The 175,234-nt window shown below is 42.9% G+C and carries 157 protein-coding genes, 13 tRNA genes, 1 other RNA gene and 1 pseudogene (1 of these 172 running past the window's edge); 148 read left to right on the top strand and 24 right to left on the bottom strand.

Features of this window, described 5'->3' with window-relative positions; translation table 11 throughout:
- The first annotated feature begins 53 nt into the window (after positions 1-53).
- From ACVC7Q_RS06205 to ACVC7Q_RS06125, 17 genes are all read left to right on the top strand, one after another.
- Positions 54-126, top strand: a tRNA-Val gene (locus ACVC7Q_RS06205).
- A gap of 5 nt (positions 127-131) precedes the next feature.
- Positions 132-202, top strand: a tRNA-Gly gene (locus ACVC7Q_RS06200).
- Positions 203-240: 38 nt separating this feature from the next.
- A tRNA-Ile gene (locus ACVC7Q_RS06195) sits at positions 241-314 on the top strand.
- 10 nt (positions 315-324) lie between these two features.
- Positions 325-396 (top strand) — tRNA-Glu (locus tag ACVC7Q_RS06190).
- Between the two features lie 7 nt (positions 397-403).
- Positions 404-493, top strand: a tRNA-Ser gene (locus tag ACVC7Q_RS06185).
- Between the two features lie 13 nt (positions 494-506).
- A tRNA-Met gene (locus ACVC7Q_RS06180) sits at positions 507-580 on the top strand.
- A 3-nt stretch (positions 581-583) separates the two neighbouring features.
- Positions 584-656 (top strand) — tRNA-Phe (locus ACVC7Q_RS06175).
- Between the two features lie 15 nt (positions 657-671).
- A tRNA-Tyr gene (locus ACVC7Q_RS06170) sits at positions 672-752 on the top strand.
- A gap of 6 nt (positions 753-758) precedes the next feature.
- Positions 759-829 (top strand) — tRNA-Trp (locus tag ACVC7Q_RS06165).
- A 12-nt stretch (positions 830-841) separates the two neighbouring features.
- Positions 842-914, top strand: a tRNA-His gene (locus ACVC7Q_RS06160).
- Positions 915-933: 19 nt separating this feature from the next.
- Positions 934-1,005, top strand: a tRNA-Gln gene (locus ACVC7Q_RS06155).
- Between the two features lie 10 nt (positions 1,006-1,015).
- Positions 1,016-1,099, top strand: a tRNA-Leu gene (locus ACVC7Q_RS06150).
- A gap of 104 nt (positions 1,100-1,203) precedes the next feature.
- Positions 1,204-1,641 (top strand): zinc-dependent MarR family transcriptional regulator, encoded by a 438-nt coding sequence (locus ACVC7Q_RS06145; protein ID WP_447265212.1) that lies wholly within the window; start codon positions 1,204-1,206, stop codon positions 1,639-1,641.
- Between the two features lies 1 nt (position 1,642).
- The gene (locus tag ACVC7Q_RS06140; protein ID WP_155172837.1) at positions 1,643-2,347 is read left to right on the top strand and encodes a metal ABC transporter ATP-binding protein; all 705 of its coding nucleotides are present in this window, start codon (positions 1,643-1,645) and stop codon (positions 2,345-2,347) included.
- Positions 2,340-3,143 (top strand): metal ABC transporter permease, encoded by an 804-nt coding sequence (locus tag ACVC7Q_RS06135; RefSeq protein ID WP_447265211.1) that lies wholly within the window; start codon positions 2,340-2,342, stop codon positions 3,141-3,143. The genes ACVC7Q_RS06140 and ACVC7Q_RS06135 overlap by 8 nt, the downstream gene beginning before the upstream one ends.
- A gap of 2 nt (positions 3,144-3,145) precedes the next feature.
- Complete coding sequence (locus tag ACVC7Q_RS06130) at positions 3,146-4,651, top strand: zinc ABC transporter substrate-binding protein AdcA (protein WP_447265210.1); 1,506 nt, start codon at positions 3,146-3,148, stop codon at positions 4,649-4,651.
- 137 nt (positions 4,652-4,788) lie between these two features.
- Entirely contained in the window at positions 4,789-5,346 is a 558-nt protein-coding gene (locus ACVC7Q_RS06125) for a DUF6287 domain-containing protein (protein ID WP_447265209.1), read from the top strand.
- A gap of 190 nt (positions 5,347-5,536) precedes the next feature.
- On the opposite strand, the gene ACVC7Q_RS06120 is transcribed toward ACVC7Q_RS06125, so the two are convergent.
- Complete coding sequence (locus tag ACVC7Q_RS06120; RefSeq protein WP_447265208.1) at positions 5,537-7,612, bottom strand: GH92 family glycosyl hydrolase; 2,076 nt, start codon at positions 7,610-7,612, stop codon at positions 5,537-5,539.
- A 215-nt stretch (positions 7,613-7,827) separates the two neighbouring features.
- Here ACVC7Q_RS06120 and ACVC7Q_RS06115 point away from each other — a divergent pair, with 215 nt between their 5' ends.
- From ACVC7Q_RS06115 to ACVC7Q_RS06070, 10 genes and pseudogenes are all read left to right on the top strand, one after another.
- Positions 7,828-9,108 carry a glycoside hydrolase family 125 protein gene (locus ACVC7Q_RS06115; RefSeq protein WP_447265207.1) on the top strand — a complete coding sequence of 427 codons (1,281 nt, stop codon included), beginning with the start codon at positions 7,828-7,830 and terminating at the stop codon, positions 9,106-9,108.
- 77 nt (positions 9,109-9,185) lie between these two features.
- The gene (locus ACVC7Q_RS06110) at positions 9,186-11,831 is read left to right on the top strand and encodes an alpha-mannosidase (protein WP_447265206.1); all 2,646 of its coding nucleotides are present in this window, start codon (positions 9,186-9,188) and stop codon (positions 11,829-11,831) included.
- A gap of 84 nt (positions 11,832-11,915) precedes the next feature.
- A complete protein-coding gene (locus ACVC7Q_RS06105; RefSeq protein WP_447265205.1) occupies positions 11,916-12,785 on the top strand; it encodes an ROK family protein in 870 nt (289 codons plus the stop codon).
- Complete coding sequence (locus ACVC7Q_RS06100; protein ID WP_447265204.1) at positions 12,779-14,659, top strand: beta-N-acetylhexosaminidase; 1,881 nt, start codon at positions 12,779-12,781, stop codon at positions 14,657-14,659. The genes ACVC7Q_RS06105 and ACVC7Q_RS06100 overlap by 7 nt, the downstream gene beginning before the upstream one ends.
- A 225-nt stretch (positions 14,660-14,884) precedes the next feature.
- Positions 14,885-15,814 (top strand): ABC transporter permease, encoded by a 930-nt coding sequence (locus ACVC7Q_RS06095; RefSeq protein WP_049492090.1) that lies wholly within the window; start codon positions 14,885-14,887, stop codon positions 15,812-15,814.
- A gap of 13 nt (positions 15,815-15,827) precedes the next feature.
- Positions 15,828-16,760, top strand: a complete 933-nt coding sequence (locus ACVC7Q_RS06090; RefSeq protein WP_195529651.1) for a carbohydrate ABC transporter permease — start codon at positions 15,828-15,830, stop codon at positions 16,758-16,760.
- 78 nt (positions 16,761-16,838) lie between these two features.
- Entirely contained in the window at positions 16,839-18,320 is a 1,482-nt protein-coding gene (locus tag ACVC7Q_RS06085; RefSeq protein ID WP_447265203.1) for an ABC transporter substrate-binding protein, read from the top strand.
- Between the two features lie 171 nt (positions 18,321-18,491).
- Positions 18,492-19,103 (top strand): YesL family protein, encoded by a 612-nt coding sequence (locus tag ACVC7Q_RS06080; RefSeq protein ID WP_447265202.1) that lies wholly within the window; start codon positions 18,492-18,494, stop codon positions 19,101-19,103.
- A gap of 2 nt (positions 19,104-19,105) precedes the next feature.
- Complete coding sequence (locus ACVC7Q_RS06075; RefSeq protein WP_447265201.1) at positions 19,106-20,752, top strand: sensor histidine kinase; 1,647 nt, start codon at positions 19,106-19,108, stop codon at positions 20,750-20,752.
- 10 nt (positions 20,753-20,762) lie between these two features.
- Positions 20,763-21,954 (top strand): annotated as a pseudogene (locus ACVC7Q_RS06070) (response regulator transcription factor).
- 40 nt (positions 21,955-21,994) lie between these two features.
- Here ACVC7Q_RS06070 and ACVC7Q_RS06065 read toward each other — a convergent pair.
- Together ACVC7Q_RS06065 and ACVC7Q_RS06060 are read right to left on the bottom strand one after the other, a co-directional pair.
- Positions 21,995-22,849: a putative RNA methyltransferase gene (locus ACVC7Q_RS06065; protein WP_447265200.1), complete on the bottom strand. Its 855-nt coding sequence runs from the start codon at positions 22,847-22,849 to the stop codon at positions 21,995-21,997.
- A gap of 106 nt (positions 22,850-22,955) precedes the next feature.
- Complete coding sequence (locus ACVC7Q_RS06060; RefSeq protein ID WP_447265199.1) at positions 22,956-23,264, bottom strand: YciI family protein; 309 nt, start codon at positions 23,262-23,264, stop codon at positions 22,956-22,958.
- 87 nt (positions 23,265-23,351) lie between these two features.
- On the opposite strand from ACVC7Q_RS06060, the gene ACVC7Q_RS06055 reads away from it, so the two are divergent.
- From ACVC7Q_RS06055 to ACVC7Q_RS06035, 5 genes are all read left to right on the top strand, one after another.
- Positions 23,352-23,669 carry a winged helix-turn-helix transcriptional regulator gene (locus ACVC7Q_RS06055; RefSeq protein ID WP_156246351.1) on the top strand — a complete coding sequence of 106 codons (318 nt, stop codon included), beginning with the start codon at positions 23,352-23,354 and terminating at the stop codon, positions 23,667-23,669.
- A 125-nt stretch (positions 23,670-23,794) separates the two neighbouring features.
- The gene (locus ACVC7Q_RS06050) at positions 23,795-24,661 is read left to right on the top strand and encodes an ATP-binding cassette domain-containing protein (RefSeq protein WP_447265198.1); all 867 of its coding nucleotides are present in this window, start codon (positions 23,795-23,797) and stop codon (positions 24,659-24,661) included.
- Positions 24,661-25,503, top strand: coding sequence for an ABC transporter permease (locus tag ACVC7Q_RS06045; protein WP_447265197.1), 843 nt, complete (start codon positions 24,661-24,663; stop codon positions 25,501-25,503). Before ACVC7Q_RS06050 ends, ACVC7Q_RS06045 begins: the two co-directional genes overlap by 1 nt.
- Positions 25,504-25,521: 18 nt before the next feature.
- Positions 25,522-25,977, top strand: coding sequence for a LytTR family DNA-binding domain-containing protein (locus tag ACVC7Q_RS06040; RefSeq protein ID WP_447265224.1), 456 nt, complete (start codon positions 25,522-25,524; stop codon positions 25,975-25,977).
- 9 nt (positions 25,978-25,986) lie between these two features.
- Positions 25,987-26,400, top strand: a complete 414-nt coding sequence (locus ACVC7Q_RS06035) for a DUF3021 domain-containing protein (protein ID WP_049513833.1) — start codon at positions 25,987-25,989, stop codon at positions 26,398-26,400.
- Positions 26,401-26,462: 62 nt separating this feature from the next.
- Here the strand turns inward: ACVC7Q_RS06035 and tyrS are convergent, their stop codons facing one another.
- Positions 26,463-27,719 (bottom strand): tyrosine--tRNA ligase, encoded by a 1,257-nt coding sequence (gene tyrS / locus ACVC7Q_RS06030; RefSeq protein WP_447265196.1) that lies wholly within the window; start codon positions 27,717-27,719, stop codon positions 26,463-26,465.
- A 182-nt stretch (positions 27,720-27,901) separates the two neighbouring features.
- Between tyrS and pbp1b the strand changes: the two genes are divergently transcribed.
- The 23 genes from pbp1b (at position 27,902) to folK (ending at position 54,207) form a co-directional block, all read left to right on the top strand.
- Positions 27,902-30,358 carry a penicillin-binding protein PBP1B gene (pbp1b, locus tag ACVC7Q_RS06025; RefSeq protein WP_447265195.1) on the top strand — a complete coding sequence of 819 codons (2,457 nt, stop codon included), beginning with the start codon at positions 27,902-27,904 and terminating at the stop codon, positions 30,356-30,358.
- A 351-nt stretch (positions 30,359-30,709) separates the two neighbouring features.
- Positions 30,710-34,279 (top strand): DNA-directed RNA polymerase subunit beta, encoded by a 3,570-nt coding sequence (gene rpoB / locus ACVC7Q_RS06020; protein WP_014712771.1) that lies wholly within the window; start codon positions 30,710-30,712, stop codon positions 34,277-34,279.
- Between the two features lie 159 nt (positions 34,280-34,438).
- Positions 34,439-38,092 carry a DNA-directed RNA polymerase subunit beta' gene (gene rpoC / locus ACVC7Q_RS06015; protein ID WP_447265194.1) on the top strand — a complete coding sequence of 1,218 codons (3,654 nt, stop codon included), beginning with the start codon at positions 34,439-34,441 and terminating at the stop codon, positions 38,090-38,092.
- A gap of 321 nt (positions 38,093-38,413) precedes the next feature.
- Entirely contained in the window at positions 38,414-39,568 is a 1,155-nt protein-coding gene (wecB, locus tag ACVC7Q_RS06010) for a non-hydrolyzing UDP-N-acetylglucosamine 2-epimerase (protein ID WP_447265193.1), read from the top strand.
- Positions 39,569-40,357 carry a hypothetical protein gene (locus ACVC7Q_RS06005; RefSeq protein ID WP_447265192.1) on the top strand — a complete coding sequence of 263 codons (789 nt, stop codon included), beginning with the start codon at positions 39,569-39,571 and terminating at the stop codon, positions 40,355-40,357.
- A gap of 9 nt (positions 40,358-40,366) precedes the next feature.
- Entirely contained in the window at positions 40,367-40,507 is a 141-nt protein-coding gene (locus tag ACVC7Q_RS06000; protein WP_003004308.1) for a hypothetical protein, read from the top strand.
- Complete coding sequence (locus ACVC7Q_RS05995) at positions 40,500-41,810, top strand: glycosyltransferase family 2 protein (RefSeq protein ID WP_447265191.1); 1,311 nt, start codon at positions 40,500-40,502, stop codon at positions 41,808-41,810. Before ACVC7Q_RS06000 ends, ACVC7Q_RS05995 begins: the two co-directional genes overlap by 8 nt.
- A gap of 8 nt (positions 41,811-41,818) precedes the next feature.
- Positions 41,819-42,922, top strand: coding sequence for a glycosyl hydrolase family 8 (locus ACVC7Q_RS05990; RefSeq protein WP_447265190.1), 1,104 nt, complete (start codon positions 41,819-41,821; stop codon positions 42,920-42,922).
- A 219-nt stretch (positions 42,923-43,141) separates the two neighbouring features.
- Entirely contained in the window at positions 43,142-43,531 is a 390-nt protein-coding gene (locus ACVC7Q_RS05985; protein WP_447265223.1) for a DUF1033 family protein, read from the top strand.
- An 87-nt stretch (positions 43,532-43,618) separates the two neighbouring features.
- The gene (comGA, locus tag ACVC7Q_RS05980; protein WP_447265189.1) at positions 43,619-44,560 is read left to right on the top strand and encodes a competence type IV pilus ATPase ComGA; all 942 of its coding nucleotides are present in this window, start codon (positions 43,619-43,621) and stop codon (positions 44,558-44,560) included.
- Positions 44,493-45,524, top strand: a complete 1,032-nt coding sequence (gene comGB, locus ACVC7Q_RS05975) for a competence type IV pilus assembly protein ComGB (RefSeq protein ID WP_447265222.1) — start codon at positions 44,493-44,495, stop codon at positions 45,522-45,524. Before comGA ends, comGB begins: the two co-directional genes overlap by 68 nt.
- Complete coding sequence (gene comGC / locus ACVC7Q_RS05970; protein ID WP_101770912.1) at positions 45,521-45,838, top strand: competence type IV pilus major pilin ComGC; 318 nt, start codon at positions 45,521-45,523, stop codon at positions 45,836-45,838. Before comGB ends, comGC begins: the two co-directional genes overlap by 4 nt.
- Positions 45,828-46,232: a competence type IV pilus minor pilin ComGD gene (gene comGD / locus ACVC7Q_RS05965; protein WP_447265221.1), complete on the top strand. Its 405-nt coding sequence runs from the start codon at positions 45,828-45,830 to the stop codon at positions 46,230-46,232. Before comGC ends, comGD begins: the two co-directional genes overlap by 11 nt.
- Positions 46,198-46,485: a competence type IV pilus minor pilin ComGE gene (gene comGE, locus ACVC7Q_RS05960; RefSeq protein ID WP_447265188.1), complete on the top strand. Its 288-nt coding sequence runs from the start codon at positions 46,198-46,200 to the stop codon at positions 46,483-46,485. Before comGD ends, comGE begins: the two co-directional genes overlap by 35 nt.
- Entirely contained in the window at positions 46,475-46,927 is a 453-nt protein-coding gene (gene comGF, locus ACVC7Q_RS05955) for a competence type IV pilus minor pilin ComGF (RefSeq protein WP_447265187.1), read from the top strand. The genes comGE and comGF overlap by 11 nt, the downstream gene beginning before the upstream one ends.
- Positions 46,884-47,351, top strand: coding sequence for a competence type IV pilus minor pilin ComGG (comGG, locus tag ACVC7Q_RS05950; RefSeq protein ID WP_447265186.1), 468 nt, complete (start codon positions 46,884-46,886; stop codon positions 47,349-47,351). Before comGF ends, comGG begins: the two co-directional genes overlap by 44 nt.
- Positions 47,352-47,381: 30 nt before the next feature.
- A complete protein-coding gene (locus ACVC7Q_RS05945; protein WP_447265185.1) occupies positions 47,382-48,347 on the top strand; it encodes a class I SAM-dependent methyltransferase in 966 nt (321 codons plus the stop codon).
- Between the two features lie 39 nt (positions 48,348-48,386).
- Positions 48,387-49,580, top strand: a complete 1,194-nt coding sequence (locus tag ACVC7Q_RS05940) for an acetate kinase (RefSeq protein WP_447265184.1) — start codon at positions 48,387-48,389, stop codon at positions 49,578-49,580.
- Between the two features lie 72 nt (positions 49,581-49,652).
- A complete protein-coding gene (locus tag ACVC7Q_RS05935; RefSeq protein WP_447265183.1) occupies positions 49,653-50,384 on the top strand; it encodes a CPBP family intramembrane glutamic endopeptidase in 732 nt (243 codons plus the stop codon).
- Positions 50,385-50,547: 163 nt separating this feature from the next.
- A complete protein-coding gene (folP, locus tag ACVC7Q_RS05930) occupies positions 50,548-51,498 on the top strand; it encodes a dihydropteroate synthase (protein WP_447265182.1) in 951 nt (316 codons plus the stop codon).
- Positions 51,499-52,809, top strand: coding sequence for a bifunctional folylpolyglutamate synthase/dihydrofolate synthase (locus tag ACVC7Q_RS05925; protein ID WP_447265181.1), 1,311 nt, complete (start codon positions 51,499-51,501; stop codon positions 52,807-52,809). It abuts the gene before it with no gap.
- An 8-nt stretch (positions 52,810-52,817) separates the two neighbouring features.
- Positions 52,818-53,372, top strand: a complete 555-nt coding sequence (gene folE, locus ACVC7Q_RS05920; protein ID WP_031572633.1) for a GTP cyclohydrolase I FolE — start codon at positions 52,818-52,820, stop codon at positions 53,370-53,372.
- 25 nt (positions 53,373-53,397) lie between these two features.
- Positions 53,398-54,207 carry a 2-amino-4-hydroxy-6-hydroxymethyldihydropteridine diphosphokinase gene (gene folK / locus ACVC7Q_RS05915; RefSeq protein WP_447265180.1) on the top strand — a complete coding sequence of 270 codons (810 nt, stop codon included), beginning with the start codon at positions 53,398-53,400 and terminating at the stop codon, positions 54,205-54,207.
- Between the two features lie 335 nt (positions 54,208-54,542).
- Here folK and ACVC7Q_RS05910 read toward each other — a convergent pair whose 3' ends face one another.
- Together ACVC7Q_RS05910 and pepA are read right to left on the bottom strand one after the other, a co-directional pair.
- A complete protein-coding gene (locus ACVC7Q_RS05910) occupies positions 54,543-56,027 on the bottom strand; it encodes a DUF1846 domain-containing protein (RefSeq protein ID WP_447265179.1) in 1,485 nt (494 codons plus the stop codon).
- 235 nt (positions 56,028-56,262) lie between these two features.
- On the bottom strand, positions 56,263-57,327 hold the full coding sequence (gene pepA / locus ACVC7Q_RS05905; protein WP_447265178.1) for a glutamyl aminopeptidase: 1,065 nt from the start codon (positions 57,325-57,327) through the stop codon (positions 56,263-56,265).
- Between the two features lie 143 nt (positions 57,328-57,470).
- Here pepA and ACVC7Q_RS05900 point away from each other — a divergent pair, with 143 nt between their 5' ends.
- From ACVC7Q_RS05900 to ACVC7Q_RS05810, 19 genes are all read left to right on the top strand, one after another.
- Positions 57,471-57,761 carry a DUF4651 domain-containing protein gene (locus tag ACVC7Q_RS05900; protein ID WP_447265177.1) on the top strand — a complete coding sequence of 97 codons (291 nt, stop codon included), beginning with the start codon at positions 57,471-57,473 and terminating at the stop codon, positions 57,759-57,761.
- Complete coding sequence (locus ACVC7Q_RS05895; RefSeq protein ID WP_013904499.1) at positions 57,758-58,075, top strand: thioredoxin family protein; 318 nt, start codon at positions 57,758-57,760, stop codon at positions 58,073-58,075. The genes ACVC7Q_RS05900 and ACVC7Q_RS05895 overlap by 4 nt, the downstream gene beginning before the upstream one ends.
- Before the next feature lie 9 nt (positions 58,076-58,084).
- Complete coding sequence (gene ytpR / locus ACVC7Q_RS05890; protein WP_447265176.1) at positions 58,085-58,711, top strand: YtpR family tRNA-binding protein; 627 nt, start codon at positions 58,085-58,087, stop codon at positions 58,709-58,711.
- Positions 58,712-58,812: 101 nt separating this feature from the next.
- Positions 58,813-59,208 (top strand): single-stranded DNA-binding protein, encoded by a 396-nt coding sequence (locus ACVC7Q_RS05885; RefSeq protein WP_003004675.1) that lies wholly within the window; start codon positions 58,813-58,815, stop codon positions 59,206-59,208.
- A 185-nt stretch (positions 59,209-59,393) separates the two neighbouring features.
- Entirely contained in the window at positions 59,394-60,377 is a 984-nt protein-coding gene (locus tag ACVC7Q_RS05880; RefSeq protein WP_447265175.1) for a substrate-binding domain-containing protein, read from the top strand.
- On the top strand, positions 60,377-61,693 hold the full coding sequence (locus tag ACVC7Q_RS05875) for a sensor histidine kinase (protein ID WP_447265174.1): 1,317 nt from the start codon (positions 60,377-60,379) through the stop codon (positions 61,691-61,693). Before ACVC7Q_RS05880 ends, ACVC7Q_RS05875 begins: the two co-directional genes overlap by 1 nt.
- A 5-nt stretch (positions 61,694-61,698) precedes the next feature.
- A complete protein-coding gene (locus ACVC7Q_RS05870; RefSeq protein ID WP_447265220.1) occupies positions 61,699-62,382 on the top strand; it encodes a response regulator transcription factor in 684 nt (227 codons plus the stop codon).
- The gene (locus tag ACVC7Q_RS05865; protein ID WP_447265173.1) at positions 62,379-63,677 is read left to right on the top strand and encodes an ABC transporter substrate-binding protein; all 1,299 of its coding nucleotides are present in this window, start codon (positions 62,379-62,381) and stop codon (positions 63,675-63,677) included. The genes ACVC7Q_RS05870 and ACVC7Q_RS05865 overlap by 4 nt, the downstream gene beginning before the upstream one ends.
- 140 nt (positions 63,678-63,817) lie before the next feature.
- On the top strand, positions 63,818-64,255 hold the full coding sequence (locus ACVC7Q_RS05860) for a PTS sugar transporter subunit IIA (RefSeq protein WP_021154302.1): 438 nt from the start codon (positions 63,818-63,820) through the stop codon (positions 64,253-64,255).
- A 14-nt stretch (positions 64,256-64,269) separates the two neighbouring features.
- A complete protein-coding gene (locus ACVC7Q_RS05855; protein WP_000261775.1) occupies positions 64,270-64,764 on the top strand; it encodes a PTS system mannose/fructose/N-acetylgalactosamine-transporter subunit IIB in 495 nt (164 codons plus the stop codon).
- A 56-nt stretch (positions 64,765-64,820) separates the two neighbouring features.
- Positions 64,821-65,663 (top strand): PTS mannose/fructose/sorbose/N-acetylgalactosamine transporter subunit IIC, encoded by an 843-nt coding sequence (locus ACVC7Q_RS05850; protein ID WP_014712796.1) that lies wholly within the window; start codon positions 64,821-64,823, stop codon positions 65,661-65,663.
- Complete coding sequence (locus ACVC7Q_RS05845) at positions 65,647-66,501, top strand: PTS system mannose/fructose/sorbose family transporter subunit IID (protein WP_447265219.1); 855 nt, start codon at positions 65,647-65,649, stop codon at positions 66,499-66,501. The genes ACVC7Q_RS05850 and ACVC7Q_RS05845 overlap by 17 nt, the downstream gene beginning before the upstream one ends.
- Before the next feature lie 101 nt (positions 66,502-66,602).
- The gene (locus ACVC7Q_RS05840; protein ID WP_031572673.1) at positions 66,603-66,896 is read left to right on the top strand and encodes a hypothetical protein; all 294 of its coding nucleotides are present in this window, start codon (positions 66,603-66,605) and stop codon (positions 66,894-66,896) included.
- 129 nt (positions 66,897-67,025) lie between these two features.
- Positions 67,026-67,307, top strand: a complete 282-nt coding sequence (gene groES / locus ACVC7Q_RS05835) for a co-chaperone GroES (protein WP_369088043.1) — start codon at positions 67,026-67,028, stop codon at positions 67,305-67,307.
- 21 nt (positions 67,308-67,328) lie between these two features.
- A complete protein-coding gene (gene groL / locus ACVC7Q_RS05830) occupies positions 67,329-68,954 on the top strand; it encodes a chaperonin GroEL (RefSeq protein ID WP_003004647.1) in 1,626 nt (541 codons plus the stop codon).
- 635 nt (positions 68,955-69,589) lie between these two features.
- On the top strand, positions 69,590-70,324 hold the full coding sequence (locus ACVC7Q_RS05825; protein WP_447265172.1) for a LytTR family transcriptional regulator DNA-binding domain-containing protein: 735 nt from the start codon (positions 69,590-69,592) through the stop codon (positions 70,322-70,324).
- Positions 70,325-70,337: 13 nt separating this feature from the next.
- Complete coding sequence (locus ACVC7Q_RS05820; RefSeq protein ID WP_447265171.1) at positions 70,338-71,642, top strand: sensor histidine kinase; 1,305 nt, start codon at positions 70,338-70,340, stop codon at positions 71,640-71,642.
- 289 nt (positions 71,643-71,931) lie between these two features.
- Positions 71,932-72,612 (top strand): ABC transporter ATP-binding protein, encoded by a 681-nt coding sequence (locus ACVC7Q_RS05815; RefSeq protein ID WP_195529157.1) that lies wholly within the window; start codon positions 71,932-71,934, stop codon positions 72,610-72,612.
- A complete protein-coding gene (locus ACVC7Q_RS05810) occupies positions 72,609-73,316 on the top strand; it encodes an ABC transporter (protein ID WP_447265170.1) in 708 nt (235 codons plus the stop codon). Before ACVC7Q_RS05815 ends, ACVC7Q_RS05810 begins: the two co-directional genes overlap by 4 nt.
- A 45-nt stretch (positions 73,317-73,361) precedes the next feature.
- On the opposite strand, the gene ACVC7Q_RS05805 is transcribed toward ACVC7Q_RS05810, so the two are convergent.
- From ACVC7Q_RS05805 to ACVC7Q_RS05795, 3 genes are all read right to left on the bottom strand, one after another.
- A complete protein-coding gene (locus tag ACVC7Q_RS05805) occupies positions 73,362-73,892 on the bottom strand; it encodes a hypothetical protein (protein ID WP_447265169.1) in 531 nt (176 codons plus the stop codon).
- 681 nt (positions 73,893-74,573) lie between these two features.
- Complete coding sequence (locus ACVC7Q_RS05800) at positions 74,574-75,584, bottom strand: YeiH family protein (protein ID WP_447265168.1); 1,011 nt, start codon at positions 75,582-75,584, stop codon at positions 74,574-74,576.
- Between the two features lie 316 nt (positions 75,585-75,900).
- Positions 75,901-76,410 carry a helix-turn-helix domain-containing protein gene (locus tag ACVC7Q_RS05795; protein WP_014635150.1) on the bottom strand — a complete coding sequence of 170 codons (510 nt, stop codon included), beginning with the start codon at positions 76,408-76,410 and terminating at the stop codon, positions 75,901-75,903.
- Between the two features lie 213 nt (positions 76,411-76,623).
- Between ACVC7Q_RS05795 and ACVC7Q_RS05790 the strand changes: the two genes are divergently transcribed.
- Genes ACVC7Q_RS05790 through ACVC7Q_RS05775 form a run of 4 tightly spaced genes read left to right on the top strand, consistent with a single transcriptional unit; the run spans position 76,624 to position 79,170 of the window.
- Positions 76,624-76,806, top strand: a complete 183-nt coding sequence (locus ACVC7Q_RS05790) for a hypothetical protein (protein WP_048790917.1) — start codon at positions 76,624-76,626, stop codon at positions 76,804-76,806.
- A 45-nt stretch (positions 76,807-76,851) separates the two neighbouring features.
- Complete coding sequence (locus ACVC7Q_RS05785; RefSeq protein WP_156209971.1) at positions 76,852-77,829, top strand: replication initiation protein; 978 nt, start codon at positions 76,852-76,854, stop codon at positions 77,827-77,829.
- Positions 77,830-77,840: 11 nt separating this feature from the next.
- Positions 77,841-78,029, top strand: coding sequence for a DUF3173 domain-containing protein (locus ACVC7Q_RS05780; protein ID WP_002903611.1), 189 nt, complete (start codon positions 77,841-77,843; stop codon positions 78,027-78,029).
- 1 nt (position 78,030) lies between these two features.
- Positions 78,031-79,170, top strand: a complete 1,140-nt coding sequence (locus tag ACVC7Q_RS05775; protein WP_002885655.1) for a site-specific integrase — start codon at positions 78,031-78,033, stop codon at positions 79,168-79,170.
- An 86-nt stretch (positions 79,171-79,256) separates the two neighbouring features.
- On the opposite strand, the gene ACVC7Q_RS05770 is transcribed toward ACVC7Q_RS05775, so the two are convergent.
- The 3 genes from ACVC7Q_RS05770 to ACVC7Q_RS05760 all read right to left on the bottom strand — a co-directional run bounded on the left by ACVC7Q_RS05770 (position 79,257) and on the right by ACVC7Q_RS05760 (position 80,865).
- Positions 79,257-79,329, bottom strand: a tRNA-Lys gene (locus ACVC7Q_RS05770).
- Between the two features lie 5 nt (positions 79,330-79,334).
- A non-coding RNA gene (gene ssrS, locus ACVC7Q_RS05765) (6S RNA) lies at positions 79,335-79,527 on the bottom strand.
- A gap of 66 nt (positions 79,528-79,593) precedes the next feature.
- Complete coding sequence (locus ACVC7Q_RS05760) at positions 79,594-80,865, bottom strand: replication-associated recombination protein A (protein ID WP_195412336.1); 1,272 nt, start codon at positions 80,863-80,865, stop codon at positions 79,594-79,596.
- A gap of 114 nt (positions 80,866-80,979) precedes the next feature.
- On the opposite strand from ACVC7Q_RS05760, the gene ACVC7Q_RS05755 reads away from it, so the two are divergent.
- From ACVC7Q_RS05755 to dtd, 7 genes are all read left to right on the top strand, one after another.
- Positions 80,980-81,450 (top strand): DUF3013 family protein, encoded by a 471-nt coding sequence (locus ACVC7Q_RS05755; RefSeq protein ID WP_447265167.1) that lies wholly within the window; start codon positions 80,980-80,982, stop codon positions 81,448-81,450.
- Between the two features lie 12 nt (positions 81,451-81,462).
- Positions 81,463-81,903, top strand: coding sequence for an NUDIX hydrolase (locus tag ACVC7Q_RS05750; protein WP_447265166.1), 441 nt, complete (start codon positions 81,463-81,465; stop codon positions 81,901-81,903).
- Positions 81,900-82,373: a GNAT family N-acetyltransferase gene (locus ACVC7Q_RS05745; protein WP_447265165.1), complete on the top strand. Its 474-nt coding sequence runs from the start codon at positions 81,900-81,902 to the stop codon at positions 82,371-82,373. The genes ACVC7Q_RS05750 and ACVC7Q_RS05745 overlap by 4 nt, the downstream gene beginning before the upstream one ends.
- 137 nt (positions 82,374-82,510) lie before the next feature.
- The gene (gene prmA / locus ACVC7Q_RS05740; RefSeq protein ID WP_447265218.1) at positions 82,511-83,461 is read left to right on the top strand and encodes a 50S ribosomal protein L11 methyltransferase; all 951 of its coding nucleotides are present in this window, start codon (positions 82,511-82,513) and stop codon (positions 83,459-83,461) included.
- A 1-nt stretch (position 83,462) separates the two neighbouring features.
- Positions 83,463-84,206, top strand: a complete 744-nt coding sequence (locus tag ACVC7Q_RS05735; RefSeq protein WP_447265164.1) for a 16S rRNA (uracil(1498)-N(3))-methyltransferase — start codon at positions 83,463-83,465, stop codon at positions 84,204-84,206.
- A 197-nt stretch (positions 84,207-84,403) separates the two neighbouring features.
- Positions 84,404-86,623, top strand: a complete 2,220-nt coding sequence (locus ACVC7Q_RS05730) for a RelA/SpoT family protein (protein ID WP_013904522.1) — start codon at positions 84,404-84,406, stop codon at positions 86,621-86,623.
- Positions 86,624-86,829: 206 nt separating this feature from the next.
- Complete coding sequence (dtd, locus tag ACVC7Q_RS05725) at positions 86,830-87,273, top strand: D-aminoacyl-tRNA deacylase (RefSeq protein WP_024054704.1); 444 nt, start codon at positions 86,830-86,832, stop codon at positions 87,271-87,273.
- 21 nt (positions 87,274-87,294) lie between these two features.
- Here dtd and ACVC7Q_RS05720 read toward each other — a convergent pair whose 3' ends face one another.
- Positions 87,295-87,948: a metal-dependent transcriptional regulator gene (locus tag ACVC7Q_RS05720; RefSeq protein WP_447265163.1), complete on the bottom strand. Its 654-nt coding sequence runs from the start codon at positions 87,946-87,948 to the stop codon at positions 87,295-87,297.
- A gap of 124 nt (positions 87,949-88,072) precedes the next feature.
- On the opposite strand from ACVC7Q_RS05720, the gene ACVC7Q_RS05715 reads away from it, so the two are divergent.
- Positions 88,073-89,098: a DUF3114 domain-containing protein gene (locus ACVC7Q_RS05715; protein ID WP_447265162.1), complete on the top strand. Its 1,026-nt coding sequence runs from the start codon at positions 88,073-88,075 to the stop codon at positions 89,096-89,098.
- 34 nt (positions 89,099-89,132) lie between these two features.
- Here the strand turns inward: ACVC7Q_RS05715 and tpx are convergent, their stop codons facing one another.
- The 4 genes from tpx to ACVC7Q_RS05695 form a co-directional block, all read right to left on the bottom strand.
- On the bottom strand, positions 89,133-89,627 hold the full coding sequence (gene tpx / locus ACVC7Q_RS05710; RefSeq protein WP_447265161.1) for a thiol peroxidase: 495 nt from the start codon (positions 89,625-89,627) through the stop codon (positions 89,133-89,135).
- A gap of 87 nt (positions 89,628-89,714) precedes the next feature.
- Positions 89,715-90,644 carry a metal ABC transporter substrate-binding lipoprotein/fibrin-binding adhesin FimA gene (gene fimA / locus ACVC7Q_RS05705; RefSeq protein WP_447265160.1) on the bottom strand — a complete coding sequence of 310 codons (930 nt, stop codon included), beginning with the start codon at positions 90,642-90,644 and terminating at the stop codon, positions 89,715-89,717.
- A gap of 12 nt (positions 90,645-90,656) precedes the next feature.
- On the bottom strand, positions 90,657-91,499 hold the full coding sequence (locus tag ACVC7Q_RS05700; RefSeq protein ID WP_447265159.1) for a metal ABC transporter permease subunit: 843 nt from the start codon (positions 91,497-91,499) through the stop codon (positions 90,657-90,659).
- Positions 91,496-92,218, bottom strand: coding sequence for a metal ABC transporter ATP-binding protein (locus tag ACVC7Q_RS05695; protein WP_447265158.1), 723 nt, complete (start codon positions 92,216-92,218; stop codon positions 91,496-91,498). The genes ACVC7Q_RS05700 and ACVC7Q_RS05695 overlap by 4 nt, the downstream gene beginning before the upstream one ends.
- Before the next feature lie 148 nt (positions 92,219-92,366).
- Here ACVC7Q_RS05695 and ACVC7Q_RS05690 point away from each other — a divergent pair, with 148 nt between their 5' ends.
- Positions 92,367-94,262 (top strand): M13 family metallopeptidase, encoded by a 1,896-nt coding sequence (locus ACVC7Q_RS05690; protein WP_447265157.1) that lies wholly within the window; start codon positions 92,367-92,369, stop codon positions 94,260-94,262.
- Between the two features lie 115 nt (positions 94,263-94,377).
- On the opposite strand, the gene ACVC7Q_RS05685 is transcribed toward ACVC7Q_RS05690, so the two are convergent.
- Positions 94,378-95,154: a glycyl-radical enzyme activating protein gene (locus ACVC7Q_RS05685; RefSeq protein WP_048717587.1), complete on the bottom strand. Its 777-nt coding sequence runs from the start codon at positions 95,152-95,154 to the stop codon at positions 94,378-94,380.
- A 130-nt stretch (positions 95,155-95,284) separates the two neighbouring features.
- On the opposite strand from ACVC7Q_RS05685, the gene ACVC7Q_RS05680 reads away from it, so the two are divergent.
- From ACVC7Q_RS05680 to ACVC7Q_RS05645, 8 genes are all read left to right on the top strand, one after another.
- Positions 95,285-96,028 carry a DeoR/GlpR family DNA-binding transcription regulator gene (locus tag ACVC7Q_RS05680; protein WP_447265156.1) on the top strand — a complete coding sequence of 248 codons (744 nt, stop codon included), beginning with the start codon at positions 95,285-95,287 and terminating at the stop codon, positions 96,026-96,028.
- A gap of 14 nt (positions 96,029-96,042) precedes the next feature.
- Complete coding sequence (locus ACVC7Q_RS05675) at positions 96,043-97,014, top strand: sugar-binding transcriptional regulator (protein WP_447265155.1); 972 nt, start codon at positions 96,043-96,045, stop codon at positions 97,012-97,014.
- 166 nt (positions 97,015-97,180) lie between these two features.
- Positions 97,181-97,504, top strand: coding sequence for a PTS lactose/cellobiose transporter subunit IIA (locus tag ACVC7Q_RS05670; protein WP_368403021.1), 324 nt, complete (start codon positions 97,181-97,183; stop codon positions 97,502-97,504).
- Positions 97,505-97,514: 10 nt separating this feature from the next.
- Positions 97,515-97,826, top strand: coding sequence for a PTS sugar transporter subunit IIB (locus ACVC7Q_RS05665; protein WP_368403023.1), 312 nt, complete (start codon positions 97,515-97,517; stop codon positions 97,824-97,826).
- 11 nt (positions 97,827-97,837) lie between these two features.
- Positions 97,838-99,139: a PTS sugar transporter subunit IIC gene (locus ACVC7Q_RS05660; RefSeq protein WP_447265154.1), complete on the top strand. Its 1,302-nt coding sequence runs from the start codon at positions 97,838-97,840 to the stop codon at positions 99,137-99,139.
- A gap of 141 nt (positions 99,140-99,280) precedes the next feature.
- A complete protein-coding gene (locus tag ACVC7Q_RS05655) occupies positions 99,281-101,719 on the top strand; it encodes a glycyl radical protein (protein WP_023027619.1) in 2,439 nt (812 codons plus the stop codon).
- A gap of 15 nt (positions 101,720-101,734) precedes the next feature.
- The gene (locus ACVC7Q_RS05650; RefSeq protein WP_342983640.1) at positions 101,735-102,403 is read left to right on the top strand and encodes a fructose-6-phosphate aldolase; all 669 of its coding nucleotides are present in this window, start codon (positions 101,735-101,737) and stop codon (positions 102,401-102,403) included.
- A gap of 14 nt (positions 102,404-102,417) precedes the next feature.
- Complete coding sequence (locus ACVC7Q_RS05645) at positions 102,418-103,509, top strand: glycerol dehydrogenase (protein WP_447265153.1); 1,092 nt, start codon at positions 102,418-102,420, stop codon at positions 103,507-103,509.
- Positions 103,510-103,591: 82 nt separating this feature from the next.
- Here the strand turns inward: ACVC7Q_RS05645 and ACVC7Q_RS05640 are convergent, their stop codons facing one another.
- Positions 103,592-104,914, bottom strand: a complete 1,323-nt coding sequence (locus ACVC7Q_RS05640; RefSeq protein ID WP_447265152.1) for a DUF1958 domain-containing protein — start codon at positions 104,912-104,914, stop codon at positions 103,592-103,594.
- Between the two features lie 144 nt (positions 104,915-105,058).
- On the opposite strand from ACVC7Q_RS05640, the gene ACVC7Q_RS05635 reads away from it, so the two are divergent.
- The 12 genes from ACVC7Q_RS05635 (at position 105,059) to glmS (ending at position 120,508) form a co-directional block, all read left to right on the top strand.
- Positions 105,059-107,035: a peptide ABC transporter substrate-binding protein gene (locus tag ACVC7Q_RS05635; protein WP_447265151.1), complete on the top strand. Its 1,977-nt coding sequence runs from the start codon at positions 105,059-105,061 to the stop codon at positions 107,033-107,035.
- Positions 107,036-107,309: 274 nt separating this feature from the next.
- Positions 107,310-109,811, top strand: a complete 2,502-nt coding sequence (gene leuS, locus ACVC7Q_RS05630) for a leucine--tRNA ligase (protein WP_447265150.1) — start codon at positions 107,310-107,312, stop codon at positions 109,809-109,811.
- Positions 109,812-109,909: 98 nt separating this feature from the next.
- The gene (locus ACVC7Q_RS05625; protein WP_447265149.1) at positions 109,910-110,365 is read left to right on the top strand and encodes a MarR family winged helix-turn-helix transcriptional regulator; all 456 of its coding nucleotides are present in this window, start codon (positions 109,910-109,912) and stop codon (positions 110,363-110,365) included.
- 56 nt (positions 110,366-110,421) lie between these two features.
- Entirely contained in the window at positions 110,422-111,651 is a 1,230-nt protein-coding gene (locus ACVC7Q_RS05620) for an acyl-CoA thioesterase/BAAT N-terminal domain-containing protein (RefSeq protein ID WP_447265148.1), read from the top strand.
- Positions 111,652-111,795: 144 nt separating this feature from the next.
- Positions 111,796-112,209 (top strand): YjdF family protein, encoded by a 414-nt coding sequence (locus ACVC7Q_RS05615; RefSeq protein WP_049514955.1) that lies wholly within the window; start codon positions 111,796-111,798, stop codon positions 112,207-112,209.
- Between the two features lie 306 nt (positions 112,210-112,515).
- A complete protein-coding gene (locus tag ACVC7Q_RS05610; protein ID WP_447265147.1) occupies positions 112,516-112,965 on the top strand; it encodes a MarR family winged helix-turn-helix transcriptional regulator in 450 nt (149 codons plus the stop codon).
- A gap of 18 nt (positions 112,966-112,983) precedes the next feature.
- Entirely contained in the window at positions 112,984-113,838 is an 855-nt protein-coding gene (locus ACVC7Q_RS05605; RefSeq protein ID WP_447265146.1) for an SDR family oxidoreductase, read from the top strand.
- Positions 113,831-114,559: an ATP-binding cassette domain-containing protein gene (locus ACVC7Q_RS05600; protein WP_447265145.1), complete on the top strand. Its 729-nt coding sequence runs from the start codon at positions 113,831-113,833 to the stop codon at positions 114,557-114,559. The genes ACVC7Q_RS05605 and ACVC7Q_RS05600 overlap by 8 nt, the downstream gene beginning before the upstream one ends.
- Complete coding sequence (locus ACVC7Q_RS05595; RefSeq protein ID WP_447265144.1) at positions 114,552-116,072, top strand: ABC transporter permease/substrate-binding protein; 1,521 nt, start codon at positions 114,552-114,554, stop codon at positions 116,070-116,072. The genes ACVC7Q_RS05600 and ACVC7Q_RS05595 overlap by 8 nt, the downstream gene beginning before the upstream one ends.
- A gap of 178 nt (positions 116,073-116,250) precedes the next feature.
- The gene (locus ACVC7Q_RS05590; RefSeq protein WP_447265143.1) at positions 116,251-116,946 is read left to right on the top strand and encodes a gamma-glutamyl-gamma-aminobutyrate hydrolase family protein; all 696 of its coding nucleotides are present in this window, start codon (positions 116,251-116,253) and stop codon (positions 116,944-116,946) included.
- 135 nt (positions 116,947-117,081) lie between these two features.
- Positions 117,082-118,467 (top strand): glycoside hydrolase family 1 protein, encoded by a 1,386-nt coding sequence (locus ACVC7Q_RS05585; RefSeq protein ID WP_447265142.1) that lies wholly within the window; start codon positions 117,082-117,084, stop codon positions 118,465-118,467.
- Positions 118,468-118,699: 232 nt separating this feature from the next.
- Positions 118,700-120,508, top strand: coding sequence for a glutamine--fructose-6-phosphate transaminase (isomerizing) (gene glmS / locus ACVC7Q_RS05580; protein WP_447265141.1), 1,809 nt, complete (start codon positions 118,700-118,702; stop codon positions 120,506-120,508).
- A gap of 57 nt (positions 120,509-120,565) precedes the next feature.
- Here glmS and ACVC7Q_RS05575 read toward each other — a convergent pair whose 3' ends face one another.
- Entirely contained in the window at positions 120,566-121,423 is an 858-nt protein-coding gene (locus tag ACVC7Q_RS05575; protein ID WP_447265140.1) for a 5'-nucleotidase, lipoprotein e(P4) family, read from the bottom strand.
- 435 nt (positions 121,424-121,858) lie between these two features.
- Here ACVC7Q_RS05575 and ACVC7Q_RS05570 point away from each other — a divergent pair, with 435 nt between their 5' ends.
- The 19 genes from ACVC7Q_RS05570 (at position 121,859) to ACVC7Q_RS05480 (ending at position 138,996) form a co-directional block, all read left to right on the top strand.
- Positions 121,859-122,860, top strand: a complete 1,002-nt coding sequence (locus ACVC7Q_RS05570) for a uroporphyrinogen decarboxylase family protein (protein WP_447265139.1) — start codon at positions 121,859-121,861, stop codon at positions 122,858-122,860.
- A 17-nt stretch (positions 122,861-122,877) separates the two neighbouring features.
- Complete coding sequence (locus ACVC7Q_RS05565; protein ID WP_447265138.1) at positions 122,878-123,078, top strand: hypothetical protein; 201 nt, start codon at positions 122,878-122,880, stop codon at positions 123,076-123,078.
- Between the two features lie 98 nt (positions 123,079-123,176).
- Positions 123,177-124,178 carry a uroporphyrinogen decarboxylase family protein gene (locus tag ACVC7Q_RS05560; protein WP_447265137.1) on the top strand — a complete coding sequence of 334 codons (1,002 nt, stop codon included), beginning with the start codon at positions 123,177-123,179 and terminating at the stop codon, positions 124,176-124,178.
- Positions 124,179-124,206: 28 nt separating this feature from the next.
- Positions 124,207-125,085 carry a transporter substrate-binding domain-containing protein gene (locus tag ACVC7Q_RS05555; RefSeq protein WP_447265136.1) on the top strand — a complete coding sequence of 293 codons (879 nt, stop codon included), beginning with the start codon at positions 124,207-124,209 and terminating at the stop codon, positions 125,083-125,085.
- 66 nt (positions 125,086-125,151) lie between these two features.
- Positions 125,152-125,844, top strand: coding sequence for an amino acid ABC transporter permease (locus ACVC7Q_RS05550; RefSeq protein WP_447265135.1), 693 nt, complete (start codon positions 125,152-125,154; stop codon positions 125,842-125,844).
- Between the two features lie 3 nt (positions 125,845-125,847).
- Positions 125,848-126,534, top strand: coding sequence for an amino acid ABC transporter permease (locus ACVC7Q_RS05545; RefSeq protein ID WP_003004305.1), 687 nt, complete (start codon positions 125,848-125,850; stop codon positions 126,532-126,534).
- Between the two features lie 19 nt (positions 126,535-126,553).
- The gene (locus tag ACVC7Q_RS05540; RefSeq protein ID WP_447265134.1) at positions 126,554-127,318 is read left to right on the top strand and encodes an amino acid ABC transporter ATP-binding protein; all 765 of its coding nucleotides are present in this window, start codon (positions 126,554-126,556) and stop codon (positions 127,316-127,318) included.
- Positions 127,319-127,424: 106 nt separating this feature from the next.
- On the top strand, positions 127,425-127,823 hold the full coding sequence (locus ACVC7Q_RS05535; RefSeq protein WP_447265133.1) for a DUF1310 family protein: 399 nt from the start codon (positions 127,425-127,427) through the stop codon (positions 127,821-127,823).
- Positions 127,824-128,008: 185 nt separating this feature from the next.
- Positions 128,009-128,395, top strand: a complete 387-nt coding sequence (locus tag ACVC7Q_RS05530; RefSeq protein ID WP_447265132.1) for a DUF1310 family protein — start codon at positions 128,009-128,011, stop codon at positions 128,393-128,395.
- A 1-nt stretch (position 128,396) separates the two neighbouring features.
- Entirely contained in the window at positions 128,397-130,013 is a 1,617-nt protein-coding gene (locus ACVC7Q_RS05525; RefSeq protein WP_447265131.1) for a hypothetical protein, read from the top strand.
- Entirely contained in the window at positions 129,992-130,372 is a 381-nt protein-coding gene (locus tag ACVC7Q_RS05520) for a type III secretion protein (RefSeq protein ID WP_447265130.1), read from the top strand. The genes ACVC7Q_RS05525 and ACVC7Q_RS05520 overlap by 22 nt, the downstream gene beginning before the upstream one ends.
- An 18-nt stretch (positions 130,373-130,390) precedes the next feature.
- On the top strand, positions 130,391-130,690 hold the full coding sequence (locus ACVC7Q_RS05515) for a hypothetical protein (protein ID WP_447265129.1): 300 nt from the start codon (positions 130,391-130,393) through the stop codon (positions 130,688-130,690).
- A gap of 355 nt (positions 130,691-131,045) precedes the next feature.
- On the top strand, positions 131,046-133,175 hold the full coding sequence (locus ACVC7Q_RS05510; protein ID WP_447265128.1) for an AAA family ATPase: 2,130 nt from the start codon (positions 131,046-131,048) through the stop codon (positions 133,173-133,175).
- Positions 133,176-133,400: 225 nt separating this feature from the next.
- Positions 133,401-133,646, top strand: a complete 246-nt coding sequence (locus ACVC7Q_RS05505; protein WP_003009969.1) for a hypothetical protein — start codon at positions 133,401-133,403, stop codon at positions 133,644-133,646.
- A gap of 144 nt (positions 133,647-133,790) precedes the next feature.
- Complete coding sequence (gene yajC / locus ACVC7Q_RS05500; protein ID WP_003009970.1) at positions 133,791-134,117, top strand: preprotein translocase subunit YajC; 327 nt, start codon at positions 133,791-133,793, stop codon at positions 134,115-134,117.
- Between the two features lie 154 nt (positions 134,118-134,271).
- Positions 134,272-135,021 (top strand): isoprenyl transferase, encoded by a 750-nt coding sequence (locus tag ACVC7Q_RS05495; protein WP_447265127.1) that lies wholly within the window; start codon positions 134,272-134,274, stop codon positions 135,019-135,021.
- 9 nt (positions 135,022-135,030) lie between these two features.
- The gene (locus tag ACVC7Q_RS05490) at positions 135,031-135,834 is read left to right on the top strand and encodes a phosphatidate cytidylyltransferase (RefSeq protein ID WP_447265126.1); all 804 of its coding nucleotides are present in this window, start codon (positions 135,031-135,033) and stop codon (positions 135,832-135,834) included.
- 36 nt (positions 135,835-135,870) lie between these two features.
- The gene (gene rseP / locus ACVC7Q_RS05485) at positions 135,871-137,130 is read left to right on the top strand and encodes an RIP metalloprotease RseP (RefSeq protein WP_447265125.1); all 1,260 of its coding nucleotides are present in this window, start codon (positions 135,871-135,873) and stop codon (positions 137,128-137,130) included.
- Between the two features lie 15 nt (positions 137,131-137,145).
- Positions 137,146-138,996: a proline--tRNA ligase gene (locus ACVC7Q_RS05480; RefSeq protein WP_447265124.1), complete on the top strand. Its 1,851-nt coding sequence runs from the start codon at positions 137,146-137,148 to the stop codon at positions 138,994-138,996.
- Between the two features lie 54 nt (positions 138,997-139,050).
- On the opposite strand, the gene ACVC7Q_RS05475 is transcribed toward ACVC7Q_RS05480, so the two are convergent.
- Positions 139,051-139,602, bottom strand: coding sequence for a hypothetical protein (locus ACVC7Q_RS05475; RefSeq protein WP_447265123.1), 552 nt, complete (start codon positions 139,600-139,602; stop codon positions 139,051-139,053).
- A gap of 477 nt (positions 139,603-140,079) precedes the next feature.
- On the opposite strand from ACVC7Q_RS05475, the gene ACVC7Q_RS05470 reads away from it, so the two are divergent.
- The 14 genes from ACVC7Q_RS05470 (at position 140,080) to ACVC7Q_RS05405 (ending at position 163,849) form a co-directional block, all read left to right on the top strand.
- Positions 140,080-140,367: a WXG100 family type VII secretion target gene (locus ACVC7Q_RS05470; protein WP_031576577.1), complete on the top strand. Its 288-nt coding sequence runs from the start codon at positions 140,080-140,082 to the stop codon at positions 140,365-140,367.
- Between the two features lie 131 nt (positions 140,368-140,498).
- Entirely contained in the window at positions 140,499-143,522 is a 3,024-nt protein-coding gene (gene esaA, locus ACVC7Q_RS05465; RefSeq protein WP_447265122.1) for a type VII secretion protein EsaA, read from the top strand.
- Entirely contained in the window at positions 143,519-143,974 is a 456-nt protein-coding gene (gene essA, locus ACVC7Q_RS05460) for a type VII secretion protein EssA (RefSeq protein ID WP_272107061.1), read from the top strand. Before esaA ends, essA begins: the two co-directional genes overlap by 4 nt.
- A complete protein-coding gene (locus tag ACVC7Q_RS05455; RefSeq protein ID WP_118228561.1) occupies positions 143,975-144,217 on the top strand; it encodes an EsaB/YukD family protein in 243 nt (80 codons plus the stop codon).
- A gap of 1 nt (position 144,218) precedes the next feature.
- A complete protein-coding gene (gene essB / locus ACVC7Q_RS05450) occupies positions 144,219-145,508 on the top strand; it encodes a type VII secretion protein EssB (protein ID WP_447265121.1) in 1,290 nt (429 codons plus the stop codon).
- Positions 145,509-145,511: 3 nt separating this feature from the next.
- Positions 145,512-149,936: a type VII secretion protein EssC gene (essC, locus tag ACVC7Q_RS05445; RefSeq protein ID WP_447265120.1), complete on the top strand. Its 4,425-nt coding sequence runs from the start codon at positions 145,512-145,514 to the stop codon at positions 149,934-149,936.
- The gene (locus tag ACVC7Q_RS05440) at positions 149,933-150,298 is read left to right on the top strand and encodes a hypothetical protein (protein ID WP_447265119.1); all 366 of its coding nucleotides are present in this window, start codon (positions 149,933-149,935) and stop codon (positions 150,296-150,298) included. The genes essC and ACVC7Q_RS05440 overlap by 4 nt, the downstream gene beginning before the upstream one ends.
- Before the next feature lie 10 nt (positions 150,299-150,308).
- Positions 150,309-152,516, top strand: coding sequence for a hypothetical protein (locus tag ACVC7Q_RS05435; protein ID WP_447265118.1), 2,208 nt, complete (start codon positions 150,309-150,311; stop codon positions 152,514-152,516).
- A 29-nt stretch (positions 152,517-152,545) separates the two neighbouring features.
- The gene (locus tag ACVC7Q_RS05430; protein WP_447265117.1) at positions 152,546-153,517 is read left to right on the top strand and encodes a hypothetical protein; all 972 of its coding nucleotides are present in this window, start codon (positions 152,546-152,548) and stop codon (positions 153,515-153,517) included.
- Between the two features lie 18 nt (positions 153,518-153,535).
- Positions 153,536-153,895 carry a hypothetical protein gene (locus ACVC7Q_RS05425; protein ID WP_247923492.1) on the top strand — a complete coding sequence of 120 codons (360 nt, stop codon included), beginning with the start codon at positions 153,536-153,538 and terminating at the stop codon, positions 153,893-153,895.
- 762 nt (positions 153,896-154,657) lie between these two features.
- On the top strand, positions 154,658-159,052 hold the full coding sequence (locus ACVC7Q_RS05420; RefSeq protein ID WP_447265116.1) for a PolC-type DNA polymerase III: 4,395 nt from the start codon (positions 154,658-154,660) through the stop codon (positions 159,050-159,052).
- 17 nt (positions 159,053-159,069) lie between these two features.
- Positions 159,070-159,219 carry a hypothetical protein gene (locus tag ACVC7Q_RS05415; RefSeq protein ID WP_447265115.1) on the top strand — a complete coding sequence of 50 codons (150 nt, stop codon included), beginning with the start codon at positions 159,070-159,072 and terminating at the stop codon, positions 159,217-159,219.
- A gap of 172 nt (positions 159,220-159,391) precedes the next feature.
- Positions 159,392-162,244, top strand: coding sequence for an AAA family ATPase (locus tag ACVC7Q_RS05410; RefSeq protein WP_447265114.1), 2,853 nt, complete (start codon positions 159,392-159,394; stop codon positions 162,242-162,244).
- 363 nt (positions 162,245-162,607) lie between these two features.
- Complete coding sequence (locus ACVC7Q_RS05405; RefSeq protein WP_447265113.1) at positions 162,608-163,849, top strand: aminopeptidase; 1,242 nt, start codon at positions 162,608-162,610, stop codon at positions 163,847-163,849.
- 273 nt (positions 163,850-164,122) lie between these two features.
- Here the strand turns inward: ACVC7Q_RS05405 and def are convergent, their stop codons facing one another.
- The gene (gene def, locus ACVC7Q_RS05400; protein ID WP_003004253.1) at positions 164,123-164,737 is read right to left on the bottom strand and encodes a peptide deformylase; all 615 of its coding nucleotides are present in this window, start codon (positions 164,735-164,737) and stop codon (positions 164,123-164,125) included.
- A gap of 60 nt (positions 164,738-164,797) precedes the next feature.
- A complete protein-coding gene (locus ACVC7Q_RS05395) occupies positions 164,798-165,484 on the bottom strand; it encodes a cyclic nucleotide-binding domain-containing protein (protein ID WP_447265112.1) in 687 nt (228 codons plus the stop codon).
- 145 nt (positions 165,485-165,629) lie between these two features.
- Between ACVC7Q_RS05395 and ACVC7Q_RS05390 the strand changes: the two genes are divergently transcribed.
- The 8 genes from ACVC7Q_RS05390 (at position 165,630) to trxA (ending at position 174,302) form a co-directional block, all read left to right on the top strand.
- Positions 165,630-166,793 (top strand): MFS transporter, encoded by a 1,164-nt coding sequence (locus ACVC7Q_RS05390; RefSeq protein WP_447265111.1) that lies wholly within the window; start codon positions 165,630-165,632, stop codon positions 166,791-166,793.
- Positions 166,794-166,898: 105 nt separating this feature from the next.
- Positions 166,899-168,050 (top strand): MFS transporter, encoded by a 1,152-nt coding sequence (locus ACVC7Q_RS05385; protein WP_447265110.1) that lies wholly within the window; start codon positions 166,899-166,901, stop codon positions 168,048-168,050.
- 2 nt (positions 168,051-168,052) lie between these two features.
- Positions 168,053-168,781 carry a pseudouridine synthase gene (locus ACVC7Q_RS05380; RefSeq protein WP_447265109.1) on the top strand — a complete coding sequence of 243 codons (729 nt, stop codon included), beginning with the start codon at positions 168,053-168,055 and terminating at the stop codon, positions 168,779-168,781.
- Between the two features lie 372 nt (positions 168,782-169,153).
- Positions 169,154-171,817 (top strand): Cna B-type domain-containing protein, encoded by a 2,664-nt coding sequence (locus ACVC7Q_RS05375; RefSeq protein ID WP_447265108.1) that lies wholly within the window; start codon positions 169,154-169,156, stop codon positions 171,815-171,817.
- 401 nt (positions 171,818-172,218) lie between these two features.
- On the top strand, positions 172,219-172,488 hold the full coding sequence (gene rpsO, locus ACVC7Q_RS05370) for a 30S ribosomal protein S15 (RefSeq protein ID WP_003004251.1): 270 nt from the start codon (positions 172,219-172,221) through the stop codon (positions 172,486-172,488).
- Positions 172,489-172,918: 430 nt separating this feature from the next.
- Positions 172,919-173,563 carry a CadD family cadmium resistance transporter gene (locus ACVC7Q_RS05365; RefSeq protein ID WP_447265107.1) on the top strand — a complete coding sequence of 215 codons (645 nt, stop codon included), beginning with the start codon at positions 172,919-172,921 and terminating at the stop codon, positions 173,561-173,563.
- Positions 173,564-173,750: 187 nt separating this feature from the next.
- The gene (locus ACVC7Q_RS05360; protein WP_049498040.1) at positions 173,751-173,975 is read left to right on the top strand and encodes a DUF4649 family protein; all 225 of its coding nucleotides are present in this window, start codon (positions 173,751-173,753) and stop codon (positions 173,973-173,975) included.
- Between the two features lie 12 nt (positions 173,976-173,987).
- Positions 173,988-174,302, top strand: a complete 315-nt coding sequence (trxA, locus tag ACVC7Q_RS05355; RefSeq protein WP_023919472.1) for a thioredoxin — start codon at positions 173,988-173,990, stop codon at positions 174,300-174,302.
- A 165-nt stretch (positions 174,303-174,467) separates the two neighbouring features.
- Here trxA and ACVC7Q_RS05350 read toward each other — a convergent pair whose 3' ends face one another.
- On the bottom strand, positions 174,468-175,234 hold the 3' portion of the coding sequence (locus ACVC7Q_RS05350) for a DUF2785 domain-containing protein (RefSeq protein ID WP_447265106.1). 25 nt of this gene lie beyond the right edge of the window; the window shows 767 of its 792 coding nt (coding positions 26-792); its start codon lies off the right edge, out of view — the gene reads right to left on this strand; it ends in the stop codon at positions 174,468-174,470.

Here is a 175,234-nt window from a genome sequence, read left to right as displayed (position 1 = left end):
AAACTGACAAGAGTCAGTGCACGACAGGGAACCAGTGAGCTAGACGACCATATGGGAGTTTAGCTCAGCTGGGAGAGCATCTGCCTTACAAGCAGAGGGTCAGCGGTTCGATCCCGTTAACTCCCATTCAAGCGGGTGTAGTTTAGTGGTAAAACTACAGCCTTCCAAGCTGTTGTCGCGAGTTCGATTCTCGTCACCCGCTTTGAACTTTTGTTCAATTTTCACCAAGTTGTTTAACTTGGGCGCGTAGCTCAGGTGGTTAGAGCGCACGCCTGATAAGCGTGAGGTCGGTGGTTCGAGTCCACTCGTGCCCATTAATAGTATGGTCCGTTGGTCAAGGGGTTAAGACACCGCCTTTTCACGGCGGTAACACGGGTTCGAATCCCGTACGGACTATATTTTTGGAGGATTACCCAAGTCCGGCTGAAGGGAACGGTCTTGAAAACCGTCAGGCGTGTAAAAGCGTGCGTGGGTTCGAATCCCACATCCTCCTTTTTTAAAATTAACGCGGGATGGAGCAGCTCGGTAGCTCGTCGGGCTCATAACCCGAAGGTCGTAGGTTCAAATCCTGCTCCCGCAATTTGGCTCGGTAGCTCAGTTGGTAGAGCAATGGATTGAAGCTCCATGTGTCGGCGGTTCGATTCCGTCTCGCGCCATCAATTCAATAATCAGGAAGGGTAGCGAAGAGGCTAAACGCGGCGGACTGTAAATCCGCTCCTTCGGGTTCGGGGGTTCGAATCCCTCCCCTTCCATCCTTTACGGGCATAGTTTAAAGGTAGAACTAAGGTCTCCAAAACCTTCAGTGTGGGTTCAATTCCTACTGCCCGTGTTAATAATTATGGCGGGTGTGGTGAAGTGGTTAACACACCAGATTGTGGCTCTGGCATGCGTGGGTTCGATCCCCATCACTCGCCTATTTATTATTTACATTATTGGGGTATAGCCAAGCGGTAAGGCAAGGGACTTTGACTCCCTCATGCGTTGGTTCGAATCCAGCTACCCCAGTTAAATTTATGCCGGCGTGGCGGAATTGGCAGACGCGCTGGACTCAAAATCCAGTGTCCGCAAGGACGTGCCGGTTCGACCCCGGCCGCCGGTATAGATTATAAAAGGAGTTTTACTCCTTTTTTTGTTTATTTTTTTTCTTTTTTGTGATATAATTAACCGGTAAAGTTTCTGTTAGGGGATTAGAAGGAGTTTATTTTGTCTGAAGTTGCAAATAAAATCGATCGTTTTTTAAATTCTATTTTATTGTTATCTGAGAATCAGCATGAGATTTTAGTTGGTTCTTGTACTAGTGGTGTTTCATTAACCAACACTCAGGAACATATTCTGATGCTGGTTGCTGATGAAGCTCTAACTAATTCTGTCTTAGCTAAAAAATTGAATGTCAGTCAGGCAGCGATCACGAAAGCCGTGAAGCCCTTATTAAGTCAGGGGATGCTGGAGACTTATCGAGATGAAAATGATGCTCGGGTTCTCTTTTATCGCTTAACTGAAATTGGTAAGCCGATTGCATTAGAGCATCAGCACCACCATCAGCATACCCTTCACACTTATGAGGATGTCTTGTCGAAGTTTACTAAGAATGAGCAAGGGGTCATTTCGCGGTTTTTAGATTTATTGGAAGAGGAGTTATAGTTTGAGGTATATTACGGTTTCAAATTTATCGTTTTTTTATGATCGAGAACCGGTTCTGGAAGGGATAAATTACTACTTAGATAGTGGAGAGTTTGTTACGCTGACTGGTGAGAATGGGGCTGCTAAGTCAACCTTGATTAAGGCTAGCCTTGGCATCTTACAGCCTAAGGTTGGGACTGTTGAGATTTCAAAGACGAATGTTAAGGGAAAGAAGTTAAGGATTGCTTATTTGCCGCAACAAATTGCTAGTTTTAATGCAGGGTTTCCAAGTACGGTCTATGAATTTGTGAAGTCAGGTCGGTACCCTCGTAAAGGATGGTTTCGAAAGTTGAATGAGCACGATGAAAAACATATTCTGAAGAGTTTAGAATCTGTTGGGATGCTGGAGTTCAAGGATCGAGCGATTGGTTCTTTGTCTGGTGGTCAGAAACAGCGGGCTGTCATTGCTCGGATGTTTGCTTCAGATCCGGATATCTTTGTTTTAGATGAACCTACGACAGGGATGGATGCAACGACAAAGAGTGATTTTTATGAGTTGATGCATCACAGTGCGCATCACCATCAAAAATCTGTTTTGATGATTACGCATGATCCTGAAGAGGTTAACCAATTTGCGGATCGGAATATTCATTTGGTTCGTGACCAAAGCTCTCCTTGGAGATGTTTTAATGTCCATGATACTGAAGGGGAGGGTGACCATGCTTGATTTGTTCCAGTATGATTTTATGCAGCGAGCCTTGTTGGCCATGGTTGCCATGAGTCTTTTTTCTCCGGTATTAGGGATTTTCTTGATTTTAAGACGGCAGAGTCTTATGAGTGATACGCTGAGTCACGTTTCTCTTGCGGGTGTCGCTTTTGGGCTTTTCCTAGGGATCTCTCCAACGTTTTCGACCATGATCATTGTTATTATTGCCGCCGTCTTTCTAGAATATTTGAGGACCTTATTTAAAGACTTTATGGAAATTGGGACGGCGATTTTAATGTCAACTGGTCTCGCTCTGGCTTTGGTCCTGATGCGTGGTGGTGGCAAGAGTTCCATGAGTTTGGATCAGTATTTGTTTGGCTCGACCTTAACGATTACAGATGAGCAGGTGTTTGCTTTGTTTGTGATTGCTTTTGTTGTATTGGGCTTGACCGCTTTATTCTTGCGTCCCATGTATATCTTGACCTTTGATGAAGATACGGCCTTTGTGGATGGCCTGCCTGTCAGGACCATGTCCATCTTATTTAATGTGGTGACAGGGGTTGCTATAGCTTTGATGATTCCTGCAGCAGGATCGTTATTGGTTTCAACCATCATGGTCTTGCCGGCTAGTATTGCCCTGAAACTAGGGAAGAACTTCCGTGGGGTTATGCTGATTGCGGTTATCATTGGCTTTATCGGGATGTTTAGTGGGTTGATTTTGTCTTATATTGCAGATACACCAGCAAGTGCCAGCATCACGCTTTTATTTGTGGCCCTGTTCTTGCTTGTGAATCTTGGATCACGTTTGAGGAAGTAAATATGAAATTTAAAAAAATAGGTTTAATGTTGTTGGTGGCTTTTACCCTTATCTTGACTGCTTGTGGCAAAAGTCAGAGTCAAAATGGAAAATTAAAAGTGATGACCACTTTTTATCCTGTTTATGATTTTACAAAAAATATTGTCGGAGATGAAGGAACGGTAGACCTGCTCATTGGAGCGGGATCAGAGCCTCATGAATATGAATTGTCTGCTAAGGGGCGGGCTATGATTCAAGATTCGGATGTTTTCGTCTATGAGAATGAAAACATGGAAACGTGGGTTCCAAATCTTTTGAAATCAATGAAGGATAAGAAAACCAAAGTGATCGATGCCACCAAGGGCATGGTCTTGCTTCCTGGATTGGAAGAGGAACATGAACACGAAGGGGGCGAAGAACACCATCATGAATATGATCCTCACCTTTGGCTCTCTCCACATCGTGCCATGAAGATGGTAGAGTCGATTCGCGATCAGTTGGTCGCAGCTTATCCAGATAAGAAAAAGACGTTTGAGAAAAATGCGCAAGCCTATCTGAAGAAGTTACAGGCTTTGGATCAAGCTTATCAGGATGGCTTGAAAGATGCTAAGCAAAAGAATTTTGTGACTCAACACGCGGCTTTCCGTTACTTGGCCTTGGATTATGGCTTAAACCAAGTGGCTATTTCAGGGATTTCACCTGATAGCGAACCTTCTGCTGCACGATTACGTGAATTGACAGAGTATATCAAGAAAAATGAGATCAAGGTGATTTACTTTGAGGAAAATGCTTCTAAGTCTTTGGCGAAAACCTTGTCTTCTGAAGCTGGTGTTGAGTTGGCTGTCTTAAATCCTTTGGAAAGCCTGACGGATCAAGAAATGAAAGATGGCGAAGACTACGTGTCTGTTATGAAGGAGAATCTGAAGGCACTAGAGAAAACCACATCCCAAGCTGGTAAGGATATTCAACCGGAACATGAGGAAGATTCTAAGACGGTTCAAAAAGGCTATTTCGAGGATAACCAAGTGAAGGATCGTAGCTTGGCAAATTACGCGGGTGATTGGCAATCGGTTTATCCATACTTGCAGGATGGAACTTTGGATCAGGTCTTTGATTATAAGGCAAAATTAAATCCAACCATGACTGCTGCTGAGTATAAGGAATATTATACCAAGGGTTACCAAACAGATATTGATCGGATTAAGATTGATAAGGATTCAATGGAGTTTTATCAAAAAGGATCTTCTAAGAAATATACCTATAAATACGTAGGTAAGCACATTTTGACTTATAAGAAGGGGAATCGTGGTGTTCGTTATCTCTTTGAAGCCAAGGAGAGCGATGCGGGAGACTTCAAATATGTTCAATTTAGTGACCATGAAATCACTCCAGTAAAGGCAGCTCACTTCCACATTTTCCATGGAGGAAAGAGTCAAGAAGCGCTTTATGATGAGTTGGAAAATTGGCCAACTTATTATCCTTCCAACTTATCTGGTTTAGAAGTGGCACAGGAAATGCTGGCTCACTGAAAGTAGTATTTAAAGAGAGATTGGGATGTATTATCCCGGTCTTTTTTGATCCGAAATAGGAAGTAGAGCTTGTCAAATGTTTGAAAATACGTTACAATGAAGGGGCTTTAAACTAAAAAATGTATGGGGAATTTTAAATGAAAAAAGTTGGTGCAATTCTGGTGAGTTTTCTTAGTGTGCTCCTGTTGGTGGCTTGTTCGCAACAGAGCGCGAGTAAGAAATCAGATTCTTCTTCTAGTCAAACGAATGCTTCTTCTGAGGTGAAAAAGACGACAGCTTCTAGTTCAGAAGTGAAGGAGAAAGAAAAAAAAGAAGAGAAAAAAGAAGAGAAGAAAATGGATCTTGAGGCTATTGCTAATGGGGATTACAGCAGTATTGCTGGTGTCTGGCAAGATGATAAAGGAAACAAGCTGGTCTTTAACGACAAAGGGTTGGTTTCACAAGAGTTAGAGGGCTATGGTGCTTCTTTGACGGATTATGGGACAGCCTCAGAAGGCATTTATGGTGGTCGTGATGGGGGATTCTTGTTGGAGTATATCCCTGCAGGAGTGACCATTGGTGATCAGGTCGATGATCAAGGACAAGTCGTCTTTAAGGATACATCCGATGCCTCTAAGAACCGCTTGTGGTCTGGTGTTGGAATCGCTAGTTTTGGGGAACAAGGATCGATCTACTATCATGTAGGAGATGAATAATAGAAAAAAGAGAGTGGGACAGAAATCGGTAATTCGTTAGAATTCGATTTTGTCGTCCCACCTCCGCACAGTTGAGTAGGGCTGTAAAAGCTGATGAAATCAGCGTAGTAGATCCCACTCAACCACTGCGTCTTGCTCAGCAATCCAAAGACAATTGAGAGGCTAGGACTTTTGTCCCAGCCTCTTTTTCTTATGGATGTGGGGGGAGCCAAGAAAGATCGAACTGAAGCAGCTGGGTTTCAAGGAGATCCTGATGGGAAATCTCTTGCTGGTCTTTGCCATCTAATCGGGCTTTTTGGATGAAATAGGCACCTGTAGTATGGGAGTTAGAGCAAATTTTGAGCTCATGGTTTGGAAGATGGAGAAGAACTTCTTTAAAGAGAGGGAGGCCCAGATCATAGATTGGTTTTCCTGGGCAGGTTGGGTAGAGTCCAAGGACCGACCAGATGTACCAAGCAGATAGGCTACCGTTGTCCTCATCACCTGGGTAGGCTTGGAAATCTTGATGGAAAGCTTGGGAACGGATCTGGTGGATAAGGAGATTGGTATATTCGGGGTGAAGACTATGGCGGAAGAGGTAGGGAATGTGAAAGCTAGGCTGATTGGAGATGGCGATCTGCCCAAATGGAGCCTGGGCCATCTCACTCATTTCGTGGATTTCATAGCCGTAACCTGTTGCTTCAAATTGAGGTCTTTGATTGGCCAGATCCAGCAGTCGTTGGGTGAAGGCTTTTTTACCGCCCATTAGCTCTATCAGGCCTGAGAGGTCGTGTAAGGCTCCAAAAGTAGCCTGGATTGCAGAGCATTCTGCATAATCTCCTCCCCAGCTGGTAGGAGAGAAGGGTTCTTTAAAGTTTCCATTGGTGGATCGCGCTCTCATGAAACCCGTTTGGGCATCGTACAATATTCGGTAGGAGAGACTGGAAGTAGCATACTGAGTAGCCGTTTCTGTCTGTCCTAAGTGTTTGGCGACGGTGGCAATGCAAAAATCACTATAAGCATAATCTAGGCTGTGGCTAACACTTTCGTGAAAATCATCGGGTAGGTAGCCAAGTAGCTTGTAGCTTTCATTGCCATGGCGACCAAAATGTTGCGTGGGATCCGTTTTTTGGGCTGTCTGGAGCATGGCTGTGAGCATGTTTTCATGTAGGTCTGGTGCGATCCCTTTTGTGACAGCATCTGCGAAGACTCCATCGATAAGGGTGCCTGGCATCATCCCTCGTTCATCTGGGGCCAACCATTTTGGTAGAAAACCAGTATCCTGGTAAGTGTTTAAAAATCCTTCGAGGAAGTGACGGTAGTAATCGGGGTAGACAAGGCTATAGAGCGGAAAAGACGTTCGGAAGAGATCCCAAAAACCGACATTCGTATAAGCTTTTCCTGGTTTGATTTCATTATGGGTGACATCCAGGTGCCAGTCATTTCCCTCGGTATCTGTTTCATAAAAAGTTTGAGGGAAAAGGAGGAGTCGGTACAGGCAGTGGTCGAAAAAGGCTTGATCACATCCTCCGTTATCTTTCACTTCAATTCGTTTTAGTAGCTGATTCCATTGATCGGCTGCTTCTTTTTTAGCTTTTTCTAAAGAAAGGTGAGGAAGATGGCTGTGAGCCATGTCTTGGGACAGATAAGAGCTTCCTAATTGGACGGTCACTTCATTGCTAGAAAAGGTGAGAAAAAGATCCTGATCGATGTGAGTGACAGTCTCGATTGGCTGACTAAATTGCCACTGGAGATAGAAAGAGTAGGAAGTATCTGCGGTATGGGCCTGATCCAGAATGTGGAAGTGACAGGTGTGGTCTGTAAGGGTCAAGTCCTCTAGTTCATTTGCTGCATGAAAGCAGAGAGTCAATTTTTCTGGCGCTTGAAAGCGCATGACAGCCCCGTAGCGGCTTGGAACCAGCTCGCTTTGAATCTGATAACGTTCCGAAAAAATACGGAGGTAGTGGGGCTGAAAAAGAGCTTCTTTCAGCGAATAACTGCTCTGGCGACGGAAGAGGTCGAAACTTGTAACTTCTCCTGTGATGGGAGTGATGAGACACCAAGCGTAGTCTCCGATCCAAGGACTAGGCTGGTGGGTGAGGCGAAACCCCTGAAAAATAGGGAGATTGGGGTTGAAAAACCAAGCTCCTTGTTCGTGTGTCGTCTGAGGAAGAAAGTAGTTCATTCCAAAAGGAACTCCGGTATAAGGGAGGGTGTTTCCGTGCGAATAGTGGGGATGATTATCGCTTCCCCAGCGGGTATCAATGGTTTGGCAAGTAGTGTGCATCTGGTCTCCTTTTTCTTCATCAACCTTAAATGGTCTGTGATTTTCTTGGAACACGCAGTGGTATTTTCTTCATTGTATCAAAGTGTTGTCAAATATGATAGCGTTTTTATCAAATGGAAAATTTTGTAGAAAAAGGGCTATAGTTTGCGTATGTATTTCCCCATTGAAATCTTTTATACTGAATAGGAAAGAATCGATACGTGTGAGGAAAATAAATGACCTATTCAAAAGAAATTGTGCGAGAATGGCTGGACCAAGTAGCAGAACGTGCCAAGGAGTACCCTGAGTGGGTGGATGTCTTTGAACGTTGCTACACAGATACCTTAGACAATACAGTTGAAATTTTGGAAGATGGGTCAACCTTTGTGTTGACAGGGGATATCCCAGCTATGTGGTTGCGTGACTCTACTGCTCAATTGAGACCTTATCTTCATGTAGCTAAAAGAGATCCTCGTTTGCGCCAGACCATTGCTGGCTTGGTTAAACGTCAGATGACTTTGATTCTCAAGGATCCCTATGCTAACTCCTTCAACATTGAAGAGAACTGGAAGGGTCACCACGAGACCGACCATACAGATCTCAATGGCTGGATTTGGGAGCGCAAGTATGAAGTAGATTCGCTTTGCTATCCCTTGCAGTTGGCTTACCTCCTTTGGAAAGAAACTGGTGAGACTAGCCAATTTGATAAAACTTTTGTTACAGCGACCAAGGAGATCCTTCATCTTTGGACGGTAGAACAAGACCACAAGAATTCCCCTTATCGCTTTGTTCGGGATACGGATCGTAAGGAAGACACTTTGGTAAATGATGGCTTTGGTCCTGATTTTGCCGTGACAGGAATGACCTGGTCAGCCTTTCGTCCAAGTGATGATTGTTGCCAATATAGCTACTTGATTCCGTCAAATATGTTTGCAGTCGTTGTCTTAGGTTATGTCCAAGAGATCTTTGCAGAATTGAATCTAGCTGATAGCGAGAGCATTATTACTGATGCCAAACGTCTCCAAGCTGAGATCCAAGAAGGAATCGAAAACTACGCCTACACCACCAACAGCAAAGGTGAAAAGATCTACGCTTTTGAAGTAGACGGTTTGGGAAATGCTAGCATCATGGACGACCCTAACGTACCAAGTTTGTTGGCGGTTCCCTATCTTGGTTACTGTGATGTGAACGATGAAGTCTATCAAGCCACTCGTCGCACCATTCTGAGCCCTGAAAATCCATACTTTTATGAAGGAAAGTATGCTAGCGGTCTGGGAAGTTCTCATACCTTTTATCGCTATATCTGGCCGATTGCCCTATCTATCCAAGGATTAACAGCTACAGATAAAGCTGAGAAAAAATTCTTGCTAGATCAGCTCGTCGCCTGCGATGGTGGAACAGGTGTGATGCACGAAAGCTTCCACGTCGATGACCCGACTAAATACTCGCGTGAATGGTTCTCATGGGCCAACATGATGTTCTGCGAATTGGTCTTGGATTACCTGGATATTCGATAAAGAGTTTTAGCTCGATAGATTCTTGTAAAGAATCACAAATCTATTTTTAAATTTAAGTTAGAATGAGGTTTTACTTCATGGAAAATGTTGTTGTACATATTATTTCTCACAGTCACTGGGATCGTGAGTGGTATCTACCTTTTGAAAGTCACCGGATGCAATTGGTGGAACTTTTTGACAATCTTTTTGATCTTTTTGAAAATGATCCTGAATTCAAGAGTTTCCACTTGGATGGCCAAACCATCGTCCTTGATGATTATTTAGAAATTCGCCCTGAAAACCGTGACAAGGTGCAGCGTTATATCGACGAAGGCAAGCTCAAGATTGGTCCTTTTTATATCTTGCAGGATGACTACTTGATTTCCAGTGAAGCGAACGTCCGCAATACCTTGATTGGACAAGCGGAATGTGCTAAATGGGGCAAATCAACTCAAATCGGCTACTTCCCAGATACCTTTGGAAATATGGGGCAGGCTCCTCAAATCCTTCAAAAATCAGGGATTCACGTAGCAGCCTTTGGGCGCGGTGTCAAGCCGATTGGATTTGACAACCAAGTCCTCGAAGATGAACAGTTTACCTCTCAATTCTCTGAGATGTATTGGCAGGGGGCGGATGGAAGCCGTGTACTCGGCATTCTTTTTGCCAACTGGTACAGTAACGGGAATGAAATTCCAGTGGATAAAGATGAGGCTTTGACTTTCTGGAAGCAAAAATTGGCAGACGTTCGTGACTACGCATCGACCAACCAATGGTTGATGATGAACGGCTGTGACCACCAACCGGTTCAACGAAACTTGAGTGAAGCCATTCGCGTGGCCAACGAACTCTTCCCTGACGTGACCTTTATTCATAGCTCCTTTGATGAATATGTGCAAGCAGTGGAAAGTGCGCTCCCTGAACAATTATCAACGGTTACAGGAGAATTGACCAGCCAGGAAACCGATGGTTGGTACACTCTGGCAAATACCTCTTCTTCACGCGTTTACCTCAAACAAGCCTTCCAAGAAAACAGCAATTTGCTAGAGCAAGTGGTGGAACCTTTGACCATTATCACTGGTGGCCATAACCACAAGGATCAATTGACCTATGCTTGGAAGACCCTCTTGCAAAATGCACCACACGATAGTATTTGTGGATGTAGTGTGGATGATGTTCACCGTGAAATGGAAGTTCGTTTTGCCAAGGTCAATCAAGTCGGAAACTTTGTCAAGACCAACCTTCTCAATGAGTGGAAAGAGAAATTAGCGACTCAGAAAGCCCAGAGTGATAAGCTCTTTACGGTGATTAACACTGGCTTGCATGGCAAGGTGGACACTGTCAGCACGGTTATTGATGTAGCGGTTTGTCCATTTAAGGAATTGCACCCGACAGAGGGCTTCAAGAAAATGGCTGCTTTGACCTTGCCAGACTATCATGTAGAGGATTTAGATGGTCATCTTGTAGAAGCGGAGATTGAAGATTTGGGGGCAAGTTTTGGCTATACCTTGCCAAAGGATAAATTCCGTCAACCTTATATAGCGCGTCAAGTGCGCGTGACGGTTCCGGTTCACCTAGCGCCTCTTTCTTGGACAACCTTCCAGCTCCTAGAAGGAAAAGCTTCCCATCATGACGGTCTGTTCCAAAATGGGGTGATCGATACACCATTTGTAACCCTTAGTATCGATGATGGTTTGACCCTCTATGATAAAACGACCAATGAGGCTTATGAGGATTTCCTTCGCTTCGAAGATCGTGGTGATATCGGAAATGAATATATCTACTTCCAACCAAAAGGAACAGAGCCAATCTTTGCTCAACTGAAAGGTTATGAAGTTCTAGAAAACAATGCTAGCTATGCCAAAATCTTGCTCAAGCATGACTTTACCATTCCAGTCAGCGCGGATGAACAATTGGATGCGGAGCAAAGAGGCATTATCGAGTTTATGAACCGTAAGGCAAGCCGCTCAGAAGAGCTGACAACCATCCCTCTTGAAACGGAGATGACCATCTTTGTAGATGACCCGCAAATTCGCTTCAAGACGCGCTTTACCAATACTGCTAAAGACCACCGTATCCGCCTCTTGGTCAAGACTCACAATACGCGTCCAAGTAATGATTCAGAAAGTATCTATGAGGTGGTGACACGGCCAAATAAACCGGCTGCTTCTTGGGAAAATCCTGAAAATCCCCAACACCAGCAAGCTTTCGTCAGCTTGTATGATGACGTCAAGGGGGTAACAGTAGCCAATAAAGGTTTACATGAATATGAAATTTTAGGGGATGACACCGTTGCCGTGACCATTCTTCGGGCTTCTGGAGAACTTGGTGACTGGGGCTATTTCCCAACACCAGAAGCACAATGCTTGCGGGATTTTGAGGTGGAATATGCAGTGGAATGTCATCAAGCTCAGGGCCGCTTCTCAGCTTATCGCCGAGCTAAGGCTTTACAGACACCGATGACTAGCCTCCAAGTTGCAAAACAAGAGGGTAGCGTTGCAGCAACGGGAAGTCTCTTTAACCATCCGGCACTGAACTTGCCACAAGTATGTCCAACAGCCTTTAAAGTTGCTGAAAATGAAGAAGGCTACGTCCTTCGTTACTACAACATGAGTCAAGAAAATGTGCGCGTGTCAGAAGGGCAACAAACGGTTGTCGATCTTCTGGAGCAACCGTATCCTATCCATACAGGACTATTGGCACCACAGGAAATTCGTACAGAACTCATTCAAAAAGAAGAAATTTAATTTCAAAAAGTAAACATAAAAAGAAAGGAGGAGCGAAAAAGTAAGAACCAACTGCTGATTCGCTCCTTTTTGCAGGTGAAAGCAATGACCATTGCAACAATTGATATCGGAGGGACTGGTATTAAGTTTGCTAGTCTAACTCCTGATGGAAAGATTTTAGATAAGACCAGCACCCCAACTCCAGAGACTCTAGAAGAGTTGCTAGCTTGGTTGGACCAACGTTTGTCAGAACAGGACTATCGTGGGATTGCTATGAGTGTTCCAGGAGCGGTCAATCAAGAAACAGGAGTGATTGAGGGGATTAGTGCCATTCCTTACATTCATGGATTTTCATGGTACCAGGCCCTTGCTCATCACCAGCTACCTGTCCATCTAGAAAATGATGCCAACTGTGTTGGACTAAGTGAACTGCTAGCTCATCCTGAGATTGAAAATGCAGCCTGTGTTGTCATTGGCACAGGGATTGGTGGGGCTATGATTATCAATGGTAAGCTTCACCGTGGTCGCCATGGTTTGGGTGGTGAGTTTGGCTACATGACAACCATCGAACCAGCAGAAAAACTTAACAACTGGTCGCAACTAGCTTCTACAGGGAACATGGTTCGCTATGTCATCGAAAAATCAGGTCAGTCAGACTGGGATGGTCGTAAGGTTTATCAAGAGGCTGCAGCTGGCAATGCCCTTTGCCAAGAAGCCATTGAGCGGATGAATCGTAATCTAGCTCAAGGACTCCTCAATATTCAGTACCTGATCGACCCAGATATCATTAGCCTAGGTGGCTCTATCAGTCAGAACCCAGATTTTATCAAAGGGGTGCAAAAAGCGGTAGACGTCTTTGTGGAAAGATATGAAGAGTATACAATTGCGCCAGTGATCCAAGCTTGCACCTATCAGGCAGATGCCAATCTCTACGGTGCCCTTGTCAACTGGTTACAGGAGGAAAAGCAATGGTAAGTTTTACAGGACTTAGTCCCAAACAAGCCCAAGCTATCGAAGCATTAAAAAATCACATTTCCCTACCAGATGTAGAAGTGGCAGTCGCCCAGTCTGACCGAGCCTCTCTCTCTATCAAGGGTGAGGGCGGAAACTATCAATTGACCTATCGCAAACCTCACCAACTCTATCGCGCCTTGTCTGTTCTCGCAACAGCTTTAGAAGAAGGTGATAAGGTAGAGATTGAAGAACAAGCGGCTTATGAAGATTTAGCCTACATGGCTGACTGTTCGCGAAATGCAGTTCTAAATGTTGCATCTGCCAAGCAGATGATTGAAGTCTTGGCTCTCATGGGTTATTCAAGCTTTGAGCTCTACATGGAAGACACCTATCAGATTGAAGGGCAACCCTATTTTGGTTATTTCCGCGGGGCTTATTCAGCTGAAGAATTACAGGAAATCGAAGCCTATACCCAGCAGTTTGACATGACTTTTGTACCTTGTATTCAGACCTTGGCCCACTTGTCAGCCTTTGTCAAATGGGGTGTCAAAGAAGTGCAGGAACTCCGTGATGTAGAGGACATTCTCCTCATCGGCGAAGAAAAAGTTTACGACCTAATTGACGGCATGTTTGCGACGTTGTCTAAGCTCCAAACACGCAAGGTCAATATCGGGATGGATGAAGCCCACTTGGTTGGTTTGGGACGCTATCTCATCTTAAACGGTGTTGTGGATCGTAGCCTCCTCATGTGCCAACATTTGGAGCGCGTGCTGGATATTGCAGACAAGTATGGTTTCCACTGCCAGATGTGGAGCGATATGTTCTTTAAACTCATGTCAGCAGATGGCCAGTACGACCGTGATGTCGAAATTCCAGAAGAAACGCGCGTTTATCTTGACCGTCTAAAAGACCGTGTGACCTTGGTTTATTGGGATTATTACCAAGATAGCGAGGAAAAATACAACCGCAACTTCGGTAACCACCACAAGATTAGCCAGGATATTGCCTTTGCAGGTGGTGCCTGGAAGTGGATTGGTTTCACACCACACAACCATTTCAGTCGTCTCATCGCTGTCGAAGCTAACAAAGCCTGCCGTGCTAATCAGATCAAGGAAGTCATTGTGACGGGTTGGGGAGATAATGGTGGTGAAACAGCTCAGTTCTCTATTCTGCCAAGTCTACAAATCTGGGCAGAACTCAGCTATCGCAATGATTTAGAGCGTTTATCTGCTCACTTCAAGACCAATACAGGTCTATCGGTTGAGGACTTTATGCAGCTGGATTTGGCCAACCTCTTGCCAGACCTACCAGATAATCTCAGTGGGATCAATCCCAACCGTTATGTTTTTTATCAGGATGTTCTCTGTCCGATTCTTGACAAGCACATGACACCTGAACAGGACAAGCCCCACTTTGCTAAGGCTGCTGAGACCCTTTCGGACATTACAGAAAAAGCAGGCACCTATGCTTATCTTTTCGAAACTCAGGCACAGTTGAATGCCATTTTAAGTAGTAAAGTGGATGTGGGACGACGCATTCGTCAAGTCTATCAAACAGGTGATAAAGAGAGCTTGCAACAAATTGCTAGGGAAGAATTGCCAAAATTAAGAAGCCAGATTGAAACCTTCCACAAGCTCTTTAGCCAGCAATGGTTGAAAGAAAACAAGGTCTTTGGTTTGGATACAGTAGATATCCGTATGGGAGGCCTCTTGCAACGAATCAAGCGAGCAGAAAGCCGTATGGAGGACTATCTAGCTGGTTCTATCTCACGTATCGATGAGTTGGAAGTAGAGATTTTGCCATTCAACGATTTCTACGCAGACAAGGATTTCGCAGCCACAACGGCTAATCAGTGGCATACCATTGCAACAGCGTCAACTATTTATACAACGTAAAAAATGCCAAATTGGATGACAGATGTCTTATCCACGGTCGATAGGAGTAGAAGAGGAGCTGTGTTTACAATCGCCCTTTTCTGCTCCTTTTTTAAAGCTATGTCATAAATTTGTAGAATTTTTTCTATAATTAGGAGTTTGAAAATAGAAAATGGCTATCTTATAATAAGTATTGTAAACGCTACCAAACCAAAAACACGCTCAAGGCTCAAAGGGGGGAGTTAAATGAAAAAGTTTGTAAGGACTCTGAGAGAAAATTTCATTTTTCTTTTAATGGTCTTACCTGGTGCAGCGTGGTTAATCTTATTCTTCTATATTCCGGTTTTTGGGAATATCGTAGCATTTAAGGACTATCATATTACAGGAGAAGGCTTCATCGACAGTGTCATGAAGAGTAAATGGGTTGGCTTTGACAACTTCAAGTTCCTCTTTAGTTCCAAAGATGCCTACATTATTACAAGAAATACGGTCTTGTACAACTTAGGATTTATCTTCTTAGGATTGATTGTTTCCGTTGGGATCGCCATCATCTTTAGTGAGTTGAGATCAAAAAGAGTGGTCAAGGTGCTTCAAACCTCCATGCTCTTCCCATACTTCCTATCATGGGTTATCATCAGCTTCTTCACCGATGCCTTCCTGAACGTGGACAAAGGATTGGTCAACCACATCTTAACTTCACTTGGCATGAAGGCCATCAATTTCTATTCAGAATTGTGGATCTGGCCAGCGCTTCTCCTCTTCTTAGGAATTTGGAAAGGCTTTGGTTATAGCAGTGTCATGTACTATGCAACCATCATGGGAATTGACCCAACTTACTATGAAGCAGCGACCGTGGATGGTGCGTCTAAGTGGCAACGCATTCGCAATATCACCATTCCTCAGTTGTCTTCCTTGATTACGGTCTTGACCATTCTTGCAGTCGGAAATATCTTCCGCGCAGACTTCGGTCTCTTCTACCAAATCCCGCATAATGCTGGAGCGCTCTATAGTGTGACCAACGTTATTGATGTTTATGTCTACAACGGTTTGACCAAGTCAGGGGATATCGGGATGACAGCAGCAGCCGGTCTTTACCAATCGGTAGTAGGTTTGGTTCTTGTTTTAATCTCAAATATCATTGCCCGTCGCATTGATAAGAATGCCGCTCTCTTCTAGAAAGGAGGATCATATGAAAAAATCAACCATTCAAAAAGAAAAAATTGATAATGTCGGGATCCATTCTTTCAGTAAGAAGAGCAACTTCTTCTTTACCTTGTTGTTGACCTTAGTCGGATTGACCTGTGTACTTCCCTTCATCTTCGTTGTCATGATCTCTTTGACAGACGAACAAAGTTTGGCAGTCCATGGATTCCAATTCTGGCCAGCAAAATTTGGATTTGATGGTTACCTTTTCTTGGTACAGTTCAAAGAAAAAATCTTGCAAGCCCTCTTCATTACCTTGTTTGTGACCATTGTGGGAACAGCATGTAATGTCTTTATCACAACAACCTATGCTTATGCTATCTCACGGAGTACCTTTAAATACCGCAAGTTCTTTACCGTATTTTCACTCCTTAGTATGCTCTTTAGTGCAGGGTTGGTACCAAGCTATATTGTCACCACTCAACTCTTGCAATTGGGTGATACCATCGGGGCTTTGATCATCCCAATGTTGCTTAGCCCATTCAACATCATCTTGATGCGGACTTTCTTTAAACGGACCATTCCAGAAGCCATTCTTGAATCTGCTCGGATCGATGGAGCAAGTGAAACACGGATTTTCTTCCAAATTTGCTTGCCACTCTCTCTACCAGGGATTGCGACTATTAGTCTCTTCACCGCTTTAGGATTCTGGAACGACTGGTTCAACGCCCTTCTCTATATTAAGAGTGACAACCTTTACCCATTGCAATACCTCTTGATGCAAATCCAAAACAATATGGATTACATCGCTAAAAATGTCGGGGTATCTGGCCAATTGGCAGGAGCTGTACAATCCATCCCACGGGAAACAGGACGTATGGCTATGGTGGTTGTGGCAACAGTGCCAATCGCCATTCTCTATCCATTCTTCCAACGCTACTTTGTAAAAGGCTTGACCATCGGTGGTGTGAAAGAATAGGAAAACAAGTGAAAATCGACAAGATTTTCAACTCATAACTTAGTCTAAAAAGAAAATAACATAAAGGAGATTTTTCTTATGAAAAATTGGAAAAAATACGCGTTAGCATCTGCTAGTGTCATTGCTCTTGGAGCTACTCTTGCTGCTTGTGGAAGCCTTACAGGTAACAACAAGAAATCAGCAACAACTGAAGACGGTAAACCAATCATCAAGATGTACCAAATCGGTGACAAACCAGATAACTTGGATGTTCTTCTTAAAAATGCCAACAAGATCATTGAAAAGAAAGTTGGCGCAAAATTGGATATCCAATATCTTGGTTGGGGTGACTACGCACAAAAAATGAACGTCATCATCTCATCTGGTGAAAACTATGATATTGCCTTTGCCAACAACTACGTTATCAATGCTCAAAAAGGTGCCTATGCTGACTTAACAGACTTGTACAAGAAAGAAGGGAAAGACCTTTACAAAGCACTTGACCCAGCATACATCAAAGGGAACACTGTAAATGGCAAGATCTATGCTGTTCCAGTAGCAGCCAACGTTGCATCTTCTCAAAACTTTGCCTTCAACGGACCACTTGTTGAAAAATATGGTATCGACATCTCAAACGTCAAAGACTATGCTTCTCTTGAACCAGTCTTGAAAGCCATTAAAGAAAAAGATCCAAACGTTGTTCCATTTGCAATGAACAAGAGCTACGGTGGACCTTCAGATGACTTCGACTATGTAGCTGTTGATGGACTTCCATTCGTTGTTGACTTGAAAGGTGACACTACGAAGATTGTTGACCGTTACACAATCCCTCGTTATGTAGAAAACTTGAAGACTCTTCACAAATACTACGAAGCAGGATACATTCCAAAAGACGTAGCTACAAGCGATACTGGATATGACCTTTCTCAAGATACTTGGTTGGTACGTGAAGAAACAGTAGGACCTGCTGACTACGGTAACAGCTTGCTTACTCGTGTAGCAAACCGTAAGATCGACATCAAACCATTTACTGAACTCTATAAGAAGAACAACACCACTCAAGTAGCTAACTTTGTTATCTCAAATAACTCTAAGAACAAAGAAAAAGCGATGGAAGTGTTGAACCTCTTGAACACTAATCCAGAACTCTTGAACGGACTTGTTTATGGACCAGAAGGCAAGAACTGGGAAAAAGTTGACGGCAAAGAAAACCGTGTCAAAGTCTTGGATGGCTACAACGGAAACACTCACATGTCTGGATGGAACACTGGTAACAACTGGATTCTTTACATCAACGAAAATGTAACGGATGAACAAATTGCACAATCTAAGAAAGACTTGGAAACTGCAAAAGAATCTCCAGCACTTGGCTTCATCTTTAACACTGATAAAGTGAAATCAGAAATCACTGCTCTTACAAATACTTTGAACCAATTCGCAGGTGCGATCAATACTGGTACTGTGGATCCTGAAGTAGAAGTTCCTAAGATGCTTGAAAAATTGAAATCAGAAGGTGCTTACCAAAAAGTGCTTGACGAAATGCAAAAACAATACGACGAATTTCTTGCTTCTAAAAAATAAGAAATAGGTCGTGTGAAAAGGCTTTGGGGCTGTCTCCAAGGCCTTTTCACTCCTCTATGAAAACAGATCTTGGAAATGAAAATTGAGATTTCAATATAAGAATGCAAATATGAGGAAAGCGTTTTATTTTTATGATATAATAGAATGACTAATTGGAAAAGAGGCTGAAAGATGGGGAAAATCATCGAGTTCATTTTTACGAGAGTCTATGTTGCTATGCTGGTAACAGGGATTTTTTGGGTTTTGACGATCTGTGGGGGTGTTCTGCTAGGAGTAGGACCAGCCAGTGCCACTATCATGAGCCTCTATGCGGAAAATGGCATGAACTACAAAGACTATCATTGGTCACGCGCTTGGGAACTCTTCAAAGAAAATCTGGTTCCGGCTAATCAAGTCTTTTACACCTTCTTTGCCATTGAAGGAGTCCTCCTCTATGGCATGTACCTCATGATCCAGATTCCTCACTTGAATTTCTTCCAAATTTTGGTTCTCCTGTTTAATCTAGTTTTCCTCTTGGTTGCGCCTCTAGCTTACGCTGTTTATTTGAAATTACAAGTGCATTTTGCTCTCTCTTATGCCAACAGTATCAAGCTCAGTTTGATCGGAATGTTGCTGGACATTCGTCCGGTTCTGAAGCTCATCCTTGGAACAGCACTACTTGGCGTCATTAGCTACTATATGCCAGCCCTTCTCTTTTTTGTCTTGATCGGCGTCTGGCATTTCTTTGTCAATGATATCTTTGACCCTGTTTATCAAAATATCCACGAAAAATTGGTATCCTAACGATGAAAAAAATCTGGTTAAGTACGCTTTTAAAATTCTACGCCTATGTCATGGTGGTCATTTTGACCATTATGGGTCTCGTCGTAGCGGGGATCTCTTGGAAAAACCAGCAAGCTGAAGCCGATCGGATCGCCCAACGGGTCTTGACTGAAGTCGTGACGGATCTCGAGACCTCTTATCAGCGGGTCACACAAGAAGGGCGTAGTCTCGTTGAAAACCCTGCAAAGTTAGAAGGGGTTTATCGCTATTTTACCTTGTCACCATCGGAGTATGAGACCTGGCGGTTGAATGCCCAATTCCCTTCTTATATCCAATTGTCCCTACATAAGAATATTGACAGTCTCTATTTGAGCAATAAAAACATCGAGGGTATCGATGTCACCTTGTCGGATTACAAGACAGTATTTGTCTCTACCCGGCAATCGAAGGGGGGTAAGCAAGTTTCAGCGGACCATTACAAGGCTCCTGCGACAGCCATTCCGGTTCCTTTGACGGATCCGACTACGGGTGCTGGAGTTGGGATTGCTTATATGACTCTGGACCAGGAAATTTTGACGGCAGCGATTGACAATGCTAGAGGAGATCTACCGGTTGCTGTGCGGATCTTCACGCCCTTTGGGAAAGAAATGTACCATGAAGGGGATAAGGAGCAAGCAAAAGATGTTAAATGGCAAACCCGTAGCACGATCTATGGCTACAAGGTGGATGTAGTCGTTTCTGAAAGTTATTTGGTCAAGAAGGGTCTAGCTAACCTGACCACTTTTCTCTCCATTGCTTTCCTGATTTTCTTGATCCTGTACTTGTTATTACGGCAGATTTTCAAAAATTACCGGCGTCAAGTCCTCGATTTGGTCGATACCATGAATCAGATCAGTCAAGGCGATAGTGAACGTCGGATTGATACTTCGACGAAGGACCAAGAACTTTTGGTCATTGGTAATATGATCAATACCATGTTAGACAATATGGACAAGAACATTCGAGATATCTACCAGTTGCAGCTCAGCCAAAAAGATGCCAATATGCGGGCCCTACAAGCCCAGATCAATCCCCATTTCATGTACAATACACTGGAATTTATCCGGATGTATGCCGTCATGCAAGAGCAGGATGAATTGGGTGATATTATCTATGAGTTTAGTAGTCTTTTGCGCAATAATATCTCAGATGAGCGAGTGACGACGATTGAAAATGAGCTCGAATTTTGTCGCAAATACAGCTACCTCTGCATGGTACGTTATCCCAAATCGATTGCCTATGGCTTTAAGATCGATCCAGGTTTGGAAAAAATGAAGATTCCAAAATTCACCATCCAGCCTTTGGTCGAGAACTATTTTGCGCATGGAGTGGACCATAAACGCAAGGACAATGTGATCAGTGTCAAGGTCTTGCAAGGAGAAGGGCAGGTCATCATCTTGATCACTGATAATGGGCGTGGGATGAAAGAAGAACAGCTAGAAAGCATTCAAGAGATGCTAGCCAATCGCAATCCACGCTCAGAAATCGAAGAAAAGAGTGATCGGCAGTCCATCGGAATTGTCAATGTCCATGAACGCCTGCTACTCTATTTTGGAGATCGCTACCATATCCAAGTCTTCTCCCAACCTCACCATGGAGTGACCTATACGATTACCATTCAAGATGAATAAAGGAGACAGAATGTACAAAGTCTTATTAGTAGACGATGAGTATATGATTACAGAAGGGTTAAAAAAATTAATCCCCTTTGACCACTGGAATATGGAAGTGGTCGCAACGGCAGAGGATGCAGACCAGGCTCTTGATTATGTGCGAGAGCATCCGGTGGATGTGGTGATCACGGATGTCAATATGCCTGGAAAGACCGGACTTCAGATGATTGCTGAAATGAAGGATTTGATTCCAGATGCTGCCTATATCATTATGTCAGGCTATCAGGATTTTGAATACGTCAAGACAGCCCTCAATTTGCGCGTGGCAGACTACCTGCTCAAACCTGTCAATAAGGTGGAGATGGGCAATATCCTAGAAAAAATTCATTCAAGCGGTGAAAAAAGGCTTTATCAGCTCGTCTTATCAAGTTCTTGGGCAAAATCTTCAACTCTTTATCTCGGATCAAGAAGAAGAAGCCATGATTGAGAAGGTCTTCGAGCCTCCGTATAAGGAGCACTTTCATCAATTTAAGGACTTAGTAGAGCGAAGCCTCTTTTATGAGGCGACCCCTCTTAATCAAGATGAAGAGGTCTTCCATTACTACGAGCCTGCCTATCGGGTGATCATGCAAGGAAATATCCAGCAGATCTTAGAAGAACTGGCCTGGTTAGAAAAAATGATCCTTGAGAAGACACCTAAGGTTTCGCTGACCAAGCAGCTCTTTATCCAATTTTTGATGGATGTCTTTCATTTGTTTGAATACCTGCAAGGAGATGATTTGGCCGATGTGGTCAAGAAAGTCCATGATGCTGCCACCTTTAGCGAGATGATTGGCTTTATCCAGGAAGAGTTGTCCCGTTTCTTATCCCACTATCGGATGAATGAAAATGTAGCGAGTGTCCTCCAAGTGATTAGCCGCGATTACCAAAAAGAACTGTCACTCAAGGACATCAGTCAGGGTCTCTTTATCAATCCAGTCTATTTAGGCCAATTGATTAAACGAGAAACCAATGCGACTTTCGCAGAACTCCTCAACAAACAGCGGATCAAGGCTGCCCAGCAGCTCCTCTTATCGACCAATGATAGCATTGAAGATATCTGTTATAAAGTCGGTTACAGCAATGTGGGCTATTTCTACAAAGTTTTCCGTAAACTCTGTGGCAAATCGCCTAAAACCTATCGCTTACAAGTCATGACAGAGCATACAGAAGATGAGTAAAAGACTGAGACGATTTGTCTCAGCCTTTTTACTTTGTATTTTAAGTCCTTTGTATCTTGATTTTCCCAACCAGCAGCTCAGCTTCAATGGTGATTTCTGTGAGTTGGGTCCAGTCGATTTTTTCTTGGTCAACGTGAAATAGAAGGGGGGTCATGGTGAGGAGCGCCTGGCGTTCTTCGGGAGTTAAACTCTTGGTAAGGCTGACCGTTTCGGATGAGAGGATCTGGCAGTGGTCTTCAAAGTGCTCCAAAATTTCCTGGTTGGAGTAGGATTGCTTGGCCAATTGATCTTGGGCCAACTGACGAATTTCTTTTAGATGAGAAGAGGTTGGGACGACCTTAATGATCACTCCTTCTGTCTTTAAGACACGTTCAAATTCAGCGTAATTAGCCGGGGAGAAGATGTCCAAAATGACCTCCATACTCTTAGATTGAATGGGTAAATGAGCCAAGTCTCCTACAAACCAATTGACCTTCCAGCTAGTGTCGCTCTTGGCAGCTAGTTGTACGGATTCCTTTGAAAGATCAAATGCATAGAAAGTAGCCTTGGGATAGGCTTCTTGTAGTTTTCGGGAGTAATAACCTTCTCCGCAACCGATATCTAGAATTCTGGCATCACTGGTCGGAATATTTTGTCCGATCGCTGTTAGAATCGGCTCATAAAACCCTGCTTCTAAGATCAGCTGGCGATTCTGGAAATTTTCTTTGTCATAGTCCTTTGATTGCTTGATCTGGGGAGCCAGGTTAACATAGCCAAATTTTGCCAAATCAAAAGAATGGGCCTTTGGGCATTTAAAACTAGTCCCCACAAGTTCTAGGTCCAATTGACAGATGGGACAGGCAAAGGCAGTGGCTGTTTGAAATCGTTGTAATTTTGCTTTGATCGGTGTATTCATATTAGTAGTGTAACAAAAGAGCCTCTAGATAGCAACTGATGCTTTAATGGGACTAAGTCACACTTTTTGACGGCTCTACGCAGTATTGAGTGGACCTTGAGTTTCTTTATCTAATTTTGTCCACTGGATTGTTCAGGACGGTTTTCAATTCTGGACAATATTTACTTGCCTCAAATTCAATGATTTCATATTGAGCAATCTCATTTTGATAGAATGGATCGTGTGCAATGATTTCTTGGACAGCATCTTTATTTTTTGCTCTCATGAGAATGATACCGCCGGTCCTTGGATTTTTCCTTCCAGATGCGATAAAATGACCTTTTGTATAATACCGATTTAAAAAATCTATGTGTTTTTCTAAGAATTTTTCAACTTCATCAAGGGGCTTGATATAGGTAAGATTTACAATAAACATAAGTGACTCCTTTAAAATAAATGATAAATAGATTATAATACTTTACAAACTACCTGAATAGTAGGCACATTTTTGTAAGGAGAAAAAATGTTAACAAATAAAAATTGGAACTGTAGTATGTCTCGAGTCTTAGATGTGGTTGGTGGGAAATGGAGGATGAATATATTATGGGTTATAAACAAGCATAAGAGAGTCCGTTTCAATCAATTGAGAAGAGAAGTTGAAGGGATTACAACTATCAGTTTGACACGTGGATTAGATGTTTTAATAGAGAACCAATTGATTGAGAAATACGATTATGAGTCTCTGCCTCTTCATACAGAATATGAGCTGACAGAAAAAGGGAAATCACTGATGCCGATTTTAAAGGACTTGAATCAATGGGGAAAAGAATGGTTGCAATAAATTTTCTTCTTCTTTTTGTCTCTTCCATCTCACCACTTGGACCCTCATTTTGACCGTTTATCCCCAAAAGTCGTTTTTATAACGGCTTTTTTGCTAGACTGATATTGTCAAAAAGGAGAGAGAACATGATATTACAAGCTAAAAACATCAGTAAACGGTATGGAAATCATCTAGCGGTTGATCATATTCACCTGCAGTTTGAAAAGGGAACGTTTAATGCGATTCTAGGACCAAATGGGGCGGGGAAATCAACGACGATTTCCATGTTGATTGGTTTGAAACAACCAACGCAAGGCGACATTATTTATGAACCCGGTACTAAAATTGGTGTGGTCTTCCAAACCAGTGTTTTAGATGAGATGCTGACGGTTAGGGAAAATCTGACCATTCGTGCCAGACAGTACAAAGGCCTAAAACCAAAGCGTGTGTCTGATCTTATTGATCGATTAGGCCTATCAGCTTTCCAAAATCAGAAATATGGGACGCTTTCAGGCGGCCAAAAGCGTCGGGTTGACATTGCGCGTGCTCTACTGCACGGTCCAGATCTTCTGTTCTTAGATGAGCCAACGACAGGTTTAGACATTCAAACCCGGAAGTCTATTTGGGATTTGCTCTATCAATTGCAGAGAGAAGAGGGAATGACCGTTGTATTGACCACGCATTATCTTGACGAAGCAGATGAAGCTGATCAAATTTATATTGTAGATCATGGGAAAGTGATTGCTCAAGGATCGGCACTAGATATTAAGAGCCAGTATGCTACTAATATCTTAAAGATTCGTTTCAAGGAGAGACAGCAGATAGAAAGTCTCAAAGCTTCGGGAATGTCAGTAGAGCAACAAAGTCAATTGGAGTATGTTCTTCAACCCGAGAGTGAAAGGGAAGCCATTGATTACCTGGCGCAAGTTAGAGATAAAATAGCCCATTTTGAGTTTCGTCCAGGGACTATGGATGATGCCTTTATTGCACTAACAGGAAGGGAGGTTCGCTAATGCTAGCCTTACTAAAGCGAAATTTTTTATTGTATTTTAGGAATCGTTCAGGTGTTTTCTTCTCCTTGTTGGGAGCCTTGATTTCCTTTATTCTCTATATTATTTTTCTTCAAAAAAATCTAACAGATGCCTGGGCTCAGCTTCCCAATAGTGGTCCTGTGTTAAATAATTGGTTAATGAGTGGGACGCTGGCTGTGACAGGGATTACGACAAGTCTGGCTGCCCTGACTCAGATGGTAAAGGACCGTGAACATCAAGTAGATCAGGATCTTTATTTATCGGATCAAGGAAAGTGGCGGTTAGCATCTTCATATCTAGCGAGTGCGATCATCATTTCTTTTTCCATGCAGATCCTTATGTATGTGCTGATGTGTGGCTATTTTAGAGAAGTTCCAACCTTATCTCTATTACCTGAAGTGCTCCTCATTATGCTACTTAGTAGCCTACTTTCTAGCTTAGTGAATGCCATTTTTGTTTATTTTTTCCAATCAGTAGACAGTCTTGGGAAGTTTTCGACCATAGTGGGTACAGCTTCTGGTTTTTTGGTAGGGACTTATGTACCTTTAGGTGTTTTACCCACTTTTGCACAATCACTAATGAAGTGCACTCCAGCAACTTATATTGCTGCACTTTATCGACAAGTCCTCATGAAAGAAGCATTAAGTGAGACCTTTAAAGGTCAAGATAATCTTCTTCAAGAGTTTCAAGAAAAAATGGGTGTTCAGCTCAAATGGCAAGCTTTATTGACAAAGGAACAAACATACCTTATAGTGTTAGGAGGTATTCTTCTAGCTTTGGGGATTTGGATTTCCTTGGCAAAAAGATCGAGTAAAAGAAAGTAAGTGAGAATTGGAGTAGGAATGAAGATTCGTTTTGAGGAAAAACAAGATATCCCAGAAAACGACCCCTGTGTGGTCATTCAAGCCAAGCAATTATCTGATCAAGCACGAGAGGTGATAGAGTATCTCGAACAATTTTCGACAGTGAATCAAGTAGTGATCCCTATCAAAACAGATGATCATTTGATCATGGTGAAAATTGATGACATTATTCTAGCCGAGATTGATAAGAATCAGCTAACCATTTATACGATAGACAAAACGTTCACCATCAGAGATACTCTGATAAATTTTCAACATCGGATTAATCGTCGTAATTTTTTACAGATATCACGCCACGCGGTGATGAATATCGACCATTTAGAATCGCTATCGGATAGTTTTTCAGGCAATATGATGGCTAAACTGACACGTGGAGTAAAATCAAGTGTCAGTCGGAAATATGTCAAATCCTTGATGGATTATTTAGGGGTATAGGAGAAAGTGATGAAACGAGTTATAGCTTATTTTGTATCTGGTATGAGGACAGGATCCTTCTTTTATTTGTGTTTGGTGTTATTATCCCATGTCTATACCAACATCGTCTATCCCGCTGTAAATGTCCGCAACATCCTAGCGATATTTTTGATGAGTGGGACAATGGGGGTCTTGACATTCATTCTTGAGGAAGAAGAGTTTTTGACCTATAGTTTGCGTGTGGCTTTGCATTTAGTTGTGACAGCTGCCATCTTAGCATTAACCTACTTGTTTTTTGGCTGGGGGACAGCCTTACGGAGCCCGATTCCTTGGTTGATCTTTCTAGCCATTTACGGCCTGATCTGGCTGTACCAGATTTGGCAACTCCATAAAAAAACTCAACGAATCAACCAAGCTTTGTTGCATCGCAGAAAAGGGAAATAGTCTCAGAAAAAAGTGTATAAGAAAACCACGAAGTTCATACGAAACTTCGTGGTTTTACTTTCTTAATAAGCCAAAACAAAGTATTTTTTCTTACCGCGACGGATAACGGTCAATTCATTTTCTAATTTATCGCTATCGCTCAAGACATAGTCAAGGTCTTGGATGCGTTCGCCATTGACGTAGATCGCTCCATTTTGAACATCTTCGCGGGCTTGGCGTTTAGAATTCACTACACCAGCTGTGACCAAGAGTTCTACAATGTTGAGGTTGTCTTCTGCTTGGACCTGGTAGTTTGGCACACCACGAAGTCCTTGTTTGAGTTCTTTGACAGAAAGGTTTTTGATGTTTCCTGCAAAGAGTTGTTCCGTGATGTTGAGGGCTTCCTTGTAAGCTTCTTCACCGTGAACGAGGGTGACCACTTCACGCGCCAAGATCTTTTGAGCCAAGCGTTCATGAGGAGCAGCCTCAAACTGTTTGCGAATCTCTTCGATTTCATCGAGTGACAAGAAAGTGAAGATCTTCAAGAAGCGCACAGCGTCGGCGTCCATCACATTCATCCAGAATTGGTACATTTCGTATGGAGATGTTTTGTCTGCATTGAGCCAGACGGCATTGCCTTCTGATTTACCGAATTTCTTACCAGTTGCATCTGTGATCAAAGGCACAGTCATAACATGACCAGTTTTATCTGCCTTACGACGCATCAACTCAGTACCAGCTGTCATGTTTCCCCATTGGTCAGATCCACCGATTTGAAGGGTGACATTGTGTTCTTGGTTGAGGACGTAGAAGTCATAGCCTTGCATGATTTGATAGGCAAACTCTGTGTAAGAAATCCCTGTCTCAATCCGTTTTTTAACAGATTCTTTACTCATCATAGCATTGACCGTAAAGTATTTTCCGACATCACGAAGGAAGTCAATAAAGCTAATGCTTCCGAACCAATCGTAGTTGTTGACCATTTCGGCTTTGTTGTCGCCATTTTCAAAATCGAGGAAACGAGACAATTGCCCTTGAATGGAGCGAACCCATTCTTGTACTGTTTCTTTTGTTTGGAGACTACGCTCAGCATCTTTGAAGGACGGATCTCCAATGAGACCAGTCGCACCGCCAACGAGCGCGTAAGGTTTGTGGCCTGCTAGTTGAAGGCGACGGCTCGTTAAGATGGCAACCAAGTGACCAAGGTGAAGGCTGTCAGCAGTTGGATCATAACCAGTATAATAAGAAACCTGACCTTCTTCCAGTGCTTTGCGCAAGGCTTCTTCATCCGTCGTTTGAAATACCAAACCACGCTCTTTTAGCTCATCAAAAATGTGCATGTGTCTTTTCTCCTTTATAAGTTTATTCATTTCTCTATTCTACCATAAACCACGGAAATGGCAATGCTTTCCGTCATTTTCTTGTCCTTACCCAAGAAGATTGAACGAGGATTTCTACGCTCTTGTGATTGAAAACAAAGGGGCTAATCTGCTATAATATAGGGAACAAGGAGAAAGAATCAGTGAATCAATTAAAAGAGAAGCTGCAAGAGTTTTGGAAGAAAGTCCAAAAATTCTTTGCAAAGATGTATACAGAAACTCCGAATAAGGAAAAAAATGAAGAAAGTAGCTGGTCTGTCGGCGATATTTTTGCGACCTTTTTGAGGACGCTCAAACTCTTGTGGGATGTGATGATCGCCTTATTTGTGTGCCTCTTTTTATTTGGCGCAGGGATCGGGATTGGTTATGCAGCAAGTCTCTTTAGCAATGTCAAGGTTCCAAAGACAGAAGAACTGGTCCAGCAGGTTCGCAATGTCAGCAGTGTTTCAAAACTGACCTATTCCGATAAGAGCCTGATTGCAGAAGTGGACAGTGATTTGATCCGCACGCCGGTAGCTGGAGATGCCATTTCCGACAATGTCAAAAAGGCTGTGATCGCTACTGAGGATGAGAACTTTGAAAGCCACAAGGGGGTTGTGCCCAAAGCTGTTCTTCGGGCGACGCTTGGATCTGTAGCCGGTGTCGGTTCCTCTAGTGGGGGATCGACCTTAACCCAGCAGTTGATCAAACAGCAAGTCGTAGGAGATGCTCCAACCTTTACTCGTAAGGCGACAGAGATTGTCGATGCCCTAGCTTTAGAGAGGGGAATGGATAAAAACGAAATCCTAACCACCTACTTAAACGTCTCGCCTTTTGGACGAAACAATCGGGGGCAAAATATTGCAGGTGTGGAAGCCGCAGCTCAAGGGATCTTTGGCGTCTCTGCGAAAGACTTGTCTGTTCCACAAGCAGCCTTTATCGCTGGCTTGCCACAAAGTCCAATTGTCTATTCCCCTTATGCTGCAGACGGTAGCCTAAAGAGCAAGGAGAACCTCGAGTTAGGTTTGGCGCGTGCCAAAGATGTCTTGTTCAATATGTACCGGACGGGAGCCTTATCGAAAAAAGAATACGAAACCTATGCTCAGTACGACTTGACCAAAGACTTCATTGCTCCAGATGGCATCGAGAAAACACCGCATGACTACCTCTACTTCCAAGCAATGGCAGAAGCAAAAGAGGCCATGTATGATTACTTGATCAAGCGAGACAATGTAACCAAGCAAGACCTGAAAAATAATGAAACCGTCAAGGCTTATCAAGAATTAGCTGAGAGTGAGTTGCGCGAAGGTGGTTACACTATCCAAACCACTATTAACAAACCGGTTCACAATGCGATGCAGGCTGCAGTCGCGAATTTTGGAAGCGTCTTGGATGATGGAACGGGTCTTGTAGAAGTTGGGAATGTCCTTATGGACAACCGAACGGGTGCTGTTTTAGGATTTATCGGTGGTCGGAATTTTGATGGTAACCAAAACAACCATGCCTTTGATACAGAACGTTCCCCAGGATCTACTATCAAGCCACTGTTGGCCTATGGGATTGCGATCGACCAAGGCTTGATGGGAAGTAATAGCATCCTTTCTAACTACCCCACTAATTTCTCAAGTGGAGAGCCGATCATGCATGTGGATAGCCGAGGAACAGCCATGATGGATCTCCGTGAGGCCCTCAATACCTCATGGAATATTCCGGCTTACTGGACTTACCGAACCCTTCGTGAAAAGGGTGTGGATGTCCCATCCTACATGAAGAAAATGGGCTATGATATCCCTGAATATGGCATTGAGAGTCTACCAATGGGGGGAGGAATTGAGGTCACTGTTGCCCAACATACCAACGGTTTCCAAACCATTGCTAACAATGGGAACTACCTCAAACGCTACATGGTGGAGCAAATCATCGACCGAGATGGGGATGTAGTATACAAGCACGAAGCAGATCCGGTTCGTGTCTACTCTCCAGCAACAGCAACGATTATGCAGGATCTCTTGCGTGGGGTCATCACATCTGGTGCCACAACGACCTTTAAGTCACGGATTAGCCAAGTCAACCCAACACTGGCAGGTGCTGACTGGATTGGAAAAACTGGTACCACCAACTCAAACGGGGATATGTGGTTGATGTTGTCCACCCCAAATGTTTCTTTAGGAGGTTGGATCGGCCATGACAACAATGCTTCCATGCAAACCTTGACCGGATACAACAACAATGCCCAATACATGGTGCAGTTGGCGAATGCGATCTACCAAGCAGATCCAAGTCTCTTTGGGATTCAGGATAAATTCACTCTCGATAAGAGTGTGATCCGTTCTGAAGTGCTCAAATCGACTGGTGAAAGACCGGGTCGCGTCAATGTCAATGGCCGGGATATCGATGTGAGCGGTCAAACGGTGACGAGTCTTTGGGCTAAAAACGGAGCGCCAACCACTCAATACCGCTTTGCCATCGGGGGATCGGATAGCGATTATCAAAGTGCTTGGGCAGCAATTCTCGGCAATACCAGTGGCAATCAGTCGAATAATAAGAACAATTCGACAACCAATAGTTCATCAAGCAATAGTTCAAATCGAAATAGTTCCAATCGCGGCAATCGACGCTAGTCTGATCCAGTAGAAAACCTAGAGAAAGCCTTGATTTTTGAAGCAAAAAACGATATAATAGTGGTAACTAATTTGTCGTGTGCTTTATTTGAAATATTGTCCAAATAAGAGCTTACAGCAGTTAAATCTTACTTGAATAAGTCGATTTAGCTGCTATTTTTGTGCCTATTTTTCAGGAAAAACCTAGTTTGTTACACAAATTTAATTTTTCTAAAAATTACAAAAAGCGACGAATGAGGTGAAGAGACAGCTCTTCACGTGATGCAAATCACACAATTGTAGTTAAAACCGGATAGGTGGTAGGAGTGATGTTACCAAGCTATCCTAGTATAGAAAAAGGAGCTAAAAACTTTGGCAGGACATGACGTTCAATACGGGAAACATCGGACCCGTCGTAGTTTTTCAAGAATCAAAGAGGTTCTTGATTTACCAAACTTGATTGAAATCCAGACAGACTCATTCAAAGATTTCTTGGATCATGGCTTGAAGGAAGTATTTGAAGATGTGCTTCCAATCTCAAACTTCACGGATACAATGGAATTGGAATTTGTGGGTTATGAAATCCGCGAACCCAAGTATTCGCTTGAAGAAGCGCGCATTCATGATGCCAGCTACTCAGCACCAATTTTTGTGACCTTCCGTTTGGTCAACAAAGAAACAGGTGAAATCAAGACCCAAGAAGTTTTCTTTGGTGATTTCCCAATCATGACTGAAATGGGAACTTTCATCATCAATGGTGGAGAACGGATTATCGTATCTCAGTTGGTCCGCTCACCAGGTGTCTACTTCAATGATAAGGTGGACAAGAATGGTAAGATTGGTTATGGATCTACTGTTATCCCTAACCGTGGAGCTTGGTTAGAGCTTGAAACTGACTCAAAAGACATCGCCTACACGCGCATCGACCGCACACGTAAAATTCCATTTACAACGCTTGTGCGTGCTCTTGGATTCTCAGGAGATGATGAAATTATCGATATCTTTGGGGACAGCGAATTGGTTCGCAATACTATCGAAAAAGATATCCACAAAAACCCAATGGATTCACGGACAGATGAAGCCCTCAAAGAAATCTATGAGCGTCTTCGTCCAGGTGAACCAAAGACAGCGGAAAGCTCACGTAGCCTGTTGGTAGCCCGTTTCTTTGATCCACGTCGTTATGACTTGGCTCCTGTTGGTCGCTACAAGATCAACAAGAAACTCAATATCAAGAACCGCTTGTTGAACCAAACGATTGCAGAACCGTTGGTGGATGCTGAAACAGGAGAAATCCTTGTAGAAGCTGGTACTGTCATGACGCGCGATGTGATCGACAGCATCTCAGAACAATTGGATAACGGTTTGAACAAAATCACTTACATTCCAAATGATGCTGCTGTTTTGACAGAACCAGTTGAATTGCAAAAATTCAAAGTTGTCGCTCCAACAGATCCAGACCGTGTTGTCACCATCATCGGAAATGCCAATCCATCTGACAAAGTACGCATCGTAACTCCAGCAGATATCTTGGCAGAGATGAGCTATTTCTTGAACCTTGCAGAAGGTCTTGGCCGTGTAGATGATATCGACCACCTTGGAAACCGTCGGATTCGTGCAGTTGGTGAATTGCTTGCCAACCAAGTGCGTCTTGGACTTTCACGGATGGAACGAAACGTTCGCGAACGGATGTCTGTGCAAGATAACGATGTTTTGACACCACAACAAATTATTAACATTCGTCCTGTAACTGCAGCGATCAAAGAATTCTTTGGTTCTTCACAGTTGTCCCAGTTCATGGACCAACACAACCCACTTTCTGAGTTGTCTCACAAACGTCGTTTGTCTGCCTTAGGGCCTGGTGGTTTGACACGTGACCGTGCCGGATATGAAGTGCGTGACGTGCACTATACCCACTATGGTCGGATGTGTCCAATCGAAACACCTGAAGGACCAAACATCGGTTTGATCAACAACTTGTCTTCATACGGACACTTGAACAAATATGGTTTCATCCAAACGCCATACCGGAAAGTGGACCGTGAAAAAGGTGTAGTGACCAACGAAATCGTTTGGTTGACAGCCGATGAAGAAGATGAGTACATCGTCGCTCAGGCCAACTCTAAGTTGAACGAAAAGGGTGGTTTTGCTGAGCCAATCGTTATGGGACGTCACCGTGGTAACAACCAAGAGTTCCCATCTGATCAAGTCGACTACATGGACGTGTCTCCAAAACAAGTAGTTGCCGTTGCGACAGCATGTATTCCTTTCTTGGAAAACGATGACTCCAACCGTGCCCTCATGGGTGCCAACATGCAACGTCAAGCTGTTCCATTGATTGATCCAAAAGCCCCTTATGTGGGTACTGGTATGGAATACCAAGCAGCCCATGACTCAGGAGCTGCAGTCATTGCACAACATGGTGGTAAAGTTACCTATGCAGATGCGGATAAGGTGGAAGTTCGTCGGGAAGATGGTTCTTTGGACGTCTACCATGTTCAAAAATTCCGTCGTTCAAACTCCGGTACAGCCTACAACCAACGTACTCTGGTTAAAGTTGGTGAAACCGTTGAAAAAGGTGACTTTATCGCTGACGGTCCATCAATGGAAAAAGGGGAAATGGCCCTTGGTCAAAACCCAATCGTCGCTTACATGACTTGGGAAGGGTATAACTTCGAGGATGCCGTTATCATGAGCGAACGCTTGGTGAAAGAAGATGTCTACACATCTGTTCACTTGGAAGAATTCGAATCAGAAACACGCGATACCAAGTTAGGCCCTGAAGAAATTACCCGTGAAATTCCAAACGTTGGGGAAGATGCTCTTCGTGACTTGGATGAAACAGGTATTATCCGTATCGGTGCAGAAGTAAAAGAAGGCGATATCCTTGTCGGTAAGGTAACACCGAAAGGTGAAAAAGACCTTTCTGCTGAAGAACGTCTCCTTCACGCTATCTTTGGGGATAAATCTCGTGAAGTGCGGGATACATCACTCCGTGTACCTCACGGTGGAGATGGAGTCGTTCGCGATGTTAAGATCTTTACCCGTGCAAACGGTGATGAATTACAATCTGGTGTCAACATGTTGGTTCGTGTTTACATTGCACAAAAACGTAAGATCCGCGTCGGAGATAAGATGGCCGGTCGTCACGGAAACAAAGGGGTTGTGTCTCGTATTGTTCCAGTTGAAGATATGCCTTACCTTCCAGACGGTACACCAGTTGATATCATGTTGAACCCTCTTGGGGTGCCATCACGTATGAATATCGGTCAGGTTATGGAACTTCACCTTGGTATGGCAGCTCGTAACTTGGGTATTCACATCGCAACACCAGTCTTTGATGGAGCAAGCTCAGAAGACCTCTGGGATACTGTGAAAGAAGCTGGTATGGATAGCGATGCCAAGACTATTCTTTACGATGGACGTACAGGTGAGCCGTTTGATAACCGTGTATCTGTTGGTGTCATGTACATGATCAAGCTTCACCACATGGTTGATGATAAACTCCATGCCCGTTCAGTCGGACCATACTCAATGGTTACCCAACAACCACTCGGAGGGAAAGCTCAGTTTGGTGGACAACGTTTCGGGGAAATGGAAGTGTGGGCCCTTGAGGCTTATGGTGCATCAAATGTCCTTCAAGAAATCTTGACTTACAAGTCAGATGATGTCAACGGACGTTTGAAAGCCTATGAAGCGATTACCAAAGGTAAACCAATTCCAAAACCAGGTGTACCAGAATCCTTCCGCGTTCTTGTCAAAGAATTGCAATCACTTGGTCTTGACATGCGTGTCTTGGACGAAGATGATCAAGAAGTGGAACTTCGTGACCTTGATGAAGGCGAAGACGATGATGTGATTCATGTGGATGACCTTGAAAAAGCACGTGAAAAAGCAGCAAAGGAAGCAAAAGCAGCCTTTGATGCCGAAGAATCAGAAAAATAATCAGTAAAAATGATTGTCCTGTGAGCAACCAATGCTTCTAGCAGGATGATTCGATAACAAGATACAGACACAAGGAGGTGGCAAGAAAGTTTCCTTTCTTCCCCTACCTAAGCTGTATCCAAATGAAACAAGTATGAAAACAAGGAAAGGTAAGAAATAGTGGTTGATGTAAATCGTTTTAAAAGTATGCAAATCACCCTAGCTTCTCCAAGCAAGGTCCGTTCATGGTCTTATGGAGAGGTCAAGAAACCTGAAACAATCAACTACCGTACATTGAAACCAGAACGTGAAGGTCTCTTTGATGAAGTCATCTTTGGACCTACAAAAGACTGGGAATGTGCGTGTGGGAAATACAAACGAATCCGTTATAAAGGGATTGTTTGTGACCGCTGTGGGGTTGAAGTAACACGTGCGAAAGTTCGTCGTGAACGCATGGGGCACATCGAGTTGAAAGCACCGGTATCACACATCTGGTACTTCAAAGGAATCCCTTCTCGTATGGGATTGACCTTGGATATGAGCCCTCGTGCCCTTGAAGAAGTCATCTACTTCGCAGCTTATGTGGTGATCGATCCAAAAGATACTCCACTTGAGCACAAATCCATTATGACAGAACGTGAATACCGTGAACGCTTGCGTGAATACGGACCAGGTTCCTTTGTAGCTAAGATGGGTGCAGAAGCCATCCAAGACCTCTTGAAACAAGTGGATCTGGAAGCTGAAATTGCTCTCTTGAAAGAAGAATTGAAGACTGCAACTGGTCAAAAACGTGTGAAGGCTGTGCGTCGTTTGGATGTCTTGGACGCCTTCTACAAATCTGGCAACAAGCCAGAATGGATGGTCCTCAACATCCTTCCCGTTATTCCACCAGATCTTCGTCCGATGGTCCAATTGGATGGTGGCCGTTTTGCTGCCTCTGACTTGAATGACCTTTATCGCCGGGTAATTAACCGGAACAACCGTTTGGCTCGTTTGTTAGAATTGAATGCCCCTGGTATCATCGTGCAAAACGAAAAACGGATGCTCCAAGAAGCGGTTGACGCTTTGATCGACAACGGTCGTCGTGGTCGTCCAATCACAGGACCAGGTAGCCGTCCACTGAAATCATTGAGCCACATGCTCAAAGGGAAACAAGGACGCTTCCGTCAAAACTTGCTCGGTAAACGGGTGGACTTCTCAGGACGTTCCGTTATCGCCGTTGGTCCAACTCTGAAGATGTACCAATGTGGTGTGCCACGTGAAATGGCCATCGAGCTCTTCAAACCATTTGTTATGCGTGAAATCGTTGCACGTGATATCGTGCAAAACGTCAAAGCTGCAAAACGCTTGGTCGAACGTGGAGATGAACGTATCTGGGATATCTTGGAAGAAGTGATCAAAGAACACCCAGTTCTTTTGAACCGCGCACCGACCCTTCACCGTTTGGGGATCCAAGCCTTTGAACCTGTCTTGATTGACGGGAAAGCCCTTCGCTTGCACCCCCTTGTCTGTGAAGCCTACAATGCCGACTTCGATGGAGACCAAATGGCCATCCACGTACCGCTTTCAGAAGAAGCTCAAGCAGAAGCTCGTATCTTGATGTTGGCTGCTGAGCATATCTTGAACCCTAAAGATGGTAAACCAGTCGTTACGCCATCTCAGGATATGGTATTGGGGAACTACTACCTCACGATGGAAGAAGCTGGTCGTGAAGGTGAAGGAATGGTCTTTAAAGACCGTGATGAAGCCGTGATGGCTCTTCGTAATGGCTATGTTCACTTGCATACACGTGTCGGAATTGCGACGGATAGCTTGAACAAACCATGGACAGAAGCACAACAACACAAGATTCTCTTGACAACTGTTGGTAAGATTCTCTTTAACGATATCATGCCTGCAGAGCTTCCATACCTTCAAGAGCCTAATGATGCCAACTTGACAGAAGGTGTTCCAGCTAAGTACTTCTTGGAGCCTGGTCAAGATGTCAAATCAGCGATTGAGAAATTGGAATTAAACGTTCCATTCAAGAAGAAAAATCTTGGAAATATCATCGCCGAAATCTTCAAACGTTTCCGTACAACTGAAACGTCTGCTTTCTTGGACCGCTTGAAAGACTTAGGTTACCATCATTCAACCCTTGCTGGTTTGACAGTGGGGATTGCCGATATTCCGGTCGTTGAAGATAAGGCGGAAATCATTGAAGAATCTCACAAACGTGTGGAACAGATCACGAAACAATTCCGTCGTGGTTTGATCACAGATGACGAACGCTACAATGCTGTTACAGCTGAATGGCGTGCAGCCCGTGAGAAATTGGAAAAACGCTTGGTGGACAACCAAGATCCGAAGAACCCAATCGTTATGATGATGGATTCTGGAGCCCGTGGTAACATCTCAAACTTCTCACAACTTGCCGGTATGCGTGGTTTGATGGCCGCTCCAAACGGACGGATCATGGAATTGCCAATCCTTTCAAACTTCCGCGAAGGTTTGTCAGTACTCGAAATGTTCTTCTCAACTCACGGTGCCCGTAAAGGGATGACCGATACGGCCCTTAAGACAGCCGACTCAGGTTACTTGACTCGTCGTTTGGTTGACGTTGCCCAAGACGTCATTATCCGTGAAGATGACTGTGGAACAGACCGTGGACTTGTGATCCGTGCCATTACTGATGGTAAGGAAATGATCGAGCCACTCGAAGAACGCTTGACAGGTCGTTATACCAAGAAATCTGTTAAACACCCTGAAACAGGTGCAGTCATCGTTGGTCCAGATACCTTGATCTCAGAAGACCTAGCACGTGAAATTGTCAAAGCTGGTGTGGAAGAAGTCACTATCCGCTCTGTCTTTACATGTAACACCCGCCATGGTGTCTGCCGTCACTGTTACGGTATCAACTTGGCGACTGGTGATGCGGTTGAAGTGGGTGAAGCAGTCGGAACCATCGCTGCCCAATCTATCGGGGAACCTGGTACACAGTTGACCATGCGTACCTTCCACACGGGTGGGGTTGCCTCAAATACCGATATCACTCAAGGTCTTCCTCGTGTCCAAGAAATCTTTGAAGCCCGCAATCCAAAAGGGGAAGCGGTCATCACTGAGGTCAAAGGGGAAGTCACAGCCATCGAAGAAGATGCTTCTACACGGACCAAGAAAGTCTTTGTTAGCGGAGCCACTGGTGAGGGTGAATACGTTGTCCCTTACACTGCTCGTATGAAAGTCGAAGTAGGAGATCAAGTTTCTCGTGGTGCGGCTCTGACAGAAGGGTCTATCCAACCGAAACGTCTCCTTGCCGTTCGTGATGTCTTGTCTGTTGAAACTTACCTTCTTGCGGAAGTACAAAAAGTATACCGTAGCCAAGGGGTAGAAATCGGCGACAAACACATCGAGGTAATGGTTCGTCAAATGATCCGTAAAGTACGTGTCATGGATCCAGGAGATACAGACCTTCTCATGGGTACGCTTATGGACATTACAGACTTTACAGATGCCAATAAGGATGTCCTTATCTCTGGTGGAGTTCCTGCGACTGCTCGTCCAGTCCTTATGGGAATCACCAAAGCCTCTCTTGAAACCAACAGTTTCTTGTCAGCTGCTTCCTTCCAAGAAACCACTCGTGTTCTTACTGACGCAGCGATCCGTGGTAAGAAAGACCATCTCCTTGGACTTAAGGAAAATGTTATCATTGGTAAGATTATTCCTGCAGGTACAGGGATGGCTCGTTACCGTAACTTGGAACCACAAGCGATTAACGAAGTTGAAATCATCGAAGAAGTGCCAGTAACAGATGGAACAGTCGATGAAGTTCAAACAGCTGAAGTCGTAGAAGAATAAGAAAAAAAGTCGGAACTACATGTTCCGGCTTTTTTTGAAAAAATTATAAAAATTTATTATTTGAAAAATAATTGTATAATTATTGAATTATTTTTTTACCAAAAATATTAGCCCGGTAGAAGTCGTGCTGTAAATAATTACAATTAGTGATTAAATGGATATGTATTCCAAACGTCAAAATAATAAAATGACTAACTATTAGTAATTTCTTTATAAAACCAAAAATCGGTTTGACTTTTAAAGTCATTGGCGGTAGAATGGAAAAAGATGTACACAAATTAAAAAAATGTCGAATTACATGTATGTCGACGGGGGAAGTTTATGGGAACATTGAAAATTATGGTTGTGTTTGGGACGCGACCGGAGGCCATTAAAATGGCCCCTTTGGTGTTGGAGTTGCAAAAGCAGAGGGAGACCATTGAGACCATTACGGTGGTCACTGCCCAGCACCGTCAAATGCTGGACCAAGTTTTAGAAACCTTTAACATCGTACCTGATTACGATTTGGATATTATGGGGAAAAGCCAGACCTTATTAGACATTACCTCTAAAATTCTGAATCAATTAGATCCAGTTATCAAAAAAGAAAAGCCAGATATGGTGCTCGTTCATGGAGATACGACCACTACCTTTGCGGCGAGTTTGGTTGCCTTTTACAATCAAGTCCGCATTGGTCACGTCGAAGCTGGTTTGAGAACCTTTGATAAATATTCTCCGTATCCAGAAGAGATGAACCGTCAAATGACGGATGATCTAGCGGATCTGTATTTTGCGCCGACTGGCGAAAGTAAGGCCAATCTCTTAAAAGAAAATCATCCGGAATCCTCTATTGTGGTGACAGGAAATACTGCTATTGATGCGCTGAAACTCACGGTTCAAGAGAACTATCATCACGAAGTACTGGATCAATTAGATCCAGCTAAAAAAATCATCCTTGTCACCATGCATCGAAGAGAAAATCAAGGAGCTCCCATGAGAGCGGTCTTTGGAGCTCTGAGAGAAATGGTGAATCAAGAACCGGATATTGAAGTGGTTTACCCAGTGCATCTTAGTCCAGCGGTACAAGAGGCGGCAAACGATCTATTAGGAGATCATGATCGGATCCATCTCATTGCACCTTTAGATGTGCTTGACTTCCACAACTTGGCTTCGAGAAGTTACTTTATCATGTCGGATTCAGGTGGGGTACAAGAAGAAGCACCATCATTGGGGAAACCGGTATTGGTATTGCGTGATACAACAGAACGCCCAGAAGGGGTCAAAGCAGGGACTTTGAAATTAGTTGGTACGGATCCTGCTGTCGTCAAATCCACGATGACGGAGCTCTTAACCAACGAACATCTTTATCTAGAAATGGCAAATGCCCGAAATCCTTATGGAGATGGAAGAGCTTCTGAGCGAATCGTGCAAGCTATTAAACATTACTTTGGCCAGGGAGATGCTGCTGAAGAATTTCATGAGGGAGAGAAAGAATAAATGAAAAAAACGGAAAAGTTAAGTAGATGGTTGCTGATTTTGATTGTTTTCGAAGTACTTCTTTTACTTTACTGCTTGTTTTTTGCAAGAGAGATTCTGATTGAAGAAGGATTATTCTTTGTTTTAGGATTATTTTCTGCTATTGTTTTATCAGATTTGTTGTTGACATGGACCATCCTGTTGTCATTTGCCCTAGGGATTGTCTTTTTGGTGGCGGGTGTTGTCTATATCCCATTTCATCAAGCCTTGCTTCTGCTCTTTAGTTTTCCAATCTTGATTGGAATTTTGACCCAAATTCGCTACCACCTCTTTAAAGAGATTGCAAAAGTGAAGGATCAAGAGCCAGAAGCTTACGCAGATTACCGCAACCGCATCGCTTCTTATGGTGGGGAAACCAATGATACGATTCAAGCCTTACTCATTCACTGGTCGCACGAGGAATTGTTCTTCCAATTGCAACCGAGAGAATACAATCGGACCTTGAACCAAATCAACTATTTGGTAACGCATCATCTAAAGCCAAATGAAAGCTTGTATTATGTATCAGACGGTAATTTCTTGATCTTATCTGCTGATAGCGAGCGGGATCTGAAAAAGGATTATGTGACGGTCTTAAAACCACAATTGGAAGGCCTTGTATTCCAAGGCGAAGATGGGGTGCAAGCCATCCAATTTCAGTCCGGCTTTCTTGTAGTAGATCAATCAAATCGCATCAAATACCATCGCTATAAAGAAATGATTCGTTACTTAAAACGTCAACTTGAAACAGACATTATTGTGGAATATTAGGAGGAAAACATGTCTCTTACAAATATATTTTTTAATATAGCTGTAGGCATTAGTGTATTTTTTGCCTTGTGCTTTATTGTATTATTTGTAGCTTATACGGTGATTTACCGCCGTGTCAATAAAAACTTTAAGGCGGTGGACCATGATTAGTCAAATTGTGATGATTATTGCCTTGATTTCGATTTGGCTATCCTTAGCCTGGGGCCTAGTAATCCTCTTTTCAGCCGTTCATTTTTGGTTTAAACACAGTGATTTTCGTGTCAATACGGATCCGCTTCCTTATTATCCAAAAGTGACGATCGTCGTACCTGCCCATAATGAGGATGTGGTTATTGCACAGACAGCCAAAGCGATCCTTGATTTGAACTACCCACATGATCGTGTAGAGTTACTACTGTTTGCAGATAATTGTTCCGATCGCACTTATGAAGAGTGTTTGGCAGTTAAAGCATTGCCAGAGTATGCAGGACGTGATTTGACCATCATCAATCGCAGTGGGACAGGTGGGAAAGCCGGTGTGTTAAATGACGCTTTGGCCATGGCGACCGGAGACTATATCTGTGTCTATGATGCAGATGCCATGCCTGAAAAGAATGCTCTTTATTTCCTTGTGAAAGAAGTGCTCAAAGATCCAGAGCGTCATGTGGCTTCTTTTGGTCGCAATAAAACGCGGAATGCTGGTCAAAACTTCTTGACCCGCTGTATCAACCAAGAAATTGTCGTCACCCAACGGGTTCACCATGTAGGCATGTGGCATCTCTTTAAGATTGGACGGATTCCAGGAACCAACTTTATTATTCAAACTGAATTTGTCAAGAGTATTGGGGGATGGAAAAACGGTGCCTTAACAGAGGATACTGATATTTCCTTTAAGATTATGCAAAGTGGGAAGTTGATTGCTCTAGCCTATAATTCAGAAGCATTTCAACAGGAACCTGAGACCCTGAAGAGTTATTATATGCAACGGAAACGTTGGGCCAAAGGGAATTATGAAGTGGTTCTTTCCAACTTCAAACATTTATTTGGTAAGGGAAATTGGCGCGTGAAGTTAGAAGTAACCAACTATTCCTGTATCTTCTTCTGGTTCAATGCAGCTATCGTGTTATCAGACTTGATCTTTTTTGCCAATATTCTGGCCATGTGTCTCCATACAGTGGTGCCAGGCGTGCAAATTCCATTTGCCTTTGATTCAGAAAATATCTATATTGCGCAATTGATGTTGTTCAATTGGATCTTGATGATTGGGATCTACTTACTTCAGATTAATGTGGCTCTTGCCTCACAATTTGGTCAAGCAACTATCAAGCAAATTTGGTTGGCCTTAGCTGCCTACTTCACCTATTCTCAACTGTTTATCATTGTATCGATTGATGCCATCTCTTCGATTGTAATGGATAAACTATTGCACCGGAAAGAAACTAAATGGGTTAAAACAAAACGATTAGCAGGATAGGAGAAATTATGAATACGAAAAAGATGAGATATGTATGGTTTCTAGTCATCCTTTGCATTTTCTGTTTGACCTTGTTTTTAGCGAGAACGAGAAGTAAAGTGGAGATGCGAAATCGAATTTACCGTCAGTGGGATGAGCATTTTGTTGTTTCAAAAGGGAAAGAATCCTATGTTCGAACCACCAATGATAGCAATCAAACGGTGGTTTTATCTGAAGCGCAAAGTTATGGAATGCTCATTACTGTTGCGGCTGCTAAAAAAGGACAAGCCCAACAAGCAGACTTTGACAGACTCTATCAATATTATCTAAATCATCGCTTGGAAGGTACCCAATTGATGTCTTGGAAACAAACCATCAGCAATGGAAAAGTAAAGGATGAGGACCATAATGCCACAGATGGAGATCTCTATATTGCCTATGCTCTTCTAAAAGCTGCTCAGCAATGGCCAAAGCAAGCCAAAGACTACCAGGCTCAAGCCAAAGCGATTTTAGAAGATATTCTCGCACACAACTACAATGAAGAAACCGGTGTGTTAACGGTGGGAAATTGGGCCAATCAGGATTCGGAATTCTATCATTTGATGCGGACGTCTGATACACTGCCAGCGCAATTCCAGATCTTTTATGAAGTGACAAAAGATTCGAAGTGGTTGGACATCAAAGAAAAGATGTTGCAGCAACTCCAAACGATCAGCTCCCAAACAAAAACAGGTTTACTACCTGATTTCATCTGGGTAGATGAGCAAGGAACTCGCGCAGCGGATCCCAAGACGATTGAATCCAAGTATGATGGAGCCTACTCGTATAACGCTTGTCGCCTTCCATATAACCTTGTTCAAAGTAAGGATGCAACCAGTCAAAAATTGGTGAAAAAGATGTTAAACTTTTTCAAGAGTCAAAGAAACCTGTACGCGGGTTATGACTTGAAAGGAAAGGCCTTGAACAATCATCAGGCAGCAAGTTTTTTGGCACCGATAGTCTATGCTTCTGAACACGAAAAAGGCTATCTGAAGTTGGTGCAACAGAATAAGTATATCTTCACACAAGATCTACCTCTGAACAACTATTATGATGCAACCATGACAACCATGATTGCACTTGAATTGTTCTAAATACTTGAGAAGAGAGAGTTCCCAGGATGGCTCGTCATTTTGTTGGGACTCTCTTTTTTGATTCTCGAAAAAAGGACCCAAGAGAAATCAAGTAGTCTATTTTTGAAAAATAACTGTAAAAATCACCTGAAAACTACCTGAAAATTATGCTCTGAGCAGAAAACTTTTATTCTCAAAGGATTTTCTATATAATAGAGGATACAAAGGATGGAAGAGTTTATGTATCGAGTGATTGAAATGTATGGGGACTGTGAACCCTGGTGGTTTCTAGATGGTTGGGAAGAAGATATCGTCAGTAGTCGGAAGTTTGAAGACTATTACCAGGCTTTGAAATACTACAAGCAGAAGTGGTTGGAGTTGAATGCACACTTTCCAAGTTATAAGAGTCGGAGTGATCTCATGACGATCTTTTGGGATACCAACGAGCAAGAGTGGTGTGAGGACTGCAGTGAAGATGTGCAATTGTTCCACTCGATTGTTCTGCTAGAAGACGAGCACAAGATCCCTAAAAGCAAGCTCCGCCCAGGTTATGAAAAAGAAAAAGGCAGTCGCAAACATCGTTCTTGTCAATATACACTCGATTCAAAAAAGGGGACAACCCTGTCATAAGAGATATTTAGAAGATTTTTTAGAGCTATCTAGGAAGTCTTCTTTTTTTGTCTTCTTTTTCGAATAGTATAAGTGAGAGGAGGAACTATGGTTCAAGAAATTGCAAAAAAATTGATCCGTATGGGAAAAAAAGAAGAAGCCCAGGATCTCTACTTTATCCCTCGGAGAGAGGAGTACCAGGTTTTTATGAGGGTTGGAGATGAGAGGCGCTTTGTACAATCCTTCCCTTTTGAGGAGATGACGGCTATGATCAGCCACTTTAAGTTCGTAGCAGGCATGAATGTGGGAGAAAAAAGGCGGAGCCAGCTAGGGTCGTGTGATTACCCTCTGGAGGATGGGCTGGTATCGATTCGCTTGTCGACGGTGGGGGATTATCGTGGCTATGAAAGCTTGGTTATTCGGCTCTTGCATGATGAGGAACGCGAATTGCGTTTTTGGTTTGATCAGCTACCTGAGTTGCAGAAGAAATTGGCTGGTCGTGGGCTCTATCTCTTTGCGGGCCCTGTTGGTTCGGGAAAGACCACCCTCATGCATGCTTTGGCGCAAGAGCGCTTTGCGGACCAGCAAGTCATGTCCATTGAAGATCCTGTCGAGATCAAGCAGGATAATATGTTACAGCTCCAGCTGAACGACCAGATCGGCATGACCTATGACAACCTAATCAAACTCTCCTTACGTCATCGGCCGGACCTTCTCATCATTGGGGAAATCCGAGATAAGGAAACAGCTCGTGCAGTCGTACGAGCTAGTTTGACAGGGGTCACAGTCTTCTCTACTATTCATGCCAAGAGTGTTCGAGGTGTTTATGAGAGGCTTTTAGAGCTTGGAGTGAGTGAGGAGGAGCTCAAGATTGTTTTACAAGGTATTTGCTACCAACGATTAATTGCAGGAGGAGGTGTTGTCGATTTTGCAACGGAAAACTACCAAGAACACTCAGCTAGCCGCTGGAACCAACAAATGGATCTCTTGGCTCAATCGGGATATATCCAGCTGGCTCAGGCACAAGCCGAAAAAATTATCTACAACTAAACAAAAGCAAATCATTGAATTGTTTTTGAATCTTTATTCGAGTGGTTTTCATCTGTCTGAGATTGTTGATTTTTTGGATCGTTCCCACCTAGTGGAGAGTCATTTGGTCTCCCAGATGCGAGCAGATCTCTCTCGGGGTCGGAGTTTTTCAGAGATGATGGCAGGGATCGGTTTTTCAGATGCGGTCTCGACGCAGCTGTCTCTCGCTGAGCTCCATGGAAATCTTGCATTGAGCTTGGAGAAAATCAGTGCTTATCTGGAGAATATGCGCAAGGTCAAGAAAAAGTTGATCGAAGTTAGCACTTATCCTCTTATCTTACTTGGTTTTTTAGTTTTGATTATGCTAGGCCTGCGCAATTATTTGCTCCCTCAAATGGATGCACAAAATATTGGTACGCAATTGATCAGTTCTTTTCCCCAACTCTTTTTGGCGCTCGTAGCGGGAATAGTGGCCCTCTTCTTATTCAGCTTTCTCTATTATCGAAAATCTAGCAAGATCAAAGTTTTTAGAAGCTTGTCCCATCTTCCTTTCGGGAAAGGCATGATTCAAGCTTATTTGACAGCCTATTATGCCAGAGAATGGGGCAATCTGATTGGGCAAGGATTGGAGCTGTCTCAGATTTTTACCATGATGCAGGAGCAAAAATCCCAGCTTTTCCAAGAGATTGGAAGAGACTTAGCTCTTTCTTTAGACCGCGGTCAATCCTTTTCAGAGACGGTTGGGGGATATTCTTTTTTCAAAAAAGAATTGCCGCTTATGATTGAATATGGTGAGGTCAAATCAAAGCTTGGAAGTGAGCTAGAGATCTACGCTGAAAAAACATGGGAAGACTTCTTTCGTCGGGTCCACAAGGCCATGAATGTGATACAACCCTTGGTCTTTGTCTTTGTGGCTCTTGTGATTGTCTTGCTTTACGCAGCCATGTTGCTGCCGATTTATCAAAATATGGAGGTTCATTTATGAAAAAATTAAAAACATATAAGGTAAAAGCTTTTACGCTGATTGAAATGTTGGTGGTCTTATTGATCATCAGTGTACTCTTATTGCTCTTTGTGCCGAATTTGACCAAGCAAAAAGACTCTGTGAAAGAGACAGGAAATGCAGCGGTTGTCAAGGTGGTCGAAAGCCAGGCTGAATTGTATGAACTCAATCATACCAATGACCAAGCCACTCTAGCCAAACTGATTGCTGATGGGAATATTACCAACAAACAAGCAGAATCCTACCGTGCCTATTATGCGAAAAATAGTGGAGAAACTCGTGCGGTTGCAGATTAAGGCCTTCACCTTGGTGGAGACCCTTCTGACCTTGATGATCGTTAGCTTTATCTATCTGGGTCTAACGGGATCGATCAAGACTAGTTTTCAGCAGGTGGAAGAAAAAGTATTTTTTGCAGAGTTTGAACACCTCTATCAAGAAAGCCAGAAGATAGCACTAGCAAGGCAAACGGAATTGGATGTTGAAGTGAGTGCAAGGAAGATTCAAACGCCTTACCAGACGGTGGAGATTCCTGATTCTGTCATTTTGCAAGATCCTAAAACCATTCGTTTAGACCGAGCAGGTGGCAATTCATCCCTGGCTAATGTTCACTTTCAGACACAGAGAGGAGTGGTGACCTATCAGCTTTCGCTTGGAAATGGAAAAATTAAAAAGAGCATCCGTTCCCGCTAGTATTCTCATAGAATCCCTAGTAGCTTTGAGTTTATTTGCCATGATTACGACCCTATTATTAGGGGAGATCCGGCGTTCGCGCAAGGAGCGGCTAGCGGATTTCAAGGAGGTAGAGGTCTTATCTGTCGCTCAAATGGCGCTTCAGACAGGGCAAAATCATCTTGAGGCTAATGGCATTCAGGTTCATGTTGAAAAAGATGCCGATCAAATCACGGTCTATCATCAAGGAAAGGTGGTACTGCATGTGGAATAAAGGAAGGGTTAAGGCCTTTACCTTGCTCGAAGCTTTAGTTGCTCTCTTAGTGCTCAGTGGGGGTGTGTTAGTTTTTCAAGGCTTGACTAAACTCCTGCATGCTGAATTGGACTACCAAGCGCATCAAAAGCAGGAAGAATGGATCTTATTTCAGCAACAAATGCAGGTGGAATTGGACCGGAGTCATTTTGAAAAAGTAGAGAACAACCATATCTACTTGATTCAGGATCAAAAACCAATTGCGATTGGCCAGTCTAAAGGAGATGATATTCGAAAAACAGATGCTAAGGGCAGGGGCTATCAGCCTATGATTTCAGGAGTTCACTCTAGTCAGATTTGGCAGGAGGGAGAGTTGATTCATCTGCGTTTGAATTTTGAAGAAGGTCTAGAAAGGGAGTATGTCTACCATGTGGTACCAGCGATACAAAATGAAAAAAGTTAAGGCTGGTGTCTTGCTCTACGCCCTTTTGATGGCAGCGATTTTCAGTCTCTTGCTTCAGTTTTATCTCCACCGTCAGGTCGCGGAAAAACGGATCTTAAAGACGTGTCAAGATCGACTTCGGGCCTATGCTTTGGTACAATTGGCTCTTGAAAAAGGAAAGGGTGATGAGAAGGCATCAGAGATTCACTTAAAGTCTGGAGTTGTTCAGCTACAGCAGGATACTGGTTTTTTTCATGCCCAGGCTAAGATGGATGGAGAAAGCTATGAGTTTGTTCTTCCTGTAAGGGAAGAAAAGGATAGTAGAAAGAGCAAAAAAGAAAAGAAGAAGACACAGAAAGATAAAGAGCAGATAGGGAGCGAAAAGCCTTCTGAAGAGACGTCAAAAGAGACGAAGGAGCCATCAGAAAATAGCGAAAAAGACTAATTTTTGGTATGATAGGGTGCGGAGGAAATCATGAATTTCGAAAAAATTGAACAAGCCTATACCTATCTATTAGAAAACACTCAAAGTATTCAAAATGAATTGTCGACCAACTTTTATGACGCCTTGATTGAGCAAAATGCCATGTATTTAGAGGGCAAGACAGATCTAGACATTGTCAAAAATAATAGCCAAAAATTAAAAGAACTAGGTTTAAGTAAGGAAGAATGGCGCAGAGCCTACCAGTTCCTTTTTATGAAAGCTGCTCAAACAGAGCCTTTGCAAGCAAATCACCAGTTCACCCCAGATGCGATTGGTTTTATCATTACATTTTTGATCGATCAGTTGGCCAAAAGCGACCAACTGGATGTCTTAGAAGTGGGAAGTGGGAGCGGAAATCTCGCTGAGACCATTGTCAACAATAGCCGTCTCAAGATCGATTATTTAGGATTGGAAGTGGATGATCTCTTGATTGACCTATCTGCTAGTATCGCAGATGTGATGGAGTCTAGCGTTGTCTTTGCACAAGGAGATGCGGTTCGTCCACAAGTTTTGAAAGAAAGTGACTTGATCATCAGCGATCTTCCAATTGGTTATTATCCAGATGATGCGATTGCGCAGCGCTATCAGGTAGCGAGCTCCGAAGGGCATACTTATGCCCATCACCTTATGATGGAACAGGCGCTGAAATACCTGAAACCTCAAGGAGTGGCTATCTTTTTAGCTCCCAACAACCTCTTGACGAGTCCTCAGAGTGATCTTTTAAAAGCTTGGTTGAAAGACAAGGCTCAAATCCTGGCCATGCTGACCTTGCCAGAATCTCTCTTTTCAAATCCAGCCTATGCTAAGACGATTTTCGTCCTACGAAAACAAGAAGAAGAGTCTGTTCAGCCCTTTGTCTATCCTTTTACCGATCTTCAGGATCAAGACCAAGTGGTTCACTTCATGGAAAGTTTCCAAAACTGGTTAAAGGATAGTGAAATTTTATCAAAGATCTGATATAATAGAAAAAGTGAAAACGCTTAATGAGGTGAATATATGTCGAAAACAATTTCTATTAATGCAGGAAGCTCTAGTTTGAAATGGCAATTGTACCAAATGCCAGAGGAAACTGTTCTTGCAAAAGGGTTGATTGAACGGATCGGTTTGAAAGATTCTATTTCAACTGTTAAATTTGAAGGACGTTCAGAAAAACAAGTATTAGATATCCAGGACCATACACAAGCTGTAAAAATTTTGTTGGATGATTTGATTCGCTTTGATATTATCAAATCCTACGATGAGATTACAGGCGTGGGTCACCGCGTCGTTGCTGGTGGAGAATACTTCAATGATTCTGCCTTGGTAGATGACGAAGTCCTTCGAAAAGTAGAGGAATTGTCTTTGTTAGCACCTCTTCATAATCCTGCAAATGCAGCAGGGATTCGGGCTTTTAGAGAGATTTGTCCAGATATCACCAGTGTTGTAGTATTTGATACTTCTTTCCATACAACCATGCCAGAAAAAGCTTATCGTTACCCTCTTCCAACCAAATATTACACAGAAAATAAGGTCCGCAAGTATGGCGCTCATGGAACCAGTCACCAGTATGTAGCTGGTGAAGCTGCTAAACTTCTTGGAAAACCTTTAGAAGAATTGAAATTGATCACCTGCCATGTCGGAAATGGGGTATCTGTTACAGCGGTTGATAAGGGAATTTCTGTCGATACCTCAATGGGCTTCACGCCTCTAGGTGGCGTCATGATGGGAACGCGGACAGGGGATCTCGATCCAGCGATTATTCCTTACTTGATGGAACATACAGAGGATTTCAATAAGCCTGAAGACATCAGCCGCATCTTCAATCGTGAATCAGGTCTTCTGGGTGTTTCTGAATCTTCTAGCGACATGCGGGATATTCATACAGCGATGCATAATGGAGACGAAAAAGCCAAATTGGCTTACGATATCTTTATCGATCGTTTGCAAAAATACATTGGTCAATACTTAGCTGTCTTGAATGGTGCAGATGCCATCATTTTTACAGCAGGGATCGGTGAAAATGCAGTAAACGTTCGTTCTTCTATTATCAATGGGATCAGCTGGTTTGGATGCAAGATCGACCCTGAAAAGAACGTCTTTGGAGTTGTCGGAGATATTTCCACAGACGATTCCCGTGTGAAGGTATTGGTTATTCCGACTGATGAAGAGTTGGTGATTGCGCGTGACGTTGAACGTTTCAAAAATCAGTAAACTGAAATAAAGTGAGAAGGCTAGAGGCGAAAGCCCCAGTCTTCTTATTTTATACAAGAAAGAGGTTGTCCATTGAAAAAAATACAGTCTTTTGTTCGAGAGCACCCATTATGTAAGAATGCTCTCTGGCTCCTGCTTTTTGTGCCCTTATTCTTTCTCTCCCAATTTCCCCTCATCACCATGGTTTATTCCCTTCAAGAAGGAGTGAATGCGGAGTCGGTTACTGTTTTGACAGCCTTAGCTACAGTGGTGGTGCTCTTTGCTTTTTATAGAATCATCAAGATGAGCCCTCTGGAGAACTTAGATGTTCGGGTGATTACCTGGCCGGCTCTGGGGAGAAATTTTCTTTTTCTTCTCTTATTGATGGCTAATAACCTGCTCGCCTATCCCTTGTTGAAACAAGAGGCAGGTGCTACGACGGCAAATCAAGCAGCTCTAAATGAACTGCAATCTCATGCTCCTTTTCTTGCTATGGGAATGGTCGTGATCCTTGTCGCTCCGATTCTAGAAGAGCTGCTCTGTCGGGCCATCATCCCTCGTTTGATCTTTCGAGGAGCAGAACCGATCGGTTACCTAGCTGGTGCTCTCTTTTTTACCTACTTACATGGACCGAGTACCCTAGGGGAATGGGTAGCTTACGGAGGCATGTCCTTGATCTTAACTTGGGTGGCTTATCGCTACAAGCGGATCGAGTATAGCATCTGTCTCCATATGACCTTGAATGCGTTAGCTTATTATTATCCGGCTGTATTCCTCCTTTGTTTATTGCCGGTATCGAGAGTTTTCTTCCATGATAAATTATGATAAAATGGTAGGTACCAATGAGTTTTGATGCAGAATCTTTGTACAGAAGGTCAGAAAAAAATAAGCAATCTGTATGGAGAATGAACTCAGAGGTTTAGAACATTTGTTCTAGCCTCTTTTGTTCGCAATCATGCTGTAGGAAGGGAATCAAAGGAGGACGAAAATGATTGATAATAAATGGCTGAGTGGCCAAGGGACCCTTCTTTGTGGGATCTTAAATGTCACTCCGGATTCATTTTCTGATGGCGGTAAGTATACGAGTATGGATGCAGCCTTGCAGCAGGCAAGGAAACTGATCCAAGAAGGGGCTCAGATCCTGGATATCGGAGGAGAATCAACCAGACCTGGTAGTCATTATGTGGAGATCCAAGAAGAGATTGACCGCGTAGTTCCGGTGATTGAAGCCATTCGGAAAGAAAGTGATGTCTTGATCTCAGTGGATACCTGGAAGTCCCAGGTGGTGGCGGCAGCGCTGGAAGCTGGAGCCGATATTGTCAATGATATTACTGGTTTTCTTGGAGATTCTAAGATGGCTACTGTGGTTGCAGAGCATGAAGCCAGCGCAGTTCTCATGTTTAATCCAGTGATGGCAAGACCGCATCATCCAAGTTCCACTATTTTTCCAACTTTTGGTTTTGAACCAGCTTTTACAGAAGCAGAGCTTCAAACAATGGCTCAAGAACCGATTCAAGACGTGATGTGGACCTTCTTTGACCGCTCGCTTGCGGTCGCAAAAGAAGCCGGTGTCCAGACGGAACGGATCATGCTAGACCCTGGGATCGGCTTTGGTTTGACCAAGCGCGAGAATTTGCTCTTGTTACAAGAGCTTGAAACCATCCACCAAAAAGGTTATCCGATCTTTCTAGGGGTCTCCCGCAAACGTTTTGTGGTCAATATTATTGAAGAAGCTGGATTTGAGACAGATCCTGCAACGGAGACTGGTTTTTGGAATCGGGACCTGGCTTCGAGCCATTTGACGAGTATTGCAGCCAGTCAAGGAGTCGAAGTAGTGCGGGTGCATGATATTCCCCTACACAAGATGGCAGCCAGTCTGGGCCAAGCCATTTCCCAAGCCCAAGAGGCAGCAGATACCAATTTAAAACAATACAAGTAAATGAAGACAAAAGAACATCAGTTGGATCTTCGTTGGCTAGAAGCCTATCGTTCGCAGGATCCACATTTTGGCTTGGAGCGCATGGAAGCTCTCTTGGCTTTGAGAGGAAATCCTCACCTAGACTGTCGTGTCATTCATATTGCGGGGACCAATGGCAAGGGCTCAACCATTGCTACCTTGTCCCAACTTTTGGGGCAGGCAGGTTTACGCGTTGGAGTCTTTACCTCTCCTTATCTGATCCATTACAATGACCAGATCACCATTAATGGCGAAGCCATCTCCGTTCAAGACCTGCAAACCTATCTGGATAGCTACCAACAGCTCTTGGAAGCTGAAGAATCAAGAGACATCTTTCAAGGTTTGACGGAATTTGAAGTGATGACGGCGATCGCCTATGATTATTTTGCTCATGAGGAGCTGGATTATGTGATTATGGAAGTCGGTATGGGGGGACGACTAGACAGTACCAACGTCTGCCAGCCCGTTATGACTGCGATCACATCGATCGGCTTGGACCATGTTGCTCTTCTTGGGCCAGATTTGGCTTCCATTGCCCGTGAAAAGGCAGGTATCATTAAGCCAGGAATTCCTCTGGTTCTAGGGAAATTAGAAGCAGAAGCTAGCCAAGTCATTGAAGGCATTGCGATTCAAGAGCAGGCACCGATAACAGCCTATGACAGAGATTACCAAGTTGAGCTAGAAGCCTCTTGTCTATCGGGCCAATCCTTTTCTTATTACAGTTCTAAAAGAGGAACAGCTTCTTATCAAGTAGCACTCTTAGGTCATCACCAGGCCAGAAATGCAGCTCTTGCTATCAGTATCTGTGATGTACTTTTTGAAAGAGAAGGGCGTGAACTCTTGTCAAAAGAGTTGGTAGATAAGGCCTTGCGTCAGGTTGTCTGGCCTGGCCGGATGGAAGTGATCTCTCAAAAACCCATGATCTTGCTGGACGGGGCCCATAACCCCCATGCCGTTGCGCCTTTGATCGCAAGTCTTCGAGAACTGTTCCCAAGTCAAAAAAAGACCATTCTTTTTACTTGCATCCGGACCAAAGCCTTAGAAGAGATGCTCATTCAGTGGCAGAAACTGGAAAATAGTCGCTTGATCCTCACGACCTTTGAAGATCCAAGAGCCTATTCTCAAGAAGAGATGACAGCTACTGCAAACCACCACCAGCTTGAGGAAGTGGACTGGCGAGAATTTCTACAAAACTGGCAAGCTGGAGATGATGAGTTCCTCATTGTAACGGGATCGCTCTATTTCCTTAGCCAGGTACGACCTTATTTATTAAAAACAGAAAAATCCAACTAGGAGATGATATGGATACAAAGAAAATTGAAGAAGCAGTAAAAATGATCATCGAGGCAGTCGGTGAAGATGAGAACCGTGAAGGGCTTCAAGAAACCCCGTCCCGCATTGCAAAGATGTACCAAGAAATCTTTTCAGGACTAGGACAGACGGCAGAAGAGCACCTGTCTAAATCATTTGAAATCATTGATAACAATATGGTGGTTGAGAAGGATATTTTCTTCCATTCCATGTGTGAGCATCACTTTTTACCGTTTTATGGTAAAGTGCACATTGCCTACATTCCAAATGGCCGCGTTGCTGGGCTTTCAAAACTGGCTCGTACGGTCGAAGTTTATGCTAAAAAACCACAGATTCAGGAACGATTGACGGTAGAAATCGCAGATGCCTTGATGGAATATCTTGGAGCGCAAGGTGCCCTTGTCTGGGTAGAAGCAGAGCATATGTGTATGAACATGCGTGGTGTCCGTAAACCTGGGACTGCAACAGTGACAACTGCTGCACGTGGACTGCTTGCGACAGATAAAGACTTGAAAAATGAAGCCTATAAACTCATGGGCCACTAATGGCCGGCTATAAGAGGTGAAGAGAGTGGATCAATTACGGATCAAGGACTTAGAGATATACGCCTATCATGGTGTTTTTCCGGCAGAAAAAGAATTGGGACAACGCTTTGTCCTAGACCTATGGGTGGATTATGAGATGACCCGTGCAGCCCGCACAGGAGATTTGGATGCTTCGATCCATTACGGGATCTTAGCGGAACAGTTGACCGAGTGGATGCAGGCAGAAAAGATCGATCTGATTGAAACGGTTGCCTTTCAATTGGTGCAAAAGATTTTCGAAAGCTATGCCTTTGTAGAAAAAGTTCGTCTGGAGTTGAAGAAACCTTGGGCTCCTGTTTCCTTGCCACTCGAGACTTGTTCGGTGACAATCGAACGAGAGAAAAAACGAGCCTTTATTGGCCTTGGTACCAATATGGGAGATAAACAACTGCAGCTAGAGACGGCGCTAGAAAAAATCAAGGATCGAGGCATTCACCTTCTTCAAACGTCCACAAGGATTGAAACGGAACCTTGGGGAGGAGTGGAGCAAGACGCCTTTTTGAATCAGGTGGCAGAGGTTGAAACCTGGATGACCCCAGAGGATTTACTAGAGACCTTACTTGCCATCGAGCAGGAAATGGGGCGTGTCCGTGAGGTCAAGTGGGGACCGCGTGTGATTGATTTAGATCTGCTTTATATGGAGGACACGATTTGCTACAGCCCTAGCTTGATCTTGCCGCATCCTTATGTGGCAGAACGAGCCTTTGTATTAGAATCTTTAAATGAAATTGCTCCTCATTTTGTGGACCCTGTTCAAAGAAAGCCCATTCGCCAATTATGGGATGCCGTCAAATAATCTCTCTTCTTTGCTTTATAAAAAAACAATCCCTGCTCAAGGGATTGTTCAAATTGAAGACAAAGACTTCTTAAAAAACTTTCCTTAGGTGAGTACGGACGTCTGCGAACTTCTACGAAGTTCCAAGACTAATGATTGAGCCTGAGGTCTCAATCATTCCGAGTGCCTGAAACTGAGTCGTTTCAGGCACTTTTCTCACGGCGGAAAGTTTCAGAATATGATTGAATAACTATAACAAGTATAATTTTTAAAGAATTGATTAGATTTTATTAAAGATTCGTCTATCTACACTCTCAACAATCCCTTGAGCAGGGATTGTTTTTGTTTGTCTTGATTTATTTACGATACAAGCGATCGTACTGGTAGACAGGGTCCATTGTGACGTTGATACCGAGCTTGCGAAGGACGTTCTTGTCTTCGTCTGTCAGCATAACGGTTGAATGGGCTTCGCTGCCTTTCAACTTGCCTAATTCTTGCATAGCAAGCTTAGCGTCTTCGTTGCTCATAGCCGTAATGGCAAGGGCAATGAGGATCTCGTTTGAGTGAAGACGAGGGTTACGGCTACCCAAATGATTGATCTTCAAGCCTTGGATAGGTTGGACGTATTCTGGCTCGATTAATTTGGTTTCTTTATCAATATGCGCTAATTTCTTAATCGCATTGATTAAGAGGGCTGCGGTTGGGCCAAAGAGATCAGACGTTTTTCCGGTTACCATCTCGCCGTTTGGCAATTCAAGCGCCAAAGCGGGCTCCCCTGTTTCTTCTTCTTTTTGGCGGGCAAGGACGGTCACTTTCCGATCATTTGGAGTAATCCCCAAATCATTCATCAAGAGCTCAATTTTCTTCACAGCCCCTTCACCGACACGCTCTGCTTTGACATCTAAGATGGTTTGGTAGTAGCGACGGATAATTTCTTGTTGGGAAGCTTCAATCGCAGCGTCATTGTCCACAATGGCAAAACCAACCATGTTGACGCCCATGTCTGTTGGAGAAGCATAAGGTGAGGTTCCTAAGATCCGTTCCAACATGCGCTTCAAGACAGGGAAGATTTCAATATCGCGGTTGTAGTTGACCGTTGTTTCCCCGTAGGTTTGGAGGTGGAAGGGATCGATCATATTGACATCGTCTAGATCGGCAGTCGCTGCTTCATAAGCCAAGTTGACTGGGTGGTGCAAAGGAAGATTCCAAACTGGGAAGGTTTCAAACTTAGCATAACCAGATTTGATTCCATTTAATTGGTCATGGTACATATTAGACATACAAGTTGCCAGTTTGCCAGAACCAGGTCCAGGAGCTGTCACAACGACCAAATTGCGGCTAGTCTTGATGTAGTCATTTTTCCCCATCCCTTCAGGAGAGATGATGTGGTCCATATCGGTCGGATAGCCCTTGATCGGATAGTGTAGATAAGAGGCGATCCCGCTCTTATCCAGTTGCTTGCGAAAGGCATCTGCTGCTGCTTGTCCAGCATATTGGGTGATCACGACAGAGCCCACAAAGATCCCCAATTCATTGAATTTGTCGATCAAACGTAGCACTTCTTGGTCATAAGAAATTCCTAGGTCTCCACGGGCTTTTGAGTGCTCAATGTTGTTGGCGTTGATGGCAATGACAATTTCCACCTGGTCGCGCAATTCTTGGAGCAGCTTGATCTTATTGTCTGGTTCGTATCCAGGGAGGACACGAGCAGCGTGGAAGTCTTCTAACATCTTACCACCAAATTCAAGGTAGAGCTTACCATCGAATTGATTGATCCGCTCAATAATGTGGTCACGTTGCAAGTTCAAATACTGTTCAGAACTAAAAGCTTGTTTTTTCATGTAAAACTCCTGTATATAAGGGAAGGGTCTGCCACACGAATCCAAGGATGAGTGTTCCCTTCCCTACCATTTCATTCTTTCATATTATATCAGAAAACAGATGGAAGACAAACTATTCTTTGTCACTTTTCTTAGAAGAGTTTGGATGGCCCAGAACTCACGGTAGAAAGTTTCCAAGAGAAGTTTGTTTCCCCCCCTAAAAAAGCCCCTTATGGGGGCTTCAGATTGGATTTGCTTAATAGTGTTTGATCAGATCAACTGTAGAGCGATCCAATTTCTTAACCAATGCTTGCAAGAAGGCTTGCGCTTGCAAGAAATCATCCATGGCATAGAGGGTTTGGTGAGAGTGGATGTAACGTGCACAGACACCAATGGTTGTTGATGGGACTCCGCCGTTCTTCAAGTGTGCTGCACCTGCATCGGTACCACCTTTGGCACAATAGTATTGGAATTTAATGCCCGCTTCCTCAGCAGTTGTGAGCAAGAAGTCTTTCATATTTGGTAGCATGATGTGACCTGGATCGTAGAAGCGAAGCAGTGTTCCTTCACCAATCGCGCCCTGGTCCCCAAAGACATCCGCTGCTGGTGAACAGTCTACAGCAAGGAAGATTTCAGGATCAAATTTAGTAGTTGAGGTGTGGGCTCCACGAAGTCCTACTTCTTCTTGAACGTTAGCCCCCACATAGAGTTCGTTGTCTAAGGCTTGTCCAGAAAGACTCTTGACTAATTCGCTGACCATCAAGACGCCGTAGCGGTTATCCCATGCTTTAGAAATGACGTTTTTACCATTAGCAGTGAGAATCGCAGAGCTATCTGGGACCAAGGTATCTCCAGGACGGATGCCATAGCTCTCAGCTTCGGCTTTAGAGCTAAAGCCTGCATCAAAGACGATGTCGCTAATGGCAGGTACGGTTGGTCCACCTGTTCCACGTGTCAAATGTGGAGGAACAGATCCGGAAATAGCAGGGTATTCACGTCCATCACGTGTAAAGAGTTTAAAGCGCTGGCTGCTGACGACCATCGGATTCCAACCTCCGATTGGGACAACACGGAAAGTTCCGTCAGCTTTGATTTCGCTGATCATAAAACCAACTTCGTCCATGTGGGCAGCTACTAAGATACGAGGAGCATCGGCAGCTGTTGAGTGTTTGACCCCAAAGATCCCACCGAGACCATCTGTCACGATTTCGTCCACATGAGGGGTCAATTGTTGGCGTAAATAATCCCGTACAGGAGCTTCATGACCTGAGATGGCAGGGATTTCAGTTACTTCTTTGATTTTAGAAAATAAATCAGTCATAGGTTACCTTCTTTCTGATGCTATTTTATCACTTTTTCTACAAGGATGGTAGCGTTATTATAGAAATCGGTCCCGAAAAACTGAAGGAGGAGATCCAGCCTAGACCATTGTCCCTCTGCTTATTTTGTGTTACAATAGGCACTATGAAAGCTAAAAAAATTATTTTGTCTAGTCTGGCTGTAGCAAGTGCAGGAGCTCTTGCGGCCGGTGTTTATAAAATTGCCAAAGATCAAAAACGTCTCCGTACTCAAGAAGAGTTGGTGGCAGAAGTACGGGAGCAAATGGAAGCTATGGGGACGATTGCGACCTTGTATGTGGAACTCTACGAGTCTAGTGAAGAGCGTTTAGTAGGAGGCGTCATTTTTGAAGATGAGCGCCATTACCGCTTTGTCTATGAGGATGGTCTTTTGCGGTACGAAGAGGAAAAACTATGATTACACCAAATTCTCTAGAAGAAATTGCTTCTTATGTAGAGCAAGAGGGCAAGAAAGTCTTTGTCTTTTCAGCTGACTGGTGTGGGGATTGCCGTTATCTCAAGCCTTTTTTGCCGGAGATTGAGGCTGAAAATCCCGAATTTACCTTTATCTTAATTGACCGAGATGCCTATATGGATCTGGCGAAAGTCTGGGATGTTTATGGGATCCCTAGTTTGGTGGTTCTGGAAAAGGATAAGGAAATCGGACGGTTTGTCAATCGGGATCGGAAAACTAAAGCTCAGATTACAGCATTCTTAGCAGGATTAAAATAGGAGAAGAACATGATTGTAACATACAACAAAGAACAAGTCGGCGATGTATTGATGCTGACCTTGAAAAACAGTGGGGAAGCTAAGCTAGCGGTGGAGAGAAAAGGAAAGGTGGCTCGCGTTTACCGTGAGGACAACCAAGAAACGGTTGCCTGGAATATCTTTGAACTCTCAACTATCTTTGCCGTAGAAGGCAAGGGCCAAGTCTTTTTGACAGATGAGCAAGTGACTCGTTTGAACCAAGAATTGGAAAGAGAAGGTTTTTCAGAACGCTTGGTCAATGATCGGGAACCAAAATTTGTGGTGGGAGAAATCCTTGAAATGGTGGCCCATCCAGATAGTGACCACTTGAATATCTGCCAAGTAGCAATTGGGGCAGATAAGACGGTTCAGATCGTGGCAGGAGCTCCAAATGCGCGTGTCGGTCTCAAGACCATTGTCGCTCTTCCAGGTGCCATGATGCCGGATGGCGGCTTGATTTTCCCAGGAGCACTTCGTGGTGAAAAAAGTTATGGCATGATGTGCAGTCCTCGCGAATTGCACTTGCCAAATGCTCCTCAAAAACGAGGCATTATTGAATTGGATGACGCAGAAGTAGCAGGAACACCATTTGATCCTGCTCGTCACTGGCATGAATAAAGAGAAGAATCTAGGATTTTTTGAATCCTAGATTTTTTTGATTTTGGTTTGCCACTTCCATTTTTTGAAATTTTTTCGAATAAATAGATAGGAGGTAAATGATGTATAATAAAGTTATTTTAATCGGTCGCCTAGTAGCGGCTCCAGAATTGCATAAAACCAGCACAGACAAATCCGTTGCCCGAGTGACCGTTGCGGTCAATCGTCGCTACAAGGACCAAAACGGGGAGCGAGAGACTGATTTTGTCAATGTCGTTGTCTGGGGGAAATTGGCTGAAACCATGGCTAGTTATGCCAGTAAAGGGAGCCTGATCTCTTTGGATGGAGAGATTCGGACGCGCCGCTACGAGAAAAATGGTGTCATGCAGTATGTGACAGAGGTCCTCTGCCAAAGTTTTCAGTTGCTAGAGAGCCGGGCTCAGCGGGCTATGCGTGAAAATGGTGGAACAGGAGATTTGGCCGATATTATCTTAGAAGAGGAAGATCTTCCCTTTTAGAAGTAAAAAAAGCTAGTTCGTCCCTAGACTAGCTTTTTTCATACTTATGAGGGATTTTATTCGGGAACGACTCTTTTTAAAATGAATCAAATAAATACATCTGTACAATAAAAACAAGCACTTTTTTTGAAAAAGTAGTAAAATAAACTAATATATATTCAAAAATTTCAGAAAAGGAACGGAGTTTGAAAGGAAAAGAAGAGAGAAAAGAACGGTTGAAATGGCTGTTAAAACGGGTTCTACTGTTGATTCCAGTGGCCTGCATCCTCTTGTGGATCTATGCGATTTGTCAAACCAGTAGCATGAAGGGACAGACCAAGATCGGTGTTACCTATATGACAATGAACAATGAGTTCTATAAAAGTATTCATTCGGAAATTAGTCGAATTGCCGATGAGAAAGGGGCTCTTGTTTATGTCCGAGATCCAGAATTGGACGAAAAAAGGCAGAGCCAGCAGATCGATGATTTTTGTGCCCAAAAAGTGAATGTGATTGTGATTAATCCGGTCAAGGGGGATAGCCAGCCGATTTTAAAGGCTCTTAAAAAAGCTAGAAAGCAAGGAATTAAGATCATTGCGGTCGATACCCAGCTGAAGCATTTTAAGCCTGATGCCAGCATTGTATCCGATAACTACCAAGCAGGAGTCTTGATTGCGAAAGAGCTGATGAGACGCTCTTCAAATGCTCGGATCCTTCTCTTGGAGCATAAGGGGACGGTTTCAGCAGATACGCGAATTCAGGGATTTAAGGATACCATCAAAGGTCGGGGGTCTTATCAGATCATCTCGGAACTAGAAACCAAAGGGCAGACGGAGATCGCCATGCCAGCTGTTCGGAAGTTCTTGCAGTCAGGGGTGGATATCGATACCCTGGTCGCTCTGAATGATCGCTCAGCTATTGGAGCTCTAGCGGCCATCAAGGAACAAGGGATCACCCATCCCATCGCGATATATGGGATCGATGGCTCACCCGATATGAAATCCTTGCTGCACTCGACCGATGATGTCGAGGGGACCGTTGCCCAGTCTCCTTTGAAGATGGGAGACCGCGTGATGGAGGTCATCCAAGATATGACGGCTGGGAAGAGCTACCAAAAAGAGATAACTATTCCGGTTCAAATGATGACAAAGGAAAACATCGATCAATTTGATGTGAATGGGTGGCAGTGATGAGAAAATTTAGAGGTGTGAGGTACAGTTTGGCCATCCTGATGGTCGTGAATTTTATCGCTGTTATGCTCAACAGTATCATCTATCTTCAAGCAACTAACTATATCATTGCTCAACGACAAGCCCCCTTATTATTGGAGCGTTTGGAGCGCATTCCTTTTGCACCCTCTACGACTTTTTGGTTGTCAGCGGTCTTATTTGCTGGGATTGCCTTGATCTCCATGAGTCGTTATCGGTCTCAAACGAGTCGATGGTCCATTTTTGATCAGTGGAATATTCTAGAGATCCTCCTGATGTTGCTCTTGATGTGGGTCCAAAATGTAGCTTATAACGGGCTTATTCTCTTGGTTTTTGCGGATATCTTCTATGGTTCCAAAGAGTTGAATACCAAGCGAGACCGCAAGTATTGGTTTGCTTTTATCCTAGTGAGTTTCTTGATGCTCCTTGTGACCAATTCAGACGTCTTTTCGCTTTTCTTTCCGATACCTTCTCTTGATGTCTATATTCATTTTTATCCTGCCTCCATTCGAATTCTGGCCTTTTTCTTGAAGAATTCCCTCTATGCCTTGAATATGGTGCTCTTTATTATTTCGCTCTTGTTCTATATTATGAATGTTCTTGCGGAAAACCACGAGGTTGAAGAAGAGTTGGCCATGGTTTCGAAGGTCAATACGGAGTTGAACAACTATATGGCCTTGTCTGAGAAGATTGCAGAAGATCGGGAGCGTAAGCGGATTGCTCGGGAGATTCACGATACCTTGGGGCACGCGCTAACAGGGATCTCAGCCGGTTTAGATGCTGTCGGAGTCTTGATTGATATCGATCCCAATCGAGCAAAGGAGCAAGTGAAAAGCGTATCAGAAGTTGTCCGTGAAGGGATTCAAGATGTGAGGGGCTCTCTCAACCGTCTTAGACCGGGAGCTCTTGAGGGACGGACCCTCAAAGATGCTTTAGAAAAGACGATCCGCGAGTATCAGGCGCTTTCAAACTTGCAGGTTGATTTACACTATGAATGGATTGATGTCGATATGGATGTCATGATTGAGGATACGATCTTTCGTGTCATCCAAGAGTCCATGACCAATGCGGTTCGCCACGGCCATGCCAGTCAGATGAGTCTTCATTTTTTTGAGGACGAAAAAGATTATCTGATCGAGTTGCAGGACAATGGGGGTGGGTTTGAAACCTTGACCTATGGCTATGGGCTCAAGCAGATGATGGAACGAATTTCTATCCTAGGAGGACAGATTCAATTTGAAAGCCGCGATGGATTTTTCACGCGCGTCAGTTTACCGAAATATAAAGAAGGGAGATAGAGATGGTGATAAAAGTAATGGTGGCAGATGACCAGACCCTGATTCGAGAATCTCTGAAAATTATTTTGTCAGCCCACCCCGATATCGAAGTGGTGGCCACAGTGGAAGATGGGAATCACGTCTTGTCTAGCATTCCCCAAACCCATCCTGACCTGATCTTAATGGATATTCGGATGCCAGGCATGGATGGGGTTTTGGCGACAAAAGAAGTAAAAGAACACTATCCGGATATCAAAATTATTATTTTAACGACCTTTGACGATGATGAATTTATCTATAGTGCACTCAAGTATGGTGCTTCAGGTTATCTTTTAAAGGGAGCCTCGACAGAGGAACTCTATGAAGCGATTAAGGTGGTCTACCAAGGCGGTGCTATGATCAATCCCAATATCGCTAGTAAAGTCTTTCAAATTTTTTCACAAATGGCCAAATCTAACTTCTCTATCGCTGTGGATGAGGACAATGTCAAGGATTTGAGCACAACGGAATGGCGCATTATCCAAGAAGTCGGCTATGGGGAGTCCAATAAAGAAATTGCGGCCAATCTTTTCTTATCAGAAGGAACCGTGCGTAATTACTTATCAACGATTTTGGCAAAATTAAACCTACGAGATCGAACGCAATTAGCGATCTGGTCAGTCCAAACAGGAGTGACCAGACGTGATTTTTCAAAAGGAAATTCGGAATGAAATTGAAGCAAAAGTATCTTTCTTGGGGAATTGGCCTCCTTTCTGTGCTCTGTATAAGTGCGGGTTTCTGTTGGTGGGAACAGCAGCCAATTGTGCTCCATATAGGCCTTTATGCAGGTTCTAGTTGGGATGTGCCGACCAGTCAACGTTCTGATGCCTTGGATCGCGCCATTCAAAAATTTGAGAAGTCCCATCCCCAAGTCCGTGTAGAGTATGAAAACGGGATTCCGCAGTCAGATTATTCAGACTGGCTCTCCGAAAAGATTGTCTCAGGAAAGACGCCAGATGTATTTATGGTTTCTGAGCAAGATCTTTCCTTATTAGCAGCGCGGGGGGTGTTAGAAAAGTTAAACGGCTATATGGATCGAAAAGATCAAGCAGCCTTTTATCCCGTTGCCTTTGAATCAGGTGTCTATCAAGGGCAAACCTATGCCTTACCTTATGAAAGTAATCCTATTTTGATGTGTGTCAATAAAGATCTCTTGGATAAAGAAGGTATCGCGGTTCCCAAAGAAGGTTGGACCCTTGAAGAGTTCTATACGATTTGCAAGAAACTAACCAAAGATACCAATGGGGATGGGCAACTAGACCAATTTGGGAGTACAGAATACACCTGGAAAGAAGCCTTAGCAGCAAATGGGGGTCATCTCTTTCAAGAAGGGATGCTTAAGCTGACGGCTCCAGAAGTCAAAGAATCCTTGACTTTCCTACAAAAATTGGAAGATTTAAATAAAAATTACAAGGTGAGCTCCAAAGATTTTGACCAGGGGAAAGTCGCCTTTTATCCTATGACCTTGGCCCAATATCGGACCTATAAACCTTATCCCTACCACGTTTCTAAATATTCAAACTTTACCTGGACCTGTATCCCGATGCCTGCTAAGTCAAAAACGACCAAGGCGACCTTAGTCACAACGACTTCTTTTGCTATGTCCGCTCGGACTTCTCATTCTAAGTTGGCTTGGGAGTTGATGCAGGTTTTGACAGAGGATCCAGACATTCAACAAACCCTTTTTGCCCAATCTCAAGGGATCTCCGTCATGCCACAGGTAGTCAAGAGTCGCTCCAGTAAAGACCTTCTGCAGGTGGATGATTTTGGGACGGACTCCTTGACCAATCAGACCTTGAACCGCATCATGGAACAAGCTGTTGAAAGTAGTCCTAAAAATGTCTCAAAAGAGGTGCTAGAAAAGCTAGACTACTTGATCGGCAATGCCTTGCGCGATCAGGATGTCGAGAACCGTTTGCCTCAAATTCAGAGGGAGATGGAAAGCAGTCTTCAGGTAGGAGTTTAGAGTAAAACAAGATGGCATTTTGTCAAGTGACAGATGTCATTTTTTTATTGCTAAATGTCATATTTGAAATGTGACATTTGACAATATAAAAGCGCTTTCAAATGATCTACAATAGAGTCAAATAAAGGAGGCGTAACAAAATGAAATACCTCGTTTTGGTCAGTCATGGTGGACTGGCAGAAGGTCTAAAAACATCACTGGCCATGTTTGCTGGTGACAAGATGGATCAGGTCATCGCAGTTGGACTCAAAGAAGGAAAATCAGTCGATGACTTCGCAGTTGATTTTAGAGAGAGCATTTCAGGATTGACAGCTGATGATTCTGTTTTGGTCTTGGCAGATATTGTAGGTGGTAGTCCATTAACCACTGCAGCTACTGTTCTAGAAGAAGCTGGAAAGCTCGATGGAGCCTTGATTCTTGGGGGAATGAACCTCACCATGGCCTTGACGGCAGTTGTGATGAAGGATGTGTTGGATGGAGACGATTTGTCAGCCACCATCTTAGCAGAAGCACGATCTGCACTCCAGCCTTTTGAAGTTTCAGCTACTAGTGCTGAAGAAGATGATGACGATATTTAATAGGGAGGTACCTTATGGTAGTAACATTTGTACGGATTGATGACCGCATGATTCACGGTCAGACAGTCACACGCTGGGCGAAGGAAAAACCATGTGATGGTTTGATTGCTGTAAACGATGCAGCAGCATCAAACAAGGTTTTGATCCAAGCTTACAAAGGAGCATCCGACAAGAAAACCTTTGTATGGACAAAAGAAGCCTTTAAGGAAAAATCAGCAAAAGTAACGGAATCAGATAGTCGTTACTTCTTGATCACTAAGAATCCCATCGATATGAAGGAAATTTTGGTCGACCAAGGGTTTGTCCCAGGTGATGTCAAAGAAATCATCGTTGGCCCTGCAAATGATCGTCCAGGTGCTGTGAAATTGGGGAATAACCAATCCATCACTCAGGAAGAAGCAGAAGCTTTCCAAGCCATTCAAGCAGCAGGCTACAAGGTGAAATTCCAATTGTTACCAGATGTTTCGATCGGGTATTGGGATGATTTCAAATCAAAATTTGGTTTTTAAACCCAACAGCCTGATCTGTTAGGTAAATAAATTTACAAACAAAAGGAGCGTTTGTTATGACAATTTCATGGATTCAAGCAATCTTGCTTGGTATTTTCGCTAGCTTGTCTTCAATGCCTGGTATGGGAGGTTCCAGTATCGGGAACTATACACTCGGTCGTCCCTTGATCGGTGGGTTGATTTCAGGTTTAATTCTTGGAGATGTGACAACCGGTATTATGGTCGGGGTTGCCCTTCAAGTCGTTTATATCGCCTTGGTAACACCTGGTGGTACCGTATCTGCCGATGTGCGTGCCATCTCTTATATCGGTGTTCCTCTTGCTATCTTGTTTGTGCATGCCAATAACATCACAGATGAAGCAGGAATCGCCGCAGCTGCAGCTCCAATCGGTGCAGCCGTTGGGACCATCGGTACGGTTCTTTTCTACGGTACTGCTACTATGAACTTGGTATGGCAACACATTGGTTGGAAAGCCGTTGAAGAAGGAAACTTCAAAAAACTCTACGCAGTTGACTGGGTTTACCCTTGGATCTCTCACTTCCTTTTCTCTTTCCTTCCAACAATGATTATCACCAAATACGGTGAAAACATGGTTGATTTGATGAAACAATACCTTCCTATGGATGGTTACTGGATGAAAGCCCTCTTTACAGTCGGTGCTCTTCTCCCATGTGTCGGTATTGCCATCTTGTTGAAACAAATTGTTACAGAAGCAACTGACTTCATTCCATTCTTTGTTGGATTTACCTTGGCAAAATCTCTCGGATTGAACTTGGTATCAAGTGCCGTTGTTTCATTAATCTTTGCAGTAATCTACTATGAACTTGAAGTGATCAAATCGATGAAAGCTGCTCCAGCCGGAGTGGTGGACCTAGACGATGATGAGGAGGATATTTAAAATGGCTGATAGAAAGAAAATTTCAAAGAAAACATTAGCAAAAGCATTCCATCATTGGTATTATGGTCATTTGACTTGTTTCTCTCAAGAACATATGCAAACCTTCGGGTATTTGACTTCTATGCTTCCAATCGTAGAAGAAATGTATGACACCAAAGAAGAACAAAAAGATGCGATGCAAACCTATACGGCCTTCTTCAACACTGAACCACAACTTGGATCTCTTGTTGTAGGGATCACAGCTGGTTTGGAAGAAGCGCGTGCAAACGGAGATGCAGTAGATGGCGAAACCATCAACGGTATGCGTGCCGGTTTGATGGGACCAATCGCTGGTATTGGTGACTCATTGGTCGTTGGTACCTTGATTCCCGTTCTTTTAGGGATTGCCCTTGGCCTTTCTAAGGGTGGGAACATCGCTGGTGCTCTCTTCTACATCGTCGTATGGAACCTCTTAGTTTACTTTGGTATGCGCTTTGCCTTCTTCAAAGGTTACCAATTAGGGGATAAAGCCGTTGAATTCCTTGTAGGACCAAAAGGACAAGCTCTTCGTAAAGCGATCAGCGTTGTCGGTGGTATGGTTATCGGTGCCGTAGCAGCTACTTGGGTATCTGTTACAACAGCCCTTCAATTCAAGAATGCTGAAGGAAAAGTCTTCTTGAACATCCAAGAAAAGATCGATGGTGTTTATCCAGGTCTCTTGACAGCAGCCTTCATCACTCTTTGCTGGTGGTTGATGTCTAAGAAAAAAATTTCACCAAATAAAGTCATGTTACTTCTCGTTGTAGTTGCTTTGATCGGTGTTGCCCTTGGTATCTTTGATCCACATCTTAAATACTAAGGTAAAGAAAAAACGAATTTGCTAGTAGGAGTTTTTGAGAATGAAGTGAATGGACCTCCTTTACTTGCACTTCATTCTCAATTTTTATCAGGAGGAATCCCATGGTTACAAAACAAGAACTTGTCAATGGATATGAAACAGAAATCAAGTACCAACGTCACATGCTTGAAAACCTTGGTCGTTGGTTTAGCTTACTCTTTATCATTGCCAGTATTGGTGTGGTATTGATCTATCTCTTTCACAAAAGTTTCCTCCCACTCTTGATCCTCGGGATTTTACTAGCCTTGATTGGGATTTTAGGCATGATTGTTTTTGGATATGGTATCTACCGTGGGCGGATCAATCTTCAAAAAGTGATCGATGATTTCAATCAAAAATTGACAATTTTAAATTAAAATTTTAGAAACATCTCATCTATTTTTGAGGTGTTTTTTTCTTGACTATTTCTGACCAAGTGATACAATAGAAACATAAGTTAGCACTTACGTATAGAGAGTGCTAAAAACACGTATGGAGGAATGAACATGTTAAAACCATTAGGAGACCGCGTGGTCTTAAAAGTAGAAGAAAAAGAACAGACTGTTGGAGGTTTTGTTCTCGCTGGTGTGAGCAAGGCCGATACAAAAACAGCTGAAGTAGTGGCTGTTGGTGAAGGCGTGCGTACCCTAAGTGGTGAACTCATCGCCCCAGCTGTAAAAGCAGGAGATCAAGTTTTGGTTGAAAGCCATGCAGGAATTGAAGTTAAAGATGGGGAAGAAACCTACACCATCGTTGGAACATCAAACATTCTTGCAATCGTAGAGTAAGAGAAGAAAGAGGTTAGAGAAATGGCAAAAGATATTAAATTTTCATCAGATGCACGTTCTGCAATGGTCCGTGGTGTCGATGTCTTAGCAGATACAGTGAAAGTTACTTTGGGCCCTAAAGGACGCAATGTGGTTCTTGAAAAATCATTTGGTTCGCCTTTGATCACAAATGACGGTGTGACCATCGCCAAAGAAATCGAATTGGAAGACCATTTTGAAAATATGGGTGCCAAATTGGTATCAGAAGTGGCTTCTAAGACCAATGATATCGCAGGTGACGGGACAACGACTGCGACTGTCTTGACCCAAGCCATCGTCCGTGAAGGGATCAAGAACGTTACAGCAGGAGCGAACCCAATCGGTATCCGTCGTGGGATTGAGACCGCTGTTGCAACAGCAGTAGAAGCTTTGAAAAACAATGCAATTCCAGTATCGAGCAAGGAAGCCATTGCTCAAGTAGCTGCTGTGTCTTCGCGTTCTGAAAAAGTCGGTGAGTACATCTCTGAAGCTATGGAAAAAGTTGGCAAAGATGGGGTTATCACCATTGAAGAGTCTCGTGGAATGGAAACAGAACTGGAAGTTGTTGAAGGCATGCAGTTTGACCGTGGTTACCTTTCACAATACATGGTGACGGACAATGAAAAAATGGTAGCCGATCTTGAAAATCCATACATTTTGATTACGGACAAGAAGATTTCAAATATCCAAGAAATCTTGCCATTGTTGGAAAGCATTCTTCAAAGCAACCGTCCACTCTTAATCATCGCAGATGATGTAGATGGCGAAGCTCTTCCAACGCTTGTCTTGAACAAGATCCGTGGTACTTTTAATGTTGTAGCTGTTAAGGCGCCAGGATTTGGAGATCGCCGCAAAGCTATGCTAGAAGATATTGCGATTCTCACAGGTGGTACAGTCATTACAGATGATCTTGGTTTGGAATTGAAAGATGCAACTATTGAAGCTCTTGGTCAAGCAGCTAAAGTTTCAGTTGATAAAGACAGCACTGTCATTGTCGAAGGTTCTGGTAACCCTGAAGCGATTGCTAACCGTGTTGCTGTCATCAAGTCACAAATCGAAACCACAACATCTGAATTTGACCGTGAAAAATTACAAGAACGTTTGGCTAAATTGTCTGGCGGTGTTGCCGTGATCAAGGTCGGTGCTGCAACAGAAACAGAATTGAAAGAAATGAAACTCCGTATCGAAGATGCCCTTAATGCGACTCGTGCAGCTGTTGAAGAAGGAATCGTTGCCGGAGGTGGTACAGCTCTTGTCAATGTCATCTCTGCAGTCGCAGCCCTTGAATTGGAAGGGGATGAAGCGACCGGACGCAATATCGTGCTTCGTGCTTTGGAAGAGCCAGTTCGCCAAATTGCTCACAATGCTGGTTACGAAGGATCTATTGTGATTGATCGCTTGAAAAATGCCGAAGTCGGAACAGGTTTCAATGCTGCAACAGGTGAATGGGTGAATATGATTGATGCAGGAATTATCGATCCTGTCAAAGTGAGCCGTTCAGCCCTTCAAAACGCAGCTTCTGTTGCTAGCCTCATTTTAACAACTGAAGCAGTCGTAGCCAACAAACCAGAACCAGCAGCCCCAGCAGGACCAGGAATGGATCCAAGCATGATGGGTGGGATGATGTAAGACGCTACAAATGATTGAGGCTTTGCCTCTCATCATTTGACGCCAGCCGCTATTGTGCGGCCTGGCTAATCGTCTGACTAGCTCAAAGGGAGGAAAGTATCGTTCCTCCCTTTTTATCGTACTTTGGGAATTTCATTTGTTATGGAATAATATTTTTATTTTAAATTTTGTAACAGAAATGATAAATACTAGTTAAAGAGGATTTGTGTAAATATTTGGGAATTAAGCGTTTTCGGTATTTTTTGGTGGAGAAGTATTTGCCAACAAATTGCAATACAAATTAACTGATTTTGTAATAATTCTAGTGTATACTATTAAGAGTAGATCACAGGTCTACATTGTTGCAAGGGGAGAACTTCCCACATACATGTCTATTGACAATAAAACTTGATCGTAATATCGCTGTTAGTAAAATGAGAGTTTGAACATAGAGTAGATTTTATCGACCTTTTTCATATTAAAAAATATTTTTCAAATTCCCCTTGCGCAAGCTCTTCCGGATTCCTCCGGGAGAGTTTTTTCTTGTTAGGGAGAAAAAGATAGAATGCCTTTTGAGTCTACTTTGAAAGAGTGGCTCAGCAGCTATTATTTATGGTAAAATAGAACATATTCGTCGAGGGGAAGGAGTGAAGACTTTGTTGAAGATTTTTGTGTTAGAAGATGAGTGGATCCAGCAATCACGAATCGAATCGGTCTTGCAGGAACTGGTTGCTCAGAAATCCTTGCAATGCAAAGCGCCAGAAGTGTTTGGAAAATCAAGCCAGTTGCTGGATGCTATCACAGAGAGAGGCGCTCATCACCTATTCTTTTTAGATATCGAGATTAAAGGTGAGGAGAAAAAGGGTCTAGAGATCGCAAAAGAGATTCGTAAGAAAGATCCCCATGCGACCATTGTCTTTGTCACCACTCACTCTGAATTCATGCCCATTACCTTTCAGTACAAAGTAGCCGCCTTGGATTTTATTGATAAAACGCTGGGTGAGGAAGAGTTCAGAGAGAGAATCAGCTCAGCCATCGACTATACCTTGGAGCAAGCTGGGACCACGATTGCGCAAGATGCTTTTACATTTGAGAGTGCGATGGCGCGTGTACAAGTTCCCTTTAATAAGATTTTGTATGTTGAAACGTCTCCAACCATTCACAAGGTTATTTTACACACCCAGGATGAGCGCTTAGAATTTTACGCCAGTATTGCCGATATCGAAAAAGCAGATCCCCGCTTGTATCGGTGCCACCGCTCCTTTGTGGTGAATCCACAAAATATTACGAAGATTGACAAAGAAGCCAAGAAAGCTTTTTTTGAAAATGGGGACAATTGCTTAATCTCACGGACCAAGTATAGAGGCTTACTGGAAGCTTTGAAAAAATAGAAGGGAGAAAGAATTGCTGTTAGATATTCTAATGTCTTACTTAAAGTTCTTCGTCAGCATGCTGATCTATCGTCATATCAGTAGACAAGAGTTCGCCTTACGTTGGCTCTTTTTGTGCCCCTTCTTCTTTGCAGTCGTCTTTACCCTTGTGCCACCGGTAGGCTTTTTTGGCTATTTCTTAGTATTTATTGCCTATAGTTTCTATCGGAATCGTAACATACGACACCTTTTGAACATTTTTTACGGGCTCTACCCGGTTGTCATGGAGAGTCTCATTGGGCGTCTCTTAGCCTTTTATGTCTTTCCAATGCTCGGGATTGTACTTGTTCATGAGGCATCTGTCAGCTGGTATGATGCTCTACTTGAATTGCTGGTCTTTCCTGTCTATTTAGGGCTCACTAAATTGTTAAAACTAGATTTTACAGATTTAAAAGTAGGATTTCAACGGCAGTATTTTAATCGTTTCTTACTTCCAATGGATCTTTCTATGTTTGTGTATTTAGTCAGTGTTATAGGTCTGGTGGTTTTTGAGGATGCTATTCCTTATGCAGATGCTTTACGGAAACAGTTAAATAGTATTTATCTGATTTTGTTTTTTGTGATGCTCTTGTATTTCAATGCAGTGTCCAAAGAACGATTGAAACAAGAGATTCTAGAGCAAAAAGATAGGCAACTGCAGGAGTTAGCCACCTATAGTCAACACGTCGAAATGCTCTATGGGGAGATTCGTGCCTTTCGTCATGATTACCTGAATATTTTAACCAGTCTCAAGTTAAGTATTGAGCATGAAGATCTCAATGCGATCAGGGAAGTCTATGAGAATGTTCTTCGAGAGAGTGGCCAACAATTTTACGATAGCAAGTTTGATATTGCCAAACTCAGTCACATCGAAAATCCGGCTGTAAAAAGTGTTCTGTCCGCAAAATTGTTGGAAGCGCAAAATAAAGGGATTGGGATCTCTGTAGAGATCGATGAACCTGTTCGTGATTTATTCATCGAGGTTTTAGATTTCATCACCTTCTTATCCATCCTTTGTGACAATGCTATTGAAGCGAGTCTTGAATCAGATGACCCACAGCTGACTCTTGCCATGCTTCAGGAGGAAAACTCCCTCATCTTAATAGTTGAAAATAGTACAAAAGCTGAAAAAATAGATCTGGCGAGAATTTTTGAAAAGGACTACTCAAGTAAAGGAGATGGCCGCGGTCTTGGCTTGTACAAGATCCAACAATTACTGGAAAAATATCCCAAAACGACAGTGTCTACCAAGAGTTCAAATTACCGATTTACCCAGAGCCTGACCTTTTGGAAGGAATAATAGAAGAGAGAGTGGGACAGAAATCGGTAATTCGTTAGAATTCGATTTCGTCGTCCCACCTCCGCACAGTTGGGTAGGGCTGTAAAAGCTGATGAAATCAGCGTAGTAGAGCCCACTCAGCCACTGCGTCTTGCTTGACAATCCAAAAACAATTGAGAGGCTAGGACTTTTGTCCCAGCCTCTTTTTGGACCATTCACGACGATTTTTTGACCGATTCTGACAGAGAGCCTCCAAGGTTTTCCTCTTGAAGTATAATGGACACAAGATCAATAAGAAAAGAGGGATCGTATGTTTCAGGTAGCATCTATTACAAAATCATTTAAGGAGAAAGCTGTATTAAAGGGGGTGTCTTTTTCGATAGAAGAAGGAGACAAAATTGCCTTGCTGGGAAATAATGGGGCAGGTAAAAGCACCCTGTTCAACATTATCGCTGGACAGCTCCAGGCTGATTCGGGGACGATAAAGACTTCGCTTGATTTTCAAAGGGAAATTGGGATGATGCCTCAGGGAGATCTGCTCATCGAGGATCTAACCCTTGCTGAATTCGTTGAATTAAAAAGCCGGATGAATCAGCTGAAGCAGGCTGATATCAATGGACTCTTAGAGATGGTCGAATTAAGAGAATCAAGAGAGCAGATGGTGGGAAGTCTTTCCGGTGGTCAAAAGAGACGCTTGTCCTTGTTGTTAACCATTTTGAATCACCCAAAGTTGATTTTTTTAGATGAGCCGACGACAGGCATGGACTTGGAAGCAGTGGATAATTTTTGGAAATTGCTGGAGCAGCAAGAGTTTACATCTGTTGTGGTGACCCATGATTTTAACCAAATTGATGCCTTTTTTACAAAAGTCCTGATTTTAAAAGACGGTCGAATTGCTGCAACAAAGGCTGTTGAGGATATTCACCAGGCTGGTCAAACCATTGAGCAGTATTTCCGAGAAGAGATGAATAAAGGAGGGGAACAAGCATGAGAAAGATTCAATTAAAACAAGTTTTACGAAATAAGCGCTTCGTATTATTCACCATTATTTTACCCATAGGCTGGTATATCTTCTTTTATCAGCTTCAAAAAGGGGTTTCACCAAGTATTTTATTAGGCATTGCCGTATTTATCGGGGTCATTGGCAATAGCCTTGCAACTTTTAGTAAGCGAATCGCCTCAGATATCGGTTTTTATTCTTTTGAATCCCACTTTACAAGCTATAGTGTCAAGAACTATTTATGGGATCAATCGATTGTACAACTGATTCTGAACAGCTTGATCTTTTTAGCAGTCCTAGTAGTTGCTGTCCTAGGTTTTCACTTTCCAGTGACGACTAGCCTGTTGGTACAATTTTTCCTCTTATCCTTGATGGGGATCTACTTTAGTGTGATTGGCTTTGTACTTGGGGTGAGGGTAGATGCCAAGACGATTGATACCATTGGCTTTCCAGTTATTATTTTAGCAGCCATGACCATTATTCCCTTTGATTCGCTTGGCGCAAGTGGAGGATTTATGGACTTGGTTAGCAAGCTACAACGGGTTTTCCCAGGCTATTATTATACAAAGCTGATCCAAGATTTGACTGAGAAACAAACGATTGATGCCACCCAATTAGCGCTCTTTGTTGCCGTATTTGGATTGAATTTGCTATTTTTCTATCTGCTCGTACCCAAAGGGGAAATGGGGAACTAAGAGCAGTCAAAAAAGCCTTGAGAACAACTCAAGGCTTTTTCTTTGCTACAAAACGGTTATTTGATATTCGTTCGTCAAGTACTTGGATAGGTTTTGCCAATCTTCTTCCTTAAATTTACAAAAATTGACGAAGAGTTTTACGGTATGGTGCTCTGTGTCAATGATCGTATTAGATTTTGAGAGATTTTCTAGTGCAGTATTTTCCCTAAGCTGAAATTCGATAAAATAACTCTTACTATTTTGGTGATCGGGGTCACTAACGTCAGCCACTTTATAGGCTGCACTCACCAAAGCTTCCTTGGGGATAAAGATATCTTTTGTCAGGATCACTCCCTGATAAGCATAGATCCCATCAGAAGTCAGCTCAAAGGCGATCTGACGGCTGGTCAGTCTTTTGATCCCAGCAATGGTTGCATAGATCGCAATTAGAAATAAAAGGATCTGAATGAGGGTGACGAAACTGACTTTGGGAATCCCCTCAAAACCTAGGAACGATAAAAACGCTAAGTGGATAAAGAGCGCACAGGCAAAAGCCAAAAAGCCATATCCGACATATTTTGAATAATAGATTTTCATTTTTGACTCCTTACATTTTAAATGCTACGAAAACTCGGAATTTCAAGTACCCTTATCATAGCGGATTCAGGCAAGAACTGTCAATTGTTTGGTAGGGTTCAAAGGTAGTTTTTATTTTAAATGGAATAACAATGGTGCAGAATGATTTAACTTCGTACGCTACATTATAGTATCTAAAAAAGTGAGCTAAATACTCTTAAGGCAAGCAAAAAAGCCTTGGTTATCAAGGCTTTTTGTGCATAAAAGATGCCCCCTACATGGATTTGGAAAGGATTTTCATATTGAGAGTAATTAAAAATATTGAAATATAAGTGATTTTAGGGAAGTACTTTTAGGTATTTCCAATGTCATGATTTAAAAATGGGACAAAAGTGGGGCAAAAACGAATGACTCTCATTTGGTTTGAAAACCTATAATATCTAATGATTATGCTATACTAGAAATATAGTGTTGTTATCAATAAATATCAGTGCGAGACTAATCGGAGGATAAAATGGAAAAACAAATTAATGAAAAAATTATCGAAATGGATAGGGAATATCCCTTTTTATTTTGCTTTAAATCAGATTTTTGGATGGAATAGTAGATGATAAGACAAAATATCTTTGAACATACAAAAAGACAAACGCCAAAAATGACGTTTGTCTACGTTCTGAGGTAGCCTTTAGGCTCCCTTTTTTCTTAGAAAATACCGATGAGTAATTGCATGCCAAGACTAGTCAGGATGATAGCGATCCAGCAAAGGGCTCCAAGAAGAATGGATTTTCCACTGGATTTGATCATAGCAACGAGGTTGGTTTTGAGACCGATAGCACTCATGGCCATGATAATAAGGAATTTAGAGAGTTGTTTGAGAGGTGCAAAGAAGCTATTGCTAACACCAAAAGAAGTAAGGACGGTAGTTAGCAGAGAAGCTAGGATGAAGTAGAGAATGAAAACGGGGAAGATTTTTTTAAGCTTTACTCCTTGGTTGTTGTCTTGTTGACGGCTTTGCCAATAGGAGAGGAAGAGAGTAATAGGGATAATAGCTAAGGTACGAGTCAGTTTGACAATGGTTGCAGATTCTAGAGTATTGGTATGATACAGACTATCCCAGGCGCTAGCTGTGGCTGTTACAGAGGAAGTATCGTTGACCGCAGTACCCGCAAAGAGAGCAAAACCTTCGTTGGAAAGATGGAGCCAAGAACCTAGAGTTGGAAAGATAAGAGCTGCCAAGACATTGAAGAAAAAGATAACAGAAATGGCTTGGGCTACTTCTTTTTCCTTGGCGTGAATAACAGGAGCAGTCGCTGCAATGGCAGAACCGCCACAGATAGAAGATCCAACTCCAATCAAGGTAGCTAGCTTTGTATCAAGGTTAAAAAAGCGTTGGAAAAAGAAAGCTATAATCAAAGCAATTGAAATAGTTGAAAGGATAACAGGAAGGGAAGATTTTCCAACTGCGAAAACTTGTGAGATATTGAGTCCAAACCCAAGCAAAATAACAGCATATTGAAGCAGTTTTTTGGAGCTATAAGTCAAGCCGGCTTCCAGTTGTGTATAGGAAGTGAGAAAGGGATGGAGAATCATTCCGATAAAAATGGCGAAAACAGGTGCTCCCACAACAGGAAGAAAGCCTCCTAAAACCCAAGAGATGATAGAAATGATCAGACAGGCTAACAGTCCTGCCCAATTTTTTGATAGAAATGACATAAAAACCTCCGAAAATAAAATACTTCTTATTATAATCTTGTTTGTCAGAAAAGTAAAATAAAAAGTGGGAATAAGGTTGCAAATAAACGGAATTTTGCGGTCAGAAAGCTATTGTAGCATAATAGATATATGTTCTTTGATCAATAAGGATGCAAATGTGGCATATGTTATTGAAAAAAATGAATTTGATGAGCCTGGACATGTGAAGTAATTATGTGAGATAAGAAAATAAATAAGAGAGTTGAAAATGTACTGCACCCCAAAAGTTAGACAGAAAAAATCTAACTTTTGGGATCAGTACATATCCTCGCTTTTTTTAATCTAATAGGTCCTTATTTTCAATTAAGAGTTCTAGTGGGGATTTATCTCTTGCTACAATAAAACCAGGTTCATATTGGTTATGAAATGTTCTTTTCGGAGAAGTTGGATCCATATACAACTCTTCTCCATCTTCTGTGTATAGTTGGTTGCCTCTTGTTAGGTAAAGTAAATCCTCTAAGTACTGTCCATCTGTTTCTAGAAAATGTTCGATGTATTTGACAGCTTTTAAGATTTCACTTACTTTATCAGAGTATTCATTAGTTTCAAGAACACTCTTTTCTAACTCAATCTCTTTACTAGTTCCAAATAGTTGGGTTGGAGTTGCATTAAAATATTCTGCTATCTTATCCAAATTTGCAAAGGTAGGATAGCTTTTTTGTTTTTCGTAATCAGAGATGGACTGTTTACCGATTCCTAAATCTTCCGCAAGTTGAGTTTGACTTACTCCTTTTTCTATGCGTAGTCGTGCCAAATTGGGTCCAAAATTTTGAATAATAAAGGTCATGATAAACTCCTATGTTGTATTTTAAACTTATTCTATCACCTATAAACTTACAAATCAAGTTTTTAGTTGACTGCTCCAAATATTTTTTATAAAATATATTTATAACTTACAAATAAGTTATAAATGATACAAATAATTCATGTGTTTAGGAATAGTGAGTGAGGAGGATTTTGAGGACGAGACTATGACTATGACTGATGACTATTCGAAGCCTTGGAGCTAGAAATTGTGTGGACAAGGGCAAGGGACGAGCCTGACGGGAAGTCAGGCGAAGTCCTGCAGGCTGCCGTCCAGACAATTTCTAGCCAAGCAAAAGCTGGCTATTCTAACAGCCAGCAAAAAGGGACACTTAGGACAACGTCCAAAGAACGACGGAACGAGCAAACGTTGATTTGACGGTGTTTCTGAGGCCTAAAAAATCTAAAAGAAGGGGGGACAATTTTGTTGGTTTCTATACAAGATTTAAGAAGCATTCAAGAACGATGTGATGTAGGAGAATTAGTACAGAGGTTAGATGTCAGTATTGATAGACTAACGGTTATCTGGGATACAGATACTGGTTCCCTAAGACGGATTTTCAAAAATCTGAAACAGGCAATAAGTACAAGAGTTGATTCATTTGAAATATATGATAATGTTCGAGATGATGTCTTTACTTTAGCTAAAGTTTTTAATGAGTATGATTCGATCAATATTATATTTTTTCAATTATCCATTTATGGAGGTGAACAATTGATTCGGATTGATTTCAATCCTAACACTTTAAAAGAATTTGATGGAATGAAAGTATGGAGGCAATTAATGTACTTTGCCAGATTGAATTCATTGACGGTACGTTTGTCTCGTTTTGATTTGGCATTTGACATTTTCAACAGGCCTGAGATTGTTAATTTGCAACATATTAAAGGTGGTGTTACCCATAAGGTCTTCTATGGTCGAGGGGGCGAATTAGAGACGAAATATTGGGGTTCTAGCGGTAGTAATGTACAAGTTAGGTTATACGATAAGAATAAAGAAATCATTGCTCACAAGCGCGAAGAGAAGCTAGATTTGGCTGTAAATCCGTTTTGGTGGAGACTGGAGTTCCAACTTAGAACCAAAGCGATTGGTGAGGAGATGGTCCAAGATATTATGAATCGACTTGATAATTTCGGATTTTATAAGCTAGAACATATTCGAGTGGAGCAAAGAGCATTTACAATTATCTTTCTCAACAATCCTGAACTGTTGTCATTGGCTTTTCCAAATTTAAAATCAGATAGCATCAAAAAGAAAAAAACAAGAGTCCGCAAACTATTGAGAGAGGAAACGAATCAATTTGCGGAAGAATTAAAAGAAGTATTAATACAGAATCTCCCTAAATTAAATACAGAATTACAACTACTTGTAGGCGAGTTTCTGAATTTAGAAAATAAATAAGGAGGATAACTATGGATCATAATTTAATTAGTAACAAAGAATTAATTGAAATGGGCTATCGCCCTCACACTGCAAATGATATCATCCATCAGGCAAGAGAATTACTTGTATCACGAGGCTATACATTTTATAATCGCAAACGTTTGATGGTTGTTCCAAAAAGTGTTGTAAATGAGATTCTAGGAACAGAGGTGGCGTAATATGGCAAGTGTTCGTTACCGAAAGCGAGGAGATAGTAATTTATGGACCTATGAAATTCGTAACGAAGGAAAAACTGTTGCTCATAATAGCGGTTTTAAAACAAAAAAACTTGCAGAGTCAGAAGCTGAACCGATTCTGCAAGAACTTCGTTTAGGAAAAAGAATTTCTAGAGATATTTCTCTTGCCGATCTATATCAAGAATGGCTTGAACTAAAAATTTTACCAAGTAGTAGGTCGGAAGAAACAAAGAAAAAATATCTTCTCCGTAAAAACACAATTGAAAGATTATTTGGAAATAAAAAAGTCACTCAAATTCGTGCGAGTGAATACCAAAGAATTATGAATAAGTATGGGCAAACAGTTGGTAGAAATTTTCTTGGTAGATTGAATACGGGGATTCATCAGAGCATCCAAATGGCAATTGCTGACAAAGTTCTAATAGATGATTTTACACAACATGTCGAGTTGTTTTCATCCAAAGAACAACAGATGACAGAAGAGAAATATTTACATACAGAAAAGGACTATCTGGATTTACTTTTAGCAGTAAAGAGAAAATTCGATTACCAACGTTCAATTGTTCCTTATATCGTCTATTTTCTATTAAAAACAGGCATGAGGTTTGGAGAGTTAGTAGCGTTAACTTGGAATGAGGTTGATTTTGATAGAGGATTGTTAAAAACATACAGGAGGTATAATACTCTCTCTCATAAGTTTGTTCCACCAAAAAATAAAACGTCTATTCGGATGGTTCCAATAGACGAAGAGTGTATCAAAATTTTGCGCCTTTTACAAACGGAGCAAGAAAGAGCAAACATGGAGTTAGGAATCAAAAATCGATATCGAATGATCTTTCAACATTTTGGATATATTCATTCAGTTCCAGATATTGCAAGCGTCAATAAAGCTTTGAGTGTTCTCTTAAATGAGTTGGACATTTATCCAATTATCACGACAAAAGGAGCACGTCACACCTATGGAAGCTACCTCTGGCACAAAGGGTTTGACCTTGGAGTTATCGCAAAAATTCTAGGGCATAGAGATATTTCAATGTTGGTAGAAGTATATGGACACACTTTAGAAGAGAAAATTTTTGAGGAATTTAATCAAATCAGAGATATCTGGAAAGATTGCTCATAAAAAAATGTGGGGCAAATGATGGGGCAAATGCTCTTAAGACAAGCAAAAAAGCCTTGGTTATCAAGGCTTTTACTGTTGAAGTTTGATGCCCCCTACAGGGCTCGAACCTGTGACCCATAGATTAAGAGTCTACTGCTCTACCAACTGAGCTAAGGAGGCAAATATAAAAAGCTGTATTGGTGCCGAAACTTCACGATTTGTATTGAACCCGCGCAATTAAGCAGGTGGGCAACTCGCTCTGACTTAGCTGCTTCCGCGTGAAACGGCCTGCATACTGCCAGAAGTCTTTTGTTTCCCTAATAATACAAAAAATAGTCGGTCAACACTTAAGTGTGAGTTCGTACACCACAGCGTTTCTATATGTATATGATACCACATTTTGGAAATATTTCAAGAAAAAATCTCATTTTTTTGAAACCGATGTCACTTTTTCTTAAATTGATCAATCTTCTCCTTGGTGGCTCCGAGAGCACGTTCGTACTTGCCATTTTCATTGGGAATAAAGTAGGACGCGTGTTTGAGCTTGTCTGGCAGGTAGTCTTGATTGACCCAGTTGCCGGGGTAGTTGTGGGGATATTTATAGTTTTGTGCATTTCCCAGTTCCTTGCTTCCAGCATAATGACCATCGCGGAGGTGGCGAGGAATGGGAAGGTTGCCAGATGTCCTCAGATCAGATAGGGCCTTGTCCATGGCAACGTAGGCTGAGTTGGACTTAGGCGAAAGGGCTAGATCGATGACGATGTTGGCGATGAGAATGCGGGCCTCAGGAAAGCCGATACGCTCCGCTGCCTGAAGGGCTGTTACGGTATGGATCTGCGCATCTGGATTGGCCAGGCCGATATCCTCATAAGCGATGACGGTCAAGCGACGAGCTAGGCTGGGTAGATCTCCAGCTTCGATCAAACGAGCGGCGTAGTGAAGGCTGGCATCGACATCCGAACCACGGATAGACTTTTGCAGGGCAGAGAGCACATCGTAGTGGCCGTCTCCATCTTTGTCCATGGTGATGTAGCTGCGCTGGAGGCTATTTTCCATGATCTCTAGCGTAATGTGACGGATGCCTTCTGCATTTTCAGAGGTCGACAGCACAGCCAGATCGAGAGAATTAAAGGCGGAACGAAGATCTCCATTGGTCGAGGTAGCGATGAAATCCAAAGCGTCTTCATCGAGCACGACTGGAAAATCAAAGCCACGCTCGGGATCATCTAGCGCCGTTTTTAGAGCTTGCTTGACCTCCTCCGTCGTCAAAGGTTCCAGCTCAAAGATCTGTACGCGGCTACGAATAGCGGGTGTGACAGAGAAAAAGGGATTTTCAGTCGTTGCACCGATCATGATGACCAGACCACTTTCGAGCAAAGGCAAAAGAAAATCTTGCTTTGTTTTATCAAGGCGATGGATCTCGTCTAAAAGCAGGACCAAGCCACCAGAAAATTTGGCTTCCTCTGCGATTTCTTGGAGGCGTTTTTTGCTGTCAACCGTTGCATTGAAGGTCCGAAAGGCATACTTGGTTGTGCCAGCGATGGCAGAAGCAATACTGGTCTTTCCAATCCCCGGAGGTCCATAGAGAATCATGGAGGACAGACGATTGGCTTCGACCATGCGGCGGATGATTTTGCCTTCTCCGACCAGGTGTTGTTGACCGATGACTTGATCGATCGTCCGTGGGCGCATACGGAGTGCGAGATTGTCGGGCATTTCCTTCTCCTTTCTAGCTTTGTCTCCTTTCAAAGAGGCGGTTTTTATGGTAAGATTGTAGTAACTATTGTATCATATTCCGCTCTAAGAGTGGGAAATTAGAAAGAGGACATGATGTCTAAATACGGATTTTTGGATATTTTAGAAGAGGAAATGGACAAGGTCTTTCCCTTTGACTTTGAGATCAATTGGGATAAGAAGAATCATGCGGTAGAAGTGGCTTTTCTCTTGGAAGCACAGAATAAGGGAGGGGTTGCACTGGTTGATGAAGCGGGTGAAGAATCTGACGAGGATATCTTCTTTGAAGAAGCCGTCATCTTCTACAATCCAGCCAAGTCGCATGTGGACGAAGATGCCTATTTAACGGCGATTCCTTATGAGCCTAAAAAAGGCTTGTCTCGTGAATTTCTAGCCTATTTTGCGACTTTTCTTCGGGATACAGCTGAGTTGGCCTTGGATGAGCTCATGGATTTCTTAGCAGACGAAGAAGCAGAGAGCTTTGAGATCGTCTGGAACCAAGAAGTCTTTGAAGAAGGCAAAGCAGGCTTGGAAGAAGGAGAATTTTACCCTTATCCGAGATATTAGGAGGGAAAGCTCATGCTTGAAGATTGCTTAGAAGCACAGTTTGAATTTACGGGTTGTAAAATCGCCTTGCTTTGTGATGGGCAAATTTTGACCATCTTGCGTGATGATAAACCAACCATTCCCTGGCCTAATCTGTGGGAGTTACCGGGAGGTGGACGAGAAGGAAATGAGACCCCTTTTGAGTGTGTAGCACGTGAAGTCTATGAAGAATTGAGCATCCAACTGTCGAAAGATGACGTCATCTGGTCTTGGATCTATCCCAGTATGCTAGATGAGAACAAGAAATCCGTCTTTTTAGTTGGACAGTTGACACAGGAACAGTTTGACAGTATCGTCTTTGGAGACGAGGGGCAAGGCTATAAATTAGTGAGCCTTGAAGAGTTTTTGACGTCAGATCGGGTTGTTCCGCAATTACAAGAACGAGTGAGAGATTATGTGGAGGAAAGTTTATGATAACACTTGAGAAAGCAGGAGCAGAGGATTTAGAAACCATTATTGCCATTCAAAGAGCCAGTTTTAAGGCAGTCTATGACAAATACCAAGATGAGTATGATCCTTATCTGGAGGACCGTGAACGAATCAAATGGAAACTGGCAGAACGACCTAATAGCTATTACTACTTTGTAAAAGAAGATGAAGAGAAGATAGGCTTTTTACGAATTCAGACCAATGAAGAGTTAACGAAAGCTTGGTTGGGAACAGCGGCGATTTTACCTCCCTATCAAGGAAAAGGGTATGGATCTAAAGGTTTAAGCTTGCTGGAAAAAGAATTTCCAACCATCACACAATGGGATTTGTGTACGGTGTTACAGGATGCAGACATGGTTGCGTTCTACGAGAAGAATGGCTACCATCAAACCCATATCGAGCCTGAAAAAGAAGGCATGGATATGGTCTACATGAAAAAATGGATAGAGAAATAGAAAGGACGGTTCAGTTAAATTTTTAAACTGAACCCGCCCTAAACACTGTGCCAAAAAGATAAACATCTCTTAGACACAAACGTCTTCAGAGAATTTCCTGTTTTGGCTTTGTGTTTTACGGGCTTGGTATCTTAATGATGGAAACATGGCAAGAGTTAAAGGTTACAGTCAAGCGTGAGGGAGAGGAGTTGGTTTCCAATCTCTTGATCGAGTTAGGTGCCCAGGGTGTTGCGATTGAAGACAGCATGGACTATGTGGGCAACGTCGACCGCTTTGGTGAGATTTTCCCTGAAATCGAGCAGCAAGAAGAAATCGTGGTGACCGCCTACTACCCGGAGACGGTCGATGTAGCTGCGGTTGAAGCGGACTTGCAGGCTCGCTTAGCAGAATTGACAGACTTTATGGATCTGGGTGAGGTCAAGATGGGGACGACTGCCTTGGCTGAGGAAGACTGGGCCGACAATTGGAAGAAATACTATGAACCAGCTCGTATCACTCATGACTTGACCATTGTGCCGTCATGGACGGACTATGAGGCGACTGCGGGAGAAAAGATTATCAAGTTGGACCCTGGTATGGCCTTTGGAACTGGGACCCACCCAACAACCAAGATGAGCCTCTTTGCCTTGGAGCAGGTTCTTCGTGGTGGCGAAACAGTGCTAGATGTAGGGACTGGTTCAGGGGTTCTTTCTATTGCTAGCTCACTTCTGGGTGCTAAGGAAATCTTTGCCTATGATCTGGATGATGTAGCGGTTCGAGTCGCTCAGGAGAATATTGAGCTCAATCCGGGCATGGAAAACATCCATGTGGCACCAGGTGATTTGCTCAAGGGAGTGGAGATTGAGGCAGATGTCATCGTGGCCAACATCTTGGCGGATATCCTCATTCATCTGACGGATGATGCTTATCGTTTGGTCAAGGACGAAGGCTATCTGATCATGAGTGGCATTATTAAGGATAAGTGGGACATGGTCAGTGAGTCAGCTGAGTCAGCTGGATTTTTCCTTGAAACCCATATGATTCAAGGGGAGTGGAATGCCTGTGTCTTCAAAAAAACTAAGGATATCTCTGGTGTGATTGGAGGCTAGCATGCAGCAGTATTTTGTAAAAGGTAGTGCAATCTCTCCTGTCACCATTGAGGACAAGGAAACCAGCAAGCACATGTTTCAGGTCATGCGCCTGAAGGAGGATGATGAAGTTACTCTAGTCTTTGATGATGGCATCAAGCGCTTGGCGCGTGTGGTCAATGTAGAAGCCCGTCAGTTGGAACTAATCGAGGAATTAGCAGACAATGTGGAACTGCCAGTCCAAGTGACCATCGCATCAGGCTTTCCAAAGGGGGACAAGCTGGAGTTTATCACTCAAAAGGTGACGGAACTGGGTGCTAGTCAAATCTGGGCCTTTCCCGCAGACTGGTCGGTCGCTAAGTGGGATGGCAAGAAATTGGGCAAAAAGGTTGAAAAACTAGAAAAAATCGCCCTTGGAGCAGCAGAGCAAAGCAAGCGAAATCTTGTCCCAAGCATTACCCTTTTTGAGAAAAAAGCAGACTTTCTAGCTCAATTCGATCAGTTTGACCGCATCGTGGTGGCTTACGAAGAGTCGGCCAAAGAAGGTGAAGCTGCTGCTCTGATGCAAGCAGTTGCCGGTCTTGAAAAAGGAGCTAAACTGCTCTTTATCTTTGGACCAGAGGGTGGTCTATCCCCTGCAGAAATTGAAAGTTTTGCAGCTAAAGGAGCAGTCCTTGCAGGATTTGGTCCTCGCATTCTCCGTGCAGAAACAGCACCACTCTATGCTCTCAGCGCTGTGAGTGTTGTTACAGAATTAATGAACTAACGAAGCGAAGGAACCGCTTCGTTAGTTTTTTTACAAAAATCTTCTATTTTCAAAAATTTTTACGAATTATTAAAGTGAAGGGAGATTCAGAATGATCTCTTAATAAGATCCGTATATCCGTATATTAAAGTAGCTTCATTGGTTCCCATCTGCTTCTAAAAGTGTTAAAATAGTATCCAAGAAACTGGAGAAAACGAATGCCAAAAGAAGAGAATTTAACTGGGGACCAAGTCGTTGCCCTTACAAAAAAATATTTATCACCTGAGGATGTTGCTTTTGTGCAAAAGGCTTTGGTCTATGCAGTTGATTGCCATAGTGGTCAATTCCGTCAGTCTGGTGAGCCTTATATTATTCACCCGATTCAAGTGGCAGGGATTCTTGCCAAACTGAAATTGGATGCTGTGACGGTTGCCTGTGGTTTTTTGCATGATGTCGTGGAAGATACGGACGCGACCTTGGATGATCTTGAGCGTGAATTTGGTCATGATGTGCGCGTGATCGTCGATGGGGTGACCAAGCTTGGGAAGGTCAAGTACAAGTCCCACGAAGAGCAGTTGGCGGAAAACCATCGCAAGATGCTTATGGCCATGTCTCAAGATATCCGTGTAATTTTGGTTAAACTAGCCGACCGCTTGCATAATATGCGCACCCTCAAGCATTTGCGCAAGGATAAGCAAGAACGCATTTCTCGTGAAACCATGGAGATCTATGCGCCACTCGCCCATCGTCTCGGGATTTCCAGTGTCAAGTGGGAACTGGAGGATTTGTCTTTCCGTTATTTGAATGAGACAGAATTCTACAAGATTTCTCATATGATGAAGGAAAAACGTCGCGAGCGAGAAGAGTTGGTGGAAGAAGTCGTTCACAAGATTGAGACCTATGCAGGGGAACGCCATTTGCATGGAAAAATTTATGGCCGACCAAAGCATATCTACTCGATCTACCGCAAGATGCAGGATAAAAAGAAACGCTTCGATGAAATTTACGACTTGATTGCCATCCGCTGTATCCTGGATACTCCAAGTGATGTCTATGCCATGCTGGGTTATATCCATGAACTTTGGAAACCGATGCCGGGGCGTTTTAAGGACTATATTGCCAACCGGAAGGCCAATGGCTACCAGTCCATCCATACGACTGTATATGGCCCTAAAGGACCGATTGAGTTCCAGATCCGTACCAAGGAGATGCACGAGGTTGCCGAATACGGGGTTGCCGCTCACTGGGCTTACAAAAAAGGGATCAAAGGTCAAGTCAACAGTAAGGAATCTGCTATTGGGATGAACTGGATCAAGGAGATGATGGAACTCCAAGACCAGTCAGGCGATGCCAAGGAATTCGTAGAAAATGTAAAAGAAGACATCCTGGCAGAAGAGATTTACGTCTTCACTCCAGATGGAACTGTGCGCTCGCTTCCGAAAGATTCCGGACCGATCGATTTTGCCTATGAAATCCATACCAAGGTTGGGGAAAAAGCGATTGGTGCCAAGGTCAACGGCCGGATGGTGCCCCTCAATACCAAACTTCGGACGGGAGATCAGGTGGAGATTATCACCAATGCCAATTCCTTTGGTCCGAGTCGTGACTGGTTGACCCTTGTTAAAACTAGCAAGGCGCGCAACAAGATTCGTCAGTTCTTTAAAAATCAAGACAAGGAATTGTCGATTAACCGTGGCCGTGACCTCTTGATGGCCCAATTTCACGAGCATGACTTGGTAGCCAATAAGTTCATGGATAAAAAGCACATGGACAAAGTGCTACAAAAATCAAGCTATAAGACAGAAGAGGCCTTGTTTGCTGCGATTGGTTTTGGAGAGATTGGGGCTATTACTATCTTTAACCGCTTGACGGAGGATGAACGCCGAGAAGAAGAGCGGGCTAAGGCACGCGCAGAAGCAGAAGAGCTGGTCAAAGGTGGCGAGGTCAAGGTTGAAAATAAAAAAGACACCTTGAAGGTCCGTCACGAAGGTGGCGTGGTCATCCAAGGTGCTTCTGGGCTCTTGATTCGGATTGCAAAGTGCTGTAACCCAGTTCCAGGCGATGAAATTGTCGGCTACATCACCAAAGGGCGCGGTGTCGCCATTCACCGCCGAGACTGTATGAATCTTCGCGCTCAAGACAACTACGAGCAACGCTTGATTGATGTAGAATGGGAAGATAACAACACGACTAAAGACTACATCGCCCATATCGATATTTACGGCCTCAACCGTGCCGGACTTCTGAACGATGTACTCCAAGTCCTCTCCAATACAGCTAAGATGATCTCAACTGTCAATGCCCAACCAACCAAAGACATGAAATTTGCCAATATCCACATTTCCTTTGGAATTCCGAACCTATCGATGTTGACAACGGTTGTGGATAAGATTAAGAGTGTGCCGGAGGTGTACTCTGTTAAGCGTACTAACGGCTAAACGGCTACTTAGTTATCTTTTATAGCTTCGTTAGCTCGCCTTGCCGTACTGAAGTACTGTCTGCGCCTCGCTGCCTTGCTCTAAAAGCAACTGAACAGCCGTTGCTTTTCAGCTAGTCTGCCTGCATCGCACTGCCTTGTCTGAAGATGATATTCTTTGAAAGTTAGTAGTGAATGCCAAATAGATTTATAAAATAGGATAGTAAAATGAAATTAGTGATTCAACGGGTTAAGAGTGCCTCAGTTTCCATTGATGGTCAAGTCTACAATGCGATCCAGCAAGGTTTGCTGCTCCTAGTAGGTGTCGGTCCAGATGACGATCAGAAAGATTTAGATTATGCGGTTCGCAAGGTATCGCAGATGCGTATTTTCTCAGATGAGGAAGATAAGATGAATCTTTCGGTCAAAGATATCCAAGGGGAAATCTTATCGATCTCTCAATTTACCCTCTTTGCGGATACCAAAAAAGGCAACCGTCCTGCTTTTACAGGTGCTGCCAAGCCAGATATGGCCAGTCAGTTATATGATGCCTTTAATGATCAATTAGAAAAAGAAGTCCCTGTCAAACGAGGAATCTTTGGGGCCGATATGGCGATTGAATTGATCAATGATGGTCCAGTGACGATTTTGTTAGATACAAAAAATCCATAAGTAAGAAAACATGCAGTCGGATTAGACTGCATGTTTTTCGATATAGAGTTGTTGGGCGATCACTTGGTTAATAGAAATTTCTTGTCCATGGATGACTAAGTGATAGAGGCCTGTGTAGTCATCATATCGTTGAAACGCGATAGTATCCCCAATCTGGAGATGGATCTGGTCTAAGAATTTTAACAATTCATAGGTGTCATGGACCCTTTGCAGAATATACAGACCAGGTTGGGTCGCTTTGCTGAGACGGTCTTGGTAGGCTTCGACAAGCCTTTCGCCTTTCTTTGGAATTGTCCCACCGTGAGGGCAGGTCTTAGGAGTTCCAAGCATGTGATCCAGCTGGTCAATGAAATGTTCAGAAACGGTATGCTCGAGAACTTCTGCCTCTTCATGGACTTCTTCAGTTGTATAGTCAAGATTTTCCAGAAGAAATACTTCGATCAAGCGGTGCTTGCGGTAGAGATCAGAGACCAACTGCGATCCTAGATCCGTTAGCAAATACCCACGAGACTTGTCCTTCACCAAGAGACCCTCTGAGATCATGCGCTTAATCATCTCGGTCACAGCGGGTGGAGAGACCTGCATGCGACTGGCGATTTCCTTGTTGCTAATTTTTTCTACTTCTGTGCCAATTTCATAAATGCACTTGAGGTAATCTTCTTTGTTTGGTGTCATGCTTTCCTCTTTTCTTCGCTCACTTCTAGTATATCAAAAATATCCTCAAAAACGCTAGTGGAGTAATGAGAATTGTCTCAAGCTCCAAAAGATGGTAGTATAGAAGCATAGAAAGGACGGCACTATGAACAGACGAGAATTAGTGAGATTAGGCTGGAGAGAGAGTAGTTTAGCCTATCTAGAGAAGCACTTGCAGGGATTGAAAGATCCACAAGACTACCAAGAACAATACCAGTCTGTCTTTTTCTTTGCCAGTCCTCTGTTTCAAAATATGTGGTTTCAAGAGATCAAAGATCTAACGGAAACGGCTGCCCAAGACTTGCTGAGGGGAGTCATGAAAATTCTTCTTATGCCAAGTGACCTGTCTGGAACTTGCGAAGAAACAGCCTTTCTTCTGAGTAGGATGGCTCCAGATTGTCCGCCAGGTTCCGACTTTTGGAAGGCTTTTTCACACGTCGTGCAAATCGCCTTTGAAAAGGATCCCTTAGCAGATCAGTCGGGAGATCAGCTCTTGAAACGCCAGGTTCACCAGTTGCGCTACCTACTTTCAAGTTACCAAGCCCAGTGGATTCGGACGCATGAGGCCAGAGCTGGACAGACTGACGAGGAAGCCTTACAAGCTTACCTACAGGAGGCTAGAGCGGTCAGGGTGGATGCTTATGCGGCTGCTCGCCTTCACAATAAGGTCTCCCTAGGGTCAGATGGTCACCTTCATTATCCATCAGGGGCCTCCCAACAAGTCAATTTCAAGGTCTTGTTAAATTTCCATACGGAGTATATTCTCGATCAAGCCGGGCGTTTTCTCAATGAAGTCGATCCAGTAGAAGTTTCTGAAAATGGCATTGTCAATGGGGCTAGTTTTAACTACGGGCTGGCTAGGGGCCGGACTCATAAGGACTTGGATATTGACCCCGTCAAAGCTTGGGATCCAGCCTTTCGTAAGGAGGTCCTTTATCGTCAAGGTGTTCGCTATCTAGCTCCTAAAAATGATCGCAGTGTCGAAGGTTACTGGAGTCGGAAGGGAACCTTTGCACAAGGAGGCAAGAGCTATAAGCAACAAGTGGCACAGCGCGTGCGGAGTTTCCTCAGAGGCATCCCTCGCTTACGCTGGCGGTTCCTCCTACAGAATGGACTCCATCGGATTTTATAGCAATGAAAAAGAGGTCGCAGACCTCTTTTTTCATTTATCCAAGCGCTTTGACGGCTTCGATTGCAGCGTCGTAATTTGGTTCGCTGTTGATATTGTCTAGGTATTCAACGTAAGTAACCTTGTTATCCGCATCTAAGACCAAGACAGCGCGTGCGAGCAAGTGCCATTCATTGATCAAGAGGCCGTAAGCTTTCCCGAAGGAATGGTCGTAGTAGTCTGAGAGCATGATGGCATTTTCGATCCCCTCAGCAGCACACCATTTGCCTTGAGCGAAAGGAAGGTCGACAGAGACGGTCAAGACCACAGTGTCTTCCATGTCAGAGAGGGCCTGGTTGAAGTGACGTGTTTGAGTAGAACAGATACCTGTGTCGATAGATGGGATCACACTAAGAACTTTTTTCTTCCCAGTAAAATCAGCCAAAGATTTTTTCTCCAAGTTAGGGGTGGTCAGTGAAAAATCGTGAGCAGTATCGCCAACTTGAAGTTGAGATCCGGTAAAGGTAACAGGGTTTCCTAAAAATGTTGTCATAGCAAAGACTCCTTTTTTCTTTTCATTGTACATCAATGAAGGAGGAAGAGCCACTGATTTGTTTATGAATCTAATCAATTTAGAGACTTATTTGTTCAATCCTTCTGCGATCTTGTCTAAGTTCCACTTCATCATGCTGTAGTAGCTATCGCCTGTTTCTCCTTCTTTGGCAATAGAATCAGTGAAGATCTTTGCATAGATCGGGATATTGGTATCTTTAGCCACAGTTTTCATAGGACGTTCATCGACACTGGATTCGACAAAGAGGGCCGGTACCTTGGTTTGCCGGAGCTTTTCTACCAGCGTTTTGATTTGGTCAGGTGTGCCTTCTTCTTCCGTATTGATTTCCCAGATATAGGCAGATGGGACGCCGTAGGCTTTGGAGAAGTACTTGAAGCAGCCTTCGCTGGTTACAATCATCTTCTTCTCTTCTGGGATATTGTTGAATTTTTGTTTGGCTTCTTGGTCGAGCTTGCTGAGTTTTTCAGTATAGGCAGCTAGATTTTTTTCGTAGAAGTCCTTATTTTTGGGATCTTTTGCGATCAATTGTTTGGCAATGTTTTTAGCGTAGAGGATCCCGTTTTCGAGATTGAGCCAAGCGTGAGGGTCTTCTTTTCCAGCTTGGTTTTGGCCTTCCAAGTAGATGACGTCGACTCCGTCGCTAGCTGCGAAATAGTCTTTGTTTTCAACTTTATTGGCATTTTTGACCAATTTAGTAAACCAAGCATTGCCACCGGTTTCGAGGTTGATCCCGTTGTAGAAGATGAGGTCTGCTTGCGAAGTCTTTTTGACATCTTCTGGAAGCGGTTCGTATTCGTGAGGATCTTTGCCGACAGGAACGATACTGTGCAGATCGATCTTATCCTCAGCAATATTTTTAGTTATATCTGCAAGGATTGAATTGGTGGTGACCACTTTCAATTTACCAGAAGCTCCAGAAGAAGAGCCTTTGCTACAGGCCAACAGACCAAATAAGAGCGCCACAAAGAGGGCAAGGATAGAAGCGGTTTTTTTCATGTGTTTCCCCTTTTAATGAGATGAAAGAGCGTGCTTATTCTTTCTCTGTTTAGGAGCGATAAAGAAGCTGATGAGAAAGAATACAGCAGAAGTGAGGACAATACAAGACCCGACGGCGATGTTTAAGCTATAGCCAATAAAGAGTCCCAGGATGGATGCAAGAGCACCTAATCCGGATGAAAGGAGCATCATAGACCAGAGACTATTGGCATAGAGATAGGCCGTCGCAGCGGGTGTAATGAGCATGGCGACGATGAGAATGGTTCCGACACTCTGCATAGCAGTGACAGAAACCAAGGTCAAGAGCACCATAAGGAGGTAGTGATAGACCTTGACCCGGACGCCCATGGATTGAGCCAAAATGGGATCAAAAGAAGTGAGCAGTAAGGGACGAAAGAGTAGGACAATCACCAGCAAGACCGCAGCACCGACACCAATGGTCATCCACATATCCTGGTCTTGAACGGCCAAGATATTCCCAAAGAGGATGTGGAAAAGGTCGGTGGAACTTTTAGCGACTCCAATCAGGATGACTCCTAAGGCGAGGAAAGAAGAAAAGGTAATCCCGATGGCAGTGTCACTCTTGATGATGGAGTTGCTCTTGATATAGGTGATAAGGACGGACGCCAGGAGGCCAAAGACAATGGCGCCGATAAAGAAATTGATGCCTAGGATAAAGGAGAGAGCCACACCAGGAAGAACTGCGTGAGAGATAGCGTCTCCCATGAGAGACATGCCTCGCAAAATGATGAAGCATCCAACGGCTCCAGCGACAATCCCGATGGCGATGGCCGTGATCAGGGCATTCTGTAAGAAGTGGAATTGCTGTAATCCATCGATAAATTCTGTAATCATCCGACGCCACCTCCTATAAAGAGTTCATGCCCATAGGCTGCATGCAGATTCTCTTTGGTAAAGGTTTCCTCTGTTTTCCCAAAAGCAATCAGCTTGCGATGAAGGAGGAGGACCTTGTCAAAGTAAGCAGGAACCTTGCTGAGATCGTGATGGACGATCAGGATGGTCTTGCCTTCCTTTTTCAAGGTTTGAAGTGTCTGCATGATGATCTCTTCGCTAACAGAGTCAATCCCAGCGAAGGGCTCATCCAAAAAGATGACTTCTGCTTCTTGGACTAAGCAGCGGGCGATTAGGACCCGTTGGAATTGCCCTCCTGAAAGCTGGCCAATCTGGCGATCGGCTAGATCAAGGAGATTGACAAGCTGCAAGGCATCTTCCACCTTTTGGAGATCCTCTTTGCTTTTTCTCTTGAAGATAGAAAGATGGGGGTAGAGGCCTAGTGAGACACACTCCCGTACCGTGATGGGGAAGTGGAAATCAATAGCTGTCTTTTGTTCGACGTAGGCCACTCGTTGAAGAACTTGGCCGAGATCTTGTTGATCGAGCTGGACCCTTCCCGAATGAGGGAGAAGTCCTAGCATGGCCTTGATCAGGGTTGATTTCCCCGCACCGTTGGGTCCCAAAATTCCTAGGATGGTTGGACCCTGGATGGTGAGGGAAAGATCCTCCAAGGCTAGTGTTTGCTGGTAAGCAACACTGAGATGTTCAATTTGAATCATGATTTTGCTCCTTTATCATTAATATACATGAATGAAAAAATTAAGTCAAGTTAATTTTTAAAATAATTTAGGTTAACTCACTTGTAATCGTTGAAAAATAGACCTATTTTTGATAAGGTTAATAGAAAAGAATGAAAGCGAGAAGATCATGGTACGTTTACAAGATGATTTTTATGATTACGTCAATGGGGAATGGGCTGAGACAGCCGTCATCCCTGATGATAAACCGTCAACTGGTGGTTTTATGGACTTGATCCAAGACATCGAAAACTTGATGTTGGATATCACTGGGAAATGGCAACAAGGAGAAGAATTGCCTGAAGACAGCATTCTGCAAAACTTTGTCAAATACCACAAGATGGTGGCAGATTTTGATGCGCGGGAAGCAGCTGGTGTGGCTCCAGCTATGCCCTTGATCAATGAAATCAAGGCTCTATCTTCTTTCGAAGACTATACCAGCAAGTTGGGCGCCTATGAACTAGCTGGCAAACCAAATCTCATGCCATTTAGCGTGTCACCGGACTTTATGAATGCCCAAATGAATGTCTTGTGGGGAGAATCTCTTTCTCTTATCTTGCCGGATACGACCTATTATGAAGAAGGCAACGAAAAAGGCCCAGAATTACTGGCTATCTGGCGCCAGATGATGGAAAAGCTCTTGCCAAAATTTGATTTCTCAGAGGCAGAAATCAAAGATATCCTGGATAAAGTGATTGCGGCCGATGCAGAATTGGCTAAGTATGTCTTGTCAAACGAAGAAAGATCTGAGTACAACAAACTCTATCATCCATATGAGTGGGAAGAATTCAAAGCCTTGGTTCCAGAATTGCCACTCGAGACCTTCTTTACAGAAGTAATCGGACAAACACCAGATAAAATCATCGTTCCGGAAGAGCGTTTCTGGAAGGAATTTGCGCCAACATACTACTCAGCAGCCAACTGGGAAACCCTTCATGCTAAATTGAAACTCGGTGCAGCTCTTTCTTGGACGTCCTTCTTGACTGAAGAAATTCGTGTCTTGTCTGGTGAGTATGGACGGACCATTACAGGGATTCCAGAACCTCGTCCAAAAGAAAAAGCAGCTCTGGCCTTGGCAGAAGGCCCTTATAGTCAAGCGCTTGGACTCTGGTATGCAGGTGAAAAATTCTCACCAGAAGCGAAAGCAGATGTAGAGCATAAAGTAGCGACTATGATTGAGGTCTACAAGGATCGTCTGGAAAAAGCAGACTGGCTCGCTCCTGAAACCCGCGAAAAAGCCATTGTCAAACTCAATGTCATCACACCGCATATCGGCTACCCTGAAAAATTACCAGAAACATACGCCAAAAAGATCATCGACGAGAGCAAAAACTTGGTGGAAAATGCTCAATCCCTTTACGAAATTTCCATTGCCCATACTTGGAGCAAGTGGAACCAACCAGTCGATAGGAGCGAATGGCATATGCCAGCTAATATGGTTAATGCCTACTATGATCCGCAACAAAACCAAATCGTCTTCCCAGCAGCGATTTTGCAGGCACCTTTCTATGATCTTCACCAATCGTCATCAGCTAACTACGGCGGAATCGGTGCAGTCATTGCCCATGAAATCTCCCACGCCTTTGACACCAATGGTGCTTCCTTTGACGAGCATGGTAGTTTGAAAGACTGGTGGAAGCCAGAAGATTACGAAGCCTTTACCGCTCGGACGCAAAAGGTTATCGATCAGTTTGAAGGTCAAGATTCTTACGGTGCCAAGATCAACGGGAAATTGACCGTTTCTGAAAACGTGGCAGATCTCGGAGGAATCGCTGCAGCCCTTGAAGCCGCTAAGAAAGAAGCAGACTTCTCAGCAGAAGAATTCTTCACCAACTTTGCTCGCATCTGGCGCATGAAAGCTCGGACAGAGTACATGCAACTCCTCGCAAGTGTTGATGTCCACGCACCAGGAAAACTCCGTACCAATGTTCAATTGCCAAACTTTGACGAATTCTTTGAAACCTTTGATGTCAAAGAAGGAGATGGCATGTGGCGCGCACCAGAGGATCGTGTAATTATTTGGTAGTCTCGACTTCAGTTAAGCAATTTATTGATTTTCTTGCTCGCTCGTGAAAAAAACTAAAAATCCCCAAAGCCAAGTTTCAACTGACTGAAACTAACTTTGGGGATTTTTGAGTGGATTAGAAATAACAGTGAATGTCATGATCTAAAAAAACTTGCTGGTAGTCATATAAATCTTCTGGATGCAGGGCCTTTATTCCTTCCATTTCATAGCGACGTCCTAAAAGCTTGTATTTGTTTTCTCCAAACTGGTGAAATGGGAGAAGTTGTACTTCATCGATGTTAAGCGAATTAAAAAGAGAAGCAAATTCTTCAGCATCATTTAGAGAGTCATTGAAATTAGGAATGACTGGAATACGTAAAACGATTGTTTTGTTTTGAGCAAAGGCGTAATGGATATTTTTAATAATCAGATGATTGTTAACACCAACGACTTTCTTATGTTTAAGTGTATTGTAATGTTTAAGGTCTGTATAAATAAAATCGACATACTGAATGAGATCGACAAATTTCTCATGTTCAACAAAAGCTGTCGTTTCGATTGCAGTATGAAGTCCAACTTCTTTCGCAGCTTTTAAGATAGCTTTGGCAAATTCAAATTGAGCAAAGATTTCTCCACCAGACAGGGTAAGGCCACCACCAGATTCTTCATAGAAGTCAACGTCTTTTAAGACATCATCTATGATTTCTGTGACTGTTTTTTCTTCTCCCGTGATAGTTTCCTTTTTAGTAACAGCATCTAACATTTTTTCAGGATTTGCACGCTGGGATTCAGGATTGGAGCACCATGGACAACGCAGGGGGCATCCTTTTAGAAATACTGTAGTTCGGATGCCAGGGCCATCATGGATACTAAAGTGTTGGATGTTAAAGATAATGCCACGATTTTGTTCCATATTTTGCTCTCCTATCAATCTAGTAAGTCTATTATACATTATTTAAGAAACTAATTCAATTACGAACGAAAGTTTATTTTGTTTTGAATTCACTCGAAATTTTGCTAAAATAGAGTAGAGGTAAAAAACAATGCAACGTTTAGATGAAATATTGAAATTAGTATCGGAGTTTGAAAAGATTGATGTTAATAGCTTGTCGGAGAAATTACAAGTTTCTAAGGTGACTATTCGAAAGGATTTGGATAAGCTGGAATCAAAAGGATTATTGCATAGGGAGCATGGCTATGCAGTTTTAAATAGTGGAGATGATATCAATGTTCGATTGTCCTTTCAATATGATACCAAGAAAAGAATAGCCCGGGAGGCCGCTAAATTAATTAAGGATAACGACACCGTTCTGATTGAATCAGGCTCTACGTGTGCCCTGCTAGCGGAAGAAATTTGCCAAACAAAAAAGAATGTCAAGATTGTGACAAATTCTTATTTTATTGCAGATTATATTCAGGAATATGATTCCTGTAAAATCATCCTACTTGGTGGTGAATTTCAAAAAGAATCGAGAGTGACTGTAGGTCCGCTTTTGAAAGAATTAATCCGCTCGTTTAGAGTTCCCTTTGCTTTTGTAGGGGTAGACGGATATGATGACGAACTTGGCTTTACTGGGAAAGATATGATGAGAAGTGAAGTTGTTCAAGCTATGTCCGATGTTTCTAAAGAAGTGATTGTCTTAACAGATTCAAGTAAATTTGGGAAATGTGGAACTGTCAGACGATTTGCACTTTCACAAGTTTCGAGAGTCATAACAGATAAGAATATATCTCAAGATGCTAAAGAAAAACTTGAGGATTCACAAACGATTTTAACGCTAGTATAAGAAGGAGAAGCCAATTGAAAGATGAACGGAAAAAGTTACTTGCTAAATTAGCCTATCTATACTATGTTGAAGACAAAAGTCAATCGCAAATCGCAACAGAAACTGGAATCTACCGTACAACTGTCAGCAGAATGTTAGCGGAGGCTAAAAAAGAGGGAGTTGTAAAAATTGAAATTGAAAATTTTGATACTCGCCTCTTCCATTTAGAAAATTATATCAAACAAAAATATGGCTTAAAAGCTATTGAGATTATATCGAATCTAGTTGATGAGCCTCGAGAAAGCCTTGAAAAGCGACTGGCGCAAGCAAGTGCGGTCATGCTTCGAAATTTGATTGAAGATGGAATGACAGTTGGATTTTCATGGGGAAAGTCTCTCAGATTAATGGTGGAACAAGTTGGAACGAAGCGTTTGGATGGTGTTCAATTTTATCCCTTAGCTGGAGGTCCTAGTCATATCCATGCTCGCTACCATGTCAATACGCTAATCTACAGTATGGCGAGTAAATTTCATGGGGAATGTCATTTTATAAATGCGAGTGTCATTCAAGAAAATTCTGAGGTGACGGAAGGCATCTTATCTTCTAAGTATTTTGAGGACTTGAAAGCTAGTTGGCGTTGCTTGGATGTTGCGGCTGTGGGGATTGGTGGCTATGCAGATAGCAAGAATCCTCAATGGTTTGATATGCTGACATCGAATGATTTTAAGAAATTGGAGTCAGAACATGCTGTAGGAGAAGTATGCTGTCGTTTTTTTGATCAAGAAGGTATCCCCGTTTATCCTGAATTACAGGAAAGAACAATATCTATCACATTGGAGGAATTGAGAAAGGTACCAAACACCATCTCTTTGGCCTACGGTGATCAGAAAACAAAAGCAATTTTATCGGTTTTGAAAGCCAACTATATCAATCATTTAGTCACAGATGAAGCAACGATCTTAAAAGTCTTAGAATTAGATGGTGATCAGCAATTTACTAAAAAATAGGACAGCAGGAATGCGGTCCTTATTTTTTTGAGTTAAAAAGCACAAATGTGCAAAAATTAAAAACAACAATCAAATGTTGCGATTTTTATTGACCGGCAAAAATATAAATGGTATATTGACAATAGAAAAAGCGCTTTCAGTAGATTGACAAAGGAGTGTAGTGCACATGGAAATAATTGTTGCAGACCAAATTATTATGGGATTGATTTTAAATGCGGGTGATGCTAAACAGCATATTTACCAAGCTTTATCATATGCTAAGGAGGGCGATTTTACATCTTCTGAAGACGAAATTGCAAAAGCAGATGCAGCATTGCTAGAAGCGCATAACCTGCAAACACAATTTTTAGCCCAGGAAGCAGGTGGGACAAAGACAGATATTACAGCTCTGTTTGTGCACTCACAAGATCACTTAATGACTTCCATCACAGAGATTAACTTGATTAAAGAAATGATTGACTTACGTAAAGAACTTTCAGCGAAACAATAAGGAGGAAAAGATGATGAAAATTGGATTGTTTTGTGCAGCAGGATTTTCAACAGGAATGTTGGTAAATAATATGAAGGTGGCGGCTAAAGAATTAGGGATTGATGCTGAAATCGATGCCTATTCTCAAGCGAAATTAGCAGATTTTGCCCCAGAAATCGATGTTGCATTGTTGGGCCCTCAAGTAGCTTATACTTTGGATAAATCAAAAGCGATTTGTGAGGCAAACAATATTCCTATTGCTGTCATCCCTATGGCAGATTATGGGATGTTGGATGGTAAGAAAGTACTAAATCTAGCTCTAGAATTGCTAGGAGAAAAATAAGGAGGCTTCCCATGTCTAATTTTAATTCTCAGAAAATTATCGCTCCAATCATGCGTTTTGTAAACATGAAAGGAATTATTGCTCTTAAAGATGGGATGTTAGCGATCCTTCCATTAACGGTAGTTGGTAGTTTGTTTCTGATTATTGGGCAATTACCATTTGAAGGTCTTAACCAGGCTATTGCTAGTGTATTTGGCGATACATGGACAGAGCCATTTATGCAGGTTTATTCAGGAACATTCGCCATCATGGGATTAATTTCTTGCTTCTCCATTGGTTATTCATATGCTAAAAACAGTGGAGTAGAACCCTTGCCAGCAGGAGTTTTGTCCCTATCTTCATTCTTTATCTTGTTAAAATCTTCTTATGTACCAGCTAAGGGAGAACCGATTGGTGATGCCATTGCAAAAGTATGGTTTGGTGGTCAAGGGATTATCGGTGCTATTATTATTGGTCTGGTAGTTGGTGCGATTTATACTGTGTTTATCCAAAGACATATTGTTATTAAAATGCCAGAACAAGTACCTCAAGCCATTGCCAAACAATTTGAAGCGATGATTCCTGCTTTCGTGATTTTCTTACTATCAATGATTGTCTATATCGTATCAAAAGTAGTGACAAGTGGCGGTACCTTCATTGAAATGATTTATGATGTCATTCAGGTTCCTCTACAAGGTCTAACAGGATCCCTTTACGGAGCGATTGGAATTGCCTTCTTTATTTCATTCTTGTGGTGGTTTGGTGTACACGGACAATCAGTTGTCAATGGGGTAGTAACAGCCTTGCTACTTTCTAACCTAGATGCCAATAAATCAATGTTGGCAGCTGGGAAGCTATCCGTTGAAAATGGTGCCCACATTGTAACTCAACAATTCTTAGATAGCTTCCTTATTTTGTCTGGATCAGGTATAACCTTTGGGTTGGTTGTTGCCATGCTATTTGCTGCTAAGTCAAAACAGTATAAAGCTTTGGGGAAAGTTGCAGCATTTCCTGCAATCTTTAATGTCAATGAACCCGTCGTATTTGGATTTCCGATCGTAATGAACCCAGTGATGTTCCTTCCATTTATTTTGGTTCCAATTTTGGCTGCAATAATTGTTTATGCATCAATTGCTATTGGATTTATGCATCCATTCTCAGGTGTGACTCTTCCTTGGAGTACACCAGCCATTATTTCTGGATTTATGGTTGGAGGTTGGCAAGGTGCTTTCGTTCAAGTGCTAGTTCTTGCGACCTCGACTGTCGTATATTTCCCATTCTTCAAATTCCAAGATAATCTTGCCTATAACAATGAATTACAAGCTGAAAAATAGTGCGTTTATTAGGAATGCACAGATGTGCGACTAGATTAGAATTTATATGTATAATCCATAATTCATTGAAATTCGTAAAATTTAATGCTACTATAGTTACGAAAGAAAACAAAATGATTTCAAAAGAAAGGTTTTGAAAAAATGAAACAAGTAGAAGTAGCAAGTACAAGCATTAAAACAGAATATTTTGGAAGCCTCACTGAACGCATGAATAAGTATCGTGAAGATGTCTTAAACAAGAAGCCTTACATCGATGCTGAACGTGCTGTTCTTGCAACTAAGGCATATGATCGTTATAAGGAACAACCAAATGTTCTTAAACGTGCCTATATGTTGAAAGAGATTCTTGAAAATATGACAATCTATATTGAGGATGAATCCATGATTGCTGGAAACCAAGCGTCCTCTAATAAAGATGCTCCGATCTTCCCAGAATATACTTTAGAGTTCGTTCTGAAGGAATTGGATCTTTTTGAAAAGCGGGATGGTGACGTCTTCTATATTACGGAAGAAACGAAAGAGCAGCTCCGTAGTATCGCACCGTTCTGGGAAAATAATAACTTACGTGCAAGAGCTGGAGCTCTTCTACCTGAAGAAGTATCTGTCTATATGGAAACAGGATTCTTCGGTATGGAAGGGAAGATGAATTCAGGAGATGCCCACTTAGCAGTTAATTATCAAAAATTATTGCAATATGGCTTGAAAGGTTTTGAAGAAAGAGCTCGCCAAGCTAAAGCAGCCCTAGATCTAACAGATCCAGCTAGCATTGATAAGTACCATTTTTACGATTCTATCTTTATCGTAGTTGATGCTGTTAAGACCTATGCTCAACGATTTGTGGAACTTGCTAAACAACTTGCTGAAACAGCAACTCCTGAACGTAAGAAGGAATTGCTTGAAATAGCAGAGATTTGCTCAAAAGTTCCATACGAGCCTGCAAGTACATTTGCAGAGGCTGTTCAGTCTGTTTGGTTTATCCAATGTATACTTCAGATTGAATCAAATGGACACTCACTTTCATATGGCCGTTTTGACCAATATATGTATCCATACGTTAAAGCTGATTTGGAAAGTGGACGGGAAACTGAAGAGAGTATTGTTGAACGCTTGACCAACCTTTGGATTAAGACTATTACAATTAACAAAGTACGTAGTCAAGCACATACCTTCTCATCTGCAGGTAGTCCGCTTTATCAAAACGTTACGATTGGTGGTCAAACGCGTGATAAGAAAGATGCTGTCAACCCATTGTCTTATTTAGTGTTGAAGTCTGTTGCTCAAACTCACCTTCCTCAACCAAACTTAACTGTTCGTTACCATGCTGGTTTGGATGCCCGCTTCATGAACGAATGTATTGAAGTTATGAAGCTCGGATTCGGTATGCCTGCTTTCAATAATGATGAGATCATAATTCCATCCTTTATTTCAAAAGGTGTTCTTGAAGAAGATGCTTATGATTACAGTGCAATTGGTTGTGTAGAAACAGCTGTTCCAGGTAAATGGGGATATCGCTGTACAGGTATGAGTTATATGAACTTCCCTAAAGTTTTGCTCATCACGATGAATGATGGAATCGATCCTGCTTCTGGCAAGCGCTTTGCACCAAGCTTCGGTCATTTTAAAGACATGAAGAGCTTCGATGAATTGCAGACTGCTTGGGACAAGACTTTGCGCCACTTAACCCGCATGAGTGTGATCGTAGAAAACTCGATCGACCTATCTCTTGAAAGAGAAGTGCCAGACATCCTCTGTTCAGCTTTGACAGATGACTGTATTGGCCGTGGAAAACACCTAAAAGAAGGTGGAGCTGTCTACGATTATATTTCTGGTCTACAAGTGGGTATTGCAAACTTATCCGATTCACTTGCAGCAATCAAGAAACTGGTATTCGAAGAAGGACGCTTAACGCCACAAGAGCTATGGCATGCTCTAGAAACCGATTACGAGGGCGAACGTGGAAAAGAAATCCAAGAGATGCTTATCCATGACGCACCGAAATATGGAAACGATGATGATTATGCGGACAGCTTAGTTCGAGAAGCATACGATATTTATGTGGATGAAATTGCTAAATATCCAAATACTCGCTATGGACGTGGGCCAATCGGTGGTATCCGTTACTCAGGTACATCTTCTATTTCAGCCAATGTAGGACAAGGTCGTGGAACATTAGCTACTCCGGACGGTCGTAATGCCGGAACTCCACTAGCAGAAGGATGCTCTCCATCCCACAATATGGACCAACATGGCCCAACATCTGTTCTAAAATCTGTTTCTAAATTGCCAACAGATGAAATTGTTGGTGGTGTTTTACTGAACCAAAAAGTAAACCCACAAACTTTAGCCAAAGAAGAAGATAAATTAAAACTTATTGCTTTACTCCGTACGTTCTTTAATCGTCTACATGGATACCATATTCAATACAATGTGGTTTCTAGAGAAACGTTGTTAGATGCTCAAAAACATCCGGAAAAACACCGTGACTTAATTGTACGTGTTGCAGGCTACTCAGCTTTCTTCAATGTACTATCAAGAGCTACACAAGATGATATTATTGGACGGACAGAGCATACTCTATAGTAAAGAGGTATGTATATGGAATTTATGCTTGATACTTTAAATTTAGATGAGATAAAAAAATGGGCACGAGTGTTACCCCTTGCTGGGGTAACTTCGAACCCAACAATTGCTAAAAAAGAAGGGGACATTGATTTTTTTGATCGTATCCATAAGGTGCGAGAAATCATTGGGGGCTCTCCTTCCATCCATGTTCAAGTTGTCGCAAAAGATTATGAAGGAATTTTGAAAGATGCGGCTAAAATTCGCGAACAATGCGATGAAAACACCTATATTAAAGTCCCGGTAACACCTGAAGGACTTGCTGCAATTAAAGTGTTAAAAGCAGAGGGTTACAAAATTACTGCAACAGCAATCTATACTGTTTTTCAAGGACTGTTAGCTATTGAAGCAGGAGCCGACTATTTAGCACCTTATTACAATCGTATGGAAAACTTAAACATTGATTCAGCTCAGGTTATTTCTCAGTTAGCGAGTGCCATAGAGCGTAATCATTCATCAAGCAAAATTCTAGCAGCTTCCTTTAAAAATGTGGCTCAAGTTAATCGAGCATTTAAAGAAGGAACACAAGCAATTACGGCAGGGGCAGATGTCTTTGAAGCAGCTTTTGGAATGCCTTCTATTGCAAAAGCAGTGGATGACTTCGAGGCAGATTGGTCAGCCGTTCATCATAAGAATACAATTTGATAAAGGAGGAGTGTATGAGAAATTTTGCAAGCCCATCCCGTTACATTCAAGGTGAAAATGCTTTATTTGAAAATGCAAAACCTATTTTAGAACTGGGGAGTCATCCCGTTTTACTCTGTGATTCAGTAGTCTATGATATCGTAGGGAAACGTTTTGAAAAGTATCTCCTTCGGTATGGCTTTACAGTCTTGCCAGTGTTCTTCAATGGTGAAGCTTCTGATAATGAAATTAATCGTGTGGTCGGCCTAGCTAAAGAAAATGGCTGTGATTTAGTTATCGGACTTGGTGGAGGAAAGACCATCGACAGTGCAAAAGCTATTGCTGATCTTTTAAAATCACCAGTTGTCATTGCTCCGACTATTGCCTCTACAGATGCTCCGGTTTCAGCCTTGTCAGTTATCTACACGGATGAGGGAGCCTTTGCTCGCTATATCTTCTATTCTAAAAACCCTGAATTGGTATTAGTGGATAGTAAGGTTATTTCTCAAGCACCAAAACGTTTGCTCGCTTCTGGTATTGCAGATGGATTAGCGACTTGGGTCGAAGCGCGTGCGGTAATGCAAGCCAATGGAAAAAACATGTTGGGTCAACGACAAACCTTAGCGGGTGTTGCGATTGCACAACGTTGTGAAGAAACCTTATTTGCAGACGGTCTTCAAGCCATGGCTGCTTGTGAAGCCAAAGTCGTAACTCCTGCTCTTGAAAACATCATTGAAGCCAATACCCTTCTTAGTGGGATTGGATTTGAAAGTGGAGGGTTAGCAGCGGCTCACGCCATCCATAATGGCTTTACAGCCCTCACCGGAGACATTCACCATTTGACTCACGGTGAAAAAGTAGCCTATGGAACCTTGGTTCAATTGTTCTTGGAAAACCGACCAAAAGAAGAATTGAACAAATACATTCGTTTCTATCAACAAATTGGCATGCCAACGACTCTGAAAGAAATGCATCTTGAAAATGCAAGCTACGAAGATCTTCTCAAGGTTGGCCAACAAGCTACCATCGAAGGAGAAACCATCCATCAAATGCCATTCAAGGTACAAGCTTCTGATATTGCTCAAGCGATTGTAGCTGTAGATGCCTATGTTCAAGGTTTGGACTAAGTAAACATTAGTCGTTCATCGAGAACGTGATTCCTTTCCAATACAAGAACTCCCATACCTTATGGTAATGGGAGTTCTTGGTTTATTTTCTTCTTTTTGGATCGGTTTGTTTAAAGATTAGGTATAAAATTCCGGCTGGCAAGAAGCAGAAGAGCCACATAACATCTAGTCCCTTCTGTTTACTGCTAGAGTTTGTTGATGTAGAATCGCTCACGGCCATTCCCGCCTTAATACTTGGAGATACCTGTTGCAAGCCGTTTTGGACGACCAGGCGGTTGTTTTCCAGTTTAATTGCTGGATTCGTGCCTTTTTTAACGGTTGCATAGAAGTCTTGTTTCAAGTGTACTGTCTTTCCGTCGATCGTGTGTTGGCCTGCAGAGAGAACTTTTTTGTATTGGTAATCTGCAAACATTTTCTCGGCTAAGGTATTTCCGATTTGATTGCGGTAGCTTTCGGCGATCTCGACATCGTAGTTTCCAACGCCTAGGATGACTTCGATAATCCGCTGTTTCCCCCGTTTGGTTGTTGCGGTGTAGTTGTAGTCAGCAGTTGGGCTGGATCCTGTCTTGAGTCCATCAGTTCCCTTGAGTTCGAACTTTCCACCTTCGAGGGAAGTGTTGTAATTGTCATAGCTTTGCTCATACGGAGTGCCTGGCATAATAGTTGTGTGGGCCTGTTTGGTGTATTCCAGCATCTCTGGCAGGTCATTCACGATGTGATATGCCAAAATAGACATGTCCCGCGCTGTAATCTCATTATTGGCGTTCAGGTCATGGTGCTGCGGATTGTAATGGCCCTGTAAGACGGAAATCATCGCCCCGTTTGGGTTATTCCATTTGGTATGGCTCATCCCCATTTCTTGCGCGTACTGATTCATTAGATCCAAAAACTTATCGGGATCGTTGTCTGTGACAAGATTAGCTAGCATGATCACAGCCGCGCTGGAAGAGGGAACAAAGAGCATCTTGATCAATTCAGATACTTTGTAGTCTACGCCAGCTACAATCGGTGAGTTACTTAACAGATTGTTTTCCGAAATGGCTTGGTCAGCCTCTGTTGCTGTGACCACGGTATCGTACTTGATCTTGCCTTCTTTGAGGGCCCGAAAGACCACATAGGCACTCATGAGCTTGGCCATGCTGCCTGAGTCACGGACCGTATCGATATTGTCTCCGTATAGGATGGCTCCAGTATTGGCATCGATGACGATGTCGGCCTTAGGCTTGTAAAAATCATCCAATACCAGTCCAGCATCGGCTGCGATTTTCATGACATCTTCTTGCTGATAGATATCGTCCGCAAAAGCAGTAGAGATAGGACCTAATGTCAAGACTCCTACAAGGAGGGACAAGAGGCTGTATTTTAGTCGTTTGTGTAAATGTCTCCCGTTATTCATAAATTCCATTATATCATACAGGTTAGGGATTAAAACGGAAAAAATTCTAGAAAAAGAAAAAAGAGAATAATTTCGCAGTAAAAGCGTTTACATTTCCCTGGAAAGTGCTATAATTTAAATTGAATATAACATTTTTACAATGAGGTGAATGATATGAACAAAGGAAAGGTACTCTTAGCTACCAGCGCTCTGCTTTTATCAGCTGGTGTCCTAGTAGCTTGCTCAGGTGGAAAATCTGGAAGCTCCGGTGGACAGACGTTTAGCTATGTTTATACCCAGGATCCGGATACGCTCGACTATTCGATTTCCAATAAAAAATCGACTTCCGAGTTTACGGGAAATGCGGTAGATGGCTTATTGGAAGTGGACAAGTATGGGAACTTGATCCCATCACTTGCTAAAGACTGGACTGTTTCCAAAGACGGCTTGACCTATACTTATAAACTCCGCAAAGGTGTCAAATGGATGACTTCTGAAGGGGAAGAATATGGAGAAGTCAAGGCCCAAGACTTTGTGACAGGTCTCAAACACGCAGCAGACAAGAAATCGCAAGCGATCTATCTGGTTCAAAAATCTGTCAAAGGCTTGGATGATTATGTTTCAGGGAAAACATCTGATTTCTCAACCGTTGGTGTGAAAGCGATTGACGATTACACGGTTCAATATACCTTGAGCCAGCCGGAAAGCTTCTGGAATTCTAAGACCACGATGGGGATCCTGATGCCGGTCAACGAAGAATTCTTGAAATCTAAGGGAGATGACTATGGTCAAGGAACCACTCCGTCTAGCATTCTATACTGCGGTCCTTATTTGATCAAATCCATCACTTCTAAATCTTCAGCGACATTGGAAAAGAACCCAACTTACTGGGATGCAGATAATGTCAAGATCAGTAAAGTCAAGCTGACCTATTATGATGGACAAGACTCAGAATCCTTGATTCGTGGATTTGACAAAGGCGACTATACGGTTGCCCGTGTCTTCCCAAGTGGCTCTAACTATAAGAGTGTGGAGAAGAAGCACAAAGATGATATCGTCTTTAGCGACCAAGGTTCTTCAACCTATAACCTTTCCTTCAACATCGACCGTCAGTCTTATGAAATTACAGCGAAGACTACGGATGCTCAAAAGACTTCTACCAAGAAAGCAATCTTGAATAAGGACTTCCGTCAAGCCATTATGTTTGCCTTCAACCGCAAGGCATACGTAGCTCAAGCAAACGGAGAAGCGGCTGCCAATAAGGTGATCCGTAATACCTTTACGCCACCAAACTTTGTCCAAATCGATGGCAAACAATTTGGGGATGCAGTAGAAAAAGACTTAGAAGCTTATGGGGATGAATGGAAAGGGGTCTCTGTCGCAGATGGAAAAGATACCCTCTACAATCCAACTAGGGCCAAAGAAGAGTTTGCCAAAGCCAAGGCAGACTTGCAGGCTCAAGGAGTTGAATTCCCAATTCATTTGGACCTTCCAACTTCCTCAACTTATACAGAAGGAATTAAACAAGCTCAATCCTTCAAACAGTCGATCGAGTCAACTTTAGGAGCAGAAAATATTGTTATTGATCTGAAAATGATCTCAGATGATGACCTGCAACGGGTTACCTACTTTGCTGAAAATGCTTCGCAACAAGATTGGGATTTGAACAATAACTTGGGTTGGGGACCAGACTATACGGACCCATCTTCTTACATCGACATCACTAGTGGTAAATCTGGCGAAAATGCCAATGCCTACTTTGGATTCGATGCTGGTACAGATAATGCGGCCGCAAAAGCAGCTGGTTTTGATGAATACGATCAATTAATTGAGGATGCTCAAAAAGAAACCACAGATGTGAACAAGCGTTATGAAAAATATGCTGCCGCTCAAGCTTGGTTGACCGATAGTGCCCTCTTGATTCCGATCCATTCAGATGGGGCTTCTCCAGGCGTCCGTAAGACTGTGCCATACTCTGCAGCCTTTGCTTGGACCGGCCACAAGGGTCAATCCTTCAACTATAAGTATTTAGAAGTTCAAGACAAGGTCGTAGCGGCGAAAGACTATGACAAAGCGCGTGAACAATGGAAGAAAGAAAAAGAAAAATCCAATAAAAAAGCGCAAGAAGAACTTGAAAAGCATGTGAAATAGACTTTTCTTAGCGAAAACAGGATGGAGAGTGGGACAGAAATCGGTCATTCGTTAGAATTCGATTTCGTCGTCCCACCTCCGCACAGTTGAGTAGGGCTGTAAAAGCTGATGAAATCAGCGTAGTAGAGCCCAGTCAACCACTGCGTCATACTGTTATTTCTATCAAACATCGAAGGCTGGACAGTTTTTGTTCAGTCTCTTTTTCTTTGTCTGAACCTTTAAAAATCGCCTAAAAATGGTATAATAGGAGCATCACGAAAATTGGAGAGACGCTATGAGTTTTTACGATCATAAAGAAATCGAGCCTAAGTGGCAAAAATACTGGGCTGACCATCATACTTTTAAGACAGGAACAGATGCTTCAAAACCTAAGTTTTATGCATTGGACATGTTCCCTTACCCATCTGGAGCGGGTCTACACGTAGGACACCCAGAAGGCTACACAGCAACAGATATCCTTAGCCGTTTCAAACGTTCGCAAGGCTACAATGTCCTTCACCCAATGGGATGGGATGCTTTTGGTTTGCCTGCAGAGCAATATGCTATGGATACAGGGAATGACCCAGCGGAATTCACAGCAGAAAACATTGCTAACTTCAAACGTCAAATCAATGCGCTTGGATTCTCTTACGACTGGGACCGTGAAGTCAATACGACAGATCCGAACTACTACAAGTGGACGCAATGGATCTTCACTAAGCTTTACGAAAAAGGTTTGGCCTATGAAGCGGAAGTGCCAGTAAACTGGGTTGAGGAACTGGGAACAGCTATCGCCAATGAAGAAGTCCTTCCAGATGGAACTTCTGAGCGTGGTGGCTATCCAGTTGTCCGCAAACCAATGCGCCAATGGATGCTCAAAATCACGGCCTATGCAGAGCGTTTGCTCACTGACTTGGATGACCTTGACTGGCCAGAGTCTATCAAGGACATGCAACGCAACTGGATTGGGAAATCAACTGGTGCCAATGTCACCTTCAAAGTGAAAGGGACTGACAAGGAATTCACCGTCTTTACGACACGTCCGGATACCCTTTTCGGAGCGACCTTCACTGTTTTGGCGCCTGAGCATGAACTAGTAGATGCCATCGTAAGTGCGGAACAAGCTGAAGTCGTAGCAGACTACAAACACCAAGCCAGTCTTAAATCAGACTTGGCTCGTACAGACCTTGCCAAGGAAAAAACAGGGGTTTGGACGGGTGCTTATGCCATCAACCCTGTCAATGGCAAAGAAATCCCAATCTGGATTGCGGACTATGTTCTTGCTAGCTACGGAACAGGTGCAGTCATGGCCGTACCTGCCCACGACCAACGTGACTGGGAATTTGCTAAACAGTTTGGCCTTCCAATCGTAGAAGTACTGGAAGGTGGAAACGTAGCAGAAGCTGCTTACACAGAAGATGGTCTTCACGTCAATTCTGACTTCTTGAACGGACTTAATAAAGAAGAAGCGATTGCAAAAATCGTGGCTTGGTTGGAAGAAAAAGGCTGTGGTCAAGAGAAGGTGACTTACCGTCTCCGCGACTGGCTCTTTAGCCGTCAACGTTACTGGGGTGAACCAATCCCAATCATTCATTGGGAAGATGGAACTTCGACAGCCGTTCCAGAAAGTGAATTGCCACTTGTCTTGCCAGTCACCAAGGACATCCGCCCTTCAGGTACTGGGGAAAGTCCACTAGCCAACTTGACAGATTGGTTGGAAGTGACTCGTGAAGATGGTGTTAAAGGTCGTCGCGAGACCAACACTATGCCACAATGGGCGGGTTCAAGCTGGTACTACCTTCGCTATATTGACCCACACAACACAGAGAAATTGGCCGATGAGGACCTCCTCAAACAATGGTTGCCAGTAGATATTTACGTGGGTGGTGCAGAACACGCCGTTCTTCACTTGCTTTACGCTCGTTTCTGGCACAAATTCCTCTATGACCTCGGTGTCGTTCCAACTAAAGAACCATTCCAAAAACTCTTTAACCAAGGAATGATCTTGGGAACTAGCTACCGTGACCACCGTGGGGCTCTTGTGGCGACTGACAAGGTTGAAAAACGTGATGGTTCCTTCTTCCATGTGGAAACAGGGGAAGAATTGGAACAAGCACCAGCTAAGATGTCGAAATCCCTCAAGAACGTGGTCAACCCAGACGATGTGGTGGAACAATATGGTGCCGATACCCTTCGTGTCTATGAAATGTTCATGGGACCACTCGATGCTTCGATCGCTTGGTCTGAAGAAGGTCTGGAAGGAAGTCGTAAGTTCCTCGACCGTGTGTACCGTTTGATCACAAGTAAAGAAATCGTTGCGGAAAACAATGGTGCTCTAGACAAGGTTTATAACGAAACCGTTAAAGCTGTCACTGAGCAAATCGAGTCCATGAAATTCAACACAGCCATTGCCCAACTCATGGTCTTTGTCAACGCGGCTAACAAGGAAGACAAACTCTATGTGGACTACGCCAAAGGCTTTATCCAATTGATTGCCCCATTTGCCCCTCACTTGGCAGAAGAACTCTGGCAAACAGTGGCAGCAACAGGTGAGTCAATCTCTTACGTAGCTTGGCCAACATGGGACGAAAGCAAATTGGTTGAAGACGAAATCGAAATCGTCGTCCAAATCAAAGGTAAAGTCCGTGCCAAACTCATGGTTGCGAAAGATCTTTCACGCGAAGAATTGCAAGAAGTCGCTCTGGCTGACGAAAAAGTCAAAGCAGAGATTAATGGCAAGGAAATCGTGAAAGTGATTAGTGTACCGAACAAACTTGTAAATATCGTAACGAAATAAATTTAAAAGTCCTTCAGAGCTAAGTTCTGGAGGATTTTTGACTCTTCTTGACAAGAAAACGATATTTTGTTAATATCATTAACAAAAAGAAGGAAACTATGAATAAGAAAGAACTGCATAAGTTTAATAATCGTTTTAACAGCTTTGTTTTAGCCTTTGAACGGTTGAAAAAGGACCAGCATAGGAATAGTATTGATAAATCAATCACTATTAATGAAGTCCATTTGATTGACCTAATAGGTCGGAATCAGCCTGTGAATCTAGTAAAATTATCTGAGTTGCTTGAAGTATCAAGGAGTGCCGTTACTCAGAGTGTTAGACGTTTAACCAAGAAAGACCTCGTTTCTTTTGAATTTGCACAGGATAATGAAAAAAATAAATATCTGATATTATCCAAAAAAGGGGTTGAAGTTTTTAACATTCATAAAGAGCAGCAGGAACATATTGAAAAAGCCATTTTTTCAGTTTTAAGAAACTACAGTGAGGAAGACCTTCAAATGGTTATGAAACTGATAAATGATATTGAACAGGTATGGCGAGAATTACCGTGGTAAAAATCACGGTAATTTTAAAACTATATTGTTAATTATATTAACAAAAAGAGGAAGATATGAATATACAAATTGAACTTATCACGGCGTCTGAGTTAGCAGATGAATCTTTTAATATTGTCATCAATGGCTTAAAACCAAGAGAAACATATCGAGTCGAAATGTTTCTATCTGATTATTATTGTATCAATGCTCCCATGCGTTTAGCTCATGATGTTTTATGGAAATCAACAGCGACTTTTGTATCAGACACGAATGGTATTATTAATATGTCACAAACTCCATCTTGTTCTGGATCTTATGAAGGCATTTCAACAATGGGACTATTTTTTAATGCAAAGCCCTTGACCAATAAGAGAAAGAAACTTCCAAACTCTCTTTCTGAAATTCCCTTATTAGATCATTTTTTTGTGGATATCAAAATTATGCAAGGAAATACTGTCATTGCAGAGAGAACTTTCATAAGATATTACATGAGTTCGCAAATTAGTCATAAAGATATTTACGGGAAACATTTTCAAGGGAGACTCTTCTATGATAAAAAGGCAATAAAAACACCAGCATTGATTATTGTGAGCGGTAGTGAAGGACGGATTGAAAAGGCACAGAATATAGCTCAGCTTTTATCTTCTAGAGGTTATATTTGCCTAGCAGTTGCCTACTTTGGTTTAGAGGGGTTACCAAAACATTTGGAACGTATTCCTTTAGAGTGCCTTGTGGAAGCAAAGGATTATCTACGTCAGCATCCTCAAGTAGATAGTGAAAGAATTGGAATCTATGGACGGTCTAAGGGAGCAGAATTCGTTTTAGCTGAGGAGAGCCTTTTTAATGACGTTCAATGTTTGGTACTAAATTCACCCTCTGATGTGGTATATGAAGGGATAAAAGGGAAATGGAACTCTCATACTTCTTCTTGGACACATTTGAAAAAAGAACTTCCCTATCAAAAGTTTCGACTTGGAGATTATCTATTCAGTAATTTTTTTAGAAAAACCTTCCCTAAAGATTGCTCTGCTAGGATAGATATTGGTCAAATGCATTCACCAATCTTATTGCTCGGAAGTACTGTTGATGAAATATGGGATGCCTCGTCAGCGATTGATGATATTGTCTCACATTATAAAGGCCACTACATTACATTTAAAAAATATCATGAAACAGGTCACATGTTGACGGTGTCTTATCAACCAAATCATCGTTATCGAAAAGATTGGTGTTTACTGATGGAAGAGAGTAAGGATTCTTGGTTGGCTACGATTCATTTTTTTGATAGGCATTTGAAGAAGTAATAAAAATAGATTATAAATATGCTATAATAGTTCCAACTAAGATAAAAACACAGTTCTGGTTGGTAGTCCAGACGTAGGCAAGCCTATCAGTAACCTTCCTCCTTGGTTGTCCATTCTTAGGGATAGATTTAAGGAGGTGCTGTCGTGGAAACAATTTCAATTGGATTGACAGTTTATTTTGAAGATGGATTTTGGCATGGTTTGTTCGAACAAGTCTATCGAGAAACTTATCAAGTTTGTCGTGTGACATTTGGTCAGGAGCCAAAAGATGATGAAATTCTAGAGATCTTACAGACTCAGTTTACTCAATTATCTTTTAGTCCAGAAGCTATAGTTAAGCAACATGTAAAAATCAAGAATCCTAAACGATTACAGCGAATGGTGAAGAAACAAGTAAATCAGAAAGTTTCTTCCAAGTCGAAAGAACTATTACAGTTGCAGTATGAGGAAAGAAAAAAGATTTCAAAACATCAATCTAGTGTCCAAAAGCAATTGCTCGAACAAGAGAAATTTGAACGCAAACAGCAAAAACGAAGAGAGAAGCATAAAGGACATTAACCCTTATCTCTTTCATCAAAAAAGCTTCGGTAGGAAGAACCCTACCGAGGCTTTTTTAACAAATTTCATTCTGCATGATAATGAAGAGATGTAAAACTCAGTGTCGTTCGAAAAGAAGTATAAATGTTGCTTTTCTTCCAAGGAAGATGGTGTAAAAGGATTAAAAAATCTGGTATTTTGAAGTTCCTCAAGGATTCTGTGGACATATTCTTAGATTTTTTATTTCGATATCGAAATAGTTGACAGATGTAACGAACGGTGATACAATGACTGTGATATTTCGATATAGAAGAAAAAGGAGACAGAATGAATAAGATGATAGGGGGCTACCAAGCTCTACAGATTCGTTTATTGAATGGGCGTATCTTTCAAAAACTCTTGAGCAAGGAGCCAGATGCTCAATACAGAAGTGAACAAGGAAAGATTTTAACAGTCCTTTGGCAAAAAGAAGATGGTCGAGCAACTGCGACAGATATCGCTCTTGCTTCAGGACTAGCTAACAATACCCTAACTAGCATGATTAAGAACATGGTCGAGCAGGGCTTGGTTACGATTGAACAGAGTGACCAGGACAAGCGCAAGAAGTTTGTAGTTTTGACGAAACTAGGTTGGGCACAAAAAGAAATCGGAGACCGTGTCAGCAAAGAACTGGGAGAGATTTTCTACCAAGGATTTTCGAATCAAGAAATCCGAGAATTTGAGGCCTATCAAGAGCGCATTATCTCAAATCTAAAGGCTAAAGAAAATGACATCTAAGGAAAGGAAGTAACAGTTATGATTGGTATTACAGGGGTAACAGGGAAATTAGGTTCTTATGTGGCGAATCTTGTCGATAAGAAGGGAATCGCTTCAGTCCATCTAGCACGAAGCCCAGAGCGTGCAAAGATCTATGCGTCAGCGGAAATTCGTAAAATAATGTATGCCAATACACCAGAGGTGGTTGAGGCCTTAAAGGGGATCGATATCTTGTTGATGGTTTCTGCTCGGGAAAATCCAGAGCGTGTCAAGGAACACAAGGACTTTTTAGATGCCGCAAAGCTAGCTGGGGTCCAGCACATCGTCTATACCTCCTTTTATGGGGCAGATGAGAAGGCAACGTTTACCTTGTCTCGAGATCATGCCCAGACGGAAGCCTATATCAAGGAGTTAGGGTTCACCTACACTTTTTTGAGAGATAATTTTTACTTGGACTTCCTGATTGATATGGCGCTTGAAAATGGAGAGATTCGTGGCCCGGCAGGCAGTGGTCTTGTGTCAGCTGTTGCCCGTAAGGACACATCTAGGGTTGCAGCAGAAATTCTTTTAAATCCTAAGGAGTGGGAAAATCAAACCTTGAATCTGACAGGGCCAGAGGATCTTTCCATGGAAGAAATCGTAGCACTTCTCTCAAAAGAGACCGGTGACGCCATCGCGTATGTGGATGAATCAGTAGAAGAAGCCTATGAGTCACGGAAAAAATGGCCAGCACAAACTTGGGAGTACGATGCCTGGGTCAGCACCTATACAGCGATTAAAGTTGGGGAACAAGCTGGGGTTTCAACAGATATCGAAAAAGTCCTAGGGCATCCGGCAAGTAGCCTATTGGATACTCTTAGAGACAGAAAACTTATAGAGGAAGAACATGATTGAATACAAACATGTAGCCTTGCGCTACACGGATAAGGACATTTTAAAAGATGTCAATCTCCGCATTGAAAATGGAGAATTCATGGTGCTAGTGGGTCCTTCAGGATCTGGAAAGACCACCATGATCAAGATGATTAACCGTCTCTTGGAGCCGACTGATGGCAATATTTATATGGACGGGAAACGCATCAAGGACTATGATGAACGAGAGTTACGTCTTTCTACTGGTTATGTTTTGCAGGCCATTGCTCTCTTTCCAAATCTAACGGTTGCTGAAAATATTGCTCTCATTCCTGAGATGAAGGGCTGGGGCAAGGAGCGAGTGGTTTCCAAAACAGTCGAACTGTTAGAAAAAGTAGGCCTTCCAGCTTCTGATTACGCCGATCGCAAACCCTATGAGCTGTCTGGTGGGGAGCAACAACGGATTGGGATTGTGCGTGCCATCATTGGGGAGCCAAAGATTCTATTGATGGACGAGCCCTTTTCAGCCTTGGATGCTATTTCTCGCAAGCAGCTACAGGCTCTTACCAAAGACTTGCACAAGGAGTTCGGCATGACCACTATCTTTGTTACACACGATACCGATGAAGCCTTGAAATTAGGCGATCGGATTGCGGTGCTACAAGAAGGAGAGATTGTGCAAGTAGCGGATTCTGAGACCATTCTAGCCCAACCGGCCAACGACTTTGTGGCAGATTTGTTTGGAGGTGCTCACCATGTCTAAACTACTTACAACCTTTCAAGAACGCTTTGGAGACTGGCTCACTGCACTGGGGCAACACTTGCAACTGTCGTTACTGACCTTGCTCCTTGCGATTTTTCTGGCGGTCCCTCTGGCTATTTATTTAAGTACACGCAAGAGAGCCAGCAACTGGGTTTTACAGGTAGCTGGGATCTTCCAGACCATTCCTTCCATGGCCCTTTTAGGGCTCTTCATTCCCATCATGGGAATCGGAACACTTCCAGCCTTGACAGCTCTCGTCATCTATGCCATTTTCCCCATCCTTCAAAATACCATCACCGGTTTACAAGGGATTGACCCAAGCCTTGAAGAAGCGGGAATCGCCTTTGGGATGACCAAGTGGGAGCGCTTGAAGAAGTTTGAGATTCCCTTGGCCATGCCCGTCATCATGTCTGGGATTCGGACAGCAGCTGTGATGATTATCGGGACGGCTACCTTGGCAGCTTTGATTGGAGCGGGGGGACTCGGTTCCTTTATCCTTCTAGGGATTGACCGCAATAATGCCAGTCTGATTTTGATCGGTGCCCTGTCTTCTGCCTTCTTGGCCATCGCCTTTAACCTTCTTCTCAAATGGATGGAAAAGGCCAAATTGCGGACCATCTTTGCGGCTTTTGCGGTCATGATCCTCGGATTGGGAGTATCTTATACGCCAAGTCTTCTTCCCAAACCGAAAAAAGAAAACCTGGTCATAGCTGGGAAGCTAGGTCCTGAACCGGAAATTCTAGCCAATATGTATAAGATTTTGATCGAAGAAAACACGGACATGACAGTGACCGTCAAACCGAATTTTGGCAAGACCACCTTCCTCTATGAAGCTCTGAAAAAAGGGGATATCGCGATCTATCCAGAGTTTACAGGGACCGTGACCGAAAGTCTCCTCAAGCCGGCGCCGCAAGTCGACCATGATCCAGAAGCAGTCTATCGAGCGGCTCGAGATGGGATCAAGAAACAAGACAACCTGGCCTTGCTCAACCCCATGGCTTATCAGAATACCTATGCTGTCGCGGTGCCTAAGAAAATTGCCCAAGAGTATGGTCTCAAGACCATTTCAGATTTGAAAAAGGTGGAAGGACAACTCAAGGCAGGATTTACCTTGGAGTTTAATGATCGAGAGGATGGGAACAAGGGCTTGCAGAAGGTTTACGGACTCCATCTACAAGTCTCCACCATGGAGCCAGCCCTTCGCTACCAGGCTATCCAGTCCGGTGATATCCAGATTACAGATGCCTACTCAACGGATGCCGAGCTTGCTCGCTATGACCTCGTGGTCCTCCAAGATGACAAGCAACTCTTCCCTCCCTATCAAGGGGCCCCACTCATGAAAGCTGAATTACTGAAAAAACATCCGGAATTGGAAGCAGTTCTGAATAAACTAGCTGGTAAAATCACAGCAGAGCAAATGAGCCAGATGAACTACCAAGTCGGAGTAGAAGGCAAGTCAGCTAATCAAGTGGCGCGTGACTTTTTGGTAAAAGAAGGGTTTATCAAAAATTAACAAGCCATTCTCAAGTCTTCGCACTTGAGGATTTTTTGATAGAAAGCAATTTTAACCCCTTTCAGCAAGCTTTTGTTATAGAGGGAGAGACCTTCTCTTCAAAAACTCTCCATTGAGTCTAGCTTAAAATTGTGTTACAATAAGCCTTGAAAACGAATGAAAGTATATGGAAACAAGTATGAAAAAAAGGCCAGTGATTGGAATTACAGGAAATGAACGGCCCTTCCCAGATGATCCAGACGCGAACATGAGTTATGCGGCGACTGGTTTTGTCGAAGCGGTCAAAGAGGCGGGAGGAATTCCCTTGATCTTGCCAATTGGAGATGCGGACATGGCCAAACACTACATGTCGATGATTGATAAGCTCATCATTACTGGTGGTCAAAATGTCTTGCCCAAGTTTTATGGAGAAGAAATCACCATTGATAGCGATGACTACCTCTTAAAACGTGATCTTTTTGAGTTGGCCTTGATTGAAGAAGCGCGTGCGGCTAAAAAAGCCATCTTTACAGTCTGTCGTGGGACCCAACTCTACAATGTTGCATTGGGTGGGACTTTGCATCAGGATATTGAGGATCATTGGCAGGACAATCCAGGTCAATACACTAGCCAAGAGCTGGTGACTAAGGATCAGACGATCTTGCAAGAAATCTATGGCAAGACCAGTCGCATCAATTCCTTCCACCATCAAAGTATCAAAGACTTGGCAGATGGATTAGAAGTGATCGCGCGGGATCCCAAAGATGACGTCATAGAGGCGGTTCAATCCACAGATGAGAGTCGTTTTCTCGGTGTTCAGTGGCACCCGGAACTGCGTTTTGACAAGAGTCCAGCAGACCACAAGCTTTTTGAATATGTTGTGAATGACTTATAATGAAGACCGGCTCCCTGAGGAATCCTTCCTAAGGGGGCTTTTTCTTTAATCTGCGTAAGAAAGACTGTAAATTGTGCCTAGGTTTTGGGGGAGGATTCGCTACAATAGAGCTAGTAGAATGAGGAGGATTAGGACATGTATCAATTTCCAAAGGATTTTTTATGGGGGAGTTCGACCTCGGGTCCTCAGACAGAAGGGCGTCTAGATCAGGATGGCAAAGGGGACAATCTCTGGGATTACTGGTATAGGATCGAACCCAATCGCTTTTATCAAGGGCAAGGACCGGAGAAAACATCCACTTTTTATGAACACTGGGAAGACGACCTGGATCTCTTGTTAGAAACCGGTCACACAGCTTTTCGGACCTCTATTCAGTGGTCCCGCATTTTCCCTGATGGTCGAGGCGAGATCAATCAAGCGGGTGTCGATTTCTATCGCTGTGTCTTTGAAAAGATTAAGGAAAAAGGAATTCACCTCTTGGTCAACCTCTATCATTTTGATTTGCCGATGGCTCTTCAAGAGCAGGGCGATGGTTGGGAAAACAAGGAAACCGCCTATGCTTATCAAGAATATGCGCGTTTTTGTTTCAAGACCTACGGGGATCTGGTCGACCAGTGGATCACCTTTAATGAACCCATTGTCCCTGTGGAGTTTGGTTATTTTTATGATGCCCATTTTCCTCATAAGGTAGACGCAGCAGCAGCAGTAAAAGTAGCCTACCACACCCAGTTAGCCAGCAGTCTAGCGGTCAAGGCCTGTCACGAGGTGGATCCCAATTCCCGTATCGGGATTGTACTCAATCTGACACCAGCCTACCCTCGGAGCCAGCATCCAGAAGATGTTAAAGCCGCTCGCATTGCCGAGCTCTTTCAAGCCAAATCTTTCTTAGACCCGTCTGTTCTCGGCCACTATCCTCAAGAATTAGTGGAGATCTTGCGGGGGCGTGATCTATTGCCAGATTATGATCCCGTTGAGTTGCGCTTGATCGAGGAAAATACCGTCGATTACCTCGGGGTTAACTATTACCAACCACTCCGTGTGGCAGCTCCTCGTTATGCTCCAAATCCAGCATCTCCCCTACTCTTTGAGCAATTTTATGAACCTTATGTCATGCCAGGTCGCAAGATCAATCCCCACCGTGGTTGGGAAATCTATGAGCAAGGCCTGTATGACATTGCCCAAAATATCAAGGAAAACTATGGCAATATCGAGTGGATCCTGACAGAAAATGGGATGGGAGTTGAAGGGGAGGAAAAATTCCGTGAGGATGGCGTGATCCAAGACGACTACCGGATTGACTTTGTCAAAGACCATCTTCGTGAGCTCCATCGTTCGATTCAAGATGGTGCCAACTGTAAAGGATATTTGATTTGGACCTTTATTGACTGCTGGTCTTGGCTCAATGCTTACAAGAATCGCTATGGCCTTGTTGAACTAGACCTGACTACTCAAGAAAGACGCCTGAAAAAATCGGGCCATTGGTTCCGTGAGTTGAGCCAGCAGAATGGATTTGAAGAGTAGAAAAAGCAACCTATCAACCAAGATATTGATAGGTTTTTCTTAACTCTCCCTTAACTAGACCAATTTTCTTATATTTCCTAGTTGACAAACTGGAAGAAGCATTGTATACTGACTCCGCTGGTTACTTTTTTGGTAAATTAGACTAGACCAATTTTAAAGTAACTGAGAAATTGACCATAGGTCGTTTGACTAAGTAAAGGGGAAAGTATAGCAAGGCTATATCGTAAAGACTATGTGCGGAATCGTTGGTGTTGTAGGAAATACAAATGCTACGGATATTTTGATCCAAGGACTTGAAAAACTCGAATACCGAGGCTATGACTCTGCGGGTGTTTTTCTTGCCAGTGAAGGCAAGAGCCAATTGGTGAAGGCAGTCGGCCGTATTGCAGAATTGTCAGCTAAGGCAGAAGGTGTCGAAGGGGAAGCTGGAATTGGACATACCCGTTGGGCCACTCATGGAAAACCAACTGAAGACAATGCCCACCCACACCGTTCTGAAACAGGTCGTTTTGTTTTGGTACACAATGGTGTCATTGAAAACTACCTTGAAATCAAGGAAGAATACCTAGCCGGACACCATTTCAAGGGGCAAACAGATACAGAAATTGCAGTCCACTTGATCGGTAAATTTGCTGAAGAAGAAGGCTTGTCTACGCTTGAAGCCTTCAAGAAAGCCCTCCACATCATCCGTGGAGCCTATGCCTTTGCTTTGATGGATGCAGAAGATCCAAGTACCATCTATGTGGCAAAAAACAAATCACCACTCTTGATCGGTCTTGGGGATGGCTACAATATGGTCTGCTCGGATGCCATGGCCATGATTCGTGAGACCAACCAATATATGGAAATCCATGACAAAGAGTTGGTGATTGTCAAAGCAGACAGCGTTGAAGTCCAAGACTATGATGGAAATGTCAAAGAACGGTCTAGCTACACGGCTGAGCTTGACTTGTCAGATATCGGTAAGGGAACGTATCCTTACTACATGCTCAAGGAAATCGACGAGCAACCAACTGTAATGCGTAAACTCATCCAAGCCTACACAGATGAATCTGGTCAAGTAGTGGTAGACCCAGCTATCATCAAAGCGGTTCAAGAAGCAGACCGCATCTATATCCTTGCGGCTGGTACCTCTTACCATGCTGGATTTGCTTCTAAGAAAATGCTAGAAGAATTGACAGATACCCCAGTAGAACTCGGTATTTCCTCTGAGTGGGGCTACGGCATGCCACTTCTCAGCAAAAAACCGCTCTTTATCTTTATCAGTCAATCTGGTGAAACAGCTGATAGTCGCCAGGTATTGGTCAAAGCAAATGAAATGGGCATTCCAAGCTTGACAGTAACCAATGTGCCCGGTTCAACTCTTTCACGTGAAGCAGACATGACCATGTTGCTCCATGCGGGTCCTGAAATTGCGGTCGCTTCCACCAAGGCTTATACGGCTCAAATCGCAGCCCTTGCCTTTCTTGCAAAAGCTGTTGGGGAAGCCAATGGCAATGAAAAGGCCAAAGCCTTTGATTTGGTACACGAATTGTCTATCGTTGCCCAATCGATCGAATCAACCCTTTCAGAAAAAGAAGTGATCGATGAAAAAGTCCGCGGCTTGTTGGAAACAACCCGCAATGCTTTCTATATCGGACGTGGCCAAGATTACTATGTTGCCATGGAAGCCAGTCTGAAACTAAAAGAAATTTCTTACATCCAATGTGAAGGCTTCGCAGCAGGTGAGTTGAAACACGGTACCATTGCTTTGATCGAAGACGGTACACCGGTTATCGCTCTCTTGTCTGATCCAGTCCTAGCCAGCCACACACGTGGAAACATCCAAGAAGTGGCAGCACGTGGGGCTCATGTCTTAACCATTGCAGAAGAAAATGTCGCGAAAGAGACAGATGATTTAGTCTTGACGGCGGTTCACCCTTATCTCTCTCCAATCTCAATGGTGGTGCCAACCCAATTGATTGCTTACTTTGCAACCCTTCATCGTGGACTCGATGTCGACAAACCACGGAACCTTGCTAAGTCTGTAACGGTTGAATAAACTTGTCTATATAGAAAAAACATCCTCGTTAGGTTTTTCCTAACGAGGATGTTTGTTTTATTTATCAAAACCTTGCAAGGCTTTGAGGCGTTCTTCTGTTTGTCCCTTGGCATCTAGTTTTTTACCTTGGTAAACAGCAGATTCCCATGATCCGTACATTGGATTTGGGAAGATGATGAATTTTTCACCAAATTCTTTTTGCAATTCGTCCAATTTCTTGTCGCGATCAGCTTCAGAAGTCTTAGAGAAGTCTGCAAAGTCGACCAGGTTATCCCCAAAGAGCAAGACAAGATTGGTTTTTTCTTGTACAGTTTGGCGACGGCCTTCTTTTGATTTGACACCTTCTTCTAAGAACATAAGGTGGTCACGTCCTTGGACAGGAATACCTTCTTTTTCAAGATTCTTGATGGTGTCGTCTACTTGAGAGGTTGTACGGTCAGAAATGTAGTAGATTTGCACTCCGTTTTGATCAGCAAATTGGAGGAAATCTTTGGCACCCGGCACTGCTTTTGCAGCTGCTTTTTTCACCCAAACATCCCAATCTTTAGGGTTAAAGGCCGTACCATCTTTGACATTTTGAACTTGGTAAGGGCTGTTGTCTAAAACAGTTTCGTCCAAATCCAAGACGATGGAATAAGGCTTATCAGAAGGCGTTTGGAGGATCTCTTTCAACCGGTCTGTAGCGACATTGTAACCTTGTAAATACAAAGCCTTAGTTTCAGCTGCCTTTTGGTACCAGAGCACCGACATGGTATTTTCTTGTGAGCGCTGTTGATCATAGGTCATCGTCACCTGATTTTTAGTGCTACTTGCTTTTGTCTCTTGCGTTTTGTTGGTGTTGCTTCCACAACTCGTCAGTAAAATGACAGAAGCAAGAGCAGAAACGATGGTAAAGGTGGATTTTGTTGTTTTCATAAACCGTACACTCCTTAAAATTTTTCTATAAAAATTATACTCTTTTCAATCTTGCATGACAAGAAAGAGGAGAAGGGAATCCAGGGAATGGTGGAATGAATAGGAAGAAAGAAATCTTGATATGAAGGGCTTTTTCATCTCGATAGATGCCATTTTTCATCTTAAAAGAAGGTGTATAGTTTTATATTATAACCGGATCAAGAAAAGATCAAAGAGGTCTTTTTTTCTAAAATGAAAAAATAGAGAAAGATACTCGCAAGTCCCTATTTTCAAGGGCTTGCGTTTTTTTGATGATTTTCTCAATAAAGAAATTTTAAGGCCTTGATAGGGAAAATATATTAGTCAGCTACTTTTCGAGGTGATATCATGGTTACACATTCCAGAAGGGAAGCAGTCAATCTTTCTTTTGGAGAAAAGATGAGGAGGATGTACAGTATGAGTAAAAAAGAATTGGTTCTTCGTGCCATTCGAGGCGAAGCAGTAGAGCGAATCCCTGTAGGATTTTGGCTCCATTATGTGACCCAAGAAGAAAAAGAATTGGGGCTAGACAATCCGGCTGTACTAGAAAAAAGTATTAAGGGACACCAACACTATGTTGAAGAAATATCCCCTGACTTTGTCAAGATTATGAGCGATGGCTTCTTCCGCTATCCGAGTGCTCTTTATTCGAGAGAGATCACATCGATCCAAGAATTAAAGGACATTCAACCGATTGGAGAGCATCATCCTTGGATTGAAAAACAGATTGAAGTGGTCAAGGAGATTCGTTCCCATTTCCATGAAGAGATTGCTTCTTTCTACAATATCTTCTCGCCCATTTCTTATTTGAAACGCTGGTTCCGTACGGACAAATCCCGTGGAGACCAAGTGATTGCAGACTTTATCAAGGAAGATCCAGAAACATTGGCCCATGTCCTTGATGTCATCGCAGGAGACATCGCCATTCTTAGTCGCCGCTTGATCCAAGAAGCAGGAGTGGAAGGCATTTACTTCTCAACCCAGCAGATCCAAGATGAGCGCGTGACAGAGGAAGAATACCGCAAGATCATTGAGCCAAGCAACATTGCCGTTTTAGAAGCAGCCAATAAAGCTGGAGGAATCAATATCCTTCATATCTGTGGCTTTGAAGGAGCCAGCAATGAAGTGGACCTCTTCAAGGATTATCCAGCTCAAGTCATTAACTGGGCGACCCATCATGAAGGCCTGAGCCTAGCAGCAGGTCGCAAGCTCTTTGGGGATCGTGCTGTCCTAGGTGGCTTTGTCAATGGCAAGAAAGGCTTGCTCTATCAAGGGGAACGAGCAGCTATCGAGCAAGAAACCCGTCGCTTGGTCGCAGAAGCGGGAAGTCGTGGTTTGATCCTTGGGGCGGATTGTACCGTACCAGACGATTTCCAATTGGAGCGCTTAGACTGGGTGCGTCAGGCGGCCGTCTTGTAAGAAGAAAGGAGAGGGAGATGAGAAAGATTCATGTGTGGTGTATCGTGATGACGGTCTTATTTTTAGTCCTAGGACTCGCAAAAGCGACTGCAGCAAGTAGTCAGGGAGAAAATAAAAAAGATCCAGATATGGCAAGGCTAGAGAAAATTCCAGCCCACAGCCTCTCCCTCATCCGCCCGTCTGATATGGCAGGCATTCTCCTATTAGATGGTCAGTGATAAAAAAAGATGAAGAGCTTGATAAAAAATATATATTAGTCAAAGAATGAATGACGTGTTAAGATAACAAGCAAGAAAAAAGAGAACGAGGTAAGAAGATGTCTACAAAAAGAGAATTAGTCTTAAAAGCATTCAAAGGAGAAAAAGTTGACCGTGTGCCAGTTGGATTTTGGCACCATTTTACAACAGAAGAAGAATGGCTGAAAGGATTTTCTAATCCGGAAATTATTGAAAAAAACCTGAAGGGTCATCAAAACTTCCTTCACAAGGTCCAACCAGACTTTGTTAAACTTATGAGCGATGGTTACTTTGCTTATCCAAATCCAGCCATTCACAAAGGCCTTGAAAACATCTCTGACTTAGCAGGGATTGAACCCCTCGGAGCCGATCATCCATGGATCACAGAGCAGGTAGAGCTTGTAAAAAAAATTCGTGCCGGTTTTGAAGAGGACATTGTAGCCATCTACAATATCTTTGCTCCAGTAACTTACTTTAAATGGTTGGTCGGAGAAGTTTCGGGAGGAGATGACTTGATCGCAAACTTCATCGATCAAGATGCTGCAACCCTTAAAAAAGTATTGGATACCATTGGTCAAGATATTGCAAGTTTGAGTCAACGCATCATTAAAGAAGCAGGAGCAGACGGGATCTACCTCAGTGTTCAAAGTATCCAAGATGTGAGCGTGAGCCAAGAAGTTTATAAAAATAGTATTGCACCGAGTGAACTCCATGTCTTAGAAGCAGCCAATGAAGCAGGTGGGGTAAATATTCTTCATATCTGTGGCTACGAAGGAGCTCGCAATGATATCCATCTCTTCACAGACTACCCAGCTCAAGTGCTTAACTGGGCAGTTGGACCAGAAGGAATCAGCCTAGCAGAAGGACGCGAAATCTTCGGTGGACGTACGGTTCTTGGTGGCTTTGAAAATGGCAAAAATGGTCTTCTCTATACAGGAGACAAGGATGCGATTCAAGCAGAAACCAAACGCATCATCGCAGAAACTGGAACCACAGGCTTGGTCATCGGTGCGGATTGTACTATTCCAAGTGACATTGATGAAGAACGAATCGAATGGGTTCGTGAAGCTGCAGCAGAATAAGAAAAAATAGAATCAGGGAGAACAGAGTATGAGTAAAAAAACATGGATTATCGGTGGGGTGGCCGTTCTTGCCATTGCAGGTGCAACCATTCTTGGACGGAGCTTGAACCATGCAAACGACAGCAAAGGCTCAACAGGATCGGACAAGGTGACAACCTTGAAAGTAGCCCACACGCAAAACTATGTACCGTACGATTTTGTCGATGAAAAAGGAGAATCAGATGGCTATGAAGTAGCTGTTTTGAAAGCCATTGACGAGAAATTACCAGACTACAAGTTTGAGTACACTGGAACAAGTGACGATGACCTTTTGATCGGTCTAGAATCTGGTAAGTATGATATCGGAACCAAAGGAGCTTGGTATACCGAAGAACGCGCCAAGAAATTTATCATTCCAAAAGAACCAATCGGAGCAAGTATCATCGGATTTACCGTACGAAAAGAAGATGCGGATAAATATAAGAACATTGATGACTTTGCCAAAGAAAAAGGAAAATTGGTTCCAATTTCACCACAAAATGCGCAATGGAATGTTATTAAAGAATACAATGAAAAGCATAAGGACCAACAAATTGAATTAACAGCTGCCGAATCGTTCAAAGTTGCAGATGCTTATGCTTGGGTACTTGAAGGTCGTTACGATGCCTTCTTTGATATCAAACTTTCCTTTGAAAAAGCTGTTACAGATAAAGATGGTTCTTACCACCAATATGCAGACAAACTTAGCTGGTTTGCTTACAAAGGAATCCCAACTTACCCATTGATTCATAAGGATAAGAAAAACGAAAAATTTGCGGAAGCTTACAGCAAGGCCATCAAAGAATTGGAAAAAGATGGCACGCTTGCGAAATTGTCGAAAAAATATTTCGGTGAAGATGTCTTCAGTTATGTAGATAAAGAGAAATAAGATGGAACTGGGTGCGTATAGCCCCAGCTTCCTTATTTCTATCTGGATAGAGAAAGGAAAAGAAAGATGGTCTCATACGACATTTCCAAGGTCTGGTCATTTCTCCCAACCTTGACCCAAGCCCTGCCAGCGACCCTAGCTTTGATGGTTTTAACGACGCTTCTTGGTTCGGCTTTTGGCTTGGTTTTGACTTGGGCACAGGTATCAGAAGATAGGGTGGGAGCAGGTCTAGCAAAAGGCTATGTCTTTACCTTGCGCTGTACCCCTCCGATTGTCTTGCTCTTTTTAGTCTTTTATGGACTGCCCCAGTTTTTGAACTGGTGGTTGGGCATTGATATTGATCATTGGTCCAAATTTGTCTTTGTCCTTGTGGCTATGTTTCTTCTCTTTGCAGCGATGATCTCTGAGGTCTTCAAAGCAGCCTATTTGGCCATTCCCAAAGGCCAGATGGAGGCAGGCTTGAGTATTGGCTTGACGCCTGCTCAAACCATTTGGCGGATTGTCCTTCCCCAAGCCTTTCGCGTGGCTCTTCCAAATATGACGACGGCCATCTTAAATCTCATGCGCGACGCCGCTTTGGCCTATACTATTGGCTTTATCGATATCATGGGAGCAGGAAATAACTTGATCAGCCGCAATCTTGGGAATTATTCCCTCGAGACCTATACAGCCGTAGCAGTGATTTACTGGGGAATTGCCCTTGTAATCTCCCTCTCCGCTCAACTCCTTGAGAAACGACTCAGTGTAACAGAAAGGTAGCTTATGGATTTCAATTTTATTAGTAAAACATTTCTAGCCACCTTGGGTGGTGTTCCAGTAACCCTTCTGATCATGGTCGTATCGATCCTCTTGAGTTTTTTTCCAGCCCTCTTTTTGGCGCTCGGTCAGATCTACAAGGTCAAAGGGGTTCGCAGTTTTTCAGTGGTTTACTTAGCCTTTATTCGCGCGACTCCTCCGATTCTCTTGATTCTCTTCTTTTATAGTCTCTTCCCTAGCCTCTTGAATAGTTTTTTTAAGAGTATTGGCAGTCACTTTAATGTCTTTGAGATCAATCCCATTTACTATGCCTTTATCATCTTTAGTTTGATGACAACAGGGAGTCTGGCTGAAATTCTACGCTCAGCCATCCTGACCGTGGATAAGGGCCAGCTAGAAGCAGCGCAAGCCATCGGTTTGACCAATCGCCAAGCCTATATCCGCATTGTTTTTCCACAAGCCCTGCGTTCAGCCCTTCCAAATTTGTGTAACCTGGTCATCAACTTGGTCAAAGGAACCTCCCTTGTCTTTGTCATGACCATCAAGGATATCACCGCCATTGCCAAGGTCGAAGCCTCTTATGGTTATCAATATTTTGAATCCTATCTCGTGATTTTTATTCTTTATATTGTCATTTGTGGGGTGATTCAGTGGGGATTCAACCTCTTGGAAAAACGCCTGACACTCGCATAGAAGAAGGAGAAATGAAAAGATGTTAGAAGTAGAACACGTATCGAAAAAATTTAAGGACCATCAGGTCCTGGTAGATGTCAATCTCAAGGTTAACCAAGGGGATGTCGTCGTTATTTTGGGTCCATCTGGGTCAGGAAAAACGACCTTCCTTCGCTGCCTCAACCACTTGGAAAAGGCGGATACAGGTCACTTAAACCTAGGTGGAAAAGCATATGACCTCTCAAAACTCAGCAAAAAGGAAATTTTAGAAATTCGTCAAAAGACAGCCTTTGTTTTTCAGCATTACAATCTCTTTGCCAACAAAACAGCACTTGAAAATATCTTAGAAGGCTTGATTGTAGCTCGGAAGATTCCAAAAGAAGAAGCTCTTCAACGGGCAGAATCCGCTCTTGAAAAAGTTGGCCTCCTCGCTTATAAGGATTACTATCCGTCTCAACTATCAGGTGGTCAGCAACAACGGATCGGAATCGCACGTGCCATTGCAGTAAAACCAGATGTAATCTTGCTGGATGAGCCAACCTCAGCGCTGGATCCAGAGTTGGTTGGGGATGTACTGGCTGTCATGAAACAATTGGCCCAAGAAGGAGTGACTATGGTTGTCGTGACGCATGAGATGAGTTTTGCGCGTGATGTAGCCAACCACGTCATCTTTATGGATGGCGGGCATATCATCGAAGAAAACGAACCCCATGAATTCTTCAACAGTCCAAAAGAAGAACGGACCAAACAATTCCTATCACGGATTCTATCTGATGCTACCTACAGCGTCGAATACATGATTTAACAAGAGGCACACCTATGCAGGGTGTGTTTTTTGGATTCTGGAAAAAATTTAAAAAATTTGCTCATTTTTTAAAAATCATTACGAATAATATAAGTGAGAGGGAAATATGACTAATAAAAAACAACGATTTGTACTATTATTCTTACTGACTTTGTTTCTAGGAGGTTGCAGTCTTTTTACGGATAAAGCTGCTGAGAGAAGAGAAATGATTCAGATTGCAGAAAGCACGAAAATGGAGCGAGCGATAAAACACTTGTTAATCAGTATCGATCCTAAAGCTTTCACTTCAGAAGGAGTCATTCACTCCTATACCCTGATAAAAGGTAAATTGGAATACAACCCAATGGGAGGCATGAATGTCTATCTCGTTATCAATGGCGATAAAAAGTTAACGATCGATACGACTGTTCAAATGGAGGATTCAGTACAGTTCGAAGCAGGTAGTTACGGTATTTCAGCAAAATTAGATGATCTGTTAAGTAAAGCAGAAGAGACTGGAAAATAGACTCATTTAGGTAAATACCCTAATATAGGTAAATAGAAACATTTCTGGATCAAAACCAATATGTTACATTAATAGCTAGTGCTTGTAACGATTTGGCAATATTTTTTAACAAAAGTAACATTTCAGGTATGAATAGATTTTTGTATAATAAATTCTAAGAAACCTGAAGAAAGAATGGGAAGAAGATGAAAAAAAGTAAATTTATTGTGTTGATAATGGTAGTATTTAGCCTGAGCTTAGGGGGATGTAGCTTTTTAAATGGACAATCTGCCAAGAAACAAGAAATGATTCAAATCGCAGAGAGTAAGAAGATGAAGGTAGCGATTGAAAATATGTTGAAAAAATTAGACCCTAAAGCTCTTACTCCAGAAGGAAAAATAAAATCATATAAAATTTCTAAAGATGATTTAGATTATAATCCGATGGGAGGGCTAATGATCAAAATTATTATAAATGATAACGAAGATTTATTATTAAATACAACTATCCAAGAGGACTCGACGACTGGTGAGTATGAAGAAACATATCTTAGTAAAACGAAAGAGTTAAATGAACTTCTGAAGGGAAATTAAAATGGCTGAAAATATAGATTTCAATGATAAGCAACATGTTAAAGCAGCTTTGCTTGAATATGAAAAAGATATAAAAATTGGACGAGAATTTGATATCGGTTCCAAAAATAATGAGTATATTGGACAGATTTCTCATATTTATGATAGTGTTAATGGGAATGAAGAACAAGTTGTGGTAGTAACAAATAACGGTATGGGGGTTAATGAGGATCCAGTCCCCTATTCTGCCTCAGATGAAGATCGCGCCCAAATCCATGATGTGACAGTCCTGATGAAGGGGTCGGAAACAGAAACAAGTACACAAAAGTTGCTCCATGATACATTTACGGATTGGGTAAAAACAGATTTGCCAGCGGCTTCTAACATTCTTGGTCCCAATGGAGCGGCGAACTATGCGACAGATTATGCGAAAAGATTCACCAGAGATAAGATTAAGGAGAATTTGAAAAAAAGGGATGAAACTGCCGATTATAATATTTCGGAGCTGATTAGTTATCCTTTTAGTTTACTTGATAAAAATGTTGGAAATAATGTAAAAAGCTTTGTCAAGAGTATTAGGAGTAATCCAATAACAAATGCTTATCGTGAGGCGAAAGCAAATCTATATGGTATGGGAACGGACATTCTAATTGATAGTCAAGCAAAGTTTCCAGTATTTATTGGAGCTACCATTTTAAAAGAATACAACAAAGATAGAGGTACTTTCCCGCCTCCGCAGTTTAAAGATGCTGCAGCTCATTTGAAAGAGGTGATCCGAAAATACCCCAATGCCAAGATAGATCTATACGGTCACTCTCTGGGGTCTATGAATATTCAGTATGCGCTTGCCTGTTTGACGGAAGAGGAAGCTTCTCATATTGGGACCGTCCATCTATATAATGGCCCTAATGCCTATTCCATCTTAACACCCGAGCAAAAAGTGCGTATAGATTCGCTGAAGTACAAAATCTACAACCACATTGACCATAAAGATTTGGTTAGCTTGGGCTATCAGGATTCTGGAAGCAAGGAATCTAGTGGGATTGTCAAGCACCTCAAAACTAAGAATTTAAAAAATATTGGCCTGCAACACATGATGCATGGTTATATCTATGATAAGGATGGGAATTTGGTTCTTGAAAAGGGAACGGAAGCCATCACTCGGAAGGAAATCATTGAAGAGCGGATGAAGGTTTACTATCGCCTAAAGGATAAATTACAAAAAACAGGTGGTGGCCTGAGCTCAAGTGAACGGATCTATCTTGATGCCTTGCAGGCGCGCTTAGCTTCTGATGAGCTGATTCGAGTAGTGGATGAAGGGCTGGAGCAAGCTCAGAAATCTGAGACACAACTGGATACGGATTTAGAAGCTTTGGAGAAAGTCTTACAGACCGTTCCGAAAGGCTTCATTCTCAATCTTGCGGAAGTAGAAGAGGCCTATGCACAGGCTGGTGCGACAAGGCAAACCGTTGTCACTGAAGTAAGAGAAAGATTCGACAATCGTTTGGCTGCATATCAGTCCTTATCGAATGAATTCCATGCTTTAAACGAGCAAGTGAATGCAGGAATTGAGCTCTTAAAAGCAAAAGATCAAGAAATTGCAGGAGAAATGAATCAGTGGGAACAACTAGCTTATTAATGTCATCTACTCTTTCGAAAAAAGAAAAGAAACTAGATCACTTGGAAAGAGAGTTTCAAAAAGCGCGCTTGGAGCTAGATGAAAAGCGTTGCTTAGTAGAAAGAAAACAGCAGCTCTTCACCCAGATGTTGGAAGAAGAGTATGCGATGGCAGCTTCCTTTTTACAAGAGCAGGAGGTTGATGTCAGTTGTGCATGGGAGTCCCTTCATCGCTGTATAGAAGAGTATGATCTAGAAGCTAGAGATGCAGCACAAGTAGCCTTAAAACAGATCGAAATCGAGGAAGAAAATTTATGGCAATCCTACCGGAAAGATAAATGCCAACTGGAAGAAGAGATTGTACAAAATAAAGTTTCATAGTATAGAAGAGGAGGAAGTATGGGTGATAGTCCAGTCAAAGATTTCTTTGATTTAGATATGAAAGATAAGATGAGGATCATCGAAAACAGAAAGAAACTTGAAAAAGAATTAATCCGGGTTGTCTATGCCCCCATTTTATTGGCCTGCAAGGCAGGAGTCGAGAAACGCTTCAATGATGAATTGACTGCGATTGCAACAGTAGCTGAAGAAGACGTCCAGGTAGTCGGAAAGCAACTAGATCAATCCATGGTAGGGCAATTTGCTAAAAATGTACAGACGGCTATTCAAGAAAAAGCTGGGAAATTTAAATCTATCTAGCCAAGAACTTCTATAAAATGTGGAATCTGGAATGACATCCAGATTTTTTTAATAAATTTAAAAATTATGTAAAAAAGTGTTGACAAAGAAATCAGTCTGCGTTATAATAATTTATGTAAACAAAAAGAGGTTGGGAAATCTCAAGAGTTTACAAGATCAATAGTGGAAAGGAGATGGTAATATGCTATTTCCAGAATTAAGACAACTAATTGATAAAAGGAAGAATAGAAACTGTTAGCCTGTAGGGCTATTATTAAATAAATGAATTAAAATTATGTAAACAACCAAACAGCAGCCAATTGGTCTGCTAATTTTCAAGAACGAATTAAAATTATGTAAATTAGAGGTAACAACTATGAATAACAACTTTAACAATATGGATGATCTTTTCAATCAACTAATGGGCAACATGGGTGGTTTTCGTTCTGAAAGCCGTCGCTACATGATTAATGGTCGTGAAGTGACACCAGAAGAATTCGCTATCTACCGTCAAACTGGTCAACTTCCAAATGAAGGAAGTGAGCAAGCGCAACACCATCAAGGTAAAGGAATGAAACAAGATGGGATCCTTGCAAAACTTGGTCGCAACTTGACCGAAGAAGCACGTGAAGGAAAATTGGATCCGGTCATCGGACGCAACAAAGAAATTCAAGAAACAGCTGAAATCTTGTCTCGTCGTACTAAGAACAACCCTGTCCTTGTAGGGGATGCCGGTGTTGGTAAAACAGCAGTTGTAGAAGGTTTGGCACAAGCTATTGTGAACGGGGACGTTCCAGCAGCCATCAAGAACAAAGAAATCATCTCCATTGATATTTCTGGTCTTGAAGCAGGGACTCAATACCGTGGTAGCTTTGAAGAAAATATTCAAAATCTGATCCAAGAAGTCAAGGCGATGGGAAATGTCATTCTCTTCTTTGATGAAATCCATCAAATCCTTGGTGCAGGTAGCACAGGTGATGGTCAAGGATCTAAAGGTCTTGCGGATATCATCAAACCGGCTCTTTCACGTGGGGAATTGACAGTCATTGGTGCAACTACTCAAGATGAATACCGTAACACCATCTTGAAGAATGCGGCCCTTGCTCGTCGTTTCAACGAAGTGAAGGTTAATGCTCCTTCAGCTGAAGATACGTTCAAGATTCTTCAAGGGATCCGTGATCTTTACGAAAAACACCACAATGTCATCTTGCCAGATGAAGTTTTGAAAGCAGCAGTTGATTATTCGATCCAATACATTCCACAACGTAGCTTACCGGATAAGGCCATTGACTTGGTCGATGTGACAGCTGCTCACTTGGCGGCTCAACATCCGGTAACAGATGTCCATGCTGTGGAACATGAGATTGAAGAAGAAAAAACCAAACAAGAAGAAGCTGCGGCGAAAGAAGATTATGAAGCAGCTTTGAAAGCAAAGGTTCGTATCGAAGAACTTGAAAAGAAAATTGAAAACCATACAGAAGACCATAAAGTAACAGCAACAATCAACGATGTGGCTGAATCAGTAGAACGGATGACAGGTATTCCAGTATCTCAAATGGGTGCAACTGATATCGAACGTTTGAAAGATATGGGTCACCGTTTGCAAACCAAGGTTATCGGTCAAGATAAAGCCGTTGAAGCAGTAGCGCGTGCTATCCGTCGGAACCGTGCAGGATTTGACGAAGGTAACCGTCCAATCGGAAGCTTCCTCTTTGTAGGACCTACTGGTGTCGGTAAGACTGAATTGGCTAAACAATTGGCTCTTGATATGTTCGGAACCAAAGATGCCATCATTCGCTTGGACATGTCAGAATACAGCGACCGTACAGCCGTTTCTAAATTGATTGGTACAACAGCTGGTTATGTTGGTTATGATGACAACAGCAATACTTTGACAGAACGTGTTCGCCGTAACCCATACTCAATCGTCCTTCTCGACGAAATTGAAAAGGCGGATCCTCAAGTGATCACCCTTCTCCTCCAAGTTTTGGACGATGGTCGTTTGACAGATGGTCAAGGGAATACGGTCAACTTCAAGAACACTGTAATTATCGCTACTTCAAACGCTGGCTTTGGTTACGAAGCCAACTTGACAGAAGATGCGGATAAACCAGAACTCATGGATCGTTTGAAACCTTACTTCCGTCCAGAATTTCTTAACCGTTTCAATGCTGTAATCGAATTCTCACACTTGAGCAAAGAAGACCTTTCTAAGATTGTGGATTTGATGTTGGTAGATGTCAATAAGACCCTTTCTAAGAAAGAAATCGACTTGGCAGTGAGCGATGCAGCCAAAGAATATATGACTGAAGAAGGTTATGATGAAGTGATGGGTGTTCGTCCACTCCGTCGGGTCGTTGAACAACAAATCCGTGACAAAGTCACAGACTTCCACTTGGATAACCTTGATGCTAAACACCTAGAAGCTGATATGGAAGATGGTGTACTTGTGATCAGAGAAAAAGACACAAAGAAGGAAGAAAATACTGATAAACAAGCAGAATAAGGCGAATTAGTTTGTGAAAATAGAGGCAGCTATAATTATAGCTGCCTTTATTTTTTCTTCCCACCTGGGGGAAATTATTCGCTGTATAAGGCTAAAATCCCCCTATTTGGGCCAAAAAAACATCAATAATTAGTGAAATTAACCCAATTTGAGCAAATTTATTAATAAATAAAGAAAATAAGTATATAATCTATACAAGAATAAAATTTGAGGAATGGAAGTAAGATGAGCAATACAATTGATATCTACTCAACTCCCGAATACAGAAAAGTAGAAGCCGTTGTTCAACTGATGGTTGATGGTCGCTTGACGAGCTATCGTGTCGCAACTGAAACAAACATCAGCAAAATGAGCTTGGCGACTTTGACTAAGGGAACGAGTAAAATCAAAAATATTACCTATCAAACGGCTTTGGCCTTGATTGATTGGTATGATGAGAATCACGAAAAGTATGGCATTACGATTGACTAGTCAGTAGCCCACTTTTCGTGGTTTTTTCTTTTGCATCCAAATCTGAGACTGGAGTCTGATTTTGCTTGAAGAGGATGGGAAAACTTGAAAAGACGGGCGAAATCTGATATAGTATAGCATATATGAAAATTAAAGGAGAAACATATGCAAGGCGGAAGTTTGCTAATTATGCTTGTTCTTATGGTCGGTTTGATGTACTTCATGAGCCGTAGCCAAAAGAAACAGTACCAAAAACGGATGGAAAGTTTGAATAAACTTCAAAAAGGAAATGAAGTCATCACGATTGGTGGCTTGTACGGAACCATCGATGAAGTCGATACAGATCGCAAGACCGTTGTATTGGATGTTGATGGTGTCTACCTGACCTTTGAATTGGGAGCGATCAAAACAGTTCTTCCTGTATCAGAAGGGATCTCAGCCACTGCTACAGAATCTGCTAGCTCAGATGTCGATTCAGCTATCGAAGAATAATCATCAAAGAAGAGGCAAGAGCCTCTTTTTTGGTGGGCAAATGGAATTGCGCGATGAAGGAAAGTCCTGCTCGTTCAAAATAGAGGCCACAGTCCCTATTTTATGGGGATTTATGGTATAATGAAGCGATAAATATTGAAATAGGTAGAAAAACATGTTTCGTTTTAAGAAGAAAGAAAAAATCGAGATCCCTTTAGAAGTCCCGAAACATATTGGCATTATTATGGATGGCAATGGTCGTTGGGCGAAAAAGCGGATGCAACCGCGCGTCTTTGGTCATAAGGCAGGAATGGAAGCTCTCCAAGAAGTGACGATTGCAGCAAAAAATATGGGAGTTCAGGTCTTGACGGTCTATGCCTTTTCGACGGAAAACTGGACACGCCCTGAAGATGAAGTCAAGTTTATCATGCACTTGCCAGTTGAGTTTTATGACCGCTTTGTCCCTGAATTGCATCGCAATAATGTCAAGATTCAAATGATCGGTGACACTAAGAAATTACCCAAAGAAACATTAGAAGCTTTGGAAAGAGCAGAAGCGATGACCCACCTCAATACTGGCTTAATCCTGAATTTCGCACTCAATTATGGTGGACGTGCAGAGATTACTCAGGCTGTGAAGCAGATCGCTCATGAAGTCTTGGATGCGAAGTTCAGTCCAGAAGAGATCACAGAAGAGATGATCGCAGATTATCTCTATACCGAGAGTTTGCCACGTGTCCTAAGGGATCCGGATTTGATTATCCGTACCAGCGGAGAAATCCGTTTGAGTAATTTCCTTCCTTGGCAGGCTGCCTATAGTGAGTTATATTTCACAGATGTCATGTGGCCAGATTTTGGAGAAGAGGCACTACGAAGTGCTATAGTAGAATATAGCCATCGCCACCGGAGATTTGGCGGTGTTTAGGAGAAGATGATGACGAAAGATTTACAAAAACGTGTAATTTTTGGAGGAATTGCCCTGCTCTTTTTCATTCCAACAGTAATGGTTGGAGGGATGTTCTTCCAGATTGTGATTGGTTTGATCGCTATGTTAGGCGTTCATGAATTGCTCAAGATGAAGGGGCTTGAAACAGCGACCTTTGAAGGAGCGCTAGCCATGTTAGCGGCCTTTGTCTTAACCTTACCGATTGAGGACTACCTCCCTTACCTTCCAGCAGATGGCAATATGATTGCCTATGGTCTGGTTGTCTTGATTCTCATGGGAACAACTGTTCTTGCTCAGAATTACAATTATGAGGATGTGGTTTACCCCATCGCATCTAGCTTTTATGTTGGACTTGGTTTCCATTCATTAGTGGATGCGCGAATTGCTGGTATTGATAAGGTCTTATTGGCACTCTTTATTGTCTGGGCGACAGATTCCGGTGCCTATTTAGTAGGAAGTCGCTTTGGGAAACGCAAGCTCATGCCTGCGGTTTCTCCTAATAAAACGATTGAAGGAAGTCTGGGGGGGATTTTGTCTGCAGTTGCGGTAACTGTGATCTATATGATCGTGGATCGCTCGGTGGCAGGTGGACATGGTTTTCTAGCTATGATCTTCTTTGCCATTCTCTTTAGTATTGCAGGTCAGTTTGGCGACCTGGTAGAGAGTGCAATCAAACGCCACTTTGGTGTCAAGGATTCTGGGAAATTTATTCCAGGACATGGCGGTGTTCTAGACCGTTTTGATAGTTTGATTTTTGTCTTTCCCTTGATGCATTTTTTGGGCTTGTTCTAAGACAGAAGAGATAGAAAGGAAACCACGTATAGAACGATGCAGTTTATTGCCTTTATAGTTATTTTTGGAGTGATCGTTCTCGTTCACGAGTTTGGTCATTTCTATTTTGCAAAAAAATCGGGCATCCTGGTGCGAGAATTCTCGATCGGGATGGGTCCAAAGATCTTTGCCCATATTGGTCAAGATGGGACAGCGTATACCATTCGGATCCTGCCTTTAGGTGGTTATGTTCGTATGGCTGGCTGGGGTGAGGATACCACGGAAATTAAGACCGGTACTCCTGTGACCTTGACGCTCAATGAGGCTGGTAAAGTCGTCCGGATCAATCTTTCAGGAAAGAATCTGGATCAGACAGCCCTTCCCATGAATGTTACCCAGTTTGACTTTGAAGATAAATTAGAAATCACAGGCTTGGTTCTCGATGAGACAAAGACCTATAGTGTTGATCATGATGCGACCATCGTTGAGGAAGATGGGACAGAAGTGCGGATTGCACCGAGAGATGTTCAGTATCAGAATGCCAGCATTTGGGGACGGTTAATCACCAACTTTGCGGGTCCTATGAACAACTTTATCCTCAGTATTGTCGTCTACTCACTCTTAGCCTTTATGCGTGGGGGAGCGATTGACTACTACAGCAACAATGTTCAGGTGGCTCCTGATGGGGCCCTTGCCAAGGTTGGTGTCAAAAGCAATGTTCAGATCCTTCAGGTAAACAACGATACCGTTAGCAACTGGGATGAGTTGACAGACGCTGTTGAAAAAGCGACCAAGGACAGCAAGACGGCTCCTGAATTGACCCTGAAGGTCAAGACAGACGGCCAAGAAAAAGAAGTTAAAGTGAAGCCAACCAAGTCAGGGAATCGTTACTATCTGGGTGTGACAAACGGCCTCAAGACAGGATTTGTGGATAAACTCTTGTCTGGTTTTACAGATACCTGGAATACAGCGACTCGGATCTTGGGAGCCTTGAAAGATATTATTTTCCACTTTAGTCTCAATAAACTGGGTGGCCCGGTTGCTATCTACAATGCCAGCTCACAAGCTGCTCAATTAGGGATTCCGGCAGTCTTATCACTCATGGCCATGCTCTCCATCAATATTGGGATCTTCAATCTAATCCCGATTCCGGCCCTGGATGGTGGAAAAATCTTGATCAATTTGATTGAGGTGATCCGGAGAAAGCCACTGAAACAAGAAGTAGAAACCTATATGACGCTTGCAGGTGTAGCTGTAATGGTTATTTTAATGATTGCTGTCACCTGGAATGATATTATGAAATTATTTTTGAAATAGAAAAGGATGTTGTCCATGAAACAAAGTAAAATGTTGATTCCAACGCTTCGCGAAATGCCAAGCGATGCCCAAGTCATTAGCCATGCTTTGATGTTGCGTGCTGGGTATGTTCGCCAAGTATCGGCTGGTGTCTATTCTTATCTGCCACTAGCTAATCGTGTGATTGAAAAAGCAAAAGGCATCATGCGCCAAGAATTCGAAAAAATTGGAGCAGTAGAAATGCTAGCTCCTGCCCTTTTGAGTGCAGATCTCTGGCGTGAATCTGGTCGTTACGAAACTTACGGGGAAGACCTCTATAAGTTGAAAAACCGTGAAGGCTCTGATTTTATCTTGGGTCCAACCCATGAAGAAACCTTTACTGCTATTGTGCGTGACTCAGTGAAATCATACAAACAATTGCCATTGAATCTCTACCAAATCCAACCAAAATACCGCGATGAAAAACGCCCACGGAATGGTCTTCTTCGGACCCGTGAGTTCATCATGAAAGATGGTTACAGTTTCCATGCCAACTATGATAGCTTGGACGTTACTTATGATGAGTACAAGGCAGCTTATGAGCGGATCTTCACCCGCAGTGGCATCGACTACAAGGCCATCATTGGCGATGGTGGTGCGATGGGCGGAAAAGATAGCCAAGAGTTTATGGCTGTTACACCTGCTCGTACAGACTTGGACCGTTGGGTTGTTTTAGACAAATCGGTGGCTTCCTTTGATGAGATTCCAGCAGAAGTCCAAGAAGAAATCAAAGCAGAATTGCTCAAATGGATGGTTTCTGGTGAAGATACCATTGCCTATTCAAGTGAATCAACCTATGCTGCCAACTTGGAAATGGCTACTAATGAATACAAGCCAAGTAACCGTGTCGTAGCAGAAGAAGAAGTAAAACGCGTGGAAACACCAGGTGTCAAATCGATTGATGAAGTGGCAGCCTTCTTGAATGTTCCAGAAGAAGCGACTATCAAGACTTTGGTTTACATTGCAGATGAAGAGCCAGTTGTAGCCCTTCTTGTTGGCAATGACCAGCTCAATGAAGTGAAGTTGAAAAATTACCTCGGAGCAGATTTCTTTGAACCTGCAACCGAAGTGGAAGTGAAAGAATTATTGGGAGCTGATTTTGGATCTCTCGGTCCAGTTGATATTCCTGAAAATGTTAAGATTATCGCAGACCGCAAGGTCCAAGATAGTCGCAATGCAGTCGTAGGTGCCAATGAAACAGGCTACCACTTGACTGGCGTCAACCCAGGCCGTGACTTTACCGCAGAATACGTCGATATCCGTGAAGTTCGGGAAGGCGAGATCTCACCAGATGGGAAAGGGGTCTTGAACTTTGCACGCGGGATCGAAATCGGTCACATTTTCAAACTCGGCACACGCTACTCAGCTAGCATGGGAGCAGATGTCTTGGACGAAAACGGTCGTGCGGTTCCAATCATCATGGGCTGCTACGGGATTGGTGTGAGTCGTCTTCTTTCAGCCGTTATGGAGCAACATGCACGCCTCTTTGTCAATAAGACTCCAAAAGGGGAATACCGTTACGCTTGGGGAATTAACTTCCCTAAAGAATTGGCGCCATTTGATGTGCATTTGATTCCAGTCAATGTCAAGGATGAAGCGAGTCTTGATTTGACTAAACGGATTGAAGAAGCCTTGGTTCATAAAGGCTACGAAGTCTTGGTGGATGACCGAAATGAGCGGGCTGGTGTCAAATTCAGCGATAGTGATTTGATTGGTCTTCCAATCCGTGTCACAGTTGGTAAAAAAGCAGCTGAAGGCATCGTTGAAGTGAAAATCAAAGCGACAGGAGATACCATCGAAGTGCATGCGGATAATCTCCTTGAAACTCTTTCAATCTTGAACAAATAAGAAAAAGCTTTCTGAGCTCTCACCAATGTGGTGATGAAACTCAGGAAGCTCTTTTTATTTTTCTTCTTTGAGGCCTTGATCTTTGAAATAGGTAAAGAGATCTTGAGGTTTGCCTTTAAGATATTTCAACATGGTAGTGTTGCTTTCTTCCCCTTGATCAGCCAGTAATTTCACAAAATCTTCTTTTTTCATTTGAGTAAAATCAACATGCATAACGTTTGTATAGGTCTGTTTATCATCAGCGATTTTGATGCTTGTGTTGATCCCAGCTTGTCCGTTAACACCGCGTTTGGAATTTGCTTTATCAGCTTCTTCTTGGTAGACTTCCTTCAATTCAGCGACATCTGATTTTTGCATATCTTCCGGTATTGGTGCAACACCCATGATGGTCATTGAAACAATCTCATCTTTCTTATAGCCAATTTGAATTTTGTTTTGGTAGTGATCACCGAGGTCGCTAACAAAGGTCTTGGTTTGGACTTGCTCCTTTTTGGTTTGAGTGGCCTCTTGCTTGGAAGAAACGCTAGTCGTTCCTTTTCCTTGTTGACCTTGGCTACAAGCAGTAAGGGCAAGTAGACAGACAGCGGTAAGTAGAAATTTTTTCATAAATACTCCTTAGAAGTTAATGGTGTTCGATCTTGTATGAAACAAGCTCTAAACAGTTCTCATTATACCATAAAAGCTTAAAAAATGAAAAAATATACAAAAATCGTCAAAAATTGTATCTAAAAACATCTAAAATCAACAATTTTTATCTATGTGTTGAGTTAGCATAGAAGGACAGAGTGTTTTCTTTTCTTCCTAAAAATAATACTAGTTGGAGACTACTAGGGCAAGGGATTTCAGAAAAATGTTACAGTTATATGACAAAGTGTTACACAGCTGTAACAAAGTTACAATGTTTTATCAGTTAGCCCTCTAAACTTGACATTCTGGCAATATTTCATTAAGATATTTTTAAGTAAATAATACAAACAGGGAGGGAAAGGTAAAATATACAGTTATCTGGCATTTTACTAATTCGTACTAAAATGTATTGTTTATGAAAAAAATATAAGGGTATCAGCCCAAAAGGAGAAACATATGGCTCAAATTAAATTAACTCCAGAAGAACTACGTCAATCAGCACAACGCTATGCACAAGGTTCTCAAGAAATCGATCAAATCCTTAACACTTTGACTCATGAACAACAAGTCATCGACGCAAACTGGGATGGATCTGCATTTGATAGCTTTGAAGCACAATTCAACGAATTGTCTCCAAAAATCAAACAATTCGCTCAATTGTTGGAAGACATCAACGCTCAATTGATCAAAGTTGCTGATATCGTTGAACAAACTGACCAAGATATCGCTGCACAAATCCACTAAGATAGTCTTGGAGGTGATCTTACTTCTTGTAGGTAGATCACCCTTTTGTCTTTTGATATATAGAAAATAGGGGTTAGATTCTTAATTCCTAACCCCTATTTTGTATCTATGAATTAGAAAAAGGAAAAGGTATGGAAGTTAAAAATAAAAAATGGTTAAAATACATTGGTCAGAGCGCAGTTGTGCTCCTTTTGATGGGATCTGTAGTGGGTCTTTATACGACGGTTCAAAAGGATCAAAAGCAAAACGAAGCCAAGACCGTACAAACGACAGAAAACACCAAGCTCAATATTGCGGTGGTCAATGAAGACAAGGCGGTTAAACTGAATGATAAAGAATACAACCTTGGGGCTAGCTATGTAAAGAATATCGAACGGGATAATTCGCAAAACTGGTCTGTCCTCCCTCGTGGAGCTGCTGAGTCAGGGCTTGCAGATGGCAAGTACCAGTTGTTGATCGTCATTCCAAGTGACTTCTCAGAGAAGGTCTTGGAAGTGAACGCAGTCAATGCAGAGAAGACCACGGTGACATATAAGGTTAATGCGGCTGGGAATTCTCAGGTTGAGAACGAGGCCAATAAAGTCGCTAAAGATATCGTTTCAGACTTGAATAGCCAATTGGTTGATATGTATATGGTCAGCATTCTAAGCAACCTTTATACAGCTCAGAAAAACGTGGAGACAAGTAACAAGATCCAATCAACCAACATTGGTTCTTACCGAAGCAACTTGCTGGATTCAGCCTTAGATTCGAAGAATATCTTTCCGAGTCTCTATAGTTTGTCGACATCATCTGTCGAGTCGAACAATGCTTTGAAGACAGTTCTTGAGTCTTATACCCAGGCTTTTGATCAGTTGACCCAATCTCAGGATCAGTACGGTCAAAACTTTGACACATTGATCAAGCAACGCTCTGAGGACAAGATCAGCCATGAAGAGTTCATGAACCAGCTGATGTCTATGAACCAGTCTGTTGTCAGTGAAAAGACGCAAGAGTTGTATAAGAATCTACAATTAAATCAAGAAGCGATTACCAAGCAATTGAGTCAACCAGCTGAAACTGAAGGAGATGCTTCAGGTACCAAGACCTATGCAGGCTTGACCAAGGATGTGAATGATCGTGTGGCAGACCTCGAAAAAGGGATCAAAGCAGAACGCGACAAATTAGATGAGCACGAAAACAACATCGAGTCTTCTGTAAAAGCGAAGATCCTTGACTACTATGGTCTAAAAGAAGGAGAAAAAGTCACTCTTCGTACCTTGCTTGGAAAGCCAAAAATCGAAACTATCAGCAAGGCTCGCGATAAGGCAGATGCGGACATTCGTAACGCGATTGAAAAACTTCCGTCTTTAGATCCTGCTAGTCTTAATCTGAATAAGTATGGGAATCTCAATACAGCGATTGATTTTGATAGTGCTTTTGCTGGAACGAAGGCACAAGCAAAAGGGAATGCTGATGATTTAAAAACTTTGGCTGCAGAAGTGGATGCCAAATCAACTGCAGTTGCCGATGTCCTCAATGCTAAATCTGGAAAACAGAAGGTTAGCATCCAAGTACCAGCAGGAGTCAAGGTTGATACTTGGACCTATGATGGACATACTTATGCAGGTAGCGGCGAGCAGGAAGTCGAACTGAAAGATGGCAAACAAATCCAAATTCACCTTGTTGAAGATGGAGGAGCTATGCCAAGCGCAATTGATGTTGAAGTTCTTGTGAATGGGGTTTCTTCAACCAGTGTGACCGTATCTGCAGAAGACTTGAAAACAGCTGTTGCTAACTATGCGTCGAAAGCTAGTGAAATTGCTTTGGATTATCAACGCGCAGGAGCATTGATTGATGCTTACTATCCAGAAGATGACAACCATGTTCGTCATTCACTCTATGATCCAATCGAAGATATGGATTTGACAAACGCTTTGGTCGACATCGTGAAGGCTGCTGTTTCAAGTAACCTAAAGGACTACCGTAAGAGTATTGAAACGGATGAATCTGGGGATGCAACGAAGAGTGTGAAAGCCCAATTAGATGGTACCCTTAAACAGTTGCAAGACTTGGGACCACAATTGCAGGCTAATCTTCAAGCGATCGAAAACACCAACAAGGATCTAACCCAAAATATCAACGATCAATTGAAGCAGTATGCAGACCTTCAAAAACGCTTAGAGGCTATCTCAACTGCACAAGCAACCGTTACGGAAGCTCAAACCAAGACGGATGCAGACTTGTCAGCCCTTGGTTCTGAATACACGTCATTATTGAGCTCGACAGAAGGCGTTAAGAGCACATCTCGTAGCAATGTAGAAGCTGCTAACTCTACCAATGAAATCTTTAGCCAATTGAACAAAGAATTGGAAAAAGCCCAAGGCAATACAGAGAAATTATCTAGCAATGCGGAAAGCTTGATGGGTGAATTCGACAAAGAATTGTCCGAAAACGGGAACTTCGTCGAAGCCTTCCGTAAAGTCTTCAACAATGCCTATGAAAATGGAGTGCCAAATGAAATCTTGCTTGACTTCTTGTCAAATCCAGTTGCAGAGAAATCTTCTTCAGTGAAAGCGACCATCAACGTCTACCGTCCATTTATCTGGATCTTTATGCTAGAAATCTTGAGCCTCTTTACAGCTTATCTCTTTGCGACTCAGCCAATCATCCGTAAGGTGAAAGATCGTTTCAAATTAAATCGCTTGCAAGAATCAGATCTCTTGTCTGTCGGTGTCCTTGTAGGACTTTCTCTCATCCTTGGACTGGTGATCGGAATGATTTCAAGTATTCAACTCTCTGTTGGTCGTGAATATGTACCTTCATGGGTATTCTTAGCGGTTCTAGCAAGTTTTGTCTTGGTACAACTGCAATACCTCCTATTGAAACACTTCCGTGTGATTGGAATGGGACTGGCCTTCTTCATGTTGATTAGCTATGTCTACCTATCAAGCGCGATCGGAACGACCGCGACCTTGTCAGGCCTTCCAGCACTGGTGAAAAATGTCAACCTCCTTTCTATTTTAGAAGGACAGTTTGCGGGTTACTTTGATGGACAAACAGCCGGTATCGGCGTCTTCTTCGGATTGTTGGTCTTCTTCGGCCTTTTGGCGGTTGCCAATATCTTCATTCCAAAGAAGTTTACTCAAACAAAGGAAATTGAATCAAGCTTATGAAAAAAATGATGTATCTTCTCTTTGTCTTTAGTCTCTTGCCAGTAGTTGTTGTTTCTGCAGATGATTTTATTGATAATCGTCTGCAGGTTAACAACTCACGTCTTGAGACAGAGCAGGAAAAGACACTCGGGGGCCAATTGGATGCGACTGAGTCTCTTTTCAACGAGAAGGATCAGAAAAAATTAGCAGATGAAAAACGCAAGCAAGAGAAACAATTGACCGATTCAGACGGCCAGTTGTTTTCTGCTATAAAGGGAAAGAAAAAAACAGGGCCTGAAGCGGACCTGTTCCAGCCGGAAAATCAAAAATTATCTAAATTTGAGTCCAATGTGGAGGACAATTCGGCCAGTTTGGCGGATTTTATTCCAGCCTTGCAAATGCTGGCTTGGAGTGCCCTTCTCTTTGGGATTGCTGGCTATATTTCTTATCGAATCTATAGAAAAGAGGCCTAAATGGACCAACATATCAATGTCACCTTCCGTATGAATGGTGCAAGCCATGACCTCCGGATCCCAACGCGGATGGAGGTGCGACGCTTGATTCGGGAATTGGATCAGATCTTTGGGTCTACCATGGAGCCTAGAAGCAAGTATCAGTTGCGCGTGGTAAATAAAGGCATCTTGCTGGATGAAGGCAAGGTGGTACAAGAGTATCCGATCACGAGTGGTGATCTGATCGAGATTGAGGAGTGGTAAGGTGAAAGAAGAACAATTTACACTGGAAGAACAAGTCTTCCGTTTTGAAAAAGAAGAAACGAGCTGGCGACTGGACCTCAAGCGTTCAGAAGTGGATAGCCAGGATTTACGCAATTTATGGATTTTGGATCTCCATCATCCCCTGTTTTTAGAGCAAAGCATGATGGCCGATCAAGACCAGATTCATCTGACCTATCAGACAGATGCGCTGGGCTTGAGTGCAGAAGAAATCAAAGAATTACCCGTATCAGACCGTCTGCGTCTAGCCATCAATGTCTTGGATTTGGCGCCAGCCTTGGAGCTTCCAGTGACCTTTATGTTGCATCCCGTCAATTTGTTTGTAACCAAAGATGCACAAGTCAAGATTGCTTACCGCGGGGTTCCGGGAATGATGGTGCCACGCAAGTGGGATCAGGTTGAATTTTTGCGCCAGGCTAAGTGCTATGCCGTTACTCTTTTTGGTGACTGGGACTTCATGGAGCTCTATCAAGGGACGCTTGAATTAGAAGATCTGCCAGATTTCTTGGTAGAAATCCGTGATGCCGCTAGCTTAGAAGAGATGAAAGCTCTCTTAGAGAAAGCCTACCAAGAACGCAAGGAAGAGGAAGAAAAGACCTTGACCTTGGTTTCAAGCCGTCAACACCGAATCTTTAAGTTGGCAACTGTATGGCTTTCCGCTGTAGTGGCCCTCTTACTTTTGCCGTTGATCTATTTGGTCTTTTTCCAAGCACCTTTTAAAGAAAAGTTGCTTCAAGCGGATACAGCCTATCTCAAGGTAGACTATACGGGTGTGATCGATGAGTTGGAGGGAGTAGCTCCAAGCAGTCTTCCAACGACACAGAAATATGAGTTGGCGACGTCTTATTTGCAGGGCTTGAATTTCTCAGAGGACCAAAAGAAGGTCATCCTCAACAACGTCACGCTCAAGTCAGACAGTCTCTATCTCCACTACTGGATCTATATCGGCCGTCATGACTTTACCCAAGCCTTGGATACAGCCAAGCGGATCGACGATTCAGACTTGATCATCTATGCCCTTCGTAAAGAAATCAAGGCGACACGTGATAGTGAAAAACTCTCTGGAGAACAGCGTGAGAAGAAACTCTCTGAGCTCGAGGGCGAATACAAGAAATACTGGGATGCCCGCTCTAAACTCTTGGAAGCAGAGACAGATGAAACCAAATCTTCCACTAGCAGCTCAACAACGGCTTCATCTACAGAAGGCTCCTCAACAGAAAGCTCGTCTTCTACAACAGCAAGCTCGACTGAGTCTAGCGAACACAAGGAGTAGTCTATGAAAAAACGTATCATACTCTATAAAAAAGGTTTTCGCTATGAGCTAGCGCTAGAAGAGGGAAAGACAGCGACCGTATCGAATCAAGAAACAGCTCAGTTGACCCTGGCTTCGCAAGAAAATCCCCTTCATTTTCAATGGAGTCAAGGGGAAATCTTCTACCAATATGGGGAAGACAAGGGCGTGCTAGGAAATAGCAAGATCCTTGGAGATGTGGTCTGTTACTTGGCGACAGGGGAAGTCCATACCTATGAACTGCTTGACAAGGAAGAAATCCTGGTAGCAGATGAAGAGGGTGCGGATGTGCGCGTGCATTATCCAGTGCGCTTTCTCCTTGTGAAAAAAGACCAGACCTGGGCTTGCCAGCTCTTATCTGGGAAACTCTACCATAACCACAAACTCGTCACTGAAGCGACTGTTCCACTGGCCTTTGGGGATGAGCTGGCCATTGGAGATGTGACCTTTAAGCTTTATCCAGAAGAATTTGGTGTGGAAGGATCGGTCGAAGTGACTCCCTATCTGGTGCCGCGCTTGCATTCTCGCTATGACTTTTACAAGGACTATCCAGAGTATCACCGGTCTCCGCGGATCATCTACCGGAGCTCAGAAGACAAGATCTTAATCAATCCTCCGGGTGCAGAGCCTCAAAAACCATCCGATGAACTCTTGAAGTTGATCATGCCACCCCTCATCATGGTTGGGGTGACCCTCTTGATCACCATTTTCCAACCGCGGGGGCTCTATATCATCGCGACGGTCTCCATGTCTGTGGTCAGTGTGATCTTTTCGGTCCAAGGATTTTTCAAGAATCGTAAAAAATACAAAGAAGACAAGAAAGAGCGCGTAGAGCTCTACCATCTCTATCTCAAGGACAAGGCCAAGGACTTGGAACAGCTCTCTCGGAAGCAACGAGAAGGCATGTTTTACCATTTCCCAGCCATCGAAGACTTGACCAAGATGGTCAAACGCTATGACTCGCGGATCTACGAAAAAACACCGCTTCATTTTGACTTTTTGGCCTATCGTTTGGGCTTGGGCAAGGTTCCAACCAGCTATGAGCTCAAATATGGTCAGGAAGAACGCAGTGGGAAGAAAGATGCCTTGGAAGAAGAAGGCTATGCCCTTTTCCAAGCACATCAGAAGATCGACAATCTTCCAATTGTAGCCAGCCTCAATCGGGGACCGGTCGGATATGTCGGCCCTCGTCCCATCGTGCTCGAGCAGTTGCAACTCCTGGTTGCTCAATTGGCTGTCTTTCACTCTTACCATGATCTGACCATTATTCCGATCATTCCAGAAGAGGAAAAAGAAAGCTGGGATTGGATGCGCTGGTTGCCTCATGCGACCTTGCAAGATATGAATGTCCGTAGTTTTGTCTACAATCAGCGGACACGCGATCAAGTCTTGAACAGTCTCAACCAAATCCTCAAGCTCCGCAAGGCGCAAAAAGAGGAAGAAAAAGCCAATGACACCAAGATCTTCCACCCTCACTATGTGGTGCTCATCACCGATGAGACCTTGATTTTGGATCATGTCATCATGGAGTTCTTCCGTGAGGATCCGACAGAGCTGGGCTGCTCTATCATCTATGTGGCAGACGTGCTCTCATCTCTTTCTGAAAATATCCAAACGGTTATCTCCATCAAGGACCGCAACCAAGGGCAATTGCTCTTGCAAGAAGGGGTTCTTCGGGAGCTCGACTTCCAATTGGATCACTTTCCTGAAGGTTATGACAAGGAAGCCATCTCGCGTGGCCTTGCGCCTCTCAAGCATATCCAACAGCTTAAGAGCTCGATTCCAGACTCAGTGACCTTTCTTGAAATGTATCAAGCAGAAACTTTCAATGACCTCAAGGTTTTGAGTCGTTGGGAGAGCCATGCTCCTTACCAAAGTTTGGCCGTGCCGATTGGCCTGCGAGGGAAGGACGATTTGGTCTACCTCAATCTCCATGAAAAAGCCCATGGACCACACGGCTTGATCGCAGGGACAACTGGTTCTGGTAAGTCTGAAACCATTCAGTCTTATATCCTGAGCCTGGCAGTCAACTTCCACCCACATGATGTGGCTTTCCTCCTCATCGACTACAAGGGTGGGGGAATGGCCAACCTCTTCAAGGATCTGCCTCACTTGCTTGGGACCATCACCAACTTGGATGGTGCCCAGTCTATGCGGGCCCTAGCCTCTATCAATGCGGAGATCCATCGTCGGGAGCGGCTCTTTGGCCAATATGGGGTCAACCATATCAACCAATACCAAAAGAAATTTAAACTGGGTGAAGCGACTGAACCGCTTCCTCACCTCTTCTTGATCAGTGATGAGTTCGCCGAACTCAAGGTCAACCAACCAGACTTCATCAAGGAACTGGTCTCTATCGCGCGTGTCGGGCGTTCCCTTGGGGTACACCTGATCCTTGCGACGCAAAAACCTTCTGGGGTCGTGGATGACCAGATCTGGTCCAACTCCCGCTTCAAGCTAGCCCTCAAGGTGGCAGACCGTGGAGACTCCATGGAGATGCTGCGGACGGCAGATGCGGCTGAGATCACCCAGACCGGTCGTGCCTACCTTCAAGTCGGGAACAACGAAGTCTATGAACTCTTCCAAACCGCCTGGTCTGGAGCAGATTACCAGCCTGAGAAGGACCAGCTAGGGATCGAAGACCATACCATCTACTTGATCAATGAACTGGGTCAATACGAAGTCCTCAACCAAGACCTCTCCGGTCTGGATATGGCAGAGGAAATCAAGGAAGTGCCGACAGAACTAGATGTCATCGTGCAAGAAATCAACCACTTGCACCAAGAAGAAGGCATCTCAGCTGTGGCCCAACCATGGTTGCCACCGCTCAAAGAGCGGATCACGCTGGATGAGTTGGACAAGATCGTGCCGATCGAGGCTTGGCAAAAACGGATAGCTCCAAGCGTCCTGATCGGGGTCGCCGATATCCCGCAAGCGCAAAAGCAAGAAGCAGTCGCTATCGATCTGTCAAAAGATGGGAATATTCTCCTTTACGGAAGTCCAGGTACAGGAAAGACCACTTTCCTTCAGACAGTTGCCATGGATCTGGCTCGCAAGCAGAGTCCAGAAAATCTGACCATGTACCTGCTCGATTTCGGAACCAATGGTCTAGCACCGCTGAGCCAATTGCCACATGTGGCTGATAGCCTCTTGCTCGATCAGACGGAGAAAATCCAGAAATTCATCCGGATCATCAACCGCGAGTTGGATCGTAGGAAGAAGCTCCTCTCTGAGCATGGTGTCGGCACCATCGCCCTCTACCGTGAAGTGACTGGCAAGCAAGAGCCTACTATGGTTATCCTGATGGATAGCTATGAATCTATGAAGGACGAGCCTTATGAGACAGACCTCTTCAAGCTCTTCATGCGGATCTCCCGTGAAGGTCTCAGCATCGGTGTGCACCTGATCATCACAGCTAGCCGTCAGAACAACCTACGGGCTCAGCTCTATTCAAACTTCAAGCACCAGTTGACCTTGCCACAAAATGATATCTCTGAAGTTCGTGGTATCGTGGGAGCAACCCCACTGGCGTCTACTATGGAAGACATCAAGGGACGGGCGCTCATGAAACGTGACGAAGTCGATGTCGTCCAATTCGCCCTACCCGTCGCAGGGGACAATGATATCCAAATCATCAACAACCTCCGCGACCAAGTCCAAAACCTCAAGGAGATGTGGAAAGGCCGCACCCCAGCAGGCATCCCAATGGTGCCAGATGAGTTGACAGAAGCAGCCTTCTATGGCCGTGAGGATGTAGCAGTCTTGCTGGATGAAGGCAAAGTACCACTTGGATTGGATTTGGAGACAGTTGAACCGGTAACATGGGATCCTGATGTATCAAACTTACTTTATTTAACAAGTAAAGAAAGTCAAATGACAAATCTGCTAAAACAATTAATCCAGTATGGTCAAAAACATCAAGAGAAGTTAGTTGTATTCGCACCTGAACATAATTTCTTACCTAAAATAGAAAATATAGAAGTATTAAGTTCAAAAGAAGATGTAATGGATATGATTGGCGGATTAGCATTAAAAGTTTCTGAGAGACTAGGTAAACGATTGACAGATCAAGTAGTTAAAATCATTATCCTTGATTTTGCACACTTTGTAGATGGTTTAGATTCAGTAACACAGCAAAAATTGATCAGTGTATTAGAAAAAGGCTATCGTGTAGGTTACAGTTCTGTAATTATGAGTGATTCAGGTATTTCTAGCCGTTATGATCCTGTAACAAAAGAAGTGAAGAAAATATCACAGGTTCTTTTAGGTCTTCGATATACAGATCAGACAATTGTTACAGCAGTCAATAAACCAATTAGAGAAGGGCAACTAAACTATCAAGAGCATTATTATATTAGACAAAATACCTTGAATAAAATTAAGGTTTTAGTAGATAAGGAGTCAATATGAGTAGATCGAATATTTTAATACAAATAAGCGAAATTAATTCAGTTTTAAGTACCTCAAGGGAGAAATTAAAAAAACTACTAGCCGCTAAGAGCAAAGTAGATACGATAGAGATTGCGTTGAAGTATATTCCCGAAAATGCAGAAAGCATAAAAGGCTCCTATAATTTATATGGCGCCCCATATGACGTGATGGCTACTGATGAAAAACAAGTTGTTACTCAGGCAAATACAGATTTTAAAAAAGTACGGGATACTGTATCAAATGAGTTAGAACAAGCTATTAAACAAGAAAATACTATTATAAGTAGTAATAACTATTTGTTGGAATCATTGCAAAAACAACTCAGTTTTTTAAGAGATTAAGGAGGAGAGTATGACTGAAGTTAAAATTAATAATATTTCAGAATTAGAGTCATATGGAAAGAATATAAAAGACTTCTCTGATAAGTATGAAGTAGAAACCAATGCTCTGTATCGCAATTTTACTGATAAAGCTGGTAGTGATAGTAAAGGAGAGGCGATAAAAGCTTACTTTGAAAAATTAAATAATATACAGAGTCAAGTATTCTCTGAGTTACCTTCTGCCATTAAAAAATATGGGGAAGTTGTAACAACGTATGTTAGTGAAATTAGAGCGACAGAGTTTGTTGATAAGTGTTATAGTAGCGATACGGGAGCGAATGATTTATCAAGCCTACTTAAAGGAGCACAAACAAATGATATTTTCAATCTATCCAAAGATTTAGATGGGACTTTTAAACAGGCTGCGGATGCTATGGGAAATTCTCCACATAATACAGAAGGGGCTCTTAATACAGCTACGACAGATTTAGAGAAGGCGGCTACTAAACGAATTGAAAAAGATACGGCGGTACAAGAAGCCTATAGTAAATTTACAAAAAATCTTGAAGACGAGACTGCTGCAATAAAGAGCTTCCATGATATCTTAAATAATGCGATTTACTTTTCCGATATTTCGAGTTCAACAATTTTTGAAGCTATTGCGAATGGAGAACTTACTGCTGAACAAATGGTCTATTTAGATGTCCTTAAGTCGAAGAAGGATAATCAAATTTTACTAACGATGTTAGGTGATACACCAGGAGATGTTTTAAAAATAGATCCAGAAACAATTTCTTATGATATGTATACAGTTATTGCAGATATACAAAATCATTGGACAACTAGGGAGGATCTAAAAAAATGGCAACACTTTATTAGTGCTCTGGGAGACTACTCGGTTGAGCGCAATCAAACTTTCGAAAATTATATTTTGGAAGCAGAAGATAAATTAGGCGAAATGAAAATTGCTCAAATGACCTCTTTGTATATGCGAAAGCCAGAAAAACCAGAAAATGCAACTCCTGAAGAAATGGAAGACTATAATAATGCATTAGAAATATATCAAAATATGTTGAACGCTCATCAATTACAGTTGAGTTCAATTAACAGAAGTATATCATTGTTGAGTTCTTTACAAGTACTAGGAGTAGGGAATTGGAAAAAAGTCGAGGTTCACCCTAATTCACAATCTGCGGAAACTCATTTATATAGAAAGATTGCTACTATTGAAGAAAGTAATGGTCAATTTAAAATAAAAACTGAAACAGGAGTTCGCACCTCTCCGATTAGTGTTCAGATGAGTATGAGTGAGTATGAAAAAGAGAGGAACTTTGATTTTAAAAATACTGATTATAAATGGGGTGGAGATTACAAGGAGTATATTTCAACAACTGAGTTTACAAATTCTGGAATGCAAGCTTCTGAGTATAGTGAACATTTGAATAATCTAATAAATGAAAGAAAAGCTGCAAAAGAAAAATTTAGTTTAACATTGCTTGGTTCAATTAGTGAAACAGTAATTTCATTTCTTCCATTTGGTTCAACTGCAGCATCAGTTATAAAAACGGCACACTCAGCCCTTGAAGACAGTGATATTAATGGAGTTCAGTCTAATATGACAAAAACTATAAAGTCTGGAAGAGACGAGTTTAAAAAGTATTATAAGAGAACAACAGGTGAATCACTTCCAGATAGTAAGTTTGATAAAGCTTGGGGGCATTGGAGTAAACTGAGTTCGGGTGCTTCTGATATTTTTAAAGGTTATATGAATTACCAATCTAAAATAAATGAAATAGATAAAGAAACTGAAAAAGCAAAAGAAACAATGATGCATAATATTCTAGATTATGGAGGTTGGAGTTTATCTGAAAAGGGGAATGGAACGATAGCTAAAGGTAGAATGGGGCAATACTACGATTTTACTGCATCTTTGAGAGCTAATGATTTGAATACCACAGGTTTAACTGGTTATATTGATTCACCGAAAAATAAATTCACTCAGAAGGATTTAGATAATTCAATTGAGAACTCATTTACAGAAAAACAAAAAGAGGATTACGCAAATGTTATTGCTTATGCTAGAGGTGGTGAAGAAGCATCTGGCTTAACTTTGGAAAGTATGACAGCAGATCAATTAGAGAAATTTAATAGTATTGTATCGAATTTAGGTGGAGATTCATGGTCTCAAATGAAATTTTATTTTGAAGATAAATTTAGCATGGAAGAAGTTCATAATTAAGCAAATAGAGGATGGAAGGAAGAATTGTTTTGTCGAAATTAATTTATAAAACAACTTTAATAATGATATCCTTGATAGCATTAATTGGTTGTGGTAAAAAAGAAAAAAATTCCAAAATATCAGACGATACCGGAAACTCTAAAAAATTTTTCATTTACAATCCCCAAGCAGAAGTCAAAAATTTTGAATTTATCAATGATCATAATGGGGTTGTCGTAGAGTGGGATTTTAATAAAAAGGAAAAGGAAGAGTCGCAGTCTGCCACAACAAATGCTAGCTGGGTGACTGTAAATTCAGATTATTTGGTTAGACAAAGAGCAAAAGTGAGACATTCAAGCGTGACCAAAAAGATGAAGTCAGATGAATACTTTTATCTTGATATTTATAATTTAGCTAATCAAAAAGCCAGCAAGAAAGAAGTTAATATTTGGCAGAAATTAGTTGACTATTTAGGCGAGGATGATTTTGAATTGATCGGTTATTTATCGACTCTTAGAAAATTTGAGAGTAACGATTATGCAGTGCTAACTGTAAATAGCGAAAAAAATTACCGGTATTTTCTATTAAATTTAAAAACTCTGAAAATTGATGGTGAAAAAACAAAAGAAGAACTAAAAGAGAACGGAAGAATTGCTCTTGAGTTAGATTCAAATAAAGCTTTTTCAGCAGGAGTAAAACAGTTCGGTAATAGCTTTTGGAAAACAGATACTTATAAAGGAGATATCAATCTAAAAAATAATAACCCATCAGCTTTTAACCTATTTTCAAAGAAAGATAGTTTTGCTTACAAAGTGATAAACTCTGAAAATGGAATGATTACAAATGGGAAGGAATTACTGGATCTTGAGTCAGAATTTATTCCTGTTGGTAAATCAGTTTATGAGGATCTCTATATACCATCAAAATGGAGTATTAACGGGAAAGATCAAAAGATAGTTTCCTATGATGAGATTCAAGAGTATTATAATGGTGAGATTGAAAAGAGATCACTAGTATCATAAAAGTAAAGGAGAAATATTATGGTAATGGACTCGACAGTTGAAATAGATGTTGCTCATATTCATGGTATTCAAGTTGCTGCAAAAGAACTAGGTGATCAGATCACTGATGGAGCTTCGGCTGTTTCTGATGACTCGGGTTATTTAATTTCATCTGGAACAGATGAAATTAAATCAATAGTGGGGAATGTTGCAACTGTGGTGAGTAAATTAAATAACTATTTAGACCATGTAGCGACATCGTTTTATAAAGCAGATACTTCTATAGCCAGCTCCATTTCAAAAGGTGGTGTGGTAGAATCGTATGGAAAACCCAAAAATGATACTACAGATACATCGCCTACTGATGGTGAAAAAGCTGCAGCAGATGGTTTACCTTGATTAGTTGACTCTTTATCAACTATAGTCAGTGGCGAAAAGTTACAACCTGGAGAGGACCAAATTGGTTCTCTCCTTTTTGATGTTCAAGGCAGTACGTAGACTAGTTTTTTAATTTCTTACGTTTTCGAAAAATCTTAATGTCGTTGATCAGTTGATGAGCAATCCTAATCTTGCAAACAAAAACAACTGCCTTCCTGACAGTTGCTTTCCTAAGGAGTTTAAGACCTTATTATAATCTCTTATATTTTGTGGCTCTTCCGATGCCTTCTCGTTGGATCTCGCCTCTAGCTAGCAATTTTCTTATTCTTTCAGATGCAATAATGTCAAGTATGTATCCAAAAGTAGAAGAAATATTTTCTGAAAAAGAATCCATGATTGGTATTTTAGGTAAAAAAAAACTGAATTAGAAGAATATTTACCAATTCTTAAACTTTTTGATAGTGAAGGAGAGAATCTATTTTCGGATGTGACAATTCCTGCAGAGTATTCTGTAGATGGTAAGGAATATATAGTGAATAGTCAGGAAGAATTTTTATCGTTATTATAAAATGTGAGAAGAAAGAATGAATACTAAAAAATATTAACCCAGACATGAAAATAAATCACCGATCTAGCGGTGATTTTTTCGTCTTCACTTCTCTCTCGAATTAATCCTTAAATTGTGATAAAATAAGGGTTACGAATGTTTTTGAATGGTCTGTTTTTGCTTAGAAAGTGGGCCAGTCAAAAGCGAGCAAAAGAATCAAGATCAAGGGAGAAACAATGTCCAACACCTTTGAAATTTTAATGGATCAGCTGGATATGCCGCTGGAGATGCGATCTTCCAGTGCCTTTTTGCATGCGGAGATTCAAGAAGTTGTGGTGCACAAGGTCAGTCGGGTTTGGGAGTTCCGCTTTGCCTTTGCGGAAGTCTTGCCGATTGCTTTGTTTAAGGAATTGCGCCAGCGCTTGAAGGATGAATTTTCAAAGACAGGAAACCAGGCGACCTTTACCATTCAGGTTGCTAATCAGGACTTTTCTGCTGATTTATTGCAGGACTACTACCGGGAGGTCTTTGAGGATGGACCTTGCGCGAGTCAAGGCTTTAAGGGGCTTTACCAAGATTTGCAGGTACGCGCGGAAGGGCAGGAATTGATCATCTCAGGGCCTTCTTCGGTCGATACAGAGCATTTCCGTAAGAACCATTTGCCCAATCTTGCCAAGCAGTTGGAAGCCTTTGGTTTTCCGCATTTCACCTGTCGAGTGGAGTCTGATGAAGAGTTGACAGAGCAAGAAGTGGCGCGCTTTGAGCAGGAAAATGAAAAGATCTTCCAAGCAGCCAATGAAGAGACCTTGCGGGCCATGGAATCCTTGGCCCAGATGGCTCCGCCACCAGCGGTTGACGAAAAGCCGGCCTTTGATTTCAAGGCTAAGAAAGCGGCAGCTAAACCCAAGCTAGACAAGGCCGAGATCACTCCGATGATCGAGATCACAACGGAAGAGAACCGGATTGTCTTTGAAGGTATGGTCTTTGACGTGGAGCACAAGGTGACGCGGACCGGTCGGGTCTTGATCAGCTTTAAGATGACCGACTATACCTCGAGTTTTTCCCTTCAGAAATGGGTCAAAAATGAGGAAGAAGCCCAGAAGTTTGACATGATCAAGAAGAACAGCTGGCTCCGGGTGCGGGGAAATATCGAAATGAACAATTTCACGCGTGACTTAACTATGAATGTCCAAGACATCCAGGAAGTCGTGCATTATACCCGCAAGGACCTGATGCCAGAAGGTGAGCGCCGGGTGGAATTCCACGCCCATACCAATATGTCGACTATGGATGCCCTGCCGGAAGTCGAAGAGCTGGTTGCCAAGGCAGCGGAGTGGGGCCACAAGGCGGTGGCCATCACCGACCATGGCAATGTGCAGAGCTTCCCACATGGCTTTAAAGCAGCCAAGAAAGCTGGGATCCAGCTGATCTATGGGATGGAAGCCAATATCGTAGAAGACAAGGTGCCCATCACCTATAACGAGGTGGATCTAGACCTCAATGAAGCGACTTATGTGGTCTTTGACGTGGAAACGACGGGACTTTCAGCCATCTACAATGACTTGATCCAGGTCGCTGCTTCTAAGATGTACAAGGGCAATGTCATTGAGGAGTTTGACGAATTTATCGATCCGGGACATCCTCTGTCGGCCTTTACGACCCAATTGACAGGGATCACCAACGAGCACGTCCGGGGGGCTAAACCTTTGGTGCAGGTCTTGAAGGAGTTTCAGGCCTTCTGTGAGGGGACGGTGCTCGTTGCCCACAATGCCACCTTTGACGTAGGATTCATGAATGCTAACTATGAGCGTCATGGCTTACCAAAGATTACCCAGCCAGTCATCGATACCCTGGAATTTGCCCGTAACCTCTACCCAGATTTTAAACGGCATGGCTTGGGACCTTTGACCAAGCGGTTTGGAGTGGGCTTGGAGCACCACCACATGGCCAATTACGATGCGGAAGCGACGGGGCGCCTGCTCTTTATCTTCATCAAAGATGTCGCTGAAAAGCATGGGGTGACCAATCTCAAGGATCTGAATATCGATTTGATCGATGAGAATTCTTATAAGAAGGCCCGGGTCAAGCATGCGACTCTCTATGTCAAGAATCAGACCGGCCTTAAGAACATGTTTAAACTGGTCTCGCTTTCTGGGACCAAGTATTTCGAAGGAGTCCCACGGATTCCCAAGACCGTGCTGGATGCCCACCGCGAGGGCTTGATCCTTGGATCGGCCTGCTCAGAAGGGGAAGTCTTTGATGCGGTCATGTCGCAAGGTGTGGATGCGGCGATCGAAGTGGCTAAGTACTACGACTTTATCGAGGTTATGCCACCAGCTATCTATGCACCTCTCATTGCCAAGGAGCAGGTCAAGGACATGGAGGAGCTCCAGACCATTATCAAGAGCTTGATCGAAGTGGGAGATCGTCTTGGCAAGCCTGTTCTTGCGACAGGGAATGTCCACTATCTGGAGCCGGAAGATGAGATCTATCGGGAGATCATTGTCCGCAGTCTCGGCCAGGGTGCCATGATCAACCGGACCATCGGGCACGGAGAAGATGCCCAGCCAGCGCCACTTCCTAAAGCGCATTTCAGAACCACCAATGAAATGCTGGATGAATTCGCCTTTTTGGGAGAAGACTTGGCGCGCAAGATTGTTATTGAAAATACTAATGCGCTGGCAGAGACCTTTGAGCCGGTCGAAGTGGTCAAGGGCGACCTCTATACGCCATTTATCGACAAGGCCGAAGAGACGGTTGCGGAATTGACCTATCAGCGAGCCTTTGAGATCTATGGTAATCCGCTCCCTGATATTGTCGATCTGCGGATTGAAAAGGAATTGACCTCTATTTTGGGGAATGGCTTTGCTGTGATTTATCTGGCCTCGCAAATGCTGGTGCACCGTTCCAATGAGCGGGGCTACCTGGTTGGATCGCGTGGATCCGTTGGATCCAGCTTTGTCGCGACCATGATTGGGATCACCGAGGTTAATCCGCTCTCGCCTCACTATGTCTGTAGCCAATGCCAATACAGTGAGTTCATCACAGATGGTTCTTATGGATCAGGCTTTGATATGCCCAATAAGGACTGTCCAAACTGTGGACACCAACTCAGCAAAAACGGCCAAGACATTCCCTTTGAAACCTTCCTTGGTTTTGATGGGGACAAGGTACCCGATATCGATTTGAACTTCTCTGGGGAAGACCAGCCGAGCGCCCACTTGGATGTTCGTGATATATTTGGGGAAGAATATGCCTTTAGGGCAGGAACGGTAGGTACGGTCGCAGCTAAGACCGCCTATGGTTTTGTCAAAGGCTATGAGCGTGATTTTGGCAAGTACTACCGAGATGCCGAGGTCGAACGCTTAGCTCTTGGTGCCGCTGGGGTCAAACGGACGACCGGTCAGCACCCAGGGGGAATCGTTGTTATTCCAAACTATATGGATGTCTATGATTTTACGCCGGTCCAGTATCCGGCAGATGATGTGACAGCTGAATGGCAGACCACTCACTTTAACTTCCACGATATCGATGAGAACGTCCTCAAGCTCGATGTCCTGGGACACGATGATCCGACCATGATTCGCAAGCTCCAGGACTTGTCAGGCATTGATCCAAATGATATCCCTATGGATGATCCAGGTGTCATGGCCCTCTTTTCTGGGACCGATATCCTAGGGGTCACACCGGAGCAAATCGGGACTTCAACTGGTATGCTGGGAATCCCAGAGTTTGGGACCAACTTCGTTCGGGGCATGGTCGATGAGACCCATCCGACGACTTTTGCGGAGCTCTTGCAGCTCTCTGGTCTGTCTCATGGTACCGACGTGTGGTTGGGAAATGCCCAAGACTTGATCAAGGCAGGCATTGCCGACCTATCGACCGTTATCGGCTGTCGGGACGACATCATGGTTTACCTCATGCACGCAGGGCTCGAGCCTAAGACGGCCTTTACCATCATGGAGCGCGTGCGGAAAGGCATGTGGCTCAAGATCTCAGAAGAAGAGCGCAATGGCTACATCCAAGCCATGAAGGAAAACAATGTTCCTGAGTGGTACATCGAGTCCTGTGGGAAGATCAAGTACATGTTCCCCAAAGCCCATGCGGCGGCCTATGTTATGATGGCCCTTCGTGTGGCCTACTTTAAGGTGCATCATCCTCTCTATTATTACTGTGCCTACTTCTCGATTCGGGCCAAAGCCTTTGACATCAAGACCATGGGTGCAGGCCTTGAGGCCGTGAAAGCTCGGATGAAGGAGATTGCTGAGAAACGCAAGAACAACGAAGCTTCCAATGTGGAGATCGACCTCTACACTACCCTTGAGATTGTCAATGAGATGTGGGAGCGGGGCTTCAAGTTTGGCAAGCTAGACCTCTATCGCAGTCAGGCGACAGAATTCTTGATTGATGGGGACACACTTATCCCGCCATTTGTCGCGATGGATGGTCTGGGAGAGAACGTTGCCAAGCAAATCGTGCGGGCGCGTGAAGAAGGAGAATTCCTCTCTAAGACCGAGCTCCGTAAGCGCGGTGGTGTCTCATCCACCCTGGTTGAAAAGATGGATGAGATGGGCATTCTTGGCAATATGCCAGAGGATAACCAGCTCAGCCTCTTTGATGATTTGTTCTAGAAACAAAGGAATGGAACATGAAGGTTGACATTTTTGCAGAAGACAAACCTACTGAAAAAATCTTTGTCTACAAGCTAGAAGTGGCAGACCATGTGTTGCTCCTTTCCACCGCCATGCTCTCGGGAGCAATTGCTCTAGCCGGCTTATTTTCAGCCTTGAAAGATTAGATGATAGCCTCTATTTTCTTTTTGAAAATAGAGGTTTTTAAGTCCGTTCAGACCGGATAAGTGTTTTCTTTGGATCTGGATTGTGTTACAATTTTTAGTGACAAGTGTTTGTAAACAGGAAACAGAAAAACAATGGATGTTCTTCCAAAAAAATGAAATAGAGGAGAAGCGCGTGGCAAGATATTTAGTAGGTCCTTACAACAATAGTTGGAACTTTATGGATGCGGTTGAAAAAGCGCAGGATGGAGATACCATCGAGTTTGAAAATGGGTATGTCTTTCAATGGCCGACAAATAAAGTGATCGAGATCGACAAGAACCTTCATTTTGTGGGGCATGTGGTCCCAAATCCAAATGGCAATGGGCGCATGTTTAACAACATCATTGAGGCCTCCTTCCGATTTGTAGAAGGAGTTCAGGTGACGTTTGAAGACTTGTGGTTTAAAGTTGGTGGAAATTATACTACTTTGATCTTATGGAATGGCTCAGACATCACTTGTAAGCAGGTCTATTTTGAAGCAACCACTCCAACAAATAATGAATTTTTTATCTATATGGATACGCATTCGAAAATGACTCTGGAAGGAGTCGGAATGAAGGTTCCGGAAAAACACCAGAGTGCCATCGGAATGTCTGCTTCGGAATTGTCCATTCGCAATTCAACGATTTTTTCTAAGATTGATCTGTCAGAAGGATCTAAATTGACCTTAGAAAATGTCCATATTGAAAAATTTGGGAATAATACGATCCATGCCAAGGACTCAGAAGTGATCGCAAAAAATTCAACGATTACAGGCGGGGATCTGGAAAAGGACTTTCCACCAGTTTGGTTGAGAAATGTCATTTGGGAGTCTGAAAACTGTAAAATTGAATTGCCTACAGGGACTGGAGTCTGTCTTGACAACAATGTTCAATTCAATTCGGATTCGGATCGTATCACCTCCATCAATTCATTCAATAGTATGATCCGAGCTCACCAGGCTACATTTTCAGAATTTTTATGCGTCTATGAAGAATCCTTTGCTTCCCTGACTGGGGAAACGACCTTCTTGAATGAGAATGCCCAAACCATTTCATTTGGAGTTTTCGATGATAGTGTGCTGATGGCTGAGCATATGATTTGTCATAAGATTGCGGATCCTAATATCCGGCTTCAAAGTGGAGCCTTTGTGAAGGCAGGTAGCATGACCTATAGGCAGGGTGATGCGCGTGATCTGACCAAGGAAATCGAGGATGACTGTGACTATCTTGTTGGTAGAGAAGTGGCTAAGGGCAATGCGCAAGTCGTTCCTACGGGACAGGCGACGGAAGCAACGGTGGCATCAACTACAGCAAGGGACTCTGGGCCAGAGAAGAAACAAGATGCTCTTCAGGAACTCAATAGCCTGATCGGTCTTGAAAAAGTCAAACATGAGATCAAGAAAATGATCAACATGGTGGAATTTAACAAGAAACGAATCGCCAGTGGCAAGGCTCCTGAAAAGCAAACCTTGCATGCTGCTTTTATGGGAAATCCTGGAACAGGGAAAACCACGGTGGCTCGTCTGTTGGGACAAGTGCTCTTTGATGCGGGTGTTCTCTCAGGAGAAGAATTCCGTTTCGTGGAAGCAACGGAGTCCGATCTGATCTCTTCGAATATTGGAGGAACAGCTGAACAGACCCAAGCCCTGCTTGAAAAAGCGCGAGGAGGCATCCTCTTTATTGATGAAGCCTATAGTTTGGATAAAAAAGATAGCGGTGCGGATTTTGGGATTGAGGCGATCAATACCATCCTCAAGTTTATGGAGGACAATCGCGATGACATTATGATTATCTTTGCCGGTTATACCAAGGAAATGGAGGAGTTCTTAAAGACCAATCCAGGCCTTCGTTCTCGGGTGCCAAATAATTTCATCTTTGAAGATTTCACAGGAGATGAGATTGTCCAACTGGGCGAAATGATCCTAAGCAAAGGAGACTACAAGCTCGAAGACCGAGATTACTATGCGCGTCATGTCAAACGGGCCTATGATGGCTCGCTGGATAAGAGCAATGGCCGCTGGATCCGTAACCTGGATGAGCAATTGACCAAGACCATGGCAGATCGGGTGGTGGCCCAAGGTTCTGACGATATTGAGACCATCCTCAATAGCGATATCGACGCTGTCCTTAACCAAGGCAAGTATCAAGCCGGAGCCGACAAGGAAGAAGATGGAATGGCTGCCCTCAACCGTTTGGTTGGAATTGCCAAGGTGAAAGAGCAAGTGGAACAGTTCGTAGCCATGGCTGAGTTCAACCAAAAACGGGCTGAACAAGGTGGCATCGTCGAAGACACGACCTTGCATTCCCTCTTTCTTGGAAATCCTGGTACAGGGAAAACGACTGTTGCCCGCATTTTAGGCAATATCCTCTTCCAAAAAGGGGTGATCAATCAGAAGAAATTCATCGAAGTATCGCGGAGCAATCTGGTTGGAGGCTACCAAGGTCAAACAGCTTTGAAGACGCGCGAAGTTTTAGAGAGTGCGCTGGGTGGAGTCCTCTTTATTGATGAGGCCTACACGCTCTTTACCGGTGTAAATGATGATTTTGGGAAGGAAGCTTTGGATGAAGTCCTCAAATTTATGGAGGACCACCGTCGCGATATCGTCATTATCTTTGCTGGCTATACCAGAGAGATGCATGACTTCTTGCAGGTCAATTCAGGACTGCAAAGCCGGATCCCGACTACCTTTGACTTTGAAGACTACAGCCCAGATGAGATTGTCGAGATCGGTCTGTTAGGATTGCGTAAGCAAGGTTACCAAGTCAATGAAGCCCTTTACGGAGAGATTGTGAAAGAAAATTATATGCGGGCCAATGACCATAGTAATGGTCGCTGGGTTCGTAATCTCAATGAAAAACTCTTGCGCCAAGTATCGACTCGGGTAACCCGTGAAGGTAGTACGGATTACAATTCAATTTTGGATCAAGATTTGGAAGCCTTGAGGGAGAATGGCAATACTGAACATCCCCATACGGTAGATGATCAAGGCTATGTTCTTCCTTAGGCTAGAAGGAACAAGAAAAAGGATTCTGCAGGAGCGGAATCCTTTCAGTTGAAGACAAAGTCTTCTTAGAAACTTTCCTTAGGTGAGTACGGACGTCAGCGAACTTCTACGAAGTTCCATGACTAATTATTGAGCCTAAAGTCTCAATAATTCCGAGTGCCTGAAACTTAATAGTTTCAGGCACTTTTCTCACAGCGGAAAGTTTCGGTATTTTTTGATTCGTTCTAAAAAGAACTCATTTTTATTTCTTTTCAGAATCACTTAACCTATCTTATATTAAAAAAGGTTGTTTATGTTCTAAAAGAATTCTACATGGACTTGTGGTATACTAGGAAGAGATCATTCACTTATGAAGGAGAAAAAATGGTTTTACCAAATTTTAAAGAAAACCTCGAAAAATACGCTAAATTGTTGGTGGCGAACGGCATCAACGTGCAACCTGGCCATACCTTGGCTTTGAACATCGATGTGGAACAAAGAGAATTGGCCCACTTGATTGTGAAGGAAGCCTATGCCTTGGGGGCGCACGAAGTGATTGTCCAGTGGGCAGATGATTTTATGACCCGGGAGAAATTCCTCCATGCACCGATGGATCGCTTGGACAACGTGCCTGACTATAAGATTGCAGAGATGAACTACCTCTTGGAACACAAGGCCAGTCGTCTTGGTGTCCGTTCTTCTGATCCAGGTGCCTTGAACGGCGTTGATGCAGAGAAATTGTCTGCTTCTGCCAAGGCTTTGGGCATGGCCATGAAACCAATGCGCATCGCTACTCAATCCAACAAGGTCAGCTGGACAGTTGCTGCAGCAGCTGGTTTAGAGTGGGCGAAAAAGGTCTTCCCAAATGCGGCGAGCGATGAAGAAGCAGTGGATCTCCTGTGGGATCAAATCTTCAAGACCTGCCGGGTTTACGAAGAAGATCCAGTCAAGGCTTGGGAAGAGCATGCTGCTATTTTGAAGAGCAAGGCAGATACACTGAATAAAGAACAATTCTCAGCCCTTCATTACTCAGCACCAGGAACCGATTTGACTCTTGGCTTGCCGAAAAACCACGTCTGGGAATCTGCCGGAGCCATCAATGCCCAAGGCGAAAACTTCTTGCCAAACATGCCGACAGAAGAGGTCTTCACAGCTCCTGACTTCCGTCGTGCAGAAGGTTATGTCACTTCCACAAAACCGCTTAGCTACAATGGGAACATCATTGAAGGCATCAAAGTGACCTTTGAAAATGGAGAAATTGTGGATATCACAGCTGAAAAGGGCGATCAAGTCATGAAAGATTTGGTCTTCAAAAACAAGGGAGCGCGTGCCTTGGGGGAATGTGCCCTCGTACCAGACCCAAGCCCAATTTCCCAATCAGGCATCACCTTCTTTAATACCCTCTTTGATGAAAATGCTTCTAACCACTTGGCCATCGGGGCAGCCTATGCCACCAGCGTAGAAGGGGGCGCAGAATTCACAGAAGAAGAACTCGAAGCAGCCGGCCTCAACCGCTCAGACGTCCACGTCGATTTCATGATCGGCTCAAGCCAAATGGATATCGACGGCATCCGAGAAGACGGCACCCGCGTCCCAGTCTTCCGCAATGGAGATTGGGCAATATAGGGAGCAAAACAGAAATCAGTAACTCGAAGAGTTTGATTTCTACCTCGCTTTTTGGATTTAAGGCTCGGGCAAAAAAGGTCCACCGGACCTTTTTAGTCCCCCCGCACAGTTAATTAGGAAGTACGAGTACCGCAGGTAGGAGTAATTCCAATCAACCACTGCGCCAAGAGACAGAAATCGGTAGACGCAGTCTCATAAATAAAAATAAGCGATGTAGTAGTGAACCATCACTACTACATCGCTTATTTTTTTGTCAGTTACGTCCTTTGTATCTTATTCTAAAATCAAAAGGCCTTCTTTGATTTCAAATGGGTTGTTTGGATTGATGCGGTCATAGAACATGATGCCGTTGGTGTGGTCGATTTCATGTTGAACGACGATAGAGTTGTAGCCTTTGAGTTTGATGCGTTTCTTTTCACCGTCTTTTGTGAAATACTCCACCGTCACGCGGGCATGGCGGACCACATAGCCTGGGACATTGCGGTCTACAGAGAGACAGCCTTCCCCGTCGCCAAGCGCCGCATCTTGAACGGAATGGGCGACAACCTTTGGATTGTACATGACTTCTTGAAGACTATAGGCTTCTTTTGGTGGGTTGCCATCGGCATCTTCTGGATTGGGCACCAAAACAGCGATAATGCGTTTCGAGATATCCAGCTGAGGGGCAGCGAGCCCAACTCCTCCACGGAGGCCAAGTTTTTCAGCCATAACAGGGTCTTGAGAATGGTGCAAGAATTGCATCATTTTTTCACCCAGGATAATTTCCTGATCAGACAAAGGGAAGGTCACATCTTCCGCAACAGCTCGAAGTGTTGGATTTCCTTCGCGGATGATGTCATCCATATCAATCAAATGGGATGCTCTTGTAACTTTTTCAATTGCTTTCATCGTTTTACTCTCACTTTCTTTCTAACCTCCATGATAACACAAAAGAGCCTAAAATTAAAGTTATCTGTCGGCGGTTTCCGCATGTTTGATGGACAAGTCGCCCATTCTTTTTCGGTCTAAAATCGTATAGATTCGCCCTTCTCTTTGGATCAACCCCTCGTCAATCATCTGCTTGATCACGCGGCTAAGGTGGCGGTAGCTGATCCCAAAACGCAGGGCTAGTTGATTCATCTTGGGCTTGAGGGTCCCGTTTTCATCACCATGTTCCAAAAAATGCGTAGCAAGGCGCTCCTTGACCGAATAATGAAAGTTGGCAGGAGCCAAATAGTTGATCTGGTGTAATTTCTCAGCCAAGGTCTTGGCAGTAGAACGCAAAAAGGTCGGGTCCAGCAGTAGGCGGTCCTTGAAATGCCGAGCAGAGAGCTGAACGACTAGTGAGTCTTGGTCTGCAATGACCGATGTGATACAGACCCGATCGAGCAGGAGCTCAATCTCTCCTAACAGTCCAGGTTTTTCTTGGATTTCAAGGATGGTGTCGCTACCATTTTCAAGACTGTGGACGATCTTGAGCCGGCCTTTGAGAAAATAAGGAATGACATCTTGGTCAGAACCCTGGCGGCAGATATACTCTCCAGCCTGATAGAGAACGAGGTCCAGCTGACTAAGACAGTCACCTGGAAAGATCTGATCCAATTGGTAGTCAGTGATGATCTCCATGAGTTTCGTAGATGGGGAAATTTTTTTCATCTCAATCTCCTAAAATAGGACAAATGTCCTATTTTTCTCTTTCTAAATTGATTATACTAGGATTCTATTGAAAATTCTAGTTTGAATCTTTTCTAAAAAAACTAGTAAAGTCAAATGTTACCAGTAAAGTGTAGGAAATAAAAAAATGAAAAAAACAATGGAAAGAATCAGTCTCTTGAGCTTGTCGCTCATGCTGATCTCATCATTTTCAATTACAGCCGGTTTGCCAGCTATGAAGGCCTATTTTAGCCAATTCGGATATTCAGCAGGCCAGGTGGAACTCTTGGTTTCCTTGCCGGCCTTTGCGGTTGTGGTCATGCTCTTTTTAAATAGCCTGATCGAGCGGTGGATGAGTGAGCGCCAGATGATTGTCGCAGGGCTCTTGCTCTTTTCAACTAGCGGCCTTGTGCCTTTGGTCGTGCAGGACTATCCTCTCATCTTTCTGAGTCGTTTTCTCTTTGGTTTGGGGACAGGAATGATCAATGCCAAGGCTATTTCGATTATCAGTGAACGCTACTCAGGCAATGACAAGACTCGGATGCTGGGCTATCGGGGGTCTGCTGAAGTGGTGGGCTCTGCCATCTTGACTTTTATTGTTGGACAACTCTTACCCCTAGGCTGGCCAGCGATCTTTGCTGTATATGGAGGTGGTTACTTGATTTTACTCCTCTATATCCTTTTTGTCCCCTATCCTAAGGGGAAAAAACAGGCTAGCTTGAAGGAGAAAAAGAAATGTTCCGCACGTCTTCGCTCCCCTCAATGGCGTTTTAGTCTGATGCTAGCCGTGATTGCTGGTATCATCATTTGTTTCAATTCCATCATTAGCCTGCGCGTGCCGGATATCATTGTTGACGCTCGTATGGGAACGGCGACAACAGCTGGAACAGTCCTAAGTCTGATGCAATTGACAGGGATTGTAGCGGGAGTGGGATTTGCTAGTTTGACACATGTTTTCAAAAAGAACTTGCTCATGATCATGTGCTTTGGTTTCGGTCTAGCGTTAGCCTTGATTGGCTTGTCTGGACAGCTGTGGAGCCTGGTTCTAGGAACCCTCTTGGCAGGATTTACCTACAGTACGGGAGTAACCAGTATCTTCTATCACTTATCTGAAAAAATTCCGACTAATCTTCTGAATCTTGCGACCTCGCTTGTCTTGATTGGCTGCAATCTTGGATCAGCCGTCTCTTCTTTCTTCATCCAGTTGGTGACGCCACTAGCTCCTTCCAATCATCTGCTCTTTGTCTTGATTAGTACTTTGATGCTCCTAACAGGAGTCTTCGCCTCACAATTACTAGCACGAACGAAATGATTGAGAAATCATTTCGTTTTTTTAATTCAATCTATTGCGTCCTGTCACTAGCTCGTGTTATTATAGGAGGAGTGTGAAAAAAAGATTAGTTTAAAGGAAAAAATAATGAAAAGAATCATGGAGAAAGTGAGTATTCTCGCGCTTTCATTTATTTTGACGACCTCGTTTTCGATTTCGAGTGCGCAGTCGGCCATGTTTACCTATTACAAGGGAATTCCTCACAGCATGATTGAGCTCTTGGTCTCGCTTCCTTCTGCAGGGATCATGGTTTCACTCATCTTCAATAAATGGATTGGGCGACTATTTTCAGAGCGTCAGATGATTGTGATAGGCCTAGTCGCTTACGCTCTATGTGGCTTTATTCCCTTAATCAGTCCAGCCTATCCGGTTGTCTTTTTGTCTCGGATTATTTTCGGGATGGCGGTTGGCTTGCTCAATGTTTCTGCCATTGCCATTATCAGTGAGCGCTATAAAGGAAAAGAACGTGTCCAAACACTTGGGATTCGGGGTTCTGCAGAGGTTGTTGGGACAGCTGTTTTGACCTTTGGAGTGAGTCTCTTGATTCGCTTTGGCTGGCAGGCTGCCTTTCTCGTCTACGGTATCAGTATTCCAATCTTACTTTTGTATCTCTTATTTGTGCCATATGGATCTACGACGGAAGCAGTGGAGGAAAAACACCGGGATGTCAAGATGACGGGGGAACAATGGCGGACAGCGCTCGGCTTAGCAGTCGTTGCGGCGTCGATCGTTTTGTCCAATGTCATGATCACCGTTCGGATTCCAAGTGTGGTCGAGCAAGTAGGGCATGGTACTGCCCAAACTGCTGGGCTTATTTTAGCAGCCATGCAATTTGTTGGGATCTTGGCAGGTTTGGCCTTCTCGCCCTTGACCCAGCTCTTCCGCGATCGTTTATTATTGGTTTCGGGTGTAGCTTTTGGTGTGGGCCAACTGTTGATCGGCGTCTCTCCAAATATCTTGATTCTTGCCCTTGTAACCATCGCTTCTGGCTTCGCCTACAGTGTAGCTCTTACAACAGTTTACAATGTCTTATCAGATAAGATGCCAGCAGGGGTCTTGAGCCAGGCAACGTCCATGGCGGTTTTGGGATGTAGTACAGGTTCGATCGCAACGACCTTTGTCCTTAGTCTATTAGGGACTATCTCATCTGCTCCAGCCTTCATTTTTGGATTTTCTGGTATCCTCATGATCCTGATTTCCTTTTTTGGCCTTTGGATTGTGCGAAAGAGCGGGAAGTAATCATGCGGCTAGATAAATTTTTAGTGGATTGTGGCGTGGGGAGTAGGACCGAGGTCAAGCAGCTTCTCAAGCAAAAGAAAATCACAGTGAATGGGAAAAAAGAGACAGCAGGGAAGCTACAGATTGATCCAGACGAGGATCAGGTGACCTTTATGGGGGAAAATCTGGTCCATGAAACCTTTGTGTATTATCTGCTTAATAAACCAGCTGGAGTCATCTCAGCGACTGAGGATGACCATCACCAAACTGTCTTGGATCTATTGGATGAGACAGCCCATCACAAGGAAGTCTTTCCTGTCGGGCGCCTAGATATCGATACCCATGGCTTGCTCCTTTTGACCAATAATGGTAAGCTCGCCCATGCTATGCTTTCACCGAAGAAGCATGTGTCGAAGGTCTACCGTGCCCAGGTGGCTGGGATCATGGATGAGGCAGATGTGGCCCGTTTTGAAGCAGGCATTGCCCTCAAAGATTTCACGACTTTGCCTGCGAGATTGCAGATCTTAGAGGTGGATGAGACAAGCGCCAGTTCCTATGTCGAAATTGAAATTGCAGAAGGAAAATTCCATCAGGTCAAGCGCATGGTCGCTGCCTGTGGCAAGGAAGTAGTGGATTTAGAGCGGATCTCTATGGGGCCTCTAACGCTAGATCCCACTCTTCAATTGGGAGAATGGCGGAGACTCCAATCTTCTGAACTCAAGTCCCTAGAGGTGTTTGGAGTTCCCTTATAAGCAAAAAACCAAGAGGCTGGGACAAAAGTCCTAGCCTCTTAATTGTTTTTGGATTGTCGAGCAAGACGCAGTGGTTGAGTGGGCTCTACTACGCTGCTTTCATCAGCTTTTACAGCCCTACTCAACTGTGTGGAGGTGGGACGACGAAATCGAATTCTAACGAATGACCGATTTCTGTCCCACTCTCTATTTTTCTTTGTATCAAAAAAATGTACTTAAAATACAAAAAAGCATATATAATAGCTTGTCTTCTCAAAGTAAATCGATTATAATGAAAAAAGATGGGTTGTGTATAAAATCACAATATGTAGTGATAATTTTTCGACTCACATACCTTATCTAGTAAACGTAGAAAAAGGAGAAAAATCGTTTATGAAAAAGTGGCTCTATTCTGTTGTGACAACAGTTGCCCTATTTTTACTAGCGGCTTTAGGATTTGCCAAACCCAATAGTCCAGCTAAAGTCCATGCAGATACGATCAATGATGTTGTGACATCTGTAAACATATCGAAATCAACTGGTGGAGCGATTACAGATCCACTCGGTGTTTGGGAGAGTTTTCAAGTTGAAGCAAACTTTGTGTTGCCGAATGGACGTGTAAAAGCGGGGGATCAGACCGTTATTCAACTTGGAGATGACTTTAAGGTCTTTGAAACGGACACCATCGACCTGCTGGATCCAAGTGGTCAAAAAGTTGCGACAGCAACGGTAGATGATCAAAGAAAAGTCATCACTGTAACCTATACGGATTATCCTGAAAGAATGGCCAATGTGACAGGGAAACTGCGTTTCTTTGCGCGTGTAGACCACCAAGTCGTCAAAGGTCAAAAGACACTTGAATTCAAACTTAAAATCGATAAAGATGTGATTCCAGGTGGAAAGATTGATTACAAAGGGGTGAATCCGGGTGAAAATCCTCCTACTCCAGAAGTCTTTAGCAAATGGGGTTGGACCAACTCAGATAATAAATTAAAATTGACCTATACCTTGAACATCAATCAAGGTCACACAGCCCTTCATAATATTGATATTAAAGACCAATTGGCCTTTACAGATGGAAAAATCAAAGCAGATTCTGTCAACATCCATACAGGAACTTGGCAGATCGATAACGAAGATGGTGCCTATCACTTAAGAGACACCACCAACGTCACCAAGAATTATTCCCCTGTTGTCAGTGCTGATGGGCGTTCTTTAACAGTTCATATCGGTGATCTAGCTCCAGAACAAGGAATGACGATTCGTTATGATGTTTATTTGGACAAGGTCCCAGCCATCAATACTTCCTACAAAAACAATGCGAAGATGACAGCTACAGAAATCAAGGAGCAAAATAAGGTTGCAGACATTCTGTATCAGTTCCTTGATGGAAAATTTAATGGTGAGAAATACTCCTTCACTATTCATAAAAAAGGTGAAAATGGTCAAGCTCTTGCAGGTGCCGTCTTTGCTGTGACAGCAGATGATACAGATGAGCAAGTTGGAACCATTACGACAGATGAGAATGGTGTTGGCACCATTACGGGCTTGATCAAACAAGCTTATACGGTTAAAGAAATTCAAGCTCCGACAGGCTATGTGCTCTCTGAAGAACCTATCAAGATCAGCAAGGATGATTTTGGAAATGACCTCGCGATTTCTCGTGATGTCGTAAACCAAAAAGAAAAAACAAGCGTTGCTGGTCAAAAGACATGGAATGATAATGATAACCAAGATGGCAAGCGTCCATCAAAAATCACAGTCAATCTCCTAGCAAATGGTGTCAAAGTCGCTTCCAAAGAAGTGAAACCAGATGCTGCAGGAACTTGGGCTTATCAGTTTGATAATCTCGATGTGGTCGATGATGCTGGCAATGTCATTGCCTACACTGTTTCAGAAGAACCTGTTGAAGGCTATGAAACAACTATCGAAGGAACCAATATTACCAACACTCGTACACCAGAAGTTGTTGAAATTCCAGTAACGAAGATCTGGAAAGATAATGATAATCAAGATGGTGTTCGTCCTGACAAGGTCACTGTTCGTCTCCTTGCAGATGGTACAGAAGTAGCTAGCCAAGAGCTAAGTGCAGCGACTGATTGGAAGACAGTCTTTACCAATCTTCCAAAATACAATAACGGTAAACAAATTGTCTACACAGTCACAGAAGACACAGTAGCCAATTACTCTGCTGCGATTGATGGAACAACTATTACCAATAGCTACAAGCCAGGTAAAACCAGCGTCACTGTTACAAAACGTTGGGAAGACAACAATGACCAAGATGGAAAACGTCCAAACACCATTAAGGTACAGCTTTATGCAGACGGCAAAGCTCAAGGAAAAGAAGTGGAACTTTCTGCTAAAAATAACTGGACTCATACCTTTAGCAATTTGCCTCTAAAAGCGAAAGGCAAAGAGATTCAGTACCAAGTGAAAGAAGTTGGAACAGTCAAAGGCTATACTAGTACGGTTGATGACAGTAACAAGGGAAATGTAGTGATCACTAATAGCCGCACGCCAGAAGTAACGGAAGTAGCGGTTAAGAAGATCTGGGATGACGCAGACAACAAAGATGGTGTTCGTCCTGAAAAAATCACAGTTCGTCTCCTTGCGGATGGTCAAGAAGTGGCTGTAAAAGAAATCACAGCTACTGATAATTGGCAGGCAAGCTTTACGGATCTACCCGTATACAAGGAAGGTAAGAAGATTATTTACACCATTACAGAGGATCCAGTAGTTGGTTATACAACAACTATTGATGGTTTCACGGTAACCAACCGTCATACGCCACCAACAACACCACCGACCACACCACCAAGTACACCACCAAGTACACCGCCAACGACACCACCGACCACTCCACCAACAACACCTCCTACAACTCCGCCAAGCACACCGGAGAAACCAGAAACTCCAACCACACCAAAAGAAGGGAAGAAAAAAATTCTTCCATCAACTGGTGAAGTTGTTGCTTACGGGTTGACCATACTCGGTGCACTCTCAGCAATTTTTGCTTTGGCTTTGCTCTTGCGTGGTAAACGGAAAGAGAAATAAGCTTCATACCATTAAAGAGGCTGGGACAAAAGTCCTAGCCTCTCAATTGTCTTTGGATTGTCGAGCAAGACGCAGTGGTTGAGTGGGCTCTACTACGCTGATTTTATCAGCTTTTACAGCCCTACTCAACTGTGCGGAGGTGGGACGACGAAATCGAGTTCTAACGAATGACCGATTTCTGTCCCACTCTCTTTTGAATAACTTGCTAGAAGAATGCTCCATCAAACCGTTCAAATTCTTGAGGTTCATCTTAAAAATCCATCTTGAAGGAAACATAAGTGTTTGACAGAAAGATGAAATCTTGGTAGAATAAGAAGGTCGAATAGACAACTAACTCTTTCTTGGTAGCAGGATATGCCAAACCTGCCACTCGGATAGAGCATAAAGAAAAGGAGCTTATCATGGCAATCTCAAAAGAGAAAAAAAATGAAATCATTGCACAATACGCACGTCACGAAGGTGACACTGGTTCAGTAGAAGTACAAGTTGCTGTCCTTACTTGGGAAATCAACCACTTGAACGAACATATCAAACAACACAAAAAAGACCACGCTACTTACCGTGGTTTGATGAAGAAAATCGGTCGCCGTCGTAACTTGTTGGCATACCTTCGTACAAACGATGTTAACCGTTACCGTGAGTTGATCAACTCTCTTGGACTTCGTCGTTAATCTTGCGTCTAAAACGTTTCTATACTTCGTTGACTTCGCCTCGATGTACCATCAGTACAATCTTCGGCTCGGCGCCTTGTCTAGAAACGTTTTATCCAGCAAGAATGGAGCCTTCTGAATTCAGAGGGCTTTTTTATTGAGGTTTTATCGGTCACAATTTTGGAGACTACAAAAACACTGCCCAAGAGCCAGCGAGCTGTCTGCAAGACCCCTCGGAGAGCCCAAACTTTACGAAGTAAAGTATAATGGGTTATACTTTACATGGAAGTAATCACCGAATTCCAGTGAGAAATTACTTTGTAACTACATTTTGAGGAGGAGTAAAATGCTTTCCTACGTTCGACATTACCCACTAGCGATAGCTAAATTAATGTGTCTGTGCTCTCCTAAAATTTGCTGATTTATTACTGACTAATACAGGAGTTTTTTTATGGGACAGACAATCATATCTGCTATTGGTGTTTATATTTCCACCAGTATCGATTATTTAATTATTTTAATTATTTTATTTGCACAGCTATCACAGAGTAAACAGAAATGGCATATTTATGCGGGACAATATCTAGGTACAGGCTTACTTGTAGGGGCGAGTTTAGTTGCTGCTTATGTCGTCAATTTCGTGCCTGAAGCATGGATGGTTGGATTGCTTGGTTTAATCCCTATCTATTTAGGGATTCGCTTTGCAATTGTTGGAGAAGGTGAGGAAGAAGAGGAAGAAATTATTGAAAGATTTGAACAAAGCAAGGCAAATCAACTGTTTTGGACAGTTACATTGCTAACAATTGCGTCTGGCGGAGATAATTTAGGTATCTATATACCTTATTTTGCTTCGTTAGATTGGTCACAGACACTCGTGGCGTTGCTTGTGTTTGCAATCGGCATAATTATCTTTTGCGAGCTTAGTCGTGTGCTATCCTCTATGCCGTTAATATCCGAGACAATTGAAAAATATGAGCGAATCGTTGTGCCCTTAGTATTCATTACACTTGGACTATACATCATGTATGAAAATGGCACGATAGAGCCTACAATTTTCGGTTCGTCGCCTTTTCTAGAACGATTTTATCCAGTATAATCTTCGGCTACGGTTCCTAGCATCGTAAGGTAAAATAGACCAGATCGATCTCCCTTCGGGGAGATTTTTTGTTTTATTGTCTTTTCTTTATCGCACAAGATCCATCATTCTGAGCAAGTCGTTTTGTTTGACAGATGTAACGAACGGAGTTACAATGTATACATCTTAAGAAATAGAGGTTACCGATATGATTGAAATTACATATCTAGATGGTGCAAAACATGAAAGAGTCATGCATTTTGATTCCTATGAAGAGTTTGAACGATCCCAACAGACCTGCTTGATTGGTGTAGCGGATTACTATCCTGTACAAAAATTGACCTATAATGGGCACGAACTCGATTACCAAGGCACTTACGGAGATGTCTTCTTCTATTTGATGAAGCAAGACCTCGATCAATACAAAAACTAAAGGAGAAAAACAATGGTAAAAGCAATTACAGATGCAACATTTGAAGCAGAAACTAAAGAAGGATTGGTCTTGGTAGACTTTTGGGCAACCTGGTGTGGCCCATGTCGCATGCAAGCTCCTATCTTAGAAAAATTATCGGAAGAACTTTCGGAAGATGAGTTAAAAATCCTGAAAATGGATGTGGATGAAAATCCTGAAACAGCGCGTGCTTTCGGCATTATGTCCATCCCAACCCTTCTTTTCAAAAAAGATGGGCAGGTTGTCAAACAAGTAGCAGGTGTACACACCGCAGCACAAATTAAGGCCATTGTGGCTGAGTTGAGTTAAAATTAATAGCACTCCCAATAGTAAGATAGGAGTGCTATTTTATATTCAAAGAAAGAGCACTGTTCTTTTAAATGAGGAACAAGGCTCTTTTATCATCAATTATTCTTCTGTTTCGAGAACAGTAACTTGAAATTTTTGGTGAGTTTTACATTCACTGTGTCACCATTAGTATTGAAAAGATTGAATAGCTTCTTTCAAGTCAGCTTGTAAAATGTTTCTCTGGTCGAGTTGGACATAGACTTCCAATAGGCAGGATCTGAAGTTGGAAAATTTATAAAAGTCTTCCCTTTCTTCTATTGGGAAATCAACAGCTTTTATCCAAGAAGCTACCTGCTCTTGATCTAACTTTCCCTGTAAAATAGGTTCATAAAGCACTCTCGCCAAGCGCCAATCCTCATCATCTGTAAAACGAATCGAAATTCTTTTAAAGATTTGGCCAAGTATGTCCAATCCGTCAAGTACTCTATTTTTAGGAAAGCCAGGATGACAAACCACTTCTGTCAAGAGGTCAGCTCCATGCGCAAAAGCGTGAACCCAACCATACTGACTGGAAAAACCTGTTGTATCCTTTTCTTTTGAAAGATAGTATAAGCCTTGATGTAAAAGGACAGTACGGATTTCCGCTTCTAACCCCTGATAAAAAATCGATTGCGGGTTGGCATCAACAGACAAGAGATTTGCATAAATCAGTGCCCTAAACGAACGTTCAAGTGTAGGCAACCCTAGCTTATCAATCTCTTTTTCTACTCCTTTATCGGACGAAATCGTCTCAGCAATGAAATGAAATTGTTCCTGTGTAAACAGTTCTTCTTGAATCCCTCTAGCCAAGCTGGTAAAAACGAGATCATCGCGAATTTCGGGCGAGGGATCTCCCAAATGTTCTAGCAACCACTGGATTTCTTCTTGACTAAAGCTTGGTTTTTCTTCTGTTA

Source organism: Streptococcus sp. W151, assembly GCF_053010205.1.
Note: the sequence above shows the minus strand (reverse complement) of the source record. Positions and strands in the feature narration are given on the sequence as shown.

Excerpts from the sequence above, each read along its gene's own strand:
- ACVC7Q_RS06135 (WP_447265211.1), top strand. The coding sequence starts at position 2,340 with ATGCTTGATTTGTTCCAGTATGATTTTATGCAGCGAGCCTTGTTGGCC.
- ACVC7Q_RS06130 (WP_447265210.1), top strand. The coding sequence starts at position 3,146 with ATGAAATTTAAAAAAATAGGTTTAATGTTGTTGGTGGCTTTTACCCTT.
- ACVC7Q_RS06125 (WP_447265209.1), top strand. The coding sequence starts at position 4,789 with ATGAAAAAAGTTGGTGCAATTCTGGTGAGTTTTCTTAGTGTGCTCCTG.
- ACVC7Q_RS06120 (WP_447265208.1), bottom strand. The coding sequence starts at position 7,612 with ATGCACACTACTTGCCAAACCATTGATACCCGCTGGGGAAGCGATAAT.
- ACVC7Q_RS06115 (WP_447265207.1), top strand. The coding sequence starts at position 7,828 with ATGACCTATTCAAAAGAAATTGTGCGAGAATGGCTGGACCAAGTAGCA.
- ACVC7Q_RS06110 (WP_447265206.1), top strand. The coding sequence starts at position 9,186 with ATGGAAAATGTTGTTGTACATATTATTTCTCACAGTCACTGGGATCGT.
- ACVC7Q_RS06105 (WP_447265205.1), top strand. The coding sequence starts at position 11,916 with ATGACCATTGCAACAATTGATATCGGAGGGACTGGTATTAAGTTTGCT.
- ACVC7Q_RS06100 (WP_447265204.1), top strand. The coding sequence starts at position 12,779 with ATGGTAAGTTTTACAGGACTTAGTCCCAAACAAGCCCAAGCTATCGAA.
- ACVC7Q_RS06095 (WP_049492090.1), top strand. The coding sequence starts at position 14,885 with ATGAAAAAGTTTGTAAGGACTCTGAGAGAAAATTTCATTTTTCTTTTA.
- ACVC7Q_RS06090 (WP_195529651.1), top strand. The coding sequence starts at position 15,828 with ATGAAAAAATCAACCATTCAAAAAGAAAAAATTGATAATGTCGGGATC.
- ACVC7Q_RS06085 (WP_447265203.1), top strand. The coding sequence starts at position 16,839 with ATGAAAAATTGGAAAAAATACGCGTTAGCATCTGCTAGTGTCATTGCT.
- ACVC7Q_RS06080 (WP_447265202.1), top strand. The coding sequence starts at position 18,492 with ATGGGGAAAATCATCGAGTTCATTTTTACGAGAGTCTATGTTGCTATG.
- ACVC7Q_RS06075 (WP_447265201.1), top strand. The coding sequence starts at position 19,106 with ATGAAAAAAATCTGGTTAAGTACGCTTTTAAAATTCTACGCCTATGTC.
- ACVC7Q_RS06065 (WP_447265200.1), bottom strand. The coding sequence starts at position 22,849 with ATGAATACACCGATCAAAGCAAAATTACAACGATTTCAAACAGCCACT.
- ACVC7Q_RS06060 (WP_447265199.1), bottom strand. The coding sequence starts at position 23,264 with ATGTTTATTGTAAATCTTACCTATATCAAGCCCCTTGATGAAGTTGAA.
- ACVC7Q_RS06055 (WP_156246351.1), top strand. The coding sequence starts at position 23,352 with ATGTTAACAAATAAAAATTGGAACTGTAGTATGTCTCGAGTCTTAGAT.
- ACVC7Q_RS06050 (WP_447265198.1), top strand. The coding sequence starts at position 23,795 with ATGATATTACAAGCTAAAAACATCAGTAAACGGTATGGAAATCATCTA.
- ACVC7Q_RS06045 (WP_447265197.1), top strand. The coding sequence starts at position 24,661 with ATGCTAGCCTTACTAAAGCGAAATTTTTTATTGTATTTTAGGAATCGT.
- ACVC7Q_RS06040 (WP_447265224.1), top strand. The coding sequence starts at position 25,522 with ATGAAGATTCGTTTTGAGGAAAAACAAGATATCCCAGAAAACGACCCC.
- ACVC7Q_RS06035 (WP_049513833.1), top strand. The coding sequence starts at position 25,987 with ATGAAACGAGTTATAGCTTATTTTGTATCTGGTATGAGGACAGGATCC.
- tyrS (WP_447265196.1), bottom strand. The coding sequence starts at position 27,719 with ATGCACATTTTTGATGAGCTAAAAGAGCGTGGTTTGGTATTTCAAACG.
- wecB (WP_447265193.1), top strand. The coding sequence starts at position 38,414 with ATGGGAACATTGAAAATTATGGTTGTGTTTGGGACGCGACCGGAGGCC.
- ACVC7Q_RS06005 (WP_447265192.1), top strand. The coding sequence starts at position 39,569 with ATGAAAAAAACGGAAAAGTTAAGTAGATGGTTGCTGATTTTGATTGTT.
- ACVC7Q_RS06000 (WP_003004308.1), top strand. The coding sequence starts at position 40,367 with ATGTCTCTTACAAATATATTTTTTAATATAGCTGTAGGCATTAGTGTA.
- ACVC7Q_RS05995 (WP_447265191.1), top strand. The coding sequence starts at position 40,500 with ATGATTAGTCAAATTGTGATGATTATTGCCTTGATTTCGATTTGGCTA.
- ACVC7Q_RS05990 (WP_447265190.1), top strand. The coding sequence starts at position 41,819 with ATGAATACGAAAAAGATGAGATATGTATGGTTTCTAGTCATCCTTTGC.
- ACVC7Q_RS05985 (WP_447265223.1), top strand. The coding sequence starts at position 43,142 with ATGTATCGAGTGATTGAAATGTATGGGGACTGTGAACCCTGGTGGTTT.
- comGA (WP_447265189.1), top strand. The coding sequence starts at position 43,619 with ATGGTTCAAGAAATTGCAAAAAAATTGATCCGTATGGGAAAAAAAGAA.
- comGC (WP_101770912.1), top strand. The coding sequence starts at position 45,521 with ATGAAAAAATTAAAAACATATAAGGTAAAAGCTTTTACGCTGATTGAA.
- comGE (WP_447265188.1), top strand. The coding sequence starts at position 46,198 with ATGGAAAAATTAAAAAGAGCATCCGTTCCCGCTAGTATTCTCATAGAA.
- comGF (WP_447265187.1), top strand. The coding sequence starts at position 46,475 with ATGTGGAATAAAGGAAGGGTTAAGGCCTTTACCTTGCTCGAAGCTTTA.
- comGG (WP_447265186.1), top strand. The coding sequence starts at position 46,884 with ATGTCTACCATGTGGTACCAGCGATACAAAATGAAAAAAGTTAAGGCT.
- ACVC7Q_RS05945 (WP_447265185.1), top strand. The coding sequence starts at position 47,382 with ATGAATTTCGAAAAAATTGAACAAGCCTATACCTATCTATTAGAAAAC.
- ACVC7Q_RS05940 (WP_447265184.1), top strand. The coding sequence starts at position 48,387 with ATGTCGAAAACAATTTCTATTAATGCAGGAAGCTCTAGTTTGAAATGG.
- folP (WP_447265182.1), top strand. The coding sequence starts at position 50,548 with ATGATTGATAATAAATGGCTGAGTGGCCAAGGGACCCTTCTTTGTGGG.
- ACVC7Q_RS05925 (WP_447265181.1), top strand. The coding sequence starts at position 51,499 with ATGAAGACAAAAGAACATCAGTTGGATCTTCGTTGGCTAGAAGCCTAT.
- folE (WP_031572633.1), top strand. The coding sequence starts at position 52,818 with ATGGATACAAAGAAAATTGAAGAAGCAGTAAAAATGATCATCGAGGCA.
- ACVC7Q_RS05910 (WP_447265179.1), bottom strand. The coding sequence starts at position 56,027 with ATGAAAAAACAAGCTTTTAGTTCTGAACAGTATTTGAACTTGCAACGT.
- pepA (WP_447265178.1), bottom strand. The coding sequence starts at position 57,327 with ATGACTGATTTATTTTCTAAAATCAAAGAAGTAACTGAAATCCCTGCC.
- ACVC7Q_RS05900 (WP_447265177.1), top strand. The coding sequence starts at position 57,471 with ATGAAAGCTAAAAAAATTATTTTGTCTAGTCTGGCTGTAGCAAGTGCA.
- ACVC7Q_RS05895 (WP_013904499.1), top strand. The coding sequence starts at position 57,758 with ATGATTACACCAAATTCTCTAGAAGAAATTGCTTCTTATGTAGAGCAA.
- ytpR (WP_447265176.1), top strand. The coding sequence starts at position 58,085 with ATGATTGTAACATACAACAAAGAACAAGTCGGCGATGTATTGATGCTG.
- ACVC7Q_RS05885 (WP_003004675.1), top strand. The coding sequence starts at position 58,813 with ATGTATAATAAAGTTATTTTAATCGGTCGCCTAGTAGCGGCTCCAGAA.
- ACVC7Q_RS05875 (WP_447265174.1), top strand. The coding sequence starts at position 60,377 with ATGAGAAAATTTAGAGGTGTGAGGTACAGTTTGGCCATCCTGATGGTC.
- ACVC7Q_RS05865 (WP_447265173.1), top strand. The coding sequence starts at position 62,379 with ATGAAATTGAAGCAAAAGTATCTTTCTTGGGGAATTGGCCTCCTTTCT.
- ACVC7Q_RS05860 (WP_021154302.1), top strand. The coding sequence starts at position 63,818 with ATGAAATACCTCGTTTTGGTCAGTCATGGTGGACTGGCAGAAGGTCTA.
- ACVC7Q_RS05855 (WP_000261775.1), top strand. The coding sequence starts at position 64,270 with ATGGTAGTAACATTTGTACGGATTGATGACCGCATGATTCACGGTCAG.
- ACVC7Q_RS05850 (WP_014712796.1), top strand. The coding sequence starts at position 64,821 with ATGACAATTTCATGGATTCAAGCAATCTTGCTTGGTATTTTCGCTAGC.
- ACVC7Q_RS05845 (WP_447265219.1), top strand. The coding sequence starts at position 65,647 with ATGAGGAGGATATTTAAAATGGCTGATAGAAAGAAAATTTCAAAGAAA.
- ACVC7Q_RS05840 (WP_031572673.1), top strand. The coding sequence starts at position 66,603 with ATGGTTACAAAACAAGAACTTGTCAATGGATATGAAACAGAAATCAAG.
- groES (WP_369088043.1), top strand. The coding sequence starts at position 67,026 with ATGTTAAAACCATTAGGAGACCGCGTGGTCTTAAAAGTAGAAGAAAAA.
- groL (WP_003004647.1), top strand. The coding sequence starts at position 67,329 with ATGGCAAAAGATATTAAATTTTCATCAGATGCACGTTCTGCAATGGTC.
- ACVC7Q_RS05815 (WP_195529157.1), top strand. The coding sequence starts at position 71,932 with ATGTTTCAGGTAGCATCTATTACAAAATCATTTAAGGAGAAAGCTGTA.
- ACVC7Q_RS05810 (WP_447265170.1), top strand. The coding sequence starts at position 72,609 with ATGAGAAAGATTCAATTAAAACAAGTTTTACGAAATAAGCGCTTCGTA.
- ACVC7Q_RS05805 (WP_447265169.1), bottom strand. The coding sequence starts at position 73,892 with ATGAAAATCTATTATTCAAAATATGTCGGATATGGCTTTTTGGCTTTT.
- ACVC7Q_RS05800 (WP_447265168.1), bottom strand. The coding sequence starts at position 75,584 with ATGTCATTTCTATCAAAAAATTGGGCAGGACTGTTAGCCTGTCTGATC.
- ACVC7Q_RS05795 (WP_014635150.1), bottom strand. The coding sequence starts at position 76,410 with ATGACCTTTATTATTCAAAATTTTGGACCCAATTTGGCACGACTACGC.
- ACVC7Q_RS05780 (WP_002903611.1), top strand. The coding sequence starts at position 77,841 with ATGGATCATAATTTAATTAGTAACAAAGAATTAATTGAAATGGGCTAT.
- ACVC7Q_RS05775 (WP_002885655.1), top strand. The coding sequence starts at position 78,031 with ATGGCAAGTGTTCGTTACCGAAAGCGAGGAGATAGTAATTTATGGACC.
- ACVC7Q_RS05760 (WP_195412336.1), bottom strand. The coding sequence starts at position 80,865 with ATGCCCGACAATCTCGCACTCCGTATGCGCCCACGGACGATCGATCAA.
- ACVC7Q_RS05755 (WP_447265167.1), top strand. The coding sequence starts at position 80,980 with ATGTCTAAATACGGATTTTTGGATATTTTAGAAGAGGAAATGGACAAG.
- ACVC7Q_RS05750 (WP_447265166.1), top strand. The coding sequence starts at position 81,463 with ATGCTTGAAGATTGCTTAGAAGCACAGTTTGAATTTACGGGTTGTAAA.
- ACVC7Q_RS05745 (WP_447265165.1), top strand. The coding sequence starts at position 81,900 with ATGATAACACTTGAGAAAGCAGGAGCAGAGGATTTAGAAACCATTATT.
- prmA (WP_447265218.1), top strand. The coding sequence starts at position 82,511 with ATGGAAACATGGCAAGAGTTAAAGGTTACAGTCAAGCGTGAGGGAGAG.
- ACVC7Q_RS05735 (WP_447265164.1), top strand. The coding sequence starts at position 83,463 with ATGCAGCAGTATTTTGTAAAAGGTAGTGCAATCTCTCCTGTCACCATT.
- ACVC7Q_RS05730 (WP_013904522.1), top strand. The coding sequence starts at position 84,404 with ATGCCAAAAGAAGAGAATTTAACTGGGGACCAAGTCGTTGCCCTTACA.
- dtd (WP_024054704.1), top strand. The coding sequence starts at position 86,830 with ATGAAATTAGTGATTCAACGGGTTAAGAGTGCCTCAGTTTCCATTGAT.
- ACVC7Q_RS05720 (WP_447265163.1), bottom strand. The coding sequence starts at position 87,948 with ATGACACCAAACAAAGAAGATTACCTCAAGTGCATTTATGAAATTGGC.
- ACVC7Q_RS05715 (WP_447265162.1), top strand. The coding sequence starts at position 88,073 with ATGAACAGACGAGAATTAGTGAGATTAGGCTGGAGAGAGAGTAGTTTA.
- tpx (WP_447265161.1), bottom strand. The coding sequence starts at position 89,627 with ATGACAACATTTTTAGGAAACCCTGTTACCTTTACCGGATCTCAACTT.
- fimA (WP_447265160.1), bottom strand. The coding sequence starts at position 90,644 with ATGAAAAAAACCGCTTCTATCCTTGCCCTCTTTGTGGCGCTCTTATTT.
- ACVC7Q_RS05700 (WP_447265159.1), bottom strand. The coding sequence starts at position 91,499 with ATGATTACAGAATTTATCGATGGATTACAGCAATTCCACTTCTTACAG.
- ACVC7Q_RS05695 (WP_447265158.1), bottom strand. The coding sequence starts at position 92,218 with ATGATTCAAATTGAACATCTCAGTGTTGCTTACCAGCAAACACTAGCC.
- ACVC7Q_RS05690 (WP_447265157.1), top strand. The coding sequence starts at position 92,367 with ATGGTACGTTTACAAGATGATTTTTATGATTACGTCAATGGGGAATGG.
- ACVC7Q_RS05685 (WP_048717587.1), bottom strand. The coding sequence starts at position 95,154 with ATGGAACAAAATCGTGGCATTATCTTTAACATCCAACACTTTAGTATC.
- ACVC7Q_RS05680 (WP_447265156.1), top strand. The coding sequence starts at position 95,285 with ATGCAACGTTTAGATGAAATATTGAAATTAGTATCGGAGTTTGAAAAG.
- ACVC7Q_RS05670 (WP_368403021.1), top strand. The coding sequence starts at position 97,181 with ATGGAAATAATTGTTGCAGACCAAATTATTATGGGATTGATTTTAAAT.
- ACVC7Q_RS05665 (WP_368403023.1), top strand. The coding sequence starts at position 97,515 with ATGATGAAAATTGGATTGTTTTGTGCAGCAGGATTTTCAACAGGAATG.
- ACVC7Q_RS05660 (WP_447265154.1), top strand. The coding sequence starts at position 97,838 with ATGTCTAATTTTAATTCTCAGAAAATTATCGCTCCAATCATGCGTTTT.
- ACVC7Q_RS05655 (WP_023027619.1), top strand. The coding sequence starts at position 99,281 with ATGAAACAAGTAGAAGTAGCAAGTACAAGCATTAAAACAGAATATTTT.
- ACVC7Q_RS05650 (WP_342983640.1), top strand. The coding sequence starts at position 101,735 with ATGGAATTTATGCTTGATACTTTAAATTTAGATGAGATAAAAAAATGG.
- ACVC7Q_RS05645 (WP_447265153.1), top strand. The coding sequence starts at position 102,418 with ATGAGAAATTTTGCAAGCCCATCCCGTTACATTCAAGGTGAAAATGCT.
- ACVC7Q_RS05640 (WP_447265152.1), bottom strand. The coding sequence starts at position 104,914 with ATGGAATTTATGAATAACGGGAGACATTTACACAAACGACTAAAATAC.
- ACVC7Q_RS05635 (WP_447265151.1), top strand. The coding sequence starts at position 105,059 with ATGAACAAAGGAAAGGTACTCTTAGCTACCAGCGCTCTGCTTTTATCA.
- leuS (WP_447265150.1), top strand. The coding sequence starts at position 107,310 with ATGAGTTTTTACGATCATAAAGAAATCGAGCCTAAGTGGCAAAAATAC.
- ACVC7Q_RS05625 (WP_447265149.1), top strand. The coding sequence starts at position 109,910 with ATGAATAAGAAAGAACTGCATAAGTTTAATAATCGTTTTAACAGCTTT.
- ACVC7Q_RS05620 (WP_447265148.1), top strand. The coding sequence starts at position 110,422 with ATGAATATACAAATTGAACTTATCACGGCGTCTGAGTTAGCAGATGAA.
- ACVC7Q_RS05610 (WP_447265147.1), top strand. The coding sequence starts at position 112,516 with ATGAATAAGATGATAGGGGGCTACCAAGCTCTACAGATTCGTTTATTG.
- ACVC7Q_RS05605 (WP_447265146.1), top strand. The coding sequence starts at position 112,984 with ATGATTGGTATTACAGGGGTAACAGGGAAATTAGGTTCTTATGTGGCG.
- ACVC7Q_RS05600 (WP_447265145.1), top strand. The coding sequence starts at position 113,831 with ATGATTGAATACAAACATGTAGCCTTGCGCTACACGGATAAGGACATT.
- ACVC7Q_RS05595 (WP_447265144.1), top strand. The coding sequence starts at position 114,552 with ATGTCTAAACTACTTACAACCTTTCAAGAACGCTTTGGAGACTGGCTC.
- ACVC7Q_RS05590 (WP_447265143.1), top strand. The coding sequence starts at position 116,251 with ATGAAAAAAAGGCCAGTGATTGGAATTACAGGAAATGAACGGCCCTTC.
- ACVC7Q_RS05585 (WP_447265142.1), top strand. The coding sequence starts at position 117,082 with ATGTATCAATTTCCAAAGGATTTTTTATGGGGGAGTTCGACCTCGGGT.
- glmS (WP_447265141.1), top strand. The coding sequence starts at position 118,700 with ATGTGCGGAATCGTTGGTGTTGTAGGAAATACAAATGCTACGGATATT.
- ACVC7Q_RS05575 (WP_447265140.1), bottom strand. The coding sequence starts at position 121,423 with ATGAAAACAACAAAATCCACCTTTACCATCGTTTCTGCTCTTGCTTCT.
- ACVC7Q_RS05570 (WP_447265139.1), top strand. The coding sequence starts at position 121,859 with ATGAGTAAAAAAGAATTGGTTCTTCGTGCCATTCGAGGCGAAGCAGTA.
- ACVC7Q_RS05565 (WP_447265138.1), top strand. The coding sequence starts at position 122,878 with ATGAGAAAGATTCATGTGTGGTGTATCGTGATGACGGTCTTATTTTTA.
- ACVC7Q_RS05560 (WP_447265137.1), top strand. The coding sequence starts at position 123,177 with ATGTCTACAAAAAGAGAATTAGTCTTAAAAGCATTCAAAGGAGAAAAA.
- ACVC7Q_RS05555 (WP_447265136.1), top strand. The coding sequence starts at position 124,207 with ATGAGTAAAAAAACATGGATTATCGGTGGGGTGGCCGTTCTTGCCATT.
- ACVC7Q_RS05550 (WP_447265135.1), top strand. The coding sequence starts at position 125,152 with ATGGTCTCATACGACATTTCCAAGGTCTGGTCATTTCTCCCAACCTTG.
- ACVC7Q_RS05545 (WP_003004305.1), top strand. The coding sequence starts at position 125,848 with ATGGATTTCAATTTTATTAGTAAAACATTTCTAGCCACCTTGGGTGGT.
- ACVC7Q_RS05540 (WP_447265134.1), top strand. The coding sequence starts at position 126,554 with ATGTTAGAAGTAGAACACGTATCGAAAAAATTTAAGGACCATCAGGTC.
- ACVC7Q_RS05535 (WP_447265133.1), top strand. The coding sequence starts at position 127,425 with ATGACTAATAAAAAACAACGATTTGTACTATTATTCTTACTGACTTTG.
- ACVC7Q_RS05530 (WP_447265132.1), top strand. The coding sequence starts at position 128,009 with ATGAAAAAAAGTAAATTTATTGTGTTGATAATGGTAGTATTTAGCCTG.
- ACVC7Q_RS05525 (WP_447265131.1), top strand. The coding sequence starts at position 128,397 with ATGGCTGAAAATATAGATTTCAATGATAAGCAACATGTTAAAGCAGCT.
- ACVC7Q_RS05515 (WP_447265129.1), top strand. The coding sequence starts at position 130,391 with ATGGGTGATAGTCCAGTCAAAGATTTCTTTGATTTAGATATGAAAGAT.
- ACVC7Q_RS05510 (WP_447265128.1), top strand. The coding sequence starts at position 131,046 with ATGAATAACAACTTTAACAATATGGATGATCTTTTCAATCAACTAATG.
- ACVC7Q_RS05505 (WP_003009969.1), top strand. The coding sequence starts at position 133,401 with ATGAGCAATACAATTGATATCTACTCAACTCCCGAATACAGAAAAGTA.
- yajC (WP_003009970.1), top strand. The coding sequence starts at position 133,791 with ATGCAAGGCGGAAGTTTGCTAATTATGCTTGTTCTTATGGTCGGTTTG.
- ACVC7Q_RS05495 (WP_447265127.1), top strand. The coding sequence starts at position 134,272 with ATGTTTCGTTTTAAGAAGAAAGAAAAAATCGAGATCCCTTTAGAAGTC.
- ACVC7Q_RS05490 (WP_447265126.1), top strand. The coding sequence starts at position 135,031 with ATGACGAAAGATTTACAAAAACGTGTAATTTTTGGAGGAATTGCCCTG.
- rseP (WP_447265125.1), top strand. The coding sequence starts at position 135,871 with ATGCAGTTTATTGCCTTTATAGTTATTTTTGGAGTGATCGTTCTCGTT.
- ACVC7Q_RS05480 (WP_447265124.1), top strand. The coding sequence starts at position 137,146 with ATGAAACAAAGTAAAATGTTGATTCCAACGCTTCGCGAAATGCCAAGC.
- ACVC7Q_RS05475 (WP_447265123.1), bottom strand. The coding sequence starts at position 139,602 with ATGAAAAAATTTCTACTTACCGCTGTCTGTCTACTTGCCCTTACTGCT.
- ACVC7Q_RS05470 (WP_031576577.1), top strand. The coding sequence starts at position 140,080 with ATGGCTCAAATTAAATTAACTCCAGAAGAACTACGTCAATCAGCACAA.
- esaA (WP_447265122.1), top strand. The coding sequence starts at position 140,499 with ATGGAAGTTAAAAATAAAAAATGGTTAAAATACATTGGTCAGAGCGCA.
- essA (WP_272107061.1), top strand. The coding sequence starts at position 143,519 with ATGAAAAAAATGATGTATCTTCTCTTTGTCTTTAGTCTCTTGCCAGTA.
- ACVC7Q_RS05455 (WP_118228561.1), top strand. The coding sequence starts at position 143,975 with ATGGACCAACATATCAATGTCACCTTCCGTATGAATGGTGCAAGCCAT.
- essC (WP_447265120.1), top strand. The coding sequence starts at position 145,512 with ATGAAAAAACGTATCATACTCTATAAAAAAGGTTTTCGCTATGAGCTA.
- ACVC7Q_RS05440 (WP_447265119.1), top strand. The coding sequence starts at position 149,933 with ATGAGTAGATCGAATATTTTAATACAAATAAGCGAAATTAATTCAGTT.
- ACVC7Q_RS05435 (WP_447265118.1), top strand. The coding sequence starts at position 150,309 with ATGACTGAAGTTAAAATTAATAATATTTCAGAATTAGAGTCATATGGA.
- ACVC7Q_RS05425 (WP_247923492.1), top strand. The coding sequence starts at position 153,536 with ATGGTAATGGACTCGACAGTTGAAATAGATGTTGCTCATATTCATGGT.
- ACVC7Q_RS05420 (WP_447265116.1), top strand. The coding sequence starts at position 154,658 with ATGTCCAACACCTTTGAAATTTTAATGGATCAGCTGGATATGCCGCTG.
- ACVC7Q_RS05415 (WP_447265115.1), top strand. The coding sequence starts at position 159,070 with ATGAAGGTTGACATTTTTGCAGAAGACAAACCTACTGAAAAAATCTTT.
- ACVC7Q_RS05405 (WP_447265113.1), top strand. The coding sequence starts at position 162,608 with ATGGTTTTACCAAATTTTAAAGAAAACCTCGAAAAATACGCTAAATTG.
- def (WP_003004253.1), bottom strand. The coding sequence starts at position 164,737 with ATGAAAGCAATTGAAAAAGTTACAAGAGCATCCCATTTGATTGATATG.
- ACVC7Q_RS05395 (WP_447265112.1), bottom strand. The coding sequence starts at position 165,484 with ATGAAAAAAATTTCCCCATCTACGAAACTCATGGAGATCATCACTGAC.
- ACVC7Q_RS05390 (WP_447265111.1), top strand. The coding sequence starts at position 165,630 with ATGAAAAAAACAATGGAAAGAATCAGTCTCTTGAGCTTGTCGCTCATG.
- ACVC7Q_RS05385 (WP_447265110.1), top strand. The coding sequence starts at position 166,899 with ATGAAAAGAATCATGGAGAAAGTGAGTATTCTCGCGCTTTCATTTATT.
- ACVC7Q_RS05380 (WP_447265109.1), top strand. The coding sequence starts at position 168,053 with ATGCGGCTAGATAAATTTTTAGTGGATTGTGGCGTGGGGAGTAGGACC.
- ACVC7Q_RS05375 (WP_447265108.1), top strand. The coding sequence starts at position 169,154 with ATGAAAAAGTGGCTCTATTCTGTTGTGACAACAGTTGCCCTATTTTTA.
- rpsO (WP_003004251.1), top strand. The coding sequence starts at position 172,219 with ATGGCAATCTCAAAAGAGAAAAAAAATGAAATCATTGCACAATACGCA.
- ACVC7Q_RS05365 (WP_447265107.1), top strand. The coding sequence starts at position 172,919 with ATGGGACAGACAATCATATCTGCTATTGGTGTTTATATTTCCACCAGT.
- ACVC7Q_RS05360 (WP_049498040.1), top strand. The coding sequence starts at position 173,751 with ATGATTGAAATTACATATCTAGATGGTGCAAAACATGAAAGAGTCATG.
- trxA (WP_023919472.1), top strand. The coding sequence starts at position 173,988 with ATGGTAAAAGCAATTACAGATGCAACATTTGAAGCAGAAACTAAAGAA.